The following is a 228,960-nucleotide window of genomic DNA, read 5'->3' on the forward strand; positions in this document are numbered from 1 at the left end:
TAAACCTGATTCTCAATAGCTCTAGCATGGCTTGTATAACGGACACGGTGGAAACCATGCCGGTCATCCGTGCAGGAAGGACAGAAAATAACATCTGCTCCTTTTGCTTTAGCCATACGGACGATTTCCGGAAACTCAATGTCATAGCATGTCAGGATGGCTATTCTGCCTTTATCTGTATTAAATACACGGAGGCCTTCGCCAGGCGACATATTCCACTCATGGACTTCAGTAGGAGTTATATGCAGTTTTGCCTGCTCTTCAACCCTGCCATCCGGATAAAATAAATGAGCGACATTATAAAGACGGCCATCTTTATTAATAACGTGTGTACCGCCGATAATATGCATTTTTGTATCTTTAGCAAAATTGGAAAATAGCGTTTTATACTGATCGGTGAAACCAGGCAGTTCGTTAATCGTCAGACTTGTTCCCTGCTCACTTCCAATGGACAAAAGCTGTGTGGTAAAAAATTCAGGAAATAAGACAAACTCCGTTCCGAACTCCTGGGCAGTTTTAATGTAATGCTCACATTGCATGGCAAACTCTTCAAATGAACGAATGGTGTGCAGATGATACTGCACAGCGGATACACGAATTTTCAATGTACTCCCCCTCATCAGAAAAATGTATAGATGAGTATCACTCTATCTTTAAAAGATTATCAATGATTTTCCTTCATTGCACAATACTTTTTTTATCGGAATGCGAAATTTTTTAATTAATACTATTTAAGATAACAAACAATACTTTTACGATTTTTTTTACTCCAGCTAATAGACTAATAGTCCGAATTGGAAATAAAATAAAATATTAAAAAAGCATTACTCGTCAAAGCAATGCTTTAAGTCCTTATTTTAATAACTTGCTTATTTCTGCAATAAGCCCGACACCTTTTTTAAAGTCTTGATTTGCAGCTTTTATTAACCTCATATAAATGCCTATTAGCGATGCATTTTGTTCCTTTAATTCACTTATCTCTCTTTTCATAAAAATCAGGTCAGCTTTCAGTGATGCCATTTGTTTCCTTAATGCTTCTATATCTTCAAGTTCGATATTCTCTTCACTTACTGCATCATCCTCTTGCATCTCTCTTAAACCTTCTGACAGATTCATTATAGAATCATCTTGAATTATTTTACTGGCCAAACTGAATAATGAAGTAAAATCTATAGTCTGGTCTTTCAGCAGTTTAGCAGCTAGCTTTTCCAGATTTTCTGAATCCTCTAATGCACCTTTCCCTTCATTATTATCAACCATAATCAGACCGCCTTTCTTAGTTTCTATCCTATACTATGTATAATCTCAATAAGTGGAATGGACAAACATACAGTAAAAGCAGAAATTGAGGGACACCCATTTAAAAAACCCTGGACGTTCACCAGGGTTTCAAACGGACTCAAATTCTTTTATATTATTGTGCGCAAGGAGCTTGACATTCTAAAAGCCGACAAATTGCATCTCTAATTTTCCCTGTCAATCTCGGTGCGAAAATGCTTGCTAAAAGCAATAAGAATGCTAAAGCAAACACAATTAACCCCGTTAATGGTCCTACCATAGTGATATCCCCCCTTTTTATTCAATTAATAAGGGTACCCTTACGCTGTTATCGTATGTTCCAAATATGGACATGCTTAAACAAACATCCCGAGCCAGCAAAAATTGGCTCTTGTCCAGTCACCACCATACGAGAATAAAAAATCCGGCCCTTCAACAGAGCCAGATTACAAATTTTATAGTTTCTTCTTCATTTCATTTGAAAGGAACTCTACATCCGTTCCAACTATTACCTGAAGACTGGTTTTGCTGAGCTTTATTACTCCTTTTGCCCCAATCTGTTTTAAATGCCCTTCATCAACCAGCGCTATATCTTTCACCTTTAAACGAAGACGGGTCACGCAGTTATCAATTTCTTCGAGATTTTCTATACCGCCCAAAGCCATCAAATAGGCATTTGCTGCTTCGGCATAATTGCCTTTAACAGCATAATTATCTTGGAATTCACCTTCAATTTCATCTTCCCTTCCCGGCGTTTTTAAATCCAGTTTCTTGATCAGGAAATAGAAAACCACAAAATACAGAAGACCATAAAGGAGACCTATTCCCGCAAGCAGCACTGGCTTCTGGGCAATGCCGAAGTTTAGGATGTAATCCAGGGCGCCTGCAGAGAACCCGAAACCATGATGAATATCAAGGGCATAGGAGATGGACATAGCCAGACCTGTTAAAAGAGCATGAATTAAATATAAAACTGGTGATAAAAACATAAATAAGAATTCAATCGGCTCTGTAATACCGGTCAGAAAGGAAGTAAATGCTAGACCTGCCATCGCCCCGGCAACCGCTTTCCTTCTTTCCTTTCTAGCAGTGGCAACCATAGCAAAAGCAGCACCCGGCAGTCCAAACATCATGATCGGGAAGAACCCTGTCATGAAAATTCCTGCTGATGGATCTTTAGCAAGGAAGCGCCATAAGTCCCCTTTAATGACATCCCCGGCTGCATTGGTAAACTCACCAAACTCAAACCAGACAAGCGTGTTCAAAATATGGTGGAGCCCAACAGGAATTAATAATCGGTTCAAGAATCCGAAGACTCCAACACCTGCAGCACCTGCACCAATAATCCAATCGCCCACACCATTAATGACTGCCTGGACCGGCGGCCACACATACCCGAACAAAAATGCAATGACAATCATAACAAGTGATGTGATAATCGGCACAAACCGTTTTCCTCCAAAGAAACCAAGCCATTCCGGCAGCTTAATATCATGATATTTATTGTATAATAGCCCTGCAATAATACCGGAAATGATTCCACCAAAAACACCCATATTGACCGTTTCGTTTATTGCTGCGGCACCTTCAGTCAGAACAAAATACCCCACTGCGCCGGCAAGGGCAGCTGCCCCGCTGCCATCCTTAGAAAAACCGATGGCAATCCCTATGGCAAACAAAAGTGCCAAATGTCCAAAGACCGCATTCCCGGCTGCTGATATAAACGGAATGCCTAAAAGGTCATCCTGTCCCAGCCTTAACAAAAGTGCAGCTGCAGGCATGACTGCAATCGGCAGCATTAAAGACTTGCCAATCTTTTGTAAAAACCCCAACATTGTTATACACCTCTTTCTGCATGGATTATTACATATTATGAACAGGCTTTATCATTCAGTACCAGACGCCATCAGTATTATGCCGGCCCGCGTAATAATTAAAAAAAGAACCTGGGGCATTTTGCCGCCAAGTTCTTTCCTGCCAGTTTAATAGAGTAAATATTCTTCACGTGTCTTTTTGAATAGTTTTAATTCGGTCTGCCATTTGGAGGAAATTTCTTCAACTGTCTTCCCTTCCTCAATGGCTTCACGGACCCAGCCATTGCCCATCAGGTTGTCAAAAAATGAAATTCCAGCACTGTTCTCTGCACGGAATTCGAAGTCTTCCGGATACATATCATGGATTGCCTTCACGATGTGAAGTCCTGTCTCGACAGGCTTGAACGCATCGCGATGAGTAACATGAATCTGAATCCCATGGGAAAGCTGCCCTGCATGCTTAGAGAAGCTTGGTGTAAACGAAGCAGCTCTAAAGGTTACCCCCGGAAGATTAAGACTGTTCAAATGTCCAGCCAGGTCATCGGCATTGATAAATGGAGCACCAATTAATTCAAACGGCTTCGTTGTTCCACGTCCCTCAGAAACATTCGTCCCTTCAATCAAAGCAGCTCCCGGATATACTAAAGCTGTATCCAGCGTTGGCATATTAGGAGACGGCATGACAAACGGAAGGCTGGTGTCATCGTAATACATATTGCGCTTCCAGCCATTCATTTTGACAACAGTCAAATCTGCACCAATTTCGAACTCTTCATTGAATAATTCAGCCAGCTCACCTACAGTCATCCCATGCCGGAGCGGGATCGGGTAATTCCCCACAAATGAGGAATACTTCATATCAAGCACTGGCCCTTCAACCTTTGTTCCACCTTGAGGATTTGGCCTGTCCAGCACGATGAAAGGGATATTGTTTTCTTTTGCTGCTTCCATCGCATATGCCATTGTGTAAATATACGTGTAAAAACGTGTTCCAACATCTTGAATATCAAACAGGAGCACGTCGATATTCTCCAGCATTTCAGGTGTAGGCTTCTTGGTTTTTCCATATAAACTGTAAACAGGAAGCCCTGTCTTTTCATCTATATAATACTCAACGTATTCTCCTGCCTGTGCACTTCCGCGGACTCCATGCTCCGGACCATATAAAGCTGTTAATTCCACGTCAGGATCTTTGTGCAGAATATCGACAATACTGTTTAAATTCTGGTCGACCCCAGTAGGGTTTGTAATTAAACCAACTCTTTTTCCTTCTATGAGATCCTTTTTATCATCTAAAAGAACTTCAACACCAAGCTCGAATTTCTTTTTCTTGCCTTTTCCTTTTCCATTGCCGTTATCTGCAAGCACAACAGTTAAAGAAGAGAGTACGAGAATCATTGTCAAAAATGCCATGAGCCATTTCTTCATTATATTTTCCCTCCTTGGTTAAGAAAGAGGTACGGGCAAAACCCCGGGGCTGCTGCCCGTACCCTTTCCTTTTCAAAAATAGCAGTGTGCCTAATAGCTCAATCCATGGCCAAATTCATATAAAACACTGCCATCTGTACCCGGAATTGTTACAGGCAATTTACCTGAAGGATTAACCTGGCCAAAAACAACACCTGCAGATGCATCAAAGCTCGCAGCTCTGAATCCGTATTGTGCAATGTATGCATCAACCTCCGGATAGGCCATGATGTCATATGGGTTACGGATGCCAACCGCAATGACCGGGGCTTCTGACTCAGCGACGATGGAATTAACCATTTTCATCTGCGCGCTGTCAGGTGAGCGGCCTGATACATTAAACGTATAGGAGCCAACAATTACAGCACTGGCTTTCCTGATTAGCTGCTTCTGCTCTTCCGTTAATGCATAGCTTGAGGTCTGGATGACCGTTGTGTTTGCATGAAACTTGCTGATTGCGTTTTTTAAGTCTGCAATATACGTATTGCCGACAACGACAATATGATCTTCAGAAGATAATTGCAGCGGCAGTGCATCTTTATCATTCTTTACCAGTGTGACTGAACGTTCAGCTGCTTCTTTTTCTATTTGTTTATGTTCTTCTGATCCAACAATCTCAAGTGCGTTTGCAATTTTTTCATCAATCGGCTGTGGTGTCTCTTCTTTAATAATTCCCCGCTTTATTTTCAGTGTTAAGATTCGTTCAACTGATGAATCAATGCGTTTTTCTGAAATTTCTCCATTCTCCGCCGCTTTCAATAGCCCTTCTGCAACTTCTTGAAGTCCAACAGGCATTAGGACAATATCTGTTCCAGCTTTAACTGCTCTAATAGCCGCGTCAACTGGTCCAAAATGTTCTGCGATGGCATTCATATTCATTGCGTCTGTTGTAATAACACCATCATAGCCCATTTCTTCTCTCATAAGTTCAGTCAGCACTTTATGGGAAAGAGTGGCCGGAACTGCAATTTCTTCACCCGTTTTTTTCGAGATTGCTTTTGTATCATCAATCTTAGGGAAGGTAACATGTGCTGTCATGATGGCATCAATCCCTGCTTCCATTCCCTTTTGGAAAGGATAAAGTTCAACTTCTTTTAGGCGATCTTTGTCATGTGGTACTTCAGGCAATCCAAGATGTGAGTCCACTGCTGTATCTCCATGTCCGGGAAAATGCTTTGCAGTTGCGGCAACACCTGCTGATTGCAATCCTTCTGTATAAGCAACACCCATGTCAGCGACAAGCTGCGGGTCCTCACCAAATGAACGAACGCCAATTACCGGATTGTCGGGATTATTATTTACATCCATGACAGGTGCAAAGTTCATATTAATGCCGAGTGATGCAAGCTCCTCTCCAATCGCCTTGCCGACCTTGCGGGAAATTTCTTCAGAACGTGCAGCCCCTAAAGCCATATTGCCAGGCATGTCCGTTCCTGATTGAAGACGTGTAACAATTCCGCCTTCCTGGTCAATCGTCATCAATAAGCCGAATTTATCGGCAGCTTTCTGATAGTCTGAAACCAGTGTGGCTGTCTGTTCTGTTGTCACTACATTTTCACGGAATAATATAACTCCGCCAAGATGATAATCTTTCACCAGCTTCTCAATTTCTGGCAGCATTTCAGTGACATTTTTTCCCTTCCAGGTGCGGAAATCCGGCATCAGCATCTGGCCGACCTTCTCTTCAATGGACATGTTTTTCACTGCCCGGCTAATGAGATCATACTGTTTCCCATGCTCCTTAATGATTTTCACTTTAAAAGCTGGCTTGCCTTTGCTGCCCTTTTTGCCGTCAGGTTTTATTTGAAGTGCAATACGGTCCTTATATACTCCATCCGTTACACTGATGAAGGTTTTTCCGGGTTTCCCCATTAAGGTGATATTCCCCGACTGATCAACTGCTGCAACATTTTTATTGGAAGATTTCCATTTCACACCATCTGAAACTCCAACGAAATGTCCTTCCTTAAATACATGAAGAGCCTTTAATCGAAAAGTATCTCCACTAATCTCTGTACTGGCCTCAGGCACATTCTGCAGGATGATTAAATCCTTTGCTGCACTTTCTGCTGATGCTTTTTTCAATGTTCCTGCGATCGATAACTGTGAAACGGCAAGTGTAATTGCGAGAAGGGAAATGAACATTACTTTGCGGGCTTTAACCATTTCTTCCACCGTCCTTACTGCATTAATTTCATATGCACTTAAGCTTACTTTTCACTAAAAAATCGAATGCTAGTAATTTCTTTTTTTCCACCCGTTTCCTGAGAAGGAAGGCGTCACTTTTTGGCCATCTGAAAATATGAGTTTTACATTATCAACATACCAGCCTCTGCCGTTTACTGTACTGTCTGTCTGGTATCGGAATCGAATGTGAGAGGTTCCTGCAGGAATCGTTAGTTTTTCCTTCTTCCAATCAATGCTGCTGCCTGTTAATGGCTGGGCAGCCTGTGTCCAATTGATGCCATCCTCTGATACCTCAACAAAGGCCATATCCGCATTGGTTTCAGTTCTGTACCAGGTATCAAACGACAGGACTGCTTCTTCATTGAGATCCACTTTAGCCGTTAAATTATGCTGAATTTTATCTCCATATCCTGAGAACCAGGCATCTCCTTTTCCAGGTATTGCAACAGGAATGGAATCTGCTACCTGTCTTGCAAATGCCCGCCTTGCAATATTTGTTGTAACTGTATTTCTGGTTGGATGGACCCGATTTGTTAAGAGAATCGCAATCGTGCCATTATTCCGGTTTATTACAATGGATGTTCCAGTGTACCCTGTATGCCCAAGTGAAGTTCCCTCTGATAAGGCATCCATGAACCATCCCTGACCAAGCTCCCAGCCAAGGCCATGATCATCACCAGGAAATTGAGGAATCTGGTTTTGAATCAGCATTTTCACCGTCTCTTCCTTTAAAATCCGCTTGCCGCCATAACGCCCGTCATTCACATACATATGGGCAAGTTTAGCAAGATCGGATGCAGTGGAAAAGACACCTGCATGTCCGGCAACACCATCAAGGGACCAGGCATTTTCATCATGAACTTCCCCCCAGACAAGACCCCTGCCGATAGCAGGCTGGTATTCCGTGGCTGCAATCCGCTGTTTTAAAGATTCAGGAGGATTATACATCGTATCCTTCATACCGAGGGGGTTGGTTATGCGTTTTTTCACAAACTCATCCAGACTTTGTCCTGACAAGCGTTCGATTATTGCGCCGAGCGTAATCATATTTAAATCGCTGTATGTATACGCTTCGCCTGGTTCAGTGGCTAATGGATGTTTAAAAACGATTTGCATGCGATCGTCTCTGCTGCTCCCTTGTGAATATAAAGGAATCCATGCAGTAAATCCTGAAGTATGTGTCATCAGCTGGCGAATCGTTACATTTTCCTTGCCGTTTTCCGCAAACTCGGGGATATATTTCGCAACAGGATCATCCAGTTGAAAGCGGCCTTCATCATACAATATCATCGCAGCAGTCGTTGTAAAAATTTTACTGATTGAAGCCAGATCAAAGATAGTATCTTCCGTCATTTCAATCGGATTCTGCGCTTCAGTGAATTTATCATCCGTATAGCGGTAGGAATATCCGTATGCATCATGTTTGACAATATGGCCCCGTCTTGCGACAAATGTAACAGCACCCGGCATGACTCCCTCTGAAATCATCTCTTCCATTAATGGATCGATTTCATTGAGCGGCTGCTGAACCATTCCAGCTCCCGCCGCTGAACCTGGATGAAGAATAGGAGAAATCGGCCCAGGGCGATCCCACGAAAAAATCGGATGAATTTTGTGTTTCACATCTTTATGATTCTTCATTTCCATCGTTGGCTTAACTCCTTCCGCGCCCTGCGCAGATGCCGGATATGCTGCCGGAATAAAGAGTGATGTGCTAAGTGCTGCAGATAGCACAACAAGCTTGGTTTTATTTTTCATACTGCCTCCTTTAATTTTATGAACTTTCATCAGCCAATAACCTCCTTTATGTTTGAAAGGGTTTACATACTGTAAGATTAATAGAGATAGAGTATAGTTGTCTATACCACATAAGTCCTGTTCTAGTTAAAAACTTCCATATTTTTGACTAAATCGATAGTTCTTTTTGACTGTTCTGAAAATTACGCTTTTATTTATTGGCTCTCATGAATTGTTTGCAGATTTCCCGGCATTGTTTGTTAAAAATGAATGCTTGTTTGCCAGTTTCTAATATCTTTTCCAGGTTAGTTTGATGAAACAGTATTTTGCAGAGGTCACCATTTAGACAAAAAAGCAGAATCCATTACGGATTCTGCTTTATCTTTGGACTTGCACATTATGGAGACCTGCGAAGATCCCGCCCTGTTCTATTAACTCATCATGTGTACCTTCTTCGGCAATGCCGTCTTCTGTGACAACCACCACCCTGTCTGCATTGCGAATGGTTGCGAGCCTGTGAGCAATCACAAGTGTGGTGCGGTTTACGGCAAGCTCATTCAACGCCGTTTGAATAATCTGTTCGGTTTCTGTATCCAATGCCGAAGTTGCTTCATCCAGAATCAGAATTGGCGGATTTTTCAGGAACATTCTCGCAATGGCAATTCGCTGTTTTTGTCCACCGGACAGCTTTAATCCCCGTTCCCCAATTTGTGTTTCGCAGCCATCCGGAAGAGATGCAATGAAATCCTGCAGGTGAGCTTTTTTAGCAGCTTCAGCAATTTGCTCATCTGTTGCCCCAAGCATTCCGTAAGCTATATTTTCTTTCAGGGTACCGGTAAACAGGAAAACATCCTGCTGGACAATGCCGATTTGCGATCTCAGTGATTTTTTCGTCATATCCCTGATATCCATGCCATCGATCTTAATGCTTCCGCTATTTACATCATAAAAGCGTGGAATCAAAGAGCAAATCGTTGTCTTTCCGGCACCTGAAGGTCCAACAAAAGCAACTGTTTCACCTGCTTTTATTTGAAGGTGAATCCCCTCAAGCACAGATTTATGCTTGTCATAACTAAATGCTACATCTTGAAAGCGGATATCACCCCTTAAGGATTCAACCTCAATGGCATCTTTTGCATCCTCTATCTCCGGCTCAGTATCAATGATTTCCAAAAAGCGTTTGAAACCAGCCATTCCTTTTGGGTACAGTTCCATAAGGGCGCTAATTTTATCAATCGGTTTTAAGAGTACATTCACATAGAGCACAAATCCGACCAATTCTCCATATGATAGCTGCCCATTGAAGCTCAGCCAGGAGCCGTATACAAGAACAATCAGCGTAACTAATCTGGTCAGCATATAGACTCCGGAAGCACTGAAGCTCATAATCTTATATGCTGCAAGCTTGGCAAGACGGAATCTGCCATTGTTTTCTCTAAATCTTTTAATCTCATAGGCTTCATTTGTAAAAGACTGAACTACACGCACTCCAGATACACTATCCTCAACCTGGGCGTTCACATCGGCAATTTCACCGTACATCCTTTTCCATGCTTTGTTCATTTTAATATTGCAGAATGTAATCAGCCATACAAGAAACGGGAGAACAAATATCGTTACAAGGGCGAGCTTTACATTGATCGTCAGCATGATCCAGAATGCACCCACAAACGTCATGACCGCAATAAACAAATCCTCCGGGCCGTGATGGGCGAGCTCTCCGATATCCATAAGATCATTTGTCACCCGGCTCATAATGTGCCCTGTTTTGGTATTATCGAAGAAGCGGAAAGACTGCCTTTGAACGTGCTGAAAAGCTGCTGCCGCATATCTGTTTCGATGTTGATGCCCAGCTTGTGTCCCCAATAGTTAACAACAAACTGCAGTAGTGTGCTGGTCAAATAAAGAGCAAGCAGGCCGGCACTTACGGATACAATCATGGACCAATTCCCGCTTGGAAGCAGGCTGTCGATAAACCACTGAACCGCAAGCGGAAAGCCCAATTCAAGAATTGCCACGAATACCGCCGAACTAAAATCAAGAATGAATAGGCGCTTATGTGGCTTATAGTAGCTAAAAAACCGTCGGATCATCATATTCTCCTTTTTCTGAAAAAATCAAACATAATAGGATTATAAATTCACCAGGAATTTATTACAAGAAAAACCCGTCCCTATTTATTTCTGGAACGAGTCTGATAATTTAGAGGAGATATTACGGCTTAATTCCTAAACAAGGCTGATGTAATAATTCTTCCCTGCAATTTAGATTCTTGATTTAAACTGAACTTTGCGGATCATTTGATTGATTACCTCTGAAATGACAAGCCCGACTGCGATTGCCCCGGATATCATGAACGCCTTCGCGGCCAGCTGAATTGCCGTATTATAATCATTTTCAACAAAATTCCGCATTGCATCATAAGCAATCCCTCCTGGGACCAGTGGAATGATGCCGGCAACACTGAAAATAATGATAGGTGTTTTATACATTTTGGCAAAAATCTGGCTGATTACAGCAATGGTAAAAGCTGCGATTAGTGACGAAATGACAGCATCGTACTGCCAATTGACAAGCAAAATATAAACAAACCAGCCAACCATCCCGACAAACCCGCATTTCAGCAGCGATTTTTTCGGGGCATTGAAAAGCACTCCGAACCCTGCTGAAGCAATAAAGCTTGTCATCATATGTGTCAACATAAACATACGCATATTCCTCCGCTCATGCATTTAGAAAGTGAATACAAGAGCAATCCCAGCTCCAATGGCAAATGCCGTCAAAAAGGCTTCAGCCCCTTTTGACAGACCAGAAACAAGGTGCCCGGCCATTAAGTCCCTTACTGCATTTGTTATCAGCAGGCCCGGAACGAGCGGCATTACTGAACCAATGATAATCTTATCAAGTTCTGTTCCCGCTCCCGTGTACACAAAGAAATATGCGATAAGGCCAATTAATAATGAAGCAATAAATTCAGAGAAAAATTTTATGTGGACCACCCTATGTACGTATATAAAAGAAACAAACCCCAGCCCGCCTGCAATCATGGCTGGAATAAAATCTGTCCAGCTTCCAAGGAACATAATTAAAAAGCAGCCGCTTGCAATGGAGGCTGCAAGAATCTGCTGATAAACAGGGAAAGTATAGTCGGCACTTTCAATTTCCTTCAGCCTTGCCAGGGCTTCCTGTCCATCCAGTTCACCGCTGCTGATCTTGCGTGAAACTCCGTTCACTAATGTCACTTTGTACAAATCCGTTGACCGTTCTGAAATCCGAATCAGCTTTGCCGGTTCAGTTCCATCCGTTGAAAATATGATTCCAGTTGGCGTCACATAGCTATGTGAATGCGGAATACCCAGGGAGGCTGCAATCCTGGTCATTGTGTCCTCTACCCGATACGTTTCTGCACCGCCCTGAAGCATGATTTTCCCCGCAAGCAAACATATCTCAATTACTTCTATTGTTGGAGGGAATTCTTTCCCCATTCTTTCACCTGCTTTATTAATCTAAAATTTAAAAACCCTCTTATATAGGGTTACATCTTAACGGAAATGATAAACGAATGAAAGACCTTTTGTCTAAAATTTATATAAAAATGTTTCGTAAACCTAGTCTGCATTATTTTATAAGGCAGTATAGAAATTGAATAAAAAAAGCGATTATCCCTTACAGAATAATCACTTTCCCATTATTTCTTCCGTATTCCAAACTGAGCATTTAGCTGACCCTGAATCATTTTTGAACGTGATGCCTGATCGTCTTTTTTCTTTTTCCTTTTTAATTCCGAGCGGATTTCCTCCGTTCGGACTCCCTCCTCCCTTTTGTTGGCTATGTCGATGAGAGTCTCTACATCGAGAAAAGAATATTTCCTGCTCCCGCGTTCTGATCTTTCAGGGAAAATCAATTTCCTCTCTTCGTAGTATCGAATCTGGCGTTCGCTAAGTCCTGTCAGTTCGCTGACCGTCCCAATCGAAATGACTTTTCTGGTTTTATAGGATGTTTCTCTTTCCAATCATGTCACCTCAATCTAACCAATTTCTTTCATTATACTAATCTTTCAAATTTTTTCATTATTCCTGTCAGAAAATCTTACAAAGCAGCAAAAACAATGTAAGAAAACTTAACATAATAACTGAATAAGAGCTGAATTTCTTTTAGAATAAACAAAAACATTAAAGAAAAGAGGAGATAGAAAATGCAATATTTACGGAAAGCCATTGAAAAAAAACGGCAATATCTAATCGATCTGCTGGTCAAATCAGGAAGCGAATATCAGCATTCTGAACCGGCTCTGCAAAAGCTGACCCTAACAGAACTTGAGGTTATATTTAAAAAACACAGCAATCGAAGCCGTTATTAACCAGGGGGCCTTTATGGAAACAAAAAATACAATAGATTTGGCAAGAAGAATTATTGAACTCGATTTACTGCGCGATCAGCTGTGGGAAAGTTTAACGGCAGCAGCCGGTGATCATGCTTATGAAATTTTAAGAAATGAACAGAATAGTTAATATGGAACGCTTGGAAGAGCGTTCTTTTTTATGTCAATGTTAAAGTTTTGTAAATTAATAATTCCCCCTTTTCTTATCATGTTTATTTTGGTATCATCCAATTATCGAATTCCGATATCGATTTTCGAAATTAATAAGGGAGGCATTTGCTTGGAAGATAAAATATTGCGCAAGCTGTTCCTGGGGTTTATTCAAATCCATATTCTTCACCATGCAAAGGAGCACCCTGTATTCGGCGCTTGGATGGTGGAAGAGCTGAAAGAGCATGGATATAGCATCAGTTCCGGAACATTGTATCCTATCCTGCATTCAATGGAGTCAGACGGGCTGCTCCATCAGGAGAAGAAAAATGTAGATGGCCGAATCCGAAAATATTACACTGCAACAGAAAAAGGAATTACGGTCCTGGAGGAAGCCAGAAAAAAAGCTTATGAGCTTTTTAAAGAGATTAAAGATTAAAGGAGATGCATATGAACAAAAACAGAACTGGCTTAAAATCGTTACTGGAGATATTAATGGTTTCAACAAGGCTTGGACTAACCTCATTCGGGGGACCTGTAGCTCATCTAGGCTATTTTCACGATGAGTATGTCCGCAGAAGAAAATGGATGGATGAGAAAAGCTACGCAGATTTAGTTGCACTTTGTCAGTTCCTGCCCGGACCTGCGAGCAGCCAGGTTGGCATTGGCATTGGTGTCATGAGGGCAGGAGTAGCCGGCGGCATTATGGCTTTCCTTGGTTTCACATTGCCATCTGTTATTGCCCTGATTATTTTTGCCATTCTTCTTCAAGGCATTAATCCGGCGGAAGCCGGCTGGATCCATGGACTCAAAATTGTCGCAGTCGCTGTAGTGGCTCACGCGGTATTGGGAATGGCCCAAAAGCTTGTACCTGACCTGCCGCGAAAAACGCTGGCACTGTTCGCGATCATCGCCACACTATTATGGCAGACAGCCATTACACAGGTTGCGGTCATCCTTATCTCTGGTTTTATTGGATTTTTAATCTATAAGAAGCATGCAGATAACGATGAAGCAAGGATGGATTTTCCCATTTCAAAAGGTTTTGCCATTGGCTGTTTAGTGATGTTTTTCGCCCTTTTAATAGTGCTTCCCATTTTAAGGGAGCTGACTGCATTGGATTGGGTTGCCCTTTTTGACAGCTTTTATCGCTCAGGATCTCTGGTTTTCGGGGGCGGCCATGTTGTCCTTCCTTTACTGGAACGTGAATTTGTCCCAACAGGCTGGCTTAGTGAGGAAGCTTTTCTGGCTGGCTATGGTGCAGCTCAGGCAGTGCCAGGACCATTGTTTACTTTTGCTGCCTATCTAGGTGCAGTGATGAATGGCTGGCAAGGCGGCTTGCTTGCAACGGCCGCAATCTTCCTGCCCGCGTTTTTGCTGATACTAGGCACCCTCCCATTTTGGGAAACACTTCGCCGCAACCCTAACATAAAGGGTGCATTAATGGGTGTAAATGCTGCAGTTGTCGGCATTTTAATCGCTGCCTTTTATCATCCAATTTGGACCAGCAGCATCCTGGAGCCGGCTGATTTTGCCTTTGCAGCAGTCCTATTCAGCATGCTTGTTTATTGGAAGCTGCCGCCCTGGATTATAGTTGTAACAGGTGCCATCGGCGGAACGATATTAGGATCAATATTTTAAAATCGCATTTTTTAGAAAAGCTGCCTGGATTAGGCAGCTTTTTTTTATAGCGGAATTTCGAGTACAATTCTTGTCCCTTTAGTTTCTGCTGAATAAACATTTAGGGAACCTCCCGCAGCTTTTGCGCGTTCCTCCATACTGAAAAGACCGACTCCTCTGGAGACTTCATTAACATTGAACCCTATTCCTTTATCTTCAATGACTATACGGATTTCATCTTCCATCTGCCTGATAGTGACTGCTGCTTCATCTGTTTCAGCATATTTCCTTATGTTTGTCAGAGCTTCCTGAATGATCCTGTAAATGGTGATTTCTTTATTTGAACTAAGACGGGAAGCCAAGTAGCAATCAAAATGGACGTTGATATTGTGATGTTCTGAGAACCGGACCAGGTAGGATCGAATCGCTGGAATCAGACCAAGATCATCAAGCACAGAAGGACGCAGCTCCCATGAAAGGTCTCTCAGTTCCTCAATGATTTCAGCAGCCTCATCCTGCATTTGATCAAGCAGCGGGTGGCTTATTTCAGCCTGAAGCCTATTAATGGTAATCAGATGGCTGTACAAATTCTGCCCTATTCCGTCATGAAGCTCCCGGGACAGTCTTTTCCGTTCATCTTCTTGAACATCAATGATCCTGGTCATCATTTTTTGCAGCTCTTCTTCTGCATTTTTTCTTTGCGTGACTTCATGGCGAATAGCAAGATGCTGATAGGGCTTCCCTTTTTCATTAAGGAAAGGGACGATTGTGGTATCCACCCAATAATGTGTGCCATCCTTAGCTCTGTTCTTGATCTCTCCTTTCCATACCTTCCCGGAAGAAATCGTCTTCCATAAATCTCTAAAAAATTCTTTGGTGTGGAAACCTGAGTTGATAATTCTATGATCCTGTCCAAGCAATTCTTCCCGTGAATATTTTGAGATGCTGCAGAATTGATCATTCACATACGTAATGGTACCTTTCTGATCTGTAATCGCCACAATGGATGAAGCATCCAGGGCAAACTTTAAATCAATCAGCTCGTTTACGGAATTTTTCAGTTCCTCCACAACACGCTTATATTCAGTAATTTCCTTCCGGATCGCCAGGTATTTATATGGCTTTCCTTTGTCATCAATGAAGGGAACGATCGTGGTATCCACCCAATAATAAGTTCCGTCTTTAGCTTTGTTTTTAATTTCACCGTGCCAGACTTCCCCGCTCGAAATGGTTTCCCAAAGGTTCTCCATAAAATTTTTGGAATGGTAGGATGAGTTGATAATTCTATGGTCTTTACCAACCAGCTCATCTGCAGAATATTTCGACACCTCACAGAACTTTTCATTCACATACGTAATTTTTCCTTTTTTGTCTGTAAAGGCCACAATTGTTGATTCATCCAGGGCAAATTGCAGGTCAACCAATTCCTTTAATGGATATGATTGCTGCTTTTTTAATCGGGAACGGTCTTTGACTGAATGAAAGACGATTAAATAATAGGTTTCTTCTCCCTGCTTGAAAGAATTGATTCTATAAAAGATTGAAAATACCTGACCATTACGATGCTGGCCATATTGGTGAACCACTTTGCCCTCTTCAGTTTCATGCAGAGTGATCTCAGGAAGCAGTTCCTTTAAGCTCTTCCCCTGCAGCTCATTTACCCTATATCCAAATTGCTCTTGTGCCTGTTCGTTCGCATAGGAGATGATCCCAAATTTATTAACAAGAATCGTTGCATCACTGGAATCAGGAGCAATCTCTCTCTTTTTCGGCAACTGATTATTCCTGTCCATTTACGTTCCTCCAGTTGCATTTTTTAACCATTCAGCTTTAGTTCAAGTGTCCTCGCTGCATCCCTTGCATTGCTTTGCTTGTTTTCATTTATAGGCTGACCGGACCGGTTCCCGATCAAAAGGACTCCTTTGGGGATTCCTTTAAAATGAATGGGAACAGCATAAGCATACTTCAGGGCTTCAGCAAGCATAATCGGGTATTCCAAAGCTTTTCCAGCGACATTTTCAGGGAAGTTTTCTACGCACATCGGCCTGCCGGTTGAAATCACCTTTCCTGCAATGCCTTTGCCGTACCTTACTGTAATCCGCTTATATTTTTCGTTGATATTTCCAGCGGCAAAATGCCACCTTACATCCGGGCTATCTGTATTTTGCAGTGCCAATCCCACAAAATCACAGTCCAGCTCTGCCAGCACCTTTTCACAAGCCTGAGCAATAAGCGCGCTTTCTCCCTGGCTGCACCCCTTATATTCCATAACCAAGCAGCCCTTTCTTTAAGGCATAGGCAACAAGTTCCGGTCTGGTTTTCATCTGAAGTTTTTCCATTAAATTACCTTTATGGGTTTCAACTGTCTTTACACTAATCACAAGCTGTTCAGCAATTTCCTTATTGGAAAACCCTTTGGCTATTAAGGTAAGAACCTCTTTTTCCCTGTCAGACAACAGATTGAATGTATCGGTGTTACCCTGCTTTACACTTCCGATATATTCTTCCATCAGCCTTTTAGTTGCTGAAGGATGCAAATAGGCATTCCCGCTTGCAACAGACCGGATTGCCGCCAGCAGTTCATCATGAGGGGCACTTTTTAAAATACATCCCGAAGCACCCGCTTGGATCGCCCTGAATAAGTACTCTTCATCATCGTGCATGGTCAAAATCAGGATCGCTATTTCCGGCATTAATTTTTTCAATTCTGACGTTGCTGACATGCCATCTTTTCCATGGGGCATGCTCAAATCCATTACTACCACATCAGGCTTTAATTCAAGTGCCTGCTGAATCCCTTCGTTGCCTTCCGAAGCTTCACCAACCACCTGCATGTCTTCATGGTTATTTAAAAGCATTTTCAAACCCATTCTGACTACCGCGTGGTCGTCGCAAAGTAAAATATTGATCAACCTTGCTCCCCCTTTACCATTTATCCACACGAGAAAGTGCAAGCCTTGCCTATCCGAGGGGGAAGGCTGCATACGCCAGCCAGTCCTCGAGGTACAAAGTAGCAATTTCCGTGAAAAAATTATCTTTAATAGGCAACAAGGGAGCCGCTTTGCGCAGGTCCCTTGTTAAGTATAATCTTAGTATAACGGAAGGCTGATATCTATTGTAGTCCCATCGCCGATTTTGGAGCTGATGACACACTTGCCGCTGATTAAACACATTCTTTCAATCATGGCAGCCAGGCCAGTCGATTTTTGCATCCCGGCATTAACATCAAAGCCCTTCCCCTTGTCTTCAATGCTAATAGAAAGCTGTCCCGGTTTCCATTGCAGGAAGATAACTGCACTCATTGTGTCAGCATACCTGGCTATGTTTGCCAAAGCTTCCTGGCAAACTCGGAACAAAGTTATGCTTTCCCTTTCACTGATTTGGACTTCCATCCCCTCATTTTTAAGATCCACTGTAATTCCATATGTGGAGGTGTATAATTTCAGATAAGTTTTCAGCGCCGGCAGCAGGCCGAGGGTTCCCAGAGCAGGGGGATGCAATTCCACAGCCAGAAGCCTGATTTCCTGAATTGTTTTTTCCATCAATTGCGCCATATCTCCAACATAGCCTTTCATCTCGGGCTGATCAACAGCGGTTTGAATGAACTGCATGCCTGTATATAAGCTGTAAAGCGTCTGTCCGACCCCTTCGTGAAGCTCCAGGGCAATGCGCTTGATCTCATCTTCCTGTGACTGAATAATATAGGAACTGATATTTTTCTTTGCTGGCTGTGTTTCCATTTCATCCCTCCTCCTTATGACTTTGTTTTTGCTCCTATTTTGCTTTTTTGACCCGATGGCTGGAAATGTCACTGAACATGCCAGCGTATTGGACCACATCTCCAGCATCATTTTTAATTGCACTTATGGTAAGCCATTGGAGATATTCTTCTCCGTCTTTGCGGCAATTCCATATTTCCCCTTGCCAGAATCCATTTTTTTCGATTGAAGTCCATAAGTCCTGGTAAAAGCCCTTAGCCTGTTTTCCTGATTTAAGGATATTCGGATTTTTGCCGACTGCTTCTTCTTCCCTGTATCCGGTTATTTCTGTGAAAGCAGGGTTTACAGAGATTATTTTGCCGCCCTTATCCGTTACCAGAATTCCTTCAATTGTATGATCAATCACCTGGCTTGCAATTTCCATTTTCCCTTGGAAATACATCCAAACAACCAGAATCAGGCTGGCAAGCGCCACTTCTGACAATGCCATAAAGCCAATCGCATAATGGCCGGTGATATTAAATAACAGGGTCAATATCAGCGGCGGGAAAAATCCTCCCAGGCCGCCCATTGCGGAAACAATTCCGTTTACGATACCCGCCTGCTTCTGGAAGTACATAGGCACCAGCTTAAAAATCACACCATTCCCAATTCCAGCTGATAGAGCAATACTTAAACACCCAAATGTATACCATGTAATGGACGGAGATAATGACAGAATTACTGCAGAGATGGTATAAACTCCAAAGACAAAAATGAGAAGAATTAATGAATGGAAACGGTCTGCAAGCCAGCCGCCAATTGGTCTCATGGCAGTTGCAAGGACGATGAATCCGGCTGTCCTTAATCCCGCATCCACTTTATCAAGTTCAAAATGAGCCACAAGGAAATTCGGCAGATAAATGGTAAACGCAACAAATGATCCAAAAGTAATGAAATAGAATAAGCTCAAGAGCCACAGCTTTTCATTTTTATAGACGCCTTTAATCTGTTCCAGAAGCGGTGTCTGCACCTTAACTTCTTTTTTATCACCAAGAAGGAAGTTTGCTGCAATGAAGATTCCGAGCAGGACAAGATAAATTTGTACGGTTAGGGACCAGCCAAACTTTGTGGCAACGACTGGAGCCGCAAATGCGGTTATAGCTGTTCCAAGATTACCTGCACCGTATATTCCATTTACAAACCCATGGCGCTCCTTTGGATAATACTTTGGAAGAGAGGTAACACCAACAGAGAACACGGCTCCTCCAAGACCGAGGAATAATCCCCCGATCAGTAAATCAGTAATGGAATCAGCTATACTGATATAATAGACTGGAAATAATAGAAGAATAAAGCTCAGCATAAAGATTATTCTTGCTCCAAACTGATTGGCATAATACCCCAGAGGAATACGAAGCAGAGACCCGAGGATCACCGGAACTGCTGTTACTAGGGCCAGCTTGTCGGCTGGAATATGGATATCTTCCTTAATAAACGGCATAAGGGAGGATATCAGCACCCAAACCATAAACCCGGCTACTAAGTTTAACGTCTGCAAAGGCAGCTGTATTTTTCTTATCATTGTGTTCACGCTCTCTTCTTTATCACATATTTTAATCCGGCTTCCCGATCAAGAGCAGCCCACCTGCTCTCAGATGCTTCCACAGAGGAAGTCAGCGGGACCGCAAAAAAGTTCATATGGTCAAAATAAATACGCAAATGTGTACCATCTGGGCAAAACCCGGTTTTTATAATTTCTTTGTGAACAAAAGGGGCTTTGTTATTTCCCTCTTCATCTAAAATTGCCACCTGTACATTTTGCCGGACAAAGCGGTCCAAATCTTCTTTTTTAATGAGTTCCACAGCTGCCGCACCCTCTTTTATCAGGGTAAATATACATTTGATAACCCTGCAGATATTTCCAGAATGATTCACTTGCATTTTCTTCTATAAATTCAATGGTTTCCTCCTCTGATTGCCATTTGCTCATGCCTTTTATCTCCGCTACAACAATATCCATTCCATCATGAGATTTCTCATCCAAATACCAGTTGAGGCGGACTCCCTTAAAGAGTTTGGTAAGGAGCCGATCAACTTCTGGAGCAAAATCTCCTGATTTTTCTCTTACAAAACAAAAATCAAGATATGTTTCACTGTTCATAGAAATCACACCCTCATGTTAATCGTCTTTTTATAAGCGAATACTGCCAGGGGAAAAAGAACAATATTCAGTCCGCCGAAAATGAGTACATTTATATAGTTTTCATAATAGTATTGGTGGACCATATATTGGGTAAAGACAATATTCATCAGTAATATCGCGGCCAAAATGATGACACCCAGATAGCTACGCTTCATAACGTTTCACCCTCACAGCAAAGATTGCTCCATCCTCCACCTTAACCTGGATTTCCGGAAGCGGCCTTCTTGGCGGCCCCGCAGTTGGCGAACCAGTCTCCACATCGAACTTTCCATGGTGGCAAGGGCAGATCATTTCACCTTGCTCCTTCACCCAAAATACCGGGCAGCGCAAATGTGTACACGCATTCTGATAGGCAACATACTTGTTCTCTAATAAGCGGATTAATATTGCGTCATCATGATCTCCGGGAAACTTGAACTCCACTGCATCGCCGATTGGCAGCTTGCTTAATTCGGTTATTTTCTTATGAGGATATTCCTTTTCGCCAAGCCCCATTAATTCTTTGGCAGCTACTGCCCCCCAGGGAAGGGAGGAAACTGCAAATACACCTGCGGCACCAACCAAAGTTTTCATGAACCCGCGTCTATCCAGTTTTCTTTCGTTATTCCGTTCGATATTATGCGTATAATTATCTTCATTAAAGGGAATCTTGTTATTCTTTTCAGACATCCCTAATCCCTCCTAAAACAGCTTTGTAATCCCCTGCAGGATTCCCGGCAGATTTACCTTTACATTTGTTTCGCCTTCTAGATATGGCATGCTTGTCACCCATTTGCCGTTATCAAGGTTAAATTGCTTCTTCTTGTTTTCAATTTCTTCATCTGACAGCCATTGCAGTGTATTGGATGGACATACACTCGCACACATAGGAGGAATTCCATCTTTAGTACGGTCAATACATAGGTCACATTTGTACATTAAGTTCTGCTCTTGATCAAATTTTGGTATGCCGTATGGGCAGGCAATTGTACAGTTCTGGCAGCCAATACACTTTTCCAACAGTGCAGATAACACAGCGCCTGTCTCATGAATTTGAATGGCCTGGGCCGGACAGCTTCGGGCACATGCCGGATTTTCACAGTGAAGGCACATGAGAGGCATCGTCTGCCGGTTCACAAGAGGATTTACATCATACACATAGTTTCTGTTTCGCTCCTCATGCCCCCCGCATTGTGTACATGCTGCCAGACAAGAACGGCATCCTATACAGTTTTCAAGTTCTAAATACAGCCTCTTTTTCATTTATTGCACCTTCTTTAATTCGACTTTTTCCAGCTGTGCAGCACATGCCTTGAACTCAGGCATACGTGATATTGGATCTAATGCTGCAATCGTCAATAGATTAATAGAATCTTCATGTCCAAAATGGTATGGAACAAAGACGGTATCTATCCGGATGGCTTCCGTAATTTTAACTTTATAGATGGCCTCGCCTCTTCTTGTAAATAAACGGACCCTTTCTTCATGTTCCATATTATATTTTGATGCTGTTTCCGGATGGATCTCCACAAATGGTTCAGGGCACATATCATGAAGGAATGGTATTCTTCTAGTCTGATTGCCAGATAGATAGTGGTATACCACCCTTCCCGTTGTTAAACGGAGCGGATATTTTTCACATGGTACTTCAGCTGGCGGACGGTATGGCAGCGCGCAAATCTTTGCTTTGCCGTCCGGATGGTAGAATTTTTTATCTAGGAACATATGTGGTGTACCTTCATCATTCTCATCTTTGCACGGCCAAAAAACCCCGTCCTGCCTGTCGATTTTATCCCATGTAGCTCCATAGTAATCAGCATAGCCGCCCTTGGTAGCCAGTCTGAACTCATCTGCAACATCTCGTGCCGTTTTTAGGTGTGAAAAGTGTTTTCCTTTTCCTAAGCGTTCAGCCAGCTCCACTTGGATTTGCCAGTCCGGCTTCGATTCTCCGACAGGTTCCTGTGCCTTATTGATTTTAATAATGCGGCCTTCAATATTCGTTACTGTTCCTTCATCCTCTGACCATGTGACAGCCGGAAGAACAACATCTGCAAATTCTGCCGATTCAGAAAGGTAGAAATCGGAGCATACCATGAAATCCAAGGTCTTAAATGCTTTCCTGACAAAATTTTGATTTGGTGCAGATACTGCAGGATTCGAACATAGAAGGTATAAACCTCGAATCGTTTTTTGCTCCATCAGCTCAATCATTTCATAAGCAGATACACCAGGCTGCGGCATTTCTTCAGGTGTGATTCCCCAAACACTGCATACTTCTTCAACATGTTTTGGATTTGTAATTTTCCGGTAGCCTGGAAGCAAATCTGATTTTTGTCCATGCTCTCTTCCTCCCTGTCCATTGCCCTGCCCGGTGAAAGTGGCTACTCCGGCATTTGGACGGCCGATCTTACCTGTAACAAGCGCCATATTGGTGTAGGCGGAAACATTATCAACACCCTTATGCTGCTGTTCAACACCTCGTGCAAACATGACAACTGCATTTGGAGCTTTTCCGTATATTTCGGCAGCGCGAATGATTTTTTCCGGCGCCACACCAGTCAGCATGCTTGTATATTCAGGAGTGAAATCCTTTACAAGCTCCTTTGTTTCTTCAAAACCGTTCGTGTGCTTATTAATGAATTCTTCATCTATATAGCCCATCTCAATCAATTGATTAACAATCCCGTTTGCAAGTGCAAGGTCTGTTCCGGGCTGCAGGTCAAGATGAAGGTCAGCTCTTCTGGCAATTGGCGTTTCCCGGGGATCAGCTACAATGATATAGCCGCCTCTTTCCTGAACGTTCCAAATGCGGAACATGGAAGTTGGATGGCATTCAGCTGTATTGCTACCAGCGATAAACAGGCAATCCGTTTCATGAATATCTGTCCAAGGCAATGTTGAGCCTCTATCCACTCCGAAAGAACGGAGGAATCCGCCGGCAGCACTTGACATACAGAAACGGCCGTTATAGTCAATATATCTTGTTGCAAGAGCAACACGGGCAAATTTACCTGTCAGATAACATTTTTCATTTGTCATAGATACCCCGCTGAAGACGGAGAGTGAATCTTTTCCGTATTCCGTTTGCAGCTCTTTGAATTTTTTCGCAATTAAATCGTATGCTTCATCCCAGCTTGCTTCACGGAACCCTTCTGCCGTCCCCTTCAAAGAAGCATCATCCCGAATCAGCGGTTTCAGCAGGCGGTCTTTGTGGTTGGTCTGCTGATAGGCGGTAACCCCTTTCGGGCACATTTTCCCTACCGTAACCGGCCAGTCATAACGGGGCTCGACCCCGATTATTTTATTTGTTTGTGTATTAACCCTTAAATTCATTCCGCATTGCATGCCGCAATAGCTGCAGTGTGTTTTTATCAATTTTTCATTCGGATGGTTCAGATTCTCAATTTCTTTAAAAAACTTATCCCTTTGCATTCTGGTTTGCCTCCTTGACCTTCACTTCATGGGTAGGGAATCCGGAAAATTGTGCAATCCGGTATTTTCTTCTGCAAGGGAGGCACATTTCTGCAAGATGATGTCCTTCCTTTGCTTTAAATTCAATATCGTTCACGCCGAGTACATCGACGACATCTTTTGATTGTTCTGATGAAACAAATTGATCTCCGCAAACTTTGCATTCCTGCATGCCTTGTTCAGCATAATGTTCTCTGTAGTTTCTTGCCAAAACACTCATTGGGCGGAAAGGAATATGTGCAAGCTTTCCAAATGGCAGGTAAATCAGTGTAATGATGACTGACCACTGATGGATCAGTGACATCGCCGGCTGTCCCGCACCGTGTAAAAAGATATTCATAAAGGTTAAAGCCAACCCTGTGATGCTGACTAGAAGCAGCATATAAAGAGGCATGAAATCATATAGAAATTTCTGCTCTGCTCTTGCCTGCATATTTTTCAGACGGCGGTACAGCGCCATGCAAACTCCAGCGATTACCATTACTGCTGTAATATTCAGCGCGTTATAAGAAAGGTTGGCAATGATGCCATCTGCCGGGACAGTCATTACCTTCATGCCCATTGCAATAATGTTGTAATGGCCATTGTCATCCATCGTAAAATACATCCAGCCGAAAACGAGAGGGAATGTAACGAAGCAGGATAAGATGCAGCCCCAGCCGATCAGCACGTGCTGAGTCCATCGGTAAATTCCCCTATTCCAGATAAAATTGTAAGTTGCAAGATGCTCAACAGACGTTTTTGGCGTTGACTTTCTAAATAGCAGCTTCAGTCCTTTTTTCAGGATAAGCTTTGTTGGCGGCCTTTCGCCCCAGGCAATGAACCTGTAGAAAAACCCTCCGATAAACACAATCGTTCCGACCATATATCCGTAAAGGTTTAAATCAACATGTGTCAACATTCTAGTGCCAATAAAAGAAAGAATAGCTAATGCTGTAACAGATAAAAACATCGACTTGGCAAAATGAGATGCAAACGCATTGTTTAATGTGTTTCCCGTTTTTTGGTTGACTGCAGCTTTTGCCTGCATATTAACTCCTCCTCATTCACAAACAATTACCTTAACCTTATTGTAAAAGCGGGAGGAGTTTTTCAATATCAGGGAACTTCCCCATTAGAGGGGGGAAATTCCCCTATCTTTAAGAAAGGATATTAAATGAGCATGTTGTTGCAGAGTTGTGTCAACTAAAAAAAGACCTTCTCAAAGGTCTTTGCAGAAAAATTGAAACTTTTTCCAAAATCAGGCGTATTTCTAATAAGGAGGCGGAATTATGAAAAAAAATATATTTATATTGTTTATTACATTAGCTGCAGAAGCTCTGATTACCCTGATCGCTTCAAGTGCCTTTTCAATCCGATTCATCGAAATCATGTTTTTTTCAGGTGTGGTTTTTACAGCTTTGACCGTATGGTTTTCAAGCACCGGCGGTATAGTGACGAGGTTTATGGACAGCACCGCAAGTGCCATGACAGGATTCTTATCTAAAAGGGAGGAGTTCAGCTTTAGGCCTAATTATGCTGTTCTCGGCTCGGTTATCTTTTTACTTATTGGTCTTGTATTCTTTATCTTACTGTTAACAAATGTCATTCCTCCAATTTAAGCATTATGGTACAATCATGAAAAGGAGTTGGTCATATGGCTAAATCAGCTGCGAAGAAGTTAAGGGAAAAAGCAGTACGTGAGGGAAAAAGAAACCCTGAGTGCAATCGAAGCCCATTTGCGTATGCGGACATGCGCACAAGGAAAACAAAAACCAAAAAAGAACAATTATACAGGAGCAAATATAAGAACCGTTATTCTGATGAAAACAGAACAGACGGTTCTTTTTTTATGTATTCTCTTTTCAAAATGCAGCCAGTCCGATTAAAGACCGGCTGCATTTTTCCGATTATAAAATTCCCATCCCTTCTATATGTCTCCGGGCTTCTTCATCACCGAGTTCATAAATCATTTTATATATGCCTTCCATGGATGCATCATATTCATCATTTTTGGACTCCTTGTGGTATTCCAGGAAAGGGACATGTGCACGGGCAAATGTTTTTAGATCTGCATCATAATTCTCATTAATGTATTCATTTAACTGAGCCAGTTCTTCATCTGTGGCAAAAATTCTAAACTGCCATTCGGCTGCTTCAACCGGTTCTGTGTAGATCTGCGCATTTTCAATATCTATATAATATGTTTTTTTTGTCTGGTCCATTGTTTTTCATCTCCTCTATCTTTTATACGGTATTTACCACAATCTGAGGCAGTTTAACCATTTAATATTCAATGACATTTTAAGACACTTGTTGGGCATGATATAGCTGTGCAATACAAGGAAGGCGGCACAAAAAATGAATCTTTTCGGGAGGTATACAATGGGTATTTTAAGCGGAAATCCAAAGGACGAGCCTTTGCATTATGGCGAGGTTTATAGCACATGGTCTTACTTGCTGGCAGGAAAGGGAATGGCCTCTGCCTATCAAACGATGCTTAGCCACTCTGGGGATGGGGACTTGAAAAAAATGCTTGAAGAAGCCATCCGCCTCTGCAAGCAGGAACAGGAGCAAATTGAGGAGATGCTAAAGGAAAACGGGATCGCCCTTCCTCCCTCACCTCCTGACAGACCTGAAGCTTGTGTAAACGATATTCCTGCTGGCGCCAGATTTATGGATCCTGAAGTTGCTGCAAAATTAGCAGGAGACCTGGCAGCAGGATTGGTTGGCTGCAGTACAATCATGGGCCAATGTATCCGTGAAGATATCGCAGGCATGTTTGGCCAATTTCATACTCAGAAAGCTGCGTTAGGTGTTAAGGTTCTTCGAATGAATAAAGAAAAAGGCTGGTTAATTCCTCCGCCGCTTCATCTTCACAAATCAGATAATTGCTAAGGATTTGCTGAAGAGATGTCCATATGTAAAAAGAGAGCAGAGTCCATTGTCTGCTCTCTTGCCTAAAAGTTATTTCTTAAAACTTGGGCTCAGTTCACTCCATACATCAAACAAGTTGCCCTCCGGGTAAGAAACACAAAACTCCTTCCAGGATGCCTGCGATTTTCGATAGCTCTTGTATTTACTTCCTTCTCTAGATGTCCTTCTTCAGGTGCTTCCAAAAGGAAAAAGCTTTGGCTCGCCATATTGATTATGGCCATTTATCCCTTTTCATCCCTATAGCTTTCTGCAGTTCTAAGCATACTGTGTACCAGTTTAAGGATTCCATTACATTTCTGGCAGGTATGTAGACTGTCCCCACTCTTAAAAGCTTGACTCACAGATGACCCTCCTCCAATCAAATTCTCTATATGTATTAATTCCTTTTAAAAGTAGGCTTTGATAAATAGTATTGTTGTTTTTCAGGCAAAAAATATGGGAACGTCTGATTTGGACGTTCCCATTCTTATTCCGTTAAAGCACCCGATAATGAAATAAGGTAATTTATTTATTATAATTTTACCAGTGTACTTGAAGTTTATTACCATTTAGGTCATAAAAGTGGAAAAAGGCATGGCCATTATCTTCTTTTATATCCTCTACCTTAACTTGATTATCAATTAAGTGTTGATGAAATTTAGATAATTCTGGACTTGTAAACCCAATGCTAAATTCTTGTTCATTATCAATTGTAAAATGTGCAAATGTTTCATCTTCGGTAGGAATTAAGATAAGTAAGAAAGGTCCTTCATTTACTTTTAAAATTGCAAGTTCCTCAGTATTGTTTAGTAACTGGAGCCCTAATACATCTCTATACCATTGTGCAGACAGTTCTAAATTTTTTACAGGAATTCTAATATAATGTACTTGTTCAATAAATGATTTACTCATAACCTTCTCTCCTTTATTTAATCCGGTATATCAAATAGTTCCCTTTCTATATACCTTTTTCCTTCCGATTATTGAATAATCTGCCCTTTAACGGAACAATAAACTTCCTATTATTCGGAAAATTCTGGTAATCTTAGTTTATAATAAGTTGTGTTAACTGAGAAAGAACAACTGTCTAAAACCATTTTGGTTATCGTAAAGTTATCTTTGATATAACAACTTTATTCTTTAACAAAGCCTAAAAATAAAAAAACCTTAGTCCGAAATGGGACTAAGGCTCACGTTTCTTACTCAGAGTATTTGCTTTCACTGGAATCAGGGGAGACCATGCCGCCGGCACCGCTGGAATTGATATCAGGTTCTGCTCCTTCAGGCTGAGATGGCAGCACTTTGTTTTTCTTTTGATTAGGAAGGCCGGAATGCTCCTTTAGATATTGATCATTTTCCATGATCGTTACCACCTTAAACCCTGTTCCTTCGAACTGGTTCTTCAATTGATCAAATACTTTTGTCTCATTATCATTCATTTCCTGATCATCATACTGAAGCTCTACATTTAAAGTTTTCATGTCAAGACCTCCTTATTAACCTATTTTCCCGAATGTCCTTTCATTAAACTAAACATAACTTTTAATGAAAGAGATGTTTAGTTCAGTAATAATAGGCTATTAAAGAAAACATCTAAAACCGGATTTTGTTCATTGTCATTCAGTCGGATAAATAATATGGGTTATTTTTCCATTAAAAATCATTCTTTATTCATTACTGAATATAAATAAAATGTATGCAGATCAGACGAAAGGAGCAGGGGCATGTGGTTATGGATTCTGGCGATCTTCATTCCTATTATTATCCTCGCTATTTTGGAGGAAACGATTCAATTTGCGGTTCATCGTAAAGTCTTCGGAAAAAGCGACAAACCGGTCTTCATTAAAGAAAAACTGAATCACTTTAAAAGCAAACTCAGGTATAAAAAAAGCCATTCCCAATAAGGAAAGGCTTTTTTGTCCAGCCGTTTTTACCGCTAAAACTCATACTTGAATTAGGATTCTTCTGTTTCGGAACCTTCTTCTTCCGCCTGTTCCTGTTCTGGTCCTGATATCCGCTTCTTTTTCAGCTCAAAATAGGCATCTAATACTTTTCTGCCAATTTCATAATTGGCTGTATGTCCGCTTCTCCCCTGGTATGCCCATGGAACAATGACAGACATGGCGATTTCAGGATTATTATGAGGTGCATAGGCAACAAGGCTCAAGTTCATAACATCTATTAATTTATCTCCCTTTTTTTTGAGAGGGCCGTCATAAAATGCTTCTGCAGTACCTGTTTTTCCTGCTGGAGAATATGGTGCATCTGCAAACCTTCTATATGCAGTCCCTTCAGGATGCTGCATCACCTGTCTTAACCCTTCTTTGACAGTGTTTAGTTCTCTATCACTTACATCTATCGTATTTAAGACAGTTGGCTGAATATCCTTCCAGATCGGGCCAAGTTCCTCCTGCGCCCTGGCTGGCTCACGGATTTCTTTTACAAGGCGCGGCTGGATACGGTAGCCGCCATTTGCAATTGTTGATATATATTGCGCCATTTGCATCGGAGTATAGGTATCATACTGTCCGATTGCAAGGTCTAATAGAAATCCCGGCAAGCGTAAAGGTCCTTCATAGCCTATTGCCTCATTCGGCAAATCGATGCCAGTTCTGACCCCCAGGCCAAATTGGCCGAAAGACTCTCTCATATCTTCAAATGCATTAGGATTTTTAAATCCCAGAGGCTGATCATAAGCATACCGCGCATCCGCAATTTCAATTGCTGTTTTGAACATATATACGTTTGAGGATATTCGCAAAGCCCTTGTTTCGTTCATAATTGCCTGAAAGTTAAACCAGGATTTTTTCACCTGTGGTGTACCTGCTATTTTCATGGGTGCATCTAAAAAGGTCGCCCCGGGTGAGATTGCACCGGTTTTATAGCCTGTTAACACAGTCGCCCCTTTCACAGAGGATCCCACATTATAAGAGGAGGCAATCGTACCCAGGGCATAATCCTGCATAACCGTTTTGCCATTATCATCTTTGTCGATCATTTTTCCTGCCATCGTCAGAACTTCACCAGTATGCGGATTCATTAGAACGACAAACGCACGATCCATTAAAAAGGTTCCCCGGGCCCCCTTGGCAGCCCAAATTTCCTCTTCCAATATTTTTTCCACAGCCTTCTGAAGATCCATATCAATTGTCAGGACAAGATCCTTACCTCTCTGTCCTTCAGAAACCAGTTCACTTCCGAGAATATCTCCTTTTTTCGTAATAAGTTTTTCCTTTGATTTTTGACCATGCAGAACATCCTCATATTGCATTTCAAGATAGCTCTTTCCGACACGTTCATTTCTGCTGTAGTCCCTTGCCAGAAAATAATCCAGCCTTTCCTGCGGCAGCCCTTCGTTTGTATCCGTAACCTTCCCCAGGACTGTCTGAAGCGTACTGTCAAAAGCATAAGATCGATCCCAGTCAGTGGTTGTATTGACACCTGGAAGATACTGAAGATTTTCGCTTACTGCAGCATACTCCTTGCTTGATACACCTTCATTTTTAACTATTTGCGGCGTCATTGCATATCCGCTCGTAAATTCCCGAAAGATCGCCCGTACTTCCAGATCCTGCCTGCTCAGCTGTTTTAGATCTTCTTCTGTAATTCTTTCAAGCTGCATCTCATAAATTTGCTTATCATCCAGCTTTTTCTCTTTAAACAGCTTCCATTCCTTATCAGTTATTTTATCCCGGGCAGCTTCAGGTTTTTTTAGAATCCAATGATCCTTTTTATCGCGTTCTGTCACTTTATCCGCCTTTTTATCAATCAAAACGGCCAGCCGTTCTGCCACCTGTAGCATTTCTTTTTGTTTGGCATTCCGGTTGGTGTATGTAATTGCACTCTTTGGGATATTATCCACGATAACCTGATGGTTCCTGTCAAGCATCCTTCCCCTTGGAACCGGGTTAGATACGATGACATCTTCCGTCCTGTCCACTTCTTTTTTGTATGTCTCACCATTTACAATCTGAACGACTCCAAGTCTTAAAATTAGTACAGAAAATAAAACAAAAACAGCAAAAAACAATAAATTGACCCTAAAAGGCACATGGCTTTTCTTTTTCTTCTTTTTCCCCATGTTTGAATCTCCCCCCTTACGAACACTATGTCTGTATTATAGAGATTCTTCCAAATCTTCCCCTGTTAAATAATTCCACGTTTTTTGTCAAATCCCTGCCAATCCAAAAAACATATTTTGAAATATAAAGGAATTTAAGGAGATTAAGTGGAACTATTAATCTGATTATTTTTTTAGGAGGAATTTAAAATGGAAAGAGCGCAAAAATATCTGAACTATTTTTTATCCCATAGAAAGGTGACCAATGAACTAATCAAGAAAATTGATGAAAATAACTATGATTACAAACCAACTGAAACAAGCATGGCAGCCGGCAAACTGGTTACTCATATGCTTACTTCTTTTTATATGTTTGCCAAAACAGTAAAAGAAGGCAGCCCGGCAGTGTTTGGCGAGAAATTCGATGATATAGCGCCAAATCTTTCTGAAGCTGCTGAAAACTATACAGAAAAAACCATTGAGATCATTTCATCATTAACAAATGATGAAATGGATAGGACCATTGATTTGACGCGAATATTTGGTATGGAACTTACAGGCAGCCAGCTGCTGCAGCTTGCAATGGATCATGAAATTAATCATAAAGGGAATTTGTTTGTTTATGTACGGGAAATGGGTCATACGGAGCTTCCGATGTTTGTGAGCAGATGATGAAAAAACGGACGCGTCAACCGCGTCCGTTTTATAAAGTATTAAGGGGAGAAATTAATTCTGCCAGCTCATTTTTTGGTGAATTCACTTTACTTGATACAGGGTACTTATCCATTTTTTCAGCCGGATAAGGTTCAAGTAATGACTTTAAATATTCAGTGTCATTAAAACGGGGATTAAGCCAGTCCTCAAAATCGCTTTCCATTAATATCACCGGCATTCGGTCATGAACATCCCCGGTTACTTCATTTGGCCCCGTGGTAATGATTGTACAGCTCGTTAAAGAATTATCTCCTTTATGCCATGTATCCCAAATACCTGCAAAGGCAAATGGTTTTTCATCTTTCATAATGAACCTGTACGGCTGTTTACCTTCATCTGTTTTCATCCATTCATAAAAGCCATCTGCAAGAATTAAGCACCTTCTGCTTTTAAAGGGCGCTTTGAAGCTTGGTTTCGAATCAATGCCTTCCGCTCTTGCGTTTATCATTTTGTAACCTATCTTTGCGTCTTTAGCCCAGAAGGGGACCAGCCCCCACTTCATCTGCCTGCCGATCCGCTGATTGCCATTTCCAATGACGGTTAAGATATTTTGGCTTGGCGCGATATTATATCTGGGTATAACCTCTCCTTCTGCGTATTCAAATTCAAACAGCAGCTGAAGTTTAGCGATGGTTTCTGTTAATGTAAAACGGCCGCACAATAAAATCACCTCTATAAATTCAATTTAGCAATATAATGTTCATCTATTCCCGGATATAGCGCATATTAAAACTGTCAGCTAATTTACAGGGAGGAATAAGATATGACAAAACAAGGAAGACAAAATGCAAATCAAACGAGAGCCCAAATTGAAAAACAGGATAAGCGAAACGATGTTGAACTGGGAAGCGAGTTTCAGGCAGGAAATGATAAATCTCAAAGCCAGAAAAAAAGCGGAAAGCAAATTAATAAGAAGTCATAATGACAAATCCCCCATTTTAGGGGGATTTTCATGTCCTGATTGTATACAGCTGTCCTTCGACTGCAAAAGAAATGCGGCCTGTTTCCTCTGAAACTACAATGGCAACAGCATCTGATTTTTCAGTCAGTCCAATTGCCGCTCTATGCCTTGTCCCAAGTTTTTTTCCCTCAATGGTTTTATTGGCAAGAGGCAGGATGTTGCCTGCAGAAATAATGGTATCTTCTTTTATTAAAATACCGCCGTCATGCAATGGGTTTCCGGGATAAAAAATGGTTTCAAGCAAGGTGCTGCTTACTTTTGCTCCAATTGGCGTCCCATTATGAAGGTAGTCGCCTAATGGAAGTCTTCTCTCCACAGCAATAAGCCCTCCATGTCTTTTTTCCGATAAATGCTGGGCGGCCAATGATAAGCTTGAATATTCCTTGGTATACGGCGATAAATATGACTGAAGATAATAAGTCGAAGCAATTGTGTGAGCCTCTGTTACCGCCCTCTGCAGGTTTTCAAAATCGGATAAAATACAGCAGCTGAAGTCCTCTAGCGTTTTGGAAATAGAATGAATCTGATTGTCGATATTGTCAATATACCGGTTTAAATCTTTTCGGTATTGATCTTCGCCATAAATCACCGGACTTCCTCCAATCTTAATTCATATTAGTACCTTTTCCAGTTAAAAATTATTTATCCATTTTACGGAATAGGTTTAGAACCTCTTTAAAGGGACTAAATATAAGTATTAAGCAACGAGGTGAGGGACATGTTCGATATTTTAGCAAAACAATTTGAGAAACCCGCAGGATTACTGGGGAAGCTTGCCGGGAAAATCATGTATTTTGAAAACCGCAAGATTAACAAATGGACAATAAAAAAATTAAAGATTAATCGCAGGGACTCTATTTTAGAAGTGGGCTTTGGTCCTGGCTTCAGTATTAGGCATATAATGGATCACTGCCGCCATGCAGAAACGGATGGAGTTGATGTATTGAAGATATGAAGACTTCTGCAGCCAAACTGAATGATGACTATATTCGGCAGGGCAAGGTCCGATTGTTCGTAAAAGATATTCACGATTACTTCCCCGATAAAACTTATAATAAGATATTTTCAGTCAACAATTATCCATTATGGACAAAACCAAGAGAATCTCTGCAGCATCTCTATGGGATGCTTGAGGAAGACGGAATAATTGCCATCACAATTCAGCCAAGAGAAGAAGGAGCAGATGACACCATTGCCAAAAATCTCGGTCAGGTAATCAAAGCAGATATGGAAGCGGCTGGTTTCCATTCTATTTCCATTTCTTATAAAGAAGCCCGCCCTGTATTAACCGTTTGTGTAACTGGAACCAAATAAATAGAGAAAAGCGGGAGATTGCTGCTCCCGCTATTTTTTCAATTATCACCAGCCGCGGCTGGCTCCTCCTCCTCCAGATGAACCGCCTCCCCCACCCCGGGGACCGCCGCCTCCTCCGCCTCCCCCTCTTGAGAGAATTGAAAGGATTGCATATGAAAAGGCTCCTCCAAAAAATTTAATGTCTAGGAACAATAATCCAACAGCAATTACAATAATCAGCCAGGAAGGGATGCCAATTCCTCTATCCTGTGTTCCGGCATCAGCATAATCGCCGCCTAAAATCACTTCTTCCCCGGCAGCTTCCTGTACAAGCACCTTATAGGTTTCAATTACCGCTCTATTTGGCTGGCCATCCTGAAGATATGGAAGGGTCACTTCATCCAGAATCCGTCCTGCTTTTCCATCGGGAATCTGGCCTTCAAGCCCATAACCAACCTCAATGCGCACCTTCCGATCCTGCATGGCCACAACTAATAGGACACCATTATTCTCTTTGGCACTGCCTATGCCATAAGACCGGAAAGCTTCATTTGCATATTCTTCAATCGGTCTGTCTCCAGTAGTATCAACAGTTAAAACTGCAGCCTGTGCAGATGTCCTATCTTCCAATTGCCTCCCCAGGTTATTCAATTCAGATTTTTCCTGGTCATTTAGGACATCTGCAAAATCCTGGACATAAATATCTCCAGCAGGCTCCGGTATGGGTTCATCTGCATGTACTGGAAATGCCCCCATTATTAAATATACTAAAAGAAGGGTCAAAGAGACCCTGCGAATGATCATTCTCCATTGCCTCCAAAGTCAACTTCAGGTGCTTCATTCGCCAGCGGATCCGCCTTAAAATACTCTTTTTCATCAAAGCCAGTTATCCCTGCTACAATTGCACCCGGGAACCTTTTTACTTTTTTGTTATATACAGCAACCTGATCGTTATAATCCTTTCGGGCAACCGAAATCCTATTTTCCGTACCCGCAAGCTCGTCCATTAATTGGGTAAACTGCTTATCCGCCTTTAAATTGGGATAGTTCTCCACCACTACAAGCAGACGGCTCAAAGCGCTTGACAGCTCTGCGTTTGCGGCTGCTTCCTCTTCAGGTGACCCTGCTCCCGCCAGTCTTGCACGCGCATCTGATATTGCCTGAATTGTCTCCTTCTCATGAGCAGCATATCCCTTTACTGTATTTACCAGATTAGGAATCAAATCCAGCCTTCTCTGCAGCTGGTTCTCAATCTGAGAATAAGCCTGGTCCACATTTTCCTCAGCACTTACAAACCCGTTATAGCTGGACATCAGCACCATGCCTGCTATGACTACTGCCGCAATAACGGCAATTAAGACACCCATACCTTTTTTCATTTGCGCCACTCCTGTTTCTAAGTTGTTTTGTCACTTGCATGGTATTTTTCCTTTTTTGGGTGAAAGTTAAACCAGGAGATGGTTTACTGATGTTGTTAAGTCTGCGCGAGAATGGTTCTTTTGTGCGCGGATTCCGGTGAGTTACGCGCAGATGGGCTTCTTTTGCGCGGGTAGTAGGTTTTGATGCGCGGCCTGGCTTAGGGTTTGCGCGGGAATGGTTCTTTGAGCGCGGATTCCGGTGAGTTACGTGCGGGTGGACTTCTTCTGCGCGGGTAGTACGTTTTGATGCGCGGCCTGACTTAGGGTTTGCGCGGGGATTTTACTTTTGAGCGCGGATTCCGGTGAGTTACGCGCGGGTGGGCTTCTTCTGCGCGGGTAGTAGGTTTTGATGCGCGTGCTGGCTTAGGGTTTGCGCGGGGATTTTACTTTTGTGCGCGGATTCCGGTGAGTTACGCGCAGATGGGCTTCTTTTGCGCGGGTAGTACGTTTTGATGCGCGGCCTGACTTAGGGTTTGCGCGGGGATTTTACTTTTGCGCGCGGATTCCAGTGAGTTAGGAGCGGGTAGGCTCTTGGCAATTTCGAGCTTATGGCTTTTTTCATTATCAATAGAAATCATGTCAATATTTTTCATTATGGCTTCATGAATGCGTCTACAGGACCGGTTAATGCGCTGATTTTAAAGTTTTTTGCTCTATCAAATCGTATTTGCGCCTTATCCACCATAAACGCACCATCCAGCAGGTCATTCGCGCCGCCGCATCACTTTTTCGCACCGTCAGCTTTCACAATTGCGCCAAACAAATTTCCTTTCCACTAACATCAAGAAAAACCGGAACCCATCAGGGCCCCGGTCCAAGCATGATTATTTAATAAAATTTTTCGCAATCAGTTCACTGAATTCAGGTTTATCTTTCAGGAATTTTAAAGTGTAGGATGAATCTGCAAATTCCTGGATTGTGTCTGCATCAACTTCGTAAGTGAATCCAATTCTTTCCCAGGCGCGGTCTACGACTTCTTTTTCCAATTCCTGGCCAGTTACTTCTTTAATGTCTTTGATGGTAATTGCTTTTGCCTCTTCAGGATTGTCTTCGATAAATTTAACTGCATCTTTATGTGCATCAACGATTTTTTGTACTTTTTCAGGGCTGTTCTTTACTGCATCGCCAGTTGCAACCAATACTGATGCCGGAAGTGTTTCACCGAAGGATACTTCATCCCAGCCAATTACGACTTCAGCGTTTGTTTCCTGTTCAATAACTGCTGCCCATGGTTCTGGAGCAACTGCAATATCAACTTTACCTGTTTTCAGCATACTTGCATATTGTGCCGGGTTGCCTGTTAAATGCTTCATTGTACCGCCGATGCGAGCTGAAGTGATGCCGGCTTCTTCCAGATATGTTTCATACTGGACGTCGTGCGTGCAGCCCACGCCAGGTGTAATGAACGTTTTCCCTTCGAAGTCTTCAAGTGAGTTAATTTCTACACCTTCTCTGGCGAGGACAACTGTTCCGCCAGTTGAAGCACCGGCGATAATTTTAACATCAGCCCCGGTTGAAAAGTTGTTCATTGCTGGTCCTGGTCCTACAAGACCTGCATCAATGTCACCTGTTTTCAGGGCAGTCATGAATGAACCGCCTTCAGCAAATGTCTTGTATTCTACTTTAGTTCCATCGCCAAGCTGTTCTTCAAAATAGCCTTGATCTTTCGCAACCATTGCTGGCACATGATTGATATTCGGGAAATAACCGATGACAATCTTGTCTTCCTCACCGCTGCTCTTCTCAGATGATCCGCAGCCGGCAAGCAGACCGGTGAAAGTAAATAATACAGCAACCCATAAAATAGCCTTTTTCATTAATACCCCTCCAAAATTAAGACTCAAGTCCCCATTTTTTTATGACTGATTTTTCAATGCGCTGGAATATGAATTGGTCAACAATCATTCCAATCGCTCCAATAATAATCATGACACCAATCACGATGTCCATTCTTCCAAAGTCTGAAGCATAACGAAGTGTGTAGCCCAATCCTGGTCCTGTGCTTAAAAGCTCACCGGCCATCAGTGCGCGCCAGGCAAATGCCCAGGCAAGACGTGAACCAGTGACAACGTATGGAATGGATGCCGGAAAGATGACTCTTGTGAATAAGTCAATTCCATTCGCACCCATTGTCTGAGCTGCTTTGATATATAAAGGTGAAACATTTTTAATCCCTGTTCGCATGTTCAGAGCCATTACAAATGTACCGCCAAGTATGGTTACAAAAATAACAGCCTTTTCATTTAAGCCAAACCACATAATCGCGATCGGCAGCCAGACGATGCTGGGAACACTTTGCAAGGCGAGGATGACTGCACCCAGTGTTTCATCAGCTGTTTTGGATTTCCCTAAAAGAATTCCAATCAGAGTCCCAATGATAAGGCTGATAGTTAAACCGACTGCGAGCCGCTTAAAACTTGCAATTAAATCATAGATGAGAGTTTTATCCTGGAACCCTTCAACAAGAGCACTGAATACGCTGGACAGGGAAGGAAAAATCAGAGGATGCCAAAGCTCTATACGTGATCCAATTTCCCAAAATGCAATGATGGCTGCAAAAAATATGATCCTTTTAATGGCTGTTTGCATATTGGAGTTCCTCACTTACAACTTTATCAATTTCCTTCTTCAGGTATTTCATAATGTGTTCTTCAATCTCAAGCATTTCGTTTTTGTGTTCCTCACGGGGTCTGGGTATGTCAACCGCTATATCCTGTAAAATGATTCCCGGCTTTGTCCCCATAACAATGATCCGATCTGAAAGTTTAATAGATTCTGAGATGCTATGAGTAACAAAAAGAATGGTTTTCTTCGTCTCAGTCCAGATGTTTTCCAGCTGTCCGTGCAGACGCGAACGGGTCTGTTCATCAAGAGCTCCAAATGGTTCATCCATTAAGAGTGTTTCCGGGTTCATCGCAAGCGCTCTCGCAATGGCCACCCTTTGCTGCATTCCGCCAGAAAGTTCATGAGGATAATGGGATATATATTTTCCCAGCTGAACCATTTGCAGATACTTAAGTGCTGTTTCCTCTGCATCCTTCTTCTTCATTTCCTTTTTTAGCGGAAACGTGACATTCTCCATGACTGTCAGCCAAGGGAATAAGGCTGCCTGCTGGAAAACCATCCCCCTGTCTTTTCCAGGTTTTGTTATGGCTTTTCCATCAATTTGAATTTGTCCCGAAGTTGTTTTAGTCAGCCCCGCGACGATTGAAAGAAGTGTTGACTTTCCACATCCTGAAGGGCCTAAAATTGAAACAAACTGGCCTTTTTCAATGGTTAGATTAATATCTTTCAAGACGTCAACAGGACGATTTTCTTTATCGCTATATTGTTTATTCACATCGTTTATCTCAATGAACATTCAAAATCACCTATTCCCATAAATCTCATTAATTTACTCGGATTACTTGTAATTATAATGTATTCACTTTGCATGTCAACCTTTACAATAAATATTTTTATAAATGGGCTTAATCAAATAAAAAGCCCCCCCCCTTCAAGGAGAAAGCTTTTGTTTCACAATTTAATTTCTTCTATTTTAGATGAAGCGATCAGTTCTTCAACTTTTGCTAACTCACCGCTTTGAAAGAGTTCTATGATCTTGCTTCCAACGATTACACCGTCACAATGCTGATTCATATCTTTTACGTGCTCTGGTTCAGAAATTCCGAAGCCTGCCAATACCGGTATCGGACTTACATTTTTAACATTCTTCAAATGCTTTCCGAGCTCATCTTTAAATTCTTTTCTTGCACCCGTAATGCCATTAACCGTTACAGCGTATAAAAAGCCTTTCCCCTTGTTAGCAATCGCCTGGATCCGCTCCAATGGACTGGTTAAGGTCACAAGCCGGATGATTTCAATTCCAGCTCTCTCTGCGATTGGTGCAATTATCTCCTCTTCTTCTGCGGGAAGATCAGGCAATATTAAGCCGTCTACCCCAGACCTTGAGGCATCAGAAATAAAGTTGCCAATGCCATATGCCATGATTGGATTCATGTATGTCATAAAGATAAGCGGGATGTGAACAATAGGCCGGATTTCCGCAATTTTAGCTAAGACGCCTCTAAGTGTTGTTCCGGCTTCTAATGCTCGAATGCCAGCTTGCTGGATTACTGGCCCGTCGGCAACCGGATCCGAAAATGGAATCCCAATTTCAATGGCAGTTGCTCCCGCTTTTTCGAGAAAAGTGATTTTCTCGGCCAGTGTCTCTAAGCCTCCATCCCCGGCCATTATATATGGCACAAATGCTCTTTCATTGTTTTGCTTTAGGCTCTGAAAAACTTTTTCAACCCGGTTCATTGTCCTTTCCCTCCTAATTTTGCTCTTACAGTTTCTACATCTTTATCTCCTCTGCCAGATAAACAGATGACAAGGCCTTCGTCTTTTTTCATTTGCGGTGCAAGCTTTAATGCATAGGCAACGGCATGGGAGCTTTCCAGCGCAGGGATAATGCCTTCCAATTTGCATAAAAGCTTTAACGCATCCAGCGCCTCATCGTCTGTGATGGATTCATACTCTGCCCTTCCGCTGTCTTTCAAATAGCTGTGTTCCGGGCCAACTCCGGGGTAATCAAGCCCAGCCGAGATGGAATGGGCCTCCTGAATTTGTCCGTGTTCGTCCTGAAGCAAATACATTAATGCCCCATGAAGAACTCCTGGAGTTCCTTTTGTTAAAGATGCGGCATGTTTCTCAGTATCTGTTCCCAATCCTGCAGCCTCCACCCCAATCATGCGGACAGTTTCATCTTTTATGAAAGGATAGAACATTCCCATTGAATTGCTTCCACCGCCAATGCAGGCTACAACTGCATCAGGAAGCTTCCCTTCTTTTTCAAGGTATTGCTCCTTGGTCTCATTTCCGATAACACTTTGAAAATCGCGTACAATCATAGGAAAGGGATGAGGTCCCATGACAGAGCCAAGGATGTAATGTGTATCCTCGACATTTGTCACCCAGTAGCGGAGTGCTTCGTTGACTGCATCTTTTAATGTGGCGCTTCCCGATTTCACCCCAACCACCTTCGCTCCAAGCAGTTCCATTCTGAATACATTCAGCTGCTGTCTTCTGATGTCCTCTTCACCCATAAAAATAATGCATTCAAGATTTAAGAGAGCACATGCAGTTGCTGTTGCAACTCCATGCTGCCCTGCACCCGTCTCAGCTACTATTTTTCTTTTTCCCATTCGCAGCGCCAATAAAGCCTGGCCCAGTGAGTTGTTTATTTTATGGGCACCTGTATGATTCAAATCTTCTCTTTTAAGATAGACCTTCGCACCGCCGGCGTATTTTGTGAGGTTCTCCGCAAAATAAAGAGGAGTTTCACGCCCGACATAGTCTTTCAGCAAACCCTGCAGCTCTTTCTGAAAACCTTCATCAGCTTGTGCTTTCTTATACTCCTCTTCCAATTCAAGAATGGCCTGCATAAGTGTCTCAGGCACATACCTTCCTCCAAATTTTCCAAAATGACCTCGTTCATCAGGCAAGGTGTATGCTGCGTTCATTTTACTTCCTCCCTCTCCACACATTTAGCGTTATCTATAAATCTTTTTATTTTCTCCGGGTCTTTCTTCCCTTCAGTCTCAACCCCGCTGCTTACATCAACCATATAAGGATTGGCTGCTTTAATTCCATCCCCCACATTTTCAGGATTGAGTCCTCCAGCGAGGATCATTTTTTTGTTCTGCTTTGGGTTATTGTTTAGAATAGACCAATCAAACGATACCCCGTTGCCCCCCCGATATTTTCCTTTCGGACTATCAAGAAGAACGTATTCACATGAATATTCATCCAGTTGGTAAAGATCTTCTGGTGAACCAATGCTCAGAGCCTTTATAACTGGTAAAGAAAATGAGCTGCAAAATTCTGGTGTTTCATCTCCATGAAGCTGAATGACATTGATCCCTGAAACACTTACAATTTCCTCAATGATCTCTTTCGTTTCATTTACAAACACTCCGACTTTTAAAACCTCTCTTGGCAGCTCTCTGATTATCTCCCCTGCTGACTCAGGATTAATTTTTCTTTTGCTTTCAGCAAAAACAAATCCCAGGGCATCCGCACCGCTTTCAATCGCAGAAAGTGCCGTGCTCATATCCCTGATTCCGCAAATCTTCACCTTCATTGTCTGACAGCCCCCTGCAAAGGAAGCTTCATGGCCTTCAAAAGCCCTTCCAGGTTCTCTGCTTTCATAAATGCTTCCCCGACAAGAATGGCGTTGGCTCCTGCTGCAATTACACGCCGTACATCATCTTCTGACTTAATCCCGCTTTCACTGATCAGGAATCTTCCCGCCTTCTTAATTAGCGGCGCAAGTTTTTCTGTTACACCAAGGTCTACTTCGAAAGTTTTTAAATTCCGGTTATTGACTCCAATCAGCTGTGCACCGGTTTTCAGAGCTATTTCCAGTTCTTCTTCATTATGAACCTCCATCAATACTTCAAGGCCTTCATTTTCTGCAAAATCGAAAAGCTCTTGAAGCCGTTCAGCTTCCATGGCAGCAGCAATGAGCAAAATTAGGTTTGCCCCTGATGCTTTTGCTTTTAAAATTTGCACCTCGTCTATAATGAAGTCTTTGCAAAGGATAGGCAGGCCGACTGCCTCTCTGACAGCTGACAAATCCGCAAAACTGCCTTTAAAAAACCTATTGTCTGTTAAAACGGAAATGGCATCCGCACCATACTTTCTATAAAATAATGCCTGATCTTTCGGATTCTGCCCGGTATTTATATCACCTTTTGAAGGTGAAGCTCTTTTGAATTCGGCAATCACAGCCAGTTCACTGCCTGATGCAAGCTTGTTAATAAATGAACGTTTTATCACGGCTTTCCCAGCTTGAAAGTATTCTTTTTCCTGCTGCAGCATGATGACTTCTTTTCTTTTTTCAGCCAGTATTTTATCTAGAATTGTTCCCACTTATATCACCTCTTTATGGACACTTTTACTTGCTTCAATTAACCTGTGCAGTTTTGCTAATGCAGCACCTGAATCAATGCTTTCTCTGGCTAAATTTATCCCGCCTTGAATTGTTTCGGCCTTGCCTCCTGTAAAGATGCCAATCCCGGCGTTAAGAAGGACCGTGTCCCTTCTTGCTCCCCTCTCCCCATTAAGAACGTTCAGGAGTATTTCAGCATTTTCCCTTGAATCTCCGCCTCTGATAGCATCATTGCTGCTGACGGATAGGCCCACTTCCTCTGGGTGAAGAACCTTTTTCGTTACCTTGCCGTTATTAAGAATGGCCAGGTGATTTTCCCCCTGCAAGGATGCCTCATCCATAAAGCCTGCACCATTTAAAACAACTGCCCGTTTTCTTCCCAAAGTTTTTAAAACCTCTGCAAACATTTCAATATAATCTCTCCGATAGATCCCGAGAAGCTGATGATCAAGTTCAACCGGATTGGTTAATGGTCCTATTAGATTGAAGGTTGTGGGTATTCTCAGGTCCTTGCGCACTTTCATGATTCTTTTAATATTCGGATGAACGTGAGGAGCGAAAAGAAAGGCAATCCCAATTTCCTCCAGAATCTCCTCCGTGCGCTCAGGCGGGTGATTTAAATTTATCCCCAAATGTTCCAATACATCGGCACTGCCTGTTTTGCTGGATACACTTCTATTGCCATGCTTGGCAACAGGAATTCCGGCTCCCGCAATCACAAAGGCCGATGTGGAACTGATATTAAAGCTGCTTGAGCCATCTCCTCCTGTACCGCAATTATCCAAAACATTAGGAATTTTCTTGCTAAATGAAAGGGATTTATCCCTCATCGCTTTTACAATCCCTGCAATTTCTTCAACTGTTTCCCCTTTCGTTTTAAGACTCACCATAAATGCCGCAATCTCACTGTCTGTCACGTCATTGGCAAATAAATTTTCCACGGCTTCCTTCATTTCTGCCTCTGTTAATGACTCCCGATCAGATAACCTTTGCAGTATTGTTTTCACCCTTTTTTTCCCTCCCGATAGTTTGTAAAAAGTTTTCCAAAATTCTCTTTCCAAGGCCTGTTCCTACAGACTCCGGATGGAATTGCAAACCGTATAAAGGATAGTCCTCATGCTTGATTGCCATTATTTCATTGTCATCCATTGACCTGGCCATAACCTTAAAGCTGCCAGGCAACGTTCCCGACTGAATAACTAAGGAGTGGTAACGCATGATGTTGATTGGCTGCGGCATGTATTGAAACAGCTGCGATCCGTTATGCTTAAGATTAGACACCTTGCCATGCATAATTTTCTTTGCTTTTTCAATTTTTGCACCAAACGCATAGCCAATTGCCTGATGGCCAAGGCAAATGCCCAGTATAGGAAGCTTCCTGTAAAACTCCTGAATAACATCCACAATGATCCCTGCTTGTTCCGGCCGACCGGGTCCAGGTGAAAGAATAATTGCTTCAGGATTTAATTTTTCAATTTCTTCGATTGTGATCTGATCATTTCTTACAACTTTAATTTCTTGTCCCAGTTCACCTAAATACTGATAAAGGTTAAATGTGAATGAATCATAATTATCAATCAGCAGAATCATTTTTTGTCCTCCAAAAATGCTTTTAATTTATGAAGTGTTTCTTCGTACTCTTTTTCAGGAATAGAATCATGCACGATGCCTGCCCCAGCTTGTATATAGGCGAATCCATCTTTTATCACCATTGTTCTGATTGCCAGGGCGAAATCCATATTGCCGTTTCCGGAAAAATAGCCGACTGCCCCTGAGTAAATTCCTCTTTTCACTGTTTCAAGTTCATTGATGATTTCCATTGCTCTAATTTTGGGTGCACCTGAAACCGTTCCGGCAGGCAGACACGCTATTAAGGCATCAATCGCTGTGTGTGGATTTTTCAGTCTCCCGCCAACTTCGGAAACAAGGTGCATGACATGCTTATATCTCTCAATTACCATGTTTTTTTCTATAGTTACAGATCCAAATTCGCAGACACGGCCGAGATCATTTCTGCCCAGGTCGAGCAGCATCCTGTGTTCGGCAAGCTCCTTTTCATCTTCTATCAGTTCCTTTTCAAGCTGTAAATCTTCATCTTCTGTCTTGCCTCTTGGCCTTGTTCCTGCTATAGGGTTAGTAATTACCTTATTTCCAGTTGCTTTTATAAGACTTTCAGGCGATGCCCCTGCAACCGCATATTCTTCAAAATCAAGATAGTACATGTAGGGGGAAGGATTTTGCACTCTTAACTTCCGGTAAAATGCGAAAGGATCTCCAGTCAATTCTGCTTTTAACCGCTGAGAAAGCACTACCTGGAAAATGTCTCCCTCTTCAATATAGGACTTGGCTTTATTTACTTTTTCAACGAAGTCTTCTTTAGATATGGATGCTTTGAATGCCGACAGCGTTGCTTCTTCCGATTCAGATGCCACAGCCCCCTTTTGTATTTCAGACTTTCTTTTCTGTAATCTTTCACGAAGCTGGGATTCATCGGTTGCTGACAGTATAGGCATGGCTACCAGATATACCTTTTGCTCGAGATGATCAAAAACGGCCACTTCCTCAAAAAACATAAGATGGACATCCGGAACATTCAACTCATCATGAGGAATCACCCCAATATCTTCGTATTGCCTGATCACATCATAGCCTGCATATCCAACAGCTCCTCCACAAAATGGGAACTGTTCTAAGGGGTGAGGCATTTCCTCTGGCATCAGCCTTCTTACTACATCAAGTGGCTTTTCATCGAAAACTTCTATTTCTCCGTCTGCAGAAACAGCCGTTCGAGATCCATCCCCTTTTAGTTCCATAACTGGGTCTGCACCAATAAAGGAATACCTTCCCGACTTTTCATGCTTAAGCGAGCTTTCAAACAGAAATTTCTTTCTTCCGCTCATTCTCTGATAGATTAAAATAGGTGTTAATGTGTCCCCCTCAAGCTCTTCGATGATATACGGACCTTCCAATATCGTTTTCAATATATTTCTCCTCCAGTTCTTTTGGATTCAGAATAGCGTAAGCGCCTTGATCACCCCCGACACCTCGAGGGGTAGGCTACATGTGCTAGACAGTTATCTAACTTCATAATTTATACATAACTATAAATAAAAAAGTCCCCTATACACACAGACAGAATCTGCGGGTATAGAGGACGTGTCTTGTGAACGTGGTGCCACCTCTTTTTAGAGCAACATGCTGCTCCCTTTTTCGGGTACGGAAACATATCGATACCCTATCCTTTTAACGGTGGAAACCCGTGCTTCCCTACTATCGTTCAGGAAGCCTCTCGCAAGTCCATTCGAATGATTTTCCGTACCGGGCTTTCACCTTTCCCCGGCTCTCTTGAACGGACTCCATCAATCTACTCCTCTTGCTCAGCGATTTAAAGTAATAAAGCTATTTAAAAATAAAAAAGGGCCTCCCGTCTAAAAAGGACGAGAGACCCGTGGTGCCACCTTCATTAGCTGATAAGAAATCAGCTCACTTTAACAGATATCAAAACGAATAAACGTTTAAATATCTGTCCCTTGTAACGATGAGACTGTTCGCCAAAGCCTACTGCTTAAAAAGGTTCGGTTTGGAGGCTCGAAAGTCCATTCACTGCTGTTTCCACACTGATTTGCACCAACCATCAGCTCTCTTTAGCTTCCACTGCAGCTACTACTCTTTGTCATTGCCGATCGATATATTGTTTATTATACTATTCCGATAAATGAAAAATGTCAAGGGTATTTATTAATTTTTTATTATAGAGCTTTTTCCAGCTTTTCTCTCCAGACATCTGCAAGTGCCTCAATCTGCAGCAGTTCTTCAATTGCTTTACGGTTTTTGCGGTCATGGAACATGATAAAATTTCCTTGCAGAACCGATACCTTTTCCTGCTTTCTTTCTACGAGCTTAAGAACGCTGCCTGCTGTTACAGTTCCTTCCTTCAGCACCCTGAAAAAATAGCCTGTAAAGCATGTTTCAACAATTCTGCTTAAAAGCCGATCTTCTTCGTTATGCTTTGAGATGGTTGAACATGGAATGCGGCCCTGTGTTATTTGGATAGCGGATTCACCAAGCGAAAAGATATCACCTATAAAAACATCCTTTTCCAGCATATTACCCGCACAAATATTTTCACCAAATGCCGGTGGACAGAATGTCTTTTTAAATTCTTTTTCCCACATCCCGTAATGTTCGAATGGGTATAGGCAAACTGCCCGGTCGGGTCCGCCATGAAAATCAGTGTTTGCCACTCCATCCCCCTGGAAACCATCCTTCGTTAAGAACGCACTTTCAATTTTCTCTTTGCCGATTCCCGATATCTCCTCACGGTTTTTCCAGCTGTGCTTTTTCGGCTTTCCTATGCTTAACGCAATAATTTCTTTCACAATATCCCCTCACCAGATTCGCTTTTCTCTATATTTTAACGCTTTCCTTTTAGTAAATCGAAACATATTTTTCCAGAATTTGAATTTCCCATAAAAAGACAGAGGTTTTTCTAGTTAGTTTTCCTGCAATTAGCCCATATTAAGACTAGTTTGATTAACGAAAAGGAAGGTCAGAAATATGGAGCATGTTGAAAATTTACAATCTGTAAATTCAAAAGCTAAAAAGAAGTCAGGTGATGATGTCCATAATCAAAAATGGGCAATTCTTTCACTTTCTTCAATTCCTCTCGTTATGACACTTGGGAATTCCATGCTGATTCCTGTTCTGCCGGCGATGGAAAATAAACTAAATATTTCTGCATTCCAATCCAGCATGATTATCACCGTTTACAGTATTGTAGCTATTATTTTGATTCCAATCGCAGGCTTTTTATCAGATCACATTGGCCGTAAAAAAGTCATTATACCAAGTCTTCTCATTGCAGGAATGGGCGGGCTGATCTCTGGATGGGCGGCATGGAAAATGGCGGATGCTTATTGGATCATATTAGCCGGGAGGGCATTGCAGGGTGTTGGGGCAGCAGGTGCGGCACCAATTGTTATGCCTTTAGTCGGAGATATGTTTAAAAATGATGATGATGTCAGCAGCTCCCTTGGCCTGATTGAAACTTCCAATACCTTTGGAAAAGTTCTATCACCTATTCTCGGAGCGTTTCTGGCAGGGTTTATTTGGTTTTTACCGTTTTTTTCTTTTCCTGTTTTTTGTACAATTTCAATCCTGCTGGTTTTCTTCCTTGTAAAAACACCAAATAAAAGAGAAGAGCCGCTTCCGCTAAAGAGATTTTGGAGCAATATCAAGGATACCTTTAAAAACAACGGAAAATGGCTTTATGCTATTTTCTTAATAGGTGCCATTCTCATGTTTGTGCTGTTTGGTATACTTTTTTATTTATCTGATGTGCTTGAAAAGACTTATGATATTAAAGATGTTAAAAAAGGGCTTCTCCTGGCTGTACCGCTTGGCGCACTATGCCTTTCATCCTATCTGACAGGAAAAAAAATAAAAGAAAATAAAATACTGATGAAGTGGATCATTTTTTTAGGCTCAGTACTAGTGGCAGCCGCCACTGCAATCTTAAGCTTTTCAAACAATATGTGGTTTATGATCAGCATGTTCCTGTTTGCCGGAATTGGCATAGGAGTTGCATTGCCTTCATTGGATGCACTAATTACGGAAGGAATTGCAAAAGAAGAACGTGGAACCATTACTTCTTTATACAGTTCAATGAGGTTTATAGGCGTTGCCGGCGGCCCGCCAGCCATTGCCATTCTGATGAAGCATTCTGATCAAGGGCTTTTTTATATATTAAGCGGAATAACCATTCTTGCTGCCCTTGCAGCCATTATAGCAATCAAACCTGACGCAAATGAGGGCTAAAAAAATCCGTATCGTGCAATGACGATACGGATTTTTTTATTTAAAATGCTGCTGTACAAAGCCAGTTACAACCTGGTTGAAAAGCTGCCACTTTTTGGTTGGCGCCTGGTGGGAAACACCTTTGATTATTGCCGCCTGAAAGCTGACATATCTCCTATAGCTCCTAATATGCTGATTAACAAAATCTCTTGATCCATATATCAGAAGAAGGGGGACGCTTAAGTTCCTCAGGCGATCCGTGCATGTATAGTGGAGCGACCTATCGTAAAATTGAAACCACATGGTATGATTCGCCTTTTTCATGTGTTCCAGAATATCTTTTCTGACTTTTGGATCATTTGTGTGACTTGCTGCTATGACATATCGCAGGAAACCCGGAAAATGTTTCACGAAATACATTCCCATTATATGCTCATATTTGAAAGTTTCTGATAAAACCTCTGGAAATCCGCCAGATAGTATGACACCAAGCGTCCTTTCAGGAAAAGAGAGAGCAAATTCCTGAGCAATTATGCCCCCGGACGAATAACCCAGGATAACGGCTTTTTCAATTTCCAAGTGGTCTAATACAGCTTTAATCTCTTCTGCATACCCTTGGATGGTTACTGTTTTCTCGGGACCAATCGTATCTCCATTCCCGCTTAAATCAGGAAAAATAACCTGAAAATGCTCAGCCAGCAGGCCTTGATAATAAAATACTTTTCTCCCCATGGCAGGCGGATGTATAAAGATAATCGGTACACCATTTCCCATCGTTTCATAAAATATCTGTGTATCCTCATAAATAAATGCTGGCACAAGAAATCGTCCTTTCCATTCACAAAACATAGATGGCCCTAAAGCCTCCTGTTCCATATAAAAATGGGACAGTTTTAGTCTGCCCCATCTCGGTCAATTCTTTATTACCAACATCAGTTAGGTCTTGTCTTTTTAGCTTTTTTGCTTCTCTGATCAAGCTCTTTCGAGAACTCCATATCGTTAATGCTCTTGTTTGTGCTCTGCAATCCTGATTTAGTCTTAATATTGCGTTTTGTCATGTTAATCCTCCTTTACAGTACGTCATCATAGTATGACACCTTAGTCTTCAAATCATTATGGATTTTCGGCTGGAATCTGCATATACTAGATGTAATCATGTGATTATGCTTATTTCCGTGACTTTCTGAACAGTATATGATATTCTTGAATTAAGAATACGAAAAAAAAACGACCGCAGGTGTTGCCGCACCCACGGTCATTCGCAATAGTCGTTCCCTTAGGGGATCGGCCTGTCAAAGACATAGACCTCTCCCTCAATTATCAGATCAAGGGAGGTCTATTTTTTATGGTTAAAAGTCATGACAGCAATGATCAGACTAGAGAAGGAAATCATCATCATGATCGATTCGAAAACTGTCAAAAGGCATCACCCCCTTTCGTACGGGGCTAGCCGACCACCCTTGAGAAACTCCCATTGCTTCTTTATTATAACACATCCTTGTCCATTTAGTCGAACGTCTGTTCTGTTTTTAGAAAATTGATTCTTCTTTCCTATTTTTTCAAGTTTCACTATCTTTATCGCCTGCAGATTTCCTTTGAAGATATCCGCGAAGAAAACCCATTTCTTTATTAAGCAAATACTCCATTTCCTCCAGCTGCTGCTTAGCAATTAACTGCGGCCTGCCTTTCCATTCAGCACTGTAGATATAGTAAAAATTTCTAATTCTTTTAAAAATGATGACCGCCTCTGGAAAACAGTCAAATAATCCCTTTACCTGATTTCTCCGCATGTAACTCCATCTTATCAGTTTCATGATATCAGCCTTTTTATACTCTTTTACCCAGAAAACACTGCCGCATGTTCTGAATGCAAAAAAACTGCCAAAAAGGCAGCATTGAATTTATTCTTTAAGTCTCGGCTTTGCCGGATCACATTTTGGTTTTTCAGACTGAGTGGACTCAGCAAGCTTTGACAGGTAGTAGCATTCTTCACGGTACATGTGATCAGCCATTAAAGCTGCAAATGTACCCAGTGCCTCCTTGCTCAATTCAAGCTCCTCAATTTCATTGAGAAAGTTCATAAACAAAGATATTTCAAGTGCAACATCGCTGTTGAACTTTTGAAGGGCCGGGAATGACTCAACATTTGTCCGAAGGAACCCGGACATTTCAACCGCCTTTAAATAAAATGCTTCAAAATCCTTTGTATAGCCATCACTGATTTTTTTTATTTTCTTCTCAACACTTTCCATATTATCTGATATGGCTCCAGCATGGCCAGCTGCATCCAGAAGCCAGATTAAATGGTGATGGAGCTCATGAAATACAGGCGGGACTTCCCCCTTTATTAAATATTGAAGGACCAGCATATATTCTTCAAGTTCATTGACCATATGGTTTATAAAAACAGGACCAAGATGAATGGTAATTTTCCCTGTCAGATGACGTTCGAGTAGGTTCAATTTAAAGTCCCTCAGCTTTTTAGCTTCCTGTTCTGCCCTCCGGCTCAATTGCTCCAGGTTATCCACTTCAACCCTGCCTAAAAGCTGATCGAAGGTTTGTATAAAGTAGTTTGCCCGTTCAATGCTGTCTTTTTCCTTTGGTGACAGTGAATCATGTATGAAGCGTGCATGATCACCCAAAATCTGAAGCCAAAACCCGTGTTCAAATTTTGCAGCACTTTCAAATCCATCAGCCAAAATATCTCCCCTTTCAACCTTACTCATAAAAACATATCAGGAACCGTCCGAAATTATGCCTATATGCACGAATCTCAGAATTAATTGGTCACTTAGTTTTTTGCAGAAAGGGGGAATCTTAACTAGGCATCAGGCAAAAGCGTTTTTTTCATCATTACCTGGCCAATCTTTTTTTCAAATCCCATTTTAAGCAAAGCTTGCGATGCGGGATTGGAAGCAGAAATATTAACTGCAGTGAAATCAATTGAATTATCCTGATCCAGGAACAGCTGGCCCAGAATACTTTCAGTCATTGCCTCATATGCACTGCCAACCGTGAATTTTAGCTGATAAATGATAATTCGGTCTGTACGCCCTCCTGCATCCAGCACTCTTTTGTATAAAATGTAGCCTTCCTCTTTCCCATCTTCACTCATAAGCACAGCCGATTCCCCTTGTCTCGCACTCTGCCACTGGCACTGCCAGGCAGCATCGCTGTCATAAAAGCTGAGTAACTGCAGCTGTTCGGGATATATCTTTTTTAATGATAAATGTCTTTCCATCAATGAGCCCATTTCATTATGTGTTAGCTTCATGTTTAGATAAAGCAATTGATCAGTAATCGCATAGCCTGCTTTCTTGTATAGCTTAATCGCTCTCTCATTTTCTTCAATTGCTTCAAGAACAGCAGTGTGCGCATTTTCAGCTTTATATATGCTGAGCACTTCCGACATCATGGCTTCAGAAAGACCTTTTCCCCTGTATTGTGGAGCGATCCCAGTGCCTCCGTTCCAGGCAATTTTTCTGCCGTTAATCTCCCGGAACCCATTCATTATGATTCCGCAGGGTTCTCCATGCATAAAAGCGACAATCGATTTTTCAGGTGAAAGTCCCTCAGATGCCATACGATTAACAAAGGCCTGAATATCCATTTTTATTGGAACTATATAACCTTCAAAGCCTTTATTCCAGGCGGTCACCGCCTCCTCCAGGGTAACTTGAGAAAGTTTTTTTATTTTCATAAACGCTCTCCTTCAAATTTTACTTGGTGCATCTAATATTATTTATTTATGCTTGTTTCCTCTTTTAATAACAATGATAATTGCCATGGGTCCACACCTCCAACTATATAGACTGGGCAGTTTATTTATTTATAAAAAAAAGACCGGTTAGTTTATTTCAATTAAATCATTTATTTTCAGTTTTTTCAATCTTTTCTAAAAGTATTTTTTAAAAATTTAAAGCCGATACATTAAGTATCGGCTTTAGTTTATTCACTATTTATTTAATGGTTTTTTCAGGAACCCTATAAGGAATGCAGACAAAAGAGCTCCTGCTATTATTCCTGCAAGGTAAATTCCCCATGGGCCATCGACGAGAGGGACGACAAAGACTCCTCCGTGCGGCGCTCTTAATCCGATTCCAGCCATCATTGAAATGGCGCCTGCCACGGCTGACCCTGCCATGATGGATGGGATGACACGCAGTGGATCTGCAGCTGCGAATGGGATTGCACCTTCTGTAATAAACGAAAATCCCATAATGTAATTTGCTTTTCCTGCATCCTGTTCCTGTTTTGTAAATCTATTTTTGAATAAAGTGGTGGCAAGTGCGATGGCAAGTGGCGGAACCATACCAGCTGCCATGATTGCTGCCATTGGTTCATATACTCCATTCGCAAGCAGCCCTGTACCAAATACGTATGCCGATTTATTAACCGGGCCGCCCATATCAAATGCCATCATCAGCCCAAGCACTACTCCAAGCATGACAGCATTTCCAGTACCAAGACCTGAAAGCCACTCGGTGATAGCAGTATTTAATGCGCCTACTGGTTTGTTGACAACATAAAGCATCAGCAATCCTGTGATAGCAATTCCAAAGAGCGGATAGAGCAAAATCGTTTTAATTCCTTCAAGTGATGAAGGCAGGCCAGCAAAGACCTTTTTCAAACCAACTACTACATACCCTGCAAGGAAGCCGGCGATGATGCCTCCAAGGAATCCTGCGCCTCCAGATGCTGCCATCATTCCCCCGACTGCACCTGCAGCAAATCCTGGGCGATCAGCAATACTCATGGCAATGAACGCTGCAAGGATTGGAACGATTAATCCAAATGCATTTCCCCCGCCAATGGTCATCAGTGCTTCTGCGATAGGATGATACGACGGATCATTAGGATCTGCTGCTTTATATCCGAACATAAAGGAAATGGCAATGAGTATTCCGCCCCCAACAACAAATGGAAGCATGTTGGAAACGCCATTCATCAGATGCTTATAAATTCCTGCTTTTTGTTCTTTGTTATTCTCTGCATTTCCGCTGCTGTCTGCGCTTCCGCCCTTGTATACCGGTGCATCCTGCTTTAGCGCTTTTTCGATAAGCTCCTGAGGTTTTCGGATGCCGTCAGCAACTGCCGTTTGGAGAACATGCTTGCCGCTGAATCGCTCCATTTCAACCTTTGTATCTGCTGCGACTATAACTGCTGCTGCATTCGTAATTTCTTCCGGTGTCAGAACATTTTTAGCGCCGCTTGAGCCATTTGTTTCAACTTTAATATCAACGCCCATTTCGGCTGCCTTGGCTTTTAGTGAATCAGCCGCCATATAAGTATGGGCAATTCCTGTTGGGCACGCTGTTACAGCTACAACAAATCGTTTACTGTCTGCAATATTCTGGACTTCCTCTTCTTCTGTCTCGTCATAACTGTCTATAATTCCAATAACTTCGTCTGCAGAAGCAGCATTCTGGAGTTTTTTGCGTGCTTCCTCGTTCATTAGAATCGATGAAAGCCTGGATAGAGCTTCCAGATGTGTATTGTTTGCTCCTTCCGGTGCTGCAATCATAAAGAATAGATGTGCTGGCTGACCGTCAAGTGATTCATAATCCACTCCTGCTTCTGATTTGCCGAATGCAATAGCAGGCTCCTTTACCGCACCAGTTTTTGCATGAGGAATGGCTATTCCGTCGCCGATGCCTGTTGTGCTTTGTTCTTCCCTTTTTAAAATGGCATTTTTAAAGGCAGAACTGTCATGAAGCTTTCCTGCTTGATCAAGCTGGTTTACCAATCCATTTATGGCATCCATTTTGCCTGTTCCGCTCAACGAGAGCAGAATCGTATCTCTTGTAAGTAATTCTGTTATTCTCATCCTAAATCTCCCCTTTTAGGCTGACCTTTTCAATCGAAACCTGAGAAAGCAATTCCTCTGCTCTTTCTTTTGTGCAAATACCAAGTGAAAAAGCCGTTGCGCTTCCGGAAGCAACACTGTATTGAAAAGACTTTTCTATATTTTTGTTTTTTTCATAAGCTGCAAGAAAACCGGCTACCATGGAATCTCCTGCACCTACAGAACTTTTCACTTCCCCTTTTGGAACGCTTGAAATATACGCAGCATCTTCAGAAATCAGGACTGCTCCCTCCCCTGCTAATGAAACAATTACATTCTGTGCGCCCATTTCTACAAGTTTCTGTCCATATGGGATCACTTCTTTTGCGGAAGTAAATTCTGTATTGAATATTTCACCTAATTCATGGTGATTGGGCTTTATTAAAAACGGTTTGTATGGAAGGACCTTTTTCAGTAACTCTCCCTCTGCATCTACCACAAAAGCTGTCCCGTTTTCTGAACAGATTCTAACCAGCTCTTCATAAGTTGATTCAGGCAATGCAGATGGAATGCTGCCAGCCAGGACAAGTAAATCTTCTTCTGACAGGCTGCGGATTTTATTTTTAAGATCTACGAAATGCCTTCCTGAAATGGCCGGCCCTTTGGCATTGATTTCCGTTTCCGCCTCTGTCTTGATCTTTACATTGATTCTTGTGTCATCAGCAACTTGGACAAAGTCAGTTTGAATATTCTCTTTGTTTAAGTAATCAACAATATAATCTCCTGTAAATCCGCCTACAAAGCCAAGGGCCTTGCTTTCCACATCCATTCTGTTCAGCACTCTGGAAACATTTATCCCTTTTCCTCCAGGGAACTTTGTATCCTGCTGCATGCGGTTAAGACCGCCGACTATTATCTCATCCAATTCTACGATGTAGTCCACTGACGGATTTAGCGTCAATGTGTGTATCATGCTGTCACGACCTTTATTGTAGTTTTGCTGATATAAGGCTCTTGCTGATCCTCATTCAGTTCATTTGTAATAATTGCTGCTGTATGCAAATCGGCAATCTTGGCAAACGCGATTTCTGAAAACTTCGTATCATCGGCAAGCACGAATGCCTCCCTTGAAAGCGAAATGGCCATTTGCTTAATCATTGCCTCATCCTGATCCGGTGTGGTGTAGCCGAATTGAGGATGGATACCGTTAACCCCCATAAAGCATTTATCAAATCGGTAATTTTCGAGGCTCGCCAATGCCCCCCTGCCGATGATGGCTTTTGTCTGTTCCTTGGCAAAACCGCCGATTAAAAATGTTTTTATATTCCTTTCGAGCAATGCGTTGATATGCATTAGTCCGTTCGTTACAACCACAATTTCCTTCGCAGGCAAAAAGGGAATCATTTCAGTTACTGTCGAGCCTGCATCCAGATAAATGGAATCACCTTCCTCAACTAGACTTGCCGCGTATTGGGCGATTTGACGCTTTTGCTGAAGGTTTCTGGATGACTTCTCAGACATGCTGGGTTCCTGCAGCTTTCCCTGAAGCCTGGCTGCCCCTCCATGTATTCTTTTTAAGTACTTCCCTTCTTCAAGCTGGGTCAAGTCCCTTCTTATTGTTGATTCCGATGTTTCTGTCATGTCAACGAGATCCTGAATTTTCACTACACCTTTTTCTTTTAAAAGCTGCAGAATCAATTTGTGGCGCTCTGGTGTTAACAAAACATCACCTCCCTGGGTGTGTTGTTCTTCTTGATTACATCATACTGAAACCGATTGCAAAAATCAATCATTTTCATTCAAAACAAACCAAAAACAATCAAAATTTGATTGTTTTTGGTTGTTTCAAGAGTGTTTACTCCCTGATTCGAAAATGAAAGAATATTTTAAATATATTAAAATAATAGTTTGCTCTCTATGTTTTATTATGCTAGAATCAGAAATAACAATATATAGTTTCTAAAACCTCTTATGCTACTATATATTGTTCCGAATTTTAGAATTCACTCGTTCCAAGGTCTCTTTTTGAACCGCTTTCTATTTGAAAGCGGAATTTTTTTGTTTTAGAAATAAGGTCTCTTTTGTTCAATCCCAGCCAAACAAAAAAAGAGCACTACTCAATGGCAATGCTCTTCTTAATTAATTATTTATTTATCTTCATAATTAACAAGATCATCTATTTTTCCATCTTCATTATGCAAGATTGCCATTGTACCTGCCTCCTCTGCCATGCTCTTCGCTTTCTCCACTGCATCTGACTGTGATTCCGCCGTAAACACAGGCTCGTTTTGCCCCTCTTTCTTGACTGCCCATCCTTCCTCATCATGCGGTACTACATGGAATCTTGCTTCATCTGTACCTGCTCTGTCCTTAAAATATTGTTCCTGTTTATCACTGTGAATATTGTTTTTACTACTTGCCATGTTTATACCTCCTCTATTTCGTCATCTATTAATGTGCAGTATCACTTTACCCTCCATTTCTGGACAGAAACATACTATATGTTAACCTATTATAAAATTAAGTTGACAATTAACGTTTTCTGCTATTATTCTAAATTGTATAAATATAATTCTTTCAGGAGGCATTTTATGAAGACAGGTTTAAGAACGATTGATTTAACATTGGCTGGCATGTTTGTCGCCCTAATGGCTGTTGGAGCAAATATCACTTCATTTGTCCCATTTTTGGTTATTGGGGGAGTCCCTATTACTTTACAGACCTTTTTTGCCATTTTGGCAGGTGCTATTTTAGGAAGCCGATTAGGGGCTATCACTATGACTGTCTATGCTTTTGCCGGGCTTGCAGGCGCTCCTGTATTTTCAAAATTCGGTGGCGGTTTTGCTACCTTATTAAGCCCCACTTTCGGTTTTATCCTATCGTTTATTTTAACAGCCTATGTCACCGGCAAATTGATTGAAAAGAAAAAGTCTGTTCCGGTGTATATTACTGCAGCTTTAATCGGAATGGTGATCAATTATGTTTTTGGGACGAATTGGATGTATATGGCCTATAAACTCTGGTTTACAGCACCTGAGGGGTTTACCTATCAAATGGCTTGGCTGTGGATGGCAGTCCCCCTTCCAAAAGACATTATTCTTTCTTTTTTTGCCGGGTTAATGGCCCATCGGCTGGAGCATAGAGTATTTGCCGGCAGTCAGTTCAGAAAAATGAACCGAGCAGCATAAACCATTTTACTAAGGAGGATACATATGAATTTCCAAGAGCTAGCCCTAGACGTACTAAAAGGACATGAACTGACAGACTCGGAGGCAATGGGTATTTTAAATTGTCCAGATGAAGAACTGCTGAGCTTATTGTACAGCGCCTATAAAATCCGTCATCATCATTATGGGAATCATGTTAAATTAAATATGATTATTAATACGAAATCAGGCCTATGTCCTGAAAACTGCGGCTATTGCTCACAATCGAGCATCTCAACAGCACCTATTGACAAATACCGGATGATGGATAAGGAAACTATCATCCAAGGTGCTAAGCAGGCCCATCAGCTAAATGTCGGAACCTATTGCATCGTTGCAAGCGGAAGAGGCCCGAGCAATAGGGAGCTAAATGAAGTAGTTTCAGCGGTTAAAGAAATAAAGGATACCTATAAAATGAAGGTCTGTGCCTGTCTCGGGCTCCTAAAACCTGAACAGGCTGAGCAGCTCAAGGAAGCTGGAGTGGACCGCTATAATCACAATATTAACACCTCGGAAAATCATCATGAGAGCATCACTACCTCCCATACATACCGGGACAGAGTCAATACGGTCCAAATAATAAAGGAAGCAGGCATTTCACCTTGTTCCGGGGTAATTATTGGTATGAAGGAAACCCAGGAAGATGTCATAACAATGGCCAGAAGCCTAAAAGCCCTGGATGCCGACTCAATACCGGTTAACTTTCTGCATGCAATCGATGGGACGCCATTAGAAGGGACAGATGATTTGAATCCCCGCTATTGTCTGAAGGTGCTTTGCCTGATGCGATATATCAACCCATCAAAGGAAATCAGAATATCCGGAGGCAGAGAAGTGAATCTCCGGAGCCTTCAGCCGCTTGGACTTTATCCGGCTAATTCTATTTTCGTTGGAGATTACTTAACCACTGCAGGGCAGGAAAGCACCGCGGATCACCAAATGCTGAAAGATCTTGGTTTTAAGATTGATTTTGTATCTGGAGAACCTGTACGCTCCTAATAAAAAAGATTCTGTGCCAAAGCAGAATCTTTTTTATTATATATATCCTGATGACCCTTTATAGTTCATCAAACCCATTATCAATTTGAACTTTTGTATATTGCCTCGATTTTTGTTCAAAGAAATCAGACTTCCCATGGTCAACCTGCTCATAAGCTACAATCCAGCGGAGCGGATTAGTCCGATAGTCTTCAAACGGCCGTTCATTCCCTAGCTGATTGCAGCGGACATTAGCATAAAATTTGATATAAGCTTCAACATCGGACAGCAGGATGCCTTCTGTTTTGCTGCCGATCACATCGCGGGCCCATTCAATCTCCAGTTCAGCTGCTCTTTTGAAAGTCTCCTGGACGAATTCACTTAATTCATTAGTATTAAGTTCCGGATTTTCCTGCAGAATTTCTTTGAAAATTTTAACAAACAAATCAACATGGATTTGTTCATCCCGGTTGATGTAATTAATCATCGTTGAGGTGGCAACCATTTTCTGATTTCTTGCCAGGTGATAAAAGAATGCAAAGCCTGAATAAAAGAAAAGCCCTTCCAGAACGACATCATACACAATAGATTTCAGCAGGTTCTCCGCACTTGGATCCTCTGCAAAATCTTTATATCCGTTCACAACAAATTCATTTCTTTCAGCTAATATAGGTTCTGTACGCCAGAATTCAAAAACCTCATCCTGTTTTTGTTTTGGAACCAGGCTTGATAGAACATATGAATAGGAGTGATTATGAATCACCTCCTGCTGTGCGAGTATAATCATGAGTGCCGATATGCTTGAGTCGGTAATATAATCAGCAACTTTTCCGGCATAATCCGTCTGGATGCTGTCGAGCAATGCAAGCAGCCCAATAATTTTCAAAAATGCATCCTGTTCACTTTTCGTTAATTCCGGAAATTGCTTAATGTCCTGTGACATGTTTATTTCAAAAGGCGTCCAAAAGTTAGCGAGCATTTTTTTATACTTTGGATAGGCCCAGGAGAAGCGGACATCATCCCAATTAAGAATATTGGAGCATTCCCCGTTAATGATTGAAGTTGATTTGTTAGGCGCCGATTGATTAATAATTGGCCGTTTGTTTAAAGTATTCATAAGGTCCTCCTTAGCTTGAGCAAGATTCACAGTCTTCAATCTCAGATGAAGTTGATCGGATATAATACGTTGTTTTTAATTTTTTCTGCCATGCTGAAAGATGCAGATTCAAAAGATCGATTGCTTTAATATGGTTCGGTATATAGAAATTAAATGAAATAGCTTGATCTATATGTTTTTGTCTGTTTGCATTCTGCCTGATGCTCCACTCCTGGTTAATATGATAGCCAGATTTGTAATACCAAATGGTCTCACTGTTAATATCAGGAGCTGTTACAGGTATCCGATAATCCTTTTTCTCTTCCGAGTACTGCTTGTTGAAAATAGGATCAATACTTGGAGTGCTTCCTGCAATTAAAGCAGTTGATGCATTTGGGGCAACCGCCAGCATATAGGCATTTCGAACGCCGTTTTCACTTACCTCTTTGCTTAATGCAGCCCAGTCCATATCTGACTCTGCCTCCAGATATCCCCGCTTTTCAAAGTAAGCGCCCGTTTCCCAATCAGAACCTTTAAAGACTGAATAGCTTCCTTTTTCTTTTGCCAGGTTCATAGAACTTTTTATCACTAAAAATGCAATTTGCTCATATAGAATGTCAGCAAATTTTTCTGCTTCTTCGCTTTCCCATGTGATTTTTTTCAGTGCAAGAAGGTGGTGCCACCCAAAAGTTCCCAGTCCAATCGCACGGTATTTCTGGTTTGTGATCTGGCCCTGCGGCACTGGAATACTATTAATATCAATGACATTATCAAGCATTCGCACCTGTATTGGCACTAGCTTTTCAAGAACTCCCTCATTAACGGCTCTTGCAAGATTGATGGATGAAAGATTGCAGACAATGAAATCTCCTGGCTGTTTTTCGATAATAATTCTCCCATCCCTTGTATATTCCTCAACCCGCTTTGTAACACTTTGGTTTTGTACGATTTCCGTGCACAGGTTTGTACAATAAATCATTCCGCAATGTGAATTGGCATTTTTCCGGTTTACTTCATCCCGGTAAAACATAAATGGTGTCCCTGTTTCAAGCTGGCTTCTCATGATGGATTTCATTATATCGATGGCAGGAACTTTTTCCCTTGATAGATTCGGGTTATCTATGCACTCTTTATATTTCTGGCGGAATAAACCTTCGCCTTCACCTTCGTCATAAAAATCCTCCAGTGAAAAGCCCATTACCTTGCGGACTTCATGGGGATCAAATAAATACCAATATCCCCGGCTTTCCACTTTTTCCATAAACAAATCCGGAATGCAGACACCAGTGAATAAATCATGTGTTCGCTGCCTTTCATCTCCGTTATTAAGCTTTGCATCAAGGAATGAAAATATATCTTTATGCCAGACATCAAGATAGACGCTTATAGCACCCTGCCTTTGTCCAAGCTGGTCGACACTGACGGCTGTGTTATTCAGCTGCTTCATCCAGGGAATCACACCTGAAGATGCCCCCTTAAATCCTTTAATATCACTGCCTCTGCTGCGGATTTTTCCCAAATATACTCCGATTCCGCCGCCATTTTTTGACAGTGATGCAATATCGGTATTGCTGTCATAAATAGAATCAAGACTGTCATCAACGGTCTCAATGAAACAGCTTGAAAGCTGTCCCCAGTTCTTCCCTGCATTAGCGAGCGTTGGAGTGGCAACAGTCATATACAAACCGCTCATTGCCCAATAAGCCTCTTTAACAAGTTCAAGCCGCATACCCTTCGGCTCCTTTTTCATCAGCACCATGCTGATGATCATAAACCGCTCCTGGGGGAGTTCATAAAGATTTTTATGTTTGTCCCTGGCAAGATATCGGTCAGCCAGCATTTTCAACCCCAAATATGTAAATAAGCGATCATTTTCTTTCTTTATGAAGCGGGCAAGTTCATTTATCTCATCCGTTGAATACTCATCTAATAAATCCTGTTCATAAATTCCCAAAGCCGTCAGCCGTTCAATTAACGTATAAAAATGTTTGTAGCAATCATCCGGCTGGCATTCTCTATTTTTTCCTGACTCAATATAGAGCTTCTTAAGAAGCAGACGTGAAGCGGCAAAAGTCCAATCAGGCTCATCAATGCTGATAAAAGATAAACAATCCAGAATAAGCTGGTCATACATCGCCTCTGCTCCCCGCAGGCTCATTTCTTCATACCTTTTTAATAGCTGCCCAATGCCGAGCTGGGGAAATTCTGTCTTAAGTTCTTCTAAAATTTCGATCGGTTGTATGGTTTGGACCATCTTACTTCCTCCTAAAGGCAAAATAAAAATCCGCCCGGAAAATGAGCGGATCAAACGATAGAATAATAGCAGGAAGAAGATGACAAACGGCCATTACGCGATCGTTTCATCATCTCAATCCCCGAAGATAAGAAACTTTCGATCGCCCTGGCAGGTCTCCTGGCTTGTGCTTCACTCTACTAAAAGCCCTTCCCATACAATCGCCTTAACGCGTATTGTACAGTGGCATGCTCTTTTCGTCTGCACTTACAGTTGCGGGGACAGCTTCGGTTTTACACCGAATTCCCTATTAAGTCCTCTTAGGACACCAATCACGATCTATATGTAGTTTTTATTTTTTTAATATATACTATATATTGTAGATGATTCTATCATATAGAGAAATAGATTACAAACTTTTAATCCTTAGTACACAAAAAAAGAACAGAGGGAATTTCCTCTGTTCTTTTTTTTCATTCATGATTTTCCATTTCATTATCATGTGATACCGGCTCTGGGGTAGCCCAAAAAGAATCATATACAGCATATCCTGCCATTACAAGAACGAGGTAAGCAATCGCTGCACCGGCCCATTTTTTCATTTTATCTGCTCCTTTTTAATTAAACGTTTTTTCAATTATCTTAGTCTAGCGGTCAGTAAGATTCCACTTCAAGGCCTAGAGGAGTCCGTATAGGCTCGATTGAATCAACTAATAATCAGTGGAGAAAAAGCCCACACTGTTTCACTTTATTTTTACTCTTTGTAATCTAAGCGCGTTTAATACGACAGATACGGAGCTGAACGCCATTGCAGCGCCGGCAAGCCAAGGTGCAAGGAATCCTAACGCAGCTACCGGGATGCCAAGTGTATTGTATGCAAAAGCCCAGAAAAGATTTTGTTTTATATTCCTTATGGTTTGTTTACTCATTAGGATGGCGTCTGCAATACTATTTAAATCCCCTCTCATCAGCGTAATATCAGCTGCTTCCATCGCAACGTCTGTACCGGTTCCGATCGCCATTCCAATATCAGCTACAGCGAGTGCAGGTGCATCGTTTATGCCATCGCCGACCATGGCAACTTTTTTCCCCTGTTTCTGAAGTTTTTTTACTTCTTCTGCCTTGCCTTCAGGTAAAACCTCTGCAATTACAGAATCTATGCCCACTTCCTCAGCTATTGCCTCAGCCGTACGTTTGTTATCTCCCGTAATCATAATGACTTCAATGCCCAGTTTCCTTAAGCGATTAATTGCATCTCTGGAAGTTTCCTTTATTGTATCCGCAACTGCCACGATACCTGCATATATGCCATCAACCGCGACAAGCATTGCCGTTTTTCCGTTTTCCTCAAGTGTTTCCATTTCAAGTTTGGCTGATTGGACATTAACACCGTATTTGTCCATTAATCTTCTTGTGCCTATCAAAAGGTCAATGCCATCTACTTTCGCTTTAATTCCATACCCGGGAACAGCTTCAAATTCAACTGGATTAAATAGCGTGATCCCTTTATCCTTTATTCCCTTTACGATCGCTTCAGCTAATGGATGCTCAGACTGTTTCTCTGCTGAACCCACCAGCCGGAGAAGTGTCGTTTCTTCAACGTTGCCTTCCGTAATCACATCTGTTAAAACCGGTTTGCCATGTGTAACTGTTCCAGTTTTATCAAGAACAACTGCAGTGATTTCATGTGTGAGTTCCAAGTGCTCTCCGCCTTTAAAAAGAACCCCAAATTCCGCAGCCCTGCCGGAGCCGGCCATTATAGAGGTTGGCGTCGCCAGACCTAGTGCACATGGACAGGCAATTACCAGGACGGCAATCAATTTTTCGAGTGCTTCTGCAAAATCCCCAGGACTTCCCCATATATACCACACCAGGAATGTAACCGCAGCTATGGTTACAACAATTGGAACGAATATCCCGGAGATTCTGTCTGCCATTCGCTGTATGGGGGCTTTTGAACCTTGCGCTTCTTCAACCACTTTTATAATCTGTGACAATGCTGTATCTCTTCCAACTTTTGTGGCTTTAATTTTCAGAAAGCCATTTTTGTTAAGGGTCGATCCAATAACTGTGTCGCCTGCTGTTTTATCAACAGGTACACTTTCCCCTGTCAGCATGGATTCATCCAAAGCAGACTGGCCTTCGATAATTTCACCATCAACTGGAATTTTTTCGCCTGGCTTTACATATATGATGTCCCCAGCAATAACTTCTTCAAGGGAAATTTCAATTTCTTCCCCTTCTCTTAAGACAGTTGCTGTTTTTGCCTGCAGACCCATTAGCTTTTTAATCGCTTCAGAAGAACGTCCCTTAGCCCGTGCTTCAAACAGCTTGCCTAAGATTATTAATGTTATAAGGATCGCACTTGTTTCGTAATAGAGTTCCACCATTTGTGCATTGGTGCCAATTGATAAAATTGATTGGTACAAGCTATAGAAAAATGCAGCAGAAGTACCGAGTGCAACCAGCACATCCATATTGGCGCTCTTATTTTTTAATGCCTTATATGCCCCGGCATAAAATTGCTTTCCTATGAAAAATTGAACAGGAGCTGCAAGCGCCAGCTGCACCCAAGGATTCATAAACATATCTGGAACATAAACAAATGATGTAAACTCGAAATGTCCAACCATGGACCAAAATAAAGGTATAGAAAGAATTAAGGAGAAAATGAACTTGCCTTTTTGTTTTTCAATTTCCTTTTCCCGATATCCTTCGATATCTTCGTCTTTATCCATTTTTATTTTTGCCTGATACCCTAAATTCTCCACTTTCTTTATCATGTCCTGGATGGAGATTTGTTCAGGATTGTATTCCACAGTACCAGTTTCAAGTGCCAGATTGACTACAGCTTGTTTGACGCCTGGAAGCTTATTGAGTCCCTTCTCAATCCTTCCAGAGCAAGCTGCGCAAGTCATGCCCAGCAATTCGAACTCAGCTCTCTCCGATACTACCGTATAACCTAGATCCTCAATTTTTTTCTCAAAAGCTACAACAGAAATGACTTCAGGATTATATTTAATTGCTGCTTTTTCCAATGCAAGATTGACAGTCGCTTCCTGAACGCCGTCCAGCTTATTTAACCCTTTCTCAATTCGAGACGAACAGGCTGCACATGTCATCCCTGATATTGGAAGGTAAACCTCCTTTAGGGCAACATCACCCATAGCTCCCACTCCTTTATTAAACAATGTTTCTTATACTTAATATACTATACCCCTCTACCCTATATGTCAATCAAATAAATCCAAACAATTTACTTATTTTTCAATTCCTCGTTTACTAAAAAAAGAGAACGTGCATTTTATTCACACGTTCTTTCCCGATAATTACTCTACATCATATCCTTGATCGTCAATTGTTTCTTTGATTTGTTCAAGTGTAACTGCTGATGAGTCAAATTGAACCTGCACCTGGCCATTATCAAGGTCAACTGCTACTTTATCTACACCATTTAATTTGCCGACACTGCCTTCTACCGCTTTTACACAATGTCCGCATGACATTCCGCTAACTTTCAAAGTAACGCTTTCCATAATAATTAAACCTCCTATTATTTTTTCATTAGCTTTTGAATAGTTACTAAAAATTCATCAAGTACCTCATCATCGCCTTCGTGAATTCTTTCTACCACACAGCTTTTCAAATGGCCTTCAAGTAAAAGCTTTGCTACGCTATTCAAAGCAGACTGAGTTGCAGAAATTTGTGTTATTATATCGTCACAATACACGTCTCTATCAATAAGTCCTTTTATTCCGCGTATTTGACCTTCAATCCGATTTAAGCGGGTTGTCAAATTCTTTTTAACTTTTTCTGAATGATGACTTTTTCGCTCCGATTCAATCGAACAGCAGCTTTCAGACGATAAATTCTCATCTTCCAATTCAAACGCCATTTAATCAGCCTCCTTAATATCCATTATATTATACCCCGGTACCCTATGTAAAGCCCTGAACTCAAGATGAATTAAATTACGGATTTTTATGTATAATTTCCCTTTCATGATATTGAAAATCTCTGTTTATACTAACGGAAACACTTTATTAAAGGAGGCAGCTGATGTGGAAAGAAAGCATGAAAACCTGGAAGACACAGGCAAAGATCTATATGGGATCGATAAAGATATCAGCCTGCAGTCAGTAAACTTTGCTTCTGCTGAGAATCAGTATTTAAATGAACGAACAGAAATTGAATCCAATCAGGAAATATAGAGTAAAAGCCGCCAAAAATGGCGGCTTAGGATCATATTTACAATTCTGTCAGTTCTCCAATTTCTACCTCGGATCTTTCTTCAAGTGGACCGCGCAAATGTACCGTTGCTGTCCTTCCGTCCTCATTCAGCTTGTCGATCCACACGGAAGCACCATTATATTTTACTTCGATATCTGCCGATGATGAAAGAATTTGCTTAACTCTTTTTGCATCCATAAAAAACACTCTCCTCTGCTTTTTTCATTTTATTTTTTGCATGGATGAGAAATTTATGCTTACTTTATTTAAAAGTGAACCATGTAATACTTTTGAGGTTTAAGGTTTATGGATTATGCCAGCTGATTGGCTGTTCATAACTTGCACTGGATTAAAAGTTGTCCTATACTTCCAATCCACTGAATAGACTTTGTACAAACAGGTTTGGCAGTTAGGAGCTGTACATTTATGAGCATATTTCTAGGCTATGTTTTCTTGGGTCTGTCGCTTGCAGCGCCAATCGGTCCAATTAATGCTGCACAGTTGGATAAAGGAATAAAAAATGGCTTTTTCCATGCCTGGCTGGTAGGGCTGGGTGCTATGACAGCAGATGCCATATATATGGCGGCCGTTTATTTGGGCGTTGTACACTTTCTTGAGATTCCATTCATGAAAGCCTTCTTATGGTGCTTTGGATTTTTCGTCCTTGTTTATACAGGTGTTGAAACCCTAATAAGTGCGGGAAAAGTAGTTTCAAGCTATAGAACCAAAAATGAATCTAAAGTTAAATCTTTTATGTCAGGCTTTCTCATGTCATTGTCAAATCCTTTAACTATACTTTTTTGGCTTGGCATCTATGGTTCCATTCTGGCCAAAACAGCAGCCGAGTATGACAAGGCACATGTTGTTTTATACAGCGGCGCAATTTTTACAGGGCTTCTTATCTGGGACATAACGATGGCAGCTGTCGCCAGCAGCTTCAGAAGATTTTTAACCGGGAAGATTCTCGCTCTAATTTCCATATTATCTGGCTTATCACTGATTGGCTTTGGGATTTATTTTGGAATGCAGGCTTATAAACTTTTATTTTAATACATATTCCATTCATTCGGACCAGGTGGAGAAAAACAGATAATTATGTGCTGAAATATCTATATGAGCTTGCATGATGGTATGCGTTGCAGTTAATTTGGTTAATCTGGCAAATTCGGGGATTTATCTAAACCTTATTAGGGTTTATCTAGCATGCCTAGGAGCTTATCTAACAGGTTTTATTTTTTATCTAGTATATTTTGAAGTTTATCTCACATTTGGCACAATTTATTTTTGTAGAGAACAGCTTATAACACTTAAAACAGACGGTGAAATAAGGAGTGGCACAAATAATTCGATTTAGGCTTATATACGTGTGAAAGTGACGCATATATGTGCCAAAGTGAAGCATAAAATGAAAAAGTGGCATTTGTTCACAGGTGTGACGCATATATCTATTTTCCCATTAAAAAGAAGAGTCCAAATAAGCTATTGGGTACCGTAACTCATCCAAGCACACAAAAAAGAGCACCCATCAGGTGCTCTTTCATATGCCCGGCAGCGTCCTACTCTCACAGGGGGACAGCCCCCAACTACCATCGGCGCTGAGAAGCTTAACTTCCGTGTTCGGTATGGGAACGGGTGTGACCTTCTCGCTATCGCCACCGGACTATGTAATTGAAGAAACTTCGTTCCCTCAAAACTAGATAATGCATGAAGAAGTTTTCCGAGTAATAACCAAATTTGACTTGTCTAGCTTCGGCTCCTAACTTCTCGGCCGTTTCGATCCGTCCCTCCAAATCCCAAACCAGGATTTGAATGGCCGGCTCTCCAACGTCTCTCGAAGTTGAACAGTCGCCTCCGCTTTTCGTTTTGGTTAAGTCCTCGATCGATTAGTATCAGTCAGCTCCACATGTCGCCACGCTTCCACCTCTGACCTATCAACCTGATCATCTTTCAGGGATCTTACTAGCTTGACGCTATGGGAAATCTCATCTCGAGGGGGGCTTCATGCTTAGATGCTTTCAGCACTTATCCCTTCCGCACATAGCTACCCAGCGATGCCTTTGGCAAGACAACTGGTACACCAGCGGTGCGTCCATCCCGGTCCTCTCGTACTAAGGACAGCTCCTCTCAAATTTCCTGCGCCCACGACGGATAGGGACCGAACTGTCTCACGACGTTCTGAACCCAGCTCGCGTACCGCTTTAATGGGCGAACAGCCCAACCCTTGGGACCGACTACAGCCCCAGGATGCGATGAGCCGACATCGAGGTGCCAAACCTCCCCGTCGATGTGGACTCTTGGGGGAGATAAGCCTGTTATCCCCGGGGTAGCTTTTATCCGTTGAGCGATGGCCCTTCCATGCGGAACCACCGGATCACTAAGCCCGACTTTCGTCCCTGCTCGACTTGTAGGTCTCGCAGTCAAGCTCCCTTGTGCCTTTACACTCTGCGAATGATTTCCAACCATTCTGAGGGAACCTTTGGGCGCCTCCGTTACTTTTTAGGAGGCGACCGCCCCAGTCAAACTGCCCACCTGACACTGTCTCCCGCCCCGATCAGGGGCGCGGGTTAGAATTTCAATACAGCCAGGGTAGTATCCCACCGACGCCTCCACCGAAGCTGGCGCTCCGGCTTCTCAGGCTCCTACCTATCCTGTACAAGCTGTACCAAAATTCAATATCAGGCTACAGTAAAGCTCCACGGGGTCTTTCCGTCCTGTCGCGGGTAACCTGCATCTTCACAGGTACTATAATTTCACCGAGTCTCTCGTTGAGACAGTGCCCAGATCGTTACGCCTTTCGTGCGGGTCGGAACTTACCCGACAAGGAATTTCGCTACCTTAGGACCGTTATAGTTACGGCCGCCGTTTACTGGGGCTTCGATTCAAAGCTTCGCTTGCGCTAACCTCTCCTCTTAACCTTCCAGCACCGGGCAGGCGTCAGCCCCTATACTTCGCCTTGCGGCTTCGCAGAGACCTGTGTTTTTGCTAAACAGTCGCCTGGGCCTATTCACTGCGGCTCATCAGGGCTATGCACCCTAATGAGCACCCCTTCTCCCGAAGTTACGGGGTCATTTTGCCGAGTTCCTTAACGAGAGTTCTCTCGCTCACCTTAGGATTCTCTCCTCGCCTACCTGTGTCGGTTTGCGGTACGGGCACCTTTTCCCTCGCTAGAGGCTTTTCTTGGCAGTGTGGAATCAGGAACTTCGGTACTAAATTTCCCTCGCCGTCACAGCTCAGCCTGTTTGGTAACGGGATTTGCCTCGTTACCGGCCTAACTGCTTGGACGCGCTAATCCAGCAGCGCGCTTACCCTATCCTCCTGCGTCCCCCCATTGCTCAAACGGTAAAGAGGTGGTACAGGAATATCAACCTGTTGTCCATCGCCTACGCTTTTCAGCCTCGGCTTAGGTCCCGACTAACCCTGAGCGGACGAGCCTTCCTCAGGAAACCTTAGGCATTCGGTGGATGGGATTCTCACCCATCTTTCGCTACTCATACCGGCATTCTCACTTCTAAGCGCTCCACCAGTCCTTGCGGTCTGGCTTCAACGCCCTTAGAACGCTCTCCTACCACTGACATCGAAAGATGTCAATCCACAGCTTCGGTGATACGTTTAGCCCCGGTACATTTTCGGCGCGGAGTCACTCGACCAGTGAGCTATTACGCACTCTTTAAATGGTGGCTGCTTCTAAGCCAACATCCTGGTTGTCTAAGCAACTCCACATCCTTTTCCACTTAACGTATACTTTGGGACCTTAGCTGGTGGTCTGGGCTGTTTCCCTCTTGACTACGGATCTTATCACTCGCAGTCTGACTCCCATGGATAAGTCTTTGGCATTCGGAGTTTGTCTGAATTCGGTAACCCGATGGGGGCCCCTAGTCCAAACAGTGCTCTACCTCCAAGACTCTTACTACATGAGGCTAGCCCTAAAGCTATTTCGGAGAGAACCAGCTATCTCCAAGTTCGATTGGAATTTCTCCGCTACCCACACCTCATCCCCGCACTTTTCAACGTGCGTGGGTTCGGGCCTCCATCCAGTGTTACCTGGACTTCACCCTGGACATGGGTAGATCACCTGGTTTCGGGTCTACGACCACATACTCATTCGCCCTATTCAGACTCGCTTTCGCTGCGGCTCCGTCTCTTCAACTTAACCTCGCATGTAATCGTAACTCGCCGGTTCATTCTACAAAAGGCACGCTATCACCCATTAACGGGCTCTAACTACTTGTAGGCACACGGTTTCAGGATCTCTTTCACTCCCCTTCCGGGGTGCTTTTCACCTTTCCCTCACGGTACTGGTTCACTATCGGTCACTAGGGAGTATTTAGCCTTGGGAGATGGTCCTCCCTGCTTCCGACGGGATTTCTCGTGTCCCGCCGTACTCAGGATCCACTCTGGAGGGAACGAAGTTTCAACTACAGGGCTTTTACCTTCTCTGGCCGGCCTTTCCAGACCTGTTCATTTACCTCGTTCCTTTGTAACTCCGTGTAGAGTGTCCTACAACCCCAGGAGGCAAGCCTCCTGGTTTGGGCTAATCCCGTTTCGCTCGCCGCTACTCAGGGAATCGCGTTTGCTTTCTCTTCCTCCGGGTACTTAGATGTTTCAGTTCCCCGGGTCTGCCTTCAATACCCTATGTATTCAGGTAAAGATCCTATCCCATTACGGATAGGGGGTTTCCCCATTCGGAAATCTCCGGATCAAAGCTTACTTACAGCTCCCCGAAGCATATCGGTGTTAGTACCGTCCTTCATCGGCTCCTAGTGCCAAGGCATTCACCGTGCGCCCTTTCTAACTTAACCTGCTTCGGCCAATGATAAGCGGCGAATCTCTGCGTCAGCTCCGTCACTGTGCTCCTCACGTACTCTCGTACGCTCCGGTGCTCGTTCGGTCGCTTCCTTGATCTTCTTGCTTCTCATTGCCCTCATGGTTTGTGCTCTTACTTTGTTTTAAAACAAAAATAAGAGAAAAAACTAAGATGGCGATTACTCGGTTATTGCTTCTTCATTAACATTATCTAGTTTTCAAAGAACGACTCTTTCATTGAGAGATTGAACTCTCAAAACTGAACGAACAAAACACGTCACGTTTCATGTAAATATCCTTAGAAAGGAGGTGATCCAGCCGCACCTTCCGATACGGCTACCTTGTTACGACTTCACCCCAATCATCTGTCCCACCTTAGGCGGCTGGCTCCAAAAGGTTACCCCACCGACTTCGGGTGTTACAAACTCTCGTGGTGTGACGGGCGGTGTGTACAAGGCCCGGGAACGTATTCACCGCGGCATGCTGATCCGCGATTACTAGCGATTCCGGCTTCATGCAGGCGAGTTGCAGCCTGCAATCCGAACTGAGAATGGTTTTATGGGATTCGCTTAACCTCGCGGTCTCGCAGCCCTTTGTACCATCCATTGTAGCACGTGTGTAGCCCAGGTCATAAGGGGCATGATGATTTGACGTCATCCCCACCTTCCTCCGGTTTGTCACCGGCAGTCACCTTAGAGTGCCCAACTGAATGCTGGCAACTAAGATCAAGGGTTGCGCTCGTTGCGGGACTTAACCCAACATCTCACGACACGAGCTGACGACAACCATGCACCACCTGTCATCCTGTCCCCCGAAGGGGAACGCCCTATCTCTAGGGTTGTCAGGAGATGTCAAGACCTGGTAAGGTTCTTCGCGTTGCTTCGAATTAAACCACATGCTCCACCGCTTGTGCGGGCCCCCGTCAATTCCTTTGAGTTTCAGCCTTGCGGCCGTACTCCCCAGGCGGAGTGCTTAATGCGTTTGCTGCAGCACTAAAGGGCGGAAACCCTCTAACACTTAGCACTCATCGTTTACGGCGTGGACTACCAGGGTATCTAATCCTGTTTGCTCCCCACGCTTTCGCGCCTCAGCGTCAGTTACAGACCAAAGAGTCGCCTTCGCCACTGGTGTTCCTCCACATCTCTACGCATTTCACCGCTACACGTGGAATTCCACTCTTCTCTTCTGCACTCAAGTTCCCCAGTTTCCAATGACCCTCCCCGGTTGAGCCGGGGGCTTTCACATCAGACTTAAGGAACCGCCTGCGCGCGCTTTACGCCCAATAATTCCGGACAACGCTTGCCACCTACGTATTACCGCGGCTGCTGGCACGTAGTTAGCCGTGGCTTTCTGGTTAGGTACCGTCAAGGTACCGGCAGTTACTCCGGTACTTGTTCTTCCCTAACAACAGAGTTTTACGATCCGAAAACCTTCATCACTCACGCGGCGTTGCTCCGTCAGACTTTCGTCCATTGCGGAAGATTCCCTACTGCTGCCTCCCGTAGGAGTCTGGGCCGTGTCTCAGTCCCAGTGTGGCCGATCACCCTCTCAGGTCGGCTACGCATCGTCGCCTTGGTGAGCCGTTACCTCACCAACTAGCTAATGCGCCGCGGGCCCATCTGTAAGTGATAGCCGAAACCATCTTTCAGCTTTCCCTCATGTGAGGGAAAGAATCATCCGGTATTAGCCCCGGTTTCCCGGAGTTATCCCAGTCTTACAGGCAGGTTGCCCACGTGTTACTCACCCGTCCGCCGCTGACTTCAGGGAGCAAGCTCCCATCTGTCCGCTCGACTTGCATGTATTAGGCACGCCGCCAGCGTTCGTCCTGAGCCAGGATCAAACTCTCCATATAAGAGTTGATTAAGCTCATAAGTTGTCTTTTCAAAAAAGACTAAAGAATTAACGTTGACGTTTATGTTCGTTCAGTTTTCAAAGATCAATCATTTCAGTCGCTATCTTTCTAAGCAACTTTTATATTATATCAATTACAACCTTCAGTGTCAATAACTTTTTAGAAATATTTTCTCTCAGTTATGTTGTGAAAGCTGTTCTTAAATAATAGCATCGCCAGTGTTTCAGGTCAACGTTTTATTCGTGGTACTTTATTCCAGTTTGTTTTTGTTTTTTTAAGTTTTCTTTAGACCATCATAACCTGTTGAAAGTTTAAAATTCAGTTTGATGAGAACATATAATTATTTAATTTCCTGATTAATACCAGCAATAGCATAAGTATCACACTAAAGTAAAGAGGATTCCAAAAAGTGCATATCTTTAAAATGTCCATTTTCACCATAAAGCAATGAAAAGCTAAATCGGCAAAAAATAATAAGACCATCCATATAAATCGATAAAACTTTATTATGATGATGGTCAGCAACAGGGCATAGATAATCCAAATAAGAACACTAAAAGCTATATGGTCCTGATAAGGCGATTCAAACCACCCGATCTTATACTGATGAGTTCCCAAGATAGCCGTTAAACCAAAAGATATCCCCTGGTAAATTGTGGTGCTGGCCATATATACAGTTATAAATTGAATAAATAAAGTAGGAGCTTCAACTCTACTTCTCCACCATTTAATAACAAAAACCGAAGCAAATAAGATGATCGGGGTGAACCAGGATTTCCACCAATTATGTTCATAGATGCCCAGCCAGAGAAACAGCTCTTCTATCCCGAAAATAGCGGCGATTATGAAAATAATCCATTTAAAGCGCATTCTAAAAGCAGCTATTGCCATTAATACACTCGGAATAAAAAAAGCCTGTGAAATACTGGAACCAAAAACATCATCATACCATTGAATTGAAAATAATTTCGGATAATAGGAATAGGCATCGCCTAAAATTAAAACGATGTACTCCATTAAAAAAGAAAGTCCCATAACGAAAAAATAAACCGCAAGATTATACCGGAATTCAGTTTTAATAAAAGTTATATAAATAAGGCCAATGCTAATGAGCACTAATCCAAGAAACCAAAGCAAATTTGACATTCTTCCACATCCAGTTTAGCACGTTTCCATTATTTTGTTCATCATGGACAAACATATACTTTACCTTTGAAGGAAGGGCAATTGAACTAAGGTTTCCCCTTTCTAATACTTATAAAGCTAAATAGGGTGAAATGTATGGATTTTGAAAGTCATTTTATGTTGCCCAGGCCCGAGGGAAAAGGGGTAAACGCCGAGAAGAAGTCAGTGGAATATGAGATAATGCGCTAAGGGATTTTTTTGATGATGTGCTTACAAGCGCAATAGAAAAAATCAGCAAAAAACAAAGGGCGATGTCATCGCCCTTACAATTATTTAGAAAAGATGCTGTTATTGTTAACGACTTGCAATTCTTTAGTCGTTTCTTTCATTTCACTTTTGCAAATCGGACAAATAGGTACCTGGCTGCTTTTGAAATTGTCCCTTACCCAGCAGTTGCAAGACTCAGATGTACACTCCCAGATCTTTACTTCTTCAACCTTGATTTCTTCCAAATTTTTTCTGCCAAATCCCATTGCCATAATCAGGCACCTCCCAAAGAGTAAGACCCTTACCCAAAATAAAAATCACTTGCTATATAAAGTGACGAACCACTGGCTCTATATAACAAGTGTTTATGGGCAATATTATATTCTTTTAACTAAAATTAGTATAACATATTTTAAGGGTTCTGTCAAAAAGTTCTAAACTCACACAGCAGCCATAGAACCATGGCAAAAAATTGATAAATACTATTAAACCAATCTGGGAAAAGTGTATAATGACATGTACAGCAGCGAAAGAAAGGGTGAAGACCATGAACATTACAAGCTATACGGTTGAGTACATACAGGATCCGACCGGCATTTTAACGGGTGACCGCTATGAATACTTTTTAGATATCGACGTAGATGAAGACGATGATTTATATTCAGAGAATGACATTAAGTTAAGAGTGCTTTATTATAAAAATGGAGAAGATGAGAGGATTCTTAATTATCATTTTATTGAAAGTCATTCAGGAAACATTTTGGATTTCGCTTTAGATGAAGAGGAAGAAAAAACGGTTTCAGCTTTCTGCAGAGAGAACCTTTCTCAAGCACAAGATTAAGAGCAGGCCCCCCTGCTCTTTTATTTTATTACTGAATTTTTTTCCCCTCTTCAATAATGTGATACATTAAATGTGCCAAATGCTGTATCGGTGTATAAGCTTCTTCTTCCCTATCCACATTATTTCCTTCATTAAAGTCAAGATCATTCAAATAAAGAGCTGTGAATTGATAGAAATCCTTTAATTCAAAAGCAAAGCATGCACTGGGTTCTTCCGATTCTCCTTCATATTGGAGAACCAGATAAGACTCCTTACCTTCCTTATCGACAGCATCAAAAAATATAAAATATCCAACATTTGAGTTCAATTCAAATAAATGCCTTGTGCCGCCTTCCGTGTATAGTTCAAAGTCATTTTCATTTAGTTTTTGAACAGCCATCGGCTGTACATTGTCTTCCTTATGGAACATCACTGTGAATTTCTTCATTAATTCTCCCCCTTTTTCCATACAATCCTAACATATAGCTAAATTTATTTACATAATTTCAATTACAATGCAAATGGATTGAATTTTAGGACTATTCGTTTGATCCTTTTTCTTATATTATTGGTTTATCATTTCTTTTATACAGGAGGCCGCCTGAGTGCTGACAGAAAAACAATTATTCGAAATCCATTCTCTCCAGCATATATGCGAAGAGACCGAAAATATTAATTTAAAATTAAACTGGGATACCTTGAAGTCGAGACCTGCCGGTAATGAAAATGACTATTTCCAATATGATAACAGCGGGAATTTATTAGGTTACCTTGCTTTATATAATTTTGGAGGACCTGTCGAATTATGCGGAATGGTTCACCCTAATCATAGACGAAAGGGCATCTTTTCCAGCTTATTCAATCAGGCAGCAAAACAATTGGCCCTGGCACGCAAATTGCTTATTAATGCTCCAGCCTCTTCCCAATCAGCAAAAGGTTATTTAAAATCAATTCCCTGCATCTATTCATTCTCCGAGTATCAAATGAAACGCCATAAAAGTACAAAAATCGGAACAGCAAATCCTGAAGTAACTTTGCGGCAAGCAGTAGGCAGTGACCTTTCTTTCATTAATTATCTGGATACTGCATGCTTTGAAATCCCTAAAGATGAGGCAGAAGCTTTTAATAACAATATCTTTGATTGCGAAAATGAGAGGACTTTTATAATTGAATACAAAAGCGAAAAAGCCGGCAAAATCAGGATTCAAAGAGAAAAAGATGCTGCGTGGATTTACGGCTTTGCTGTCGATCCTTCATTTCAGGGAAAAGGAATCGGCAGGGGTGCTCTTACCAATGCTGTTAATCTGGAAAACAGCAAGGGAGTTAACTGGGTGCATCTTGAAGTAGCTGCAAAAAATGACCATGCACTGTCATTATACAAATCATGCGGTTTTGAACCATACGGCACACAAGATTATTATGAATATGATCTTAACACACTCAAGATTTGAAGCCATTTTATTCCTTTGAATCGAAGAAAACATGATTGAATGTCATTTCATTTGTAATTTTCAGGATGCCGAACGAATAGTTCGGCTGCCTGCGCTTGTCTGTGGGAGACCCGGGATTAAACAGGATTACTCCATTATAGAGTTTCTTTACAGGAATATGAGAATGCCCAAATATAATAGCATCAACATTTTCCTTATCAAAAGCTTCTATACTTCTTTTTTCAGTTGTTTTTCCCTCTCCATGTCCATGGACTACCCCTATTTTATAACCTTTTAGTTCAAGCAGTATTCTTTTCTTAAATATGGTGCAAAGTTCATCACTGTCGGTATTACCATATACCCCCTCAACAGGAGCATATTTTTTTAATTCATAATACAGATCAACGCTCTGCCAATCCCCAGCATGAATAATTAAATCACAGCTGAGAAGTTCATTCAGCAGAACACCAGGCAGTTGTTTTGACTTCTTTGGCATGTGGGTATCAGACAAGATAAGGGTTTTAATCACTATCATTCCTTTCCACTTACTTTTATTCCCTATTTTACCCCAAAATTAAAAGAGCCCCTTAAAAGGGACTCTCTTAACAATCAATTATAACTTTGTTACATTTACAGCTTGCGGTCCACGCTGGCCCTGCTCTATGTCAAAGTTAACTTCTTGGCCTTCATCAAGGGTTTTGAAACCTTCTGTTTGGATCGCAGAGTAATGAACAAATACATCTTCTCCGCCTTCAACTTCGATAAAGCCAAAACCTTTTTCTGAGTTAAACCATTTTACTTTGCCTGTTGCCATGTAAATTTCCTCCTAATATCTATAACTCACAGAGTGATTTTTTACCCTGCATTTACTAATATGGGTAAATTCCTCAAATTTTATAATAAAATGTTCAAAAAGTACCGGAAAAAAATCAATTTATCCATTTTCTCTCCGATATTAGTACGCATTATCCTTTATTGCTGCTGCTGCGGTTTTTACTGCGCCTGTCACGCCCGCCTTTAAAATCTCTTCTATCCCGGCCGCCGCCTCTTGACCTGTCGCTGAATCTTCTTCCTCCGCGGTCTCCTTTAGGTTTTCTCACACGGATCGGTTCCACAGCGGTTAGTTTAACCGGTGTTACATCAGGGCCCTTAGTCAGTAATTTAATGGCTGCAGCAAGCAATGTGACAGAATCTGTGTCTTCAAGTAGATTTTCAGCAACTCTTTTGAAGTCAGCATGTTCTTCTTTTTCAATGACTTCCATGAGTTTATTAATAGTCGCCTGCTGATTGCCTGCAACAACATCCTTAAAGGAAGGAACAGGCTTTTTCGCCATTTTGCTCTTTGTAACACTTTCAATTATTTTCAGGTGGTCAATTTCTCTTGGAGAAACGAACGTAATTGCCAGCCCTTTATTTCCGGCACGTCCAGTACGTCCAATCCGGTGAACGTAGCTTTCAGGATCCTGCGGAATATCAAAGTTATAAACATGGGATACGCCTGATATATCCAGACCCCTTGCAGCTACGTCAGTGGCTACCATTATATCGATTGTCTGCTCTTTAAATCGGCGGATAACCTGATCTCTTTTCGCCTGGGGAATATCACCATGAATCCCTTCAGCCGAATAGCCTCTCTTGATAAGGCCTTCCACCACTTCATCTACACGCTTCTTAGTCCTCCCAAACACAATAGCCAGTTCAGGTGACTGAATATCGAGCAGGTTGCAAAGTACATCAAATTTTTGTTTTTCATGCACTTCCATATAGTACTGTTCAATATTTTTAACAGTCATTTCTTTCGCTTTCACTTTAACCATTTCCGGTTCCTGCATGAATTTTTCTGCAAGAGACTGAATTCTTTTTGGCATTGTTGCAGAGAAAAGAAGGGTTTGGCGCTCACCTTTAATTTCACTTAAAATTCTTTCAATGTCCTCTATGAATCCCATATTAAGCATTTCATCCGCTTCATCCAGAACTACCATCTTGATGTTGCTTAAGCGGATTGTTTTTCTTTCAATATGATCAATTAATCTTCCCGGTGTAGCAGCAATAATATGCGGACGCTTTTTTAGCGCACGGATTTGGCGGGTGATATCCTGACCACCGTAAACAGGAAGTGTCCGGACTCCCTTTACCTGTCCTATACGGTTTAATTCTTCTGCCACCTGTACAGCAAGCTCCCGTGTTGGTGCAAGGACAAGACCTTGAATACCTTCGTTTAAATCAATCTGCTCTAACAGCGGCACACCGAAAGCAGTGGTTTTTCCAGTTCCAGTCTGCGCCTGGCCAATCATGTCCTTACCCTTCATTCCGATTGGAATTGCCTGTGCCTGAATTGGTGTTGGTTCCTCGAAGCCCATATTGGAAAGGGCTTTTACTATTTCATTACTTAAGCCAAAATCTGAAAAAGTTGTCAAAATATAAGTTCCTCCTTGAATTGCATATCTTATTAGGTACTGAAAGATTGTTTTTGTATAAAGACATGGACACTTTACTAGGCTTTCCAGTTTGTATCTCTTTTTTACATTTCCGTTTGCACTATTTTTAAACTTTTTGTAAGTGAAGTATTTTAATTGGGTGAAATGAAAAATACATATTCCTAAAAGCAGTTATTGCAGAAGATCTGTTTTGAGGAATGCTGAAGGCTACAAAGTGGATAAGCAAACATAAAAAGGTGATGCATGATTAGACATGCATCACCTCATTTTAAGCAAATTATGCTTTTGTTACGTTAGCAGCTTGAGGTCCACGGTTACCTTCAACGATTTCGAAAGTTACGTCTTGACCTTCTTCTAAAGTTTTGAAACCTTCAGTTTGGATAGCGGAGAAGTGTACGAATACATCTTGACCTTCTGAAGATTCGATGAATCCGAAACCTTTTTCTGCATTAAACCATTTAACTTTACCTGTGTTCATTTGTGTTGCCTCCCAATAAATTGTTTTTCACTATAATGTACCATATAAACTTAAACATAAAAAAGTCGCAGCTGCCAGAAATGAGGATGAACGATCGCCTACATTTCTTTGCAGCTACGACTACTTATCCAAAAAGTATATAACGAACTTTACAGCGTTAACCTAATAATAAACGACACCCAGTTATAAGTCAATCCTTTTAAAGATCAATTTTTATTTAGGGATAAATGAACTATTTATGCTTCCCTTGTATTTCAGCGATTTTTCCGCAGCATGAACAGTATGTTTCAAAAGCATGGAAATCGTAACAGGTCCAACTCCTCCAGGTACGGGGGTAATGGCAAACGCCTTTTCAAAACAGCTGTCATACTCTGCATCCCCAATATTTCCTTCATTATATCCGGCATCAAGGACAATAGCTCCTTCTTTAATCCATTCACCCTTGATGAAGTTAGGTTTTCCTACAGCTGCTACTACAATATCAGCTTGCTTTACAATTTGGGGCAGATTTTGGGTATATGAATGGCACGTAGTGACTGTTGCGTTTCGATTGAGTAAAAGGGCAGAGACCGGCTTGCCAAGGATCGGGCTTCTGCCTACGACTACTGCATGCATACCTTCAGCCTTCAAATTATAAAAATCCATAATTTCCAAAATAGCTGCAGGTGTACAAGACGGATATTCACCAAATCCGAATGCAGTCTGTCCATATCCAAGGCTTGTAACACCGTCTACGTCTTTTTCAATAGCAATTGCTTCAAAAGCTTTTCGTTCATCTATATGTCCAGGGACGGGATGCTGTAGAAGGATTCCATGTACAGAAGGATCATCGTTTAATTCTGCAATCTTCTCTAATAGTTCATGTGTTGTTGTATCCTTTGACATATGGATACGTTTTGATAAAATGCCAAGTTTTTCACAAGCATTTCCCTTCATCCTTACATACGTTTCAGAAGAAGGGTCATCTCCCACCAAAATAGTGGCCAAACAAGGGACGACATCCTTCCCCTTCAATTCTTCAATTCGATTTCTTAATTGGTCTTTCACATGTTTTGCCACAACAATTCCATCAAGAATAATCTTTTTTTCCATGCATATTCCTCCTATAGGAAAAGCACCTATTCGGCTGACGGGCTTTTCCATTTTGTTATGAAAAAAGAGACAAGGGTATCCCTTATCTCTGCCCAGACGACCGGCTATACATAGACGCAGCTCCCCTGCGGTTCATTCCGCATTGTCGTCAGTCACTGCGATTTTGTTAAGCTATTCTTATGTATACATCATACCACAAAAACACAAATGATTAAACTGAAACTTATTAAATCGTTCGTGTTTTTTGCAAAATAATAAAAAAGGACAGCAAACACTGTCCTTATAAATGATATATTTGAGTTATTTAATTATTACCTAAAACAATGAAAGCCCTTCCTCTCTTCCATCCTTGCGGCTCCTAGACCGCGCCAGTGGGAATCAGGTTGGCCGGAATCTTTTCCGACTCTTAGATGCTCTCTGAGATTTTAATATTAAATGGTAAGAAACTTACTGAAGTAAAAATACGGAGAAGTGTCTGGTTTATAGAAGATGATTAAGAAGAAAATTCAGCTTTAAGCTGTCCACACAAATTATTCTTAATTACAAACACATGCTTACTCTTTCAAAATCCTAAAGAGCATAAAACATAATAAAAAGCCGCAGTTTCACAAAAAAGAAGGTTCGGCTGCCGAACATTCCAAGTGAATTAACGACTTCAACAATATACCTCAAATACTTCAATCACTATGTTACCTTATTTACGGTAAGGTGTCAAGAAAAAAACTTGTCACTCGTTTATCAGCCTTCTCCCTTATACTCAGTTACATCAAAATAATCGGTTGTGTCTTTATAGTCATTAAAACCAATATCCAGATCATGAAAATATCGGTGCAATTTAATTAGAACATCCTTTTCCTTAGTGCCCGACTGCACAGTTTCTGCCAGCCGTGCTATTGTGCTCAGATCAGTCTGCAAATCCTCATTCTCCGCTGATATTTTCTTTAGTGAGTTTACGATTAAGTCAGCCTGCTCCCTTTGTTTAGTCCAGCTGACTTTACGGTCTCTCCCCCATCCAAGTGTTTCATTATAAAAAGTATGATTGGAGGCAATGAAGTCTCCTAAATCATCGTACATTAAATCCTGTTCGGATGTTTCCGCATTTGCCGAGGTTTTTTGCACCTTGGATTCACCCTTATTTAAAAAGACAAGTACACTATATGCTGCAGCGATGGCTATGACCATTCCCAGAATTGAAAAAGCCCTGTTTATTTTTTTGTTTTTTAGCAATTTGGAAGCCTCCATTTGATTTGATTAATGTATACTGAAACTTAATGGATTTGCTGCAATTTCCCTAAAGAAACTTTCCCTGACTTCAAATGTTTTCCACGTTAATACATTCTATGCAAACTTCCTATTCCCCTTCAACGCCAAATGAAAAAGCTTTTAACACTCTGTGTCAAAAGCTATTTCTGAACTTTCTGAGTGAGAAAAACTTCCATAAAATCAATGACAAACCGTTCCAGGTCAAGCTCCATCGCTATATTATCAAGTGTTTCCGGAGGATCATCTTCGGGCAATGGCCTGAAGTCAGCTATGCTTTTTCCCTTGGCCTTTCCAAACTGTTCAATTCTCACTCTTCTTTTTACATACTTGACAAGATCTGGATTTGTGAGAACACTTAATACCAGAACATCATGAAGAGGTGCACCTTTAATCCCCGGGACAAGCTTTTGATAAGCCTCGTAATAATAATCATAAGCAGGTTTGATTAAGTCTTTAAAAGGTGATTGGGTATTATTCGCTATAAAATTGATCGTTTCAGGCCGGATAATCGCTTTATTTGTTACATTTAGAGGGAAAATATAAATGTTTTTTGCTTTTTCAAGAACTGAATCCGCCGCAATCGGGTCAGCGTAAAAATTCGCCTCAGCCTCTGGTGTTACATTTCCCGGAACTAGAAACGCACCGCCCATTAAATAAAATGCATTTACATCTTTATATGCATCCTTTCCATACAGAATTAGCGGCAATGCCAAATCTGTCTGCCTCCCTACTCCAACGATCATCAGGTCATTTTTGTATTCATTTACAATTTCAATAATTTTATCTATATCATGTACCTTTATTTTGCTGCTGAAGTCCTCTGGAGGCTGAATGGGCCCAAGGCCTTCCTCCCCGTGTATTTCAGGATAAAAGACAGCGGTCTCACCGGATAACGGGCCGCTCGCCCCTGCAATAATGGGAATGTCCTCTCTGCCTGCAAGATTAAGCAAATAAGCAGTATTATTAATGGATTCTTCTTTTGTTATGTTGCCATAAGCGCTGACTACACCTACTAGATTAATCTCGGGATGCTGAAGGGCATACATTAGGGCAAGTGAATCATCAACTCCCGAGTCAACAAACATGAGAACATTGTACATAAGCCACCTCCGCTAGCTATTTAGTCTATATTATGCCTAAGGAATGTCCCTTTTGTTTATGAAAATACTCCTTAAAAAAGAAAACTCCCCAATTGGAGAGTTTTAATCCTGATCAGCCGGCTTTACCGCAAAGCTGAGTTCCTGGTTCAGCTGGTTTTCAAAATTACTTTCTGCAGCTGTGTCCCATTCAAATGCATCAGCCATATATGAAATTACTTGCTTTTGATAATTTTTTACCGTTTCAATATCAAAAAGAAGAGCTCCTGTTCTGCGGTTAAAAAAGTCAACAGGGGTGGCAGCCATTTCATGTTCAATTGCATATTTCAGCTTAGCCCATAATATAATCGGCAGGCCATAATTCTCAGCTTCATTCCTTTTCTTTTCAATCATATTAAAGATGATACCAACGTTAGACCCATACATTTTAACAAGGTGCCTGGACTGTTCAGCTGATAAACCGATACTTCTTCCTTTTTCAGTCTGGAACCCGATAAATTCCTGGAATTTGGATGATCCTCCTACATTTCCTCCTGAAATGGGCATTGTTTTTGTAATACTTCTCCTAAATGTTCTACTTGATTCATGTTTGAACTTTTCAGCAAGTACATCAACAATGGTTTCGGCCATTTTCCTGTACCCTGTCAGTTTCCCGCCTGCAATTGTCAGTAAACCAGTATCCGACTCCCAAATTTCATCTTTGCGTGATATTTCGGAAGGATCTTTTCCTTCTTCCCAAATAAGCGGACGAACACCAGCCCAGCTGGATTCAATATCATTCTCCTCTATCTTTACAGAAGGAAACATAAAGTTAACGGCGTTAATGATGTATGTTCTGTCACTTGCAGTCATCTTTGGATTTACGGGATTAGAATTATAGAAGGTATCTGTTGTTCCCACGTAGGTCTTTCCATCTCTCGGAATGGCAAATACCATCCTTTTGTCAGGAGTATCAAAGTACACAGCCTGCTTTAACGGAAACTTAGATTGGTCTATTACTAAATGAACCCCTTTAGTCAAACGCAGGGTCTTTCCTTTCTTTGATCCGTCTTTCTCGCGGATGGAATCAACCCAGGGACCTGCTGCGTTGATGACTTTTTTTGCTCTAACTTCATGAACCTTGCCTGTCAGCTGATCTGCAGCTGCAGCTCCGCACACTTTTCCTTGATCATCATATAAAAGTTTTTCGACCTTCAAATAGTTAACAGGCATAGCGCCTTTTTCTGCTGCAGCTTTCATTACCTCAACCGTAAGACGAGCATCATCTGTGCGGTATTCCACATAATAACCGCCGCCTTTCAGTCCATCTTTTTTTACAAGCGGTTCTTTTGATAGTGTTTCCCGGGCATTAAGCATACTTCTGCGTTCAGACTTTCTGACTCCTGCAAGAAAGTCATAAACTCTAAGTCCGATAGAAGTCGAGAATTTCCCAAACGTGCCTCCTTTATGCATTGGCAGCAGCATCCACTCCGGTGTAGTCACATGTGGTCCATTTTCATATACGATTGCCCGCTCCTTGCCGACTTCCGCTACCATTTTAACTTCAAATTGTTTAAGATATCTTAATCCGCCGTGAACCAGTTTTGTTGAACGGCTGGAAGTTCCGGCAGCAAAATCCTGCATCTCGACGAGTGCTGTTTTCATTCCCCGTGTTGCCGCATCCAGGGCAATTCCCGCTCCCGTTATGCCGCCGCCAATAATCAGAATATCAAATTCTTCCGTTGTCAGTGTTTCTATCATTTCAGTACGATTTAAATTAGAAAATGTCATTGCTGTCTCCTCCTTGTCGAAAAGGCCAGTAGTTGTAACTACCCTTTTAAGCAGGGAATAAAAAAGAGACCACAAAATACATTATCGATTACCCGATAATGATTTTGTGGTCTCTCCGCATCTCCTGCCGAACTATTAACTTAAGCTTATTATAACATAAAAGATATGATTTGTGTATAAAATCTGCTTCTGATTATTTAAATGCTATTGCAGCCTTTACAGCTTTTTTCCAGCCTTTATAAAGTTCTTCACGGACTTTTTCTTCCATTGATGGATGATATGATTGATCATTTGCCCACTGCTCAGCAATTTCCTCCTGTGATTTCCAGAACCCGACGGCCAATCCAGCAAGGTAAGCTGCCCCAGCGCAGTAGTTTCATTGATTGTCGGTCTTTCAACCGGCACCTCTAAAATATCTGACTGGAACTCCATCAAGAAGTTATTTTTCACGGCACCCCCGTCAACCCTAAGCGTCTTAAGTTCAATGCCTGAGTCCGCTTCCATGGCAGATAAAACATCTTTTGTCTGATAAGCAAGTGACTCGAGTGTCGCACGGATAAAATGCTCTTTGGACGTTCCCCTTGTGACTCCGAATACTGCTCCCCTTACATCACTGTCCCAATATGGTGTCCCTAGACCTACAAATGCCGGAACTACATAAACTCCATCTGTCGAGTCCACTCTTTTTGCATAGCTTTCGCTGTCCTTTGCATCCTTGAGCATCCTCATTCCATCACGGAGCCATTGAATGGCAGAGCCCGCAACAAAAATGCTGCCCTCCAATGCATATTCAATTTTCCCCTCAAGCCCCCAGGCAATGGTGGTTAGAAGTCCATGTTCAGATTGGACGGCTTTTTCCCCTGTATTCATAAGCATGAAACAGCCGGTACCGTAAGTGTTCTTAGCCATTCCTTTCTCAAAGCATGCTTGTCCAAATAGCGCAGCCTGCTGATCACCCGCTGCTCCGGCGATGGGGATTTCCTTCCCGAAAAAGTGATAGTCAATAGTCTTAGCATACACTTCAGAAGATGGCTTCACTTCAGGCAGCATCGTTTCAGGAACTCCAAGAATGTTAAGCAGTTCTTCATCCCATTTAAGTTCGTGAATATTAAACATTAGTGTGCGGGAAGCATTCGAGTAATCGGTCACATGTGCTTTTCCTCCAGACAGCTTCCAGATTAGCCATGTATCGATGGTTCCAAATAATAATTTGCCCTGTTCAGCTTTTTCCCTTGCCCCTTCCACATGATCCAGTATCCACTTAACTTTTGTTCCTGAGAAGTATGCATCTATTAATAAACCGGTTCTTTCTCTGAATAGATCGTTATAGCCTTTTTCCTTCAATTCATCGCAAATTTCGCTTGTCTGCCTTGACTGCCAGACAATCGCATTATAAATTGGGGCTCCCGTTTCTTTATCCCAAACAACTGTTGTTTCCCTCTGATTTGTAATGCCAATGCCGGCAATTTGCTCAGGTTTTATGCCGGATTCCGAAAAAACACCTGCAATCACCGATAAAATTGAACCCCATATTTCATTAGCATTATGTTCAACCCAGCCAGGCTTTGGAAAATGCTGTGTGAACTCTTTTTGTGCTGTGTGCACAATTTCCCCTTTTTTATTAAATAGGATAGCACGCGAACTAGTAGTCCCCTGGTCTAATGATAAAATATATTTTTCCACAATTAACTCCTCCCAATCTTGTTCATTATTCTTATTTATGCAGCCACTTTAGAAGAATCAACTTCTCCTGGCTGTTTTTTGCCAAAAATATATGAAAGAATTAATACTATTATATTAACACCCAGCACTGCCCATAACATACCTGAAGCTTTGCCATCGAACATCACTTGGTAGAAGCTTGAGCCCATTAATCCCCCTAGGATTGGACCCGCTACCGGTATCCATGCATACCCCCAGTTCGATTTCCCTTTTCCTGCAATGGGAAGAAGAAAATGAGCAATGCGCGGTCCCAGGTCTCGAGCCGGATTAATCGCATAGCCAGTTGTCCCTCCGAGCGACATTCCGATTACAACAATCAGAAGGCCTACAGCAATCGGATTTAAGCCTTCTGTAAATTGATTTGCTCCAATAAACATCAATCCCAGTACAAGAATAAACGTCCCAATTATTTCACTCAATAAATTTGAAAATGTATGGGAAATTGCAGGACTTGTTGAGAAAACAGCAAGCTTTGCACCCTGGTCTTCTGTTTCTTTCCAGTGAGGCAGATAGTGAAGGAATACAATAACCCCTCCCAAAAAACCTCCCAGGACTTGAGCCAGAATATAGCCAGGCACGTCTGCCCAAGGGAAATCCCCGCTAAGCGCAAATCCGATCGTTACAGCAGGATTCAAGTGTGCCCCGCTAATCGATCCTACAGCAAAAACCCCCATCGTTACAGCAAGTCCCCAGGCAATTGTGATAACAATCCATCCTCCATTAAAAGAGAAGGTCTTTTTTAAATTCGCCCCTGCAACAACGCCTCCTCCAAAAATAATCAAGATCATGGTTCCAATTATTTCTCCCATATAAGCAGACATCTGAAAAATCCCCTTTCCCATTTGGATGTTCGGAAACAAAAAAGGAGATTCACGACAGATTAAGCCTTCAAAGGCAAAACTGTGTGAATCTCCTAATCTCCGACACATAAATTAACTTGTTAAACCGAGTATACAAGTCTATGAAAACGTTGTCAAACGTTTCTTGAACATTTTTATGAAAACCTTTCCCATATTTCTATTTTTGATGTTGTAATGGCAGCTGCTCCTGCATCAAGCGCATTCTTCACTTCTTCTTCTGAGCGGATGAGTCCTCCAGCAAATATGGGGGTATTCAAACGTTCATTCACTTCTTTTATCATCCATGGCATGGCACCCGGCAACACTTCTATGTAGTCCGGCCTGGTTTTCTCGATTAATTTATAACTTTTTTCAAGTGCGTGCGAATCGATGAGGAAAATCCTCTGGACTGCGATCACTCCTTTTTGCTTTGCTTTCAGGATGACGCTGGATTTCGTAGAAATTAGCCCGTAAGGCTTAAATTCCTGGCAAATATATTCTGCGGCATAGTCATCGCTTTTCAAGCCATGAATCAGATCAACATGATAAATCATTTTTTTGCTATGTGCTTTTGCCATCTGCGAAACATTCTTCAGCTGCGAAATGTGCATATCGAGAAATACACCAATTTCATAGGGACTTTCCAGGAACTTTTCAAATTCTTTCATGTTAGAAGATGCCGGCAAAATTTTTTGATTCATTCTTTCCACTCCTGTTTCTGTTATTTCCCTATGTTATAAAGAATGTGAGCATTTCTCAATACCCATTATACATTTTTGCGGTACTCATAATAGCGGAATCCAATTATCATTATTGTCAGCCAGGCACCTCCGGCTGCAAAACCGGCAATAACATCACTAGGAAAGTGTACGCCTAAATAGATGCGGCTTAATCCAATCATGATGATAAAGCAGCCAAGCATCAGTGTCCATGCAGTCTTCCATCGTTTTCTTTTTGCCAAATGAATGATCATATAGGCCAGCGAGCCATAAAAAATAAAAGACCCCATTGAATGTCCGCTCGGAAAACTGAACCCCTGCTCCTCGATCAGAGGTCTGATATCCGGTCGTTCTCTTTTGAAAATCCATTTCAGCAGCAGGTTAAAAAGTGCTCCAAGACCAGATGAAAGAACCATGAACCATGCAAGTGAAGTCTTTTTAAACAAAAACAAAAGTACAGCTGCCAAAAGTACAGAAAAAGCCAGCCATTTTACCGACCCTAAAAAAGTAATCACACTCATATACTCTGTAAGCCGGGGAGAAATAAATGCCTGTACATACTGAATGACAGCATCATCAAATCGAATTAGCTCATTTTCCTTCAATTCGTCCACTATTTCAATAAAAAGCAGCAAAAACCCCCCAAAAATCGCAGCTGCCAACGCTAAGTAGATGATATTTTTAAATGTTATATTCTTCCTGTTCATTTATCCAAATCCTTTTTATTTATAGGATTACCACTAACTTTGGTAAACGGAACATTTTTTGAGATTTTCTTCAGCTTTTCTTTAAAAATGAATAGTTTATCAGTAAAAAACCGAGTTTGCACCAGCAAATTCGGTTTTTTCTATTAAGCCTGCTTTTTTGCTTTTGTTTTTGCAGGAGCACGTTTCTTTTTAGCTGCCGGTTTTTTCTTTGTTTCTGTTTCAGCAGGCTTAGTTTTATCAATGGATGCCTGCAGGGCAGCCATAAGGTCGGTTACATTGGCTGCAGGTTCTTTTTCAACAGGTGTGACTATATCTTTGCCAGTACGTTTTGCTTCGATTAGCTCCAAAAGAGCTGTCCGGTAGTCATCATTATATTTCTCGGGCTTAAATTCAGTGGTTAATTGATCAATCAGCATGATGGCAGTATCGATTTCCTTATCAGTCACTTTGTCATCTGCAGGTACATTTGGCACATCCGCAGCCTTTCGTACTTCATCGGGGTAATGAATCGTCTCCATCACAAGAGTGTTTTCAAATACCCGGACCACAGCCAGCTGTTCTTTGGATCGAATAATGATTTTGGCCAAACCTACCTTTTCTGACGTCTCCAGAGCTTTTCTTAAAAGGGAATAGGCTTTCCCTCCTCCGTCCCCTGGAGACATATAATACGTACGGTTATAATAAATCGGATCAATCTCCTGTATTTTTACAAAGTCCATAATCTCGACAGCTTTATCCTCATTTTCCTGTTTAAGCTTTTCTAAATCCTCATCCTCTAAAACCACAAACTTTCCTTTTGTGTATTCATAAGCTTTTACAATATCCTCATTTTTAATTTCTACTTCACAAACAGGACATGTCTTCTCATATTTAATTGGCGAATGACATTCTTTATGAAGGTTCCGCAGTTTTATATCCTTATCTTCTGTAGCCGAGTGCAGCTTAATTGGAATATTCACCAGCCCAAAACTGATGCTCCCTTTCCACATTGTATGCATAGTCAAACTCCCATTCCTATTAGATGTAGTAATCATAATTTGTGTATTAACTAAATCGGAGATACGCTAAAACATTTGGAAACTGAGTAGTTTTAGCGGCAATGGCCAAAACTAATATGACGATTGCAGAAAGGAGGCCAAATTGAATGAGACCTATGCTGCCTACACTAACTTTCGATGTTCCGGAAGAGAAGGAGTGGCTCTTTGAAGCAAAGTATGATGGTTTTAGAGCAATCCTGCACCTGGACAAAGAACCCAGACTGACAAGCAGAAACGATAAGCCCTTATTACATCTTTTCCCGGAAATTAAGGCATATTTGGAGCAAAACAAAGATAAATTCGAACCATACCTTCCACTAACATTAGATGGAGAATTAGTCTTTCTGGAGAATGCCTATAAAGCTCATTTTGGGTCCATCCAGGTGAGGGGCAGAATGAGGTCTGAAAAGAAAATTCAAGAGAAAGCAAAAACTGCCCCATGCCGTCTTCTCATTTTTGACATTTTGATGGTAAAAGGTAAAAAAATGACTGATAATATATACGCTTCAAGAAAAGCGGAATTGGAAGCATTGTTTAAAGATTGTAATATGCCTTTAAAACCTGATGAGAAGGATCCGAGGCTGATACAATTAATCCCTCCATACCGCAGCTTTAATGAACTTTGGGAAAAAATTGTCCTGCATGATGGAGAAGGAATCGTGGCAAAGCAACTGAAGAATAAATGGGAAGAAGGAAAGAGATCATCTTTATGGCTAAAATTCAAGAATTGGAAATACGTTTCCTGCTTTATCACTGCATATGAAAAATCAAATGGCTACTTTTATGCTGGTGTGTACCAGGGGGATGCTGTCATTGCAATCGGACAGTTTCTTTTTGGGGTGAAGCCCGATGAAAAACAAGCCTTGTTCCAAATAATCAAAGATAATAAAACAGATGAAAACAGCCAATTTATTTATGTAGAACCAGCCATATGTGTGGAAGTTAAGTATCTGGAGATTTATGAGGATCAAATGCGCGAACCGCACTTTCACCAGTTTCGCTTCGATTTGAAGCCTGATGCCTGCACTTATGATAAATTTATACAACAGCAGAAAAACCTGCCTCCCGAAATAGAAATCACCCATCCAGATAAGCCATTATGGGAAACACCAGCTATTCAAAAGGTTGATTATATTCACTTTTTAAGAGAGATTGCTCCATATATGCTGCCATTTTTAAAAAACAGGCTTTTAACTGTAATCCGCTATCCGCATGGGATCTTTGCTGAACCATTCTATCAGAAAAATTGTCCGGATTACGCACCGGATTTTGTGGAAACCGAAATGTCAGAAGGCATTAACTATATTGTCTGCAATAATCTTCAAACGCTGCTCTGGCTTGGCAACCAGCTTGCATTTGAATATCATATCCCATTTAAGACTATTTACAGCAAGGGACCAAGCGAAATAGTGTTTGATTTAGATCCTCCTTCGAGGGACGCTTTTCATCTTGCCATTAAAGCTGCTCTATTGATTAAAGAGGTGCTTGATCAGCTGAAGTTAATCAGCTTTGTTAAAACATCCGGCAATAAGGGTCTGCAAATCTATATCCCGCTGCAGGAAAATACGTATAGTTTTGATGATACCCGGCTGTTCACCGAATTTATTGCCCAGTATCTAATTTCCAAAGACCCCGATTCTTTTACAACAGAAAGATTAAAGAAGAATCGGGGAGGCAGGCTTTATGTGGATTATATCCAGCATGCAGAAGGCAAGACAATCATCGCTCCTTATTCAGCAAGAGGAAATAAGGCAGCGACTGTTGCTTCTCCTCTGTTTTGGGATGAAGTCAATGAGAAATTAACAATGGAGCGGTTTCAGATAACCAACCTTATAAAAAGGGTAAACAGCGATGGAGATCCATTCAGTTCTTATTTTCAGACAAAGGAAATTCAGCCCTTTTCTCCGGTGCTCGATTTTTTAAAACAGCAAAACAAAAAAGGATAAGGCCAGTGCCTTATCCTACATCCATTCTTTAAGTATTGCTTGGGCATATTCCTGAAGTTTGGCATACTGCTTAATTTCTTCAGTATATTCCTCTTTCTGGGACAGGGTGAACTCCGCTGGTTTTTCCAAATTGATTTCCGCTTCACAGCGGTAAACATAGCTGGCATTCCCAATTAAATCAATGGACTGTCTGCCATTCTTCTCATGAACTACACAGCGAACTTTTCCGCCATTATTGTATACCTCAACAGGCTCTTCGATATTATTAAGCCCATTCATGCAAGTGACAAGTGTTGAAGCGGACATGGCAGTACCGCAGGCATTGGTAAATCCTACTCCCCGCTCAAATGTCCTTACATAAATATGCCCTTTTTTTAGTGGCTTTACAAAGCTGACATTTACTCCATCAGGAAAGAAATCATTCGGCCCGTTCAAATATTCGCTGATCTTTTTTTGCAGGTCAGATGTAATCTGCTCTTTCTCCACAATGGAAACAAAATGGGGATTAGGGACTGCTAAGGCCGTAAAAGCTAATTCCTCTGAAATCCCGCTGACTTTTTCATTAATTAAAGTATCTTTATCGAGAACCAAAGGAAGATCCTTCAAATCGAATGAAACAGGTGATATTTCAACAAGATAAGTTGGAATATCCTCAAAGATGTCCTCTTGCTTTTTCACCTGCAAATCCGCTTTCATGGTTTCAATGATGGCTTCTTTTAGACCAAGAAGTTCACATACATAACGGGCAACGCATCTTAATCCATTTCCGCACATTGAGGCTTCTGATCCATCCGGATTAAAAACACGCATCCTGGCATCTGCTTTTTCGCTTTTTAACACGAAAAGAATTCCATCTGCTCCAAGTTCAGTGCTGCGGTCACATATTGCTTTGGCAAGCTCAGCACGATTCTCTTCTGTAAAATTATACGTACGGGAAATTTCGTCTATTATAAAGAAATCATTTCCTGATCCATGACATTTCAGCAGTTCAATGTTCATAGTAATACCTCCAAACCATTTGTAGCTCAACTTATAAATAAGAGTGCCATAAAAGTATTTATTATTCAATAATTGTTTTCTTTATTATATTATTAACTTATTAGAAAACTGATAAGTTCCGTCATTTAGGGAAGTGAACGATATTAATACTGATCTTTATACATTTAAATTTTTCATTCAGCGGATCGAAGAGTTTGGAAGCGTTATTAATGAAAAAAACGCCTTTGTAGAAACAACGGCATTTTTTAATAAAACAATTGTATATGAAGGCATTATCCGGGTGCGTTTTAATGGCTATGGAGTTTACCCCTTCCCCGAGGACCTTTCCCAGGCAGACATTCCGTTGTCTGTTAAAAGGATGATGGCCGCAGAATTGAAAAGATATATTAAACCGAAGAAAAGATATCTGTAATAGCACCGCGGCTAACATATTAGCTCGGCTGTTTGCTGGTATGTTTTTCAGGATACATAAGCTGGCTGGACCAGGCTAACGATTCTGAATAGATCTTAAAAATGGTTTTTTCATCAACATTCAGTTTCTCACACATTTCGCCGATCCTGCTCCATTGTGCTTTCTCTACTGCAAAAGCAAGATCGAGTATCTCTTTCAGCTTATTATTTTTCCCTCGGAGGGCTTCACAAATATCATCCTGCAAAGGAAGTTCATCGAGAATTTGACTCATCGGTATATTCAGCAATGAATCCATTAATGAAAACATCCCTGTCATAAAATAACTGGCCGAAACACCTTTTCCGGTCCTGAGCCTCCCAATTTCCTCGCACATTTTGGCACGAGTCATTGACAATCTGATTGTCTCTTCAGCCAATTGGGAGTTTTGAATAATATTTTCCCTCACCGCCAATACATAGATCCACTTTTCAAGTTCTATCAATCCCAGCAGAACTATGGCATGGCGGATTGAATTTATCTTTTGCTTTGGACGGTAAGCCGGGGAGTTTATTAGTTTCAGCAATTTATACGACAGTGATATGTCACGTTCGATTAATTCAGTTATGCGGTGAAGACTTGGCTCCTCATTTGACAGGTTTTGAATCATCTCATAATAGGATTGAAAATAGGACGGGACATCATGTGTAGACATAATGACAGGCTTCGCAAAAAAATAACCCTGAAAATAATCGTAACCCCTGCTTTTCGCTTCTTCGTAGCACTCTCTTGTCTCAACCTTTTCAGCAACTGTTTTAATTTTGAGCTGATTAACAAGCACTTCAATTCTTTCCCGCATATCTTTTGGTGTATTAAGAAAGTCCACCTTTATGATATCAGCGTATTTCAGCAATTGTCTTGCAAACGGATTGGTTTCATTGAATACATAATCATCAAGTGCTATCTGATAACCTAGTTCCTTCAAATCTTTGCAAATATTGACCAGTTCCGCACTAGGCTCAACAGTTTCAAGGATTTCGACAACGATTTCCCGAGGCCTAAAATATGCAGGGAGCTTGAGCTTCAGCAATTTTTCCGTAAAATTAATAAAACATGGCTTTCCTTCAGAAAGACGGTCAATCCCTATATTTAAAAAACTATTAATAATAACCTCAGCCGTGGCCTGATCTTCATCTATTTCTGGGAAGGCATTCACCTGATTATTCCTATACAGAAGCTCATAAGCAAACACTTCTTCTTTAGAATTGAAAATCGGCTGCCTTGCTACAAACACTTCCATTGACACACCTCCGAAAACGCCATATTACTATAGACCTATAGTAGCTCAATTCATTTATTGAGTATGTCGAAACTTGTTGAATAAATAGAAATTTTTATATTTTTATACAAAATTCCCCATTTTCCTTTGTTCATTAAAAATGAAAAAGGATGCCCCAATAGGCATCCTACTATCTATATTAACTAATGACATGAAAAACAAAGTTGAATAAAAATAAAGCAGCTATGACATACAATGCAAATGAAACTTCCCTTGCTTTGCCAATCGAGATCTTTAAGATTGGATAAAGAATAAATCCAATGGCAATGCCGTCCGCAATACTATACGTGAACGGGATCATGGCAATGATAAAGATAGCTGGAAAGCTTTCGCTCATATCCTTTAAGTCAAGGTTGCGGATGTTTTGAAGCATCAGTCCGCCAATAATGATAAGAATAGGTGCAATTGCACTGTTGGGAATCACTTTAATAACAGGAATAAAGAATGCTGATAGCATAAACAGCAATCCAGTTGTAACTGCTGTCAATCCTGTACGTCCGCCGGCAGCCATACTCGCTGCACTTTCAACCGTTGCTACAGTCGGGCTTGTCCCAAAAATACCTGACAATAATGCAGAAACTGAAGTTGCCTGAAAAGCACGCTTAAACTGTTCCGGCCTATTTATAAATCCAACATGACCGTGAACTAATCCGATATTTTCAAAGACAAGAACCATTGTTAATGAAAAAATGGCAATCCAAAAAGTGACGGAAAGCAAGTTATCAAATGACATCGCTCCAAAAACTTCCATATAATCGGAAAGAGCGAACGGCTTTTCATCGGTATTTTGCACATTAATCGGACCAAAAGCCCATGCTATCAATGTTCCTGCTGCAACTGTAATCAAAAAGTTGCCAGGCACATTGCGCATGAATAAAATGATGGCAAGCAAGAACGTTAAGATGGTCGCAAGCACTTGCGGGTCTCCAAGTTCACCCATAGCAATAATGGAGTTTGTCCCTTTTTCAACGATTCCGCCTTTTTCAAGTCCGATCAGCATCAAGAAAAGTCCGAGCCCCACTGTTATTGCTTCTTTAAGTGAGTGTGGAATCGATTCGCTCAATGTCTTTGCGAATCGCGAAAAAGCCACGAATACAAAGATCAGACCAGATATAAAGACAACAGCCAATGCTTCCTGCCAGGATAAGCCCATGGATTGGACCATTGTATAGGAAAATAAAGCGTTAATTCCCATTCCAGGCACAAGGAGAATCGGTACATTTGCCCAAAACCCCATAATCAAACAGCCGGCAACCGATGTTATAATGGTTGCAAAAATGGCTGCTTCCAGCGGAATTCCTGCTTCAGAGAGAATTAGAGAGTTAACTGCGATAATATAAACAATCGTAAAAAAGCCGATTGCCCCAGCCATAACCTCCCTTTTTACAGTTGTTCCATTTGAATCAAGCTGAAAAAGCTGGTTAAACCACTTATTCATATATACTACCTATCTATTCAATTAGCCCTCTCCCTACCCGCTCTCCCCGTATATATCCCTCAGTTAAGAGTGATCAGTTAAAAGTACGGGTGAGCCACAAGCTGTATTTTATCAAAAAAAAACCTTTCTGCCAATAGAAAGGTCAGACGTCTGCTCATATTTTTCTAAAAAAAATCAGCGGATATTTCCCAGCTGATTTTTGATAGATATAGCAACAGGGCAAGACTGTTGCACTTGTAAGCATACACTTATTTTTTTCACGCTGTAAAAATGCGGAACCTTATTCACCGTCACTTAATTGTCTATACAGATTGCCCATTTCAATAGCACCAACAGCCGCTTCCCATCCTTTGTTTCCGGCTTTGGTGCCTGCACGCTCAATTGCCTGTTCAATCGTGTCAGTTGTAAGAACACCGAAGATTACAGGGACACCGCTCTGCAATGCAGTCGCTGAGACCCCTTTAGCCACTTCGCCGCTCACAAAATCAAAATGCGGTGTTGCTCCGCGGATCACTGTGCCAAGGGTGATGACTGCATCATATTTTCCGGATTGGGATAGCTTTTTAGCTGCCAGCGGGATTTCGAAAGCTCCAGGAACCCAAACAACAGTCACATCTTCTTCGCTTACTCCGTGGCGCTTAAGTGCATCTTCCGCTCCGCTTAAAAGCTTGCCTGTAATGAATTCATTAAAACGCGACACTACAATTGCCATTTTTAATCCTGTTCCTACTAAATGTCCTTCGATTACCTTTTTCATCTCTAATCGCTCCCTTAAAATTGTAATAAATGCCCAAGTTTTGTTTTCTTTGTTTTTAAGTAAATCTCATTTTCAGATTTGGCAGGCATTTGAAGAGGAACCCGTTCGGATACCTCCAGCCCATAGCCTCCCAGTCCAGCTATTTTGCGGGGATTATTGGTTAGCAGGCGCATTTTTTTTACCCCGAGATCTCTAAGGATTTGTGCACCTACCCCATAGTCGCGAAGATCGTCCTTAAATCCGAGCTTATGATTTGCTTCAACGGTATCGTAGCCCTCTTCCTGCAGCTTATAGGCTTTCAATTTATTGATCAGGCCGATGCCGCGCCCTTCCTGTCTCATATATAAAAGGATTCCCCGGCCTTCCTCTTCAATCTGCGATAATGCTGCTTCAAGCTGCGGCCCGCAGTCACAGCGGTTAGACCCGAATACATCCCCGGTCAAACACTCCGAATGAACACGAAGCAATACGGGTTCGTGTTCATCGATTTCTCCCTTTACAAGAGCAACATGGTCTTTTCCATCGATTGTGTTTGTATAACCTACCGCTCTAAAATCTCCAAATTCTGTTGGAAGCTGTATCTCCACTTCCCTTTTTACAATGGAGTCATGCTTCAATCGATACTCTATCAATTGCTGAATAGTAATCATTTTTAAGTTAAACTTTTCAGCCACTTTTTCCAGGTCATCCACTCGAGCCATTGTTCCATCATCTTTCATAATTTCACAGATAATCCCGGCTGGTGCTGCACCGGCAAGACGTGCCAGATCGACCGCAGCCTCTGTATGGCCTGCACGCCTTAGGACTCCTCCTTTTTTGGCCACCAGCGGAAAAACATGTCCCGGCCGGGAAAAGTCTGCAGGTTTAGCGTCTTCCTCAAGCATTTCTTTAATAGTGAATGCACGCTCAAATGCGCTGATCCCTGTAGTGGTTTTCACATGGTCAATACTGATTGTGAAAGCTGTTCCATGACTGTCAGTGTTTACTTCTGCCATTGGATTCAGTTCCAGCTTTTCAGCCAGCTCCTCAGTGATAGGTGTACAAATCAGACCTCTGCCTTCTTTAGCCATAAAGTTGATCGTGTCGGGTTTCGCATATTCCGCAATTGCCAGAAAATCCCCTTCATTTTCCCTATCTTCATCATCACAGACAATGATGACTTTTCCTGCTTTTAAATCTTCTAATGCCTCATTTATTTCACTGAACATGGTTTATTGACCCTCCTTTTGCTAATTATAAGAAGCCGTTCTCCTTAAGGAATCGCTCTGAAATTGCTTCTTTAGGCGATGTGCTTTCCTGCTGCCTGTTCATGAAGGAATACAGATATTTGGCAAGCATGTCAAACTCAAGGTTAACGATGTCTCCCGCTGCTTTGAAGCCGAGTACCGTTTCACTTGCTGTGTGCGGAATGATCGAGACAGTAACGGTATTGTCTCCATTGCCGAAAACTGTCAGGGAAATCCCATCCACAGCGATTGATCCTTTCATGATAAGCAAATGGCTTAATGCACTCGGTACAGATATCTGTATATAAATGGCATTTTCACTCGCTGTTTTTTTTATGATTTGACCTGTTCCATCAACATGCCCTGTCACAAAATGCCCGCCAAATCGGCCATTTGCCGACATCGCCCTCTCCAGATTGACTTTTGTTCGCTCTTTAATGGCAGAAAGCGAAGTGCTTTTAAATGTTTCAGGCATGACATCTGCTGAAAATTCATTTCTCGCATATTCTGTAACCGTAAGGCATACGCCATTTACAGAAATGCTGTCTCCCAGTTGAACATCTGATAAAACTTTGGAGGCCTGAATCGTCAGTTTCATGGCCTTGCCTTGCTGAACTACTTTTTTTACTGTTCCCAATTCCTCAATAATCCCAGTAAACATTATTCCTTGGCCTCCCTCAGCGGTTTTGCGGTAATTCTAAGGTCGCCGCCAATCCTTTCAATTTCTGTGAATTCCAGTACAGGGGCATCTTTTACATAGTCGGCACCGTCTCCGCCAATAAATGGAATCGCCTCGCTGCCTCCAATAATTTTAGGAGCCATATAAAGGATTATCTGCTGAAAGAAACCGCTTTTTATTAATGAAGCATGAACCTCTGATCCGCCTTCAACAAATAAAGTCATGATATTTCTTTCACCTAAATTTTTTAAAACTTCTTTAATCGGCACCTCATTAGCAGGAAAAGAAAAAATTTCAGCACCATACTTCTTTATCTCTTCTGCCTTTGACCGATCTATTTCTCTGCCGGTAAAGATTATGGTCTTTACAGACTGATCTCGAATGACTTTTGCGTCAGCCGGAATTCTGAGATTTGTATCTAATATAACTCGAATGGGATTTTTTCCGCCTTGGGGCAGCCTGGCGGTTAAAAGAGGATTATCGTGAATGATCGTATTTATACCTGTAAGTATCGCGTCATGTTCATGCCGTAGCCGATGTACATCCTGCCTGGATTCTGGAGAGGTAATCCATTTGCTGTCACCGGTTTTTGCAGCTGTTTTCCCATCAAACGATGAGGCTGCTTTAATGGTTACATATGGTGTCTTTGTTTTTATAAAATGAAAAAATGGTTCATTTAGGGCATCTGCTTCCTCCCTCAATATGCCGGTCACTACTTCAATCCCGGCATCCTGCATCCTTTCAATTCCTTTGCCGGAAACAAGAGGATTTGGATCCTCAGAAGCAATAAAAACCCTATTAATTCCTGAATTAATGATTAAGTCTGCGCATGGCGGAGTCCTTCCAAAATGGCTGCATGGCTCAAGAGTGACATAAATATCAGCGCCTTTAGCCTTATCGCCAGCTGCAGCAATCGCATGGACTTCAGCATGGGGAGTTCCTGCTTTCAGGTGAGCACCCATCCCCAGAATTTCACCATTTTTTACAACAACCGCACCCACCTGCGGGTTAGGGCTGGTTTGGCCTTTCGCGGCCGCTGCCAGACTGATGGCTAACTTCATATATTCCTGATGGTTCAAATTATCTGAATCCTCCTTCCCTTACTATTTCTCCAAATTAAGTATGAAACGGCAAAACCCCGTACACCAGCTAGGTGAAACGGGGCAAAATCACATGACGAAATAAGCGTTTAAAAAAATTTTTTTTGAACGCAGCACTATAATCATTCCTTCTCCCATCCAGACTTTCACTGTCGGCTTTGGAGTTTCACCAAATCCACCGTTTTCATAAGAAAAGCCGATGGCGCCTGGAGCTAGACACTTATCTAGCTTCAGAATTAATGCAAACTTATCTTTTTGAAAAGCGCATGCACCTTGCATCTCTACTTATAAAACCGGGTCACGGACTAAGAGGGCGTACCCTCATCACCGCCGGTTGGGAATTTCACCCTGCCCCGAAGGAAATCCTATTCTATTATAAGAATCTTACCATGAATAGTAGGAATATACAAAGAGAATTGTTTGTGAAAGAATTGAAACTTTTGCTTTAAACTGCCGTATAGTAATTATTGAAGAAGGAGAGGACTTTAAAATATGATTGAACCAAGAGAACATTTAATAAATGAATTAAGAAAATGTGAAGAATGGGAAAAAGACCAAGGTGATTTATGGTTTTGGGAGAAGCTGGGCAGACTCCCTTTTAAGCTTATTGATAGATTCACACCGGAGTTCATACAAAAAAAGGTTGGAGTGATTCTTGATGAGCTTGGCACATATATTCAATCAGGAGGAAGATATTTAAGCTCAGCTTCAGCGTTAAAGAATTATTATCCCGAACAAAATATTCATACACTGCAGGATGTAGTGGCCCTGCCCATATCAAAGATGGATGAAGCCGCCGAAAAGCTAAGCTCAAACCGAAAAAGAACCGCTGCATTGCAAGGTGCGAGTACTGGGGTCGGAGGGATTTTCACCCTGACCATTGATATCCCGCTTCTCCTTGGCATTCAACTAAAAACACTGCAGGATATCGCGATTTGCTATGGCTTTGATCCAGCTGATAAAAATGAAAGGATGTTCATCGTAAAAATTCTGCAATTTGTTTCCAGTGACATTGTAGGAAAAAAAGCCATTCTGCAGCAGCTATCCATGTTTGGATCTATAGAAGAAGGACCAAAAAGGGAAGTCGTTTCCGAGCTTCAGGGATGGAGAGAAGTTGTGTTTTCTTACAGGGACCAAATTGGCTGGAAAAAACTTTTCCAAATGATCCCGATAGCCGGACTGCTGTTTGGAGCTTTCATTAATCGCTCAGCCGTAAATGATATTGCAGAAGCAGGCATTATGCTATATCGAAAAAGAGTAATCGTTAATCGGCTGCACCAGAATATGATTAAAGAAATAAAACCGGAGAGCTAACAATGGCTCTCCGGTTTTATTTATGGAAGCTTTTTGATCTCCTTCTCCATATACTCTTCATTTAAAGCTCCCAAAACTTTTTCTCTAATAACACCATCTGAATCAATAAAATAGCTTGTAGGATAGGCCATTATATTATAGTCAGAACCTGCCTCGCCTTTTACATCCATAGGAATTGTAAAGGTCAGCCCCAGCTCTTTTACGAATTTATCTGCATCACCGCTATTCTTTTCTGTGTTTGTGAGATTGACAGCAAGAATAGTGAAATTTTCATCTTTATACTTGTTATACAGCTTCTCCATATGCGGCATTTCCGCACGGCAAGGAGGACACCAGCTTGCCCAGAAATTTAAAAGCACTGCTTTGCCCCTATAGTCGGAGAGTTTTACTGGGTTTCCTTCCATATCTGTCAGTTCAAATTCAGGAGCAAGATTTCCTTTCTCCAGACCAACAGGCAATTCTTCAGGATCTTCCATTTTATCGTATTTCTGCATTTGTCCGGCTTGCTCTACTACCCCTTTGTCCTTGAGAATGGTTTTGTCGACAATAAACAGCAAAAGGACAATAACTGCGGCTGCGAGTAGAAACTTTTTCATTCCAACACCTCTAAACTGATATCCCTATACTTTAACTGAACTTATCATACTATATGGGGAATATAGAATCTATAAATGTGCATACGGTTTTAGTGATTGCGGTAAAGAAAAAGCGTCGCAAAAATGGCATAAATTCTAAGCTTTTCTTTTGCTGTCAGACCCTCTTCAAAAGAAAGTACAGGTGTATTGGGGTCCCTAAACTGCTCCCCCCACTCAAGCAGCATCCATCCTTTGCGAAGGCGTGCAATTCTTTTTGATTTCTCATCAAGAATTTGAAAATCCGTATGGAAAAAGGTTTTAGCAATGGAATATCGGTCACAGCCATTCTCATATACCAGTTTGAATCCATCTTTTTTATTAATGATTGTTTCTTTGCAGGAATCTTTCGCAGACGAAATATCTATGCCTTTTCTATCAATTAGGATTGATGCCTCCAGATTTGCGCTATGATCATAGATTCCCAGCCTTCTTGGAAAAAGCCGATCCAAAAAATAAGGCAAGAACCATCGAAACTTCCACATTTTCATATCCCTGATTTCACCAACCTGCCTTCCTTCCGGGTCAAAAAGCACCATTCTAAGGGAAGGTGCCGGCATAAAAACGATCATCAAATTTGACTGGCTTAACAATGAGAGACGGGCTTGTCTGCTTTTCTTGAACTTTCTCTCCACTATCTCGGCCGCCCTTTGCTTATTCAGCAAGTGAATTTGATAGCACAAAAAACTATATAAGATGAAAGGGATTAGAAAAAGGATTAAATAAGTCCTTGGAAATTTTTCTATTAAAACCAATAGAATGAAAAATGGAGGTACAAGTGCGGCAAGGCTTGCATTTATTGAGATGTCAGCTGTTTTCAGGTAATATTGCTGGATATTCATCAGAATGTCTCCTCCGCTATATTTATTTCTCTATAGTCTATTAATTACTTTCTATAAAAATGAATTTTGGCAGGATTTTATGAAGTTTACATAACGATGCATCTGCAGATAGTCTGTTTGAGTTTTTCCTTAACATCTTTATTCACTGATTATCCTTCAAATAAAAAAGCTGACGGACACTTTCCGCCAGCTTTTTTGATGGAATTACTTTAAAGCATTAACTGCATTAATTAGCCCATGGCCAGATTGTTCGTCGTATCCAGGCTTGAAGATATCCTCTGATGAAGATTGAATGATCTGCTTTACTTGTGCAGGAGAGATTTGGTCTTTCCCATGTTTTGCAATGATAACACCAGCCAGTGCAGCAACTTTCGGAGCGGCCATAGAAGTCCCGCCTTTATACCCATACCCGCCGCCAGGGATTGTTGCTAATGCCAAATAAGTATTGTCTCTGCCAGCTCCAGTATTTGGATCATAGTTTGGGCCCAAGTCTCCGCCAGGTGCCATAACATCAATTTTGCCGACACCGTAATTGGAATAGAAAGCAAGATTCTTTAAAGCTCCTCCCGCAGATACACGAATCATCAATTGACTGCTGGGGCTTCTGTGTGTTGCACCGTTATCAGAACCTGACAGCTGTCCCGGACTCTTTAAATCAACAGCGTTATTTCCTGCAGAACCAACTACAGTAACACCTTTTTGAATCGCATATTTAATGGCTCTGTTAAACATCTGCACGTCCGCTACAGTTTCCTTGGTTGTATACTCGGGATTCTGGAACCAGTCATAGCCGCCAAGAGACATGTTGACAACATCCACATTGTCATCCGCAGCTGTTATTAAAGCTTCTGCGATATGGGAAGTCGCTGCACCGCCTTCCGGGCCGAATACACGGTATGCTGCTACCTTTAAATCAGGTCCTACACCCATTGTTCTTCCTTTCGCTGCAATTGATCCTGCAACGTGGGTTCCATGGCTGTTTTCATCCATTGGATCCGGGTAGCCCGGAACAAAGGATTTACCATATGCGTAATTTTCTTTTAAATCTGGATGATTATAGTCAATACCTGTGTCGATTACACCAACAACGATATCTTTACCGTCAGCTGTCTTTCCAGTTCCTCCAGGAAGATTCCATGACGAACCATTATTTGTTACTTGTTTGATATCCCATTGAAGACTGTGATATAGATCAGCATTATCTAATGGAAGATCTGCATTTACTGCAGGAGCTTCGGGATAAATTACATTTTCAGCGCCAGCAGACAAAACCAAGGAAGACTTCCGAATTTCATTAAGAAAATTAGGATTTGCTGATGAAACCTCAACAGCTCCTAATTTATCAAGCTTATTCTCTACTTGTCCTCCAGATTTTCTCACTAATTCTGTATAGCCTGCAGGAAGCTTTGCTTCATCTTTGAAAACAACTAAATAACTCTTTTCAGCCGTTTGGGCTTGTCCAATGCTGACAGAACCCGCAAAAACAGCTGAGGCACATAATGCCAAACTTAATGTTCCCGTTACGATGCCCTTCTTGATATTCATTTTTTATTGAGACCCCCTTATATTTTCTAATTTTCATTATATTCTAAATAAAAGTCTCGACAATCTTTGTATTTCGACATACTTCTTCGTCACTTTTCAGGAAACAATACTTAGAACCCATTTGTCTTTTTACATTTTAAGTCTGCCTGGGTCTATTTACTTGATTCCCAATCAAAAACTTTGTTTGTTCATCTTCAGCCCTGTCGAAAAGACAAGACTATTTCCTTAAGAAAAAACCGCATCTTATTAGATGCGGCTTGGCTAAAATTGATTGATTCTATCAAAGGATGTTCTTGCATCCTCATATCCTTGCAGATATAACTTTTCCAGTTTTTGAGGATTCCGCTCCATCCGTCCCACTGTTAATGGCTCCTGCGGCTGGATGACAAGAACTGTCCCATTCTTCTCTTCCTGTTCAACATAGCGGAGGGTATCGTTATAGGTCCGGCAGCGTTCCGCCAGTGCTTTCTGCAGCCCGGTATAATGCGGATATTTCCTTTTGACCATAAAAGTAAATTTAGATGGCTTTTTGGAATATCCCCTGTTTCTTGTTAAAATCACTATATTTTTTTTGAATCCATCTTCCTGGGCTTTCTTGATTGGTATAGGGTCGCTGATTCCGCCATCAAGGAGGACCCGGCTATTAAAATCCACCTCCGGGGCAATAAAAGGCAAGGAACTTGAGGCTTTTAAAACCTTAAGCATATCTTTGCCATAATCTTTTTTACTGAAATACACCGGTTTGCCGGTATGGCAATCTGTTGTTCCAATGACAAATTCAGACTCATTTTTATAAAACTCATCATAGTGATATGGGACAAGTTTATTCGGTATTTCATCAAAAATAAAATCCATCCCGAATAATTGACGGGATTTAAAGTAATTCCGCCATGAGATATATCGGGGATCTGTGACATAATCCACATTCACAATTCTGTTCCTGCCCTTTTGCTTGGACAAGTAAGAAGCTGCATTGCAAGCCCCTGCAGAAACTCCAATTACATAAGGAAAGCAGAGGTCCTGTTCAAGAAAATACTCGAGAACTCCCGCTGTGTATACTCCCCGCATTCCTCCGCCTTCAAGCACCAGACCCGCTTCACTGATCACCGTTCATCTTCCTTTCACTCTTTTAAAGCTATACTACCAAAATATCAACCTTCCATATACAAATCTGCCCAAAAGGGAAGAACATGCCATGAAGTCAGGCAAGTTCCCTTCTTTTAAAGATAGCAATTGATGCCAGCATGGAAATAACAATAGTTATAACAGAAACAATAATACTCGGCAATAATTCATCCGGGAAATTACGGCCCAAAATGAAAGCATTCGTATAAGCAGATAGAAGGGCCGGACTCCACTCCAGCAGATGAGGAAGCGAACTGCTCAAGAGGCTTAATATGACTATGACGCCAATACTGATAAATCCAATAGTACCAGGCGATTTAATAAACGTATTGAACAGTATGACTATAGTTATAATAAGTGTAAGCCAAATACCATAAACAAAGAAGGATTGGAGAAAATCCGAAAAAGGAATAAATTCAAACAATACGCCTACATAGTACCAGGAGAGGAAGTAACCTAATAAATAAGAGAACCATATGAGAATCATAGAACCAGCCCACTTTGAAGTTACAAACCGAGCGTATGAAACAGGCTTCACCAGTATAAGCCCCGCCACACCGCTTTTCCTTTCCCCAGCAATAGTCCCCATTGTAATTAATACAATAATAAGCACACCAAACGTATTGAACTGGCTAAGACTTGCAGCGAGTGCTTCACCTGCAGATGGAACTGGAAGCTCGATGACTGCTCCTTCCGGCAGCCCGCCAAGAGAATCAATAATCTGAGGCATATAATATAATGTCAGCGGCTCCTTTACAGCTATCATAATAAAAGTAAGCGGAACCCATATCCATTTGAAATTTCTGGACATTTCAAGCATTTCTTTTTTAAATAAAGTCATCCATTGGTTCATTTTTGCACCACTTTCATGAATACATCCTCCAGCCTCGTTCTGCTGATTTCAAACTTAACCAGCGGCAAGTTCCGTTTCATAATCTCAGTTAAAAATAGTTTTCTGGCATATTCTATATCCTCTACCAAAAAGCTCGCATACTCTCCATCCAATTTCATTGAAGAAACAGGCTGAAGCAGAGCTAATTCTTCTGCATATTGCACTGTATTTTCTTTAAAAGCCAAGTCAATCTTTGCCTGCTGATGTTTAGTTCGCAGGCCTGCCAACGTCCCTGATTCAACTAGTTCACCATTATGGAGAAATAATATTTCATCACAAATCTCTTCTGCATCATTTAGTATATGAGTTGAAAATAGGATAGCTGATTCTTTTTTCAGCTTATCCATCAGCTCCAGCACTTCTCTGCGTCCAAATGGGTCGAGAGCAGAAACCGGTTCATCAAGCATGACGAGCTTCGGACGATGGATTATAGCCTGCGCAATGCCAAGCCGCTGCTTCATGCCTCCTGAATATTTTCCAATCCGCCGATTCTTAGCTTCAGCTATACCGGTAAGTTCAAGAAGCTCTTTTGCTCTGTCTTTGGCTTCTGATTTAGGAAGACCGGCAAGCTGGCCGGCATATTCGAGAAACTCGATGCCTGTCATCCATTCATAAAAAACGGGAAATTGAGGAAGATAACCTATTAATCTTCGGAAATCCGCTTTTTCTGCCCCTTCAAACACGATCGAACCGGAATCCGGCTTCACCAGCCCGGCAAGCATTTTTAATGTAGTTGTTTTTCCTGCCCCGTTTGCTCCCAGAAGGGCAATACATTTTCTTTCAGATAATTGGAAGTCCAGACCTTTTATTACTTCCTGGTCCTGGAATTGCTTTTTTAGGTTTATTATGCTTACAACTGGCATTATCAGGCTCTCCTTCCGAAAATAAAGTAAATAATTGGCCCCATCAGGTTTATAAATAAAATGATGAGAGCCCATACCCATTTTGGCCCATTTGCTTTTTCTATTTTTACCAGATCAATAATGGCAACGGCCATTAATATAAGCTGAATGATAACTATAGGTGCAAGAATTGCCCAATTAATACTTTCTAAAAACTCCATTATGCTGTCCTCCCTTATTTGTTATGTCATTCATATGACGTGCAAGTTCCTAAAACGTTCACTGGGAATTCAATAGTTTTTAAACAAAAAAACACCCCAATAATGGAGTGCATCAGAGTTTAATAGAATAAAGAAGGGGTTAATCTTTTTCTTTTTCATAAACAGACATCATATTGCGGATTTCGTTTGTTACTTGATCAATGAGCGAGGACGGCGAGAGTACCTTCGCCTGGTTACCCCAGTTGAGGAGCCATTTGACAAGACCCTCACTCACAATGGCTTTTGCTGTTAAAACGAAATGATTTTCATCAAGCTTTCTTATGTCTGCATCCCTCCCGAATTTATCAATTATCACGTTGATCAGATCGTTATGGAACCGGATTTTTATCCACTCTTCAGAGCCGGCATACATATGAAAGGTTGAGCTCACATACCTGGATACATCAAAAGGTTCATATGCGAACTGTTCTTCCGTTATATTTACATTGCGCAGACGGTCAATCCGATAATGGCGGATTTCTTCATTAGCAAAGTAATAGGCTATTAAATAATAAAAATCATTTACCCAGGTGAGCGCCAGCGGCTTGACCCTGTATTGCCCTCCATTGTGGCTTAAAGCAAATTCCTTGTTAAGATTATATCTTCCATATTGAAATGTGACGATTCTCCGCTCGGAAATGGCTTCATGCAAATCATTGATAGCCAGCCGAACCAGTTTGCTCTCACTTTTTACAGAGGAATCGATCATAATTTCATTATGCAGCTTTTTGGCATGATGAATGCTTGTCAGCTTTTTAATTTTCCGGATCAGCTGTTTCGTCTCATCTTTCGTGATAAAGCGTGCAGAAGCAACAGCATCAATCAGCATACGCAATTCATAAAGCTCGAATAGACGGTATTGATGGCTGTAGAACTTAGGCATCCCCTCTTTTTCCTGGTTGATGGTAATATCAAATTTTGCTTCAATCAGGTGCTCAATATCATCCCTCAGTGAGTTTTTGTTTAATTTCACATCCGGTCCATATTCCTTTTTAAAGCATTCAGTTATATCGTCCATTGTATATTCATTTTCTTCATCAGTCTGCTCTCTTAGAATCTCCATAAGCTTGAGCATCCTTTGTTTGTTATCAAGTCTATTCATTACTCCCCCCCGTGTACTGTATAACTAAAAGCTCTGCAGAATTAATTATCCATTAAAAAAAGCCCAGTGGCAACGGCCCTGGACTCTGTTAAATTACTTTAAAATCCTGAAAACTAAAGGTATTCTGTACTCCTTGCCCTCATACGCTTTGACTGCAGCTACTATCGTAAAAATAAAAGCAAGGATTCCCACGATCCAAATAGTTATCATCCCAATTAAGATGATCATAAGCACGACGCTGATGGCACTGTAAATCGTATAGGAAATTAAAAAATTCAGATATTCCTTGCCATGATAATCTACAAACTCAGAGTCATTCTTTTTTAAAAGCCAAATGATCAGCGGTCCGAAAAAAGCTGTAAAAAAGCTGGTTACATAGATAGCTGCAGCTAAAAGCCTTTCATCATTGGAAGGCATTTTATAATCATTCATTCTGTTTCCTCCTAATAATCCTCAATATATTTTATGATTTCTTCTATATTATTTACGTTATTCATTTTAAAAGGTTTCATGTATTTATTAATTTTTGCGCCCTTCCCCAAAATAATTAAAACCTTAATTTCAAGTTCTTGAATGGGACAACTTGAATACAAATGTTAAAGACAGGCATTGCGCCATGACTTTGCCAAATTCTAAAGACAGGCATTGCGCCATGACTTTGCCAAATTCTCATACCTGCTTAGGAAGGTGATATATAGATGATGTCAAAGCTGGAGGCATTCATTCTGGGGATCATCCAGGGACTTACCGAGTTCCTTCCTATATCCAGTACAGGACATTTATATCTGGGGAGACATCTATTTGGGCTAGATGAAGCTGGCCTCTTCCTTGATACAATGCTGCATATAGGAACTTTACTGGCAGTCCTTGTCGTTTACAAAAATGAATTGCTTCAAATTGTAAAGAAGCCATTCGGCAAGCTTTCGATGCTTCTGATAGTCGGGACGATTCCAGCCGTAATCGTCGGGCTCCTGCTGAGTGACATGTTCGATTCAATTTCAAAATCAGGTATTACAATCGGCTGGGAGTTTCTATTTACCGGGTTCATAATCTGGATTGCTGATGGTGTTAAGAAAGGCGCAAAAAAGATGGACCGCATCACTTATGGGGATGCCCTGTTTATCGGCACCTTTCAGGCAGCTGCCATCTTTCCGGCAGTCTCCAGATCCGGATTAACCATTGCAGCAGGACTCTTCAGAAAGCTTGACAGGGAAACAGCTGCTTATTTTTCCTTTCTGCTATCCATTCCGGTCATCGCAGGCGGCATTGTCATGCAATTTGGCGAATTGATGTCCGGTCACACAGAAGCCATAACCCTTGGCAGCATGTTAATGGCAACATTGTCATCAGCACTCTTTGGCTATGCAGCAGTCGTTTGGATGATTAATTTTCTAAAACGAAAATCCCTGAAGATTTTTGCTGTATACGTCTGGATATTAGGGTTCACCATTATACTCCTGCAAATGACCGGGATTTTTTAAATTTCTAATGGGGAGGTATCAGAATGGAAGAGATTATTGCCAGCATTTTTGAAATACTTTCCCAGCTGGGTTATGCCGGCATTGCACTTGGATTAATGGTTGAGGTGATACCAAGCGAAATCGTCTTGAGCTATGGCGGCTTTTTAGTCAGCACAGGAGACATCCATTTTACAGGTGCCCTGCTTGCGGGGATTGCAGGCGGAACATTAGCACAGCTGTTTCTTTACTGGCTTGGATCTTATGGAGGAAGGCCTGTTCTTGATAAATACGGGAAATATTTACTGATTCAAAAAAAACATTTGGATGCATCAGAGAAATGGTTTGAAAAGTATGGAACCGGAGTGATCTTTACGGCCAGATTTATTCCTGTAATACGGCATGCCATATCCATCCCTGCCGGAATAGCCAAAATGCCATTATCGGTCTTTACAGTATATACAATTGCAGCCATGGTGCCATGGACGGTTCTCTTTTTATTATTGGGAATGGAACTTGGTGACCACTGGAGAGACATCAAAGAATACGCAAAACCATTTATATTGCCGATCATAGTCATCGCGTCGGGATCGGGAGTTTTCTATTTTTTTTACAAAGTCCGGAAGAGTTAACATAACCTAAATCAGCTTATTACTCAAAAGTGTAGAATGATCATTTTACACTTTTTTTATTTGTTTAATCAGAAAATGTTCACCCTTTCTTTTCATTTTTGTAAAATAAAGCAAATACTACAGGATCAAAGGACGAGACCATGTGATGAAAATTTTATTAAAAAACGCATTCATTTACCCTATTGCTTCCCCTGCTTTTCATGGGGATGTCTTAGTTGAGAACGGAAAAATATTAAAGACAGGCAAGAATTTGAAGTCTGATTCTAATGTAAAAATTATTGACTGCCATAGCCACCACCTGCTTCCGGGCTTCATAGATGTTCATACTCATTTGGGACTGTATGATGAAGGCACCGGATGGGCAGGCAATGATGCCAACGAAACAATTGAACCGTTGAGCCCGCACATTCGAGCTATGGATGGAGTATATCCTCTTGATCCCGCATTTGCCGATGCTGTGAAATATGGCATAACAACTGCCCATATTATGCCAGGCAGTGCCAATGTAATTGGGGGAACTACTTCTGTTATTAAGACTGCAGGAAAAAATATCAGCAAAATGATTATCCAGGAAACAGCCGGACTTAAGATTGCCCTTGGAGAAAATCCAAAACGGATTCACAGCCATGGCAACAAGGATTCAATTACAAGAATGGGGATAATGGGTATGCTGCGGGAAGCCTTTTATGAAGCTTTACAGTGCGATAACCCTGACTCTTTTCGGTTTTCACCGCTTGTAAAAGCGCTTAAAAGAGAAATTCCCGTCAGGATTCACGCGCACAGGGCAGATGATATTATTTCTGCAATCCGCTTTGCAGAAGAATTCAACCTGGATCTTCGGATCGAACATTGTACAGAAGGCCATTTAATTGCGGACGAATTGGAAGGGTTGAATTTAAAGGTATCAGTCGGGCCCACTTTAACAAGAAGGTCCAAAGTGGAGTTGAAGAACAAAACCTGGAAAACGTACCAGCAGCTGACAGAGCATGGTGTTGAAGTTTCAATCACTACAGATCATCCCTACACACCTGTGCAGTATTTAAATATGTGTGCAGCTATTGCAGTCCGGGAAGGCCTTTCAGAACAAAAGGCCTTGGAAGGAATCACCATTCTGCCGGCAAAAAACCTAAGGATCGATAATCAGCTTGGGAGCATTGAGGAAGGAAAAGATGCCGATTTAGTTTTGTGGAACCATCACCCATTTCACTTTCTTTCCAAGCCGAAATGGACAATGATAGGCGGAAATTTTGTGTACAGGGAATCGTGAACCTGTGTCGAATATCGCTGGTGTAATTTGACATAAAATCGCAAAAAAATAATCAAAAAACCTATTTCCTTTTTGATTTTTTTTTAGTATTATACCTAAAGTGAAGTGAAAATTTTGCTTCTTTATGACAGACAATCTAATATCGGAAACGATAGTAATAGGGAAGGCAAATGGTGCGCCACCAGTTATCTGGTTCTAGTGGGTTCGATTCCCACCCCGAAATTTTTTAGCAGCATAATAAAAAATTTCGAGGGTGGACCGAAGGCTCTATTTGGCATGGAGTAGGACTGCCCTCAATTGGAGGGATATCCTATGCTCAAGAAACGTGATCTTCACGACTGCCATGCTTTATTTGATTTAATGACGCACCCTGATGTCTTCCCTTTTGTTCGCCAAAAAGCCAATTGTTATGATGAGTTTATGTTTATTACAAAGCAGACAATCGAAGCAGAAGAACGCGGTGAATTGATTTCACGCACAATTCTTGATGAATGGGGCGCTCCGATTGGGACGATCAATTTGTATGACATCCAGGAAAATGCCGGTTTCTTAGGCACATGGCTTGGCAAGCCCTATCATGGGAAGGGCTATAACAAATTAGCAAAAGATGCTTTCTTTGAAGAGCTCTTTTTTGAAGCCGGCATTGAAACAATCTTTATGCGGATCCGTAAAGAAAATATCCGCTCGCAAAAAGCTGCAGAAAAGCTTCCTTATGTCATTCTTGCAAATGAAACAAGAAAGTCTGTTTATGACCAGCTGAATGCAACTGAAAAGATTTACAATTTATATGAGATCCCAAAAGATCTATATACTCTTCATGTAATGCGTCATGGAGCAGCAGTCCAAGAATCGTCCCAATTATTGGAGGCTTAAAAGAAAACGGAAGGGCCTTGCCCACCCCAGACACCTCGAGGGGGGGCTAGGCGCTGGAGCTAGACAGCTCTCGAAGTACAAAGATATATACTCTATAAATAATAAAAACGCAAAGCACTTGCATAGAAGCAAGTGCTTTTTATTATTCTTTCAATTGATAATATTGGATTCCGGTTCATCTGTTTTTTCTCTTATACCGTAATGGGCCAGCAATTCTTCCAGCTCTTCATTTGTAAGTGTTTCAAAACGTCCGTCCACAAATGAAACTTGAGTCTGATTTGGATTAATCCTATTTATATTGAAGCTCATCTTTCTGCCTCCTTCAAGTCAAGTTTTGGAAATGGCTGCTTTTAATATTTATACTCGCCGATTGAAAGATTTTTATTCCCATTATTAAAAAGTTCACATAATTTAAACTTTTTTAATTTATCAATTGCCTATTCTACTATAGCTGTTTTCCCTGGATAAAAGGCCTGGATTTGAGCCGGCTTCTCTTTAGTATGATATAATTCTCTAGTTACTTTATAGAAAGAGGAAAGATTCATGAATCAGACATACAGCAAAAAACAAAAACTGCATCAGCTGCTGGTGATTTTAGTTCCAATACTAGTAACCCAGCTGGCGATGTACTCCATGACATTTATTGATACTTTAATGACCGGCCGCTATCATTCACAGGACCTGGCAGGTGTAGCGATTGGATCCTCACTTTGGGTCCCTGTGTTCACCGGTCTGAGCGGCATACTTCTTGCAGTTACACCGATCGTATCCCACTTGGTGGGAGCAAAGAAACAGAGTGAGGAAGTTGCTTTTTCTGTCATTCAGGGTGTTTATCTTTCCATCATTATGGCCGTCCTTGTATTCGCCGGTGGAGCACTCTCCTTAAATCCAATCTTAAGTGGAATGAATCTCGAAAACAGGGTCCATGACACAGCTTTCAACTACCTTGCAGCCTTAAGCACAGGATTGATTCCCCTGTTTGTCTACAATGTATTAAGATCGTTTATTGACGCTCTTGGAAAAACCAGGGTCAGTATGATCATTACTCTTCTTTCACTGCCGATAAATGCTGTGTTTAACTATATGCTTATATACGGCAAGTGGGGATTTCCAGAACTCGGAGGAGCAGGTGCTGGTTATGCTTCTTCTGTTACTTACTGGCTGATCATGCTCATTTCATTTTTTATTATTCATAAAAATTCGCCATTCTCGAATTATGGAGTTTTCAGGAATTTGCATGCTGTTTCAATCAGCAAATGGAAAGAAATTCTAATGATTGGCATCCCAATTGGCTTATCGATTTTTTTCGAAACAAGCATTTTCTCAGCAGTTACTTTATTAATGAGCACATTCGAAACTGCGGTTATCGCCGCTCATCAGATTGCCCTTAATTTTGCATCGCTTCTTTATATGATACCGCTCAGCATCTCAATGGCATTAACAATAGTTGTAGGATTTGAAGCAGGGGCTGCACGATTTAGGGATGCTAAAGAGTACAGCTGGATCGGGGTAGGCATTGCCGTAATCATGGCATTAATTTGTGCAGTCATCCTTTTGGCTTTCCCAAAAGAAGTTGCATCTATTTATACAAAAGACGGCGATGTATTAAAATTAACGGCCCATTTTTTAATCTATGCCATGTTCTTTCAGCTTTCAGATGCCATTCAGGCACCTGTTCAGGGAGCATTAAGAGGGTATAAGGACGTAAACGTAACCTTTATTATGTCACTTATTTCTTATTGGGTCATCGGTCTGCCATTTGGTTATTATCTTGCCAATTATACAAACTGGGGGGCATATGGTTATTGGATCGGCTTAATTACAGGACTTGCAGCTGGCGCCATTACTTTAACAAGCCGGCTGATTTTTCTTCAAAACAAAAAATATCCAGCATCCATGAAAGTTTAAAAAAAGGCAGAAGAATTCAGTTCTTCTGCCTTTTTTATAAGTTTACCCCTGATAAATTTTACCAAGTACGTCTTTTCCCCCTGTAACCGGGATAATGCTGCCTGTAATAAAATCGGATTTTTCATCTGTCAGAAAGCTGATTACACGGGCAATATCCTCACCTGTTCCCGGTCTTCCAACTGGTGATGCATTTTCCTGAACCTCAGCAGCTTCTTCAATTTTTTTTTCTTTCCATTCCCCGACAATATCTCCTGGACAAACCATATTTGCGGTTATTCCATTCCCTGCCTCTTCAAGTGCAATAGATTTCGTCAAAGACGCAGCTCCTGTTTTTGCAGCCGCAAAAGCGGAACGATAGATCCAGCCCGAAGCTGATTCTACTCGATCAAATCCAATTGTAATAATCCTTCCCCATCCAATTTCCCTCATTTTCGGGATAAATAATTTGGATAAATAAAATACCGCATTTAAATTCCCATTAATCAGATAATTCCATTGTTCGAAGGTATAATCCAGCATCTCTTTTCTTTCATGTACGTAAGGGCCTGCATTATGAATGACTATATCGATGACTGGGAATTCATAAAAAGCAGCTTCTGACATTTTTACACATTCGGCTGGTATAGAAATATCTCCCTGCAGAGCAATATTTTTAGTTCCATATTTTTTGGTCAGTTCCCGGCATAATGAGACAGCTTCCTTTTGACTGCTACGGTAATTGATCACCAGATCGATGCCTTTTGCGCCAAGCACATGCGCCGTTCTTTTCCCGATTCCTGTTGCTCCTCCCGTGATTAAAGCTGCTTTATTTCTCACAAAATTACCCCTCAGTATTTAATAAATTTTATATACATCAATACCAATATACTAGTAATTACAGTGTATTAATGCAAATAATAAGAAGTTTTTTTCACTTTCAGCAACAGGGGCTTTGCAAAACTTAAAAATCCATTATTAACGGTTAGGCGTTTCTCCGCATAGAATATATGGCATAGTGATGAATCATTAGCCTAGCCGGCAGCTTAGCATGGAAAGGATGAGAAGGATGTTTCCATGGAACCTTTTTCCATTTAATAAAGATATGAAAAGTCCTCCCCATCAAATGAAACCGGAGGATATTGATAAATATGTTCGAAATATCATGGGGCAAATGTTTCCTCAAAATATGCAGGAAATGAACGGAACACCAGATTTTATGAAGGGCTTTAATACAGCAGCACCTGGAGCTAATCACCAGCCAAATTCTGCACCACTGAATGCTTCCGTCTTTGAAACACATGATTATGTTTTTGTCAGATTCCCCATCAAAAACGAGGACTGGTTAAAAAAAATGAAACTTTACCACACATCCAACCAAATGATTATTGAACATATTCCTGAGAAAGACGATAAGCACATCATTACTCTCCCTGCTATTGTCAGGAAAAAAGGATCATCAGCCAGCTGCAAAGAGGGGTATATGGAGATAAAAATACCTAAAAACGTCGATATGCAATTTTCGGAAATTGATGTAACGGAAATTTTATAAAGGGGGCATCTTTATGGAACTGGAAAAATGGAAAGAACTAATAAAAATGTCCTCCCAATATCAAAATCAGGATTTCTGGGAAACCTTTATATCGCCTGAGAATCCCGGTCACAATAAAAAACATTCTTTTTCAGGACTGGAACAGGAAAAAATCAATCGTTTCCTATCAAATCAGGATATTTATCCGCGATGTGACATGTATGAGTACGATGGGAATATCAAAATTGAAGCAGAGCTCTCCGGTGTATGCATCAATGACATTAAAGTATCTCTCGTACAAAATGAACTAATTATTAAAGGAAAATGTTCATCATTTCATCAGCATTTGCGCTATTATCTGAAGGAAAGACATAGCAGATCCTTTGAAAAAGTGCTGACCCTCCCTATGCCCGTTGATAAATATTCAATAGAAACGTCATTCGAAAATGGGATACTTTCCATTACTCTTCCCATCTCATTCCAAGAGGAAGAAGTAATACCCATTTTTGTAAAAAGTGAATAAAAAAACCTAATCAAGCAGTTTATCATAACAATAAAAAGGGTTCTCCCGATCCATGAAGATTGTACCTGCATTGACATATCCGTTTTTTTCAAATAATCTTTGAGCCTTTTTATTAAGCGAGTATGTATCGGTTCTCATATACGGTATCCCTTTACTGACAGCATGTTCTTCAGCATAATTAATTAACTTGCTCGCAATTCCCTCACCTCTGATCTCTGGATCTACTGCCAGACGGTGGAAAACAAAACACGGCTCATCTTTTCTCCACGAGGCATTTTTATATTCCTCTGCCTGGATTTGATCAACAGTAATGGAACCTGCGACTTTTCCTTCATAGATGAAAGTGTACAAATTGCCCGTTTCAACATCAGCTAAAAAATCCTGATCCTGGGGATAAGTCCGATTCCACTGGTCATTCCCCTCGGATTCCATAATGGCAACAGTTTTCTTAACGATGTCCATAATTTTGTTCAAATCGTCTTTTGTTCCTTTTCTAATATCCATGTAAATCACCTGTTGATTCAGATTTTAGTGTCTTTTACTAATGTCCCATTGAATGATTGAATACATACATAGAGCCGCAGTAAATACTATATTGAATCATAAAGTAAAAGAAGGGATCCAGGCGACAGCGCAAAAACACATAAAAAGACAGCCTTAAGAGGCTGCCTTTCACTCAAGCATATATTATTTTCCAATGAACATTTGAGTCCAGTAGTTACCGTCAGCAACATGGCCAACACCAAGGTGCGTGAAGTTTGCATTCATGATGTTTTTACGGTGGCCTTCACTATTCATCCAAGCTTGTACAACTTCTTCAGGAGACTGCTGGCCCATAGCAATGTTTTCGCCTGCTGTAGTGTATGAGATGCCGAATTGCTTCATCATATCAAATGGTGAACCGTAAGTTGGGCTGTTATGATCAAAATATCCTTTAGACTGCATATCACGTGATTTTTCACGAGCAACTTTGCTTAATTCAACATCTAATTGAAGTGCAGGCACTCCTGCTTTTGCACGTTCCTGGTTAGTTAATTCAAGTACTTTCTTCTCGTAAGCACTTACTTCAGAAGTTGCAGGTGCTGCTTCTTTTGTCTGTTCAGCAGGTGTTTGCTGCTGTGCAGGCTGCTGTGCCGGAGCTTTTGCTGTTTCTTGTGCTTTTGCAGGCTGTGCTGCTGGAGCTGCCGGAGCTGCCGGCTTCTGAGCTTCCTGTTTATTTACTTGAACATTTCCCCAATTAATATTGTAGTTTTTAAGGTATTTTTGAAGAATGTTATTGATTTGTTCCTGGCTTAGGTTGCCAGATTGAGAAACTGCGATTTTTTTAGCTTGCTCAGGAGTAGGACAATTTGAAGCTGCGTCCGCCTGGTTAGCTCCTGGTGCTGATACTAGTAATGCTGCTGCCGCTGCTACTGAGTAAATAACTTTCTTATTCATGTATATAAATCCTCCCTGTGTTTGTTTTCTTTGTTGTGTGGTGCTGTGTGACTTGCACAATCATCATATCACAGGGTTTTTCGTAATAATTTTGGACAGATTTGACAAATACCTGATTTCGGCACCCCTACGAGACTTTTAAACTAGTCAAATTAGGGCTGCAACTTTTCATAAATCCTTATATTAATAGGTTTAGGGATATTCATAAATGGGTAATTGTAGGATTGGATTTTTTTCTCTTTAGTGGAAGCGGCTCTGAACAAATACCATTTATATACTAAAAGATCACTATTGACAGGTTTTTAGTCTGACATTATTCTTTACTTTTATTACACCATTGTAACAAATGTTGTGGGTATATGTGCCCGGATTTGGGTATTTATCCCCCTAAAGGAAAGCTATTGCAGAGTAACAAGACCCAAAACAAAAAGCAGCAGATGCTGCTGCTTTTTAATGGCTGCCATGACCACTCTCATCTATATTTTCCATGTTCGGGCTGCCTGATTCTTCTTCAGGTTCACTAGGCTGGCCGATAACAAATTCTTTTTTAGGCATATTATGCATCCTGCGTGCCGTTACGTGTGAGTATATATAGTAGGTTCCTTCTTCCTCGAAGGTTTTCTCGAGACGATAAATCCCATTTTCAGCATGTTCAACAAGAATTTTTTCGTGTTCCTCCGCATTTGCTCTCCAGATTTCAAACTTTACCTCGTCTGCATCCGTGACCTCTTCTTCCCCATATGTAACGTTTGCTTCAAAAACCACCGGCTCATTTACTTGTCCTTTTTCAGGATTAATCGATAACTCGACTTCCAGAAATTGCGGTTCTTCCTCAGCTGCATTATTATTGCTGCAGGCTGTCAGGATTACCATGAGCATCACTGGGAGCCAGATATTTACTAGCTTCTTCATCATAAATCTCCTTATCTTACCTTATTTCGAACAGCGGCATCACAATCCTAACCGTCGTTCCTTTATTTAATTCACTTAAAACAGTAAGCTCACCTTGATGGAGCTTAACTAGCTTTTCTGCAATTGCAAGACCAAGACCTGTACCGCCATCAGATCTCGTTCTGCCTTTATTTACTCTATAAAACCTTTGTTTAATCTTGCTTAAATGTTCTTCAGAAATCCCTATCCCTGTATCCTCTATTTCAATTATGCATTTATCTTTCTCTTGAGATAAACGGATCATGATTCTGCCTTCGGCTGTATACCGAATAGAATTGTCCATTATGTTTTGGATAATCTGCTCAATCCTGCCTTCATCCCCGTTGATGATTACTTCAGGATCCAGGCAGTATTGTAAATCCAAATTTTTATCACGGAGGATAGGCTTGTATTTTTCAATAGCATCCTCTATAAGCTGTCCCAAAGGGAGCGGCATTTTTTCGAGTTTGTATTCGTCGGATTCAAGCTTAGATAAATCAAGCAGATCTCCCACCAAACGTTCCATCCTTTTTGACTCTCTAAGTATCAGCTGCAAATATCTTTGCCTGTCCTCCTCAGATTCTGCCATCTCGGAAATGAGTGCTTCACTGTAGCCCTTTACATAGCTAATAGGGGTTCTTAACTCATGCGATACGTTTGCCAGGAAGTCCTTTTTCTTTTCATCTTCTTTTTGTATAGATGAGGACATATGATTAAATGCATTTGCCAGCTGGCCAATTTCGTCCTTTGAATCAATTTCTAAATGAATATCATAGTACCCCTTTGAAACATGGTCAGCTGCATCCTTCATATCCAATAGGGGCTTTGTCAGTTTTTTAACCAGCATGGTTCCTAAAATGATGCTGATAACTGTAAAAATCATCGCGGCTGCAAACCAAAGATACGCAAAATCCTGGGTAATCTCAGAAATTTTTGCCAGGGGAACATATAAATATATTATGCCCTGGAGCCGATTATCATCGAGAAGCGGAATAATGACACCCATAATTTTTCGGTCAAACCTTTTTTCATAGCCCAATTTTTCAACTGTGCTGCCTTTTAGCAGCTCTTCACGTTCTTCTTCACTAATTAGTGTCTGATAGTCAATTTCAAAAGGCAGACAGGCACTAAGCTCTCTAGGATTACTGACAATAAAAACCTCTGTTTCTGATTTTGCATTATACCAATCGATTTTTTCCCTGAGATCCTCTGTCAAAGGACCCCCCTTGTATTCTGACGACAGGCTCCTCCCTTCAGTAAGCAGGGATTCCCTGACATTTTCCACATAGATTTTTTCATAAAATAAATAAGATAAAAAGTAGGAATATAAGATCGTTATGATAATTGCGGCTGTCACGGTCAGCCACATTTTTTTTGCCAGGCTATTCGTCAGGAATTTCATTCACTCGGCACCTCGAATTTATAGCCTACTCCCCAGACTGTTTGGATATAGTCCCCAACCCCAAGCTTCATTCTCAGCGTTTTTATATGAGTATCCACTGTTCGTAAACTTCCTGTATAATCCATGCCCCATATATATTCTAGCAGCTGCTCCCTGCTTAATGCCTGGCTTTTATGTTCGATAAAAAATAGAAGCAGTTCATATTCTTTAAGAGTAAGCGTGACCTGCTTACCCGCAACTGAGACTTTCCTTGCTTTTTTGTCAATTGTGATCTTTCCAATCTGAATAGAATCCATGTCACTTTTTAATCCGCCGGTTCTTCGGAGAACTGCATTCATTCTGGCAATAAGTTCTCCAGGACTGAAGGGTTTGACAATATAGTCGTCCCCCCCTAACTGCAGGGCTTTCACTTTATCCCATTCCTCTCCCTTTGCAGAGAGAAATATAATTGGTACATTTGATTTTTTCCTGATTCGAGAACATACTTCAAATCCATCTTCACCCGGCATCATTATATCCAGAATAACTAAGTCCATCACATTATTTTCAAGTATGCCATATGCTTCAAAGCTGCTTTCTGCTGAAAAGCATGTAAATCCTGAGTTCCCCAGGTACATTTCAATCAAATGCCTCATATCTGCTTCATCATCTATAATCAGGATATTCAGCATGTCATTTTACACTCTCCCTAATGACTATTTTAAAAGGGCCTTCTCCAACCTTAATATTATTAAGCGTTTTTAAATTTTTTGGATCTAGTATATGTAAATCATTGCTGTCATAACCGGCGACCAAAAGTATATCTTTTGCAAAAGCCATTTCAAAAGGATTTGCTGCAACCGAGACAGAGGCAGCCTCTTCCCCTGATTCATTAATTTTATATAACATATTTGATCCATGGCTTAAGACATAAACATGATTTTCATGTCCAAGAAAATTAATCGGCATATAAGCAGCTGGAATTTGCTTTATCAACTCCCCGGTTTCAGTGTCATACACATGGATATTTTGTTCAATCTCAACTCCTTCTCCATGTCCGCCAATCCAGATTTCACCGCTTTTCTCATTAAGCCAGGCACCGGCTGCTGAAGGATGGATTGTAAATTCCCCGCTTTTTGCTTTTGATTCAAGATCGATAATTCCCAGTTTTTCATGATTGAAGCTTAGGACAAATAACTTATTCTCTTCACCATATTCTAGGAGGGTAAGCGGATCTCTTTCCGTCTCGACCTGTTTTTCCTCTTCTCCATTTAAATTAAAGAACCTAATTTTGTTTAAGTTTTGATCTGCAAAAGCTATTTCATTAGTATCAAGCAGGATGCCATTGACGATACCTTCTCCTGTCTCCCAGCTATCAATCAGTTTTCCCTCCTTTAAGGAGTATTGATCTGCCGTTTCAAGCTGTTTTCCATAAAGTAGAATGGAATCATTGTCCGGGAGAATTAGTGCCCCTGTATAAGGTTTCTCCATGATCCACTCTGCCGCCAGCTCCTTCTTAGCCAAATCCACAAAAGATAAGGTCATATCCTTGATATTCACTGTAGCAGCAAAAGTTATATCTTCAGGAATTGAAGGCTGTCTCTTTTCTGAGCAGGAAGTAAGGAATGCGGTTAATATCAATAATAATAAAAACCAATAATTTTTTTTAAACATACCATTTCTCCTTATGACTATCTTATCTTCATCTTACCTTAATATTGTGAGATAAATGTGAAAGGATCTTGAAACCTATAGAAAACCTGCTGAATTCAAAAAAAAATAGGAAGCTTACCCTTCCTATTTCAAACATTCAAATTCATTGATATGCATTTGGATAAGTGCGTTTTTTGATGTTTCATCCAACTCTGAGTGTGTTATCCTCTTAACCGCCAGGTAAAATTTTTCATAGATCGTCTTACGGACTCTAGGATGTGAATTTTCATCCTTTAGTTCCCTGGAGATCGCTTCTTTCAATATAATTTCAGCATTATGATTCTCTTCGAGTTTCCGGTTATTCCAAAGCTTCCGGTATTCATTCAAAAGCTTTTCATAGTCTGCACTCATTACTGCCACTTCCCTTCCAAAACAGGAAACCATTATATTTCCTTAGATGTATTTTTACATAAATAATTTTATAAATGCAAAAAATATAGCTAATATGCCAGAAAGGAGAATGAGTTAATGAATTCACCTTATCGGTGCCCAAACTGTAAAACCAACAGAAGCCGATTCAATATTATTCAGCAGGTGCCTCAATCCATCAAAATGGATCCCCAGACAGGGAATGTATTGGAAGAGTACAGCAGTGAACAGCTGTCCCCATTCCATATGCCTTATAAAGGCCCTGACAAGAGAGTGCAGTGTGCGGCCTGCGGGCTTGTGGAAGACGAACGCACATTCATCAAATTTGGCGAAAAACAGTAGTTTTGCTAAAACGAATAAAAGCTTGAGATTTTATTCTCAAGCTTTTATTCGTTCACTAACTTATTCTCCTTAAGGAATCTTTTATTGTCCACTTTCCATGGGTCCGCTTGTGAATAGCGAACAAGATAGATGCAGCCTCGAAAATGCACTCTGCCGCGGTTTTTTATAAACCAGTCTGCTTCCACCGGCACTTCCAGGCTCAGCTCGTCTGTCAAATCCTCAGCAGGAAGGACAGGCATCGCACTTAGCCTTGCATTTTCTATGCTGGGCAGGATTTTATTCCAGGCTAAGGGCTGGAGGGAAATGGGCTGTACTATCTTGGCATCCTGCTGTTTTAATCCAGCCATGAATGCACTGATTACTTCATATGGATTTGCATTATAGAGATATTCATCAAGTTTTCCTGCTGCTTTTAATATCATCAGCTTATGTGATAAATCCATGTAATTGGTACGATGTGTGGTACTGCCATAAAAATGAATACAGAAGTGCCCAGGAAAGTTGTTTTTCAGTGCTCCGCCTCCATGGGGCATTCCATGCATAGAAGCGGCAATCCACTGATTTCCATTAATAACAATTATTGCCCTCCTCTTCCAGCTCCATTTTCCCCCATAAATGCTTTTCATCATTTTTGTCTCTTCAGCATTTAATGGCTGAACATCAGCATGATGGCTGCCGGCTCGTCTTTGAACTTTAAACTTCTTGCCTGTTTCAACATCCAGAACAGTAAATTTACTGTATTTAGGCAATATGCCATTCACTTTTTCCCAAGGAATCATATCAATTTGCCAGCTTATCCCCTCTTCCGCTGCAGTAGTATGTGTGCCTCCCGCAGTAAGAAGAACAATAATAATCATGATTGCATGTATTGTTTTCATAAGTTCCACTCATTTTTTATGTTTTTTTCGGTACAGCATTATATATTGAGTTTCCCAAAAACAGGTTTTTTTCATTCATCTGAAGGAATAAAAAAATCGCACAATTTGAGTGCGATTTTTCTAATCTTAATTAATGCCTTCTAAGGTTTTTAACCTTTTTTCAATTTCTTCCCAGTCAAGATTTTCTCCTATAAAAACCATATTCAATGGCATATTTATGTTTTCGTGCATATACAGCGGCATTCCATAAGAAAACTGAAAAAGAAACGGGTACTGTGAGGAATTCAGTTTCAAATATCCTTTTATTCTGTAAACAGTATCAGGGAGGCCTCTTAGAAAGTCCTCAAATTCAGACTGATTGACAGGTTTTTGAAACTTATATACAAAAGTGCTCAAGCGCAGATCAGAAAAAACATGTGACCGGGATGCGGGGCTCTTATTCCCGGAAGACATGCCTCTTACCTCTTTCACAGCGATCTTTGAGTACGATGTTAAGATGCTGAAAGCCTGGCTGTTTAGACCCTGAATTTCCATCGTAAGCCGCGCCTGTTCCGCTTCGGTTAGTTCATCTGCTTTATTTAAAATTATTAAATCCGCATGCCGCACCTGCTCAAGTAAGAGCTGCTGAATCTGCGGGCTTAACTGCTTTCGATTAAGCCATCTGGGACCGTCAACAACTGAAAGAACCCCTTTTACCAGCATGCGATCTGCAAAGAGGGGGGAAAGGATGCTATCCAGAACTTCAATGGGATGAGCAGCGCCTGTTGTTTCAATATAGATCGCTTCCGGTTTATCAACCACCAATAATTCTTGAAGCTGAGCTTCCAGCTTATCTGAGATTGTACAGCATATGCATCCATCAAGCAGCTCCTTTAAAGGTACATCCTCATCGACCACGTCTGAGTCAATTGATACTTTCCCGAGCTCGTTCATCATAACTGCCACTTTCCTGCCTTGCTTTTTTTCATCCTGGAGCAGGTGCTTTAGAAGTGTTGTTTTCCCGCTCCCTAGAAAGCCTGATAATATATATATTTCTGTGTTATTCATATTTTTCCCCTTCTTCACGGTCTGCAAGCATTTCTTCAATCAATATCATCATTTTCTTTTCTATTGAATCAATATCCAGATTTGTTAAATAACCAACGGAATGAAACATTTCCTGTTTGCATTTCCAGATGGGAATATATGCATTTGGAAAAAAATCATCTTCCGTTTCAATTCCCAATTCCAAAATGGACTCATAATCAACTTTAAAAACATCATTATCAGATGCTCTGCGGCCTTTAATGGTTCTGATCAGGTCCACTACCAGATATTCCCCGCCGGCATGAAAGACTGATTTATACTTATTAAGAAGTTTTTCTGCAAGCTTTTCGCATTTTTGTTCTATATCTGAAATTTGATTGCGGGTCTGCTCATTAAGTTCCACTATCTGCTTCAAAGGATCACCTCTTTATAGCTATCCTGTCTAATGACACATTGTATATGATTTTAACAGTCCATACAAACCATAAGACATATTTGCTATAATCTCTAATAAGGATGGTGGAGTTAATGCTCGAAAATACCGGAGAAAGAATCATACCGGAGGAAATGCCGATTACAAATGGAATGCTACTGGAACATTTGGCGCGTTACTATTTTGCCCTTTATTATGCCAGAGGAAGAGTCCTTGATATTGCCTGCGGAACGGGGTACGGCTCAAAAATTATGGCAAAATCCAAGAAAAAAGAAATAAATGAAATTATCGCTGTGGACATGGATGAAGAGACACTGAAATATGCCAGGCAGCACCATTATCATCCTCTTGTACAATATGTAAAAGCCAATGCAGAAGAAGAAACCCTCCCTGAACAATTAGGATTCTTTGATGTAATTACGAGCTTTGAAACGCTTGAACACCTGGCATCAGAAGAAATATTTCTTAACAGCCTTTATAAGATGCTAAAGCCTGGAGGGACTCTCATTTTATCCACTCCATTCGGCGCTGGAAGGGGAAAACCAACGAGAGAGCCTTTCCACTATCACCAGCTGACTGAAGATGAATTCACCGACCTGTTTAAGTCATACGGAGAGACGGAATTTTATTATCAGAGAAGTGTTCTTATTGAACCGAAAAGAGAAGGCAAGCATTATCCCTTTGGGATTGCGGTCTGCAGAAAAAATAAATGAGGAGCCCCACTGGCTCCTCATTTTAATAGCGCTATGGCTCTTATCTGCGCTATTCTTTTTCAGCCTTCAAAAACTGCTTAAGTGCTTCTGAGTTTTCTTCAAAATCCAGCTGGAGAACCGATCCGGCATGCTCATACGTTTTATTTTCAAAACTGTCTGTAATGGGCACTCTCAGCGTTTCAATATCAGTAACAGGGTCCATTAAAAATGATACACCTAAAGCTATTGCTTCCTCAATCTTCAAGTCAGTTTCAACGTATTTCAATGCCTGGCTGATCACTTCCGGAAACCTTGCCAAACCAGCGGGTGAAGAGAATTGATTCATCACTTCATCTTTAAGTTCTATCAAAATTTCCTGCTGCCTGTCCACTCTCCCAAAATCACTTTGTCCATCATGGCGAAATCTCACATACGATAAAAGGTCGCTCCCCTTAAGTTTTTGCTTCCCGGCCTCCAAATCCAAGCCCATATCTTCAATCATTGCAGAACTGACTTCCACTTCAATTCCATCAGGGGCAATGGCATCAAGCATTTTTGTAAATCCCTTAAAATCGATAATTGCAGTATGATCGATTTGGACTCCAAAGTTCTGTTCTATTGTTTCCTTTAATAAATCCTTGCCGCCTATATAATAAGCATGATTCAGTTTACTGTACATATATTCATAATCTGGAATTTTAACATAGCTATCCCTCATTAAAGAGACCAATTTAATCGAATCTCCAGAGGGTACATAACTGGCTAGAAGAATAGCATCAGAACGTGAATCCTCTTCTCCCCTGCTATCAACACCAATCAGCAAAAAGTTTTTCGTACCATTTCCAATAGCTGATGGCTCTTTATCCTCCTTTTCAGTCTCATCAGCTGCAGTATCCCGCCTTACCTCATTGCGATCTTCTTTTTGCTGAAAGGAAGTACAGCCCGACAGGATGGCTGCAGCCAATAAAAAAACAATTATTATATTCTTCAAGCGAATCACTCCTGCGCTGCATATAGTAAAGTTTACTATCATTGTGGGAAAGATGAATGCTTTATATACCCATTTTCTATAACAGGAATACATGTATCCATAGAAAAAAGCTCTCCAAAAAATGGAGAGCTTTTGACTTAAGATTCTATTTGATCTTTCAGCACTTCAGCTGCTTTTTGAATTTGCGTATCATTTTGATCAATTTTTTCACGGAGTTTTTCCATTAGTCTAAGGGTAGACTGCCCTGATAATACTCCATTTTGCTCAAGCTTTTCAGCAGCCTGAAATTCCTTGACAGCCTGTTCTGTTTTTTCATCAAAGAAACCGTCTTCTCTTCCAGGATCATATCCAAGTGCTTTCAGCATTTGCTGAGCACCTTTTACCTGTGCTGAAGAAGCAGAAAGCTTTAATTCAGTGTCAGGATTAATAAATGGCAGTGTAGCATAATCAGGCAAGGCCACTTTGTGGTCTGGTGTTATTCCCTTTTTATGAATCCAATTTCCATCCGGAGTCAGCCATTTTTCAGTTGTGAATTTCATGTTTGATCCATCAGAGAAGTCCTGTGCACGCTGCACTGTGCCTTTTCCAAACGACTTTTCACCGACAAGCGGGACATCTGCAGACTCATGTACTGCCGCGGCCAAAATTTCTGATGCACTTGCGCTTCCTTTATCAATTACAACTACTAAAGGAATATTCGGGTTTTCTTCCTTCGTTGATTTAACTTCTTCCCTGTTTCCATTGCGGTCTTCAATTTGGAATAAAATCTCGCCATCCGGGACAAACAGGCTGGAAATTTTCACTGCCTGATCCAGAAGGCCCCCAGGATTCTGGCGAAGATCAAGGATTAATCCTTTCATGCCCTGCTCCTGCAGCTCATTCAAAGTTTCCACCAGCTCTTTAGAAGTATTTTCCGAAAAGGTAGTAATCTGCACTTTTGCAATACCATCTTCAAGCATTTCCCCATAGACAGTTTCAAGGGGGATGGTATCGCGGGTAATGGAAATATTCATAGGCTCATTCCCGCCAGGGCGCTGAACTGAAAGTTCTACCTTAGTGCCTTTTTCGCCTCTGATCAGCATAACGGCTTCTGTAGAACTCATCCCCTGAAGGCTTTTTCCATCAACGGACAGGACCTTGTCGTTCGGTTTAAGCCCTGCTTTTTCAGCAGGTGAACCTTTTAATGGTGAAACAATTACAATATAGCCTTCCTGTTCCTGGATTTCAGCTCCGATTCCTTCAAATGAGGATGAAATACTCTGATGGAAGCTTTTGGCTTCTTCCTCGTTCATATAGTCTGAGTATGGATCATCCAGCGCTTCAAGCATACCATTAATAGCGCCATTTATAAGGTTATCCTGGTCAACTTCCTGGAAATAGTTTGTTTTAAGGGTATCATAAGCTGTATACAGCTTATCAAATTCCCTTCTTTCGCCTGTTCCAACATCTACTGCTTTTTCATCACCAAAAGCCAGTGCAAAGGTAGTAATCCCAGCTGAAAGGAAAACAATAAAAAACAGCAGCATGACAAAATGAAACTTTTTCATGCGGATAAAACCTGAATGGTTATTATCTGGTGTTTCGGAAGTTCCTTTGTTTAGGTCTTCATTCTGCAAACTCTTCACCACTTTCGTTACCGTAAAATAACTATGTACAATCCTTAATGATTAGAATAACATTTTTATCGAAAAAATAACAAAGAAAAATGCATATGTGTAAAATTTGAAAGAGCGCCAGCGAAATATGCTAAAGCGCTCCTTTTTAAGTTAGGCTACCCCATAGCCTTGATCTTCTATCACCTTTATTAGTTTTTCCTTATCAGCTTTTTTCGGATCATACTCGATTTCTATGTGTTCGTCGTGAAAGGCAATTGCAACGCTTGCCACGCCATCAATGGAGAGAAGGGCATTTTTTACCGCCTCTTCGCAGTGGCTGCAAGTCATGCCCACAACTTTAAGTGAAAATTTTTCCAATGTCTGTGCCTCCTTTTTCCATGTAAAACCTTCGTTTATTAATACCTCATTTAAGGATGTTAATAAACATCGGGTAAACAGCAGACGGCTTGATATATGCCCACTCAGGAATCATACTTCCCCCTCAATATGGACAACAAGAAAATAAAAGATTAATGTTTTGCCAGTACAGACCATATTTTATTATATAGTCTCATATTTAATATCCGCATCCATCCTCCTATCCTTTTCACCAGAATGACCTTAAGCCTACCATCACTTTTTAAGGGGTGAATATTATGATAAGCGCAGTATTATGGCTTAGTTTCGCACTTTCATTGATCAGCCTTATTGCCGGAGTCATGAATCAGTCATGGAAACTTGCATTTTTAAGCTTCCTTCTTCTGCTTCCCTTAGGCTATTATTTATCAGGTGCAGAAAACACTCTCCGTTTCCTGTCAGCACTTCCCGCTGTTCCCCTCATATTAGCTGTTATATTCTATTTTCAATCAGGGAAAAGCAGTCTCAAGCAAAAAGAAAAATAAAAGAGGCCATTATGGCCTCTTAGATTTTTTTAACAATATCGAAGTATTCTTCCAACGTCCATTTCTTTTCATAAATGACTTTTGCAGCCTCTGTACCCACATATCGGAAATGCCAAGGCTCAAATTTATAACCTGTGATGGCTTCTTTTCCTTTTGGATAGCGGAGAATAAAACCGTAGCGATGTGCATTTTCAGCAAGCCACTTTCCTTCCTTTGTTTCCCCGAATTCTTCTGAAAGCTCAAGGTTTGCACTTCTGCTTGAGATATCCATTGAAAGGCCTGTCTGATGCTCACTGCTGCCTGGAATGGCAACAGCCAGAACTGCTTTTTCTTTTCCTACTCTGTTTACCTCTGCATCAAAAACCTGTGATTGCCGTGTAAATGAACGATAACCGGAAACTGCAAACAATTCAACACCTTCATTTAACGCTCCGGTAAATAACTTTTCCAAAGCAAGTGCAGCGTCCTGCCGCATATAGCTTTTTTCCAAATCTAATTTCCCATAAGAAAATGCAACTTCAGGGATGATTAACTTGGAAGGTTCATAGCCATCCGGAAGGCTGAATTGTTTATTCACAAGGGCCATTACATTTTCAGGATTCTGAATTATATTTCTGCCATTGACAACTTTAACATCATTAAAATATGTTGCTTCCAATGAAAGAGGATCATCTTTAATTTCTTCTTTGTCCACATTGCCCGCTTTCTCAGCACTGTTTTCTTGCTCTTTTGAGGTTTCATCTTCTTGAGGAGGCTCCTCTAGACTTTTTTCTCCCCCCAGGAATGGAATTTTTTCAATAAGCGGCTGGACCTTATCTAAATATGGATCAAGCTGGCTGCAGCCTGTAAGCATGAGACTAAGTATCCCTGCCATAATTATGGTTTTCTTCATTCAATTTCACCTGACTTTTTTGTATAGCTACAGCGCCTCCCCCCCCCCCGAGGTGCAGGGGTGCAAGGCGCTTCCGCTTTTCTTTTTCTTTGCAACATTACTATTTTAACACTTCATGTCAACTAGTCCATAATTGTGTGAAAAACAGGACAAACGGCACAAATTGCTTTTTGCGTATTTTTAAATTTTTTTAATTTTTGACATCAAAAAAAAAAAATAAAACTGGCTCTTAATGAACCAGTTTCCATATCCTTTTCCTTTATTCCTGAACAGCAGCCTCAAGTGCAACTTCAATCATTTCATTGAAGGTAGTTTGTCTTTCTTCAGAAGATGTTTCCTCACCTGTGAGGATGTGGTCGCTGACTGTTAAGACAGAAAGCGCCTTACGGCCAAACTTCGCTGCAAGTGTATATAGCGCAGCCGTTTCCATCTCAATCGCCAAAATCTGATATTGTGCCCATTTTTCGTGGTCAGCATTGTCATTATAGAACATATCAGCTGTGAATACATTTCCGACTTTAAGGTTTAATCCTTTTTCGACACCTGCATCATAAGCTTTTTTCAAAAGATCGAAGTTAGCTGTCGGCGCAAAGTCCACTCCTCCGAAAGTAAGCCTGTTCATTTGGGAATCGGTAGAAGAGCTCATTGCCAGAATTACATCCCTTACTTTCACATCTTTTTGAATCGCACCGCATGTGCCTACTCGAATTAAGTTTTGAACATTGTAGCTCTGCATCAGTTCATTAATATAGATGGAAATGGATGGCACTCCCATGCCTGTACCCTGAACTGATATGCGTTTCCCTTTATATGTTCCAGTATAGCCAAACATGTTGCGGACTTCATTGTAGCATTCTGCATTTTCCAAAAATGTTTCTGCAATATATTTTGCACGAAGAGGGTCTCCAGGAAGCAGGACCGTATCCGCAATTTCGTTTTCTTTAGCACCGATATGTATGCTCATAATCAAAACCTCCAAATTATTTCTGAAGCCTCTGTAAATGCTTCCAAGTCAAACTATACCATATGTGCCATCACTTAGAAACAAATTACATAAGGCATGTTTTTTCTCTGTACGGGAAAGCTATTTTTAGCTTTTCCAAAGGAGGTTGTAATCATGCCGAAAAAAGGAATGAGCAAAAAACTAAGGCAGGCCGTACAGCATGCTAATGAGACAAATCCATCTTCCAGGGCTAATACCGAGCCCAATACATCCAAAACGGTTAAAACAATAAGCAATCGATAAGCGGAGGGATTAGGATGGGCAAGAAGCATCGCAACCGTATAAATTCACCAAAGAAAAATAATCATATTCCTGCTGAAGCAATTATTGCAGAGCAAGAAGCACACGGCAAAGAATACACTGCCAATAAACGCAAAAACGGCCCGGGTTCCAACATTGAATAAAATTTTTATAAAAAGAAGCAGGAGAGCTATAGTGCCCTCCTGCTTTTTCATTTAACGTATATGTATTCGATTAACTTCTTCCCAGCCGCCCGGCTTTAGCTGATAATAAAATTGCCCTCTCCTGCCTTCATCAATATAGAGTATATCCCCTGTGGAAATAAATCGGCCATCAAAATCCCCAGGGATCCGGTCATGCACATTAAACTTCCTAAAAACTGAATCCAGACATTCCACATGGGTTAAAGCTTCTACATTTAGGCGATATACTTGCTGAAAGCCTTTTTTGTCCCTAAATTTAGGTGTTTGAAAGATCGTCACATCAAATTCTTTTCTTTTGATTCTTGTTAATTCCTTCAGCATATGGCATCCCCCTCTTATTCCATGCATCCGCTTGGCTGATTTACCTATTAATTGAATTGATCTGTCAGCTGCTTTGACGAATAAGGTCTTCAAAAGCATTTTTATGGCATTTTTTTATTTGCGGCCAAAATTTCTAATAACAATTTTTTATTACTGTTTAATTAGCCATTTTTCTTGTCGTTTCCTCCATCAAAAAAATACTACTTTTGTCGATTCACGGCTTTTTTCACAAAGAAAACGCTTTCAAAAGTATCCAGCCTGCATATTATGTATAAAAGTCTTTTCGGGAGGTGATGAAAATTGTTGGTATCCAAAAAGCCTGTTTTATATTCAATCCTTATCGGATTGGCAATAATGACTATTTCTTATTTTTTTCAGCCTCTCATGCCTTTTCAGTCTATCGCACACAGAGGCGCATCTGCACTTGCACCGGAAAACACGCTTGCATCATTTGAAAAAGCTATTGAATTGGGCTTTGACTATATCGAGTTAGATGTAAGGCTGAGCAAGGATAAACAGCTTGTCGTTATCCATGACGCTAATGTTTTGCGCACTACCGACGGAGAGGGACTGATTGAGGATTTGACGGTCAGGGATATAAAAAAGCTGGATGCAGGATCCTGGTTTTCTCCTGCATTTGCCGGTGAAAAAATCCCATTATTAAATGAAGTATTAAAAAAAGTCAGCGGAAAAACAGGAATCATAATTGAAATGAAATCACCTGAAAATCAGCCTGGCATGACAGAGATTCTGGCAGACATGCTAAATTCTTATAAACCAGACAATCACATAAAAGTCCAATCTTTCCACATTAATGAGATGAAAAAATTCCACCAGCTTGCACCCGAAATTCCTGCTGGCCTGCTGCTGAGCAAGCACCTGGATTTGTTTCATTTGGCATCCTACCGCGATTTTGCCTCTTTCCTATCTGTTCACCATCTCTTACTTTCCAAATCCTTCATTAATCAAGCTGAGTTATTCGATTATGAGATATACTCGTGGACCATCAGCAAGCAATACCAGTTTGCAGACATGCAGCGGCTCGGTGTTCATGGAATTATTTCCGATGATGAGAAGAAAATTCCCGACTCAATCATGTACGTGCTAATCACCCCATTTTTAAAAGGACAGGATTTTCTAAAAACACTTCTGGCATAACTATATGCATTCCACAGCCGCAGTCTGAGCATAAAAAACGATGGGCTTCACCCATCGTTTTCATTAGCATTTATTTAGGCATATTTTGCAATGACAGACTGAAGCTTTTGCTGCATATAAGGAATATCTGCATTTGTAACAGTGAAACGGACAAAGGTTTCATCCATTTCCAGTGCTTCTGCCAGGAATCCGCCCAGCCCTCTCGCTTTGCGGTCTACTTGTATCATGATCTCTGTCTCTCCATTTGACTGCGGAAAAAATACTACTTCCAGTTCATCCAGCTTTCCTCTGAAAGGACCGGAGACTGGAACAAATTCAAACTCTTGTATAAACGGCAGCCTCCTGCGGAGGCGGTGCGGAGCCTGTTCGCATTCTGCTTCCCGCAAACGGAATCCCATACTCGAAACAGCGTTCAATACAGAATCCATTAGCGGGTTTGCCACGACTCGAATATAATCCTTATCGGCAGGATCCACTGCGTTTTTTATATCCAGCCCAGTCGCCACCCAAATTTTTGTTTTCCCAAAAGACAAAGGCGTGTCAGCTGGAAGATTAAAAGTAAAAGGAATTTGCTTTCGTTCATTCGCAGCCAGGGTGAAGGCTTGAGAGAGCCTGAAACGGTCAATCAAACCCGAGACTGTATATTTTTTATCACCTGATTCTTTAATGTAAGTAGTATTCAATGAAAGATAAATATCATCGATTTTCTGTTCGGTGCTTCCCCCTGTGATCTCTACAACACCATTGAGGGCTTCACCTGGGGCTGCTGAATCCTTTTCAAGTTTCGTATCTACTTTTGCCGACCCAATTCCCACACTTGCCAGGACCTTATTAAAAAATGACATATGCTTCTCTCCCTAGTTCTTTTTTTATTTTATTTCTTTCCCAATTGAAGATTTACCTTCCAGCCGGCCAACTTTTTTAACCATCTACGGCGGTCTTTACTATATAACACAAAGCACTTGCTTCATTTAGATGTACGTGTTCATAACAAGAAAAGTTTCATTTTTTATATGTGCTGCTACATATTTTTTTATTTGCTGAAATTGCTTTACCATTTTTCAGCGTTTTCTTTTAAAGATGTATCAGAATATGTATGTGCATGATGTTCCTGCTGCTCCGCAAAAAAATGACGAGCACCTTTCCTCGTCATTTTTCTATATTAGTCATCTTCAATTTCTTCATCAATGATGCACTTTTGCAGCAGGTATTCAAATGTGATATCTGCAAGTTCATCCAATTCTCCTTCAGTAGGCACATAACCTCTTTTTGCCAGCTCATGAAAGAAAAACTCAGCAATTTCTTCCGTATCTATTACGACCTCTATTTCCTTCACAGCAACGCCCCCTTTGTACAAAATGTATGAAGCACTGAATGGATTCATGCAAAACAACTTTCAGAAAAGTTATATTCTTTATTTTGTTTTACAGTGCATTTTTCTTCAATTAGGACATACAAATAGGATAAGCAGCTAATATCGATCCATTTTATTCAGTAATTGAGGAGGCAGTGACATGTCAAGTATATCCAGACTGGCCCTAGTCATTAAAGAAGATGTCAATCGTGAAGAAAGCTCCATTATAAATCTTTATAGCAATCTATTAAATGCTTTATTTAAGCTGGTCATATGGTTTGGCATCCCTTTTTTGCTGTATCTCCTAATCACTTGGCTCTAAGAAGCTTAGACCTCTGAGCTGCTTTTGCTTTTTACACAGTGCTCTTATCATCATTATTGGCAATATGCTTCAGTTTTCTGAGTATTACCCGCATGATATGCTTATACTCATCATCCTGAAACATTTCATAAAGAATACGATAATCATTATATATATCAAGCAAACCATCAATCAGCACTTTTCTTTCTTTTATGCCTTCAAGCAATTCCTTTTCTGCCTTGCGGAATGAATGAGCGGATTCCTTTAATTCAGGCAGCTTTTCTTTTTTATTTATCATATAAAGGAGTCCCAGCTTCTGGATAAAGGCATCTGCACTTTCAGCATCCGCAACGAGTGTCAGCTCTTCCTCTCCTGCCTCCAGCCATTCCCCGTCATTAATTCTCGAAAGCTCATAAATAACATCTTCCCATGCGTCTTCTTTGTATCTCCAAATTTCCGTCCTGAAGCCTACTATTTTGAAAAGATCCGAACCATACCCCTTGACTTGGACAAGGTCGCCAAAAAAGTATTTATATTCGATGTCAATATGCTCCTTTTCCATAATCTCACCTTCATACTCAGACAGCATTTGAAGGCTGGATTCCATATATAGACCTTCGCTTTTATTGACTTCATAGACGTACATATCATCAAGCCATTTCACATCTGTTACTTTTCCGACTGTACCATAAATAGTGATCACGACTGTATCACCGATTTTGTACTTTGGTTTCTTCTTTTTGCTCATTTCCTCCATCCTCTCAATGACTGAGTCGTGAGTATTGAATACAATAGTATATGCACTTTTTATGAAAATCGTCCGTACGTTCATCACAATCAAGCAAAAAGCGCAGACGTCCCATTATAAATAAAAGCTCTTCTCTCATAGATTGTTGTTTTAATTCAGCCCGTTGCTTTCCGCTGCGGGCACGTGCTTTCCGTGGAGAGGGACATTGAATATGCTTCCTCGAATGTGCACCGCACGAAGGAAATGAGTCAGCATTTTCGAGGATCAAGTGCCCTCCTTCCAATCAACTCAGTAAATTAAACTAAGATATTAAAAAGCAACCAACTTTACAAAATCAGCCTAAATAAAAAACACTCCAGAGTCGGAGTGTTTCCATGAATTCATTTAGCTTTCAGAAAGAATATACAATTCCCAGACTTCATCAAAGACAGACATGCTCTCAGGATAACTTCCGTTCATTTCAAGGTAAGAGCTGATCTCATCATAATCATAGGCTGTTTTCGGAAAGCTGTGATCCTCATAAGCATCATTGGCAAAACGGCTGATGTGATCCTTCGGTGCAGGGTGCCTGTACTTCATTAAAAAGTGATAGAAAGTTTTGGACATACTAACGCCTTCCTTTTTTCTGTCGTTCATTAATTTATTTTCTACTATAATTGAAATGTGCTCAGTTCGTCTACTAATTCATAAGAAAAGCGGAAGGCGCCCGCTTATAAAGGAACGCAGACTAAAAGCGCCACGTCCTGTGGCAACGTCTGCATGACCCGCATCCTGCGGGCCTCAAGCATAAGACGAGCCGGCTGAAAGGTTGTTCTTTAACCTTTTGGCCGGCTTGGCTTATGACCTCGAGCCGATGGCCCCTGGAGCTAGACAGTTATCTAACTTTAAATTTATACATTCTTATCTTTTAGAAAAAGCAGCCCGTATATCTTTTCGGGCTGCCCTTATCACTTACTTATCATAGGAAGAGAAATCGAAATAATTTCGCTTCAGCAGCCTCGGCAGCTCCATCAGCTTTTCGAAACTAATCTCTTTTCCAATTTTTTTCACATCAATCAAAAATAGTTGGTCCTCAATCTCCTTAACAAGATCATCGGTCTGGTAAACCATATCACAATCCCTGCAGGAAATGGAAGGTGTCTCATTGATTTGGATAGCCCTTGTTCCATCAGGCAGCTCCCAATAAACAGTTTCCCTGCTCTCATTAATATTTTGGCTTTCACACCATGCACATTTAATTTGCATTCCTAGCCTCCTATTCCTTTGCTGCTGCCGTCTCGGCATCCGTTTGAGCTGCTGGATTCTGCTTCGTCTGCTGGGCATTGAATTTCTTTTCCTTTAGTTCATCCCGTTTGTCACGTTTATCCTTCAATGAACTATGGGAAGGATCGCTTTCATATTTTTCACGGCGGTCAAGTCTTGCAAGCCCTTCAGGTACAAGATTAAACTGCTGATCATTCATCAGTGCGGCTATTCCGACATTGGACCGTTTTTCATCCATTTCCGGGTAAACTTCTTTAAAATACCCTTCAGCACGGCCAGGAACATAGTTTTCCGGCTCCGGATAAGTTGTAATGACTCCTTCAAAATTACGAAGGACCACTTTATCGGCACTTTGTGATATTACGTAATTTGGCTGCAAGGAGATTTTTCCTCCTCCCCCAGGCGCGTCCACAACAAAAGTTGGAACCGCATATCCCGAAGTATGTCCTCTTAATCCTTCAATGATCTCAAGCCCTTTTGAAACTGGCGCACGGAAATGGCCAATCCCTTCAGATAAATCACATTGATAAATGTAATAAGGCCGGACCCGGATTTTAACAAGGTCATGCATTAGTTTCTTCATAATTGGAACGCTGTCGTTTATGCCCGCCAAAATAACAGATTGGTTGCCAACTGGAACACCTGCATTTGCCAGCATCTCACATGCTCTCTTGGAATCTTCGGTGATTTCAATAGAAGTATTAAAATGTGTATTCAGCCATACCGGATGATACTTCTTCAGGATATTGCATAAATTCTCGGTAATCCGCTGAGGAAATACAACAGGTGCCCTCGTGCCGATTCTGATGATTTCAACATGATCGATTTCCCTTAAATTCTTCAGAATGTATTCAAGGATATTGTCATTGATTAAAAGGCCATCCCCGCCAGATATGAGAACATCTCTAACCTGAGGGGCACTCCTGATATAACTGATCGCTGCATCAAGCTGTTTTTTCGGCACTCCCATGCCAATTTGACCGGAAAATCTCCTCCTTGTACAATAGCGGCAATACATGGAGCATTGATTTGTCACCAGAAATAAGACACGGTCAGGATAACGGTGCGTCAGGCCAGGGACAGGAGAATCTTCATCTTCATGCAAAGGATCTTCAAGGTCATATTTTGTTTTATATATTTCTTTTGAAATTGGTACCGATTGCATTCTGATCGGGCATCGCGGATCATCCGGATTCATTAGGGATGCATAATAAGGTGTAATGTTCAGCGGAATCGTTTTAGTCGAGATCCTTACCCCTTCTTCCTCATCCGGAGTGAGGTTTATGACTTTCTTCAGATCATCAACGGTGCGAATCGTATTTGTCAGCTGCCAAAGCCAATCATTCCATTGTTCATCTGTGACATCCTTCCACAGTTCAATGTCTTTCCAGTAACGATCCGGATTATATAAAAAGTTCTTCAATTAAATTCCCCCTATATGGATTTCTTTAAAATATACACTGCAAGAATCATGCCAATCCTGAAGCTTTCGTATTATCATATGAAAATACTGCCGGAGAGGCGATAGTTAGCAGCTGAGGGGATATTTTTATTAAACTATTGTCTTTGAAACAAAAAAAAATGCCGATTATTCGGCACTTTCATAATTGCTGCAGGCAAGGCTCCTTTTATTTATTTCAATATTATACTTTGCCAGTTTATATTGCAGCGTTTGACGCGGAACCTCCAATAGCTTTGCGGCTCTTTTAATATTTCCATTTGTCTCTATAAGAGCTTTTTCAATTAATGCTTTCTCCTGTTCTTCCATACTCGCCTTTAATGGCTGAACCTTTAGTGAACCATCCTGTTTATCCTTTTGCAGCTGCTGCTTCATTATCACAGGCAAATCCTCAGCCTTAAGGAAATCATCCTCACAGACATTCATCATATATTCAATTGTATGCTTTAATTCCCTGACATTTCCGGGCCAATGATATTGTCTGAAAAAGGCAAGCACATCATCCCCGATTCCGGAAAGGTTTTTGTTTAAAACCTGATTAAATCCCCTAATAAAATAATGTGCAAGAAATTCAATATCTTCTTTTCGATCCCTTAGAGGAAGGAGCCCGAAAGTGAGAACATTTAAGCGGTAAAATAAGTCTGTTCTGATTTGGTTTTTCTCCAGTGCTTCCACTGGATGGATGTTCATGGCTGCAATCACTCTCACATCTACATGAGAGCTCTTCGGGCTACCCACTCTTCTGACAATCCCATCCTCCAGCACTCTAAGCAGTTTTGCCTGAAGCTCAAATGGCATGGCATGAATTTCATCAAGGAAGAGTGTTCCCCCATCCGCTAATTCAAATAGGCCCGGCCTGTCTACAGCTCCTGTATAGCTTCCTTTAGCCGTCCCGAAAAGAATGCTTTCAAGCAAGGGTTCCGGTATAGCTGCACAGTTCTGGGCAATAAATGGCCCGGCAGCTCTTGAGGAAGCATGGTGGAGTCCCTGAACAAAGAGCTCCTTCCCGCATCCGCTTTCGCCAAACACCAGAATGGAGGAATTAGACTTGGCCAGTTTGGCCCCTTCTTTTTTAATTTTTTGCATTTCCTGATTTATAGTGAGAAGGCTATCCAGTGTGTACTGAACATTATCTGCAGCAGTCTTTTTTTTGACAGGCTGTTTTATTTTTTTTCGCAAATCCAGCAGGCTTTCAGAAAGAAGCTTCAACCTGGAATAGTCCTTAGCAATCTCAACAGCTCCCGCTACTTTCCCATCTACAGCAATAGGGAGAGTTGTATTAATGGTTTCTATTTGTGCGCCATGAAGGTTCACATAGGATTGCGTTTGATTATAGATCGGTTTTTTTGTTTTCATTACTTTTAATAAGGTGCTTGTCTCTTTATCCAATGAAGGAAAGACTTTCAGAACAGGTTTTCCGATAACCTCAGAAACCTCCAGACCATCGTGTCTTGCAGCAATTTCATTATAAAAAATGGTATTTCCATTCAAATCTACGACATGAATCCCTTCATCAATGCCCTTTAATATGGCTGCCAGAACTTCTTTTGAAATGCTTTGAATTTCAGTCATCAATATTCCCTCCCATATATATGTATATGACAGGGTGCCGGAAATTTGTCAGGATGGTGCCGAAATACTGGCACTATTTTATGTGTCTCCAATAATCCGCTGCAGCCAAATTCTTTACCCAGACATTCATATTTTCAAGTTTATCGAAAATATAACAATTGTTAAGCAGCCGGCCCCGATAGGAATAGCCCAGCTGATGCAGAACGGCATTCATTCCGAACGACAGCGCTCTGGCAATGGAGTAGGCACAGAATACACCCTGCGATTTTAAATCCTTTTCCAATTTTTCAAGGAGTATTTTCATTAAACCATGTTTACGGTGGGACGGAAGTGTCGCACAATCTGTCAGTTCTGCGTTTTTATAAAAAAGATTGACCTCCGCTGAGGCTGCACTCACAAGGTCATCATTATTCCGGAATGCGTAGTAGATGGTACCTTCCTGGATGGTCTTTTTAATATATGCGGGATCATGGAGAGGTGTTGGATAAATTTGAAATACTTCACGGTAGAGTGCAGCAAGTTTTTCTGCATCTTGCTCCGTTATTTTCAGGAGCTGATATTCGGAAGGAGGCATAATGACATCCGGGTTTCTTTCAATGGCTACTACACTTGTAATGATGCGGTCTTCAGAAATCCAATGTGGATTGATTCTTCTTTCATCTGAGAAATATTTACAGAAAAAGTATTGATTAGAGCCCCGGAAATACCCGTCAATAACAGCCTCGCATTGAAAACCCATTGCAAGAAGATCCGAATAATTTTCCACTCTTCCTCTAAAAATTAATTTCTCACACTGCTGTTCTTTTGCGGTTCTCTCTGCTTCATGAACGGCATCTTCCAATTTCCCTGCATAATCGTCTACTCTTAAGCGTTTATTGAATGGATCAAGGTATAATTCGGCAAGAAAGTTTTCAGTTTTTATTTTTTTTACAGAAGCTGTATTATGCATCGCTTGGACCCCCTTCAATTAAAAAACTGCCCAGCCAAACGGCCAGGCATTTATAGATTTATTAAGAAATTCTGGCCAATACTGCCTTTTTTCCGGCCGAATTAGCGGTTTTACCGGCCAATTCGATTAAAATACCGCCCAAACCCAGGCATTTACCGGCCGAAGAATAATTCCTGTCCTTCATCTTAGTCAATCTTAAAGCTGATCAGCTTCATCTCTGTCATTTCTTCAACAGCATATTTTATGCCTTCACGTCCCATTCCGCTCATTTTTACTCCACCATATGGCATATGGTCTACACGGAAGGTTGGGAAATCGTTAACCATCACACCGCCAACATGAAGCTCTTTTGCTGCTTTGAAGGCTTTGTTCACATCATTGGTGAATACACCAGCCTGCAGGCCATAATCTGAATCATTCACAAGTGCCAGCGCCTCTTCAAAGCTGCTGAATGAATTAATATGAACAACAGGTGCAAATGCTTCCTCACATGAAATCTTTTCTGATTGGTCAACGTTCAGCAGGACGGTTGGGTGCAATGTATTATTTTCCGCCTTACCGCCAAGAGCAAGTTCTGCTCCGCTCTTAACGGCACTCTCGATCCAGCTTTGCGCGCGGTCGGTGTCACTCCTGGAGATCATCGCAGATAAATCTGTTTCCTCATTAAGCGGATCGCCGATTTTTAGCTTTTTGGCTTCCTCAACGAAGCGTTCTGCAAATGTCTGGTACAGGGATTCATGCACATAGATGCGCTGAACGGAAATACAAACCTGCCCCTGGAAGGCAAATGCCCCTGCTGCAATTCGCGCGACAATTTTCTCGACGTCTGCATTCTCATCCACTACAACTGCCGAATTGGAACCCAATTCAAGTGTTACTCTCTTTAAGCCTGCATTTTCGCGGATCTGCTTTCCTACTGCAGGGCTCCCTGTAAAAGTAATCATCGATATGCGGTCGTCTGCAACAAGTACATCGCCGACCGTTCCGCCGCTTCCTGTTATTACATTCAGAGCTCCCTCAGGAAGGCCGGCTCTGTGAAAAATATCTGCTATTTTATATGCCGACATTGGCGTTTGGGATGCAGGCTTTAATACAACCGTGTTTCCGGCAGCAATTGCAGGACCCACTTTATGGGCAACCAGGTTCATAGGAAAATTGAATGGAGTGATTGCGCCGATAATTCCAAGCGGCTCCTTTACTGTATAGGCTACCCTGCCTTCGCCTCCAGGAGCAGCATCCATGGGGATTGTCTCTCCATAAAGCTTGCGCGCTTCCTGGGCAGCGAAGGTATATGTCATGATGGTGCGGTCCACTTCTCCTCTTGCAGCCTTTAAAGGTTTAGATGCTTCACGCGCAATGATCATTGCGCACTCTTCTTTTTCTTCCTTCATGATGGCAACAGCATTTTCCAGTATTTCTGCCCTTTTATGGGCAGGCATTTCAGCCATTATTTTTCTGGCCTGATCTGCTGCATCAATCGCTGACTCCACATCGGAAGGAGAAGCCATGGCAACTTCTGCAATAACCTCCCCGCTGTACGGGCTTTTCAATGCTTTGTAGTTCTCAGTTTCCTTGAACCTTCCGCTGATCCATAAATGTTGTTTCATTGATATTCCTCCTTAAGTGCAGCATTCACCTATTACTTCTTCTAGTACGGAAAATCCTTCATTGAGCTGTTCATCGGTTGTAATAAGCGGAGTGAGCAGACGAATGATATTGCCAAAGAGGCCTGCGCTCATAACAATGAGGCCGCGCTTGTGTGCTTTTGACAGGATCTCCTGAACAATTTCCTTATTCGGTTCCTTTGTATCCTGATCCTTAACAAATTCAACGGCACACATTGCCCCTAAAGACCGAACTTCACCCACTTGCTTATATTTTAAAGGAAGATCTGAAAATTTTTCAGTAAAAAGGCTTCCGATTTCATTTGCCCTTTCTAATAATCCTTCTTCCTCAATTGTTCGAATCACTTCTAATGCGGCTGCACATCCGAGCGGACTGCCACCATAAGTTCCGCCAATTTCACCGATATTCGGTGAATCCATTATGTCAGCCCTTCCAGTTACAGCACTGATCGGCAATCCGGCAGCGATTGATTTTGACATCGTAATTAGATCCGGCACAATATCATAATGCTCCATAGCAAACATTTTGCCTGTCCTGCCAAATCCCGTTTGTACCTCATCAGCGATAAAGAGGATTCCATGATTTTCACAAAGCTGTTTTACACCTTTTACAAAACGTGAAGACGGCATAACGAAACCGCCCTCACCCTGTACAGGCTCCATAATGACAGCAGCAATCTCTTCAGGTGGCACCTCACTGAGAAAAAAAGTTTCGAATCTCTTAATTAAGGCAAGATCATATTCTTTATCCTTCAGACCCTCGCTGCGGTAATAATAAGGATATGGCCATTTATATGTTTCAGGTGCAAATGGCCCGAATTCATATTTATATGGTTTAACCTTGCTCGTTAAACTCATGGACATATACGTACGGCCATGAAAACCCCGTTCAAATGATATGATCCCTTTTCGGCCGGTATATTTCCTTGCTATCTTAACGGCATTTTCCACTGCCTCTGCGCCGGTGCTTAAAAAGAATGTTTTTTTGCTGTGTTTTCCGGGTGTAATGCTGTTGAGTTTTTCTGCCAGCTTAATATAGGGCTCATACATCATGACATGGAAGCATGGATGAAGATATTGGTCAATTTGGGCATGCAGGGCTGCTACAACCCTTGGCGGGCAGTGGCCAACATTTAGAGTACCGATTGCCCCGGCAAAATCAAGAAAAGTATTTCCGTCTATATCTGTCAGAAGTGCTCCTGCCCCCTTATCCGCAAATGTCTGCATCGTGTTAAATGGTCCCTTTGGCACATTCTCCTCTTTTTTAGCCAATAATTCCTTTGCTCTCGGTCCGGGTATCTCCGTCCTTATTTTAATTGATCCCATCATCATTTCCCCTCTCACTGATTAGTGCCGCACCATTCCAGTATGGCCAGAGCAATGATTTCAGCAGCTTCAAAGACTTCCTGCAAGGAAATATACTCGTTAACATCATGGGCAGCTTCAGTCACTCCGGGGCCAAAGATAACCACTGGCGTATTCCCAACTTTGGAAAGTATGCCTCCATCCGTGCCCCAGGGTGATGCTTCAACAGCCGGCTGCATGCCTTTTACTTCTTCAAAAGACTTCGATAATACGGTCATTATAGGGTGTTCCTGTTCCAAATCACCTGGCAGCCAGCGTCCGCCGAACCATTCAACTTGAGGAGGGTTCTTTTTTAGCCACTCATCATTTTGTGCTGCATCCCTCAGGCACTGTTCCAGCTCTTTTTCTGCAGATTTCATTTCTTCATCTGGCGCCACCCCCATCCTTCCCTCTAAGGTGGCAATATCCGGCACTGAAGATGGCCATTCCCCGCTATTTATTTTTCCGATATTAATAGGGATCGGAATAGGAATCTTGGAATATAGCGGATCCTCAATTCTAAGGTTTCTTAATTTTTCCAGCTCTTGAAGCTTAGTCATCACTATCATGGCTTTTTCGATTGCATTGATCCCTTCATATCTGGTTCCTCCATGAGCAGAACGCCCTTTGACTGTTATCCGAAACCACATTGAACCCTGCTGTTTTGGGAAAAGCTTCATATTTGTCGGTTCAGGAATGATTGCCCCGTCGGCTGAATATCCCCGGAGGACAGCAGCCAAAGTTCCCGCCCCGCCGCTTTCTTCTTCTATCACACTTTGGAATATCACATCCCCTTTAAGCTTGATTCCAACCGTTATGATGGCTTCCATTGCAAGCAGGAGCGAGACAGTTCCCCCTTTCATATCCGTAGATCCCCGGCCAAAAAGTTTTCCATCTTCGATTCTTCCGCTAAATGGATCATGGTCCCAATCGTTTCGGTCTCCCTCTGGAACAACATCAATATGGCCATTCAGTATAAGGGACCTTCCCCCGCCTGTTCCTTTCAAAGTAGCCACCACATTGGGATTACCGGAAAAATCCTTTCTATCTGAACAAAAGGCAGGATGTTTGGTCAATTGCTCCTTGCCAATTTCCCAAATATCAAGGGTTAGTCCAAGTTTGCGGCATTTTTCAATGATGACAGCCTGTGCACTGCTTTCTTTCCCACGTATGCTTCCTTCCTGGACAAGCTGCTGAAGAAGTCTTGTTCCCCTTTGCCTATTATCTTTCAGCCACTGTTTAATCTTTGCATGTGCATTCATATTCTCACTCCTTTTTTGAGACCACAGCCAAACATAGAATAATATCTATCAATTAATCACTCTCACATCCCCAGCCATTGTAAAACCGCAGCCGGTATTCTCCCTTACTGCATGAATCGAATGCGGTGCAAATAATTCAGTCAGTATCAGTCCATGATTCTTTATTTGAAAGACAGCCATCTCCGTAATAATCATGTCTACACAGCGGGCAGATGTAAGCGGCAGACTGCACTCCTTCACAATTTTTGAATTTCCGTTTTTGTCTGTCTGGTTCATAAGGACAATTACTTTTTTGGCTTTTTGGGCAAGCTCCATTGCCCCGCCCATACCAGGAACTTTTTTACCAGGTACAATCCAGTTGGCCAGATCTCCCTTTTCACTCACCTGCAGGGAGCCAAGGATCGTCATATCAACTCTTCCTCTGCGTATCATCCCAAAAGCAATAGTACTGTCACAATACGAAGCACCTTTTACAGCGGAAACGGGAAAACCGCCAGCATTACAGAGATTTGCATCTTCCTTCCCTTTCTCCGGACTTGGCCCCATACCCGTAATGCCATTTTCCGCATGAAACATTACTTTTGTCCCATCTGGCAAATGATTAGGAACAAGCGAAGGGATTCCAATGCCGAGATTTACAATCATCCCGTCCTTTATTTCTTCAGCAGCACGTTTTGCAATGCGATCTCTGATTTCTACTCCCATGCCCATTTCCAATTAACTCCTTTCGAAGGGACAATATAATCCACAAAAACCCCTGGTGTTATAATTTCATCAGGATCGAGGCTGCCAAGAGGGACTATTTCCTCCACTTCTGCAATGGTCATATCTCCTGCCATAGCAACAATCGGGTTTGTATTTCTCGCACTTTTGTCATAAATTAAGTTTCCGTAAGGATCAGCTTTCTTTGCAAAGACAATTGATATTTCAGCTGTTAGAGCCGATTCGATGAGATATTTTTTCCCACTCAAATTACATGTTTGCTTATTGCTGGTTACAATGTCATTATCAAGGCCAATATCGGAAAGAATGGCAGGGATGCCGACTCCCCCTGCACGGATCCTTTCCGCCAATATCCCCTGTGGTGAAAATTCCACTTCCATTTTCCCATCTGTCATTAATTGGCCGGCTACGGGATTTGAGCCGATATGGGAAGCAATCATTTTTTTTGCCCTTCCCTGGCTGACCACTTTCCCGATGCCAATATGGGGAAACCCTGAATCATTGCCAATAAGCGTTAAGTCTTTGAATCCATTTTCCAAAATGCCGTCAATAAGGGCAGGAGGGGTGCCAATTCCGCCGAATCCTCCAAACATAATGATCATGCCATCCCGAAAATGCTTCATTGCCTCATCAATTTCAATGATTTTGTTAAAAGTGTTTTCCATATTTATTCAGCCTCTTCCTCAGCAAAGATCAAGTGATTTTCTGTGAAAATCTGTAAAGTACTTTCAAACCTTTTCACCAGATCATCTATTTCCCTTTTGGTAATGGTAAGCGGCGGTGCAATCAGTACAGCATCTCCATCGGTGCCGGTTTTGCCTGCCCCCGCAGGGTAAATAAGCAGTCCCTGCTCCTGAGCTTCCTGTATTAATCTCTGTGTCAGATTAAACCTTCTTGAAAACGGCTCTCTTGACAGCTGCTCCTTTACAAATTCAAGTCCGATCATCAGTCCTTTTCCTCTTACATCACCAATGAAAGAAAATTTGGATTGCAGTTTTGTCAACTTATTTTTCAAATACACACCTTTGCTTTCCACTTCAGGGATGATGTTATTTTTCTCAATATACTCAAGTACTGCGAGAGAAACTGCGCAGGACTGAGGATTGGCACTCAAGGTATGGCCGCTCATAATGCTCTTTGACCCTGCCAATATAGGCTTCATAACTTCATCGCTTACAAGGGCAGCCGCAATCGGTGCATAGCCGGCTCCCATTCCTTTACCAAGGGCGACAATATCAGGTTTCACATTCCATTGCTCGCAGGCAAGCATTGTCCCCGTTCTCCCAAAACCAGTCATAACCTCATCAGCAATAAATAAAATGTCATACCGGTCACAAATTTCTTTTATTATCCGGTAGTAATCCTTTGGAGGGGTAATAGCTCCCCCTGCAGCCCCAATGACCGGCTCTGCAATAAATGCAGCAATATTCTCTTGCCCTATCCGTTTAATGATGGTTTCAAGTTCATGTGCACAAAGATAACCGCATTCAGGCGCTTCTAAATTGTAGGGACACCTATAGCAATAGGGCGGATGAATGACAGGAAAATCTTCGAGCAGGGGTACGAAGCGCGCCCTTCTGCCGGTATGACCTGACATGGATAAAGCACCAAGGGTTATGCCATGATAGCTCATCCACCTTGAAAGCACCTTTGTTTTTGTCTGAATGCCTTTTTCCTGCCAGTATTGAATCGCTATTTTCATAGCTGTTTCAGTGGCCTCAGACCCGCTGTTCACAAAAAAGCTCCAATTCAAGTCACCAATCGCTGCCTCTGCTATTTTATGAGCAAGCTTTTCAGCTGCCCCGCTGGTAAATTGCGAACGATACACAAAAGAGACTTTCTTAGCCTGTTCATGCATTGCCTCAATGATTTCCTCAATACCATGGCCAATATTGGCCGTTATCGCACCAGACGATGCATCCAAATATTCCTTTCCGGCAGTATCATATAAGTAAACTCCCTTGCCATAATCAATTATCGGGTACTGCGCATCAAGCATCGGCTTAATTAAATTCGACCGGTTCATCATAGTACTCCCTCCACCTATAATTGCGAAAAATGCCGGCGGCTAATCAGTATCCGCCGATGGCTTCATGAGCATTCACAGTAAATCTTCAAGTCTAACAAGCCAATCATTCTCTATCATTTTTGGCAATATAGTAAATTGTATGAGGTCACTTCAGAAATCTTTCATAAAAGAATTCAGTATTTTAGTCAGCTATTTTTTCCTTGCATAAAAAAACAGCCGCTGGGAAGCGGCTGCACCAAATTTCTTTTTGCTATTTCTGTTCAATCCAAATTTCACTTTCAAAACCTTGTGCTTTTATTGCAGCCCTTCCTCCAATCGGGATAGTGGCATAAGGCTGTACATGGCCAAAATTCACATCAGCTATCACAGGAAGGCCGTGAAGCTCTTTTTTCGAATCAATAATCTTTCTCAGCGCCTCTTCGGTAACATGGGAATTCTTCTGAAACCTGCCAATCAGAATTCCTTTAATGCCTTGAGCATCAGGCAGGTGCAGCAGTGATTGGAGATCCCGATCAAAGGTAAGAGCATGTGATTCCTCATCATCTTCAATAAATAAAATTGAATCCTTTAATGATGGCATGAAATCTGTCCCCTGCAGCAAATTAAGTGTGCATAAATTCCCTCCAATTAATCTGCCTTCTGCATTCCCTTCCTGGATTACCGTATACCCATTATTTTTGATGAAATGCCTGTCTTCCTGATCAAGGTACCATGGATCATCACTCCAATGTGGCGATGCGAGGATTTCATAAGGAGCGTCATTGGTTACTGCATTAATAAAAGAATCAAGAGTGTACTCAAACCCATGTTTAACACCGAAGCTTGAAAAATGCGGGCCAGAATAGGTGATCAATCCTGTTTTTTTATAAACGGCGCCCTGCAGTGCTGTGATATCACTAAATCCGCAAAATATTTTCGGATTGTTTTTTATTATCCCGAAGTCTATGTAATTCAAAAGCTGGTTGGCGTTATAGCCGCCAATCACTGTCAGGATTCCCTTTACATTAGGATCAGTAAAAGCATCATGCAAATCTTCAATTCTCTCTTCAATAGAAGTACTGAAAAACTCATCATGAAGTTCTGCATTTTTGCCGTATGTGACTGTGAATCCAAGCTGATTCAGCCGTTCCTGGGCGATTCGCAATTGTTCGCCTTTTATGAGGGCCATGCTTCTTGACGGTGCAATGACCCGGATCTCATCCCCTGGCTTTAAACGCTCTGCAAGCATTCTGTCCTCTCCTTTGCCGCTTTTAGTCTTGTTTATTGTTCTACATTCTATCAGATACAGTCTCTTTGAGAAATAACTGTTTTTACATAATGAAAAAAGGCCAGCTTTTCAGCATGGCCTTCTGCTTTTATACTATTGCAGGTTCCCTTCTTGGTGCATTGCTTTTCTTCTCTACAATATCCCTTGCAATCCAAACTCCGCACGCTCCCGCTTGTGCGAGCCCTCTGGTGATGCCTGCACCGTCCCCGCCGACATATAGGCCGCTGATTTCCGTTTCGAATCGGTCATTCAGTCTTGGGCGCGCAGAGTAGAATTTTGCCTCCACGCCATAGAAAAGTGTATGTTCTGATGCAAGTCCAGGAGATACATGGTTTAAAGCCTCAGTCATTTCAATCAGGCTTTTCATTGTATTATATGGAAGCACAAGTCCTAAGTCGCCAGGTACCGCTTCTTTTAAGGTTGGCTCCAGAAATCCTTCCTTAATCCTCTTCTCAGTAGATCTTCTTCCTTTTAATATATCTCCATACTTTTGAACAATGATTCCGCCGTTTGAAAGGCTGTTGGCAAGCCTTGAAATTTCGTGTGCATATTCATTTGGCTTATCAAACGGTTCTGAGAATGTATGGGATACAAGGAGCGCAAAGTTTGTATTAGGGCTTCCCAGTTTAGGGTCTTTATAAGCATGGCCATTCGCAAGCATGATTCCGGAGTGGTTTTCCACTACGACGTGCCCAGATGGATTGCTGCAGAATGTCCGCACTCTTGTACCTACAGATGTATTAAATGTGAATTTTCCTTCGTAAAGATGTTTATTGATCTCTTCCATGACAATATTGGAAGTTTCAACCCGGACGCCAATATCGACCTGATTATTGATCATCTTTAATCGGCGGGACTTCAGGAGGTTTGCCAGCCAAACAGATCCATCTCTCCCGGGTGCTACAACCACCTTATCAGCATGAACCTCATTTCCGGACTTCAGCATGACACCCTTAATGCGATGCCCATCAGGCGTTTTTTCGGTTATGAGGTCTTCAACCTCAGTCTTATAGGACATATCAATTTTTTCACGCAAATATTCATAAATGCTTTTTAGTATTTCAAGGTTCTGCTCAGTACCTAAATGCCTAACCTGTGCACGAAGAAGTTTTAGTCCCGCTGCATAACCGCGGCGCTCAATATCTCTCACTTCATCAGTCATTGGATCTGTGATGCTTTCAGTTGCACCGTGTTTCAAATTAATTTCATCTACATATTTTATCAATTCAACAACCTGTGAATCAGGAAGATAATCTGTCATCCATCCGCCGAATTCACTTGTAATATTGAATTTTCCATCTGAATAAGCACCTGCTCCGCCAAAACCATTAGTGATTGAACATGCCGGCAGACAGCCTGCATACTCTTTTCTTCCCGCGGCAGGCGGGCATTTCTCAATCTTTTTCTGTAAAATCGGACAATTTCTCCGATAAATATCATGACCTTTATCAATTAATAAAATATTTGCTTCAGGCATTTTTAATGTTAATTCATAACAAGTAAATATTCCAGCCGGTCCAGCACCGACTACAATAACATCATAATTTGCATTCATCGTCCTTTTCCTCCAGACGCATTATTCGGTAATTTCATTAACCCTAGGTAACTATATCAAACACTGAAGAAAGGGTCAATCCTTTTTACGAACTATTTAATTAAATCAATATATATTGTTCGGTTTTGAAATAATTTATGTAAAATTCCGTGAATATCACAGCACCTGCAAGCTCCTCAACAAAAAGAAGACTGCTCATAAAGAGCAGCCTCCACAAGACTTATCTAATGTTACCAATTTCCACAGCAGCATGCTCCGATAATAATCAATAGAATGAACAATACGACGATCAATGCAAAACCGCCATATCCACATCCTCCATATTGAGCACCTGCTACAGGATAGCCATATCCTGGATAGCATTGGTCATAGCCAGCACCAGCAACTGCACCTTTATACATTAATAATCACTCCTCAACAAGATTTCTTGGGCATTTTCAATATTAATGTATGTGCGCAGAACTTGACCCGCATGTGCATTTGCCCATTTTTATAAAAAAACGGTGAACTCCATTTTAAACCTTCCCCCATAGCCATTATTAGGGTACGATAACATTAAGAGATTCAGAAGAGAAGCGGGGGATTCAAACCAATGAAGAAAAGGAAGATCGGCATATACTTTTTTATCATCACTTTTATATATGGTTTGTATCATTTGTTTGATAGTTTTTCTAAAGCCGAAGGGGCAAATCCAAGTAACGTATATCAAAAGTTATCGTCAAAAGAGAATATCAATTACCTCATTATTGGGGACAGCATAGGCAGGGGGTCGGGTGCGACCTCCAAATCATCTGCATGGTTTACAAGGCTTGAGCGGCATATGCATAGTGAATTTGGGATTAAAGCCAAAAGGCATTCCATAGTCCAAAGCGGTGCCACTGCCTTTGAAGGTTTATATAAGCTTCAGCAATCCGAACATTTAGGAAAAATTGACTTAACTTTTATCGTGTTTGGGGAGAATGACCGCAAATATATGGATGAAAAGCAATTTTCATATTTCTACGAAGGACTTATCCGGAAAACCAAACAGCTCTACCCTGACACCGAGATCATAACCATTACAGAAAATCCGCTTGATAATGAGGCATTTGTTCAGGCAATTTCAGTTATCTCTAATCACTATGGTGCAAAAAATGTGGATATGAGAAAACCATTCGGACAATCCGGAATGCCTGCAGAGGAACTGACTAAGGATATGGTCCATCCAAATGATGAGGGCTATAAAATATATGCAAATACACTAATCAGGAAAATAAGAGAATTAGCAGGCAGTCATGCAGAGATTGCTGAACTTTCTGCCCCCATTCATGAAAATGCGGATATCGAAATAGCATCCATCCCTCATGTTACCGATATATCGGGTTCATTTATTCACAAAGACGGCATTTGGGAGAGCAGCAAGGCGGGTGACAGTCTTGAATATCAATTTAGCGGCCCTTTTCTTGGAGTCAATATGATTCGAAGCGAAAAAGGCGGGAAGATGGATGTTTTTATAGATGATATTTATATTACATCTTTATCCGCCTGGTGGCCTCTGACTAAAGAAAGATATCAATATATTGTCAGCGGCCTCGAAAACGGACCGCATCATGTGAAATTTATTGTGACTAAAGAAAAATCAGTGAATAACAGTACTGACGATGCAGTTATTCAAATATCCTCCATACTTACAAAATCAGAATAGCAAAGTTTTTTCGTTCGAAAGAGGAGAGCAATTCATGAAGAGTTTATTCAAGAATTTTATTAATGGGATTCTAACGATTGTGCCCATTATTTTAGCAATATTTGTTGTGGTCAAAACCTTTTTGTTTCTTGATGGCATTACAGGGAATCTCTTAAAGCCTTATTTAAAAGATGATTATATACCGGGAATAGGATTGCTCGCTACACTTATCCTTATTACCTTATTAGGATGGCTTTCAACAAAGTTCATTACCGGATCCATTATTAAGCTTGCAGATCGCCTGCTGGAGAGAATTCCTCTGGTTAAAACGATTTACACTGTCATTAAAGATACTGTTCATTCCTTTCTTGGTGAAAAGAAATCATTCTCAAAAGTAGCATTGATTACAATCCCAGGAACTGAAATGAAGAGCCTTGGGTTTATTACTTCGGAAGGACTGGAAGATTTTTATGACCCGCTGAGGGAATATGCAGCTGTCTATGTACCCCAAACCTTTCAGGTTGCAGGCTTCACGTTTCTAATACCTAAAGAGCAAATAGAAATCATAGATGTTAAGCCCGAGAATGCAATGAAATTTATTCTATCTGGGGGAATGACCTCGAAGGGAACACCAAACAAGGAACGAAGTTTATAAAAAATCATGTATAAAGCCGCCCAATCATTGGGGCGGCTTTTTCTGATTATTTCGCAGTAACTGTCATTACTGTAGATGTACCTCGCGTTACGGCTCCAGCTGCATTCTTCTCAAGAGAAGCGACCTGGTCGCCATTAGTGATAATGATCGGAGTGACAGTGCTTTTTGCTTTTTCCTTAACTAGGGCTAAATTAAACGTTACAAGCTTATCACCTTCGCTGACATTTGATCCCTCAGATATATGGGTCTCGAATCCTTCCCCTTTCATCGAAACCGTTTCAAGGCCAATATGAATTAAAATCTCGGCACCATTCTCAGCACGAATCCCAATTGCATGCTTGGTAGGGAACACTTGAACCACTTCTCCATTCACCGGGGAAACAACTACCCCTTCTGCAGGTTCGATTGCAATACCGTCCCCCATCATTCTTTCTGCAAAAACAGGATCAGGCACTTCTTCCAGATTAACTGCTGTACCTGTCAAAGCAGCCTTAACCTCTATTGCTTTAACTGCTTCCTTTTTGCCAAATAATTTCTTAAACATAAAAACACCTTCCATTTCTTAGTTCTCATCATTAAATAAACGCAGAAACTCTTTATAGCCTTCTTCCTCCAGTTTTTCCTTAGGAATAAACCTAAGTGCAGCAGAATTAATGCAATAACGGAGGCCCTCAGGTCCCGGCCCATCATCAAATACATGACCAAGATGGGAATCTGCTGATTTGCTTCTCACTTCTGTTCTGACCATATAGTGGCTGCGGTCTTCTTTTTCCACAATTTCCTCATCCTGTATGGGCTTTGTAAAGCTTGGCCAGCCACATCCTGCGTCATACTTGTCTTTTGAGCTGAAAAGAGGCTTGCCGGAAACGATATCGACATAGATTCCGTCTTTAAATTCATTCCAATATTCGTTGCGGAATGGCGGCTCTGTGCCATTATTCTGAGTTACTTCATATTGCATTGGATCAAGTTTCTGCTTCAAATCTTCTCTATTTTTTTCCATTATTCTTCACCCCAATGCTTATTAATAAATGCCTTTCTTCCTGAGCCGGTTTGATAGGAATTGTATCTTTCCGGATTTTTCTTGTAATAATGCTGATGATAGTCTTCTGCAGGATAAAATTCTGAAGCAGGCAGAATCCTGGTAACAATCGGTTTCGTAAATGGTCCGGTTTCTTCAAGCTTTTGTTTGGATTCTGCTGCCGTTTGCTTTTGTTTTTCATTGTGATAAAAAATCGCAGTCTGATATGATTGGCCGCGATCATAAAACTGCCCGCCTGCATCTGTTGGGTCAATCTGCTGCCAATATAGTTCAAGAAGCTTTTCATATGGGAAAACCTCAGGATCAAATGTAATTTGAACCGCTTCGTAGTGACCAGTCGTTTCTGAACAGACTTGCTGATAAGTTGGACTTTTTACATTCCCTCCGGTATATCCAGATACTACTTCTTCAATTCCAGGCTGTTCATCAAAAGGCTTTACCATACACCAAAAGCAGCCTCCTGCAAACGTTGCCTTTTCAAATTCTTTCTTTGTCATGTACTCCACCTCTTTCCGGCACTTTTCTATCTTTTACTTTTCCCTTAGAAAAATGATTTAAAGCTATATACATAAGATTAATGAAAAGATTCTATATATGCAAAAGAAACCTCTTTAGTGAAGAGGTTTCTGAATTTTTACATTCTTTTCTTCTTTGCTCCAGCGCTCACTTTTTTCCAGCGTTTGCGCTCTTCAGATTGAGCTCTCTTATCTTGCTTTCTGTCCAGATAAGCGAGTTCCTTCAGAAGCTTTTTATAGCTATTAAGACGTGCCTTTGATATGCTTCCGTCTTCTATTAACCTATGCACAGCGCAGCCTGGTTCATTTTCATGTGTACAGTCCCTGAATCTGCAGTTTTCAGCGGCTTGCTCAATATCCGTGAAGCTTTCAGAAAGCCCGCTTTCACTTTCCCATAGCTGAAGCTCTCTCATTCCTGGAGTATCAATTAATATGGCGCCGTCAGGAAGAAGGATGAGCTCCCGATGAGTAGTTGTATGCTTTCCTTTATCATCACTAATTCTAATATCCTGGACTTTTTGCTTATCCGCGCCTAGAAGATAATTTGTAAGAGTGGATTTTCCCACTCCTGAAGAGCCGAGTAAGGCGATTGTTTTTCCTGGCTCTAAAAACGGCTTAAGCTGATCTATTCCCATCTCTTCAATGACACTGGTTGAAATAACAGGTACACCCATGGCAACACTGCCCACCTCACCGAGCTTATCGTCCAGATTTTCACAAAGATCAGCCTTGGTAAGAACAATGACAGGAGCTGCCCCGCTTTCCCATGATAAAAGCAAATAACGTTCCAATCTCCTTAAGTTAAGATCCTCGTTAAGAGAATTAACCAGGAAAATAGTGTCTACATTAGCTGCTACAATTTGCTCTTCAGTGTTCAACCCTGCTGCTTTCCGTGAAAATTTGCTTTTTCTTGGAAGGACAGCATGAATCGTACCACGCTGTTCGCCCGCCCTTTCTTTGATGACAGCCCAGTCACCGACAGCAGGATAATCTTCTCTGGATGATGCATCGAAAGAAAACTTACCTGATACTTCACAAAGCATTTCACCGTTATCTGTCCAAACGCGATACATTCTTTTATGCTCTAACGCAACACGGCCAATTTGATATCCTTTTTCTTCATACGCTGAAAATGCCTCTTTAAAAAAGTTATTAAATCCAAATTTATTAATTGTCAATGTTGTTCCTCCATGCTTATAGAAAATTATTTTACATACAAAAAAACCATAAGCCATCAGCCCATGGTTTTATAATGCAAAGTTCAATAAGCAGTGGAAAACAAACTGGTCCGCTCGATTAAACGATCACCATCTGGGCTGTGCCTGAATTATATACAATGAACGTATTTGCATAAAGTTCTCTTTTCATAGCACATCACCCGCTTTCGTTTATTTGTTTATATTATATGGAATATTGCACCAGAAGTAAAGCCCCTTTTATTTTCTTTACTTCAATTTTCACATGTGGCATTCACCAGGCAATAGCATATGTTTTTGAAGCAATTCTGATTTCAGACTAATGCGTTCAAAATTCGTTAACAAAAAGGGAATCCTTTACAAAAGGATTCCCTTTTCTCATTGAACGGGCACAAGAAGAGTAAAACGAATATCGTCCTGCTTTAAATTAAATTCATCCACTTTTACTTTCACATCACTTTTCAGCTTCATTTCCTGCAGCGACACATAAATTCGTTCTTGCTGCGGCTGGATTGTAACCCCTTCTGGAAGCTTGTAGCGGTCTTTTACCAGCTTTAGGACATGTGATACAGGGAGATTCAGCTGTCCTACAGATATGGATTTTTGCTGAAGGACTACATCCCCATTCTCCAAGGCTTCTGGTTCAAATGATAATTTCATTTGCAGATCCTGGCTGAAGAAAGGGATCGTGCCATATAAATCAACTTCATCATTCAGGAGAACTTTATAATCTATTGCCCCTGTCAGTCCTTCTTTTTCAAGATAGTGGTTAATTACTCTATTCAAGTCTTCTTTATTGGCTTTTATGTTAAAAGGAACATAATTATCACTATTTTCGGTGATCACTGTATAGTCTTCATCATCTGCCGGCATGCTGATAAAAATAAACAGCACAATTAAGATGAATGCATTAATGACCAGCAGCGCAAAAAACAGCTTTTTCCATTTGCTATCTTTCAATCATCTTCTCTCCATTTCCTTCTGCTTTGCTTTTATATGGAATTTCTTTCAGAACTTCTTCTGTGAGGATCTGATGAACTCGGCCAGCTATTAATTCATAGCCTTTGTCATTTGGATGAAAATAGTCTGTATATAAAAGATTATCATCGGTATTTTCAAATATATCATCTATTTCAACAAAATACGTTCCCGGATAATTTTTTAATATAGACTGGCTTGTGCCATTCCAATCTTCAAGAATATGATTTATTTCGGTTATTTCGGAAAACCATTTTAAGAATGGATTATATAATCCTATTAAAACGATTTTACTATTAGGGTTTACCTCTTTAATCGCATCTAAAACCTCAATCAGATTTTGCTCATAGTTTTTCTTTTCTTTAGTAAAAGCCCTCAGCTTTAGGTTTGAAAAATTCTCACGGACAACTTTCATAACATCATTTCCGCCAATGGTTATGATAATCGCGTCTGCTCTCTTCACAACATCTTTCACTTCTTCAGTCCCTAATTTTTTCAATAATTGATCGGAACGATTGCCTCTTACTCCAAAATTATAAAAAACAGCGTCTCGAACACTTTTGTCTTTTTCCAGTGACATTTCAAGATATGGCACGTAACCTCCACGCTCAGTACTGTCTCCAACCCCCTGGGTTAAAGAGTCCCCTACTGCAGCAACAGTAAGATTTCTTGGGAAAAAGTCGAGGGGAATTTCCTCTTTAAGTGTGAGTTTAGATTCTTTTTCAGAATGAATGATTTCGCTGTTGTTTGATGAACTGCAGGAGGCGAGAAGCAGCATGATCAAAAAGATGAAGGTGAAATTTTTTATCATACTATCACCTGCCTAAATAAGTCATTCATATTATAACATGTACTATACTATTAAAATAATTAGCTTTTACCCGGTAGGCTCCCAGGCTTATCCGAAAAGAAAAATAGACCTTTTCCAAGGTCTATTGCAAAGCTTTAATATCATTCATTATTTCCTCTAATGGAATTTCATTAAGACCAGTATAGTATTTCATTACATTTCCGTTTTGATCAACAAGGTAAAAATCAGTTCCATGGATCACCTGGTCGCCTGTTTGAGGCTTTTTCACAATGGTTTTAAAGTAGTCCATAGCATACTTCTCAATTTCCTCCTGGGCATAGCCGGTCAGAAAATGCCAATTGCTGAAATCTGCATTGTATGTTGATGCAAATTCCTTTAATACCTCAGGTGTATCAACCTTGGGGTCAACACTGAAAGATACAAATTCGATATTTTCAATGCCTTCCTTCTCGGCCAAATCCTGAAGCTTTTTCATATTAGCTGTCATTGGCATACATACATCTTCACAGTTTGTAAAAATAAAGTCTGCAACCCATACCTTGCCTTCAAGATCCTTTAAGCCAAATTCCTTATTGTCCTGGTTTGTATACTTAAAATCTGCAAGTTCCCAGTTTAGTGCATCCTTTATGCCACTCTGTCCGCATGCTGAAAGGACTATTAGCAAAAAAGCTGAAACGATACTAGCAAAAACCCTTTTACTCATACATTCACCTGCTTTAATTAGTTACGATGCTAATTTTAGCAAATATTCATGAAAGAAGAAAGAAGTACTTGTGACAAACTTGTGAATAGAAGCTTTTGCCCTTTTTTTAATAATTCCGGGCTAAGATGGAAACATCCGCAAAAACACTCGTCCATTCAGGGTGTTTTCGTTTTATGATTGGTCATTATCTCATAAAATGTCCTGATAAAATTTGAATAATTAAATTGCACAGCAATCCGATGAATCCGATATTTCATCTTATCTTCAGAAGGTACATGCCTAAAATCTCCAATACTTTGTCCGAATGCATCCCCTTTGTTGACAATTATTTTTACAGGGACATCCATATATTGAATTTCAGCTCGTTCAAGAATTGCCCAAAAGGTTAACAAATCGTGGAGGGGACTGCCGCTTATGCCAGGGTAAGTTTCTTTATAAAAATTAAAATAGTAATCAACCATAGGCTTAAGAAGCAAGCCAACTTTATTTTGCACAGACTGATAATAGGCATCAAGGGCGTCGACAATAGCTGGTGTAATGATTGCAGACATCGTTACATCCAAAGGAAGAATATGAATTTTTTTCGGTGCATTTGTAAACACGACATTGGCCGCATACGGATCCCCATAAAAATTTGCCTCAGCCACTGGAGTCACATTGCCAGGAACATTGAATGCCCCTCCCATTATATAAAAGTCACTGACTTTACTCATGAGTCCAGGGTAAAGGATGAATGCCGCAGCCAGTGAGGAAAGTCTGCCTACATTTATTATAACCATATCATTTTCATACTTCTGGATCAGGCCTTTGAAATCATCGAAATTTTCAAATATATTATTGGAATTCTCAAGATTCGGCATAATCGGGCCGAGTCCCTCTATACCGTGGACGTCCGGATAATACACCGGAACTTCCCCTGTTAACGGCAAAACAGCTCCGCTGAATACAGGAATTTCCTTGTGTCCAGTTATTTCTTGCAGGTAGGCAGCGTTTCGGATGGCATCTTCCCTTGATACATTTCCATAATCTGCAACAATCCCAACGATATTGATTTCTTCTGAGAAAAAGGCAAAGATCACCGCAACAAAATCATCTATACCAAAGTCACTGAATAATAGGACATTTTTTTTCTTCAACCCTACACCCCCATAATTCATTTTATTCGGGGGATAAACAAGAATGGCAAATATTTTCAATTATAGAATGAAAGTTAATAAAATTAATCCGTAGCCAGCGGAATGAATATCCGGAAAACCGTTCCTTTTCCTTTTTCACTGTTAACCTCAATACGTCCCTTCATCCGGTCGACTATTTGGTAGCACACCAGGAGGCCCATCCCAGTTCCCTTTTCTTTCAAAGAATAAAAAGCGGTCCCCAATCTGTCCATTTCTTCCTTTGTCATACCTACTCCTGTATCAGAAATTTCAAAAACACTATATTTACCTTCTCTGGATACAGACAGCGACAAACGGCCGCCATTTTTCATGGCTTCAATGCTGTTTTTGTATATATTGATCAAAACCTGCTTTAACTCACTTGCATTCCCTAGTATCCATATCCCTTCAGAGATCTCCGAAACAACAGATATATTTTTTGACATCATGGCATATGAGTTCATTAAATCAATTACACTTGCAGCAAGGTCTCCGGCATTAAAAGACTCTACTTGTTCTAAATCAGGTTTGGCAAGTGATAAATAATCGTTTATGATTGTTTCCGCTCTCTCCATCTCATCAATCATAAGCTTTATGTACATTTTTTCTTCTTCAGTCATTTCTTCCTTAGCCAGAAAAATCTGGAGAAATCCTTTTACCACTGTCATTGGGTTCCTGATCTCATGTGCGACCGAAGCCGCAAGCTGGCCAATTGCGTTCATCTTTTCAGCTCTTTGCAGCTCCTTAAGAATCTTTGTCCTTTCCATGATATGCTCCATTTCCCCTATTGCTTCTTCAAAGCGATGTGAAGTGGAAATATTCCTTTGTACTGCCCCAAATTGTTCGGAAGTCGCGGACAGCCTTTCAAAAAGGATAGCCAGCCGGGTTGTCATAAAGTTAAATCTCTCAGAAAGAATGCCTAAATCTGCTTGATTAGAAGGCTTTAACTTTACGTTAAAGTTACCGCTGCTGACTTCCTTAAAACCAGAAATAATATCATTAATTGGCTCTAATACTTTTTTAAGACCCTTTTTCAAAACAAAATATACTAAAAAGATAATGATTAAAAACAAGCCAGATAAATAAAGGGCTAAATCTCTTTGAATCGATTTCAGCACAGCTGCATCAATATCTATGCATAAAATGGCAATAATATTTCCCTTGGAGTCCTCTATAGGTGCAAAGGCAGAAATCCAGGTGCCAAACTGATCCTGATAAACCTCACTGGATACAGCCTTTTTTTTCTGCACAGCATTCGTGAAGCCATTTATAAAATCGTCACTTGCTGAATAAAGCGAAAAAGATTCCAGGCCCATTTCTTTAAAGCTTTTGGAAGTTACCAATAATTTTATCGAGTTATCATCAATTTTTTCCGGCATCAGCAGTGATGCATTTGAATAAGCTGACTTTTCATTCACTAATGAAATAAGATGATGCAGCTTTTTATATGCAGGATGTAACGGATCGTGATTTTCCTTAACTTTTTCAACATCTTCGTATGTTATAACTGAACTCCAAAGAGATGCCATGTCTGTCACTCTATCTGTAAGCCGTTCTCCAGCTGCCGGTTTTCAACCATAAAGCTGACACCTGCTGTAAAAACCGTGACAAAAAAAGAAATGAGGAAGGAGAATAACAGCACTTTTCTGAACAAAGGCAGATTTTTTATTTGATCCTTCATATAGCAGTCACCGATTCCTTTTATTCTAAGTAGCTATCTAACCTCTTTCGGCAAAATTCTGCTGAAATCCTTTAAAAACGCCAAAGTTTTAAAAAGCAGGCATAGAGTTATCCGCAAAAAAACGCATAGCCTGATTAGCCATGCGCTAGTTTTATTAATCTTCCAGATGATACATAAATCCAATAGCTCCTGGTCCCGTATGCGTACTGATAATTGGAGTTGTTTCTTCAATTTCAATCTCTGCAGCAGCATCCAGCTCTTCAATCATTTTCTTCAGTTTTGAAGCTAACTCAATGCCTTCTGCATGGACAAGGCCTACACCTTTTATTGTTTTCCCTTTGATATCCTCTGCAAATTGCTTGGCCAAATATTTGGCAACCTGGGTATGGCTTCTTACTTTGGCGACAGGTGTGTATACACCGCCTTCAAGCGAGGCAATTGGTTTTATATTCAGCAAGGACCCGATCATGGCCTTGCCTTTGCCGATTCTTCCGCCTTTTACGAGATTTTCCAATGTATCCACTACTACAAACAATTTAGTATTACCGCGAATGGTTTCCAGCCGGCTGACAATTTCCTGTATACTTTTCCCTTCGCTGGCCATTTTTGCAGCCTCTAAAACCTGAAAAGCCAGTGCTTTGGATATATATCTGGAATCTATCACTGTAACATTTGCATGTGACATAGCAGCCGCGCTTTCTGCTGACTGAACAGTACCGCTCATTCCGCCAGTCATATGAATAGAAAGAATTTCATAGCCCTGGTCACCAAACCTGTCATACACCTCAGCGAATACTCCCGCAGGAGGCTGTGAGCTTTTAGGCAACTCGTTCGCTTCTTTCATTTTTCTCATGAATTCAGATGGAGTAATATCAACCCGGTCCAAGTATGTATTTCCTTCAATGTGAATAGATAGCGGGACGACTTCAATATCGAATTTTTCAATTAATTCGCTGGATAGATCAGCTGTAGAATCTGTAACAATTTTTATTTTAGCCATTATGCTTTCACTTCCCCTGCATTAACAATTAGTTCATATTATACATTCAAGCAAAATACAAATAAAGCAATAAATACAAAGCTTGTATTTCTCCTCCTCAAGCAGCAAAAAAAAACCGGCTGGCTGCCGGCATCAATGTTGTTAAGCGTTATTTTTTAATTCTGGAGTCTTAAAAATCTCTTCATAAACAGGCCACTTTAAAACTCGCTTTAGATATTCTCTAAAAGAATGGTTCTTAAGTGTTTTTTCATTGGCGTTAGTGGCCGCAATAAAAGTTTTCAAACGGACTTGGATCATAAAATAATAAGGGTTATCTTTTGCCAATACAGGAATTTCAATAATTTTTACCTTCTGTCCAACAGCATTTTTGAACTCTAGGCTTTTAAATAGCAAAATATCAATCCTCTTTTTCACCCGTTTGTTTATATTATACCCCAAATACGGCACGAAATGTGTCTGATTATGCTATCTGAATAATTTTTTTATGAAGAAGCCTCATCTGAATTCTCTGCCTTTTTAAGCTTTCTTTTGTAGACAATTTTTGATAAGTTGATGCTTATTTCATAAAGCAGAAGCAACGGAATAGTGACAAGAATATCAGACATGAAGTCAGGAGGTGATATAACAACCGAAATCACGACAAGGACAAAATAAGCATACTTCCTGATCTTTGTTAGCACATAAGGATTAATGATTCCTAGTGAAGTCAGGAACATAATGACTACAGGGAGTTCAAACAAAACTCCAAAAGGCAAAGTCATATTAAGCACAAAGCGGAAATATTTATCCGCAGTGAAATTAGCCTCAAACATTTCTCCACCCAATTCAACAAGAAAACTTAATACGGTGGGGAAAATGACAAAATAGCCGAAGCAAAGGCCAATAATGAACAAAATAAAAAGTGCCGGCACATAAGAAAGAGAAATCTTCCGCTCAGCTGCTGTCAGAGCAGGCTTGACAAACAGCCAAGTCTGCAAAGCCAGAACGGGAATTGTCCCTGCAACTGCAATAACCGTAGCAAGCATAAAGTAAACCCAGATAATATCACTTGGGCCCAGGACAATCAATTTGACATCCAGGTCTCTTACCAGCCATTTATAAATATCCTCCACAAAAACAAAACCTGCAATAAAAAACAGGATAAATGCTGATGCCGTTATAATGAGTCTTTTTCTTAATTCATCCAGATGTTCGACTAAATTTAACTCTTTTTCTTCCATACAATTCTCCTGCTAATTTTATAAAAAGCCAGGCTTTGGACCAGCCTGCTGTATCTTAATCCAAAACAAAAAGGCGCAAGAAGTATATCCTTACACCTTATTTAACCGTTTTTTTCTTAGAATCCTGTTCAAGTTCTTCCATTACGTCACTCGTTAGGTCACGTGTGGATTTTTTGAATTCTCTAAGTGTTTCACCAAAAGCACGGCCAATTTCCGGCAGCTTTTTGGTCCGAATATGATTAACGCCAAAACAAGGATTAAAATTAATCCCGGAACACCAATATTTGAAAGCATATTCACATCTCCTTTAAAGTACTTCCCTTCTGAATCTAATACGATTATAGTACTTTTCAAAGGAAATGTCACAGATATCATAAAAATTCATATATCAGTCACAAATCATAGTAAATAAAAATGAATCTGCAAAGTCATCGGGGTACTTATACCAGCAGATGAAAAAGGTTACTGTCTTTGTTTATCTCTTTGTATGAGAATCCCTTTTTATTCATTCTCATAATGAGGTCACTATAATCCTCTTTATTCTTTAACTCAATTCCAACAAGGGCTGGACCATTTTCTTTATTATTTTTCTTCGTGTACTCAAACCGTGTAATATCATCTGTTGGGCCAAGAACCTCGTCAAGAAACTCTCTTAATGCTCCCGCACGCTGAGGAAAATTCACAATAAAGTGGTAAAGCAGGCCTTCGTAAAGCAAGGACCTCTCTTTAATCTCCTGCATTCGTCCAATATCATTATTGCCTCCGCTGATCACACATACGACATTTTTCCCTTTAATCTGCTCCCTGCACATATCAAGTGCGGCTATTGGCAGCGCACCGGCAGGCTCAGCCACAATCGCATGCTCATTATATAATTCAAGGATCGTCGTACACACTTTCCCTTCAGGAACCATAAAAATATCATCAACCAGCTCATTGCAGATCTCATAGGTTTTTTCACCGACACATTTTACTGCCGCTCCATCTACAAACTTATCAATTTCATCGAGAGGTGCTACTGTTTGAACCCTGATTGATTCACTCATCGACGGTGCTCCTGCCGGTTCTACTCCAATCATCTGCGTTTCCGGTGAAATACTTTTTATGTAAGTGCTCAGTCCTGCCATTAATCCGCCTCCGCCAATACTCGCAAAAACAAAATCTGCAGGCTCCTCACAGTCGTTAAGGATTTCCACCGCTACCGTCCCCTGTCCTGCAATCACCATTTCATCATCAAACGGGTGAATAAATGCCCTGCTTTCCGCCTCTGCACATTTAAGAGCTTCGTAATAGGAGTCATCAAAAGTATCTCCTACGAGAATGATTTCCACTGAATCCCTTCCAAACAGCTCCACTTGACTTACTTTTTGCCTCGGTGTGGTTGCCGGCATAAAAATTTTCCCCTGGACTCCAAGATGCCTGCAAGCATAGGCGACTCCCTGTGCATGGTTCCCCGCACTTGCACAGACAACACCATTTTCCAGTTCCACTGCAGTTAAAGACTTAACTTTATAGTAGGCACCTCTTAACTTAAATGAGCGGACATGCTGAAGATCTTCTCTTTTTAGATAAACATTGCACCCATACTTTTCTGATAGACGTTCATTTTTCTGTAAAGGTGTATGGGCAACAATATCCTTTAGCTGCTGGTATGCAATCAAAATATCTTCCAACTGCACCCATTTTTTTGTCATTACCTTCTGTTCCATTTTGCCACCCTCTTCTTTACAAGTTATTAATTTGTACATTATACCATGACAAATCATGTTTTCAATCGGGTTTTTTTAAAATTTACATTTTTCGAATTATTTTAAGGGTAGAAATCGCTGAAGCTGACATATAATAAGCAAAAGTTAATTTATATCTCAAAGGGGTGCGGGAATGGAGTTTTCTTTATGCAGTCTGGATAGTGCTTTGCCTGTGGAAGTAACATTGGATGAAGATAACGGCCGGTATATGATTCGGAAAAGCGACACGAGCGGGGAGTACTTCAACAGTGCTGATGAATTAATACAGTGGGTGAAAACCAACTTTACAGCAGAAGAGTTTTGCGATCCCAAAGAATACCATGGAATGATTCAGAAGCTGACAGATTATTTAGTGAATCCCAATTTCTAAATTAATTAACCGCTAAAAAAAGGCCCCTGACTGAAAGGGGCCTTCTTTTTATGATGCGATCTTCTTGCCTTTAAGGCTGCTGCAGATTATTTCTCTCACTTCCCGGGCAAGAAACTTTGCATCCAAATCTTTAACAATCTTAGAGTTCACTGGCTTACACACCCGGATTTCTATTTTAGCAGGCTTTATAAGTCTCCCATTCTTTTCAAAGACATCGGCTGTTCCTTTAATAGAAATTGGCACAATCGGAACACCCGCATCCTGTGCAAGCCGGAATCCTCCCACTTTAAAAGGCGCTACCTGCCCGCCCTTGCTTCTGGTTCCTTCCGGGAAAATCAGGAGAGAGTGCCCCTGCCTTAAAAGTAATGCAGCATCCTTTAAAGAATTGATAGCCTTGCTGCGATTGCTGCGATCAATAAAAACACAGTTCATGACTTCCATCCATGAAGAGATGATGGGTGCTTTCTTAACTTCAACTTTTGAAATAAAACCAAAAGGTTTATCAATGGATGCAAGAAGGACTGGAATATCAAAATCTCCTTCATGGTTGCAAACAATGACAACAGGTCCTTCGGGAATCAATTCCTGCCCCTTAATTTTCAATTGAGAGCCTGAGATTTTCATTATTGCTCTGGCCCACTTCTGAGGCACATTATGGATAATGCGGTCGCGTTCCTCAACAGGGAGCGCAGGATTCATTTTCCTCATGCGGGTTAGTGCAGGCAGGCTATAAACCAAATATCCGCCCATATACAGAAAAAAGATTATTAATCGAAGCATAATGACCTCCAGGTCTTGGGATGGTTTACATTATATAATAATCAGTTTTTTTTCACTATATGTTCACAGTTTCTACTAAAAAAGCAGCCCACTGGAGCGAGCTGCCTTTTTTAGATTATTTTCTTTTATAAATGAGGAATTCAAAATCATATGGATTTTTTTCATCCCTGGTGCCCTTCTCCCTTGAAAGGAGATCCCATTCTGACATATCTAATTCCGGAAAGTATGTGTCTCCTGCAAATTGATCATAAATCATAGTCAAATAGAGACGATCTGCTGCAGGAAGAATGGCTTTAAAAATCTCGGCACCGCCAATGACGAAGATTTCATCTTCCTTTACACCGCTGTACTTCAGAAGCTCTTCAACCGAATTAACAACTGTGCACCCTTCACAGGAAAAGGATTCATTGCGGGTTATAACAATATTCTCTCTCCCCGGCAGAGGTCTTCCGATTGAATCCCAGGTTTTTCGTCCCATGGCAATCGGATGCCCCATCGTAGTTCTTTTAAAGAACTTTAAATCCTCAGGCAGATGCCAGGGAAGTTTATTGTCCTTGCCGATCACACGATTCTCATCCATTGCCCACATTAAAGAAATCATACACTGACAACTCCTTTAATATGAGGGTGGGGATTATAGTCTTCCAGCTGGAAATCATCGAACTTAAAGCTGAAAATATCCTTCACATCCGGATTAATAATCATTTTTGGAAGCGGTCGGGGATCACGGCTCAGCTGGAGGTTTACCTGGTCAATATGATTCTGGTAGATATGCACATCTCCGAAAGTATGTACGAATTCACCAGGCTCCAGATCGCACACCTGTGCAACCATCATAGTCAGTAAAGCATAGGATGCAATATTAAACGGAACCCCGAGAAAAACATCCGCAGATCTCTGATAAAGCTGGCAGGAAAGCTTTCCATCTGCTGCATAAAACTGGAACATGCAGTGGCAAGGCGGCAAAGCCATCTTTTCTATCTCCCCAACGTTCCAGGCATTAACAATCAGCCTGCGTGAATCGGGATTTGTTTTAATCTGTTCAATCAGGCTGCTAATCTGATCAACTGTATTCCCATCAGCACCTGTCCATGATCTCCATTGATGACCATAAACCGGCCCAAGATTGCCTTCCTCGTCAGCCCATTCATTCCAGATTCGCACACCATTCTCCCGAAGGTATTTTACATTTGTATCACCGTTTAAAAACCATAACAGCTCATGAATAATGGATTTCAAATGCAATTTCTTTGTTGTTACCAATGGGAAGCCTTCCTGAAGGTTAAAGCGCATCTGGTAGCCAAATGTACTTATTGTTCCTGTACCCGTGCGGTCTTCTTTCTTTGTACCATTCTCCAAAACATGCCTGCATAGATCCAAATATTGTTTCATTTCAACCCAACCTTTTTTAAATACTTAATGATATTGTACACGAATTTCCGGAAGTTTCACATGGGATAAAACTTTAAGAAACCCCTGTTTTTTTCAACAGGGGTAAACTTAGTTTAATTTGTTTATAAACTCATAGGTTTTAGGAGCATTCACACTTAATAATTTCCTTGATTCCCCTCCTGCAAAATACATGGCAAAAGCTTCAGCGAAATATTCTTCAGGGAAGGAAAGAAAATAATTTTTACCCGGAAACAATTTAGCTTTCTCAGCTTTCCAGACAGAGAGAAACTTCTGATTAAAACGGATGCCATTGTACACATGGCGATCAACAGAATGGGCAAGTTCATGAAGTTCCAGATTAACGGAGCCATGGCCTTTCCCCTTATCACTGTATCCTATTTTAACAAGGACTGTTTTTGACCCGCCAATCCCCGGTACATCATCCCAGGTGGTTCCCCCTGTATAGCCGCGGGGAATTACCCCTTCAAGGTGCTGGGCTGTAGGATTATCAGTAAGCTTTCCTACGAATAGTTTCACCCTGATATCTTCATCCTCTATTTTGGACAGAAGGGAGGCGGGCAAATTATCCACCCGGGAAATCATTTCAGCAGCCTCTCCCTCATCAAAAGGTTCAAGCGGCAGTATAAAAATGTCGCCAAGCTGTCGTGGAGATTTTAAACTGAGAAACTCTTTAAGCTCGGAGGAGTGCGGATAATCCTTTAGTTTGATCCCGCCCATGGCAGCCTGAGAGTTCCCCAGCAGTGCAAGGGAAACCATCATGATTGTAAATGTCAGTGCCATTTTGCGCATTATAAAAGCCCCTTCTGTTAATCTAAGATGTATAATTTACGGGCAACAGAGCTCTTTGAAGTGTCTAAGCTGCGGAACTGCCTGAATGGAGAAAAAAATTTTTTACCGTTCTGTTAATCTACTAAAATTATAACATACGAATGAAAGAATTGAAGGAAACAAATGATGGGAAAATAAAATGAAAATTCAAAAAGGGCCCGAGTAAATTCGGGCCCCAGCCAATGGTCAGCTTTATTAAGAGTATGAACGCACAACATCTGACAGGCCTGGAGAAGCCGTTCCAGTGCCAACTGCAGCAAACTTCCAATCGCTTCCATGGCGATAAATCTCACCAACAATTAAACTAGTTTTTCCGCTGTAATCATCAGTCAGGTTATAGTGAATCAGCTCTTGTTTGCTGCCTGAGTTGACAACACGGATGAAGGCATTTTGAATCATCCCAAAATGCTGCTTTCTCTTGACGCTGTCATAGATGTTGACAACGAAGACCATTTTGTGAATGTTAGCAGGCACTCTGCTTAAATCAATCAGCACTTGTTCGTCGTCTCCATCTCCTGCACCCGTCAGATTGTCCCCGGTATGCTGGACACTTCCATCACTGCTTTTTAGGTTGCCGAAATAAATAACATCCTTATTGCTCTTAAGCTTTCCATTTTCACCAAGCATGATAACAGAAGCATCGCAGTCGATATTCGCACCGCCGCCGCCTCCGAATAAAGAGCCCAGGAGACCGCCGCCTCCACTTTTTTGCACTGGATCCCAGCCTAATCCTACCATAATTTTAGATAATCCCGGATTTCCTTTAGTTAAGTCAACACGCTGGCCTTTTTGAAGATTTATTGCCATATCAATTCCACCTCATCAATAATTTATATTTTATTTAAAATGAGCAGCTGCCTAACCCTGCTGCTTCATTTTTTTAAAGTTGTCCTGCAGCTGTTCCAGTCTCCTGGTTCCTTCTTCACGTAAACGCTTGTTTTCTTCTTCTATTGATTTTGTCTCCTGCATACCTTTCATGATGATATTCCAGGATTCCTCAATGGTTTCAATCTTAATGCTCGGGCCGCCTGCCAATCTTGCGATATCCGCACTTTGATTAGAAATATTCTGGGCATTGCGCACAAGCATTTCATTTGTCCGTCTGTCCAGCTCGCTCATTGAATCTGCAACAAGCTTTTGTCTCTTAGCTGCCACTGCCTGAATCAGGCCATTCTTAAAGATTGGAATAGTGGTTACGAATGCAGAATTAATCTTCCCGATAAGCTTGGTATTGCCTCGCTGAAGCAGCCGGATTTGCGGTGCAGTCTGAAGAGCAACCATTTTAGCCATTTCAAGATCATAGACTCTTTGCTCCAGCAATTCGATGGCATTTCTTAATGTATCCAGCTGCATCGAAGCCATTTGATCCCCCTGAGCCGCCCGTGCTTCCAGCTGCGGAAGCTGATTGGCTTTTAAATCGTCGGCTTTCAGCTGTCCTGCCACAGCATATTTTTCGAGAGTCAGATAGTACTGATAATTTTGCTCATACATTTGTTCAAGCATGGTTGTGGAGTCAACCATTTCACTTTGGTATTTGGATATTTCAACATAAACTTTATCAATTTCCGCGCCCATTGTCTGATATTTTCCGAAGAGCTTTTCAATCATCTTTTCTCCGCGCTTGAAAAGCTTGCCAAAGATTCCTTTTGATCCTTGCTCGAAATCCTTCTTGTCAAATTTGTCCATAATTCTGCCGAGCTGCTTTAAAAGTTCACCTGAATCTTCAACCTTCGTTGTTCTCATGTTGCCCAGTATCTGATCTGAAAAGCGGGATATCTGGACAGCAGGCTCTTTACCGAATTCAAGTATTTGAATTTGGTCCTTCTCATCTATGGACCTGGCCAAATTTTGCACCTCAGGCTCCTGCCTTAAAGCAAGCTTAATTTCTGATACCTTATTCTCGGTTAATTTGTCATCCTGCACCTGTGTTGTTAAATTCAAGTCTGTTGCTTTAGTCGGATTCATTTTCAATCACCCTTTAAATTTTTTAATAAGCCTTGAAAGAGAACCTTCTTTAGAAAGGAAGGCTCCTTAAATTCCTGTTCAAAAACAACATCCTCAAGCCAATGGACATCATATAAATCTTCCTCAATGAAGTTTTCAATGTCGTTATGGCCCGGAGGATTATACAATACAATATCCAGTCCAAACTGATTAAGCAGCAAAAGAAGTGCGGCATCCGATCTTACCATCGTCCCGTTCAGCTCGTTGTTATAAAGGATAATCTTAGGGACTTCCTGAGAGTAATCAAATTGCTGCATTAATTTTAGAATACTCGGCGGGATCTGCAGGCTTTGGCTAAATAGATAAATCTTCAATTCTTCTTCCGATTCGCTGGAAAGCGGCTTTAAACGCGGATGTTCACACATATTCCTAATGGCCATTGCAATTCCATTTTGCAGGCCGCCAGGAAGCTGCTGATACCTCCAATAATGTCCAGCAATGATTTTTTCAGGGTCAAGTTTCCCTTCCCTGTCAAGAGCATTGCGATAATGGAACCGAAAATCATTGTTGACGCTATTTGTAAAAGGAAATCTCCTTATCAGCAAACTTTCATCATACTGACTGATTGTTTGAATTCGATCCCAGTATTCCTTGCGGTTCCTGCTTACACCCAGGACCTTTGAAAATAAGGAAGGTATCATGACCCTTCCTTCTTTCACTTCGAAGTTAGGGCGGATCATGGCTTTCTCTTTGATTAAAATAAAGAGCTCATCATAAGTGGTTTTCAGAGTTACAGAGGAAGGTGTATAATCCCGCAGCTGCCAGGGTTTATATAGTCCTGAACCCTCATGGTTAAGTATCGTTTCGATTTCCCTGGAGGCCCTATAGGCAACTGTAGCACTCCTTCTTCTCTTTTCTTTGGGAAAGGGCTCTGGCTTTTTCTTTTCAGGGTAATGATGAACAAAAGACTCCTGAACCACCGGATCCATTTTTACCGGAAGATCTTCCCCTGAAGGAGAAAAATAAAGAATATCGCACCCGATTTGAATTAAGTAGTACAAAAAATAATAATGACTCTTTGTCCCATTGCCGTACCATAGGATTTTTGGCATGGCCATTTTAGGGTCAATATCTTTAAGTTCTGTCCCCAAATGGTTAGTGGACCACTTAATCACATCTACAAGCACTCTTCGGATATCCTGGTTTTTTAATCCGGCTGGTTCATGTTCAGAAAAAAGTTTCAGCATACTGATCATCGCTTCTCTTATCTTCCTGTGCATAGAAGGTGAGGATGATTTAAGCAGCAGCTGTTCCCCATCAAGGAAAGCAGCAAAGCGATTTATGGATAAATCCTGTTCACGGTTTATGTTCAGGACTTTTTGTATCGCCTGGAACTGCTGATTATTAATGGTCTTATCCAGATGTTCTTCACTCAAAAGGTGAAGCCCTGCATTCTCTGTGTAAATAAGATCGAAAAGATGATTATAATATTCATCTTCATCGAGCGGAACCCCAAGAAACCTGGCAACAATCTGGCCTATATGCAAAGTTTGCTGTTCCTCTCTGTAAGTTTCACGCTCGTGATTGGGCTTGGTTAAGTGTGAGGTCCAATTCTCATATGTAACCTTTAAGATGTGAGTTTTGATTTGACTGTACGACAAGTTCAATTTATATCCCTTCCCTCTATGAGCGAAAGATGCATTCTTATCATTTCATTCAAAAATGGCGTTTCAGTTCCCGGATAATGGGACCGGGAAATAATATGTAAACTTATTACCATCATATCATAGGAATACAGCCTTTTTCTAAAATGGTTTAATTTCTTTACGATTTAACAGTAAGAAAGTTTCAGTTCAGCAGTATTTTTAATAGCTGAATAACCTCAATCACCATTATTCCTGTCCCCGCATAAATTGGAGTACTCTGTGAAGGAAGGTGAATCAGTATGAGGCTGCTATTTCGAAGAGTGAGATATCAGGGGATCGATCATGATCTGGATATAATCAGGAATATGTTATGTTCAAGTTCTTTTGTTTTTATGGACATTTTTTTATTGTCATTAATCCTTGCCATTTTCACTTTTGCCAATTACCAGTCTATTGCCATCAGCAGCTTAGTCTTTACAGGATGCTATACTTTTTGCATCTGTTTATTTATCGTTTTAAAAAAATGGCTGAGGGACCAGCCGGACTAAACTCTTTCTTTAATATTATTTAAAATATCATTTAGAATTTCTTCCCCGGCTGCTGCCCCTAAATTATTAGAAATCAAGTAAGGATGTGAGAGGGCTGGATTAGCTGCCAGCTCACCATGGTTTGGGACGTATGGGAAATCACAGAACTTTAAAAAATCATGGTCCAGAACTGAATCACCTGCTCCAAAAACAATATTAATTCCTTCCCGATTCTTAATAAATTTTACCGCCTCGCCTTTACAGATGGGATTTGGCATAAAATACAGTTTTCTCCCCTGAAGGGATATCCTCCACCCATAAGACTCAGTCAGTCTTACTATTTCCTCTTGGGCTGCTGCGGTTATTTGTTCATCCAGAATATAATAAAAGAAAAGATTTTCAGCCGTTTTTATTTTTCCGTTCAGTTCCAGGCATTGAGACCTGTCCATCATTTCCTCAAGCACTGCACACTCAGCCTTTAGACGCTTTCGGACTATGCCTGACCACTCCTCAAGAGGTTTTCCATTATAATGGATATTTGCTCCATTCGATGTGACAGTGTACGGAATGTTAAAGTCATCCTGAAAAAGGAAAATACGCTTATATTGTTGGTATGTTCTCGTTGTAACAGGCACAAAAAGAATGTGAGCGGAAACCTCTTTCAGCATCATGAGAGCCTCATAAGTCATAAAGGCTACTTCCCTGCCATCTTTACGCTCAACACCTATTAAATTTTCTTCTTCTGCCTGTCCAAAATCAGCTAGTGCTTTATTTGAGTAGATTAAAGTCCTGTCCAGATCTGAAGCAAACATCCTCATTATTCTTCTCCCGTCTTTTTAATTAATCCACAGCATGTGTAGCTCATTTCAGGATAATGAATAATCTCGACATTCCGCTCCTTGGCCAGCATAACAATATGGCGAACATATGGGCTTTCCGGGTCTTTCATCAGGATTTTCCACGGAAGTCTTCTCAAAAGAACTCTGGTGGTTTCTCCGACTCCCGGCTTTACAAAGTTAATGGATTCAATTTTAAATTCCTCTTGTATTCTCTGAACTTCTTTCATTCCTTTAAAACTTGCTTCTCCCGGGCTTCTCACGATAGTGGCCGCAAGTTCAGCTGCTTCCTGTTTAACAGCCGAGAACTCCTCTGTAATCGCTGAGAGATAATGGTTAGAAACATCTGCTTCCTCAAGCTCACTATAATATTTTGCGCCATGGAAATCTTCCGGACCAATTAAAGATTCATTTAATACTGTTCTGCTGACCAATCCTGAAACAGTAGAATTGAGGCAGGCACTTGGAATCAGAAAGTCTTCCCTTGTTCCATAAAGTGTTGTGCAAAAGCCTGGATCCGCAAGAACGGCCAAAGTGTCATCGAGAAGAACACCATAAAGTTCATGGAATTGTCTGCAGGCCTTGGTTAATTCAAAGGAAATAGCCCCTTTGCCTGTCCATCCATCCACAAACTGAATATTGCAGCCAGGATGTGAATTTAAGATATGCTTTATCGCATTTTCGTCAATTCCCCGGTCCCTGATAATGGAAATGCTGTAATGCGGCAATCTTACTCCGTATACTTCATAAAGATACCGTTTTATTAGAATACCGACAGGCGTCCCTGCTCTGGCCAGGGAAACTAAAACCGCATTTTCTCCTTTTTGCTTCCAAATTTGTTCAGAAACCACTCCTGTGGACAATGCTGTTTTTCGTTTGTATTCATCAAGTGTTTCCCAAAACAGGGAAAGGTAATTTTCAGGAGGCTGGTATTCAATAGGAAGTGTTTCACTATAATGCTGACCGGACTGAATGTTTTTTTCCCTTTGCTCAATGGATCCTTCAAGTGAATATCCGCTTAAATCCTTCAGTAAAAATACAACGTCATCTTTACTATATGAACCAAATTTTTCCTCAATTATATTCATTTCTTTCACCCCCATTAAAGCAAACTATTTTTATATTCTTTATATATTTCTTTAATTGATTGATAAAAGGCATAAGTGAATCTTTTTCCGGCTCTCTTTCGAAAAACAGGAATAGTTCTTCATAATAGTCCTCTGGAATGTTATAAACAAATTGTGCCATTTCAGGGTCTTCAGGGTTTTGAAAGGAAATGCCGTATTTGGCTCCATATTCATTATCATTACTTACAAATATGGGACTGCGTGTTGTTGAGTGGAATTTTACGCCTTCCCCCATTAACGAGGCAAGTTTCATAGGGATATACATAAACTCCCCTGTTCCAAGACATAGCGTATTCCTGCCATCCCGTTTACCTGATAGGTATTGGCCGATCTCAGCTAATGACACACTTAATCTGGCTTGGCGTTTTGCATCCAGCCCGAAACGGCCAGAATCTTTTAAATAAGGAATAGTTCTGATTTCACCGCTTAGAGCAGCAGAAGGCTCATTCATCGGGCTTAATAGTTCAGGGAATTCATTATTTATATGAATATAGGAAATTAGCCCATCATTTCCTTTCAGTTCATCCGATGACTGACTTTCATGCACTTCAGGGGAACCCTTAACGTCGATCTCCCCTTTTAGAAGAGACACACTGTGAATAATAATGCCCAATTCTTTTTCAAGATCATCAAACAGAATCTGTTTTTTTAGGGAACGCCAATCCAGAATAGAGACGACTGTATAAATCTTTCTGGGAAAGCGTTCATGAATGGATCGGATGATATTAATAGCTGTTTTTCCTGTTGTCATTTCATCATCAACAAGAATGATCTCTCTCTTATTATCCAAAAGGCTTTCATTTGTGTAGCATCTGTGGGAAGTAGCATGGGAATGTTCTTCTTCAAATGTTATGACAGAATTCTTATTAATCAGCTGTTCTCTTGTTGTGTGAAAGTAATCGGCACGTTTGAATGATTGAAAGAAAGCATGTCCAAGTGCCGTTGCTGTTTCGGCAAAACCGATAATGACAGGGTTATGGTCTTCATGAATAAAAGGGCTGCTGTTTTTGATGCCTGGACCGTTTTTAAAAGCAGATAGAATCTCAGCGGTCTTTCCTGTCTCCACCTTCTTTACCTTTTCCATATAACGGCTGGCAAGCAGTTCCCCTGTCAGGAGTCCGATTTGGGGATTAATCGGAATATGTTTCCCGAGTACTTTGCTGACAAATAAAAAGGATCTTTTTTTATTTATTCTTGCGGCCATGACAAACAAATCTTCAGGCGCAAGCTCATAATGGTTATCGGTTATCTGAATATCAACGGTTAACGAGTTGAGTATCTGAATTGAATGTTTCGTTTTTGAGAAGGTCAATGTATGTGATCTCATCCTGCAGCACCCCGTATACTTCTGATTTTAATAATATTTTTTTAGCCCAATATAAATGGGGTTTAATTTCATTCATTTTGTTTTGGTAATCACTTTTCATAACCCCTATTTTTCCGCCGGCCTGACCGGCGATGCTCTGTGCATCCAAATACTCTTCAAGGGTTACAGTATTCAATGCCTGTACAGGCCTGATATGGGTTGGATGGATAATGGTTTTTCCAGTTAAGCCATTTGAAATATCCATAGAGATTTCTCTTATTAATCCGTCCATATGCCGATCAATTAAGTCCGTCCTCATTTTGAGCCCATCCTGCCCAAGACGTTCCCTGAAGGGCGTCTGCCTTATTTGAGGCTTCAGAAGACGCTCCTTTGAGGAGAAATATTCCCATACCGGGCCTGAGATGACATATGGCTGGTCCCCACGCAGAAAAATATTAATGATATCTGAGATACAATCTCTTATTACAGCAATATCATATACAGTAGTATCTGAGTTTCTGCGTATTCCATATAGCCCGCTAAAATCAGTGGCACCAATCCGCACATTCAAAATCAGTTCAGAATATTGGTCCAAAACCTTCTTAATGCCGATTAATTCATCAAGCCTTGTTTCTTTTTGAATGATTTCTTTCGTTTCCAGAATCGGCATGGCATATAAACAATAACCATAAGAATTAAGCTTTTCAATTTCAGTTAAAATTCTGCTTCCTTCAGCCGGATAGAACTTTGGCAGGACAAAGCCAGTAAGAAGATGCATGCCATTGGGAATTCTGCTTTTGAGTCTAATAAGCTGATCATAGCTTCTGATTCGCACGAAGATCAAAGGGAGATCTTCTTCTTCACAAAGCCCCTTCGCAAGGTCCGAGCTCAAATTTTCCAATTCCAAAGACAGCAGGTCTTCTGCCTTTTCCACTTCATCATCACCAATTGCATCTTCAAGGCATATGACCATGGATGTAAGGCCTGCATGCTTTTTGGAGAGCAGATCCTGATGAATATTAGGCCTTGTTGCCGGCATATATAACGTTGCTCCAAGTGCATATGCTAAAAGATCCCTGCCTGACCTCTTGTTAAAATGGCCCGGCTTTTTGTAAAACACCTGATTTATTTTTTCATCCGGAAGATCGGAAAATAGTCTCATTTTTGCAGCTCCATTCCTTCACTTAAATACTACTTTCTTCCTTTTCCACCCAAAAAAGATAAAAATAAAAGGGAGCGGACATGTGTCTGTTCCCTTTTAATCGTAGAGCAATTAAGATATTAAGTTCAGCCCTGATCTGCAGCTTCCTTTTTTGCATTCCTTGCATGAACAATAAATGTAATAGCAAACACGATAACCAATACAATAAAGAAATAAATATGGTCAATATGAATTCCAGCCGCACTGGCAATCATCTTAGCAGAAATAAGAAGGATCAGAATATATGAGCTGGTTTCCAGTTCGGGTACCCTGTCAATCAGTTTTAAGAATACTCCTGCTACACCACGCATCATGATAATTCCAAGCATGCCTCCTATTAACAGCACCCAGATTTCCTGACTCACTCCAAGCGCAGCCAATATGCTGTCTATTGAAAAAGCAATATCCATTAATTCAACTGCAATGACTGTACCCCAGAAAGTACCGAAAAGGCGAATTAATAAGCCTTTCTGATTAATCCCTTCAATTGCCTCTTCATCACCGTCTTGCTCGGCTTTTCGCTTATCAATAAAATACTTGATTGCAAGCCAGGCTAAATAGGCTGCACCCAACACCTTAATATACCAGAACTCAATTAAGAATACACCGATTCCAATGGCAATAAATCTGAAGAAATAAGCACCTAACAAACCATAAAAAAGTGCTTTCTTACGCTGTTTTTCCGGCAGATGTTTTACCATCACAGCAAGTACGAGTGCATTATCAGCAGACAATAAGCCTTCTAAAATGACAAGTGTCCCTATCAGTGCCCAGCTTTCCGGCTTTGATAAAGCCTCAACCCACATTTCCCAGTTAAAAAACTGGGAATATGTATGCATTATAGATTCTAAGATTTCCATTCTAATTTATTCCCCCCGGATGATGACTATTTCATTCACATAAAAGACCCGGCATTGCCGAGCCTTATTAAGCAAATATACCTCTTATTTATCCAACCTGTAAACCAAAATCTTTTGCCAGTGCAGCCAATCCGCCCTGATATCCGCTTCCAATCGCACTGAATTTCCATTCTCCGTTATGTCTGTAAAGTTCTCCAACTACCAGGGCAGTTTCAATAGAGAAATCTTCACCTAAGTCATAGCGGATCAACTCTTCGCCTGTATCTTCATTCAGGATCCTCACATAGGAATTTGATACCTGTCCAAAGTTCTGATTGCGTGCTTCTCCGTCATGAATCGTGATAGTGAACGTAATACGCTGTATGTTTGCAGGCACATTAGCCAGGTCAATTTTCACCTGCTCGTCATCGCCATCCCCTTCACCTGTACGGTTATCTCCAGTATGTACAACAGAACCATTAGCACCTGTAGTATTGTTGTAGAAAACAAAGTCGCTTTCAGAAGTTACCTTCCCAGTGTCTCCAAGCAGGAATACGGAAGAATCCAAATCGAAGTCATTTCCGCCATCGTATTTATTTGTGTCCCATCCAAGTCCGACTATTACCTTAGTCATACCTGGGTTTGTTTTTGTTAAGTCAACTTTTTGTCCTTTTGATAAACTTACTGCCATTTCAACTCAAACCTCCATTATGTAGAATAAATGTATTTACGCTATAAATCATGAAAAGTTTCATAATCCATAAAAATATTTTTTCATATTCCAGGATTTATTTCAATATTTAAGTCATCCATTTCGGCGGAGTGTTTTTATTCCAATAAATTGATCCAAGTTCATGGTGTGTCTGAAAATTATCATGGTGTGTGTGATAGTGAAAATTAAACCAGTATCCCTGCTGTGGAGGATGGTCCCTTCTTACATGGAAGCGAATGACATCTTCATTCGCCTTGCTATTGGTGATATGGAAGATTTTTTCCGACAAACCGCCCCCTGGAGTTTCTGTAACCTTTAAGTGAGCAAGACTTTCTTCGGGAAATTGCACCGCCACCTCCTGGATGGCTTTCTCAATATTTGGAAGTATCACCTCGTTAAACTCATCTTCAATAACAGGGCCTATCTTTGCACCAAACTTTTCATATGATTGTGCCTCAGCTTCTATAAGCATTTGCCTGATAAAGTCATCCTTATCAAAATTAGTATCTTCCTCTTCAGCAAGTTCTGCACTGTTTTCCGAGTTTTCCACATCAGAAGCTCTAGAAGCTTTTAACTGGCTGGTATTTTCATATAGAAAAGCCTGAGAAGGTGTGACGAGGCCAAATGTTAAAATGGTAACAAGTACAACAAAGGATTTTCTCAGCCAATTCGGCATGTTTTTTCGCCTTCCTTTCTGCTAAGCAAGGATTTTCTTAAATATGCCGCTTTTTTCAATATTTGCGGCAGCTTGCTTTAATACATCTTCGGGCTGAACAAGTGCAATCCGGACATATCCCTCACCCCATTGGCCAAAGGCACTTCCAGGGGTTACGACTACGCCGGCGCGGTTAATCAAATCAACCGCAAAATCCCGGGAGGAGCTGTATCCATTTGGAACCTCTGCCCACAAGAACATTGACCCCTCCGGCTTGCTGATATCCCACCCGATATTTTTCAGCTCTTTTAATAATACATCTCTTCTTTTTCTATATGTTTCTCTCAAATCCTGCAAAAAAGAGGACTGATCATTCAATGCTTTCACTGCAGCTGACTGCACCGGCAAGAATACCCCATAATCCAAATTGGATTTGAAATTGGCCAGCAACGCAATAAGCTGCTGATTACCGGCAGCATATGCCACCCTGCATCCTGCCATATTAAAGCTTTTTGATAGTGAATTCATTTCAATCCCTACATCCATTGCCCCTGTAACAGACAAAAAACTTAGAGGTTTCTTCTCATAATAAAGTTCTGAATAAGCAAAATCATGCAATACAGCAAAGCCGTACTTCTTTGCTAGTTGGATCACCTGAAGAAAAAACTCTTCTGTCGCCATTGCAGGAACAGGATTGCCGGGGAAATTCAGAATCATTAATTTCGTGTTTGCGAGTATTTCATCAGGGATTTCATCAAAATCCGGCAGGAAGCTACTGTCCTTTTTTAAGGGCATGCCGTACATCTGTGCCCCGGCCAATGCTGCACCTGCAGCATAAGCAGTATATCCAGGGTCCGGGACAAGGATATACTCTCCAGCGTCACACAGAACCATCGGCAAATGAACCAGACCGTCCTGGGAACCCGTTAAAAGCAGCACCTCTGAAGTTTCAAGATCTACTTCAAAATTTCGTTTATAATAGCTGCAGACTGCAGAATGAAATTCATTTGTACCTGTTAACGAGTACCCATATAATTCTGGTTCCCGGGTTCCTCCTGCTAACTCCTCCATAACAAAAGCGGGAGGGGGCAAATCCGGGCTGCCAATGCTCAAATCAATCACCGGAATTCCGTCTGAAAGTTTCGAATTCTTAATTTGGGACAATTCAGCAAACACACTTTCCGGAAAAGAAGCCATTCTTTTTGAAATAGGAAATTCCATAGTATCCTTCCTCGCTATGTATCTCAATTCTATTTTTCTATTATACTTCTTTTCAAACCAAATTTAAATTGATTTCATGTATCCTTAAAAAGAACAATAGATATATAGTAAAAAATATATTTGCCGGATTATAAAGCAGCAAAGCGGGGAATAATAAGAACAAATCGTGTTCTTCAAGCCGAGGAGAATAAAAAGGGGGAAATTCAAATGGATTGGTCTGTATTCTTTGTTATTGCAAGCCTTTTGCTGATGGCTTACTTTGTTTATCTGGCCATCGCAGATTAAATAAGAAGGTGCCTGGTATTCAGGCACTTTTTCTTATTTTTCAATTACCCCAAAATGAAATTTCGATGACTTTCTTTCAATTACTTTGAAGCCATATCGGTCAAACCTTGAACTTCTAAAGTGATCCTTCAGAACCACTCTCTGTCTGGCTGCTCTTTTTGCATGAAAAATAACTTCCTCTGACAGGTCCTCATAAACAGCAAAGTTCCTCAGTGCTTTAATCCCCTCTGACTCAAGGATTTTTTCTTCAAACATGGGATCAAAATAGACAACGTCATAACTGTCCGGGGGCAATTTTTTCAAATAAGGAAGGGCCATTGACGACTCCACCTTTATTCTTCTCATTGCCTGATTCATACTATCAAGCCCCGAGTCCCATTGTCTAAGGCCATTCGCCACCAGGAAGGAAAGATATTTATTTCCTTCCAGCCCTGTAACTTTGCCTTTACTCCCTGCTGCATAACTGGCTGTTATGCTGTCCGAGGCCAGTCCAAGGGTACAATCTAGAATACTGCTGCCTTCTTTAAGCCCCGCAGCCTGAAGAAAAGGATCACCCTCTCCTTTTAGGAGACGCTTTACTCTGAACATCGCTGAACTGGGATGAAAGAAGAATGGCTGGCTTTCACCTATCGGAAATAGCTCCAAACGTTCTTTTCCAACTACTATGCAGTCTTCAGGAACTTGTTTTTGGATCATTCCTACAGACCTTTTATTCCTGCTGATATATTCTGCACCCAATTGTTCGGCAATGTTTTTTGCTTTTTCTTTCATTGCTTCATTGGTGCGTCCGGCAGTTGTAATAATCATTGTGTTCACCTGAATTTCTTAATTTTGCTATAAAAAAAGGGTGCCAGCAGACACCCCGTTTTGTTTAATCTTTATATTCTCAGCAATTCGCCTCAAAAGCCGCAAGAAGATTTTCCATGATCGCTTCCATGGAATGGTCTTCAATATCATGGCGGTGAATGAAGTGCACAACTTCCTTCCCTTTTAAAACAGCCATAGAAGGAGATGAAGGCTCATATCCATCAAAGTACTCGCGCATTTTAGCTGTAGCTTCTTTATCCTGTCCTGCAAACACCGTCACTAAATGATCAGGTTTCTTTTCACTGCGTAAAACGGCCTGTGTAGCTGCCGGCCGAGCCAGTCCAGCAGCACAGCCGCAAACTGAATTGACAACAACAAGAGCTGTTCCTTCAAGACCTTCCATAAACTGCTCTACATCCTCTGAAGCCGTCAGCTCTTTAAAACCAGCCTGTACAAGCTCCTCACGCATCGGCTTTACCATTTGTTTCATATATTCTTCATATGCCATAGACATAAAATTGCCTCCTCCTTAAGCTGCAGTTTGTAAAGTAAGCATACTATAACGTATGATCTTTATGCAATTTTTCTATGCCGGGTATTACTTTGTAATCCGTTTTATCGTCCTATTACGGTATTCTATCGTCCTAAATCACATACATATCGGCCAAAAACTCTTATCAGCAAGAAAGCCAGTCATAAATGACCGGCTTTCTTAACATTATTAAATTTTCATAACGCCGCCTGTGCTGGCATTGGTTACAAGCTTCGAATAACGGGCAAGATACCCTTTTTTGACCTTTGGCTCGAAGCCTTGCCAATTGGCTTTGCGTTCTTCAAATTCTTCATCGGAGATTTCCAGGTTGATTGTACGGTTATTCAAATCCAATTCAATGATATCTCCATTTTCCACGAATGCAATAGGCCCGCCTTCAGCAGCCTCAGGAGAAATGTGCCCAATGCTGATTCCCCTGGAAGCCCCTGAGAAACGGCCATCTGTAATCAGGCCGACTTTTGCCCCAAGTCCCCGGCCAACAATCTGGGAAGTAGGTGCAAGCATCTCCGGCATTCCAGGCCCTCCTTTGGGACCCTCATATCGAATGACTACAACATGGCCTTCCTGCACTTTACCGGTAATTATTCCGGATAATGCCTCTTCCTGCGAATCAAAGCAGATGGCTGGTCCTCTATGGTATCCGCCTACTGATTCATCAACAGCACCGACTTTTATAATTGATCCTTCAGGAGCAAGATTTCCAAACAGAACTGCCAGCCCTCCGCGTTCAGAATGCGGATTCTCCAGGGTACGGATTACGTTTTTATCCAGGATTTCACTGCCTGCTACATTCTCCTTTAGAGGTTTGCCGGTAACTGTCAGACAATCTCCATTCAGAGCGTCCGGCTTTTTAAGCAATTCATTGATGATCGCACTGACTCCGCCCGCATTATGAACATCTTCAATATGATAATCTGAAGCAGGAGCAATCTTCGCTAAATGCGGAACCCGGTTGGCAATCTGATTAATTCGTTCAATCGGATATTCAAATTCGGCTTCGTGAGCAAGTGCCAATGTGTGAAGAACTGTATTGGTTGACCCGCCCATTGCCATATCCAGGGCAAATGCATTGTCAATCGCATCAATTGTAACGATATCGCGCGGCTTGATGTCTTTTTTTATTAATTCCATCAGCTGCTTGGCTGAACGTTTAACAAACTCTTTTCTCTCTTCTGATACTGCCAGAATCGTCCCATTGCCAGGAAGTGCAAGACCCAGCCCTTCTGCCAGACAGTTCATGGAATTTGCAGTGAACATTCCGGAACATGATCCGCAAGTCGGACAGGCAACCTGCTCGATTTCCTGAAGCCTTTTTTCATCGATTTGTCCAGATTCAAAGGCACCTACACCCTCAAAGACAGAGCTTAAAGATAAAGGTTTTCCGCTTGAATCAACGCCAGCTTTCATCGGGCCTCCGCTTACAAAAACGGTTGGAATATTAACCCGTAAGGCCCCCATCATCATTCCAGGCGTAATTTTATCGCAGTTCGGGATACAGACCATTCCGTCAAACCAGTGTGCAGAAACAACTGTTTCAAGTGAGTCTGCAATGATTTCGCGGCTTGGCAGAGAATAGCGCATGCCAATATGGCCCATGGCAATTCCATCATCTACTCCGATGGTATTAAATTCAAATGGAACTCCTCCTGCTTCACGGATTGCTTCTTTAACAATTTTACCGAATTCCTGCAAATGCACATGTCCAGGTACGATATCAATATAGGAATTGCACACAGCAATAAATGGTTTTCCGAAATCCTCTTCCTTTACCCCGGCAGCACGCAGCAAGCTGCGGTGCGGAGCCCGGTCTGTGCCTTTTTTGATCATATCACTTCTCATCTGTGAGCCAGTCATAGTATGTAATACCTCCGTTTACCCTAGATTCATAATCTCTTATTCTATGGGAATAATATGATAAGCCTCCTGCTCCCAAATATTTTCTTTCCAATATAGACCCTTTTTCGGATAATTTCAATAATTTTTACAAATTTATTATAATTTTTCGCTTTAAATGGGTGAAACTGCAGTGTGTGTGAGTTATGGAATTCAATAATTGGGGACGGGACATTCTATAAAAAGCCGGGCACACAATTTTGCTTCAGTCGTTACCTTATTACTGCTGCCATCTTTCCTAAGACGCCGGGAACAATTCCTTATATGCCCAACAAAAAAACCGCTCCAGATTTTCATTCTGTGAGCGGTTTTTTTCCTGTAATTATTCCTGGCCCTGTTTCCGGGATTCAGTCATCTGTTTCCAAACTGACCCTTTTGCTTCTTCTCCATGTTCAATTCTTTCAATAGCCAATTTGATTTGCATGCTGACTTCGAATTCCGGATCGTCTTCTGCTGCTTTTAAAGCAGGAAGCACACTTTCATCACCCACTTCGTAAAGGAACATAGCCGCACGCCAGCGCACAAGTTTACTGTCATCCTGCAGTGCTTCCTTCATGGCGTCCATTGCTTCTTCAAATCCCAGGTCTGACAAACAGTCCCCTGCTGTGCGCCTTACTGTGACCGTTTTATCCTTCAATGCTTTGTATAGTAGAGGCAGGACGTCTTTATCTTCAATCATCCCAAGATAAACTGTCGCAAGTCTTCTGATTGAAGCTTTCTCATCTTTAAGCGCTTTTTCAAGAACAGGCAGGTCCTCCAGTTCAGGATCATCCATTTGCTCGAGTTTTTGATAGCGCTCCCGCCAATCTGGAGAATCCAGGTCTTCGACAGACAGTTTAAGAAGAGAACGTGCTTGTTTTTCCTCCGTTTTATCCGGAATTTTAGCCGTTTTCACAAGTATCTGAAGTCTTCCATCTGGATAGGCAGCCATTAACTCTTCTACAATTTCATGGCCAACCTGGTCAAAGTCTCCATAGCGGACACCGAATTCTTTCCACTTGCGGACCACGACAACATTATCAGCAGGATCCTGAGCCTCTGAAACAGCTTTGATAAAGTTTTCAGGAAGTCCAAAGCGCTTTTCTTCCGTACCGTCAGTCAGTTTCACCTGCATGGGAATTCCTTTATACATTTGGACTAATACCTGTACCTCACCAAAATGTTCATCGATGCCGTTGTCTTCTGTGCCTTCATTTTCCACATCCTCGCCAAAAGCGGATCTTACTTGAGGAAGAAGCTCTTTCCAGTCATATTTGGCATTTCTTTCGACAGCAAGGAAATCGGCAACATGGTAAACCCCTTTGATTCCTTCAATTTCAAGTATATCTATAATAATCTTTGGTGCTCCTTCTTTTTTATCCTTTTTATAATTATTAGCCTTCCCCATCGGAAGCTCTTCATCAAGAATAACCTTCATAGTGTTTGGACTTGGTGTTGGTTCGATTGCTTTTATTCTCAAAAGTATCACCCTTTTTTATATATTCACGATGGTAACTGGTATTATTTTAACATAAGGAGATTATCGAGGCATTTTAGCTGTTTCTGAATATGCAAAGAAACCCGGGAAAAATCCCCGGGTATGAATTATTCATTTTCAGCTGCTTCTGAAAGATAGCTCCATCTCTCAATCAAGTATTCAAGTTCTTCATTCAGCTTTGTTTCTTCTTCTACTAAGGCCTGACCCTTTTCAAAGTCACTGCCGATGCTGGCCATTTCTGAGGAAATCGCTTCGAGACGGGATTCAGCCGCTTCAATTTTACCCTCGATTTCTTCCCATTCCTTTTTTTCTTTGTAGCTCATTCTCTTCTTTTTCGGCTTAGTTTCCCTCGCCTTTTTGGGGGCATGATCAGCTTCCTGAACAGGCTTGGCATTCTCGCTTTCAAGAAATTCACTGTAATTTCCATAGTAGGATTCGATTTTGCCCTCGCCTTTTAATACAAGAAGCTGCTCAGCCACTTTATCCAGGAAGTAGCGGTCATGCGAAACTGTAATGACTACACCGGGAAAATCTTCAAGATAATCTTCGAGAACCGTCAGGGTTTGAGTATCAAGGTTATTGGTCGGCTCATCAAGCAGAAGAACATTAGGCTCAGACATTAAGATTTTCAATAAATACAGCCTGCGTTTTTCCCCGCCGGAAAGCTTGCGGATAGGAGTGCCGTGAGAATACGCCGGAAATAGGAAGCGCTCCAGCATTTGAGCTGCAGAAATCGTTTTGCCATCGGAAGTTTCAACCACTTCTGCTGTTTCTTTGAGGTATTCGATCATGCGCTTGTTCTCATCCATATCTTCGCTTTCCTGTGTATAGTAAGCGATTTTTACTGTCTGCCCAATAATGCGCTTACCGGAGTCAAGCGGAATCCTGCCTGCCAGTATGTTAAGCAGAGTGGATTTCCCCGTTCCATTTCTTCCGATAATCCCGATTCTATCCCCTGGTTTAACAAGGAGATCAAAATGATCCAGAATCGCTTGAGAGCCATACTTTTTTGAAGCAGATTCAAGTTCAAATACCTGTTTTCCGAGTCGGCTGCCGCTTAGGGACATATCCAATTTTTCGGAGGATTTAACTGAAGCAAGCTGGCTGTCGAGGGTTTCGAACCGCTGAATCCTGGCTTTTTGCTTGGTGGTACGGGCTTTTGCACCTCTTCTGATCCATTCCAGTTCCCTTCTGAACAGATTTTTCTGCTTATCAATTGCTGCTGCTTCATTTTCCTCTCTTACCGCCTTTGCTTCAAGGAATGCAGCATAATTCCCTTTATAGCTGTACAGATTTCCGCCTTCAAGTTCAAACATTCTATTTGTAACCCGGTCAAGGAAATAACGATCATGTGTTACAAGGAGCAGCGCTCCCCTGTACCTGCCCAGATATTCTTCCAGCCATTTAACCGATTCAAAATCAAGATGATTTGTCGGCTCGTCAAGAATCAGCAAGTCAGGTGACTGGATCAGTACTTGCGCCAGCGCAACCCGCTTCTTCTGCCCGCCAGAAAGCTCTCCAATCTTTTTACTGAACTCCTCGATACCCAGTTTAGTGAGTATCGTTTTTGCATCGGTGTTCACTTCCCAGGCATCAAGTGTATCCATTCTTTTTTGAAGTTCAAAAAGATTTTCCTGGATGTCTGAATCCTCAGGATTCCGGCTAAGCTCCAACAAAGCTTGTTCATATTCTCTCTGCAGTACAAGAATTGGCGCATCTCCTGCAAAAACCTGCTCGAGAACTGTTAAATCATAGTTAAGTTCAGGCTGCTGTGCTGAATATGAAATGGTGTAATCTTTCGGCGTGACTATTTCTCCAGAGTCTGGCAGGTCAACACCGGCAATCACTTTCAGCAGGGAAGATTTCCCCGTACCGTTTACGCCGATCAATCCTGCTCTTTCCTTTTCAGCGATTGTAAAAGATATATCAGTAAAAAGTTCTTTCTCTCCATATGTTTTTGTAACATTTTCCACAGAGATCATCTTCATGCTTGACCATTCCATTCTTTAAAAAATTGATGCAGATACTGCTCCATCATTTGATGCCGCTCTTCTGCCATTTCCCTGGCAGTGTCAGTATTCAGCAGGTCCCTCAGCTTCAATAGCTTTTCGTAAAAATGATTGATGGATGATGACTTTCCAGTCCGGTATTCAACTTCAGACATTTCCCCTCTGATTTCAAGACCGGGATCATAGATCGGCTGCCCTTTTTTTCCGCCATAGGCAAATGCCCGTGCAATCCCCACAGCACCAATCGCATCCAATCGGTCTGCATCCTGGACTATTTGGGCTTCCATGCTTAAGGCCTTCTGGTTATTGCCGCCTTTAAAAGAAACTGAATCAATAATTGTCTTAATGCTGCTGGAAACTTCTTTTGCTATCTCAATTTCCTGCAGAAAATCAGATAACTTCCTTTCTCCCGCTTCCTTTGAAGTGTTCAGCTTAGCATCGGGTATATCATGAAGCAGCGCTGCCATTTCAATTAAAAAAGAATCTCCTGCTTTTTCCTTTTTGGCAATGCAAAGGGCATTCTTTCGCACTCGCTCAATATGATGCCAGTCATGCCCGGTTGTATCTTCTCCGAGTGTATCCCGGACAAATTTTTCTGTTATATGTATAATTTTTTCCACATTATTTCACCTGCTTTCAAACTCCACTGTCCATTTTAACATTAGTCTCAAAAAGAAACGATGGCAAGGTATTCTATATAAATAGAACCATTTGATAGATCCATTATTACAGACAGCACCGATAAAAAAATGGTGCAGAAAACCAGTAATTGATTTCCTGCACCAGGTCCCTGCATTATTTTATTCCAGGCCATTCAGCCAGCTGATGCCGAGTGTATTTTCACCTGCATGGACGCCAATGGTGGCCCCCAAAGAATAGCATCCAAATTCAACACCAGTAAATTCTTCCTGGAGTTCCTTCTTCCAGGTTTCCGCTTCTTCCGGATGTAAACCGTATAGGATGAATACTTCCTTCAGCGGTTTTCTCTCATGTGCACCCCTCAGCAGATTCACAATTTTGTCCTTTGCCTTTCTCTCGCTTCTGGCTTTCTCCTTTACGCTTAATTCTCCATCATGAACGGAAATGATCGGCTTTACATTTAGCATGCTGCCCAGGAAAAATTGAACTCCGGACATCCTGCCGCTTCTATGAAGCTGTTCAAGACTCCCAATGAGGACATATGTTTCGCCCGTATCGCGAAGTGCCTCAAGCCTGCGGATAATGTCATCACTATCCAGTCCGGAATCTGCCAATTCCATCCCCTTAAGGATTAATCTTGTTAAAGGGTATGATAATATCTTGGAGTCAATGCTGTGTACTGGTATATCAACCAGCTGGGCGGCCTGTTCACTGGAAGAAACGGTCCCGCTGAGCTTTGCCGATACAAGCACAGCGATAATACAGTCATAGTCCTTCTGCAGATTTTCGTATAAATCCCGGAAAGCGCCGATGGATGGCTGTGAAGTTTTTGGAGGGGTATCCAGGGTTTTTAAACTCGCATAAAGTTCTTCCGGTGTTAAATCAACCCCATCAGTAAATTCTTTGTCATCCATAATGATGGTCATTGGAATCTGGTACAAGTGAGGATGGTTTCTTAACTCGTTATTTAAATAAGCCGTGCTGTCTGTTACCCATGCAATTTTAGCCACTAAAGCCGCCCCCTTTTAAGATATTTATACGTGTATGTATGTAAATAAGACTATTTGAAAGACTGGAAGTGAAAGATTTCTCTTCCAGCCTCAGTTTCTATGGCAGAAAAGGCTTGATTTTAGGAAAAACCTTTATTGCGGTTTTGTAAAATACATCTTCATGATGCTCTTCAGGTATGAGTTCTTTAATAAATTCAATATATGGGCCCACTGGCGCAAGCGGCCAATCTGTTCCAAACAGCAATTTATCGTAAGAATCTGCAAACACTAAAGCATGCCTCAGATGATCCAAAAATATTCCTTCTCTGCGCTTCTTCAATTCTTTTTCTGTTCCGACAATAAGGCCTGAAAGATCGGCATAGACATTAGGATTCTTGTATATGATTTCAGCTCCCGTCAGCGTCCATGGATCTCCGAAATGAGCCATCATGAAATTGACATTCCGGTGTTTAACAGCAACCTCGTCAATAGCCAGGGGGTGAGAATACTTAAGCAATCCTCTCTCTGAATAAGTATCCCCTGTATGAAATACAACAGGAACTCCATATTTGGCAGCGAGTGCATACACGGGTTCATACACCTCATCATAAGCGTAGAAAGGATAATACCCCAGGTAAATCTTAATCCCTGCCACGTTAGGCTTTTTCAGGTCATCCTCCAGCCTTTGAAGAGCCCCTTCAGTGAGATCATATGGATTGATGCCAGCGCAGTAAACGACATTAGCCGGGATCTTATCATCCAGGTCAAGCCCCATAGGTGTTCTTGCTTCATAATCCGGAAAGCCCATATTTTCTGTTTCAGTAAGTCCCATTGCAATGCTCAAAACTACATTTGCTTTTTGAAACTCCTGCTGGTGCCCATAATAAGAATAATCTACAAATGAGAGTTCATTGGCAGTATGATGAAATGATTTAATATCAGAAAAATGAATATGTGCATCTATGACTTTCATAATTTCTCCTTTAGCGGAATTCCAGGCTGTGGAGTCTATTAAGCACCCTGCCCTCGAGGCTTCTTTCATCAAATGCAATAAAGCCAGGTTTTGTCAATGGGCATGCTTTTCTTTCAGAAATAACTTCGAATACTTCTTTATTCATATATGCTCCAAGGAATTCATTATCTTTACTTCTCGTTACATACATTTTTTCAGGGGATCGGCAGCTGGAAATACGGGATCCATCTAAGAGAACAAATGACTGCTCCTCAATTCCGGCCTGATATGCTGATTCTGCTCCTTTGTCACTAACTGTAAGAGTAAGATCCTTTAATGAGCCTCCGGTTATAAATAAATCTGTGATCCATTTTTCATTTACCAGATACTTCCCGCCTGCATTCTCCACTTTTACCCAATGGGCAAGGAGCGGCACTCCCGGCAATAACGCGAAATATTGTGTATATTCAAGTCCTCTCCATACGGTGTGATGGACAATTTTCGTATGGATGGCCAATGCAGACCATTCGTTTCCATACGAATCTTTAACATTGGTAAATTCAGCAGAAGATGTCTCCTTCAACAGCGAGAACACACTCATTTGTGAAGGCACAGTTTTCATGCCGCCAGCCCATGGATTCCACCATCCTTTGGCAACCGGTTCGGGAAAGGAAGAATCAAGCCACTCCCTCTTTTTATAGGTCAATGAGAATAAACCAGGATAAAAATCAGGTGAACCTTTTAAGCTAATGATGCCATTATCAATTATATAAACAGCCTTGCCGCCATGCTCTTCCGTAAACATACGGACCTTACCCCGAGGCACAAGCAAAAGATCTCTTACATGCTTCTTTTCACTGTCAAGGGTCATTTCAGCATTTATAATAGATAAAGGTTCCATATCCTTAATAGGAAAATTCGATTTAAATACCCTCAGTTCCTGTTCTTGACTGAAATTTGAGGTTTGTTTTTTATTCGTATTTAAATATAAATCAATAGTGCCATTAAGATAACTGGAACGATATGTTTTAAGAGTGAACTCTGCTGAATCCTGTTCTTTTGCAACTGGATTTCCTCTATTGATCATCAGCGCTTTCTCATTGTGAACGTTTTTTCCACAATCTGACTCCACCCCTGCAAAATGCTGCATTTCTTCCCATGTCCGTAAGGCTCCTATGGATAAATAGCCAGGTGCCAATACTATCTGATCTCCCGATTCAAAACAGCCTGTTTCCTGCTGATAGTAAAATTGCCACCCATCCGGATTGGATTTTGCATTTTTGGGCCAGCAGAATCCAATCGGCTCGCCGTTATGATTGGCGAAAAGCCAATTTCCTGTTATACCTGCCAACTCCATGAACCCTAATTCTTTTATATCAGAAAACTCGATTACATCATTATCCAGCGGAAAATATGGCTGCTGCATTTCATAATATAAAGGCTGGCTGAAATACAGGTTCTCATATTTTTCATCCCCTTCATTTGTCAATTCCGCCCATATTTTAACAAGACCTTCACCATACAGGGAGGTATACAATGATACCAGAATTCCTGTAAAAGCTTTAGACTTGAATACCAATTTGAAGGTGATGGAAGTATCATCTGTAAACCACTCTGCTGCCAGCGGTTTTTCCTTTGAAAATTCAGTTGAAAAGGGTTTCCCGAGTTTAGGAGCAAAAAAAGCGAAGGGCTGGTTAACACTTTCGTTCCTGCCAGCCGTTATTTTATAATCCAATTTTCTGATATTCACCTGGCAGATTCCATTGCAAATATGCCAATAATCCTTTGACTCTCCTCCGAACTTTTGACCAAAGCTTTTAATGGGAATGCCTATGGAGCTGCATGTAAAAGCGAGTTCGTCCCCACTCTCCTTTGTTGCCAATATCTTCATTTCCGGCTGAAAGAAGCCATAGTTTTTCACAATAAAAGGCACCTTCAGCAGCTTACGTCCTTTTTTGTGAAGACTTATTCGAAACTCCCGCTTTTCTAATTCGACAAGGTCACTTAGCGGAAAAGAAAGGTGAAATATGGCGTCTTCTTCCAGGTTGTTCTCTACCTCAATTTCCAGTTCAGCTTCCTGATTTATAAATCTGAGATTCCCTTTTGAACCGCCTGTAATTTTGGCTGGCTGCTTAGGCAGCAGACCAAGGCGCAATTCACACTCCTCACCATTTACCCACACCTTAACATCTAATGAAGGATGCGTTTTCCAGACACTGGGCTCTTCCCCTTCATGCACTATGAATTGTCCGGTAATTACCGCGTCACTCTGGGCTATCAGTTCATGCCCGAAGACAGCTTCGACTCTACCCTGGTTATTTCCTTCAGCCTTAAAAGAAACAGGACTTCCCGTCTTATTTATGAGTTTGATCTGGAAATTTTGGATTTCATTTTCGATTACTTCATGATGATCCATGAATAGTTCCAAAAAGTAATCATTCGTTTCTATTAAACTGATTCCTCTGCCCGTTCTTTCAAATCTGACTCTTACAGACACTTCCCCGCTTTCCCATTTATACTCGTAAAATGTAAAGCCGCTTTCTTTGATTCCATCTGGCTTCACGTCAATTTCTCTCATGCTGCTGCTATACCAATCAAGATTTTCGAAGGCAGGTTTCAAAAGCTGGGTCTTGTGAACAGCCGGAATAAAATTCATTAAGTGTGTTGTATCATCTCTTTCTTCCCAGAAGAAACCGCATTTTTTGTAAAGCGGGACAGCTTTCACATTTCCTGGCCATGTATACAAGTCAAGACGAGGCCAGCCCAATTCAATGGTTTTTTTCAGCGCTTTCAGCACAAGCATCTTTCCTATTTTCCTTCCATGGTAATCCGGCCTTACATTTAAAAGAGGGATATATAGGGAACCCGTATCTTCTTTATATTCCGATAACCCGCAGTAGCCTACGACCTCTTCACCATCCAGGGCTAAGTATAGAGTTATATTGCCATTATTCGCTTCCTTCGTTTTTACTTGTTCCTCAGTCATTACACTCGTATCTCCGCCCCAGCTGTCTCTGCTCAAGTTCCACATTTTTGCGATTTCTGCCGCAAAGCCCTCATGATACTCTGCAATGACTATTTTGTCTGTACTTTGAATCATACCTTTGTCCTCCTGACTAGGTTACGTCTTGTCTACCCTTCTCAATTCCTTTTCCTTCAATAATCATAACCATTTGCCTCTCCTCCTTTTGGTTTTATTCGGAATGTTTTTCCATTCCTTCTTAATCGTATTATCAGAGTAAGTAATTGTAAATATAATTTTGAATTTTCCGTATAACTCTATACAAAAAAGCGCCTTGCTGTTTTCGGCAAGACGCATTCATATTAAAAATGAATTTTTCTTAAAGCTTTCATCGAAGCGGTCATATAAGAGATCATTTCATTCAGATCATCAATCTGTTCTTCATGAATAAGCCGGTTAAAAGAAATGACGGTTTCTGTTTCAGCCAGGGCCTTCATATTTTCAGGGTGGTATTTCACAGTCTGTTCGACCTTCCGTCCGCTGCCCCAAATATGACGCAGAACTTCACGGATTTGCAGAGATGCCTGGGAATCTATTTGATGCTTAATTATAAATTTCACATAAATACGGCAGCCTGCCAGCTTCCCAGATTTCCCTTGCGGCAATAGCTCAGCTGCGAGATTATCCAGTCCCGCTTCCATTGTAAAGGTACAGAAAATCTCAGGACCTTCTGCATTGTCTTTGAAAGTAATGTCATACCTTCTGCTCATTTTAGCTGAGTTTAAAATATCATTTCGATCAACAATTCTTATTTCACCGTCCAGATCCCGGTCATAAAATCCGCCTTCCATTACAACCTTCATATTTTCAAAGGCCGTTGGGTCAAACATGGCTAATCCCCCTTAAAATAGGCCGACTGCATTTCCATCCTCATCTACATCCATGTTCATGGCTGCAGGAGCTTTAGGTAATCCAGGCATAGTCATTACATCACCGGTTAGTGCGACAATAAACCCTGCACCAATAGATGGCTTCAGCTCACGGATTGTAATGGTAAAATCTGATGGCCTTCCAAGCTTTGAAGGATCATCAGATAATGAATATTGTGTTTTAGCCATACAAACCGGCAGGACGCCCCACCCAAAGCTTTCAAAGTCACTTATCTGCTTTTTGGCTTTGGTTGAGTATTCCACTTTACTTGCGCCATAAACCGTCTGGGCTACAGTTTGAATTTTCTCCTCAAGAGGCAAAGATAAATCATATAGGTGGCTGAACTTCGCTGCTTTTTCATCCATAATTCCCAGCAGCTTCTCAGCCAGCTCAATTCCTCCCTGCCCGCCTTTTTCCCAAACCTCAGTCAGTGCCACTGGCATGCCGGCCTCACTGCAAAGTTCTGTAAGAGTCGAAATCTCATTCTCACTATCGGAAATAAACCGGTTAATGGCCACTACATATGGAAGCCCAAAGCTTTCAATTGTTTCAATATGCTTTTTTAAATTAGCGAAGCCTCTAGTGAGTGCTTCAGTATCTTCCTTGCCCAATTCAGCTTTTGACAAGCCGCCATGCATTTTTAAAGCACGAATTGTAGCTACAATCACCACTGCTTCAGGGTCAATGCCTTCAGTTCTCGCTTTAATATTTAGAAACTTCTCAGCCCCAAGATCCGCTCCAAAACCGGCTTCTGTCACTACATAGTCAGCCAGCTTGGAGGCAGCGGCTGTTGCAATCACACTGTTGCAGCCATGAGCAATATTGGCAAACGGGCCGCCATGAACCAATGCCGGTGTATGTTCAATCGTCTGCACCAGATTCGGTTTGACTGCTTCTTTAAGAAGCAAGGTAAGAGCGCCTTCCACTCCAAGATCGGCCACTGTTACCGGCTGTTTATCATAATTATAGGCTATAACCATTTTTCCCAGCCTTTCCTTCAGGTTTTGAAGGTCAGATGCAAGGCATAAAACGGCCATAATCTCTGAAGCCACAGTGATATCAAATCCATCTTCCCGCGGAACACCTTGTACAGGCCCTCCAAGGCCAATGATGATTTTTCTTAATGCGCGGTCGTTCAAATCCAGAGCACGCTTCCAAACAATCCTTCTCTGGTCAATATTTAACAGGTTCCCCTGCTGGAGATGATTATCAATTAAGGCAGCTAATGCATTATTGGCTGTGGTGATTGCGTGAAGATCACCTGTAAAATGCAGATTGATGTCTTCCATCGGGAGGACCTGAGAATAACCTCCGCCGGTTGCCCCGCCCTTAATTCCCATTGTTGGACCCAAAGAAGGTTCCCTCATTGCGACCATAGCCTTTTTCCCAAGTCTGTTAAAAGCATCGGCAAGACCGACTGTTACTGTGGATTTCCCTTCTCCTGCAGGTGTCGGATTAATGGAAGTGACAAGAATTATTTTACCGCTGTCTTTCGTACTTAATTTCTTTAAGGTTTCTGAAGATAATTTTGCTTTATATTTGCCGAAAAGCTCGAGATCATCCTCTAAGAGTCCGATTTTTTCAGCTATTTCCGCAATGGGCTTCATTGCAGATGCCTGGGCAATTTCAATGTCTGATTTCACAATCGGTTTCACATTCATTTATATCCCCCTAAAATCCAATATGTATAGGTTCCTTACAGCTATATTGTACCATCCCTGAATCAAAATATTGTCATTTACTTTTGATATTTTCGCATTTTCACACAGTAAAGCATTGATACAATTTTGAATCGTCTTTATAATAAGTTTAATTGAATTTTTGCACAGGGAGATGATCACTTGCCAATAAAAATTCCTAAGCTGCTTCCTGCAAGGGAGATCTTAGAGGAAGAAAATATATTTATCATGGATGAGGACAGGGCTAAACAGCAGGATATTCGCCCATTAAATATCCTCATCCTGAATTTGATGCCCGAAAAAGAAAAAACTGAAGCACACCTTTTAAGACTTCTTGGTAATACCCCTTTACAGGTGAACATTTCTTTTTTAAAAACCGCCACACATCAATCAAAAAATACCAGTCCTATGCATCTCGAACAATTCTATACTACGTTTGAGCAAGTCCGAAACCGCAAATTTGACGGAATGATCATAACTGGAGCACCTGTAGAGCTTCTCGACTTTAAAGAAGTGGACTATTGGGAGGAACTAACCGTTATCATGGATTGGACAAAAACGAATGTTACTTCCACCCTTCATATATGCTGGGGAGCACAGGCAGCATTATTTTATCACTTTGGAATTGGAAAATATGAGCTGCCCGAAAAATGCTCCGGTGTTTTTCTTCATGAAGTCCATGACAGAAGTGAAAAATTATTGAGAGGATTCGACGATATCTACTTTGCTCCTCATTCGCGCCATACAGATGTTTATACAGAACAATTGCTTAATCACCCGGAAGTCAAGCTTCTGTCATCTTCTGAAGAGGCGGGACCTTTCATTATGAGCGCGAACAGCGGGAGACAAATTATGGTAACTGGCCACTTGGAATATGAAGCAGCCACACTTGCAGAAGAATTCACAAGAGACAGAACCAGAGGCCTGCAGGTTCCCGTGCCAAAACACTATTTCCCGAATGATGATCCTGGCAGAAGACCCCATAATAAATGGCGGTCACATGCCCATTTAATGTTTTCCAACTGGCTGAACTACTATGTTTACCAGGAAACTCCTTACGAGTGGGATTAATAGTGCAGTGGACGGATAACTTAATATACAGCAGAAAGTATGAAAAATAGCCGGTTTTTGAGAGAATTAACCCTCTCAAAAACCGGCTTTTCCTTATGATTGCTGAGCATAATACACTTCTTCAAATGGCTGAACTACTACAAAACCGCTACCTGAAAACTTCATTTGGATCGACTCTCCGCTTCCTCTTCCAAGGAACGTTTTAAAAGAGACATCTGTTACAAATTCGGGCTGCAGTGTACCTGACCATGCAACTGTCGCATTCGGATCTGTATATACCGGATTATCAGGAGTAACCAAAAGTGTCAGCGGCTCATAGTGAGAAGTGATAGCCACCATTCCTGTTCCTTCTAAACGGACATTGAACAAACCTCCTGCAAGCATGCCTGCCATCCTCTTCATTAACTTAATGTCCCAGCTGATGGAAGGCTCGAATGCAAGCAGATCATTCCCATTTACAAAGATGGCATCTCCATTGAGATTCAGGATTGAAATCTTCTTTCCCTGGTCTGCAAGGTACAGTTTCCCATTGCCTGTAGCTTTCATTAATGCTGTGCCTTCACCAGTGAGTGCCTTTTTGAACATTTTGCCTAAGCCATGCTCGAGAATCCCTTCGCGCTCAAACTTAATTTGGCCGCGGTAGGAGACCATCCCCCCTGCTTTAGCCCAAACCTGGCTGGTTAAATTAATTTCGAGCATCCTTGGTGTTTCAAGTTCAAATAATCCTTCTCCTTTATCCTGCTGTTTCGTCTGGCTTACAAACTCTTCAATTGAATATCTGCTCATTCTTTTCCCATCCCTTTATTTTTATTGTTTTCAAGTATAAAGATCCACATAAAAGATAATGATTGCTTTAGCTCATCAGTCAGCGAGCCTTTTGAAAGCTGGTCTGATGCTTTTTTATAAACAGCCATTTCATCAATTTTTGACCATCCATTTTCATTTGCAAGCTGTTCAAATTCCCACGGCATCATGGTGTTGCAGATAACTTTTTCCTTATATAGCCTGCGGTAGCTGTTAGCCCGGGGTGCAGCTGTTGGACCAAGAATGCCTATACAAGCCCTTCCGCATGGCTTAACAGTTCGCTGAATTTCTTTTAATACATCCAGCGGGCTCTCTGTCCATTCCAGTGAATTGATGGCAAGGACCGCATCAAGTGCATTCTCTTCAAGCGAAAGATCGGAAATGTCTTCTTTCTTAAATACCGCACCAGTTTTTTCGTTCAGTTTTTCCGCTTTATGTATCATCTCTTCAGAGACATCAATCCCGATAACCTTATAGCCAGCCAAAGCAAGTTTGTACGATCCATACCCATCTCCACATCCAAGGTCACATACGGCAGACCCCTTTTTGACATGCCTTTCGAAGAAGGAGATAATATCCTTTCGGCTCCCTTCCTCCCACATTGACGCGCTCTTTGCATTCCATGATTCCGAATTTTTATCCCAAAGCTTCTCTGCTTCTGCAGACCAGTTAAAAGTGCTCATCATATCCCCCCGTGTATGCATACGATTGTCCATTAAAAAAGTTCCCAATATTATAAATTCGCTAAGATTATCAGAAATACCTCTGATTATAGAATGTTAAAAACGTCAACAATATTGATAGAAAATGAATAAGGAGAGTTTTGTATGAACGGCGAACAGCTGACAGCAGTCTACAGAAACAACAATGATGAGATTATTTCATTCCAGACATCCGGAGGACGGATCATTTCTTATCGTAAAGCACTATTGGAGGCTGAAGAAGGCTTGATTGAGGGTATTCAAATTTACGAACACGAAGATGGTTCTATGTATCTAAATCCTTCCTATGCGTCATCTTTTGATGATTTCCCCAGCTTCTATTAAAACAGTAACAGTACATGAAAAAACCTGACGCAAAGCAGTCAGGTTTTTACTGTTCTTCTTCATTTTTACGCTGGATTTCCCTCAGCACTCCAATGCGGCTTTCATCTTCTTCAAAAAACTGAACCAGGTCGCCAACCCTGTCGATGGCATCCCAGCTCAGGTGATGTTCAATGCCTTCCACATCTTCATAAATATTTTCTTCTTTGACTCCAATAATACGCAGGAGCTGTTCTAAAAGTTCATGCCGATATACAAGCCTCTTGCCGATTTTTTTCCCTTTTGGCGTTAAAATAAGCCCTCGGTATTTTTCATAAACAAGATACTCATCTTTATCAAGCTTCTGAACCATTTTTGTCACAGAAGAGGGATGTACAGCGAGAGCCTCGGCAATATCAGAAACTCTGGCATATCCTTTGTCTTCGATTAACATATATATTTGTTCAATGTAATCTTCCATACTTGGTGTTGGCATTACACAACCTCCTGCCAATTAGAAAAGCGCAAGCGCCTTGCCCACAAAGGAACGCAGACTAAGAACGCCACGTCCTGTGGCAACGTCTGCATGACCCGCATCCTGCGGGCCTCAAGCACAAGACGAGCCTCTCAGAAAGGCGTTTTTTGCCTTTTTGGGAGGATTGCCCGAAATGTGGAGGCTTATGACCCCGAGTCCCAAGGAGCCGAAACAAGACAAGCTTGTGACCTCGAGGGGGTAGGCGCTGGAGCTAGACAATTCTCAAAATTCAAAGAAATAAATTCAAATATTAGAAAAGCGCAGAGCGCATGTTCACTTTATATCTTTCATAAATAAATATAGGACTTTAACGATTTTACTACAGTTGGAAAATAGAGACAAGGAAAGATGCTGCAGCAGGCAAAATCAGGTCTTTTGCGGGAAGAGAAATTTGACTCTGTTCTCCTGTCGGTCCCAGGTTAATTTAGCTGAAAATGTTTTATCCTTTCCTTTGCTTGTAAAACCTTCAACTAATTCTGTTTCCCCATCCTTCAATAGCTGTTTGATCAGTTTCTGAGTCATCGTCTTGCCCATAATGCTTTTGGAAATAGTGAAAGTGCATTTTGTTTTATTATAATTGGAGCAGCCATAAAAGCTCCCCTTATCAACAACTTTACCATCACACAGCATGCATTTGCCCAGATTGGCTGCTCTTTTTTGCTTGAATTTCCCAGGCGTGAACCCCTCTTTATCTTCCTCAGAGAATGTCCACTTTCCCGCATGTTCAATGGAGGCGGAAATCAAATGGCCTACCATTTTATTGGTTTGCTCCATGAATTGTTTGGGGGATGCCTGACCATCCGAAATATCCTTCAGCCGCTGTTCCCATTTGGCTGTCATTTCTGGAGAAGCCAGTATTTCTGTGCCTATTGCTTCTATCAGGATTTTTGCTTTGGAGTTTGCATATACAAGATTCTTATTAATATCAATGTATTTGCGCTCCTTCAGCATTGTGATGATTCCCGCCCTTGTAGCTTCCGTTCCGAGGCCTTCCGTCTTCATAAGGACCTTCTCAAGTTCCTTATCTTCAATTTGCTTCCCGGCCGTTTTCATCAGTGTTATCAGTTGCCCTTCAGTATACCTTTTTGGCGGCTGGGTTTTGCTTTCTTTTACATCCGCCTTTAAAACTGTACCTTGATCACCAGCCTGCAATAACGGCAGAATCGGTTCCTTCTCCTTCTCCTGCTGCGGAATCACTTTTCTCCAGCCTTCTTCAAGCTGTACTTTTCCCTTGGATAAAAACAAAGCTCTTCCATCTGCAAGGGTCTTAATAGTTGTATATTCTGTTACAGCTTTTCCATAATGTGCAGCTATTAAGCTCCTTACGATCAGGTCATAGAGAATTTTTTCATCCGAAGATAATTTTACAAGGTCAGGCACCTGCTCGGTCGGAATAATGGCATAGTGATCAGTTACCTTTTTATCATTCACATACCGTTTATTCTGCAAAATCGAGCTTGAAGGCAAAGGGAAAAATTCCTTATACTCATCTTTTGTTTCCATTTTTCTGAGGATCTCCGGAAACATTTCGGCTTCTCCTTCTGTTACATGCCTGGAATCAGAACGAGGATATGAAACGATTCCTTTTTGATAAAGCTTCTGCAATACATCAAGTGTTTTTTTTGGCGGAAATTTGAATCTGCGGTTGGCTTCTGCCTGCAATGCAGAAAGGTTATAAAGCATCGGCGGCAGGAATTCTTTTTTTTCGGCCTGCACATCTTCTACCTGTGCATCTTTGTCCCTGCAGAATGCCGCAATCTTTTCGGCAAGCTCCTTCGTCTTAATTCTTGATTCCCCATCTTTTTCCCACTTGCCGGTATATTTTTTCCCGTTTACTTTAAACTGTGCATCTACTTCCCAGAAAGGTTCGGAAACAAAATTCTGGATTTCCATTTCTCTTTTTACGATTAAAGCTAAAGTGGGAGTCTGAACCCTTCCTGCTGAAAAAACATCCGAGAAGCCTTTCTGCTGCAGAAGAAGACTGTATAATCGTGAAGCATTCATGCCAACAATCCAGTCGGCACATGCTCTCGTATAGGCTTCATAATATAAGTTCCTTGTGTCACTTTCATCCAGCAGGGCAAGAAATCCTTCCCTTATGGATTTAGGTGTCAAGGAAGAGATCCAGAGTCTTTTCATGGGCACTCTGGTACCGGTAAGCCTTAGAATATTCCGGATGATAAGCTCGCCTTCCCTCCCTGCATCACCAGCATGGATAATTTCTGTTAAATTAGGATTAGAAGCAAGCTGTTTGATTATATTAAATTGTTTTGCTTTATCCTTTGTTACTTCATATTGAAATTGCTCCGGAATTATGGGCAATGTATCCAATGACCATTTTTTCCAATCCTTCTTGTATTTCTCAGGGGCAGACAGCTGGCATAGGTGGCCTATAGCCCAAGTAACATGAGCCCCTTGGGGAAATATATCGTTCGGAAGGATCTCAATATATCCCTGGTGTTTCTTCATTTTAAAAATAGAAGCCAGCGTCATACCCTGATCGGGTTTTTCCGCGATTATCAGTTTCATACTTTAGCTCCCTTTGCATTGTAGAACAAATTGTAGACATCTATTTTAATATTAACCTAAAAATTTAGCAAAGGGAGTTAAAATACCTATATAGTTATGAAATTTTTTAAAACAATCGTGTTCTGCTAAGCAAAACAAAAGAAGAACCCCCTGACAGGATTCTCCTCCGTTACTTATCTTTTTAGAATAAAGCTTGTTTGTGAAGGCACTTCAATTGTTTTTGACTGATATATCTTTAGGGTTCTTATCCCTGCCTGTTTTCCGTCTGCAAGCAAATGCCAAGGGCCCTTGCCTGGAAGTGTTATTTTGGCTGGTTCTGTATTTGCATTATGGATTACAACAATCTCTTTCGCTCTATCTTTTAGGCCTTTTGCATCCAGTCTATAAGCCACCGTATTATCCGGGGCATCAATAAATTCAAGCTTTGATTGAATATCCTCAGCTGTTGTCATTCTAAACGATTTATAATGCTTTCTGAGTTTAATCAGACCTTTAAAATAGTCAACTTCCCCGCTGAAATCAGTTCGGCGGTCCCAGTCTAACTGATTTACACTGTCAGGGGATTTATAGCTGTTGTGATCCCCGTATTTTGTCCGCATGAATTCCTGGCCTGCATGAATAAAGCTGACTCCTTGGGATGTCAGTATAATGGAAGATGCTAGTTTATGCATTTTCTTTCTTGATTCCTCCGCTGCATCTGGATTGGTCAGTTCAAGCTTATCCCAAAGAGTGTGATTATCATGTGCCTCAGCATATGTAACCGCCTGCTCAGGATCTTTGTATGTGGCCATTGTACCCGGATAATCCAAGCCTGCTGCAATTCCTTGCTGAACAAAGGTTTCCATGCCTTGCTTGCCATTTACAAAACCTTTATCCAGTTCATCAAACACACTGCCTTTTAAACCATCCCGGATGCCATCGTTGAAATGGCCAATACCAGGCATATCTTCGGCATTTTTCTGATTTGCCTTCCTTTCAGCTGCCAGTGGTGTGTTTAAATCCCATCCCTCCCCAATGATAATGATAGTAGGGTCAATTTTATCCAATGCCTTTCTTACTTTATTCATTGTTTCAGTGTCATGAATGCCCATCAGATCAAAGCGGAATCCATCAAGATTGTATTCTTCAGCCCAATAGGCAACAGAGTCGGCAATAAATTTCTGCATCATTTTTCTTTCCGAAGCTGTATCATTGCCGACTCCTGTGCCATTGGCAAGTGTTCCATCTTCGTTATAGCGGAAATAGTAGCCTGGAACAAGCTTATGGAAACTGGATTCATTCACTGCAAACACATGATTATAAACAACATCCATTACAACCCGCAGCTGCTCGTTATGGTATTCCTGAATCATTGTCTTCAATTCCGTAATTCTTGCAGCTGGATCATAAGGATCAGTAGAATACGAGCCTTCCGGCACATTATAGTTTTTAGGATCATAGCCCCAGTTATATTGTGGTTCGTCCAGTTTGGTTTCATCAACTGTCCGGTAGTCATAAATCGGAAGGAACTGAACATGTGTGACTCCAAGATCTTTTATATGATTTAAACCTGTTTTTGCTCCTTTTGAATTTAAAGTGCTTTTCTCAGCAGCCCCAAGGAACTTCCCCTTATGCTTAATACCGCTGTTCTCATGAATCGAAAGGTCCCGTATATGAACTTCATAAATGATGGAGTCCTCTGGATTTTTTAACTTCGGCTTCTGTTTATTCCACTTTTTAGGGTCGGTTGAATCCAGATCCATTACAACGCCCTTGTCGCCATTCACTGTTACAGCCCGGACATAGGGATCAGTCGCTTCTGTCCATTCCCCTCCGATTTTAACTCTATAATTGTAAATCAGTCCATTTTGATTACCTTTTAGAACAGTTGTCCACGTTCCTTTTTCACCTCTTTTAAGAGGAAGTTCTTCAGCGGTCTGATCATCCCAGCTGTCATAAAGCACTATCGATGCTTCACTTGCTGTAGGGGCCCAAAGCCTGAAGGAGGTTTGATTTTTCGTATACTGATTTCCCAGCTTCCCATTATAATAGAAAGCATCATCAAATTCCTTTGATCTGATAATATCCCCAATCTTCACCTCTGCCTCTCCGAATGAAACTGCAGAGATTTTATATGATTGCCTGATATCTAGTTTTTCTTCTGTTATCACTCTTACTTTATTTGTAAAATCCTTTTCCTCGTCCCCGTCATAAGGGACAACTTCTTTAATATCGGCATTGTCAATTTCAATTATGGATTCCCAATCCTTCCACCGGAAAGGAAAATTGGTTTCAAGCGTAATCTGATTAAAAGTATCCATAGAAGCATTCACTATTTTTGGATCTTTTTCAATATACGCTGGATTGTAATAAATTCTTTCTGTTCCCTGAACAATCCATACTTCTGCATTCCCATTTTCATCGAACTTTGTAATAAAGCGATCACCAAATTCCTTGCCGGCCCAGTCATTTCCTTCCATGCTCTTCCTGACTATAAATCCGGCCTTACTCATACCTTCCGGATTTTCAAGCTCAAATTCAGCAACTTTCCCAAAATCATCTACTGATGTAAAATCAACTCTTTTGCCATCCTTGCCTTCTGGCCAAGTCCATAAATTCCAGCCTTCATAATTACCGTCATATCGAAAGTAGTGGAGTTTTACCTTCACCCTTTCAAATGCTGGAAAGTCCCTGTACTCACCATCAGGCGGTGATGTATATGTATGTTCATCGCCTGCTTTCACCCATACTTCATCAATGCCGCTCTGTACATTGATGAATCGGTCTCCCCCATCCTTCTCCCAGCTGTCAGTGCGGACAATAAATCCAACTTCATCATGGATTCCCGGGAGTACAATCTCTGCAGTAAGTCCAAATTCATCTTCACCAGTAAATTCAAAAACCTGACCTTCGCCATCTTTAGGCCATACCCATAAATTCCAATCCTTTGTGCTGCCTTCTGCAGGCTGATAATGGATAGTGACTGCTGTAGTCTGACCGAGCCCTTGTTGTGTTGTTTTTTCGGCCGATGCAATCGTTTGCATAAATGGGGATAAAAAATTGGATGCCGCCATTATTATAGCTGCGGCCAGAAAAATAAACTGTTTATACCCTTTCAATATAAGTCCTCCTTTATAAATTATTTAAAGATTCCTGTAATTATATATTAATCCAAAAAGGAAAGCGTTTGCATAAGGCGGAAGACTCTGTGATTTTTTACCTATTAAACCTATTCACAATAAGAAAAGCGCAAGCGCCTTCCCCACCCCCGACAAGCACAAGACGAGCCTCACGGAAAGGCGTTCTTTGCCTTTTTGGGAGGGTTGTCCGAAATGTGGAGGCGACTGCCTAGGGACGACAAGCACAAGACGAGCCCTGCAAGAAGGTGTTCTTTCCTTCTGGAAGGGATTGACAAGTCTTTCGTCCCTAGGAGCCGCAACTAGACAGACTTGTGACCTCGAGGGGGTAGGCTGCTTGCGCTAGACAGTTATCGAGGTACAAAATTTTATACTTTTTTATCTCTCAAAAAAAAATCGGCTTTTGCCGATCATTCTTTTCGATAGCGCTTTAATGTCAGATTTTTTTGGATGTACCATTTATTTTCTGTGACAATGTTGGAAACCGTCAAAATCATGGATGGTATTTTTTCAACATTAAATACTATGATGCCTAATTGGTCATTCATAATAATAAAAGACTCTCCATGCGAGTATAGAGGGAGGTCCTTGCCAAGCTGCAGGATTGAGCTGATGATGGCCTGCTTTTCTTCCGCTTCCATTTGGATGTTGGGTGAAAACCTCAAGATCCAATCTTGATTCTCAATGGAAAACCGATACATTTTCCTCACCCTTTGGCAACAAGATAATTATTAATTAATATGAGAAAATCTATAATTTATGATATCAAAACACTGAGTAACCATTGCATTACACTCTCAAATTAACAAAAGTTAAAATATTTAAAATATTTTAATGTTTTTTGTAAAAAAGCGTTTCAATTCCTTGACGGAAAGTGCCCATTCGTGTATATTATAATCATCATTTAACAGAATATATTTCCGTTATTAGATAAAATATCTGCTCTATGTTTTGTTAGGTGGTAATATTCATCTAAGGCACAAGATGTGTCTTGACAGGCTTAGGAGGAAAAGTAAACATGCAAAACGGTAAAGTAAAATGGTTCAACAATGAAAAAGGTTTCGGTTTCATCGAAGTAGAAGGCGGAGACGATGTATTCGTACACTTCACTGCTATCCAAGGTGATGGTTTCAAATCTTTAGAAGAAGGCCAGGAAGTTTCTTTTGAAATCGTTGAAGGAAACCGCGGACCTCAAGCTGCAAACGTTGTAAAATTATAATTCAAATATAACGATTATAAGGCTGGCATCTGCCAGCCTTTTATTTTCGTCCATTATTTATGAAAGTTTGCTGCCAATTGATTTAATTTTCTCACCTACCGTACACTCTTTAATGCAAAATCGATGGGCATATCTGCGCCCTCTTTCCTCTTTATGGTGTTTATGAAGGAAGCAGTCTTTGCAGTAACTGATCATCAGCTCCTCCACTTCATTAATAATTTCCTTCCTGCTCAAACGATTCACGCCTTCCTTTTACCCAATTATATGATTTGCATTTTGCTGTTAATAAACTTCCTCTGCAGTGCCTGACCGGCCAATTTATCTGCTTCTTTGTTTTCATTGCGCGGAATGGGTCTATACCTTGGCAGGATACCAAGCTTTTTTATTTTTTCTTCAATACGGTCAAGCCAGCGGTTTAAATTTTCTTCATAACATGGCCATTCACCTTCAAGCTGTTTCAATACTACCTGGGAATCCCCTTTGAATTCACAAGTCATATGATGAACGCCCATTTCTTCGAGCAGGCTGAGAGCGTAATAAATGGCCGCATATTCTGCCTCATTATTATTATCCATCTCATCAAAGAGCTCATTTGCCCGCACACGGTACTTTTTTTTGCCCTGTTTAAAATATATTACTGCACCGAGACCAGCCTGACTGGTTTCATTATTAAATCCGCCATCAAAAAATACGGTAATATCATGAGGATCCTCTTCCACTTCCATTAGAAGCTTTCTCATTTCTTTTGTGCTCCATGAAGTGCCGGCTTCATCATAATAAATTACTTCTTTGCCCTTCCCTGATTTTTCAATATCTTCTCCAATCTGTAATGCTGATTCACCGTCAATCCAATCTGAAGTAAATAATATATCCTCATTTCCTTTAAGTTTATATTTCCATTCCAATTTATATTTCATAAAGGTCAGCCTTTCTGTACTGTATTAGCTGGTCATCATTATTAGAACTGTTTGCAATAGTTGAACTTATTATACTTTACTCAGTTTATTACTAAATGAGTATATTTCAAGGTATAATGGTCAATGACAATTTTATATCTCCTGCGGTTCGCAAACTCCCGCATTAACAAAACTAGGAGGAATATGATGTTTAATGAATGGTTTGGTTTGCTCTTTGCAATTATTAATTTCACATTAGTATTGGCTATGTACCGCCTCTTCGGAAAGACTGGTTTATTCGTATGGATTGGCTTCTCAACTGTTATGGCCAATCTTCAAGTTGTAAAAACCATAGAAATGTTCGGCCTGACGGCTACTTTAGGTAACGCTATGTACGGTACCGCTTTTCTCGTTACGGATATCCTAAATGAAAAGTACGGAAAAGAAGAAGCAAAAAAAGCTGTATGGCTTGGTTTCTTTACTCTTCTGTCCATGACTCTCATCATGCAGATGGTATTATTATTTAAACCGCATGAAACAGATTTTGCACAGGAACCCCTCAGCACTCTTTTTTCGATTCTGCCGCGGATTGCTGCCGGAAGTCTCGCTGCCTATTTAGTCAGCCAATTTACGGATGTTTATATCTTTACCTATTTAAAAAAGAAATTTCCAAAGGATGGCCAATTTTGGATCAGAAATAATGGCAGCACCATGATCAGCCAGCTTTTGGATACCCTTGTTTTTACTAGCATTGCTTTTCTCGGTGTATTTCCCATGGGGGAATGGATTCAAATTTTCATCACAACTTATTTGCTGAAATTTATAGTAGCTATACTTGATACCCCGTTTGGCTATATAGCTAAACGTTTTCCAGTAAAAGATTAGGATGCCGTTTTGGTATCCTTTTCTTTATCGCAGTCTAACGTGCATTAAGCCCCCCCAATTCAAGACTCAGAGGTATCAATGGAGGATAAGTGGGGGATAAAGCCCCCCCACTGATTGAAGTTTCACTTTATCGATTATTTTTATGATAAACTACATTTAGTTTACCCCATAATGCTGTTAAAATCAGGAGGCTGTTTAATTGATTGAAGTATATATCGATGGAGCAAGTGCCGGAAACCCAGGTCCAAGCGGCGCAGGCATATTCATTAAAAATAATGGCCAAGTTGAACGCTATTCCATTCCGTTAGGAAATATAGAAAATCACGAAGCCGAATACCGCGCATTTATTCATGCTCTGGAAATATGCATAGAAAAGGGATACAAATCAGTTTCCTTTCGAACGGATTCACAGCTCGTTAACCGGGCCGTTGAAAAGGAATTCGTTAAAAATAAAAAGTTTGTTCCCTTGCTCGAAAATGCTTTGGAGCTTACAAGACAATTTGATTTGTTTTTTATGAAGTGGGTGCCAAGCTCCGAAAACAAAGGAGCAGATGAATTGGCCAGAGCTGCCATCCGCAAAAATAGAACGAAAGGTCAAAAAGGATATGAATAGACCGGTTATATTTGCAGATGTAAGCCTCTTGCTGGTTGCCTTTGTGTGGGGAACCACCTTTGTGCTTGTACAAAACGCCATTGCTTTTCTTGAGCCATTTTCTTTTAATGGCGTGCGCTTTTTCATTGCCGCTTTCCTGCTGGGAGGCTGGCTTGTTATTTTTGAAAAAGAACAGTTAAGGAAAATAAACAAAAAGCTTTTGATTTCTGGAGTTATTATGGGCTTGTTTTTATTTATAGGCTATGCTTTCCAGACAATCGGACTTCTTTATACAACATCTTCAAAAGCTGGCTTTATTACGGGGTTAAGTGTAGTAATGGTCCCTGTCTTTTCTTTTATGCTTTTAAAAATTAAGCCAGGGTTCAATGCCATTATAGGCGTATCAATTGCAACAGCGGGATTGTATTTGCTTACAATGACTGATAAAGTCTCGCTAAATATAGGTGATGCCTATGTATTAATCTGTGCAGTCGGTTTTGCCCTTCATATTATATTCACTGGGAAATACAGCAGCAAATATCCGGCCCTGCTATTAACAGTTATACAAGTAGGGACCGTGGCAATACTATCAGGGATTTTTGCGTTTTTCACAGAAAATTGGCAGCAGGCATTTGAAACCGGAGTCTTACTTAAGACTAATGTGGTGACTGCTCTGATTGTAACTTCACTATTTGCTACCGCGATCGCATTTTTTGCACAGACGGCATTTCAAAAATACACAACACCTACTAGAGTAGCCCTGATCTTTGCCATGGAACCTGTGTTTGCAGCCGCTGCGGGATTTATGTGGGCGAATGAGAGACTTTCCTTTAGTGCCCTGACTGGCTGTCTGCTTATTTTCGCAGGAATGGTTTTTGCAGAAATTCCTGCAAAGAAAACCTTATCGATCTTTAGGAAAAAAGCAGCTTAATAAATTGAAAAGGCGTGTTCTTATTAAAGGCACGCCTTTTAAATGATTGCTTTTTCTTTTACAAATTTTATTGCTTCCCGCCTGCTGGTAATATTCTTTGAAACCAATGTTTCAAGCAAAGATACGTAAAAACTGCCGTCAAATGATTTCTGCGCCTTTAATGTAAGTTCTATTGCTGCATTGGCAAGCTCGTCTGAAGCATTGGTATAATTTTTGCCAAAGTAAATGAAGCCAACCGCGTCTTCCCGAAATTGAAAACCTTTACTTTGCAAAAAGTGCAAATACTCTTCAACTGTCTTCATTTTACTTACCCTCTTCCCCTGCTCCCTTTGCGTTCTCCTAAATCTTACTTGATTTTTCGACAATTATCTACCTTTTTTCTGCATGAAGCAGGGGTGTTGCAAGCTCATTTATTTCTTCTTAGTTAGAAGGTAGCCAAGTGTTCCGGTTAATACACCGAGAAGAGCTCCGCCCAATACTTCTGCTGGCTGGTGGCCGAGCATTTCCTTCAGTTTCTTTGGACCTTCCTCCTCAAACTTTACTGTTTCATCTTTGTGAATTTTATCAACCAGCTCACCAAGGCTGTTTACCTTTAAGGTTAGCTCACCGGTCTGGCGCCTGATTCCCTGGGCATCATACATAACGATCAGGCCATAAACCAGCGATAAAGCAAAGTCGACCGTCGGCACACCACGCTTTAAAGCAATAAAAGTAGTTAAAGAAGAAACACCTGCCGAATGAGAACTTGGCATGCCCCCTGTCTGGAAAAATAAATCCGGGCGAAGTTCCCCCTTTTTCACATAATGGATGGGGATTTTCAGGCCCTGTGCCAGCCCTATACTTAAAAGAGCGATATAAACTCCCTTATTCATAACAACTCACCTCTTCTTTATTGTGAAGTATGCAGACTTTTATTATTCCTCCTTCAAATGTTAAATAGGCTTGTATTCATGGAGTAATTAAACCCCAAGACAGAAGAAAAATTCACCGCATCAGTTGCTAAATTGTACCCTCGATAGACATGATTAAAACCCGAAGACTTTAACAATAATAAGGTTATCAATGGAGAAATTGCTGACTGGGGAGGTGAATAAGATGAGCAAAAACGGACATACAAACAGAGGAAAAAAAGCACCTGGCGTAAACCCTCAAGGATACGGGCAGGATGCTGAATTTTCAGAAGAGCCTAAAAGCAAGCTGGAGGATGCAGCGAAGAAGAAGAATACTAAATAATGCTTGGATGGCCGCCTTTGGCGGCTTTTATTATTTATGGGGAATATTGGGTCTAAGAGGACAGCCATAAAAAAAACCCCAGGCAGCAGCCTGGAGTCACTATTATGCATATTCCTTTTTTATATCAAGAAATTTGTGAAGTCCGCGGAATTCGATTTCAGTGAATTTCTCCATGACCTTTTCCCGGTTCATTGTGAATTGTGCCAGGTCGAGAGGGCATTCAACTGGTACATCGCATTTTATTTCGGCGAGCTGTCTGCTCAAGTGCAGCATTTCAAGATCCTGTTCGATCTTGGCACGCTGTCCTTTTGTAAGCTGTTCCAGGTTTTCCAGTACCCCTTCAATATGCTCAAATTGCTGCAGCAGCTTCAGCGCTGTTTTTTCGCCAATCCCTTTTACTCCGGGATAATTATCACTGGTATCTCCCATGAAGGCTTTCAAATCGATCATTTGCTTTGGTGTTATTCCCTTTTCTTCATAAAAAGTTTCCGTCGTATGCACAAGATAATTGCCGTAGCCTTTTTGCAGCAAAATAACAGAGATATTGTCATCCAGAAGCTGCAGTATATCCTGATCGCCAGTAAGAATCAGAACTTCCGCTTCCTGGCTTGCTTTTCTTGCAATGGTGCCAATGCAGTCATCGGCTTCGTATCCTTCAAGGCCAATATTAGGCACATCAAAAGCTTCAACAACTTCTTTTACCAGATCGAATTGAGGCACAAGTTCAATCGGAGCTTGAGGACGGTTTGCTTTATAGGCATCAAACATTTCCGTACGGAAGGTTTTGCTTCCCATATCCCAGCATACAGCCACATGAGTCGGGTTAAAGGAAGAAACAGCGGTTAAAAAGTGTTTAACAAACCCGTGAACTCCATTTGTAGGTATTCCTTTTGAATTTATCATAAATTGACCGGACATGGCTGTTGCAAAATATGCCCTGAACAGCAGAGCCATGCCATCAACCAGCAGCAGTGAAGATTTGTTCTCGTTCATTTTTCCGCCTCCCGATTATAATCATAACAACTATTATAACATGGGAAACTCTCGGTTTCTCTTGAAAAGTTTGACAGCCTTATTCTGTTTCCCTTATTAACTCAACTCCATGTTCTTCCAGTTCATAGTAAGTAGCGATTCGCGCCTTACGGATATTATTATTTATAGGATACGCATATGTAGTTCCATCTTTAAAGGTAAAGATTAATTCATCATCAGACATAACACCCATTTTGTTTATGACTGTTTGCCTGGCTTGTTTGATTTCCTGCCAATTATAATGCTTCTCCTTCAAACCGAATAATGTATTAAAATGGACACCATTCTTATCAATATAGTGGTAATAATCAAAACTGAGAATCACAGTAGCCATTGAAAATAAAAAACATGCTCCTATTATACATTTCGCAATCCTGCCGAATTTTTCAGCACTGTGCATCCAAACCCCCGCTAAGATAAAAACCCCCATCGATGCCAAAGCTATGCTAAATGTAACATAAGCGTCTTTAGGCGCTTCGAAAACCCAGGTCCCTTCAGGCCTGTAAAATTGCGCCTGGAATGGTGAAAGCAGGAATATAGGAATAAAAATTGCTGACAATATTAGGATGATTGCAGTTGTTACCAATATTTGTTTTGTATCAGTCCTTTGTTTTTTTGTGATCGTGTAGCCCGAAGTATTCATTTAACCCCTCCATTTTCAAAAACTATTAAACTTTTTAAATTATATAATAATTTTAACAGTAAAAAAATCCCTTTTTTAAAAAGGGACTTTTCTATTTTTCGACAGTTTCTATTTTATTCCTTTCATAAGATATCCAATCACTGAAGCTTCCAGCATATAATTTAACATTAGGAAAACCAGCTTCCTTTAATGCCAGGAAATTAGGTGCTGCTGTTACCCCTGATCCGCAATAAACAATTACTGGTTTATTCTTATCAATGTCCGCAAACCGTTTTTCCTGTTCCTCTGCTTCTTTAAACCTGCCATTTTTATACGCTTCAAACCAAACTCTATTGATTGCTCCCGGGATATGGCCGGCTTTTTTATCAATGGGCTCTTCCAGTCCCAGGTATCTCTTTTCCTCTCTGGAATCAACTATGACAGCAGTATCCTGATTATCGGTAAATTCTTTAACTTCTTCGTATGAAGCAAATATGTCAGGCTGCAGTTCGATTTTGAAGTCAGCCTGCCCAAAGCGTGGGACCTTATTATTCAAAGGATAGGCGCTTTCAGCCCATTCTTTATATCCACCGTTCAATACATAAACTTTATCATGTCCCAAATACCTTAGAAGCCACCAGAACCTTGCAGCAAAAGCCCCTTCTCCTCCATCATAGGCAATTACTGTAGTATCTCTGCTGACTCCTGCTTTCTCAAGTACTTCTCTAAATTGAGAGGGATCTGGAAGCGGGTGCCGGCCCCCATGCTCTTTCACAGGGCCTGACAGATCCTTCTCTAAATCAAAATGCACGGCATTGGGAATATGGCTGAGATTATATAAGCTGCGCCCTTCTTCAGGTGACCCAAGTTTAAAGCGGCAGTCGGCAATTCGGATATTGGGATCATCCAGTTTGGTTAATACCCATTCCTTTTCTACATGATACTTCATTTAAGGTTCTCCCCTTTCCTCTTTTTCATCAGGCGTTTTATATGTTCCTTTGGAGTCCAGCAGTTAAATTGATAGTCAGGTTTCGTTTCATAGCCCAGTCTGCTGCAAAAATAAACCATTCCTTCTTTACGCTTTTCAGGCTGGAAGTTTACGCAGGTTGCACATGCATGAAAAGAAATTTTCTCCATAGCTCTCCCTTTTCTTCTCAGAATGATTTTAAACTTTCAACAGTTCCCAAAGCCATTCATTCAGTCCGGATACTTTGCCTTTTCCTTTAGGCATTAATTCACCGGCTGTATAGAGTACTTCCCTTTCTGACTCAAGTGTCTCAGCTATTTGATTTGCTAAATGCTCCTGAATAAGAACCCCACTTTGTTTTGCATTTGCCAGGGTCTGATAAAAGCGTGTAATGTCATCCTCTTCCTTTATGCAAAAGAGACCTGTATACAAAAAGTCTCCGTTTATATTGCTTTGCTGAATCAGCTGCCTTGAAATTAGGCAGGCTCTTACCGCCTGGATTAGCAGTTTCTGTTTCTTAATTGTAAATCCCTCTTTTTTTGCCGCTTCCCCAAGATTGCGTGAAAATAGCTGGGTGTAATGCTGGAATAACTTATATCGTGAGAACTCTTTTTCCGCGATACTCCTTAGCCTATTGGAGAAGTCATCCTTATCCTTGTAGATGATGGGAGAGTATGCCCATTCAAATATACTTGGATTTGATTTTTGCATAAGGTCAAATGCTTTAAAAATATCCCAGCCGTGCGCATCATAAGGGGTATCTGCATCAATAACCTCGTTTGCACGTTCAAGGGAAAGATATGCTTTCAGATCCTTATGTTTAAAGATGAAGCGGATATCATAATCTGATTCCGCATCATCTGTCCCCCAGGCCCTGCTTCCTGCTTCACATGCAAAAAGGATGTCAATATTGTATTTTTCTTCAGCAGCGGAAAGCCATTTTTCCATACGAAAAGCAGCAACCTTTCAATACCTATTATTCGTAATGTGCAATGTTCCTCTCAATTTCTTTCAGCTCTTCAATTGGGAAATCATCTTTTAATGCAGCCGTAATTCCTTCATAATATTCGCTGCTCTGTTCAATCAGCGAATTGAGCAGCCGCTCAAATTCAGCCGTCAGCAGGCTGCTGTAATGGAATTTCAGTCTGGTGCTTTCAGCTTGCAGATAACGGTCTGCAGGTTCCTGCAGATTCTTCTCCAGTTCATCCGCTAGCTGCTTGCGTTCATTCTTTTCAAAAAATGCTTTCGGATTTTTAAAGTAGGATAGAGCTTTTTTAAATTGATTCGGGTCTTCGTTGGAAAATGCTGAATCAAATTCAATACTTTCCATTTTTAATGGCTCATATGAGCTAAAAGACAAATCACTGTTCACATTGGCGGCTTTTTTAGAAATAGTCTCCTGCTGCTGGCCGATCAGCTTGGAAATATAGGCTTCAAGCCTCAATGTTGTTGCGCGAAGCTCCTGGGCAAAGTCAAACCCGAAGCTTGCAAGGAATTCTTCAAGAGCGATTTTAAGCATTTTCTTTAAGTTCCGTCCATCATCCTTCAGGACTGAAGGGTTGAAAGCCTCCTTAACAAAGTCGAAGAAACGCAGAAATACTCTTTGCTTAATGTAAAAAACAAGCTCATCCGTTTCCTGTTCAAGCCTTTGGGACAGCAGTTCGGATTTTTGTCCACGGATAATCTCTGTAACCGTTTGATGCTCTTCCTCAAGCAGTTTCAGCTTTTCAAACCTGACTTCTTTATTTTCCTGTGAGGAAGAAATGTAGGTCCTCAGCTGGGCTAAAAGGCGCCTCCACTCTGTTTCTGCTGATGAAATGGAAATATTCAGCAGGTCTTGATTTATAAAGGAGTAAAAGCTTTTTTCAAATGAGCTGATATTGGAAACTTCCTCTTTGCTGCTATCCAGCTTCTCTGCCAGAGCTTGGAGGCTTGAAATGCCAGACAGATGCGGCCGGCGGATTCCGTATTGCACCAGCTGCTCTTCAACGTATTCCAGTACTGAATCCTTTTCTTCTTCATTATTGGCAAGGTCAATGGCATTGACGATAAAGAACATTTTATCAAGGGAGAAGGTGTCCTTAACCCTTCCCAGCTGAATAAGAAACTCTCTATCGGCTTTTGAAAAGGCATGATTATAATAAGTTACAAAAAGGATTGCATCCGAGTTTTTTATATATTCAAATGCTACCCCGGTATGCCTCGCATTAATCGAATCTGCCCCAGGTGTGTCAACCAGGGTAATTCCCTGCCTTGTCAGTTCACAATCAAAGTAAACCTCTATAGTCTCAACGAAGCATGATTTTTCCTCATTGGCTACATAATCCCCAAACTCCTCCAAATCAGCTTTTATGACTTTCCCAAGCTGATCCGTGAAGAAATCAAAACCTCTCAAAAATGCATTAAGGAATGCAAAGTGTGTCTTTTCATTAGCATCGAAATCCTGGTTTTCCCCAGTGATCTTCTTAATCGCTGCAGCAGCATCGCCGAAGTTTCCTGCAGAATAATCAAAGAACTTCAATGAATGATTGATATCATTTAAGAGAGTCTGTGAATCCTTTACTTTTACAAGAACGGTTCCATGCGCATTTTCAGCCGTAACAGGCTTAATTTTGTTGATTGCAGCTGTTGTCGGATTTGGTGAAACCGGAAGCAGTTTATTCCCGATTAAAGCGTTGGCAAAGGAGGACTTCCCTGCACTAAATGCACCAAAAAGGGCAACTGTGAATTCTTTGCTCTCAAGCCTTGATGCTTTGTCTGCCAAATCAGCTGCAAGCTTTCTGAAACCTGGGATATCTTTTACTGCATTAGCGGTGAATTGAAGCTTTTCTATAACAGGCTGAACGGAAACCGCAGGAACAGTTTCCCCTGTCTGCTCTTCCTCGTCAGATTTTTCAGGTTTCTTGAGGATCTCTTCCTTCTCAATTTGATCTTCATGCTGAAAAACAACTTCAGCTTCATCGACATCTTCTGCTGCAAGCATTTTGGCTTGCTCTTGAAACTCATCATGAGCAAAGTCACCTGCCAGATAGACTTTCATCTCGGCAGATGCCTTAATTACTTTTTCATTGAGAGCTTTAATTGCGCTAAGGGCTTCAGCATAGGCAGTAAGCTTGCGAATTTCATTTACCAGTACCGTCTGATCCTGGATGTTATTATCTTCAAGCGCTTTCAGAAGTGCATTTTTCAAGAAAGCTGCGTTCTTTTTGGCAATTCTCTTTACAGCCTCTGCGGTGTCGTTCGTATACTGAAGTACATAATCTCCTGAAACCATAGCGCCGGATTTTACTGTTTCAGCTAACACGGCTGGTTCAAAGGAAATCTTGAAGCTCTGAACTTGTGCAAGAATTTCTGAGTCATGGATATTATGCTGCTTGAACTGCTGTAAAAACAGCTCTTTTATATGCCACTCCAGCTGAGACTTAACCTTTTCGGAAAAATCCTGATAGAAGCGGTCAAGACGCACTGACCTTTCCTGCTCCGTTTTCTGTTTGCTGAAAAATAGGCCAATTTTAAACGAAGGCTGGCACGACTCAAGATAAGATTCAGCGAGTTCCCTCGTCTGGAAAGGCATTAAATAAGCGTTTTTTAGAATCTCATCTATCTTTCCGGTTAACTCAATATCAGCTTCATGTAAGGAAGACTTTAGCTTATTCAACTGATTCTCTAACTCTTGCAGCCTGTTTCCGAGCTGATCCCGTTCATCCTGATCTAATTCAGACAGTTTTTCTTCCCATTTATCTTTTTCAGCTGCATGAGCGTCTCCTAAAAATGCCAGATGATCCTCTGTTAATTTCTTTAAAGAATTAAAAACGGACTGGGGCAAAAGCTCTTCACGGTTATCAATGCTGCTGTTAATAAAATTCTGAAGTGCCTTAAAATCATTTGCCTGGTGATTTTCGTCTTTTAATGTGGTGTAAAAAATCTGCGCAGGCTTTACTCCCCAGGATGCAAATGATTCCTTTACGCTTTCTTTAAATTGTTCAAAGCTGAGTTCTTCATCCCGATGTTTATCAATTTGATTGATAACAAGATAAACTTCTTTTCCTGCAGCCGTCAGTTCTTTTGTAAAAAGAAAATTTAATTCCGACTGGACATGGTTATAATCCATAACATAAAAAATGAGGTCAGCCAAATGAAGAGCAGATTCAGTAGCAATTCTATGCGCATCATCTGTAGAATCGATTCCAGGTGTATCCATAATTACTGCCTTCTTGGGCAAACTGGTGGCAGAATGGCTTATTTCAATGGAATGAATGGAATCTCCGTCCTTGCAATAGGATTTTACCTGTCCATAATCATACGGAGAAGGATAAAGCCTCGGCTTTCCTTCCTTAAAAATAACTTTTGCATAATCTTCCTCACCTGATTTGACTTTTACCAGGTTGGCACTGGTTGGAATCGGCGAGGAAGGTAGAAGGTCCTCTCCTGCAAGCTTGTTAATCATGCTCGATTTCCCGGCAGAAAAATGTCCGCAAAAAGCGATGGCAAATTCCTGGTCTCTTAGCTTGATTAAGAGATCTTTAGCTCTTTTAGCTGTCTGGCTATCCCCATTTCTCTGGGCGAATGTATATATAGCAGTTATTCTGTTCATTAATTCAGTTTGCTGCAATCCTGGTTGCAAAATCGTATCAGCCATTTCCATTAATCCCCTTGTAACTTTAATTTACTTCCTATTTTAAATGATTTTCGTTTATTTTCCTATATAGGACAGTTTATTCTTTGATTTTTCTAATATTTATCAGCAGCATGCTTTTATTCTATGTTCATTTGCTTATATCTTCGCAGTTCATTTGCTTATATCTTCGCATGCGTTAAAAAAAACAAAAACCAGGCCTCTGCCTGGTTTCAAAAAATACTATTATCTTGTATGTGGTTTAGCTACGTTATTTAAAACATGTTTCATAACTAGTGAGTAGGCAGCAATTGTGCCTGCAACAAATAGAATTGTCATATGTAGCAACACCTTCCTGTTGGAATGATATTGAGAATAATTTTCAAATTCAATTAGAAGTTTATCACGAACGATAATCATTTTCAATAGGGATTTTAAAATTGTCAAACTTTTTTAATATCTCTATTCATGCCAGGTCTTAATCGTAAAAACGCTTCTTCGTATTCAGTCAATTCTTTCAGTGCTTTTTCTTCGGCTGGTATCCTGACCGAAAGTACCATTATGTTTAGCAGGGTAAAAACAGCTGCTGTTAAATAAGCCTGAAACATAAAAGGTATCACGAGAAATTCAGCAGCTACAATTACATAATTGGGATGCTTTATAAAGCGGTATGGCCCCCTTCTGACAACTTTGGCACCCGGCATGACAATGATTTTGGTATTCCAGTATTTCCCTAAGGAAAACAGTGCCCATACTCTTCCTGTCTGGGTAAGAAAGAAAAGAATCAGAATAATGGGCCAAAAAGGGGACAGGTCTTTTTCAAAGATGGTTACTTCAAGCAGATAGCAAATAAAAAAGGAAGCATGAACCCCTACGATCCAGGGATAGTGCCGCTGGCCAAATTCCAGTGCGCCCCTTCCTTTCATCCACTTTTCATTATTTCGGGCGATAGCAAGCTCCGCTGCCCTCTGCAAAATGATGACGGCAATAAATAGTTTGAACAGCATGAATTCACTCCCATTCCAGCAGCAATAATTCCGAGCTAAATCCCGGGCCGAGTGCAGCTGCAAGTCCGGTATCTCCCTGTCGGCCTATCTGCATAAACCTTTTCAATACGTAAAGAATGGTTGCAGATGACATATTTCCGAACTCCTTTAATACATCAAGCGAAATTCTGGTCATACCAGGATCGAATTGCAGTGCTTTTTGATAAGCATCAATGACTTTTTTTCCGCCAGGGTGGGCAACAAAATGGTTTATTTTCCCCATTTCTATGCCTTTTCCCCTTAGAAATTCCGTTACATTTGGCTTAAGCCAGCCCTCTATTATTGATGGTATATCCTTTGAGAAAACCACATATAGACCTTCATTCTTTACTTCCCAGCCCATTACATCCAAAGAATTGCGCATCGTTGTTGATTGGGACCCCACAATTCTCGGAATGGCTGATACCTTTTGAAAATCCCTTTGAACGTCATCACCCGTTATCAGCGCACATGCTGCACCGTCAGCAAAAAGAGAGGTCCCGATTAGATTGCTCTTTGACCGGTCATTGCGCTGAAAGGTCAAACTGCATAATTCTATGGTTAAAACCAGTACTTTTGCTTCAGGGAAAGCCAGGCAATATTCATACGCTCTTGAAAGGCCTGAAGCACCGCCCGCACAACCCAGTCCCCATATCGGTATTCGCTTCGTATGTTCAGAAAATGGAAGCTTATTCATGATTCTTGCTTCAATGCTCGGTGTGGCAATTCCTGAACTAGAAATAGTAAAAATGGCATCGATTTCTTCGCAATGGAGATTCCTGCTCAAGAAAATGTCATTTTCCAGACAGCACATTATAGCCTTTGTACCCAGTTCAATAGCCTGTTCAATGTAAGCATTGTTTCGATCTTCAAATGATTTATCTGTTTTAAACCATTCAAGTCCCTTAGCAAAGTGGCGTTTTTCAATTTGGCCGTTTTGGAAAGCTTTCAATAAACGTTCAATATCCTTAAAGGAATCTGAAAATAAATCTCTGGCAAAATCCATTACCTGATCCTGGGTCAGAATATGTTCAGGTATTGCTTCTGCAACTGATACAATTGCTGGCATACATGATTCTCCTCCGCTTGCTTTCTTTTATTTTTTCCAAATAAAAGCAATTTATGTTCAAAATTGTCTAATCAAGCAAAAAAAAGCTTCCCCCATTAGGAGGAAGCAATGTGTTTTGAAGGAGTTGTTGTGCATCTTTATTATAATGGAATAACTAAATGAATAGCATTACTAAATCTTTTCCAATTCAATAAGTATGGCTGGCCAATGACAAAGTTATTCGGATGCATCCAATCCATTATTCTTTTTATGGTGCTTTTGTACTTCTATATATATTTTTTTCGTAACCAGGATACCGCAAGCAGCACAAACCTCTTCTTCATTATATAAAAGCCGGCAGTTATCACAATAATATTTCTCCATCACATTACACTCTCTTTCTTGCGAGAAACAATCGCTTAGGAAATGTAAAATACCGATAGAATATTATATTGATTGCCAGAATTATTGTGATTGCCGCAAGAAGAATTATGAAGCCTTCTGCTCCGCAAAAGATGCAGGCTGAACTGCTTTTTTACCTTTAGCAACATTGAATACGATGTTTAAAAGAATTGCCGTCACACTGCCCGCCACTATTCCATTATCAGTCAGGATGCGCACACTGGAAGGCATTTGCGCGAATAATTCAGGTACGGCTGTTACTCCCAATCCCATCCCGACAGAGCAGGCAATGATTAATAAATTTTCCTGAGAGGAGAATTCAACTTTGCTGAGCATTTTTATTCCATAAGCGACTACCATACCGAACATGGCTACCATTGCGCCTCCTAATACGGGAGTTGGAATAATGGTTGTCAATGCGCCGATTTTCGGAACTAGCCCAAGCAGTACAAGAAAAGCCCCAGCTGTATATATAACATTTTTCGTTTTTACGCCTGACATCTGAAGAAGTCCGACGTTTTGGGAATATGTTGTATAAGGAAAAGCATTAAAGACAGCACCCAGGATGATTGCAAGCCCTTCTGCACGATAACCATTTGACAGATCCTTTTCTTCCAATTTTTCTTCACAGATATCACCCAGAGCAAAATAAACGCCCGTAGATTCAACTAAACTGACCATTGCTACGAGAATCATAGTAAGGATCGCAGTCACCTCAAATGTCGGCATGCCAAAATAGAATGGTGATGGCATATGAAACCAGGAAGCTTCTCCAACTGCAGAGAAATCTACCATGCCCATGAAAAACGCTGTAATGGTGCCAGCAGCCAGCCCAAGCAAAATGGCAATCGCACGAATAAAGCCTTTAAAGAAGCGGAAGAGAATAATGATGAACAGCAAAGTTCCAAAAGCCAATGCAATGTTTGTCATGGAACCAAAGTCAGGGCTTCCCTGTCCTCCAGCCATGTTGTTCATAGCAACAGGAATTAACGTAATTCCGATAATTGTAACTACCGACCCTGTTACAACAGGCGGAAAAAATTTCACCAGTTTTCCAAAATACTTTGAAACAGCTACAACAAACAAGCCTGAAATAAGGATCGAACCATAGATTGCTGGTATTCCATATTGCCCGCCAATCGCAATCATAGGCCCAACGGCAGTAAATGTGCAGCCAAGAACAACCGGAAGGCCAATCCCAAAAAATCTGCTGCGCAATACTTGAAGAAGTGTTGCAATACCGCACATAAAAATATCAATTGAAACTAGATAGGTAAGCTGTTCCCCTGTTAATCCCAATGCTCCTCCTACAATCAATGGTACAATTACTGCGCCTGCATACATGGCAAGGACATGCTGAATTCCAAGGGAAGCAATTTTAACCGGATTCTGATTCATCGCATCAATTCCTCCATTTTCTTTGCTGTTTTATCAAAGCTGATTATGCCGCTTTCAAGCGAGTCAATAATTGCTAAGGATTCAACCCGAAATCCCTTTTCCCTCAGCAGCTGTCCGCCATTTTGAAAGCCTTTTTCAATAACGATTCCAATCCCTGCTATAGCTGATCCCGCTTTATTCGCTATATCCGCAAGACCTAATGCTGCCTGTCCATTCGCTAGAAAATCATCGATAATAAGAACATTGTCTTTTTCTGAAAGATATTTCTTTGAAACAGAGATTTCACTTGTTTCTTCCTTAGTAAAAGAATAGACAGAGGCTGTAATCAGGTCATTTACCAGAGTAAGAGATTTTCTTTTTCTCGCAAATACAACTGGAACATTCAACTGGAGCCCCGCCATTACAGCTGGCGCAATCCCCGAAGATTCGATAGTCAATATTTTTGTAATCCCGCTGCTGGAGAATCTATCTGCAAATTCTTTGCCGACTTCATGCATTAGCTGAGGATCTATTTGGTGGTTCAGAAAAGAATCCACCTTTAAAACTGACGGCGATAAAACAATCCCTTCGCTCTTTATTTTTTCAATAAGCATATCCATTTTGCATCCTCCTCTATGATAGAAAGCCTTCAATTACTCATTCCAGCCAAATAAAAAGCCTGAAACCCATCGCATTCACAACATAAAAATGAGTGAAGCAATGGCCTTCAGGCTAATGATCTAAGCTGCAGGCAAACAAGGATGACTAAAGCGTCCTGTACATTGCTCACTCATAGTCGGATCATTTACGGTAACCCGGTAGAAACTTGCGAGCCATATCCTCGCGATTATATGAGTGAATGTTATTAATTTATTAACATTATAACATCATTTACTAATACTTCAATCAAAACTTTAACTAAATACGAACTAAACAATAAATTACCAGAAAATTGTTCGCTAATCAGATAATTCACCCTCTTCAGTATGTTTATTTTAAATAATTTGCCTACTTTCTGAAGCTCAATTAAACCTTCACAGTTTTTTCACAATTTAAAGGAGTTTTTTGTGACATAAATCACTTAAATATCAATTTTTCACTATTATCATAGTGTTTAAGTTACGAATGAACAATTTGTGAACTCACTGAAAGCATCTAGAATCTTCCTAAATGTTTTGTATTATGAAGGTGTAATCATTTACTTTTTCCAAATATTCGAAAGGAGTGAAGGGCAATGGCGAAAACGGAACTCAGCCGAAAAACAAAAACTGAAATAGAGGATAGCTCTTCCTTAAAGGGAACGCTAGCTTCCGTTTTCTTATTAGGATTCTTCCTGATCATTACATGGGTGGGTGTTTATTCACTATTTATCAGCCGCTTTTAGAATTAGAAAGGGGAAAAAGCCATGCATATGCATAAATTTGAAAAGGCCTGGCTCACTTTTGGAATCGGATCGCTGCTTGTTTTTTTAACAGTCCTGGGAGTCAGCGCATTTTACCTGGGCAATCAGCCCCCAAGCTGTTTGGCAACAATCGACCCTGAAAAGGTCGATACTACCGCTCCATTTAATGAGCCAGGGCTGAAAAAGGTAGAAGGGAAAGATTGGGATTACGAATTGGTATACGTAGCATCTGCTTTTTCCTATAGCCCAGCTGAAGTAGAGGTTCCATATGGTGCCAAAGTGAAAATTATCGCAACAACCAAAGATGTCGTCCACGGTTTTGAAGTTGCGGGATCAAATATCAACATGATGCTTGAACCCGGCTATATCAGTGAACATGTTACAACATTTGATAAAACTGGCGAATACTTAATTGTATGTAATGAATATTGCGGTGTTGGTCACCACATGATGTCGTCTAAAATTAAGGTGGTGGAATAATGTTTAATCCTTCAGCAAAATTAAAAGTTGACCGCCGTGACGGAAAATTGGCAATGGCTCACTTTTTCGTTGCATTTACAGCTTTAGCAATAGGCGGCCTTGCTGGTTTATTGCAGACTTTGGTCCGCTCCGGTAAATTCGAGCTTCCTGCAGGCATCGGGTATTACCAAATTCTCACGGTTCACGGTGTTGTACTCGGACTTGTACTTACCACCTTTTTTATAATGGGTTTCCAGATAGCAGCGACAAGCAAAACATCAGGGACCCTTACAAATAAACAGCGAATTGCCGGCTGGATCGGTTTTTGGCTGATGACAGCAGGAACTGTTCTTGCAGCTGTCATGATCCTGCTGAATGAAGCTACTGTTCTTTATACTTTCTATGCTCCTCTTCAGGCACATGCATTGTATTATATCGGTTTAACACTTGTTATAGTGGGAAGCTGGATTGACGGGGCAGCCATCATTATGAAGTATGCAGAATGGCGAAGAAGAAATCCCGGACAGCCGAGTCCGTTATTAACCTTTATGTCATTGGTCAACACGATGATGTGGATTGTGGCAACAATCGGTGTAGCTTCTACCGTTCTTTTCCAGCTTCTTCCTTGGTCATTGGGGTTTGCAGAAACAGTAAATATCGGAGTCAGCCGTACTTTATTCTGGTATTTCGGACATCCGCTTGTTTATTTCTGGCTATTGCCTGCATACATGGCCTGGTATGTTGTTATTCCCAAGGTCATCGGCGGAAAAATATTCTCAGATTCATTGGCACGTTTGTCATTCATTTTATTCCTGCTTTTCTCAATCCCTGTCGGATTTCACCATCAATTAATGGAGCCGGGAATTGATCCAGCATGGAAATTCTTTCAGGTTATCCTGACATTCCTGGTTGTCATTCCATCTCTGATGACTGCATTTTCTCTATTTGCCACTTTTGAAAGCTTTGGCCGTTCCAAAGGGGCCAAAGGATTATTCGGCTGGGTAAAAAAACTGCCTTGGGGAGATGCGCGATTTACTGTTCCTTTCATCGGGATGGTTGCCTTTATTCCAGCGGGTGCAGGCGGTATCGTTAATGCGTCCCACCAGATGAACCAGGTTGTCCATAACACGATATGGGTAACCGGCCACTTTCACTTAACAGTGGCAACATCTGTAGTACTTACATTCTTTGGGGTTTCTTACTGGCTGATTCCTCATCTGACAGGAAGAACATTAACAAAAGCGATGAATAAATTAGGAATCATCCAGGCAGTTATCTGGGCAATCGGAATGACATTCATGTCTGGTGCCATGCATGCTGCCGGTCTTCTGGGAGCACCGCGCCGTTCATCATACTCTGAATATGGCGGAGCAGCACAGGCAGCAGAATGGATTCCATACCAGGTTGCACAGGCAATCGGCGGTTCTATCCTATTTATAGGCATCATCTTAATGCTTTATATCTTCATCAACCTTGCCTTTTTCGCACCAAAGGGAGAGCAGGAATTCCCTGTAGGAGAAGCTGCCGATGAAGCCGACAAAGCTCCAATGGTATTTGAAAATTGGAAGCTTTGGCTTGGAATTACGGTTGTTCTTATTCTATTTGCCTACACCATCCCATTTATAGATTTAATTCAAAATGCACCTCCCGGGGCTAAAGGATATAAGCTTTGGTAGAAAAAACACTCCGTTCCACTATGGACGGAGTGTTTTAGTGTTCAAGCTTGCTTGATTCAGCCACGATTCCTGCATTTTTCCTTTTTGCGGGCAAATTCACAATAATTACGGAACTGAGTATCAGCAATGCGCCTGCAATCTGGACTGCACCGAGACTTTCCCCGTAAAGTGTGACTCCTAGAAGCATGGCCACGACTGGTTCAACTGTAGCGATGACAGCTGCCCTGCTTCCATCCGTTTTTTCCAGACCCCATGTATATACAAAATAGGCAAGAACCGTAGGAACAAATCCCAAACCAATACTAAGAAACAAAACTTCAGTGTTCAAAAAAACTGAAGCTTTTGTCCATAGCTTTGTTACCGGGATAAGAAATACCGAAGCTATTAGGAATGTATAAAGCGTAACTGTAAAGGGATGATACTTTCTTAACGCAAATTTCCCGAAGATTGTATAAAGTGCATAGCCAAACCCGGCACCTAATCCTGTCAAAATTCCAAGAAGAGTAATATCACTGCTGCCCGCTGATAATCCGGCAACTAGAATGCAGCCCACAATGGTGCCTGCCACAGCTGCAACCTTTCTTAGGTTTATCCCTTCCTTTAAAAACAGGTAAGATAATATAGTCACAAAAGCCGGAGCGGTATAAAGCAGAACGACTGCCAATGAAATGCTGATCTGGTTCATTGCTGTGAAATAACAATAATTAAAAAAGACGATGCTAAGAATTCCGGTTCCAACAAAAAACCGGATGTCAGAGGCAGATTCCAGTTTAAAGCGATTCCGGAAACGCATAATTCCGCATAGAACGAGAAATATGGCCGCAAAAAAAACTCTCACAGCCACAATTTCCATAGCTGAGAATCCAAATTCCCCGAGCCCTTTTACAAATACAGCAATAATCCCCCATAGACTTGCTCCTAACGCAATCATTAAGAATGGAAGTATTTTCTTCATTATTTCTCTCCATGAAGTAAGAGGATGGCTGAGCCACCCTCTTACTCAAATTATTAATAGAAACCTATTTCAACTGATACACCTTACCATACTTATCATATAGATAGTTAATTAAATGCTGGGCATTCAGGCCTTCACCCGTTACGTCATTTAAGATTTCAAGCGGTTTTTTCATTTTACCGAACTGGTGCACATTTTGGGTAAACCACTCTTTGATTGGCAATAGATTGCCCTCTTCAAGTAATTCATCATAGTTTGGCAAATCCTTTAACATGCTGTTTTTAAGCTGTGCTGCATACATATAGCCTAAAGCATAGGAAGGGAAATAGCCGAAGCTTCCTCCTGCCCAGTGGACATCCTGCAGAATGCCTTCGCCGTCATTTTCAGGCTTTACTCCCAGATATTGTTCATATTTTGCATTCCAGATTGCAGGAAGGTCTTTAACTTCGATTTCATCATTGAACAAGCCCTTTTCAATTTCATAACGGATGATGATATGAAGCGGATATGTTAATTCGTCTGCTTCAATACGGATTAAAGACGGCTTTGATTCATTAATGGCACGATAAAATGCATCTATCGGCACGTCATCAAATTGACCGCTGGCATATTCTTTAAGAAGGTCATAATTCCTTTTCCAGAATGAAAAATGTCTTCCAACAAAGTTTTCATAAAATAATGACTGTGATTCATGAATTCCCATTGATGTTCCAGAGCATAGCGGAGTTCCCACCAGGTCAGAAGAAATATTCTGTTCATAAAGAGCATGCCCGCCTTCATGAATCGTGCCAAATACAGCTGTCCGGAAATCAGTTTCATCATATTTGGTAGTCACTCGGACATCACCGGGATTTAAACCTGTTGCAAAAGGATGAACAGTCTCATCAAGGCGTCCTGCCTTAAAGTTATAGCCCATTTGATCAAGAACTTTAAGGCTGAAATCCCGCTGTTTGTCCTTGGCAAAGTGTTCAAATAAAAAGCTGGTGTCCGGTTTATTCTGTGATTCGGAAATTTGCTGAACCAGAGGGACGATTTTTTCCCTCAGCTGTCCAAACACCTGATCAAGTGTTTCAACGGTAACACCAGGTTCATACATATCCAGCAGAGTATTATATTTGTTGCCTTCATATCCCCAATAAGAAATGAATCGTTTATTCATTTCAACAAGCTTTTCCAAATATGGCTGAAACATCTTAAAATCAGAGCCCGCCTTTGCATCTTCCCAAATGTTCTCAGCTTTGGATTGCAGGATGACATACTCCGTATATTCCTCTGCAGGAATTTTTTTATTCCGATCATAATCCCTTTTGCATTCTTCAAGAGTTTTCAATGTCCCTTCAGTAAGATTTTCCCGGCCGGAAAGTTTCGCTATGTATGCAGCCATTTCCTCAGATGTTGACATTTTGAATACTTCTGAAGAGAGCATTCCAATCACTTCGGAACGCTGTTCCAGCCCCTGCTTGGGTGCCCCTGTCCGCATATCCCAATACATCAGCCCGATGGCTTCATTATAGGCCGTCATTTTTTTGACATAATCAAGGAATTGCTGTTCTGTCTGTTTTAATGATTCTGCCACAATTTTACCCCCTATATATCTAATATATTAACATTTTATCATACTTTTCTGAAAAGGAAGTCACCATAATCTTTTCCCTTTGCTGTTTTTCTTTTTAACCTGCCGGCCAAAGAGTTATAATGGTGTAAAGTGAACTAACCTAAAGTGAAACTTCAATTAGCGGGGGCGCTTTTCCCCGCTGATTATTAGTTGAATTTATCGGGCCCTTACGGGCAGTTTGGCCCCCCACTTATTCTCTTTTGATTCCTCTGAGTCCTAAAGTGAAGGTCTTACTGCCCGTTGGACGCGAGAAAGTGAGATAGCATGAAATATTTGATTTACTTTATCGTAATTGCAGCATTTATAGATACCTTTTCCCAGCTCCCCATTATGAGCCCTTTTGCCAAATCCTTTGACTCTTCACCAGCCTTTGTGGGATTAATTGTTGGGATGTATTCCTTCTCGAATATGATAGGCAATATTTTGGCAGGCTATTGGATAGATAAAAGCGGAGCAAAGAAAGTTTTGGTCTCTGGCCTTTCCTTAACTGGCATTATTGTAGTACTGTATACATTTGCTGAGACACCTTTGCATTTAATTACAGTAAGATTTTTTCATGGGTTATTTGGCGGCTTTCTGGTACCTGCAGCTTTTACAGTCATTGCAGACCGCGGAAAATCAGACAAACAGGGTAAAAAAATGGCTGTATCGGGTGCAGCTGTTGGCTTTTCTGCCATAGTCGGGCCTGCTTTTGGCGCTGTGATTGCTTCCAATTACAGCATAAACTGGGTCTTTTTAATTATAGCGGCAACGATGATCAGCAGTGCAGTCCTGGCCTTTGTGTTTTTGCCGTCAGGGTATCAGAAAAAAGTAAAAGAAGAAAGCTCTCATTCTGAAAAAATGCTTCCATTATTAAAGAATCCTATGCTGGCAGCAAGTTATTTAGGAGCTTTTTCACTCATGTTTGCTCAAGGAACACTTGCCTACCTTCTTCCTCTTCAGGTAGAAGCCTTGCAATTTGATTCGATATACAGCGGGATTTTATTAAGCACTTTCGGAATCACCGCCATCCTTATTTTTCTGCTGCCTATTAATAATATTTTTGATGCCTATAAACACCACAATAGCATGCTTGCAGGAATGCTGATTATTGGGATGGCCCTCGTTCTGCTAAGTTCAGCTTCTTCCCTTGTATTCATGTTTTTATGCATGGTTCTTTACGGCACCGGGTTTGCACTTTTATTCCCTTCCATTAATGCCCTTATAGCCAGCCATACAACAGAAAAAACAAGAGGAAAGGCGTTTGGCCTCTTTTATGCCTTTTTTTCTTTGGGCGTTGTAGCCGGCTCCACCCTATTAGGTTTATTGGGAGTAACTTTCAATATAGGTTTTTTGATCGCCGCAGCACTTTTACTGTTAACGGTATGCCGCATGTTCATATACTTTAAAAAGCGGAGTTCCCAATTATTAAAGAGCCGGGAGTGACCGAAAATGAAAGAATTAGTTAGCAGCTGCTCTGTTTGCGGCAAAGATCTATACTGTCTTGATGGATTCTTCAACGGAGTCCATAATGAAAAAAATGAAACAATCTGTTTTGAATGTATTGAAGAACAGGCAGAATCCGCAGAGTAAGCATCTGCGGATTTTTTTTGTCCTAATGATTTTTTTTCATAGATTAGTAATGCCTTTTGTAATATGTTCTTCGAAATATGATATATGTCACTTAGTTGAAGAGCTGCCGATGTTAAACTTAAAGCAATTAATAACAATTCTCACTGGCAGTTGATTTCTGTTATTAGAACTAAATTAAACCATCTGCCAATTAAAGGAGAGATCAGAATGGAAAACAAAGTTATTGAACTTGATGTAAGAGAGGATATAAAAAATAAATTGGAGCCGTTCCAAAAAATCATGTCGGCGATAGCTGAACTTGATATCGATGATGTTTTTATACTTCATGCCCCGTTTAAGCCCATCCCTCTTTTTGGAGTATTAAAGGCTAAAGACTTCGAATATAAAGCTGAAGAAATTGAAAAGAAGCATTGGAAAGTGACCTTTACTAAGAGAGATGCTTCAAAATGAAACTGGATAACCGGGGGCTGGAGCCGCCGCAGCCGATGATGAGAACACTCGCGGCTCTTGAAGATTTGACAGAGGGAGAAACCTTATCAATTATAAATGACAGGCGGCCCATGTTTCTTTATGAACAACTGGACGAAATGGGCTGCAAATATGTAACTTCCGAACAGGAAGACGGAAGCTTTTTAATTGAAATCAAAAAATAAGCAGGTGATCTCGTTGCTGGCCAATACAAAAAATGAGACCAATATCAAACTTCCTTTTTCATTTATTCTTTTCAGCCTGCTCTGTTTAATAGGATCTATGGCGCTCATTCTTTTTCAAGGGGAATCCATAATTAACAGTCATTTTCGTATACCCGCCATTTGGTC

General features: G+C 41.1%; 241 protein-coding genes, 3 rRNA genes, 5 pseudogenes, 4 riboswitches and 2 other annotated features (2 of these 255 cut by a window edge). Of the genes and pseudogenes, 55 read left to right on the plus strand and 194 right to left on the minus strand.

Annotated features, from left to right (window positions below; genetic code table 11):
• The 10 genes and pseudogenes from ACXAD1_RS15490 to ACXAD1_RS15535 form a co-directional block, all read right to left on the minus strand.
• On the minus strand, window positions 1–605 hold the 5' portion of the coding sequence (locus ACXAD1_RS15490; RefSeq protein ID WP_206843365.1) for a carbon-nitrogen hydrolase family protein. 271 nt of this gene lie to the left of the window's left edge; 605 of the gene's 876 nt are visible here — the first part of the coding sequence; the start codon lies at window positions 603–605; its stop codon lies off the left edge, out of view.
• A gap of 247 nt (window positions 606–852) precedes the next feature.
• Complete coding sequence (locus ACXAD1_RS15495; protein WP_474910534.1) at window positions 853–1,260, minus strand: hypothetical protein; 408 nt, start codon at window positions 1,258–1,260, stop codon at window positions 853–855.
• 473 nt (window positions 1,261–1,733) lie between these two features.
• On the minus strand, window positions 1,734–3,113 hold the full coding sequence (gene nagE / locus ACXAD1_RS15500) for an N-acetylglucosamine-specific PTS transporter subunit IIBC (protein ID WP_474910535.1): 1,380 nt from the start codon (window positions 3,111–3,113) through the stop codon (window positions 1,734–1,736).
• A 147-nt stretch (window positions 3,114–3,260) separates the two neighbouring features.
• Window positions 3,261–4,520 (minus strand): exo-beta-N-acetylmuramidase NamZ family protein, encoded by a 1,260-nt coding sequence (locus tag ACXAD1_RS15505; RefSeq protein ID WP_474910536.1) that lies wholly within the window; start codon window positions 4,518–4,520, stop codon window positions 3,261–3,263.
• Between the two features lie 90 nt (window positions 4,521–4,610).
• Entirely contained in the window at window positions 4,611–6,725 is a 2,115-nt protein-coding gene (locus ACXAD1_RS15510; protein ID WP_474911320.1) for a glycoside hydrolase family 3 protein, read from the minus strand.
• Window positions 6,726–6,794: 69 nt separating this feature from the next.
• The gene (locus tag ACXAD1_RS15515; protein ID WP_474910537.1) at window positions 6,795–8,534 is read right to left on the minus strand and encodes a serine hydrolase domain-containing protein; all 1,740 of its coding nucleotides are present in this window, start codon (window positions 8,532–8,534) and stop codon (window positions 6,795–6,797) included.
• A 327-nt stretch (window positions 8,535–8,861) separates the two neighbouring features.
• Window positions 8,862–10,576: pseudogene (locus ACXAD1_RS15520) on the minus strand (ABC transporter ATP-binding protein).
• A 171-nt stretch (window positions 10,577–10,747) separates the two neighbouring features.
• A complete protein-coding gene (locus ACXAD1_RS15525) occupies window positions 10,748–11,191 on the minus strand; it encodes a threonine/serine exporter family protein (protein ID WP_206843349.1) in 444 nt (147 codons plus the stop codon).
• A gap of 24 nt (window positions 11,192–11,215) precedes the next feature.
• Window positions 11,216–11,968: a threonine/serine exporter family protein gene (locus tag ACXAD1_RS15530; RefSeq protein WP_206843347.1), complete on the minus strand. Its 753-nt coding sequence runs from the start codon at window positions 11,966–11,968 to the stop codon at window positions 11,216–11,218.
• 203 nt (window positions 11,969–12,171) lie between these two features.
• Window positions 12,172–12,495: a MerR family transcriptional regulator gene (locus ACXAD1_RS15535; protein WP_206843345.1), complete on the minus strand. Its 324-nt coding sequence runs from the start codon at window positions 12,493–12,495 to the stop codon at window positions 12,172–12,174.
• Window positions 12,496–12,678: 183 nt separating this feature from the next.
• Between ACXAD1_RS15535 and fbpA the strand changes: the two genes are divergently transcribed.
• The 4 genes from fbpA to ACXAD1_RS15555 all read left to right on the plus strand — a co-directional run bounded on the left by fbpA (window position 12,679) and on the right by ACXAD1_RS15555 (window position 14,655).
• Window positions 12,679–12,843: a Fur-regulated basic protein FbpA gene (gene fbpA, locus ACXAD1_RS15540; protein WP_206843343.1), complete on the plus strand. Its 165-nt coding sequence runs from the start codon at window positions 12,679–12,681 to the stop codon at window positions 12,841–12,843.
• A 13-nt stretch (window positions 12,844–12,856) separates the two neighbouring features.
• Window positions 12,857–12,994, plus strand: coding sequence for a hypothetical protein (locus ACXAD1_RS15545; protein ID WP_166672445.1), 138 nt, complete (start codon window positions 12,857–12,859; stop codon window positions 12,992–12,994).
• 150 nt (window positions 12,995–13,144) lie between these two features.
• Window positions 13,145–13,453: a PadR family transcriptional regulator gene (locus ACXAD1_RS15550; RefSeq protein ID WP_206843332.1), complete on the plus strand. Its 309-nt coding sequence runs from the start codon at window positions 13,145–13,147 to the stop codon at window positions 13,451–13,453.
• Between the two features lie 11 nt (window positions 13,454–13,464).
• Window positions 13,465–14,655 (plus strand): chromate transporter, encoded by a 1,191-nt coding sequence (locus ACXAD1_RS15555; protein WP_474910538.1) that lies wholly within the window; start codon window positions 13,465–13,467, stop codon window positions 14,653–14,655.
• Between the two features lie 44 nt (window positions 14,656–14,699).
• Here ACXAD1_RS15555 and ACXAD1_RS15560 read toward each other — a convergent pair whose 3' ends face one another.
• The 12 genes from ACXAD1_RS15560 to ACXAD1_RS15615 all read right to left on the minus strand — a co-directional run bounded on the left by ACXAD1_RS15560 (window position 14,700) and on the right by ACXAD1_RS15615 (window position 25,018).
• Window positions 14,700–16,427, minus strand: coding sequence for a PAS domain-containing sensor histidine kinase (locus ACXAD1_RS15560; protein ID WP_206843318.1), 1,728 nt, complete (start codon window positions 16,425–16,427; stop codon window positions 14,700–14,702).
• Between the two features lie 23 nt (window positions 16,428–16,450).
• Window positions 16,451–16,903, minus strand: coding sequence for a GAF domain-containing protein (locus ACXAD1_RS15565; RefSeq protein WP_474910539.1), 453 nt, complete (start codon window positions 16,901–16,903; stop codon window positions 16,451–16,453).
• Complete coding sequence (locus ACXAD1_RS15570) at window positions 16,893–17,546, minus strand: response regulator (protein ID WP_211202650.1); 654 nt, start codon at window positions 17,544–17,546, stop codon at window positions 16,893–16,895. The genes ACXAD1_RS15565 and ACXAD1_RS15570 overlap by 11 nt, the downstream gene beginning before the upstream one ends.
• A 177-nt stretch (window positions 17,547–17,723) precedes the next feature.
• Entirely contained in the window at window positions 17,724–18,374 is a 651-nt protein-coding gene (locus ACXAD1_RS15575) for a sensor histidine kinase (RefSeq protein WP_206843314.1), read from the minus strand.
• Window positions 18,375–18,408: 34 nt separating this feature from the next.
• Entirely contained in the window at window positions 18,409–19,917 is a 1,509-nt protein-coding gene (locus ACXAD1_RS15580) for an MFS transporter (RefSeq protein ID WP_474910540.1), read from the minus strand.
• Between the two features lie 5 nt (window positions 19,918–19,922).
• On the minus strand, window positions 19,923–20,198 hold the full coding sequence (locus ACXAD1_RS15585; RefSeq protein WP_474910541.1) for a hypothetical protein: 276 nt from the start codon (window positions 20,196–20,198) through the stop codon (window positions 19,923–19,925).
• A complete protein-coding gene (locus ACXAD1_RS15590) occupies window positions 20,185–20,496 on the minus strand; it encodes a hypothetical protein (RefSeq protein WP_206843308.1) in 312 nt (103 codons plus the stop codon). The genes ACXAD1_RS15585 and ACXAD1_RS15590 overlap by 14 nt, the downstream gene beginning before the upstream one ends.
• A gap of 5 nt (window positions 20,497–20,501) precedes the next feature.
• On the minus strand, window positions 20,502–20,693 hold the full coding sequence (locus ACXAD1_RS15595; protein ID WP_206843306.1) for a hypothetical protein: 192 nt from the start codon (window positions 20,691–20,693) through the stop codon (window positions 20,502–20,504).
• Window positions 20,683–21,207 (minus strand): Rieske (2Fe-2S) protein, encoded by a 525-nt coding sequence (locus tag ACXAD1_RS15600; RefSeq protein ID WP_474910542.1) that lies wholly within the window; start codon window positions 21,205–21,207, stop codon window positions 20,683–20,685. The genes ACXAD1_RS15595 and ACXAD1_RS15600 overlap by 11 nt, the downstream gene beginning before the upstream one ends.
• A gap of 12 nt (window positions 21,208–21,219) precedes the next feature.
• Window positions 21,220–21,780: a 4Fe-4S dicluster domain-containing protein gene (locus tag ACXAD1_RS15605; RefSeq protein WP_474910543.1), complete on the minus strand. Its 561-nt coding sequence runs from the start codon at window positions 21,778–21,780 to the stop codon at window positions 21,220–21,222.
• A complete protein-coding gene (locus tag ACXAD1_RS15610; RefSeq protein ID WP_474910544.1) occupies window positions 21,781–23,949 on the minus strand; it encodes a molybdopterin oxidoreductase family protein in 2,169 nt (722 codons plus the stop codon). It abuts the gene before it with no gap.
• A complete protein-coding gene (locus ACXAD1_RS15615) occupies window positions 23,936–25,018 on the minus strand; it encodes a hypothetical protein (protein ID WP_370223112.1) in 1,083 nt (360 codons plus the stop codon). The genes ACXAD1_RS15610 and ACXAD1_RS15615 overlap by 14 nt, the downstream gene beginning before the upstream one ends.
• A gap of 241 nt (window positions 25,019–25,259) precedes the next feature.
• On the opposite strand from ACXAD1_RS15615, the gene ACXAD1_RS15620 reads away from it, so the two are divergent.
• A complete protein-coding gene (locus ACXAD1_RS15620) occupies window positions 25,260–25,589 on the plus strand; it encodes a hypothetical protein (RefSeq protein ID WP_370223114.1) in 330 nt (109 codons plus the stop codon).
• A gap of 35 nt (window positions 25,590–25,624) precedes the next feature.
• Window positions 25,625–25,819, plus strand: a pseudogene (locus tag ACXAD1_RS15625) (hypothetical protein); the annotation flags it as partial.
• Window positions 25,820–25,877: 58 nt separating this feature from the next.
• On the opposite strand, the gene ACXAD1_RS15630 reads toward ACXAD1_RS15625, so the two are convergent.
• Complete coding sequence (locus tag ACXAD1_RS15630) at window positions 25,878–26,192, minus strand: hydrolase (RefSeq protein WP_474910545.1); 315 nt, start codon at window positions 26,190–26,192, stop codon at window positions 25,878–25,880.
• A 160-nt stretch (window positions 26,193–26,352) separates the two neighbouring features.
• Here ACXAD1_RS15630 and ACXAD1_RS15635 point away from each other — a divergent pair, with 160 nt between their 5' ends.
• Window positions 26,353–26,865: a DUF3231 family protein gene (locus tag ACXAD1_RS15635; RefSeq protein WP_206843278.1), complete on the plus strand. Its 513-nt coding sequence runs from the start codon at window positions 26,353–26,355 to the stop codon at window positions 26,863–26,865.
• A gap of 558 nt (window positions 26,866–27,423) precedes the next feature.
• Here ACXAD1_RS15635 and ACXAD1_RS15640 read toward each other — a convergent pair.
• Together ACXAD1_RS15640 and ACXAD1_RS15645 are read right to left on the minus strand one after the other, a co-directional pair.
• Window positions 27,424–27,795: a VOC family protein gene (locus tag ACXAD1_RS15640; RefSeq protein ID WP_474910546.1), complete on the minus strand. Its 372-nt coding sequence runs from the start codon at window positions 27,793–27,795 to the stop codon at window positions 27,424–27,426.
• Between the two features lie 287 nt (window positions 27,796–28,082).
• Complete coding sequence (locus tag ACXAD1_RS15645) at window positions 28,083–28,364, minus strand: hypothetical protein (RefSeq protein ID WP_206843274.1); 282 nt, start codon at window positions 28,362–28,364, stop codon at window positions 28,083–28,085.
• Window positions 28,365–28,607: 243 nt separating this feature from the next.
• Between ACXAD1_RS15645 and ACXAD1_RS15650 the strand changes: the two genes are divergently transcribed.
• Window positions 28,608–28,787 (plus strand): hypothetical protein, encoded by a 180-nt coding sequence (locus ACXAD1_RS15650; RefSeq protein WP_206843272.1) that lies wholly within the window; start codon window positions 28,608–28,610, stop codon window positions 28,785–28,787.
• 50 nt (window positions 28,788–28,837) lie between these two features.
• Here ACXAD1_RS15650 and ACXAD1_RS15655 read toward each other — a convergent pair whose 3' ends face one another.
• The gene (locus ACXAD1_RS15655) at window positions 28,838–30,964 is read right to left on the minus strand and encodes a peptidoglycan D,D-transpeptidase FtsI family protein (RefSeq protein ID WP_474910547.1); all 2,127 of its coding nucleotides are present in this window, start codon (window positions 30,962–30,964) and stop codon (window positions 28,838–28,840) included.
• A 189-nt stretch (window positions 30,965–31,153) separates the two neighbouring features.
• Here ACXAD1_RS15655 and ACXAD1_RS15660 point away from each other — a divergent pair, with 189 nt between their 5' ends.
• Complete coding sequence (locus tag ACXAD1_RS15660) at window positions 31,154–31,615, plus strand: DinB family protein (protein ID WP_370223121.1); 462 nt, start codon at window positions 31,154–31,156, stop codon at window positions 31,613–31,615.
• A 31-nt stretch (window positions 31,616–31,646) separates the two neighbouring features.
• Here ACXAD1_RS15660 and ACXAD1_RS15665 read toward each other — a convergent pair whose 3' ends face one another.
• Window positions 31,647–32,318 (minus strand): SOS response-associated peptidase, encoded by a 672-nt coding sequence (locus ACXAD1_RS15665; RefSeq protein WP_474910548.1) that lies wholly within the window; start codon window positions 32,316–32,318, stop codon window positions 31,647–31,649.
• Between the two features lie 102 nt (window positions 32,319–32,420).
• Here ACXAD1_RS15665 and ACXAD1_RS15670 point away from each other — a divergent pair, with 102 nt between their 5' ends.
• On the plus strand, window positions 32,421–32,579 hold the full coding sequence (locus tag ACXAD1_RS15670; RefSeq protein WP_009333479.1) for a hypothetical protein: 159 nt from the start codon (window positions 32,421–32,423) through the stop codon (window positions 32,577–32,579).
• Between the two features lie 28 nt (window positions 32,580–32,607).
• Here the strand turns inward: ACXAD1_RS15670 and cdaS are convergent, their stop codons facing one another.
• Window positions 32,608–33,207: a sporulation-specific diadenylate cyclase CdaS gene (cdaS, locus tag ACXAD1_RS15675; RefSeq protein WP_206843263.1), complete on the minus strand. Its 600-nt coding sequence runs from the start codon at window positions 33,205–33,207 to the stop codon at window positions 32,608–32,610.
• Between the two features lie 129 nt (window positions 33,208–33,336).
• On the opposite strand from cdaS, the gene ACXAD1_RS15680 reads away from it, so the two are divergent.
• Together ACXAD1_RS15680 and ACXAD1_RS15685 are read left to right on the plus strand one after the other, a co-directional pair.
• Window positions 33,337–33,573 carry a class I SAM-dependent methyltransferase gene (locus ACXAD1_RS15680; RefSeq protein WP_474910549.1) on the plus strand — a complete coding sequence of 79 codons (237 nt, stop codon included), beginning with the start codon at window positions 33,337–33,339 and terminating at the stop codon, window positions 33,571–33,573.
• Entirely contained in the window at window positions 33,570–33,932 is a 363-nt protein-coding gene (locus tag ACXAD1_RS15685; protein ID WP_474910550.1) for a hypothetical protein, read from the plus strand. The genes ACXAD1_RS15680 and ACXAD1_RS15685 overlap by 4 nt, the downstream gene beginning before the upstream one ends.
• Before the next feature lie 45 nt (window positions 33,933–33,977).
• Here ACXAD1_RS15685 and ACXAD1_RS15690 read toward each other — a convergent pair whose 3' ends face one another.
• From ACXAD1_RS15690 to ACXAD1_RS15750, 13 genes are all read right to left on the minus strand, one after another.
• Entirely contained in the window at window positions 33,978–34,715 is a 738-nt protein-coding gene (locus ACXAD1_RS15690) for a TPM domain-containing protein (protein ID WP_206843252.1), read from the minus strand.
• Entirely contained in the window at window positions 34,712–35,290 is a 579-nt protein-coding gene (locus ACXAD1_RS15695; protein ID WP_474910551.1) for a LemA family protein, read from the minus strand. Before ACXAD1_RS15695 ends, ACXAD1_RS15690 begins: the two co-directional genes overlap by 4 nt.
• Before the next feature lie 863 nt (window positions 35,291–36,153).
• A complete protein-coding gene (locus tag ACXAD1_RS15700) occupies window positions 36,154–37,146 on the minus strand; it encodes an ABC transporter substrate-binding protein (protein WP_206843246.1) in 993 nt (330 codons plus the stop codon).
• Window positions 37,147–37,162: 16 nt separating this feature from the next.
• Window positions 37,163–37,918, minus strand: a complete 756-nt coding sequence (locus ACXAD1_RS15705) for an ABC transporter permease (RefSeq protein WP_206843235.1) — start codon at window positions 37,916–37,918, stop codon at window positions 37,163–37,165.
• A complete protein-coding gene (locus ACXAD1_RS15710) occupies window positions 37,902–38,690 on the minus strand; it encodes an ABC transporter ATP-binding protein (protein WP_206843233.1) in 789 nt (262 codons plus the stop codon). The genes ACXAD1_RS15705 and ACXAD1_RS15710 overlap by 17 nt, the downstream gene beginning before the upstream one ends.
• Before the next feature lie 155 nt (window positions 38,691–38,845).
• A complete protein-coding gene (gene trpA / locus ACXAD1_RS15715) occupies window positions 38,846–39,631 on the minus strand; it encodes a tryptophan synthase subunit alpha (protein WP_474910552.1) in 786 nt (261 codons plus the stop codon).
• Window positions 39,628–40,833, minus strand: coding sequence for a tryptophan synthase subunit beta (gene trpB / locus ACXAD1_RS15720; RefSeq protein WP_206843228.1), 1,206 nt, complete (start codon window positions 40,831–40,833; stop codon window positions 39,628–39,630). The genes trpA and trpB overlap by 4 nt, the downstream gene beginning before the upstream one ends.
• Window positions 40,830–41,453, minus strand: coding sequence for a phosphoribosylanthranilate isomerase (locus ACXAD1_RS15725; protein WP_474910553.1), 624 nt, complete (start codon window positions 41,451–41,453; stop codon window positions 40,830–40,832). The genes trpB and ACXAD1_RS15725 overlap by 4 nt, the downstream gene beginning before the upstream one ends.
• Window positions 41,450–42,244: an indole-3-glycerol phosphate synthase TrpC gene (gene trpC, locus ACXAD1_RS15730; protein WP_474910554.1), complete on the minus strand. Its 795-nt coding sequence runs from the start codon at window positions 42,242–42,244 to the stop codon at window positions 41,450–41,452. The genes ACXAD1_RS15725 and trpC overlap by 4 nt, the downstream gene beginning before the upstream one ends.
• Complete coding sequence (gene trpD, locus ACXAD1_RS15735; protein WP_474910555.1) at window positions 42,245–43,270, minus strand: anthranilate phosphoribosyltransferase; 1,026 nt, start codon at window positions 43,268–43,270, stop codon at window positions 42,245–42,247.
• Entirely contained in the window at window positions 43,242–43,853 is a 612-nt protein-coding gene (locus ACXAD1_RS15740; protein WP_474910556.1) for an anthranilate synthase component II, read from the minus strand. The genes trpD and ACXAD1_RS15740 overlap by 29 nt, the downstream gene beginning before the upstream one ends.
• Entirely contained in the window at window positions 43,850–45,244 is a 1,395-nt protein-coding gene (trpE, locus tag ACXAD1_RS15745; RefSeq protein ID WP_474910557.1) for an anthranilate synthase component I, read from the minus strand. Before trpE ends, ACXAD1_RS15740 begins: the two co-directional genes overlap by 4 nt.
• 166 nt (window positions 45,245–45,410) lie before the next feature.
• Window positions 45,411–45,653: a binding site (T-box leader), on the minus strand.
• Window positions 45,654–45,693: 40 nt separating this feature from the next.
• Window positions 45,694–45,949 (minus strand) — a binding site (T-box leader).
• Window positions 45,950–46,012: 63 nt separating this feature from the next.
• Entirely contained in the window at window positions 46,013–46,642 is a 630-nt protein-coding gene (locus ACXAD1_RS15750; protein WP_474910558.1) for an MOSC domain-containing protein, read from the minus strand.
• A gap of 178 nt (window positions 46,643–46,820) precedes the next feature.
• On the opposite strand from ACXAD1_RS15750, the gene ACXAD1_RS15755 reads away from it, so the two are divergent.
• A complete protein-coding gene (locus ACXAD1_RS15755) occupies window positions 46,821–48,080 on the plus strand; it encodes an MFS transporter (RefSeq protein ID WP_474910559.1) in 1,260 nt (419 codons plus the stop codon).
• A 36-nt stretch (window positions 48,081–48,116) separates the two neighbouring features.
• On the opposite strand, the gene ACXAD1_RS15760 is transcribed toward ACXAD1_RS15755, so the two are convergent.
• The 11 genes and pseudogenes from ACXAD1_RS15760 to ACXAD1_RS15810 all read right to left on the minus strand — a co-directional run bounded on the left by ACXAD1_RS15760 (window position 48,117) and on the right by ACXAD1_RS15810 (window position 56,267).
• Window positions 48,117–48,878 (minus strand): alpha/beta fold hydrolase, encoded by a 762-nt coding sequence (locus ACXAD1_RS15760; RefSeq protein WP_474910560.1) that lies wholly within the window; start codon window positions 48,876–48,878, stop codon window positions 48,117–48,119.
• A 113-nt stretch (window positions 48,879–48,991) separates the two neighbouring features.
• The gene (locus ACXAD1_RS15765) at window positions 48,992–49,117 is read right to left on the minus strand and encodes a hypothetical protein (protein WP_280516114.1); all 126 of its coding nucleotides are present in this window, start codon (window positions 49,115–49,117) and stop codon (window positions 48,992–48,994) included.
• A gap of 278 nt (window positions 49,118–49,395) precedes the next feature.
• On the minus strand, window positions 49,396–49,458 hold the full coding sequence (locus tag ACXAD1_RS15770) for a hypothetical protein (protein WP_220182004.1): 63 nt from the start codon (window positions 49,456–49,458) through the stop codon (window positions 49,396–49,398).
• Window positions 49,459–49,618: 160 nt separating this feature from the next.
• Complete coding sequence (locus ACXAD1_RS15775; protein WP_474910561.1) at window positions 49,619–49,849, minus strand: hypothetical protein; 231 nt, start codon at window positions 49,847–49,849, stop codon at window positions 49,619–49,621.
• Between the two features lie 111 nt (window positions 49,850–49,960).
• Window positions 49,961–50,758: a DUF2935 domain-containing protein gene (locus ACXAD1_RS15780; RefSeq protein WP_474910562.1), complete on the minus strand. Its 798-nt coding sequence runs from the start codon at window positions 50,756–50,758 to the stop codon at window positions 49,961–49,963.
• A gap of 122 nt (window positions 50,759–50,880) precedes the next feature.
• A complete protein-coding gene (locus ACXAD1_RS15785) occupies window positions 50,881–51,759 on the minus strand; it encodes a GNAT family N-acetyltransferase (RefSeq protein ID WP_474910563.1) in 879 nt (292 codons plus the stop codon).
• Between the two features lie 255 nt (window positions 51,760–52,014).
• Complete coding sequence (locus tag ACXAD1_RS15790; protein WP_474911321.1) at window positions 52,015–53,007, minus strand: PTS fructose transporter subunit IIC; 993 nt, start codon at window positions 53,005–53,007, stop codon at window positions 52,015–52,017.
• Between the two features lie 102 nt (window positions 53,008–53,109).
• Window positions 53,110–53,886: pseudogene (locus ACXAD1_RS15795) on the minus strand (fructose PTS transporter subunit IIA); the annotation flags it as partial.
• Window position 53,887: 1 nt separating this feature from the next.
• Window positions 53,888–54,817, minus strand: coding sequence for a 1-phosphofructokinase (gene pfkB / locus ACXAD1_RS15800; RefSeq protein WP_474910564.1), 930 nt, complete (start codon window positions 54,815–54,817; stop codon window positions 53,888–53,890).
• Window positions 54,814–55,566 (minus strand): DeoR/GlpR family DNA-binding transcription regulator, encoded by a 753-nt coding sequence (locus ACXAD1_RS15805; RefSeq protein ID WP_206843183.1) that lies wholly within the window; start codon window positions 55,564–55,566, stop codon window positions 54,814–54,816. The genes pfkB and ACXAD1_RS15805 overlap by 4 nt, the downstream gene beginning before the upstream one ends.
• Window positions 55,567–55,991: 425 nt before the next feature.
• Complete coding sequence (locus ACXAD1_RS15810) at window positions 55,992–56,267, minus strand: DUF2188 domain-containing protein (RefSeq protein WP_474910565.1); 276 nt, start codon at window positions 56,265–56,267, stop codon at window positions 55,992–55,994.
• Window positions 56,268–56,435: 168 nt separating this feature from the next.
• On the opposite strand from ACXAD1_RS15810, the gene ACXAD1_RS15815 reads away from it, so the two are divergent.
• Window positions 56,436–57,032, plus strand: coding sequence for a biotin transporter BioY (locus ACXAD1_RS15815; RefSeq protein WP_474910566.1), 597 nt, complete (start codon window positions 56,436–56,438; stop codon window positions 57,030–57,032).
• A gap of 24 nt (window positions 57,033–57,056) precedes the next feature.
• On the plus strand, window positions 57,057–58,049 hold the full coding sequence (gene bioB, locus ACXAD1_RS15820; RefSeq protein WP_474910567.1) for a biotin synthase BioB: 993 nt from the start codon (window positions 57,057–57,059) through the stop codon (window positions 58,047–58,049).
• 58 nt (window positions 58,050–58,107) lie between these two features.
• On the opposite strand, the gene ACXAD1_RS15825 is transcribed toward bioB, so the two are convergent.
• The 6 genes from ACXAD1_RS15825 to ACXAD1_RS15850 all read right to left on the minus strand — a co-directional run bounded on the left by ACXAD1_RS15825 (window position 58,108) and on the right by ACXAD1_RS15850 (window position 65,252).
• Entirely contained in the window at window positions 58,108–59,145 is a 1,038-nt protein-coding gene (locus ACXAD1_RS15825; protein ID WP_474910568.1) for a ribonucleotide-diphosphate reductase subunit beta, read from the minus strand.
• A 10-nt stretch (window positions 59,146–59,155) separates the two neighbouring features.
• On the minus strand, window positions 59,156–61,378 hold the full coding sequence (locus tag ACXAD1_RS15830; RefSeq protein ID WP_474910569.1) for a ribonucleoside-diphosphate reductase subunit alpha: 2,223 nt from the start codon (window positions 61,376–61,378) through the stop codon (window positions 59,156–59,158).
• 133 nt (window positions 61,379–61,511) lie between these two features.
• A riboswitch (cobalamin riboswitch) is annotated at window positions 61,512–61,705 on the minus strand.
• Between the two features lie 125 nt (window positions 61,706–61,830).
• Window positions 61,831–61,959, minus strand: coding sequence for a hypothetical protein (locus ACXAD1_RS15835; RefSeq protein WP_474910570.1), 129 nt, complete (start codon window positions 61,957–61,959; stop codon window positions 61,831–61,833).
• Window positions 61,960–62,100: 141 nt separating this feature from the next.
• Window positions 62,101–64,524, minus strand: coding sequence for a heavy metal translocating P-type ATPase (locus ACXAD1_RS15840; protein WP_474910571.1), 2,424 nt, complete (start codon window positions 64,522–64,524; stop codon window positions 62,101–62,103).
• Window positions 64,525–64,686: 162 nt separating this feature from the next.
• The gene (gene copZ, locus ACXAD1_RS15845; RefSeq protein WP_206843163.1) at window positions 64,687–64,893 is read right to left on the minus strand and encodes a copper chaperone CopZ; all 207 of its coding nucleotides are present in this window, start codon (window positions 64,891–64,893) and stop codon (window positions 64,687–64,689) included.
• Between the two features lie 17 nt (window positions 64,894–64,910).
• Complete coding sequence (locus ACXAD1_RS15850; RefSeq protein ID WP_244671266.1) at window positions 64,911–65,252, minus strand: metal-sensitive transcriptional regulator; 342 nt, start codon at window positions 65,250–65,252, stop codon at window positions 64,911–64,913.
• 166 nt (window positions 65,253–65,418) lie between these two features.
• Between ACXAD1_RS15850 and ACXAD1_RS15855 the strand changes: the two genes are divergently transcribed.
• Window positions 65,419–65,568, plus strand: coding sequence for a hypothetical protein (locus ACXAD1_RS15855; RefSeq protein ID WP_206843152.1), 150 nt, complete (start codon window positions 65,419–65,421; stop codon window positions 65,566–65,568).
• A gap of 37 nt (window positions 65,569–65,605) precedes the next feature.
• On the opposite strand, the gene ACXAD1_RS15860 is transcribed toward ACXAD1_RS15855, so the two are convergent.
• The gene (locus ACXAD1_RS15860; protein WP_009336786.1) at window positions 65,606–65,785 is read right to left on the minus strand and encodes an H-type small acid-soluble spore protein; all 180 of its coding nucleotides are present in this window, start codon (window positions 65,783–65,785) and stop codon (window positions 65,606–65,608) included.
• Between the two features lie 228 nt (window positions 65,786–66,013).
• Between ACXAD1_RS15860 and ACXAD1_RS15865 the strand changes: the two genes are divergently transcribed.
• Window positions 66,014–66,637 (plus strand): LysE family transporter, encoded by a 624-nt coding sequence (locus ACXAD1_RS15865; RefSeq protein WP_474910572.1) that lies wholly within the window; start codon window positions 66,014–66,016, stop codon window positions 66,635–66,637.
• A 493-nt stretch (window positions 66,638–67,130) separates the two neighbouring features.
• Here the strand turns inward: ACXAD1_RS15865 and rrf are convergent.
• The 6 genes from rrf to ACXAD1_RS15895 all read right to left on the minus strand — a co-directional run bounded on the left by rrf (window position 67,131) and on the right by ACXAD1_RS15895 (window position 73,906).
• Window positions 67,131–67,247: ribosomal RNA gene (gene rrf / locus ACXAD1_RS15870) — 5S ribosomal RNA — on the minus strand.
• A 203-nt stretch (window positions 67,248–67,450) separates the two neighbouring features.
• Window positions 67,451–70,386: ribosomal RNA gene (locus ACXAD1_RS15875) — 23S ribosomal RNA — on the minus strand.
• Window positions 70,381–70,512, minus strand: coding sequence for a hypothetical protein (locus tag ACXAD1_RS15880; protein ID WP_289438779.1), 132 nt, complete (start codon window positions 70,510–70,512; stop codon window positions 70,381–70,383). The genes ACXAD1_RS15875 and ACXAD1_RS15880 overlap by 6 nt, the downstream gene beginning before the upstream one ends.
• A 180-nt stretch (window positions 70,513–70,692) precedes the next feature.
• Window positions 70,693–72,242 (minus strand): 16S ribosomal RNA (locus ACXAD1_RS15885).
• Together the 16S, 23S and 5S rRNA genes form the textbook arrangement of a ribosomal RNA operon.
• A gap of 318 nt (window positions 72,243–72,560) precedes the next feature.
• Entirely contained in the window at window positions 72,561–73,388 is an 828-nt protein-coding gene (locus ACXAD1_RS15890; protein ID WP_474910573.1) for a hypothetical protein, read from the minus strand.
• 308 nt (window positions 73,389–73,696) lie between these two features.
• Window positions 73,697–73,906 carry a cold-shock protein gene (locus ACXAD1_RS15895; protein ID WP_206837737.1) on the minus strand — a complete coding sequence of 70 codons (210 nt, stop codon included), beginning with the start codon at window positions 73,904–73,906 and terminating at the stop codon, window positions 73,697–73,699.
• 239 nt (window positions 73,907–74,145) lie between these two features.
• Here ACXAD1_RS15895 and ACXAD1_RS15900 point away from each other — a divergent pair, with 239 nt between their 5' ends.
• A complete protein-coding gene (locus ACXAD1_RS15900; protein ID WP_244671116.1) occupies window positions 74,146–74,475 on the plus strand; it encodes a DUF6509 family protein in 330 nt (109 codons plus the stop codon).
• Between the two features lie 28 nt (window positions 74,476–74,503).
• Here ACXAD1_RS15900 and ACXAD1_RS15905 read toward each other — a convergent pair whose 3' ends face one another.
• A complete protein-coding gene (locus tag ACXAD1_RS15905) occupies window positions 74,504–74,902 on the minus strand; it encodes a cytosolic protein (protein WP_206837741.1) in 399 nt (132 codons plus the stop codon).
• Window positions 74,903–75,059: 157 nt separating this feature from the next.
• Between ACXAD1_RS15905 and ACXAD1_RS15910 the strand changes: the two genes are divergently transcribed.
• Complete coding sequence (locus tag ACXAD1_RS15910) at window positions 75,060–75,905, plus strand: GNAT family N-acetyltransferase (protein ID WP_206837745.1); 846 nt, start codon at window positions 75,060–75,062, stop codon at window positions 75,903–75,905.
• A 7-nt stretch (window positions 75,906–75,912) separates the two neighbouring features.
• On the opposite strand, the gene ACXAD1_RS15915 is transcribed toward ACXAD1_RS15910, so the two are convergent.
• The 13 genes and pseudogenes from ACXAD1_RS15915 to ku form a co-directional block, all read right to left on the minus strand.
• A complete protein-coding gene (locus tag ACXAD1_RS15915) occupies window positions 75,913–76,419 on the minus strand; it encodes a metallophosphoesterase family protein (protein ID WP_206837749.1) in 507 nt (168 codons plus the stop codon).
• 78 nt (window positions 76,420–76,497) lie between these two features.
• Window positions 76,498–76,698 carry a cold-shock protein gene (locus ACXAD1_RS15920; protein ID WP_009332506.1) on the minus strand — a complete coding sequence of 67 codons (201 nt, stop codon included), beginning with the start codon at window positions 76,696–76,698 and terminating at the stop codon, window positions 76,498–76,500.
• Between the two features lie 151 nt (window positions 76,699–76,849).
• Window positions 76,850–78,301 (minus strand): degradosome RNA helicase CshA, encoded by a 1,452-nt coding sequence (cshA, locus tag ACXAD1_RS15925; protein WP_206837752.1) that lies wholly within the window; start codon window positions 78,299–78,301, stop codon window positions 76,850–76,852.
• A 298-nt stretch (window positions 78,302–78,599) separates the two neighbouring features.
• Window positions 78,600–78,800 carry a cold-shock protein gene (locus ACXAD1_RS15930; RefSeq protein WP_009332508.1) on the minus strand — a complete coding sequence of 67 codons (201 nt, stop codon included), beginning with the start codon at window positions 78,798–78,800 and terminating at the stop codon, window positions 78,600–78,602.
• Window positions 78,801–79,013: 213 nt separating this feature from the next.
• The gene (locus ACXAD1_RS15935) at window positions 79,014–79,892 is read right to left on the minus strand and encodes a bifunctional 5,10-methylenetetrahydrofolate dehydrogenase/5,10-methenyltetrahydrofolate cyclohydrolase (RefSeq protein ID WP_206837755.1); all 879 of its coding nucleotides are present in this window, start codon (window positions 79,890–79,892) and stop codon (window positions 79,014–79,016) included.
• Between the two features lie 83 nt (window positions 79,893–79,975).
• A riboswitch (ZMP/ZTP riboswitch) is annotated at window positions 79,976–80,058 on the minus strand.
• Window positions 80,059–80,630: 572 nt separating this feature from the next.
• Entirely contained in the window at window positions 80,631–81,119 is a 489-nt protein-coding gene (locus ACXAD1_RS15940; RefSeq protein WP_474910574.1) for a hypothetical protein, read from the minus strand.
• A gap of 176 nt (window positions 81,120–81,295) precedes the next feature.
• A complete protein-coding gene (locus ACXAD1_RS15945; RefSeq protein ID WP_206837761.1) occupies window positions 81,296–82,255 on the minus strand; it encodes a nucleoside hydrolase in 960 nt (319 codons plus the stop codon).
• A gap of 102 nt (window positions 82,256–82,357) precedes the next feature.
• A complete protein-coding gene (locus ACXAD1_RS15950) occupies window positions 82,358–84,022 on the minus strand; it encodes a glycerol-3-phosphate dehydrogenase/oxidase (protein ID WP_474910575.1) in 1,665 nt (554 codons plus the stop codon).
• Between the two features lie 193 nt (window positions 84,023–84,215).
• Window positions 84,216–85,705 (minus strand): annotated as a pseudogene (glpK, locus tag ACXAD1_RS15955) (glycerol kinase GlpK).
• Between the two features lie 35 nt (window positions 85,706–85,740).
• Entirely contained in the window at window positions 85,741–86,565 is an 825-nt protein-coding gene (locus ACXAD1_RS15960; RefSeq protein ID WP_474910576.1) for an MIP/aquaporin family protein, read from the minus strand.
• Window positions 86,566–86,738: 173 nt separating this feature from the next.
• A complete protein-coding gene (locus ACXAD1_RS15965; RefSeq protein ID WP_211202475.1) occupies window positions 86,739–87,284 on the minus strand; it encodes a glycerol-3-phosphate responsive antiterminator in 546 nt (181 codons plus the stop codon).
• Window positions 87,285–87,349: 65 nt separating this feature from the next.
• Window positions 87,350–88,009, minus strand: coding sequence for a phosphatase PAP2 family protein (locus tag ACXAD1_RS15970; protein ID WP_474910577.1), 660 nt, complete (start codon window positions 88,007–88,009; stop codon window positions 87,350–87,352).
• Between the two features lie 143 nt (window positions 88,010–88,152).
• On the minus strand, window positions 88,153–89,007 hold the full coding sequence (gene ku, locus ACXAD1_RS15975; RefSeq protein ID WP_474910578.1) for a non-homologous end joining protein Ku: 855 nt from the start codon (window positions 89,005–89,007) through the stop codon (window positions 88,153–88,155).
• Window positions 89,008–89,153: 146 nt separating this feature from the next.
• Between ku and ACXAD1_RS15980 the strand changes: the two genes are divergently transcribed.
• Window positions 89,154–90,992 carry a DNA ligase D gene (locus ACXAD1_RS15980; protein WP_474910579.1) on the plus strand — a complete coding sequence of 613 codons (1,839 nt, stop codon included), beginning with the start codon at window positions 89,154–89,156 and terminating at the stop codon, window positions 90,990–90,992.
• A gap of 15 nt (window positions 90,993–91,007) precedes the next feature.
• Here the strand turns inward: ACXAD1_RS15980 and dapF are convergent, their stop codons facing one another.
• Window positions 91,008–91,991, minus strand: a complete 984-nt coding sequence (gene dapF, locus ACXAD1_RS15985; protein ID WP_474910580.1) for a diaminopimelate epimerase — start codon at window positions 91,989–91,991, stop codon at window positions 91,008–91,010.
• A 133-nt stretch (window positions 91,992–92,124) separates the two neighbouring features.
• Here dapF and ACXAD1_RS15990 point away from each other — a divergent pair, with 133 nt between their 5' ends.
• Window positions 92,125–92,403, plus strand: coding sequence for a hypothetical protein (locus tag ACXAD1_RS15990; RefSeq protein WP_474910581.1), 279 nt, complete (start codon window positions 92,125–92,127; stop codon window positions 92,401–92,403).
• 19 nt (window positions 92,404–92,422) lie between these two features.
• On the opposite strand, the gene ACXAD1_RS15995 is transcribed toward ACXAD1_RS15990, so the two are convergent.
• From ACXAD1_RS15995 to ribD, 6 genes are all read right to left on the minus strand, one after another.
• Entirely contained in the window at window positions 92,423–93,679 is a 1,257-nt protein-coding gene (locus tag ACXAD1_RS15995; RefSeq protein ID WP_474910582.1) for an EAL and HDOD domain-containing protein, read from the minus strand.
• A 178-nt stretch (window positions 93,680–93,857) separates the two neighbouring features.
• Window positions 93,858–95,156, minus strand: a complete 1,299-nt coding sequence (locus ACXAD1_RS16000) for an NCS2 family permease (protein ID WP_474910583.1) — start codon at window positions 95,154–95,156, stop codon at window positions 93,858–93,860.
• Window positions 95,157–95,436: 280 nt separating this feature from the next.
• Window positions 95,437–95,913, minus strand: a complete 477-nt coding sequence (ribH, locus tag ACXAD1_RS16005; RefSeq protein WP_113885383.1) for a 6,7-dimethyl-8-ribityllumazine synthase — start codon at window positions 95,911–95,913, stop codon at window positions 95,437–95,439.
• 14 nt (window positions 95,914–95,927) lie between these two features.
• Entirely contained in the window at window positions 95,928–97,121 is a 1,194-nt protein-coding gene (locus ACXAD1_RS16010; RefSeq protein ID WP_370222233.1) for a bifunctional 3,4-dihydroxy-2-butanone-4-phosphate synthase/GTP cyclohydrolase II, read from the minus strand.
• Window positions 97,122–97,146: 25 nt separating this feature from the next.
• Window positions 97,147–97,800, minus strand: coding sequence for a riboflavin synthase (ribE, locus tag ACXAD1_RS16015; protein WP_206837797.1), 654 nt, complete (start codon window positions 97,798–97,800; stop codon window positions 97,147–97,149).
• Window positions 97,800–98,897, minus strand: coding sequence for a bifunctional diaminohydroxyphosphoribosylaminopyrimidine deaminase/5-amino-6-(5-phosphoribosylamino)uracil reductase RibD (gene ribD, locus ACXAD1_RS16020; protein WP_206837799.1), 1,098 nt, complete (start codon window positions 98,895–98,897; stop codon window positions 97,800–97,802). Before ribD ends, ribE begins: the two co-directional genes overlap by 1 nt.
• 143 nt (window positions 98,898–99,040) lie before the next feature.
• Window positions 99,041–99,283, minus strand: a riboswitch (FMN riboswitch).
• A gap of 127 nt (window positions 99,284–99,410) precedes the next feature.
• On the opposite strand from ribD, the gene ACXAD1_RS16025 reads away from it, so the two are divergent.
• Window positions 99,411–100,232 carry an EcsC family protein gene (locus ACXAD1_RS16025; RefSeq protein WP_206837802.1) on the plus strand — a complete coding sequence of 274 codons (822 nt, stop codon included), beginning with the start codon at window positions 99,411–99,413 and terminating at the stop codon, window positions 100,230–100,232.
• A gap of 20 nt (window positions 100,233–100,252) precedes the next feature.
• Here ACXAD1_RS16025 and ACXAD1_RS16030 read toward each other — a convergent pair whose 3' ends face one another.
• The 9 genes from ACXAD1_RS16030 to ACXAD1_RS16070 all read right to left on the minus strand — a co-directional run bounded on the left by ACXAD1_RS16030 (window position 100,253) and on the right by ACXAD1_RS16070 (window position 107,904).
• Window positions 100,253–100,828, minus strand: a complete 576-nt coding sequence (locus tag ACXAD1_RS16030) for a TlpA disulfide reductase family protein (RefSeq protein ID WP_206837805.1) — start codon at window positions 100,826–100,828, stop codon at window positions 100,253–100,255.
• 89 nt (window positions 100,829–100,917) lie between these two features.
• Window positions 100,918–101,706, minus strand: coding sequence for a hypothetical protein (locus ACXAD1_RS16035; protein WP_206837808.1), 789 nt, complete (start codon window positions 101,704–101,706; stop codon window positions 100,918–100,920).
• A 204-nt stretch (window positions 101,707–101,910) separates the two neighbouring features.
• Window positions 101,911–103,251, minus strand: a complete 1,341-nt coding sequence (locus ACXAD1_RS16040; protein ID WP_474910584.1) for a S8 family peptidase — start codon at window positions 103,249–103,251, stop codon at window positions 101,911–101,913.
• Window positions 103,252–103,512: 261 nt separating this feature from the next.
• A complete protein-coding gene (locus ACXAD1_RS16045; protein ID WP_206837814.1) occupies window positions 103,513–104,358 on the minus strand; it encodes a patatin-like phospholipase family protein in 846 nt (281 codons plus the stop codon).
• Between the two features lie 94 nt (window positions 104,359–104,452).
• Entirely contained in the window at window positions 104,453–105,229 is a 777-nt protein-coding gene (locus ACXAD1_RS16050; RefSeq protein ID WP_206837818.1) for an ABC transporter permease, read from the minus strand.
• On the minus strand, window positions 105,226–106,131 hold the full coding sequence (locus ACXAD1_RS16055) for an ABC transporter ATP-binding protein (protein WP_206837821.1): 906 nt from the start codon (window positions 106,129–106,131) through the stop codon (window positions 105,226–105,228). The genes ACXAD1_RS16050 and ACXAD1_RS16055 overlap by 4 nt, the downstream gene beginning before the upstream one ends.
• A 2-nt stretch (window positions 106,132–106,133) precedes the next feature.
• The gene (locus ACXAD1_RS16060; protein ID WP_206837822.1) at window positions 106,134–106,331 is read right to left on the minus strand and encodes a PLD nuclease N-terminal domain-containing protein; all 198 of its coding nucleotides are present in this window, start codon (window positions 106,329–106,331) and stop codon (window positions 106,134–106,136) included.
• Window positions 106,332–106,470: 139 nt separating this feature from the next.
• Window positions 106,471–107,472, minus strand: coding sequence for a helix-turn-helix transcriptional regulator (locus tag ACXAD1_RS16065; protein WP_206837826.1), 1,002 nt, complete (start codon window positions 107,470–107,472; stop codon window positions 106,471–106,473).
• 93 nt (window positions 107,473–107,565) lie between these two features.
• Window positions 107,566–107,904, minus strand: coding sequence for a DUF4870 domain-containing protein (locus ACXAD1_RS16070; RefSeq protein WP_206837827.1), 339 nt, complete (start codon window positions 107,902–107,904; stop codon window positions 107,566–107,568).
• A 269-nt stretch (window positions 107,905–108,173) separates the two neighbouring features.
• Here ACXAD1_RS16070 and ACXAD1_RS16075 point away from each other — a divergent pair, with 269 nt between their 5' ends.
• The 4 genes from ACXAD1_RS16075 to ACXAD1_RS16090 all read left to right on the plus strand — a co-directional run bounded on the left by ACXAD1_RS16075 (window position 108,174) and on the right by ACXAD1_RS16090 (window position 111,701).
• A complete protein-coding gene (locus ACXAD1_RS16075; protein ID WP_206839269.1) occupies window positions 108,174–108,953 on the plus strand; it encodes an undecaprenyl-diphosphate phosphatase in 780 nt (259 codons plus the stop codon).
• Window positions 108,954–108,976: 23 nt separating this feature from the next.
• A complete protein-coding gene (gene uptA / locus ACXAD1_RS16080) occupies window positions 108,977–109,561 on the plus strand; it encodes an undecaprenyl phosphate transporter UptA (protein ID WP_206837829.1) in 585 nt (194 codons plus the stop codon).
• A 142-nt stretch (window positions 109,562–109,703) separates the two neighbouring features.
• Window positions 109,704–110,828 carry an amidohydrolase gene (locus tag ACXAD1_RS16085; RefSeq protein WP_206837830.1) on the plus strand — a complete coding sequence of 375 codons (1,125 nt, stop codon included), beginning with the start codon at window positions 109,704–109,706 and terminating at the stop codon, window positions 110,826–110,828.
• A 312-nt stretch (window positions 110,829–111,140) separates the two neighbouring features.
• Complete coding sequence (locus tag ACXAD1_RS16090; RefSeq protein ID WP_206837833.1) at window positions 111,141–111,701, plus strand: GNAT family N-acetyltransferase; 561 nt, start codon at window positions 111,141–111,143, stop codon at window positions 111,699–111,701.
• A 150-nt stretch (window positions 111,702–111,851) separates the two neighbouring features.
• Here the strand turns inward: ACXAD1_RS16090 and ACXAD1_RS16095 are convergent, their stop codons facing one another.
• Complete coding sequence (locus ACXAD1_RS16095) at window positions 111,852–112,010, minus strand: hypothetical protein (protein ID WP_206837837.1); 159 nt, start codon at window positions 112,008–112,010, stop codon at window positions 111,852–111,854.
• A 234-nt stretch (window positions 112,011–112,244) separates the two neighbouring features.
• On the opposite strand from ACXAD1_RS16095, the gene ACXAD1_RS16100 reads away from it, so the two are divergent.
• A complete protein-coding gene (locus tag ACXAD1_RS16100) occupies window positions 112,245–113,609 on the plus strand; it encodes an MATE family efflux transporter (RefSeq protein WP_206837840.1) in 1,365 nt (454 codons plus the stop codon).
• Between the two features lie 42 nt (window positions 113,610–113,651).
• Here the strand turns inward: ACXAD1_RS16100 and ACXAD1_RS16105 are convergent, their stop codons facing one another.
• Window positions 113,652–114,425 carry an SDR family oxidoreductase gene (locus ACXAD1_RS16105; protein ID WP_206837843.1) on the minus strand — a complete coding sequence of 258 codons (774 nt, stop codon included), beginning with the start codon at window positions 114,423–114,425 and terminating at the stop codon, window positions 113,652–113,654.
• 229 nt (window positions 114,426–114,654) lie between these two features.
• Between ACXAD1_RS16105 and ACXAD1_RS16110 the strand changes: the two genes are divergently transcribed.
• Together ACXAD1_RS16110 and ACXAD1_RS16115 are read left to right on the plus strand one after the other, a co-directional pair.
• Window positions 114,655–115,137: an Hsp20/alpha crystallin family protein gene (locus ACXAD1_RS16110; RefSeq protein ID WP_206837846.1), complete on the plus strand. Its 483-nt coding sequence runs from the start codon at window positions 114,655–114,657 to the stop codon at window positions 115,135–115,137.
• A gap of 13 nt (window positions 115,138–115,150) precedes the next feature.
• Window positions 115,151–115,639, plus strand: a complete 489-nt coding sequence (locus ACXAD1_RS16115) for an Hsp20/alpha crystallin family protein (RefSeq protein WP_206837849.1) — start codon at window positions 115,151–115,153, stop codon at window positions 115,637–115,639.
• Window positions 115,640–115,645: 6 nt separating this feature from the next.
• Here ACXAD1_RS16115 and ACXAD1_RS16120 read toward each other — a convergent pair whose 3' ends face one another.
• The 7 genes from ACXAD1_RS16120 to ACXAD1_RS16150 form a co-directional block, all read right to left on the minus strand.
• Window positions 115,646–116,143, minus strand: a complete 498-nt coding sequence (locus tag ACXAD1_RS16120) for a GNAT family N-acetyltransferase (RefSeq protein WP_206837855.1) — start codon at window positions 116,141–116,143, stop codon at window positions 115,646–115,648.
• Between the two features lie 183 nt (window positions 116,144–116,326).
• Window positions 116,327–117,076 (minus strand): CAP domain-containing protein, encoded by a 750-nt coding sequence (locus ACXAD1_RS16125; protein WP_206837858.1) that lies wholly within the window; start codon window positions 117,074–117,076, stop codon window positions 116,327–116,329.
• A 450-nt stretch (window positions 117,077–117,526) separates the two neighbouring features.
• Window positions 117,527–117,988 carry a FixH family protein gene (locus tag ACXAD1_RS16130; protein WP_206837860.1) on the minus strand — a complete coding sequence of 154 codons (462 nt, stop codon included), beginning with the start codon at window positions 117,986–117,988 and terminating at the stop codon, window positions 117,527–117,529.
• 16 nt (window positions 117,989–118,004) lie between these two features.
• Window positions 118,005–119,408: a sensor histidine kinase gene (locus ACXAD1_RS16135; RefSeq protein ID WP_370222218.1), complete on the minus strand. Its 1,404-nt coding sequence runs from the start codon at window positions 119,406–119,408 to the stop codon at window positions 118,005–118,007.
• Window positions 119,405–120,079, minus strand: a complete 675-nt coding sequence (locus tag ACXAD1_RS16140) for a response regulator transcription factor (RefSeq protein ID WP_206837864.1) — start codon at window positions 120,077–120,079, stop codon at window positions 119,405–119,407. Before ACXAD1_RS16140 ends, ACXAD1_RS16135 begins: the two co-directional genes overlap by 4 nt.
• A 1-nt stretch (window position 120,080) precedes the next feature.
• Window positions 120,081–121,061 (minus strand): YncE family protein, encoded by a 981-nt coding sequence (locus ACXAD1_RS16145; RefSeq protein WP_206837866.1) that lies wholly within the window; start codon window positions 121,059–121,061, stop codon window positions 120,081–120,083.
• Window positions 121,062–121,184: 123 nt separating this feature from the next.
• Window positions 121,185–121,451: a hypothetical protein gene (locus tag ACXAD1_RS16150; RefSeq protein ID WP_206837868.1), complete on the minus strand. Its 267-nt coding sequence runs from the start codon at window positions 121,449–121,451 to the stop codon at window positions 121,185–121,187.
• Window positions 121,452–121,568: 117 nt separating this feature from the next.
• Between ACXAD1_RS16150 and ACXAD1_RS16155 the strand changes: the two genes are divergently transcribed.
• Window positions 121,569–121,811: a hypothetical protein gene (locus ACXAD1_RS16155; RefSeq protein WP_009332565.1), complete on the plus strand. Its 243-nt coding sequence runs from the start codon at window positions 121,569–121,571 to the stop codon at window positions 121,809–121,811.
• 44 nt (window positions 121,812–121,855) lie between these two features.
• Here the strand turns inward: ACXAD1_RS16155 and ACXAD1_RS16160 are convergent, their stop codons facing one another.
• From ACXAD1_RS16160 to ACXAD1_RS16170, 3 genes are all read right to left on the minus strand, one after another.
• Window positions 121,856–122,689 carry a hypothetical protein gene (locus tag ACXAD1_RS16160; protein WP_474910585.1) on the minus strand — a complete coding sequence of 278 codons (834 nt, stop codon included), beginning with the start codon at window positions 122,687–122,689 and terminating at the stop codon, window positions 121,856–121,858.
• A 126-nt stretch (window positions 122,690–122,815) separates the two neighbouring features.
• Complete coding sequence (locus tag ACXAD1_RS16165; protein ID WP_370222216.1) at window positions 122,816–123,736, minus strand: CobW family GTP-binding protein; 921 nt, start codon at window positions 123,734–123,736, stop codon at window positions 122,816–122,818.
• Entirely contained in the window at window positions 123,729–124,130 is a 402-nt protein-coding gene (locus ACXAD1_RS16170) for a hypothetical protein (protein ID WP_206837876.1), read from the minus strand. Before ACXAD1_RS16170 ends, ACXAD1_RS16165 begins: the two co-directional genes overlap by 8 nt.
• A gap of 113 nt (window positions 124,131–124,243) precedes the next feature.
• On the opposite strand from ACXAD1_RS16170, the gene ACXAD1_RS16175 reads away from it, so the two are divergent.
• Complete coding sequence (locus ACXAD1_RS16175; protein WP_370222215.1) at window positions 124,244–124,861, plus strand: class I SAM-dependent methyltransferase; 618 nt, start codon at window positions 124,244–124,246, stop codon at window positions 124,859–124,861.
• A gap of 49 nt (window positions 124,862–124,910) precedes the next feature.
• On the opposite strand, the gene ACXAD1_RS16180 is transcribed toward ACXAD1_RS16175, so the two are convergent.
• From ACXAD1_RS16180 to ACXAD1_RS16190, 3 genes are all read right to left on the minus strand, one after another.
• Window positions 124,911–125,840: an LCP family protein gene (locus ACXAD1_RS16180; protein ID WP_414635264.1), complete on the minus strand. Its 930-nt coding sequence runs from the start codon at window positions 125,838–125,840 to the stop codon at window positions 124,911–124,913.
• Window positions 125,841–125,968: 128 nt separating this feature from the next.
• Window positions 125,969–127,447 (minus strand): lmo1851 family serine protease, encoded by a 1,479-nt coding sequence (locus ACXAD1_RS16185; RefSeq protein WP_474910586.1) that lies wholly within the window; start codon window positions 127,445–127,447, stop codon window positions 125,969–125,971.
• Between the two features lie 150 nt (window positions 127,448–127,597).
• Window positions 127,598–127,804 (minus strand): heavy-metal-associated domain-containing protein, encoded by a 207-nt coding sequence (locus ACXAD1_RS16190; RefSeq protein ID WP_206837886.1) that lies wholly within the window; start codon window positions 127,802–127,804, stop codon window positions 127,598–127,600.
• Window positions 127,805–128,082: 278 nt separating this feature from the next.
• Between ACXAD1_RS16190 and ACXAD1_RS16195 the strand changes: the two genes are divergently transcribed.
• Window positions 128,083–128,328, plus strand: coding sequence for a hypothetical protein (locus ACXAD1_RS16195; protein WP_206837888.1), 246 nt, complete (start codon window positions 128,083–128,085; stop codon window positions 128,326–128,328).
• 19 nt (window positions 128,329–128,347) lie between these two features.
• Here ACXAD1_RS16195 and ACXAD1_RS16200 read toward each other — a convergent pair whose 3' ends face one another.
• Together ACXAD1_RS16200 and deoD are read right to left on the minus strand one after the other, a co-directional pair.
• Window positions 128,348–129,220 carry a M15 family metallopeptidase gene (locus ACXAD1_RS16200; protein ID WP_206837890.1) on the minus strand — a complete coding sequence of 291 codons (873 nt, stop codon included), beginning with the start codon at window positions 129,218–129,220 and terminating at the stop codon, window positions 128,348–128,350.
• Window positions 129,221–129,479: 259 nt separating this feature from the next.
• The gene (gene deoD / locus ACXAD1_RS16205; RefSeq protein WP_206837893.1) at window positions 129,480–130,184 is read right to left on the minus strand and encodes a purine-nucleoside phosphorylase; all 705 of its coding nucleotides are present in this window, start codon (window positions 130,182–130,184) and stop codon (window positions 129,480–129,482) included.
• Between the two features lie 153 nt (window positions 130,185–130,337).
• On the opposite strand from deoD, the gene ACXAD1_RS16210 reads away from it, so the two are divergent.
• Window positions 130,338–130,466 (plus strand): hypothetical protein, encoded by a 129-nt coding sequence (locus ACXAD1_RS16210; protein WP_280516070.1) that lies wholly within the window; start codon window positions 130,338–130,340, stop codon window positions 130,464–130,466.
• A gap of 14 nt (window positions 130,467–130,480) precedes the next feature.
• On the plus strand, window positions 130,481–130,627 hold the full coding sequence (locus ACXAD1_RS16215; RefSeq protein WP_206837895.1) for a hypothetical protein: 147 nt from the start codon (window positions 130,481–130,483) through the stop codon (window positions 130,625–130,627).
• Window positions 130,628–130,678: 51 nt separating this feature from the next.
• On the opposite strand, the gene ACXAD1_RS16220 is transcribed toward ACXAD1_RS16215, so the two are convergent.
• Window positions 130,679–130,987, minus strand: a complete 309-nt coding sequence (locus tag ACXAD1_RS16220) for a YodL domain-containing protein (protein ID WP_206837896.1) — start codon at window positions 130,985–130,987, stop codon at window positions 130,679–130,681.
• A gap of 300 nt (window positions 130,988–131,287) precedes the next feature.
• Between ACXAD1_RS16220 and ACXAD1_RS16225 the strand changes: the two genes are divergently transcribed.
• Window positions 131,288–132,145: a glycerophosphodiester phosphodiesterase gene (locus ACXAD1_RS16225; RefSeq protein WP_244671118.1), complete on the plus strand. Its 858-nt coding sequence runs from the start codon at window positions 131,288–131,290 to the stop codon at window positions 132,143–132,145.
• 74 nt (window positions 132,146–132,219) lie between these two features.
• On the opposite strand, the gene ACXAD1_RS16230 is transcribed toward ACXAD1_RS16225, so the two are convergent.
• Window positions 132,220–132,990 (minus strand): sporulation protein, encoded by a 771-nt coding sequence (locus ACXAD1_RS16230; protein ID WP_474910587.1) that lies wholly within the window; start codon window positions 132,988–132,990, stop codon window positions 132,220–132,222.
• Between the two features lie 317 nt (window positions 132,991–133,307).
• Window positions 133,308–133,481 carry a YozD family protein gene (locus ACXAD1_RS16235; protein WP_009332582.1) on the minus strand — a complete coding sequence of 58 codons (174 nt, stop codon included), beginning with the start codon at window positions 133,479–133,481 and terminating at the stop codon, window positions 133,308–133,310.
• Between the two features lie 178 nt (window positions 133,482–133,659).
• Between ACXAD1_RS16235 and ACXAD1_RS16240 the strand changes: the two genes are divergently transcribed.
• Window positions 133,660–133,821, plus strand: coding sequence for a hypothetical protein (locus ACXAD1_RS16240; protein WP_474910588.1), 162 nt, complete (start codon window positions 133,660–133,662; stop codon window positions 133,819–133,821).
• A gap of 31 nt (window positions 133,822–133,852) precedes the next feature.
• On the opposite strand, the gene ACXAD1_RS16245 is transcribed toward ACXAD1_RS16240, so the two are convergent.
• The 15 genes from ACXAD1_RS16245 to ACXAD1_RS16315 form a co-directional block, all read right to left on the minus strand.
• Window positions 133,853–134,548 (minus strand): hypothetical protein, encoded by a 696-nt coding sequence (locus tag ACXAD1_RS16245; RefSeq protein WP_206837904.1) that lies wholly within the window; start codon window positions 134,546–134,548, stop codon window positions 133,853–133,855.
• A 384-nt stretch (window positions 134,549–134,932) separates the two neighbouring features.
• Window positions 134,933–135,154 (minus strand): YozE family protein, encoded by a 222-nt coding sequence (locus ACXAD1_RS16250; protein WP_206837907.1) that lies wholly within the window; start codon window positions 135,152–135,154, stop codon window positions 134,933–134,935.
• 345 nt (window positions 135,155–135,499) lie between these two features.
• Complete coding sequence (locus ACXAD1_RS16255) at window positions 135,500–135,793, minus strand: YokU family protein (RefSeq protein ID WP_206837910.1); 294 nt, start codon at window positions 135,791–135,793, stop codon at window positions 135,500–135,502.
• A 10-nt stretch (window positions 135,794–135,803) separates the two neighbouring features.
• Window positions 135,804–137,234, minus strand: coding sequence for a lysine 2,3-aminomutase (kamA, locus tag ACXAD1_RS16260; protein ID WP_474910589.1), 1,431 nt, complete (start codon window positions 137,232–137,234; stop codon window positions 135,804–135,806).
• A gap of 165 nt (window positions 137,235–137,399) precedes the next feature.
• Window positions 137,400–138,842: a sigma-54 interaction domain-containing protein gene (locus ACXAD1_RS16265; RefSeq protein ID WP_474910590.1), complete on the minus strand. Its 1,443-nt coding sequence runs from the start codon at window positions 138,840–138,842 to the stop codon at window positions 137,400–137,402.
• 73 nt (window positions 138,843–138,915) lie between these two features.
• Complete coding sequence (gene ablB, locus ACXAD1_RS16270; RefSeq protein WP_206837917.1) at window positions 138,916–139,791, minus strand: putative beta-lysine N-acetyltransferase; 876 nt, start codon at window positions 139,789–139,791, stop codon at window positions 138,916–138,918.
• A gap of 185 nt (window positions 139,792–139,976) precedes the next feature.
• Window positions 139,977–141,398, minus strand: coding sequence for an aldehyde dehydrogenase family protein (locus tag ACXAD1_RS16275; RefSeq protein ID WP_206837920.1), 1,422 nt, complete (start codon window positions 141,396–141,398; stop codon window positions 139,977–139,979).
• A gap of 12 nt (window positions 141,399–141,410) precedes the next feature.
• The gene (gene gabT, locus ACXAD1_RS16280; protein WP_474910591.1) at window positions 141,411–142,745 is read right to left on the minus strand and encodes a 4-aminobutyrate--2-oxoglutarate transaminase; all 1,335 of its coding nucleotides are present in this window, start codon (window positions 142,743–142,745) and stop codon (window positions 141,411–141,413) included.
• Window positions 142,746–142,756: 11 nt separating this feature from the next.
• Window positions 142,757–144,022 (minus strand): peptidase, encoded by a 1,266-nt coding sequence (locus ACXAD1_RS16285; protein WP_206837923.1) that lies wholly within the window; start codon window positions 144,020–144,022, stop codon window positions 142,757–142,759.
• Window positions 144,023–144,070: 48 nt separating this feature from the next.
• The gene (locus ACXAD1_RS16290; protein ID WP_474910592.1) at window positions 144,071–144,733 is read right to left on the minus strand and encodes a 3-oxoacid CoA-transferase subunit B; all 663 of its coding nucleotides are present in this window, start codon (window positions 144,731–144,733) and stop codon (window positions 144,071–144,073) included.
• Entirely contained in the window at window positions 144,718–145,410 is a 693-nt protein-coding gene (locus tag ACXAD1_RS16295) for a CoA transferase subunit A (protein WP_206837928.1), read from the minus strand. The genes ACXAD1_RS16290 and ACXAD1_RS16295 overlap by 16 nt, the downstream gene beginning before the upstream one ends.
• A 2-nt stretch (window positions 145,411–145,412) precedes the next feature.
• Complete coding sequence (locus ACXAD1_RS16300; RefSeq protein WP_474911322.1) at window positions 145,413–146,771, minus strand: aspartate aminotransferase family protein; 1,359 nt, start codon at window positions 146,769–146,771, stop codon at window positions 145,413–145,415.
• A 253-nt stretch (window positions 146,772–147,024) separates the two neighbouring features.
• The gene (locus ACXAD1_RS16305) at window positions 147,025–148,002 is read right to left on the minus strand and encodes a S66 family peptidase (protein WP_474910593.1); all 978 of its coding nucleotides are present in this window, start codon (window positions 148,000–148,002) and stop codon (window positions 147,025–147,027) included.
• Window positions 148,003–148,129: 127 nt separating this feature from the next.
• Window positions 148,130–149,596, minus strand: a complete 1,467-nt coding sequence (locus ACXAD1_RS16310; RefSeq protein WP_206837933.1) for an NAD(P)/FAD-dependent oxidoreductase — start codon at window positions 149,594–149,596, stop codon at window positions 148,130–148,132.
• Between the two features lie 230 nt (window positions 149,597–149,826).
• Window positions 149,827–149,997, minus strand: a complete 171-nt coding sequence (locus tag ACXAD1_RS16315; RefSeq protein WP_206837936.1) for a YjcZ family sporulation protein — start codon at window positions 149,995–149,997, stop codon at window positions 149,827–149,829.
• A 191-nt stretch (window positions 149,998–150,188) separates the two neighbouring features.
• Between ACXAD1_RS16315 and ACXAD1_RS16320 the strand changes: the two genes are divergently transcribed.
• Both ACXAD1_RS16320 and ACXAD1_RS16325 read left to right on the plus strand, forming a co-directional pair.
• Window positions 150,189–151,280: an SGNH/GDSL hydrolase family protein gene (locus ACXAD1_RS16320; protein ID WP_206837938.1), complete on the plus strand. Its 1,092-nt coding sequence runs from the start codon at window positions 150,189–150,191 to the stop codon at window positions 151,278–151,280.
• 34 nt (window positions 151,281–151,314) lie between these two features.
• Window positions 151,315–151,914 (plus strand): DUF502 domain-containing protein, encoded by a 600-nt coding sequence (locus ACXAD1_RS16325; protein WP_206837940.1) that lies wholly within the window; start codon window positions 151,315–151,317, stop codon window positions 151,912–151,914.
• Between the two features lie 46 nt (window positions 151,915–151,960).
• Here the strand turns inward: ACXAD1_RS16325 and ACXAD1_RS16330 are convergent, their stop codons facing one another.
• The 15 genes and pseudogenes from ACXAD1_RS16330 to ilvA form a co-directional block, all read right to left on the minus strand.
• On the minus strand, window positions 151,961–152,458 hold the full coding sequence (locus ACXAD1_RS16330) for a PTS sugar transporter subunit IIA (protein ID WP_474910594.1): 498 nt from the start codon (window positions 152,456–152,458) through the stop codon (window positions 151,961–151,963).
• Window positions 152,459–152,476: 18 nt separating this feature from the next.
• Entirely contained in the window at window positions 152,477–152,917 is a 441-nt protein-coding gene (msrB, locus tag ACXAD1_RS16335) for a peptide-methionine (R)-S-oxide reductase MsrB (RefSeq protein WP_206837944.1), read from the minus strand.
• The gene (gene msrA / locus ACXAD1_RS16340) at window positions 152,917–153,453 is read right to left on the minus strand and encodes a peptide-methionine (S)-S-oxide reductase MsrA (RefSeq protein ID WP_206837947.1); all 537 of its coding nucleotides are present in this window, start codon (window positions 153,451–153,453) and stop codon (window positions 152,917–152,919) included. Before msrA ends, msrB begins: the two co-directional genes overlap by 1 nt.
• Window positions 153,454–153,590: 137 nt before the next feature.
• Entirely contained in the window at window positions 153,591–154,649 is a 1,059-nt protein-coding gene (gene rsgA, locus ACXAD1_RS16345) for a ribosome small subunit-dependent GTPase A (RefSeq protein WP_474910595.1), read from the minus strand.
• Between the two features lie 396 nt (window positions 154,650–155,045).
• Window positions 155,046–155,627 carry a YpmS family protein gene (locus ACXAD1_RS16350; RefSeq protein WP_370223876.1) on the minus strand — a complete coding sequence of 194 codons (582 nt, stop codon included), beginning with the start codon at window positions 155,625–155,627 and terminating at the stop codon, window positions 155,046–155,048.
• Entirely contained in the window at window positions 155,617–156,456 is an 840-nt protein-coding gene (locus ACXAD1_RS16355) for an SGNH/GDSL hydrolase family protein (protein WP_474910596.1), read from the minus strand. The genes ACXAD1_RS16350 and ACXAD1_RS16355 overlap by 11 nt, the downstream gene beginning before the upstream one ends.
• 121 nt (window positions 156,457–156,577) lie before the next feature.
• Entirely contained in the window at window positions 156,578–157,159 is a 582-nt protein-coding gene (locus ACXAD1_RS16360) for an SCO family protein (RefSeq protein ID WP_206837957.1), read from the minus strand.
• Window positions 157,160–157,314: 155 nt separating this feature from the next.
• Window positions 157,315–158,295: a nucleoside hydrolase gene (locus tag ACXAD1_RS16365; RefSeq protein WP_244671119.1), complete on the minus strand. Its 981-nt coding sequence runs from the start codon at window positions 158,293–158,295 to the stop codon at window positions 157,315–157,317.
• 83 nt (window positions 158,296–158,378) lie between these two features.
• Window positions 158,379–159,842 (minus strand): ATP-binding protein, encoded by a 1,464-nt coding sequence (locus tag ACXAD1_RS16370; protein ID WP_474910597.1) that lies wholly within the window; start codon window positions 159,840–159,842, stop codon window positions 158,379–158,381.
• A 5-nt stretch (window positions 159,843–159,847) separates the two neighbouring features.
• Entirely contained in the window at window positions 159,848–159,994 is a 147-nt protein-coding gene (locus ACXAD1_RS16375; RefSeq protein WP_474910598.1) for a hypothetical protein, read from the minus strand.
• 154 nt (window positions 159,995–160,148) lie between these two features.
• Window positions 160,149–160,994: a DegV family protein gene (locus ACXAD1_RS16380; RefSeq protein WP_206837961.1), complete on the minus strand. Its 846-nt coding sequence runs from the start codon at window positions 160,992–160,994 to the stop codon at window positions 160,149–160,151.
• Window positions 160,995–161,135: 141 nt separating this feature from the next.
• Window positions 161,136–161,387 (minus strand): DUF2535 family protein, encoded by a 252-nt coding sequence (locus ACXAD1_RS16385; RefSeq protein ID WP_206837962.1) that lies wholly within the window; start codon window positions 161,385–161,387, stop codon window positions 161,136–161,138.
• Between the two features lie 89 nt (window positions 161,388–161,476).
• Complete coding sequence (gene tatC, locus ACXAD1_RS16390; protein ID WP_206837965.1) at window positions 161,477–162,214, minus strand: twin-arginine translocase subunit TatC; 738 nt, start codon at window positions 162,212–162,214, stop codon at window positions 161,477–161,479.
• A gap of 97 nt (window positions 162,215–162,311) precedes the next feature.
• Window positions 162,312–162,589: pseudogene (locus tag ACXAD1_RS16395) on the minus strand (twin-arginine translocase TatA/TatE family subunit).
• A 65-nt stretch (window positions 162,590–162,654) separates the two neighbouring features.
• Complete coding sequence (gene ilvA, locus ACXAD1_RS16400; protein ID WP_206837970.1) at window positions 162,655–163,923, minus strand: threonine ammonia-lyase IlvA; 1,269 nt, start codon at window positions 163,921–163,923, stop codon at window positions 162,655–162,657.
• Window positions 163,924–164,095: 172 nt separating this feature from the next.
• On the opposite strand from ilvA, the gene ACXAD1_RS16405 reads away from it, so the two are divergent.
• Entirely contained in the window at window positions 164,096–164,332 is a 237-nt protein-coding gene (locus ACXAD1_RS16405; protein ID WP_206837973.1) for a hypothetical protein, read from the plus strand.
• A 48-nt stretch (window positions 164,333–164,380) separates the two neighbouring features.
• Here the strand turns inward: ACXAD1_RS16405 and ACXAD1_RS16410 are convergent, their stop codons facing one another.
• From ACXAD1_RS16410 to ACXAD1_RS16440, 7 genes are all read right to left on the minus strand, one after another.
• The gene (locus tag ACXAD1_RS16410) at window positions 164,381–165,112 is read right to left on the minus strand and encodes a lysophospholipid acyltransferase family protein (RefSeq protein WP_206837976.1); all 732 of its coding nucleotides are present in this window, start codon (window positions 165,110–165,112) and stop codon (window positions 164,381–164,383) included.
• 115 nt (window positions 165,113–165,227) lie between these two features.
• Complete coding sequence (locus ACXAD1_RS16415) at window positions 165,228–165,713, minus strand: dihydrofolate reductase (protein WP_206837979.1); 486 nt, start codon at window positions 165,711–165,713, stop codon at window positions 165,228–165,230.
• A complete protein-coding gene (locus ACXAD1_RS16420; RefSeq protein WP_206837982.1) occupies window positions 165,710–166,504 on the minus strand; it encodes a thymidylate synthase in 795 nt (264 codons plus the stop codon). The genes ACXAD1_RS16415 and ACXAD1_RS16420 overlap by 4 nt, the downstream gene beginning before the upstream one ends.
• Before the next feature lie 108 nt (window positions 166,505–166,612).
• On the minus strand, window positions 166,613–167,314 hold the full coding sequence (locus tag ACXAD1_RS16425; protein ID WP_474910599.1) for an anthrax toxin lethal factor-related metalloendopeptidase: 702 nt from the start codon (window positions 167,312–167,314) through the stop codon (window positions 166,613–166,615).
• Between the two features lie 234 nt (window positions 167,315–167,548).
• Complete coding sequence (locus ACXAD1_RS16430) at window positions 167,549–168,160, minus strand: TerD family protein (RefSeq protein WP_206837987.1); 612 nt, start codon at window positions 168,158–168,160, stop codon at window positions 167,549–167,551.
• Window positions 168,161–168,211: 51 nt separating this feature from the next.
• Window positions 168,212–169,318, minus strand: coding sequence for a toxic anion resistance protein (locus tag ACXAD1_RS16435; protein ID WP_206837989.1), 1,107 nt, complete (start codon window positions 169,316–169,318; stop codon window positions 168,212–168,214).
• Window positions 169,319–169,320: 2 nt separating this feature from the next.
• Window positions 169,321–170,958, minus strand: coding sequence for a YceG family protein (locus ACXAD1_RS16440; RefSeq protein ID WP_474911323.1), 1,638 nt, complete (start codon window positions 170,956–170,958; stop codon window positions 169,321–169,323).
• A gap of 284 nt (window positions 170,959–171,242) precedes the next feature.
• Between ACXAD1_RS16440 and ACXAD1_RS16445 the strand changes: the two genes are divergently transcribed.
• Window positions 171,243–171,491 (plus strand): hypothetical protein, encoded by a 249-nt coding sequence (locus tag ACXAD1_RS16445; RefSeq protein ID WP_206837991.1) that lies wholly within the window; start codon window positions 171,243–171,245, stop codon window positions 171,489–171,491.
• On the opposite strand, the gene ACXAD1_RS16450 is transcribed toward ACXAD1_RS16445, so the two are convergent.
• The 19 genes from ACXAD1_RS16450 to ACXAD1_RS16540 form a co-directional block, all read right to left on the minus strand.
• Complete coding sequence (locus tag ACXAD1_RS16450) at window positions 171,488–172,288, minus strand: HAD family hydrolase (RefSeq protein WP_206837994.1); 801 nt, start codon at window positions 172,286–172,288, stop codon at window positions 171,488–171,490. The two genes, ACXAD1_RS16445 and ACXAD1_RS16450, sit on opposite strands and share 4 nt — an antisense overlap.
• The gene (locus ACXAD1_RS16455) at window positions 172,288–173,394 is read right to left on the minus strand and encodes a cysteine protease StiP family protein (protein ID WP_206837995.1); all 1,107 of its coding nucleotides are present in this window, start codon (window positions 173,392–173,394) and stop codon (window positions 172,288–172,290) included. The genes ACXAD1_RS16450 and ACXAD1_RS16455 overlap by 1 nt, the downstream gene beginning before the upstream one ends.
• Window positions 173,381–174,760, minus strand: a complete 1,380-nt coding sequence (locus tag ACXAD1_RS16460; RefSeq protein ID WP_474910600.1) for a phosphoribosyltransferase family protein — start codon at window positions 174,758–174,760, stop codon at window positions 173,381–173,383. The genes ACXAD1_RS16455 and ACXAD1_RS16460 overlap by 14 nt, the downstream gene beginning before the upstream one ends.
• The gene (locus tag ACXAD1_RS16465) at window positions 174,690–175,901 is read right to left on the minus strand and encodes an HpcH/HpaI aldolase/citrate lyase family protein (RefSeq protein WP_206837998.1); all 1,212 of its coding nucleotides are present in this window, start codon (window positions 175,899–175,901) and stop codon (window positions 174,690–174,692) included. Before ACXAD1_RS16465 ends, ACXAD1_RS16460 begins: the two co-directional genes overlap by 71 nt.
• 125 nt (window positions 175,902–176,026) lie before the next feature.
• On the minus strand, window positions 176,027–176,800 hold the full coding sequence (locus ACXAD1_RS16470; protein ID WP_206838001.1) for a TerC family protein: 774 nt from the start codon (window positions 176,798–176,800) through the stop codon (window positions 176,027–176,029).
• An 88-nt stretch (window positions 176,801–176,888) separates the two neighbouring features.
• On the minus strand, window positions 176,889–177,470 hold the full coding sequence (locus ACXAD1_RS16475; RefSeq protein WP_206838003.1) for a TerD family protein: 582 nt from the start codon (window positions 177,468–177,470) through the stop codon (window positions 176,889–176,891).
• 109 nt (window positions 177,471–177,579) lie between these two features.
• Window positions 177,580–178,167 (minus strand): YpjP family protein, encoded by a 588-nt coding sequence (locus ACXAD1_RS16480; RefSeq protein WP_206838006.1) that lies wholly within the window; start codon window positions 178,165–178,167, stop codon window positions 177,580–177,582.
• A 21-nt stretch (window positions 178,168–178,188) separates the two neighbouring features.
• Complete coding sequence (locus ACXAD1_RS16485; protein WP_474910601.1) at window positions 178,189–179,367, minus strand: LL-diaminopimelate aminotransferase; 1,179 nt, start codon at window positions 179,365–179,367, stop codon at window positions 178,189–178,191.
• Window positions 179,368–179,685: 318 nt separating this feature from the next.
• A complete protein-coding gene (locus tag ACXAD1_RS16490) occupies window positions 179,686–180,459 on the minus strand; it encodes a class I SAM-dependent methyltransferase (protein ID WP_206838010.1) in 774 nt (257 codons plus the stop codon).
• Window positions 180,460–180,538: 79 nt separating this feature from the next.
• Complete coding sequence (locus ACXAD1_RS16495; RefSeq protein WP_009332636.1) at window positions 180,539–180,973, minus strand: BrxA/BrxB family bacilliredoxin; 435 nt, start codon at window positions 180,971–180,973, stop codon at window positions 180,539–180,541.
• A 207-nt stretch (window positions 180,974–181,180) separates the two neighbouring features.
• The gene (gene ilvD, locus ACXAD1_RS16500; protein ID WP_474911324.1) at window positions 181,181–182,851 is read right to left on the minus strand and encodes a dihydroxy-acid dehydratase; all 1,671 of its coding nucleotides are present in this window, start codon (window positions 182,849–182,851) and stop codon (window positions 181,181–181,183) included.
• A 376-nt stretch (window positions 182,852–183,227) separates the two neighbouring features.
• Window positions 183,228–184,364, minus strand: a complete 1,137-nt coding sequence (locus ACXAD1_RS16505; RefSeq protein ID WP_474910602.1) for a conserved virulence factor C family protein — start codon at window positions 184,362–184,364, stop codon at window positions 183,228–183,230.
• 125 nt (window positions 184,365–184,489) lie between these two features.
• Window positions 184,490–186,370, minus strand: coding sequence for an ABC-F family ATP-binding cassette domain-containing protein (locus ACXAD1_RS16510; protein WP_206838016.1), 1,881 nt, complete (start codon window positions 186,368–186,370; stop codon window positions 184,490–184,492).
• Window positions 186,367–187,011, minus strand: coding sequence for an HD domain-containing protein (locus tag ACXAD1_RS16515; RefSeq protein ID WP_206838017.1), 645 nt, complete (start codon window positions 187,009–187,011; stop codon window positions 186,367–186,369). Before ACXAD1_RS16515 ends, ACXAD1_RS16510 begins: the two co-directional genes overlap by 4 nt.
• A 180-nt stretch (window positions 187,012–187,191) precedes the next feature.
• Complete coding sequence (locus ACXAD1_RS16520) at window positions 187,192–188,040, minus strand: DegV family protein (RefSeq protein WP_206838020.1); 849 nt, start codon at window positions 188,038–188,040, stop codon at window positions 187,192–187,194.
• A 97-nt stretch (window positions 188,041–188,137) separates the two neighbouring features.
• Entirely contained in the window at window positions 188,138–188,992 is an 855-nt protein-coding gene (locus ACXAD1_RS16525; protein ID WP_206838023.1) for an amidohydrolase family protein, read from the minus strand.
• A 10-nt stretch (window positions 188,993–189,002) separates the two neighbouring features.
• Window positions 189,003–192,071 (minus strand): GNAT family N-acetyltransferase, encoded by a 3,069-nt coding sequence (locus ACXAD1_RS16530; RefSeq protein ID WP_474910603.1) that lies wholly within the window; start codon window positions 192,069–192,071, stop codon window positions 189,003–189,005.
• 224 nt (window positions 192,072–192,295) lie between these two features.
• A complete protein-coding gene (locus ACXAD1_RS16535) occupies window positions 192,296–192,823 on the minus strand; it encodes a hypothetical protein (protein ID WP_206838027.1) in 528 nt (175 codons plus the stop codon).
• Window positions 192,824–192,835: 12 nt separating this feature from the next.
• Window positions 192,836–194,524: a formate--tetrahydrofolate ligase gene (locus ACXAD1_RS16540; RefSeq protein WP_206838030.1), complete on the minus strand. Its 1,689-nt coding sequence runs from the start codon at window positions 194,522–194,524 to the stop codon at window positions 192,836–192,838.
• A 180-nt stretch (window positions 194,525–194,704) separates the two neighbouring features.
• Between ACXAD1_RS16540 and metA the strand changes: the two genes are divergently transcribed.
• Window positions 194,705–195,613: a homoserine O-acetyltransferase MetA gene (metA, locus tag ACXAD1_RS16545; protein ID WP_474910604.1), complete on the plus strand. Its 909-nt coding sequence runs from the start codon at window positions 194,705–194,707 to the stop codon at window positions 195,611–195,613.
• Window positions 195,614–195,706: 93 nt separating this feature from the next.
• On the opposite strand, the gene ACXAD1_RS16550 is transcribed toward metA, so the two are convergent.
• Together ACXAD1_RS16550 and ACXAD1_RS16555 are read right to left on the minus strand one after the other, a co-directional pair.
• The gene (locus ACXAD1_RS16550) at window positions 195,707–196,399 is read right to left on the minus strand and encodes an AIM24 family protein (RefSeq protein WP_206838034.1); all 693 of its coding nucleotides are present in this window, start codon (window positions 196,397–196,399) and stop codon (window positions 195,707–195,709) included.
• Window positions 196,396–197,100 carry a class I SAM-dependent methyltransferase gene (locus tag ACXAD1_RS16555; RefSeq protein ID WP_206839283.1) on the minus strand — a complete coding sequence of 235 codons (705 nt, stop codon included), beginning with the start codon at window positions 197,098–197,100 and terminating at the stop codon, window positions 196,396–196,398. Before ACXAD1_RS16555 ends, ACXAD1_RS16550 begins: the two co-directional genes overlap by 4 nt.
• 144 nt (window positions 197,101–197,244) lie before the next feature.
• Between ACXAD1_RS16555 and ACXAD1_RS16560 the strand changes: the two genes are divergently transcribed.
• Entirely contained in the window at window positions 197,245–197,463 is a 219-nt protein-coding gene (locus ACXAD1_RS16560; protein ID WP_206838036.1) for a DUF3892 domain-containing protein, read from the plus strand.
• A gap of 46 nt (window positions 197,464–197,509) precedes the next feature.
• Here ACXAD1_RS16560 and mntR read toward each other — a convergent pair whose 3' ends face one another.
• From mntR to ACXAD1_RS16580, 4 genes are all read right to left on the minus strand, one after another.
• Window positions 197,510–197,935, minus strand: a complete 426-nt coding sequence (mntR, locus tag ACXAD1_RS16565) for a transcriptional regulator MntR (protein WP_206838039.1) — start codon at window positions 197,933–197,935, stop codon at window positions 197,510–197,512.
• Window positions 197,936–198,340: 405 nt separating this feature from the next.
• Window positions 198,341–200,503 carry a DNA topoisomerase III gene (locus ACXAD1_RS16570; RefSeq protein ID WP_474910605.1) on the minus strand — a complete coding sequence of 721 codons (2,163 nt, stop codon included), beginning with the start codon at window positions 200,501–200,503 and terminating at the stop codon, window positions 198,341–198,343.
• Between the two features lie 173 nt (window positions 200,504–200,676).
• The gene (gene pulA, locus ACXAD1_RS16575; RefSeq protein WP_474910606.1) at window positions 200,677–203,601 is read right to left on the minus strand and encodes a type I pullulanase; all 2,925 of its coding nucleotides are present in this window, start codon (window positions 203,599–203,601) and stop codon (window positions 200,677–200,679) included.
• A 428-nt stretch (window positions 203,602–204,029) separates the two neighbouring features.
• Complete coding sequence (locus ACXAD1_RS16580) at window positions 204,030–204,320, minus strand: hypothetical protein (protein WP_206838044.1); 291 nt, start codon at window positions 204,318–204,320, stop codon at window positions 204,030–204,032.
• A gap of 317 nt (window positions 204,321–204,637) precedes the next feature.
• Here ACXAD1_RS16580 and cspD point away from each other — a divergent pair, with 317 nt between their 5' ends.
• The gene (gene cspD, locus ACXAD1_RS16585) at window positions 204,638–204,838 is read left to right on the plus strand and encodes a cold-shock protein CspD (protein ID WP_009791749.1); all 201 of its coding nucleotides are present in this window, start codon (window positions 204,638–204,640) and stop codon (window positions 204,836–204,838) included.
• Between the two features lie 57 nt (window positions 204,839–204,895).
• On the opposite strand, the gene ACXAD1_RS16590 is transcribed toward cspD, so the two are convergent.
• Both ACXAD1_RS16590 and ACXAD1_RS16595 read right to left on the minus strand, forming a co-directional pair.
• Window positions 204,896–205,072 carry a zinc-finger domain-containing protein gene (locus tag ACXAD1_RS16590; protein WP_206838045.1) on the minus strand — a complete coding sequence of 59 codons (177 nt, stop codon included), beginning with the start codon at window positions 205,070–205,072 and terminating at the stop codon, window positions 204,896–204,898.
• Window positions 205,073–205,098: 26 nt separating this feature from the next.
• Complete coding sequence (locus ACXAD1_RS16595; RefSeq protein ID WP_206838047.1) at window positions 205,099–205,755, minus strand: reverse transcriptase-like protein; 657 nt, start codon at window positions 205,753–205,755, stop codon at window positions 205,099–205,101.
• A gap of 186 nt (window positions 205,756–205,941) precedes the next feature.
• Here ACXAD1_RS16595 and ACXAD1_RS16600 point away from each other — a divergent pair, with 186 nt between their 5' ends.
• From ACXAD1_RS16600 to ACXAD1_RS16610, 3 genes are all read left to right on the plus strand, one after another.
• Window positions 205,942–206,619 (plus strand): queuosine precursor transporter, encoded by a 678-nt coding sequence (locus tag ACXAD1_RS16600; protein WP_474910607.1) that lies wholly within the window; start codon window positions 205,942–205,944, stop codon window positions 206,617–206,619.
• A 199-nt stretch (window positions 206,620–206,818) separates the two neighbouring features.
• A complete protein-coding gene (locus tag ACXAD1_RS16605; protein WP_206838051.1) occupies window positions 206,819–207,232 on the plus strand; it encodes a reverse transcriptase-like protein in 414 nt (137 codons plus the stop codon).
• On the plus strand, window positions 207,225–208,142 hold the full coding sequence (locus tag ACXAD1_RS16610) for a DMT family transporter (RefSeq protein ID WP_206838053.1): 918 nt from the start codon (window positions 207,225–207,227) through the stop codon (window positions 208,140–208,142). The genes ACXAD1_RS16605 and ACXAD1_RS16610 overlap by 8 nt, the downstream gene beginning before the upstream one ends.
• A gap of 38 nt (window positions 208,143–208,180) precedes the next feature.
• Here the strand turns inward: ACXAD1_RS16610 and ACXAD1_RS16615 are convergent, their stop codons facing one another.
• Window positions 208,181–208,444 (minus strand): DUF6123 family protein, encoded by a 264-nt coding sequence (locus ACXAD1_RS16615; RefSeq protein ID WP_206838057.1) that lies wholly within the window; start codon window positions 208,442–208,444, stop codon window positions 208,181–208,183.
• Between the two features lie 108 nt (window positions 208,445–208,552).
• Complete coding sequence (locus tag ACXAD1_RS16620) at window positions 208,553–209,014, minus strand: divergent PAP2 family protein (protein WP_009332661.1); 462 nt, start codon at window positions 209,012–209,014, stop codon at window positions 208,553–208,555.
• A 223-nt stretch (window positions 209,015–209,237) separates the two neighbouring features.
• Between ACXAD1_RS16620 and sspL the strand changes: the two genes are divergently transcribed.
• The gene (gene sspL / locus ACXAD1_RS16625) at window positions 209,238–209,375 is read left to right on the plus strand and encodes a small, acid-soluble spore protein L (RefSeq protein ID WP_474910608.1); all 138 of its coding nucleotides are present in this window, start codon (window positions 209,238–209,240) and stop codon (window positions 209,373–209,375) included.
• A 102-nt stretch (window positions 209,376–209,477) separates the two neighbouring features.
• On the opposite strand, the gene ACXAD1_RS16630 is transcribed toward sspL, so the two are convergent.
• From ACXAD1_RS16630 to ACXAD1_RS16680, 11 genes are all read right to left on the minus strand, one after another.
• Entirely contained in the window at window positions 209,478–210,368 is an 891-nt protein-coding gene (locus ACXAD1_RS16630; protein ID WP_206838063.1) for a 5'-3' exonuclease, read from the minus strand.
• A 79-nt stretch (window positions 210,369–210,447) separates the two neighbouring features.
• On the minus strand, window positions 210,448–211,050 hold the full coding sequence (locus ACXAD1_RS16635; protein WP_474910609.1) for a hypothetical protein: 603 nt from the start codon (window positions 211,048–211,050) through the stop codon (window positions 210,448–210,450).
• A 91-nt stretch (window positions 211,051–211,141) separates the two neighbouring features.
• Window positions 211,142–211,978 carry a sulfurtransferase gene (locus tag ACXAD1_RS16640; RefSeq protein WP_474910610.1) on the minus strand — a complete coding sequence of 279 codons (837 nt, stop codon included), beginning with the start codon at window positions 211,976–211,978 and terminating at the stop codon, window positions 211,142–211,144.
• The gene (locus tag ACXAD1_RS16645) at window positions 211,975–212,166 is read right to left on the minus strand and encodes a hypothetical protein (RefSeq protein ID WP_474910611.1); all 192 of its coding nucleotides are present in this window, start codon (window positions 212,164–212,166) and stop codon (window positions 211,975–211,977) included. Before ACXAD1_RS16645 ends, ACXAD1_RS16640 begins: the two co-directional genes overlap by 4 nt.
• Window positions 212,167–212,194: 28 nt before the next feature.
• Window positions 212,195–212,944, minus strand: coding sequence for a nucleotidyltransferase domain-containing protein (locus ACXAD1_RS16650; RefSeq protein WP_474910612.1), 750 nt, complete (start codon window positions 212,942–212,944; stop codon window positions 212,195–212,197).
• A gap of 28 nt (window positions 212,945–212,972) precedes the next feature.
• On the minus strand, window positions 212,973–216,635 hold the full coding sequence (locus ACXAD1_RS16655; RefSeq protein ID WP_474910613.1) for a dynamin family protein: 3,663 nt from the start codon (window positions 216,633–216,635) through the stop codon (window positions 212,973–212,975).
• Between the two features lie 419 nt (window positions 216,636–217,054).
• A complete protein-coding gene (locus tag ACXAD1_RS16660) occupies window positions 217,055–217,618 on the minus strand; it encodes an isoprenylcysteine carboxyl methyltransferase family protein (protein ID WP_474910614.1) in 564 nt (187 codons plus the stop codon).
• A gap of 4 nt (window positions 217,619–217,622) precedes the next feature.
• A complete protein-coding gene (locus ACXAD1_RS16665) occupies window positions 217,623–218,705 on the minus strand; it encodes a type III polyketide synthase (RefSeq protein WP_206838078.1) in 1,083 nt (360 codons plus the stop codon).
• A gap of 216 nt (window positions 218,706–218,921) precedes the next feature.
• Complete coding sequence (locus ACXAD1_RS16670; protein ID WP_160169292.1) at window positions 218,922–219,071, minus strand: hypothetical protein; 150 nt, start codon at window positions 219,069–219,071, stop codon at window positions 218,922–218,924.
• 102 nt (window positions 219,072–219,173) lie between these two features.
• A complete protein-coding gene (locus ACXAD1_RS16675) occupies window positions 219,174–220,484 on the minus strand; it encodes a nucleobase:cation symporter-2 family protein (protein WP_370223102.1) in 1,311 nt (436 codons plus the stop codon).
• Complete coding sequence (locus ACXAD1_RS16680) at window positions 220,481–221,083, minus strand: xanthine phosphoribosyltransferase (RefSeq protein ID WP_474910615.1); 603 nt, start codon at window positions 221,081–221,083, stop codon at window positions 220,481–220,483. The genes ACXAD1_RS16675 and ACXAD1_RS16680 overlap by 4 nt, the downstream gene beginning before the upstream one ends.
• 153 nt (window positions 221,084–221,236) lie before the next feature.
• A riboswitch (purine riboswitch) is annotated at window positions 221,237–221,338 on the minus strand.
• 359 nt (window positions 221,339–221,697) lie between these two features.
• Here ACXAD1_RS16680 and ACXAD1_RS16685 point away from each other — a divergent pair.
• Genes ACXAD1_RS16685 through ACXAD1_RS16695 form a run of 3 tightly spaced genes read left to right on the plus strand, consistent with a single transcriptional unit; the run spans window position 221,698 to window position 224,000 of the window.
• Entirely contained in the window at window positions 221,698–221,847 is a 150-nt protein-coding gene (locus ACXAD1_RS16685; RefSeq protein ID WP_113884615.1) for a cytochrome c oxidase subunit 2A, read from the plus strand.
• Window positions 221,848–221,868: 21 nt separating this feature from the next.
• A complete protein-coding gene (locus tag ACXAD1_RS16690) occupies window positions 221,869–222,345 on the plus strand; it encodes a cytochrome c oxidase subunit II (RefSeq protein ID WP_113884614.1) in 477 nt (158 codons plus the stop codon).
• On the plus strand, window positions 222,345–224,000 hold the full coding sequence (locus ACXAD1_RS16695; RefSeq protein ID WP_474910616.1) for a b(o/a)3-type cytochrome-c oxidase subunit 1: 1,656 nt from the start codon (window positions 222,345–222,347) through the stop codon (window positions 223,998–224,000). Before ACXAD1_RS16690 ends, ACXAD1_RS16695 begins: the two co-directional genes overlap by 1 nt.
• Window positions 224,001–224,034: 34 nt before the next feature.
• Here ACXAD1_RS16695 and ACXAD1_RS16700 read toward each other — a convergent pair whose 3' ends face one another.
• Together ACXAD1_RS16700 and ACXAD1_RS16705 are read right to left on the minus strand one after the other, a co-directional pair.
• Window positions 224,035–224,955, minus strand: a complete 921-nt coding sequence (locus tag ACXAD1_RS16700; protein ID WP_474910617.1) for a DMT family transporter — start codon at window positions 224,953–224,955, stop codon at window positions 224,035–224,037.
• Window positions 224,956–225,019: 64 nt separating this feature from the next.
• Window positions 225,020–226,531: a carboxypeptidase M32 gene (locus tag ACXAD1_RS16705; RefSeq protein ID WP_474910618.1), complete on the minus strand. Its 1,512-nt coding sequence runs from the start codon at window positions 226,529–226,531 to the stop codon at window positions 225,020–225,022.
• A gap of 303 nt (window positions 226,532–226,834) precedes the next feature.
• Between ACXAD1_RS16705 and ACXAD1_RS16710 the strand changes: the two genes are divergently transcribed.
• From ACXAD1_RS16710 to ACXAD1_RS16730, 5 genes are all read left to right on the plus strand, one after another.
• Window positions 226,835–227,995: an MFS transporter gene (locus tag ACXAD1_RS16710; RefSeq protein ID WP_474910619.1), complete on the plus strand. Its 1,161-nt coding sequence runs from the start codon at window positions 226,835–226,837 to the stop codon at window positions 227,993–227,995.
• Window positions 227,996–228,001: 6 nt separating this feature from the next.
• Window positions 228,002–228,142 (plus strand): hypothetical protein, encoded by a 141-nt coding sequence (locus ACXAD1_RS16715; protein WP_206838091.1) that lies wholly within the window; start codon window positions 228,002–228,004, stop codon window positions 228,140–228,142.
• 207 nt (window positions 228,143–228,349) lie between these two features.
• On the plus strand, window positions 228,350–228,592 hold the full coding sequence (locus ACXAD1_RS16720; RefSeq protein WP_474910620.1) for a DUF2249 domain-containing protein: 243 nt from the start codon (window positions 228,350–228,352) through the stop codon (window positions 228,590–228,592).
• On the plus strand, window positions 228,589–228,795 hold the full coding sequence (locus tag ACXAD1_RS16725) for a DUF2249 domain-containing protein (protein ID WP_206838097.1): 207 nt from the start codon (window positions 228,589–228,591) through the stop codon (window positions 228,793–228,795). Before ACXAD1_RS16720 ends, ACXAD1_RS16725 begins: the two co-directional genes overlap by 4 nt.
• Window positions 228,796–228,799: 4 nt before the next feature.
• Window positions 228,800–228,960: the start of a hypothetical protein gene (locus tag ACXAD1_RS16730; protein WP_474911325.1), read on the plus strand. The gene runs 1,090 nt beyond the window's last position; 161 of the gene's 1,251 nt are visible here — the first part of the coding sequence; it begins with the start codon at window positions 228,800–228,802; its stop codon lies off the right edge, out of view.

It is taken from the genome of Cytobacillus sp. ABV4_503, assembly GCF_056158445.1.

What these genes read in the sequence shown, in the direction of transcription:
- ACXAD1_RS15495 (WP_474910534.1), bottom strand. Translation starts at nt 1,260, where the DNA reads ATGGTTGATAATAATGAAGGGAAAGGTGCATTAGAGGATTCAGAAAAT.
- nagE (WP_474910535.1), bottom strand. Translation starts at nt 3,113, where the DNA reads ATGTTGGGGTTTTTACAAAAGATTGGCAAGTCTTTAATGCTGCCGATT.
- ACXAD1_RS15505 (WP_474910536.1), bottom strand. Translation starts at nt 4,520, where the DNA reads ATGAAGAAATGGCTCATGGCATTTTTGACAATGATTCTCGTACTCTCT.
- ACXAD1_RS15510 (WP_474911320.1), bottom strand. Translation starts at nt 6,725, where the DNA reads ATGGTTAAAGCCCGCAAAGTAATGTTCATTTCCCTTCTCGCAATTACA.
- ACXAD1_RS15515 (WP_474910537.1), bottom strand. Translation starts at nt 8,534, where the DNA reads ATGAAAGTTCATAAAATTAAAGGAGGCAGTATGAAAAATAAAACCAAG.
- ACXAD1_RS15525 (WP_206843349.1), bottom strand. Translation starts at nt 11,191, where the DNA reads ATGTTTATGTTGACACATATGATGACAAGCTTTATTGCTTCAGCAGGG.
- ACXAD1_RS15530 (WP_206843347.1), bottom strand. Translation starts at nt 11,968, where the DNA reads ATGGGGAAAGAATTCCCTCCAACAATAGAAGTAATTGAGATATGTTTG.
- fbpA (WP_206843343.1), top strand. Translation starts at nt 12,679, where the DNA reads ATGCAATATTTACGGAAAGCCATTGAAAAAAAACGGCAATATCTAATC.
- ACXAD1_RS15545 (WP_166672445.1), top strand. Translation starts at nt 12,857, where the DNA reads ATGGAAACAAAAAATACAATAGATTTGGCAAGAAGAATTATTGAACTC.
- ACXAD1_RS15555 (WP_474910538.1), top strand. Translation starts at nt 13,465, where the DNA reads ATGAACAAAAACAGAACTGGCTTAAAATCGTTACTGGAGATATTAATG.
- ACXAD1_RS15560 (WP_206843318.1), bottom strand. Translation starts at nt 16,427, where the DNA reads ATGGACAGGAATAATCAGTTGCCGAAAAAGAGAGAGATTGCTCCTGAT.
- ACXAD1_RS15565 (WP_474910539.1), bottom strand. Translation starts at nt 16,903, where the DNA reads ATGGAATATAAGGGGTGCAGCCAGGGAGAAAGCGCGCTTATTGCTCAG.
- ACXAD1_RS15575 (WP_206843314.1), bottom strand. Translation starts at nt 18,374, where the DNA reads ATGGAAACACAGCCAGCAAAGAAAAATATCAGTTCCTATATTATTCAG.
- ACXAD1_RS15580 (WP_474910540.1), bottom strand. Translation starts at nt 19,917, where the DNA reads ATGATAAGAAAAATACAGCTGCCTTTGCAGACGTTAAACTTAGTAGCC.
- ACXAD1_RS15590 (WP_206843308.1), bottom strand. Translation starts at nt 20,496, where the DNA reads ATGAACAGTGAAACATATCTTGATTTTTGTTTTGTAAGAGAAAAATCA.
- ACXAD1_RS15595 (WP_206843306.1), bottom strand. Translation starts at nt 20,693, where the DNA reads ATGAAGCGTAGCTATCTGGGTGTCATCATTTTGGCCGCGATATTACTG.
- ACXAD1_RS15600 (WP_474910542.1), bottom strand. Translation starts at nt 21,207, where the DNA reads ATGTCTGAAAAGAATAACAAGATTCCCTTTAATGAAGATAATTATACG.
- ACXAD1_RS15605 (WP_474910543.1), bottom strand. Translation starts at nt 21,780, where the DNA reads ATGAAAAAGAGGCTGTATTTAGAACTTGAAAACTGTATAGGATGCCGT.
- ACXAD1_RS15610 (WP_474910544.1), bottom strand. Translation starts at nt 23,949, where the DNA reads ATGCAAAGGGATAAGTTTTTTAAAGAAATTGAGAATCTGAACCATCCG.
- ACXAD1_RS15615 (WP_370223112.1), bottom strand. Translation starts at nt 25,018, where the DNA reads ATGCAGGCAAAAGCTGCAGTCAACCAAAAAACGGGAAACACATTAAAC.
- ACXAD1_RS15620 (WP_370223114.1), top strand. Translation starts at nt 25,260, where the DNA reads ATGAAAAAAAATATATTTATATTGTTTATTACATTAGCTGCAGAAGCT.
- ACXAD1_RS15630 (WP_474910545.1), bottom strand. Translation starts at nt 26,192, where the DNA reads ATGGACCAGACAAAAAAAACATATTATATAGATATTGAAAATGCGCAG.
- ACXAD1_RS15635 (WP_206843278.1), top strand. Translation starts at nt 26,353, where the DNA reads ATGGGTATTTTAAGCGGAAATCCAAAGGACGAGCCTTTGCATTATGGC.
- ACXAD1_RS15640 (WP_474910546.1), bottom strand. Translation starts at nt 27,795, where the DNA reads ATGAGTAAATCATTTATTGAACAAGTACATTATATTAGAATTCCTGTA.
- ACXAD1_RS15645 (WP_206843274.1), bottom strand. Translation starts at nt 28,364, where the DNA reads ATGAAAACTTTAAATGTAGAGCTTCAGTATGATGATCAGGAAATGAAT.
- ACXAD1_RS15650 (WP_206843272.1), top strand. Translation starts at nt 28,608, where the DNA reads ATGTGGTTATGGATTCTGGCGATCTTCATTCCTATTATTATCCTCGCT.
- ACXAD1_RS15655 (WP_474910547.1), bottom strand. Translation starts at nt 30,964, where the DNA reads ATGGGGAAAAAGAAGAAAAAGAAAAGCCATGTGCCTTTTAGGGTCAAT.
- ACXAD1_RS15660 (WP_370223121.1), top strand. Translation starts at nt 31,154, where the DNA reads ATGGAAAGAGCGCAAAAATATCTGAACTATTTTTTATCCCATAGAAAG.
- ACXAD1_RS15670 (WP_009333479.1), top strand. Translation starts at nt 32,421, where the DNA reads ATGACAAAACAAGGAAGACAAAATGCAAATCAAACGAGAGCCCAAATT.
- ACXAD1_RS15680 (WP_474910549.1), top strand. Translation starts at nt 33,337, where the DNA reads ATGTTCGATATTTTAGCAAAACAATTTGAGAAACCCGCAGGATTACTG.
- ACXAD1_RS15685 (WP_474910550.1), top strand. Translation starts at nt 33,570, where the DNA reads ATGAAGACTTCTGCAGCCAAACTGAATGATGACTATATTCGGCAGGGC.
- ACXAD1_RS15690 (WP_206843252.1), bottom strand. Translation starts at nt 34,715, where the DNA reads ATGATCATTCGCAGGGTCTCTTTGACCCTTCTTTTAGTATATTTAATA.
- ACXAD1_RS15695 (WP_474910551.1), bottom strand. Translation starts at nt 35,290, where the DNA reads ATGAAAAAAGGTATGGGTGTCTTAATTGCCGTTATTGCGGCAGTAGTC.
- ACXAD1_RS15700 (WP_206843246.1), bottom strand. Translation starts at nt 37,146, where the DNA reads ATGAAAAAGGCTATTTTATGGGTTGCTGTATTATTTACTTTCACCGGT.
- ACXAD1_RS15705 (WP_206843235.1), bottom strand. Translation starts at nt 37,918, where the DNA reads ATGCAAACAGCCATTAAAAGGATCATATTTTTTGCAGCCATCATTGCA.
- ACXAD1_RS15710 (WP_206843233.1), bottom strand. Translation starts at nt 38,690, where the DNA reads ATGTTCATTGAGATAAACGATGTGAATAAACAATATAGCGATAAAGAA.
- trpA (WP_474910552.1), bottom strand. Translation starts at nt 39,631, where the DNA reads ATGAACCGGGTTGAAAAAGTTTTTCAGAGCCTAAAGCAAAACAATGAA.
- trpB (WP_206843228.1), bottom strand. Translation starts at nt 40,833, where the DNA reads ATGAACGCAGCATACACCTTGCCTGATGAACGAGGTCATTTTGGAAAA.
- ACXAD1_RS15725 (WP_474910553.1), bottom strand. Translation starts at nt 41,453, where the DNA reads ATGAAGGTGAAGATTTGCGGAATCAGGGATATGAGCACGGCACTTTCT.
- ACXAD1_RS15740 (WP_474910556.1), bottom strand. Translation starts at nt 43,853, where the DNA reads ATGATTCTGCTGATTGATAATTATGATTCATTCACATTTAACCTTTAT.
- ACXAD1_RS15755 (WP_474910559.1), top strand. Translation starts at nt 46,821, where the DNA reads ATGGAGCATGTTGAAAATTTACAATCTGTAAATTCAAAAGCTAAAAAG.
- ACXAD1_RS15765 (WP_280516114.1), bottom strand. Translation starts at nt 49,117, where the DNA reads ATGACAAAACGCAATATTAAGACTAAATCAGGATTGCAGAGCACAAAC.
- ACXAD1_RS15775 (WP_474910561.1), bottom strand. Translation starts at nt 49,849, where the DNA reads ATGCGGAGAAATCAGGTAAAGGGATTATTTGACTGTTTTCCAGAGGCG.
- ACXAD1_RS15785 (WP_474910563.1), bottom strand. Translation starts at nt 51,759, where the DNA reads ATGAAAATAAAAAAACTTTCTCAAGTTACCCTGGAGGAGGCGGTGACC.
- ACXAD1_RS15790 (WP_474911321.1), bottom strand. Translation starts at nt 53,007, where the DNA reads ATGAATGGCGTTTCCAACATGCTTCCATTTGTTGTTGGGGGCGGAATA.
- pfkB (WP_474910564.1), bottom strand. Translation starts at nt 54,817, where the DNA reads ATGATACACACATTGACGCTAAATCCGTCAGTGGACTACATCGTAGAA.
- ACXAD1_RS15810 (WP_474910565.1), bottom strand. Translation starts at nt 56,267, where the DNA reads ATGGCAAGTAGTAAAAACAATATTCACAGTGATAAACAGGAACAATAT.
- ACXAD1_RS15815 (WP_474910566.1), top strand. Translation starts at nt 56,436, where the DNA reads ATGAAGACAGGTTTAAGAACGATTGATTTAACATTGGCTGGCATGTTT.
- bioB (WP_474910567.1), top strand. Translation starts at nt 57,057, where the DNA reads ATGAATTTCCAAGAGCTAGCCCTAGACGTACTAAAAGGACATGAACTG.
- ACXAD1_RS15825 (WP_474910568.1), bottom strand. Translation starts at nt 59,145, where the DNA reads ATGAATACTTTAAACAAACGGCCAATTATTAATCAATCGGCGCCTAAC.
- ACXAD1_RS15830 (WP_474910569.1), bottom strand. Translation starts at nt 61,378, where the DNA reads ATGGTCCAAACCATACAACCGATCGAAATTTTAGAAGAACTTAAGACA.
- ACXAD1_RS15835 (WP_474910570.1), bottom strand. Translation starts at nt 61,959, where the DNA reads ATGAAAAAATGGGCCGGTGCAGCGATTGCTTACCTCGTTCTTGTAATG.
- ACXAD1_RS15840 (WP_474910571.1), bottom strand. Translation starts at nt 64,524, where the DNA reads ATGGGTGATGTTGCCCTAAAGGAGGTTTACCTTCCAATATCAGGGATG.
- copZ (WP_206843163.1), bottom strand. Translation starts at nt 64,893, where the DNA reads ATGGAAAGCGTTACTTTGAAAGTTAGCGGAATGTCATGCGGACATTGT.
- ACXAD1_RS15850 (WP_244671266.1), bottom strand. Translation starts at nt 65,252, where the DNA reads ATGGCGTTTGAATTGGAAGATGAGAATTTATCGTCTGAAAGCTGCTGT.
- ACXAD1_RS15860 (WP_009336786.1), bottom strand. Translation starts at nt 65,785, where the DNA reads ATGGATGCAAAAAGAGTTAAGCAAATTCTTTCATCATCGGCAGATATC.
- ACXAD1_RS15865 (WP_474910572.1), top strand. Translation starts at nt 66,014, where the DNA reads ATGAGCATATTTCTAGGCTATGTTTTCTTGGGTCTGTCGCTTGCAGCG.
- ACXAD1_RS15880 (WP_289438779.1), bottom strand. Translation starts at nt 70,512, where the DNA reads ATGAGGGCAATGAGAAGCAAGAAGATCAAGGAAGCGACCGAACGAGCA.
- ACXAD1_RS15890 (WP_474910573.1), bottom strand. Translation starts at nt 73,388, where the DNA reads ATGTCAAATTTGCTTTGGTTTCTTGGATTAGTGCTCATTAGCATTGGC.
- ACXAD1_RS15895 (WP_206837737.1), bottom strand. Translation starts at nt 73,906, where the DNA reads ATGGCAATGGGATTTGGCAGAAAAAATTTGGAAGAAATCAAGGTTGAA.
- ACXAD1_RS15900 (WP_244671116.1), top strand. Translation starts at nt 74,146, where the DNA reads ATGACATGTACAGCAGCGAAAGAAAGGGTGAAGACCATGAACATTACA.
- ACXAD1_RS15905 (WP_206837741.1), bottom strand. Translation starts at nt 74,902, where the DNA reads ATGAAGAAATTCACAGTGATGTTCCATAAGGAAGACAATGTACAGCCG.
- ACXAD1_RS15915 (WP_206837749.1), bottom strand. Translation starts at nt 76,419, where the DNA reads ATGATAGTGATTAAAACCCTTATCTTGTCTGATACCCACATGCCAAAG.
- ACXAD1_RS15920 (WP_009332506.1), bottom strand. Translation starts at nt 76,698, where the DNA reads ATGGCAACAGGCAAAGTAAAATGGTTTAACTCAGAAAAAGGTTTTGGC.
- ACXAD1_RS15930 (WP_009332508.1), bottom strand. Translation starts at nt 78,800, where the DNA reads ATGAACACAGGTAAAGTTAAATGGTTTAATGCAGAAAAAGGTTTCGGA.
- ACXAD1_RS15935 (WP_206837755.1), bottom strand. Translation starts at nt 79,892, where the DNA reads ATGGAAAAAAAGATTATTCTTGATGGAATTGTTGTGGCAAAACATGTG.
- ACXAD1_RS15945 (WP_206837761.1), bottom strand. Translation starts at nt 82,255, where the DNA reads ATGTACAATGTTCTCATGTTTGTTGACTCGGGAGTTGATGATTCACTT.
- ACXAD1_RS15950 (WP_474910575.1), bottom strand. Translation starts at nt 84,022, where the DNA reads ATGACATTTTCTAATTTAAATCGTACTGAAATGATAGAAACACTGACA.
- ACXAD1_RS15960 (WP_474910576.1), bottom strand. Translation starts at nt 86,565, where the DNA reads ATGTCTGCTTATATGGGAGAAATAATTGGAACCATGATCTTGATTATT.
- ACXAD1_RS15965 (WP_211202475.1), bottom strand. Translation starts at nt 87,284, where the DNA reads ATGAATCAAAAAATTTTGCCGGCATCTTCTAACATGAAAGAATTTGAA.
- ACXAD1_RS15970 (WP_474910577.1), bottom strand. Translation starts at nt 88,009, where the DNA reads ATGAACAGGAAGAATATAACATTTAAAAATATCATCTACTTAGCGTTG.
- ku (WP_474910578.1), bottom strand. Translation starts at nt 89,007, where the DNA reads ATGCATACAATGTGGAAAGGGAGCATCAGTTTTGGGCTGGTGAATATT.
- ACXAD1_RS15980 (WP_474910579.1), top strand. Translation starts at nt 89,154, where the DNA reads ATGAGACCTATGCTGCCTACACTAACTTTCGATGTTCCGGAAGAGAAG.
- dapF (WP_474910580.1), bottom strand. Translation starts at nt 91,991, where the DNA reads ATGAACATTGAACTGCTGAAATGTCATGGATCAGGAAATGATTTCTTT.
- ACXAD1_RS15995 (WP_474910582.1), bottom strand. Translation starts at nt 93,679, where the DNA reads ATGGAAGTGTTTGTAGCAAGGCAGCCGATTTTCAATTCTAAAGAAGAA.
- ACXAD1_RS16000 (WP_474910583.1), bottom strand. Translation starts at nt 95,156, where the DNA reads ATGAATAAGTGGTTTAACCAGCTTTTTCAGCTTGATTCAAATGGAACA.
- ribH (WP_113885383.1), bottom strand. Translation starts at nt 95,913, where the DNA reads ATGAAAAAGGTAATCGAAGGACATTTAGTAGGAACAGGATTAAAAATG.
- ACXAD1_RS16010 (WP_370222233.1), bottom strand. Translation starts at nt 97,121, where the DNA reads ATGTTCAGTGAAATAAATGAGGCATTAGAAGATTTAAAAGCAGGAAAA.
- ribE (WP_206837797.1), bottom strand. Translation starts at nt 97,800, where the DNA reads ATGTTTACTGGGATTATTGAGGAATTGGGAACAGTAAAAAAAGTAGTT.
- ACXAD1_RS16025 (WP_206837802.1), top strand. Translation starts at nt 99,411, where the DNA reads ATGATTGAACCAAGAGAACATTTAATAAATGAATTAAGAAAATGTGAA.
- ACXAD1_RS16030 (WP_206837805.1), bottom strand. Translation starts at nt 100,828, where the DNA reads ATGAAAAAGTTTCTACTCGCAGCCGCAGTTATTGTCCTTTTGCTGTTT.
- ACXAD1_RS16035 (WP_206837808.1), bottom strand. Translation starts at nt 101,706, where the DNA reads ATGAATATCCAGCAATATTACCTGAAAACAGCTGACATCTCAATAAAT.
- ACXAD1_RS16040 (WP_474910584.1), bottom strand. Translation starts at nt 103,251, where the DNA reads ATGAATATCAAGAAGGGCATCGTAACGGGAACATTAAGTTTGGCATTA.
- ACXAD1_RS16050 (WP_206837818.1), bottom strand. Translation starts at nt 105,229, where the DNA reads ATGAACCAATGGATGACTTTATTTAAAAAAGAAATGCTTGAAATGTCC.
- ACXAD1_RS16055 (WP_206837821.1), bottom strand. Translation starts at nt 106,131, where the DNA reads ATGCCAGTTGTAAGCATAATAAACCTAAAAAAGCAATTCCAGGACCAG.
- ACXAD1_RS16060 (WP_206837822.1), bottom strand. Translation starts at nt 106,331, where the DNA reads ATGGAGTTTTTAGAAAGTATTAATTGGGCAATTCTTGCACCTATAGTT.
- ACXAD1_RS16065 (WP_206837826.1), bottom strand. Translation starts at nt 107,472, where the DNA reads ATGAATAGACTTGATAACAAACAAAGGATGCTCAAGCTTATGGAGATT.
- ACXAD1_RS16070 (WP_206837827.1), bottom strand. Translation starts at nt 107,904, where the DNA reads ATGAATGATTATAAAATGCCTTCCAATGATGAAAGGCTTTTAGCTGCA.
- ACXAD1_RS16075 (WP_206839269.1), top strand. Translation starts at nt 108,174, where the DNA reads ATGTCAAAGCTGGAGGCATTCATTCTGGGGATCATCCAGGGACTTACC.
- uptA (WP_206837829.1), top strand. Translation starts at nt 108,977, where the DNA reads ATGGAAGAGATTATTGCCAGCATTTTTGAAATACTTTCCCAGCTGGGT.
- ACXAD1_RS16090 (WP_206837833.1), top strand. Translation starts at nt 111,141, where the DNA reads ATGCTCAAGAAACGTGATCTTCACGACTGCCATGCTTTATTTGATTTA.
- ACXAD1_RS16095 (WP_206837837.1), bottom strand. Translation starts at nt 112,010, where the DNA reads ATGAGCTTCAATATAAATAGGATTAATCCAAATCAGACTCAAGTTTCA.
- ACXAD1_RS16100 (WP_206837840.1), top strand. Translation starts at nt 112,245, where the DNA reads ATGAATCAGACATACAGCAAAAAACAAAAACTGCATCAGCTGCTGGTG.
- ACXAD1_RS16110 (WP_206837846.1), top strand. Translation starts at nt 114,655, where the DNA reads ATGTTTCCATGGAACCTTTTTCCATTTAATAAAGATATGAAAAGTCCT.
- ACXAD1_RS16115 (WP_206837849.1), top strand. Translation starts at nt 115,151, where the DNA reads ATGGAACTGGAAAAATGGAAAGAACTAATAAAAATGTCCTCCCAATAT.
- ACXAD1_RS16120 (WP_206837855.1), bottom strand. Translation starts at nt 116,143, where the DNA reads ATGGATATTAGAAAAGGAACAAAAGACGATTTGAACAAAATTATGGAC.
- ACXAD1_RS16125 (WP_206837858.1), bottom strand. Translation starts at nt 117,076, where the DNA reads ATGAATAAGAAAGTTATTTACTCAGTAGCAGCGGCAGCAGCATTACTA.
- ACXAD1_RS16130 (WP_206837860.1), bottom strand. Translation starts at nt 117,988, where the DNA reads ATGAAGAAGCTAGTAAATATCTGGCTCCCAGTGATGCTCATGGTAATC.
- ACXAD1_RS16135 (WP_370222218.1), bottom strand. Translation starts at nt 119,408, where the DNA reads ATGAAATTCCTGACGAATAGCCTGGCAAAAAAAATGTGGCTGACCGTG.
- ACXAD1_RS16140 (WP_206837864.1), bottom strand. Translation starts at nt 120,079, where the DNA reads ATGCTGAATATCCTGATTATAGATGATGAAGCAGATATGAGGCATTTG.
- ACXAD1_RS16145 (WP_206837866.1), bottom strand. Translation starts at nt 121,061, where the DNA reads ATGTTTAAAAAAAATTATTGGTTTTTATTATTATTGATATTAACCGCA.
- ACXAD1_RS16150 (WP_206837868.1), bottom strand. Translation starts at nt 121,451, where the DNA reads ATGAGTGCAGACTATGAAAAGCTTTTGAATGAATACCGGAAGCTTTGG.
- ACXAD1_RS16155 (WP_009332565.1), top strand. Translation starts at nt 121,569, where the DNA reads ATGAATTCACCTTATCGGTGCCCAAACTGTAAAACCAACAGAAGCCGA.
- ACXAD1_RS16160 (WP_474910585.1), bottom strand. Translation starts at nt 122,689, where the DNA reads ATGAAAACAATACATGCAATCATGATTATTATTGTTCTTCTTACTGCG.
- ACXAD1_RS16165 (WP_370222216.1), bottom strand. Translation starts at nt 123,736, where the DNA reads ATGAATAACACAGAAATATATATATTATCAGGCTTTCTAGGGAGCGGG.
- ACXAD1_RS16175 (WP_370222215.1), top strand. Translation starts at nt 124,244, where the DNA reads ATGCTCGAAAATACCGGAGAAAGAATCATACCGGAGGAAATGCCGATT.
- ACXAD1_RS16195 (WP_206837888.1), top strand. Translation starts at nt 128,083, where the DNA reads ATGATAAGCGCAGTATTATGGCTTAGTTTCGCACTTTCATTGATCAGC.
- ACXAD1_RS16200 (WP_206837890.1), bottom strand. Translation starts at nt 129,220, where the DNA reads ATGAAGAAAACCATAATTATGGCAGGGATACTTAGTCTCATGCTTACA.
- deoD (WP_206837893.1), bottom strand. Translation starts at nt 130,184, where the DNA reads ATGAGCATACATATCGGTGCTAAAGAAAACGAAATTGCGGATACGGTC.
- ACXAD1_RS16210 (WP_280516070.1), top strand. Translation starts at nt 130,338, where the DNA reads ATGCCGAAAAAAGGAATGAGCAAAAAACTAAGGCAGGCCGTACAGCAT.
- ACXAD1_RS16215 (WP_206837895.1), top strand. Translation starts at nt 130,481, where the DNA reads ATGGGCAAGAAGCATCGCAACCGTATAAATTCACCAAAGAAAAATAAT.
- ACXAD1_RS16220 (WP_206837896.1), bottom strand. Translation starts at nt 130,987, where the DNA reads ATGCTGAAGGAATTAACAAGAATCAAAAGAAAAGAATTTGATGTGACG.
- ACXAD1_RS16230 (WP_474910587.1), bottom strand. Translation starts at nt 132,990, where the DNA reads ATGTCATTTTTTAATAAGGTCCTGGCAAGTGTGGGAATTGGGTCGGCA.
- ACXAD1_RS16240 (WP_474910588.1), top strand. Translation starts at nt 133,660, where the DNA reads ATGTCAAGTATATCCAGACTGGCCCTAGTCATTAAAGAAGATGTCAAT.
- ACXAD1_RS16245 (WP_206837904.1), bottom strand. Translation starts at nt 134,548, where the DNA reads ATGAGCAAAAAGAAGAAACCAAAGTACAAAATCGGTGATACAGTCGTG.
- ACXAD1_RS16250 (WP_206837907.1), bottom strand. Translation starts at nt 135,154, where the DNA reads ATGTCCAAAACTTTCTATCACTTTTTAATGAAGTACAGGCACCCTGCA.
- ACXAD1_RS16255 (WP_206837910.1), bottom strand. Translation starts at nt 135,793, where the DNA reads ATGCAAATTAAATGTGCATGGTGTGAAAGCCAAAATATTAATGAGAGC.
- ACXAD1_RS16265 (WP_474910590.1), bottom strand. Translation starts at nt 138,842, where the DNA reads ATGACTGAAATTCAAAGCATTTCAAAAGAAGTTCTGGCAGCCATATTA.
- ablB (WP_206837917.1), bottom strand. Translation starts at nt 139,791, where the DNA reads ATGCATAATACAGCTTCTGTAAAAAAAATAAAAACTGAAAACTTTCTT.
- ACXAD1_RS16275 (WP_206837920.1), bottom strand. Translation starts at nt 141,398, where the DNA reads ATGAAACAACATTTATGGATCAGCGGAAGGTTCAAGGAAACTGAGAAC.
- gabT (WP_474910591.1), bottom strand. Translation starts at nt 142,745, where the DNA reads ATGATGGGATCAATTAAAATAAGGACGGAGATACCCGGACCGAGAGCA.
- ACXAD1_RS16285 (WP_206837923.1), bottom strand. Translation starts at nt 144,022, where the DNA reads ATGAATGCACATGCAAAGATTAAACAGTGGCTGAAAGATAATAGGCAA.
- ACXAD1_RS16290 (WP_474910592.1), bottom strand. Translation starts at nt 144,733, where the DNA reads ATGGGCATGGGAGTAGAAATCAGAGATCGCATTGCAAAACGTGCTGCT.
- ACXAD1_RS16295 (WP_206837928.1), bottom strand. Translation starts at nt 145,410, where the DNA reads ATGGAAAACACTTTTAACAAAATCATTGAAATTGATGAGGCAATGAAG.
- ACXAD1_RS16300 (WP_474911322.1), bottom strand. Translation starts at nt 146,771, where the DNA reads ATGAACCGGTCGAATTTAATTAAGCCGATGCTTGATGCGCAGTACCCG.
- ACXAD1_RS16305 (WP_474910593.1), bottom strand. Translation starts at nt 148,002, where the DNA reads ATGCTTGCAGAGCGTTTAAAGCCAGGGGATGAGATCCGGGTCATTGCA.
- ACXAD1_RS16310 (WP_206837933.1), bottom strand. Translation starts at nt 149,596, where the DNA reads ATGAATGCAAATTATGATGTTATTGTAGTCGGTGCTGGACCGGCTGGA.
- ACXAD1_RS16315 (WP_206837936.1), bottom strand. Translation starts at nt 149,997, where the DNA reads ATGTATAAAGGTGCAGTTGCTGGTGCTGGCTATGACCAATGCTATCCA.
- ACXAD1_RS16320 (WP_206837938.1), top strand. Translation starts at nt 150,189, where the DNA reads ATGAAGAAAAGGAAGATCGGCATATACTTTTTTATCATCACTTTTATA.
- ACXAD1_RS16325 (WP_206837940.1), top strand. Translation starts at nt 151,315, where the DNA reads ATGAAGAGTTTATTCAAGAATTTTATTAATGGGATTCTAACGATTGTG.
- ACXAD1_RS16330 (WP_474910594.1), bottom strand. Translation starts at nt 152,458, where the DNA reads ATGTTTAAGAAATTATTTGGCAAAAAGGAAGCAGTTAAAGCAATAGAG.
- msrB (WP_206837944.1), bottom strand. Translation starts at nt 152,917, where the DNA reads ATGGAAAAAAATAGAGAAGATTTGAAGCAGAAACTTGATCCAATGCAA.
- msrA (WP_206837947.1), bottom strand. Translation starts at nt 153,453, where the DNA reads ATGACAAAGAAAGAATTTGAAAAGGCAACGTTTGCAGGAGGCTGCTTT.
- ACXAD1_RS16355 (WP_474910596.1), bottom strand. Translation starts at nt 156,456, where the DNA reads ATGATAAAAAATTTCACCTTCATCTTTTTGATCATGCTGCTTCTCGCC.
- ACXAD1_RS16360 (WP_206837957.1), bottom strand. Translation starts at nt 157,159, where the DNA reads ATGAGTAAAAGGGTTTTTGCTAGTATCGTTTCAGCTTTTTTGCTAATA.
- ACXAD1_RS16370 (WP_474910597.1), bottom strand. Translation starts at nt 159,842, where the DNA reads ATGGCATCTCTTTGGAGTTCAGTTATAACATACGAAGATGTTGAAAAA.
- ACXAD1_RS16375 (WP_474910598.1), bottom strand. Translation starts at nt 159,994, where the DNA reads ATGAAGGATCAAATAAAAAATCTGCCTTTGTTCAGAAAAGTGCTGTTA.
- ACXAD1_RS16380 (WP_206837961.1), bottom strand. Translation starts at nt 160,994, where the DNA reads ATGGCTAAAATAAAAATTGTTACAGATTCTACAGCTGATCTATCCAGC.
- tatC (WP_206837965.1), bottom strand. Translation starts at nt 162,214, where the DNA reads ATGGAAGAAAAAGAGTTAAATTTAGTCGAACATCTGGATGAATTAAGA.
- ilvA (WP_206837970.1), bottom strand. Translation starts at nt 163,923, where the DNA reads ATGGAACAGAAGGTAATGACAAAAAAATGGGTGCAGTTGGAAGATATT.
- ACXAD1_RS16405 (WP_206837973.1), top strand. Translation starts at nt 164,096, where the DNA reads ATGGAGTTTTCTTTATGCAGTCTGGATAGTGCTTTGCCTGTGGAAGTA.
- ACXAD1_RS16410 (WP_206837976.1), bottom strand. Translation starts at nt 165,112, where the DNA reads ATGCTTCGATTAATAATCTTTTTTCTGTATATGGGCGGATATTTGGTT.
- ACXAD1_RS16415 (WP_206837979.1), bottom strand. Translation starts at nt 165,713, where the DNA reads ATGATTTCTTTAATGTGGGCAATGGATGAGAATCGTGTGATCGGCAAG.
- ACXAD1_RS16420 (WP_206837982.1), bottom strand. Translation starts at nt 166,504, where the DNA reads ATGAAACAATATTTGGATCTATGCAGGCATGTTTTGGAGAATGGTACA.
- ACXAD1_RS16425 (WP_474910599.1), bottom strand. Translation starts at nt 167,314, where the DNA reads ATGCGCAAAATGGCACTGACATTTACAATCATGATGGTTTCCCTTGCA.
- ACXAD1_RS16430 (WP_206837987.1), bottom strand. Translation starts at nt 168,160, where the DNA reads ATGGCAATAAATCTTCAAAAAGGCCAGCGTGTTGACTTAACTAAAGGA.
- ACXAD1_RS16435 (WP_206837989.1), bottom strand. Translation starts at nt 169,318, where the DNA reads ATGAATCCGACTAAAGCAACAGACTTGAATTTAACAACACAGGTGCAG.
- ACXAD1_RS16445 (WP_206837991.1), top strand. Translation starts at nt 171,243, where the DNA reads ATGAGGCTGCTATTTCGAAGAGTGAGATATCAGGGGATCGATCATGAT.
- ACXAD1_RS16450 (WP_206837994.1), bottom strand. Translation starts at nt 172,288, where the DNA reads ATGAGGATGTTTGCTTCAGATCTGGACAGGACTTTAATCTACTCAAAT.
- ACXAD1_RS16455 (WP_206837995.1), bottom strand. Translation starts at nt 173,394, where the DNA reads ATGAATATAATTGAGGAAAAATTTGGTTCATATAGTAAAGATGACGTT.
- ACXAD1_RS16460 (WP_474910600.1), bottom strand. Translation starts at nt 174,760, where the DNA reads ATGAGATCACATACATTGACCTTCTCAAAAACGAAACATTCAATTCAG.
- ACXAD1_RS16465 (WP_206837998.1), bottom strand. Translation starts at nt 175,901, where the DNA reads ATGAGACTATTTTCCGATCTTCCGGATGAAAAAATAAATCAGGTGTTT.
- ACXAD1_RS16470 (WP_206838001.1), bottom strand. Translation starts at nt 176,800, where the DNA reads ATGGAAATCTTAGAATCTATAATGCATACATATTCCCAGTTTTTTAAC.
- ACXAD1_RS16475 (WP_206838003.1), bottom strand. Translation starts at nt 177,470, where the DNA reads ATGGCAGTAAGTTTATCAAAAGGACAAAAAGTTGACTTAACAAAAACA.
- ACXAD1_RS16480 (WP_206838006.1), bottom strand. Translation starts at nt 178,167, where the DNA reads ATGCCGAATTGGCTGAGAAAATCCTTTGTTGTACTTGTTACCATTTTA.
- ACXAD1_RS16485 (WP_474910601.1), bottom strand. Translation starts at nt 179,367, where the DNA reads ATGGAATTTCCTATTTCAAAAAGAATGGCTTCTTTTCCGGAAAGTGTG.
- ACXAD1_RS16490 (WP_206838010.1), bottom strand. Translation starts at nt 180,459, where the DNA reads ATGATTATTACAACTGCCGGACGCACCAATGAAGCAATGAAAGAAAAA.
- ACXAD1_RS16495 (WP_009332636.1), bottom strand. Translation starts at nt 180,973, where the DNA reads ATGTCTATGGCATATGAAGAATATATGAAACAAATGGTAAAGCCGATG.
- ilvD (WP_474911324.1), bottom strand. Translation starts at nt 182,851, where the DNA reads ATGAGAAGTGATATGATCAAAAAAGGCACAGACCGGGCTCCGCACCGC.
- ACXAD1_RS16510 (WP_206838016.1), bottom strand. Translation starts at nt 186,370, where the DNA reads ATGAAGATGATCTCTGTGGAAAATGTTACAAAAACATATGGAGAGAAA.
- ACXAD1_RS16525 (WP_206838023.1), bottom strand. Translation starts at nt 188,992, where the DNA reads ATGAAAGTCATAGATGCACATATTCATTTTTCTGATATTAAATCATTT.
- ACXAD1_RS16530 (WP_474910603.1), bottom strand. Translation starts at nt 192,071, where the DNA reads ATGATTCAAAGTACAGACAAAATAGTCATTGCAGAGTATCATGAGGGC.
- ACXAD1_RS16535 (WP_206838027.1), bottom strand. Translation starts at nt 192,823, where the DNA reads ATGTTTGACCCAACGGCCTTTGAAAATATGAAGGTTGTAATGGAAGGC.
- ACXAD1_RS16540 (WP_206838030.1), bottom strand. Translation starts at nt 194,524, where the DNA reads ATGAATGTGAAACCGATTGTGAAATCAGACATTGAAATTGCCCAGGCA.
- ACXAD1_RS16550 (WP_206838034.1), bottom strand. Translation starts at nt 196,399, where the DNA reads ATGAGCAGATATTCAATTGAAGAGTTTGTAAGCCAGACGAAACAGCAG.
- ACXAD1_RS16555 (WP_206839283.1), bottom strand. Translation starts at nt 197,100, where the DNA reads ATGAGCACTTTTAACTGGTCTGCAGAAGCAGAGAAGCTTTGGGATAAA.
- ACXAD1_RS16560 (WP_206838036.1), top strand. Translation starts at nt 197,245, where the DNA reads ATGAACGGCGAACAGCTGACAGCAGTCTACAGAAACAACAATGATGAG.
- mntR (WP_206838039.1), bottom strand. Translation starts at nt 197,935, where the DNA reads ATGCCAACACCAAGTATGGAAGATTACATTGAACAAATATATATGTTA.
- ACXAD1_RS16570 (WP_474910605.1), bottom strand. Translation starts at nt 200,503, where the DNA reads ATGAAACTGATAATCGCGGAAAAACCCGATCAGGGTATGACGCTGGCT.
- ACXAD1_RS16580 (WP_206838044.1), bottom strand. Translation starts at nt 204,320, where the DNA reads ATGTATCGGTTTTCCATTGAGAATCAAGATTGGATCTTGAGGTTTTCA.
- cspD (WP_009791749.1), top strand. Translation starts at nt 204,638, where the DNA reads ATGCAAAACGGTAAAGTAAAATGGTTCAACAATGAAAAAGGTTTCGGT.
- ACXAD1_RS16595 (WP_206838047.1), bottom strand. Translation starts at nt 205,755, where the DNA reads ATGAAATATAAATTGGAATGGAAATATAAACTTAAAGGAAATGAGGAT.
- ACXAD1_RS16600 (WP_474910607.1), top strand. Translation starts at nt 205,942, where the DNA reads ATGTTTAATGAATGGTTTGGTTTGCTCTTTGCAATTATTAATTTCACA.
- ACXAD1_RS16610 (WP_206838053.1), top strand. Translation starts at nt 207,225, where the DNA reads ATGAATAGACCGGTTATATTTGCAGATGTAAGCCTCTTGCTGGTTGCC.
- ACXAD1_RS16615 (WP_206838057.1), bottom strand. Translation starts at nt 208,444, where the DNA reads ATGAAGACAGTTGAAGAGTATTTGCACTTTTTGCAAAGTAAAGGTTTT.
- ACXAD1_RS16620 (WP_009332661.1), bottom strand. Translation starts at nt 209,014, where the DNA reads ATGAATAAGGGAGTTTATATCGCTCTTTTAAGTATAGGGCTGGCACAG.
- sspL (WP_474910608.1), top strand. Translation starts at nt 209,238, where the DNA reads ATGAGCAAAAACGGACATACAAACAGAGGAAAAAAAGCACCTGGCGTA.
- ACXAD1_RS16630 (WP_206838063.1), bottom strand. Translation starts at nt 210,368, where the DNA reads ATGAACGAGAACAAATCTTCACTGCTGCTGGTTGATGGCATGGCTCTG.
- ACXAD1_RS16635 (WP_474910609.1), bottom strand. Translation starts at nt 211,050, where the DNA reads ATGAATACTTCGGGCTACACGATCACAAAAAAACAAAGGACTGATACA.
- ACXAD1_RS16640 (WP_474910610.1), bottom strand. Translation starts at nt 211,978, where the DNA reads ATGAAGTATCATGTAGAAAAGGAATGGGTATTAACCAAACTGGATGAT.
- ACXAD1_RS16645 (WP_474910611.1), bottom strand. Translation starts at nt 212,166, where the DNA reads ATGGAGAAAATTTCTTTTCATGCATGTGCAACCTGCGTAAACTTCCAG.
- ACXAD1_RS16650 (WP_474910612.1), bottom strand. Translation starts at nt 212,944, where the DNA reads ATGGAAAAATGGCTTTCCGCTGCTGAAGAAAAATACAATATTGACATC.
- ACXAD1_RS16655 (WP_474910613.1), bottom strand. Translation starts at nt 216,635, where the DNA reads ATGGCTGATACGATTTTGCAACCAGGATTGCAGCAAACTGAATTAATG.
- ACXAD1_RS16660 (WP_474910614.1), bottom strand. Translation starts at nt 217,618, where the DNA reads ATGCTGTTCAAACTATTTATTGCCGTCATCATTTTGCAGAGGGCAGCG.
- ACXAD1_RS16665 (WP_206838078.1), bottom strand. Translation starts at nt 218,705, where the DNA reads ATGCCAGCAATTGTATCAGTTGCAGAAGCAATACCTGAACATATTCTG.
- ACXAD1_RS16675 (WP_370223102.1), bottom strand. Translation starts at nt 220,484, where the DNA reads ATGAATCAGAATCCGGTTAAAATTGCTTCCCTTGGAATTCAGCATGTC.
- ACXAD1_RS16680 (WP_474910615.1), bottom strand. Translation starts at nt 221,083, where the DNA reads ATGGATATGCTTATTGAAAAAATAAAGAGCGAAGGGATTGTTTTATCG.
- ACXAD1_RS16685 (WP_113884615.1), top strand. Translation starts at nt 221,698, where the DNA reads ATGGCGAAAACGGAACTCAGCCGAAAAACAAAAACTGAAATAGAGGAT.
- ACXAD1_RS16690 (WP_113884614.1), top strand. Translation starts at nt 221,869, where the DNA reads ATGCATATGCATAAATTTGAAAAGGCCTGGCTCACTTTTGGAATCGGA.
- ACXAD1_RS16695 (WP_474910616.1), top strand. Translation starts at nt 222,345, where the DNA reads ATGTTTAATCCTTCAGCAAAATTAAAAGTTGACCGCCGTGACGGAAAA.
- ACXAD1_RS16700 (WP_474910617.1), bottom strand. Translation starts at nt 224,955, where the DNA reads ATGAAGAAAATACTTCCATTCTTAATGATTGCGTTAGGAGCAAGTCTA.
- ACXAD1_RS16710 (WP_474910619.1), top strand. Translation starts at nt 226,835, where the DNA reads ATGAAATATTTGATTTACTTTATCGTAATTGCAGCATTTATAGATACC.
- ACXAD1_RS16715 (WP_206838091.1), top strand. Translation starts at nt 228,002, where the DNA reads ATGAAAGAATTAGTTAGCAGCTGCTCTGTTTGCGGCAAAGATCTATAC.
- ACXAD1_RS16720 (WP_474910620.1), top strand. Translation starts at nt 228,350, where the DNA reads ATGGAAAACAAAGTTATTGAACTTGATGTAAGAGAGGATATAAAAAAT.
- ACXAD1_RS16725 (WP_206838097.1), top strand. Translation starts at nt 228,589, where the DNA reads ATGAAACTGGATAACCGGGGGCTGGAGCCGCCGCAGCCGATGATGAGA.